At 44.3% G+C, this 230,686-nt stretch carries 201 protein-coding genes, 1 tRNA gene, 1 pseudogene and 2 riboswitches (2 of these 205 cut by a window edge); of the genes and pseudogenes, 105 read left to right on the forward strand and 98 right to left on the reverse strand.

Features of this window, described 5'->3' with window-relative positions; translation table 11 throughout:
- On the reverse strand, positions 1-1,465 hold the 5' portion of the coding sequence (locus AC0VYA_RS05350) for a TonB-dependent receptor plug domain-containing protein (protein ID WP_475490303.1). 413 nt of this gene lie to the left of the window's left edge; only the first 1,465 of its 1,878 coding nucleotides appear in the window; its start codon is at positions 1,463-1,465; its stop codon lies beyond the left edge, outside the window.
- Between the two features lie 181 nt (positions 1,466-1,646).
- A riboswitch (cobalamin riboswitch) is annotated at positions 1,647-1,824 on the reverse strand.
- A gap of 522 nt (positions 1,825-2,346) precedes the next feature.
- Positions 2,347-3,330, reverse strand: a complete 984-nt coding sequence (locus AC0VYA_RS05355) for a transposase (protein WP_475490304.1) — start codon at positions 3,328-3,330, stop codon at positions 2,347-2,349.
- 205 nt (positions 3,331-3,535) lie between these two features.
- Here AC0VYA_RS05355 and AC0VYA_RS05360 point away from each other — a divergent pair, with 205 nt between their 5' ends.
- Positions 3,536-4,111, forward strand: a complete 576-nt coding sequence (locus tag AC0VYA_RS05360) for a LysR substrate-binding domain-containing protein (protein WP_475490305.1) — start codon at positions 3,536-3,538, stop codon at positions 4,109-4,111.
- Between the two features lie 74 nt (positions 4,112-4,185).
- Here the strand turns inward: AC0VYA_RS05360 and AC0VYA_RS05365 are convergent, their stop codons facing one another.
- From AC0VYA_RS05365 to AC0VYA_RS05395, 7 genes are all read right to left on the reverse strand, one after another.
- Positions 4,186-4,641: a MarR family winged helix-turn-helix transcriptional regulator gene (locus tag AC0VYA_RS05365; protein WP_011573983.1), complete on the reverse strand. Its 456-nt coding sequence runs from the start codon at positions 4,639-4,641 to the stop codon at positions 4,186-4,188.
- Positions 4,642-4,973: 332 nt separating this feature from the next.
- Entirely contained in the window at positions 4,974-6,287 is a 1,314-nt protein-coding gene (gene fahA / locus AC0VYA_RS05370; protein ID WP_475490306.1) for a fumarylacetoacetase, read from the reverse strand.
- Between the two features lie 65 nt (positions 6,288-6,352).
- Positions 6,353-6,883 (reverse strand): VOC family protein, encoded by a 531-nt coding sequence (locus AC0VYA_RS05375; RefSeq protein WP_475490307.1) that lies wholly within the window; start codon positions 6,881-6,883, stop codon positions 6,353-6,355.
- Positions 6,884-6,956: 73 nt separating this feature from the next.
- The gene (gene hppD / locus AC0VYA_RS05380) at positions 6,957-8,033 is read right to left on the reverse strand and encodes a 4-hydroxyphenylpyruvate dioxygenase (protein ID WP_473478914.1); all 1,077 of its coding nucleotides are present in this window, start codon (positions 8,031-8,033) and stop codon (positions 6,957-6,959) included.
- A 361-nt stretch (positions 8,034-8,394) separates the two neighbouring features.
- Positions 8,395-8,862, reverse strand: a complete 468-nt coding sequence (locus AC0VYA_RS05385; RefSeq protein WP_475490308.1) for a nuclear transport factor 2 family protein — start codon at positions 8,860-8,862, stop codon at positions 8,395-8,397.
- Positions 8,863-8,970: 108 nt separating this feature from the next.
- Positions 8,971-11,106 (reverse strand): 2Fe-2S iron-sulfur cluster-binding protein, encoded by a 2,136-nt coding sequence (locus AC0VYA_RS05390; RefSeq protein WP_475490309.1) that lies wholly within the window; start codon positions 11,104-11,106, stop codon positions 8,971-8,973.
- A gap of 93 nt (positions 11,107-11,199) precedes the next feature.
- Positions 11,200-11,820 (reverse strand): glutathione S-transferase family protein, encoded by a 621-nt coding sequence (locus AC0VYA_RS05395; RefSeq protein ID WP_475490310.1) that lies wholly within the window; start codon positions 11,818-11,820, stop codon positions 11,200-11,202.
- Positions 11,821-11,997: 177 nt separating this feature from the next.
- Between AC0VYA_RS05395 and AC0VYA_RS05400 the strand changes: the two genes are divergently transcribed.
- A complete protein-coding gene (locus AC0VYA_RS05400) occupies positions 11,998-12,894 on the forward strand; it encodes a LysR substrate-binding domain-containing protein (protein ID WP_473478924.1) in 897 nt (298 codons plus the stop codon).
- 9 nt (positions 12,895-12,903) lie between these two features.
- Here the strand turns inward: AC0VYA_RS05400 and cobD are convergent, their stop codons facing one another.
- The 12 genes from cobD to AC0VYA_RS05460 all read right to left on the reverse strand — a co-directional run bounded on the left by cobD (position 12,904) and on the right by AC0VYA_RS05460 (position 24,725).
- The gene (gene cobD / locus AC0VYA_RS05405; protein ID WP_475490311.1) at positions 12,904-14,082 is read right to left on the reverse strand and encodes a threonine-phosphate decarboxylase CobD; all 1,179 of its coding nucleotides are present in this window, start codon (positions 14,080-14,082) and stop codon (positions 12,904-12,906) included.
- Positions 14,083-14,095: 13 nt separating this feature from the next.
- Positions 14,096-15,151 (reverse strand): adenosylcobinamide-phosphate synthase CbiB, encoded by a 1,056-nt coding sequence (gene cbiB / locus AC0VYA_RS05410; protein ID WP_475491033.1) that lies wholly within the window; start codon positions 15,149-15,151, stop codon positions 14,096-14,098.
- A gap of 22 nt (positions 15,152-15,173) precedes the next feature.
- Positions 15,174-15,899, reverse strand: a complete 726-nt coding sequence (locus AC0VYA_RS05415) for a histidine phosphatase family protein (protein WP_475490312.1) — start codon at positions 15,897-15,899, stop codon at positions 15,174-15,176.
- Between the two features lie 14 nt (positions 15,900-15,913).
- Positions 15,914-16,963 (reverse strand): cobalamin-binding protein, encoded by a 1,050-nt coding sequence (locus AC0VYA_RS05420; protein WP_475490313.1) that lies wholly within the window; start codon positions 16,961-16,963, stop codon positions 15,914-15,916.
- On the reverse strand, positions 16,963-17,583 hold the full coding sequence (cobO, locus tag AC0VYA_RS05425; protein ID WP_475490314.1) for a cob(I)yrinic acid a,c-diamide adenosyltransferase: 621 nt from the start codon (positions 17,581-17,583) through the stop codon (positions 16,963-16,965). The genes AC0VYA_RS05420 and cobO overlap by 1 nt, the downstream gene beginning before the upstream one ends.
- A gap of 4 nt (positions 17,584-17,587) precedes the next feature.
- Complete coding sequence (locus AC0VYA_RS05430) at positions 17,588-19,117, reverse strand: cobyric acid synthase (protein ID WP_475491034.1); 1,530 nt, start codon at positions 19,115-19,117, stop codon at positions 17,588-17,590.
- A gap of 71 nt (positions 19,118-19,188) precedes the next feature.
- Positions 19,189-19,941, reverse strand: coding sequence for a histidine phosphatase family protein (locus AC0VYA_RS05435; protein ID WP_475490315.1), 753 nt, complete (start codon positions 19,939-19,941; stop codon positions 19,189-19,191).
- A complete protein-coding gene (gene cobU, locus AC0VYA_RS05440) occupies positions 19,938-20,492 on the reverse strand; it encodes a bifunctional adenosylcobinamide kinase/adenosylcobinamide-phosphate guanylyltransferase (RefSeq protein WP_475490316.1) in 555 nt (184 codons plus the stop codon). Before cobU ends, AC0VYA_RS05435 begins: the two co-directional genes overlap by 4 nt.
- An 85-nt stretch (positions 20,493-20,577) precedes the next feature.
- Entirely contained in the window at positions 20,578-21,387 is an 810-nt protein-coding gene (locus AC0VYA_RS05445) for an adenosylcobinamide-GDP ribazoletransferase (RefSeq protein ID WP_475490317.1), read from the reverse strand.
- A gap of 35 nt (positions 21,388-21,422) precedes the next feature.
- Positions 21,423-22,556 carry a nicotinate-nucleotide--dimethylbenzimidazole phosphoribosyltransferase gene (cobT, locus tag AC0VYA_RS05450; RefSeq protein WP_475491035.1) on the reverse strand — a complete coding sequence of 378 codons (1,134 nt, stop codon included), beginning with the start codon at positions 22,554-22,556 and terminating at the stop codon, positions 21,423-21,425.
- 238 nt (positions 22,557-22,794) lie between these two features.
- The gene (locus AC0VYA_RS05455) at positions 22,795-23,817 is read right to left on the reverse strand and encodes a FecCD family ABC transporter permease (protein WP_011574001.1); all 1,023 of its coding nucleotides are present in this window, start codon (positions 23,815-23,817) and stop codon (positions 22,795-22,797) included.
- Positions 23,814-24,725 carry an ABC transporter ATP-binding protein gene (locus AC0VYA_RS05460; protein ID WP_475491036.1) on the reverse strand — a complete coding sequence of 304 codons (912 nt, stop codon included), beginning with the start codon at positions 24,723-24,725 and terminating at the stop codon, positions 23,814-23,816. The genes AC0VYA_RS05455 and AC0VYA_RS05460 overlap by 4 nt, the downstream gene beginning before the upstream one ends.
- Before the next feature lie 110 nt (positions 24,726-24,835).
- A riboswitch (cobalamin riboswitch) is annotated at positions 24,836-25,000 on the reverse strand.
- Between the two features lie 249 nt (positions 25,001-25,249).
- On the opposite strand from AC0VYA_RS05460, the gene AC0VYA_RS05465 reads away from it, so the two are divergent.
- Positions 25,250-27,385 (forward strand): TonB-dependent siderophore receptor, encoded by a 2,136-nt coding sequence (locus tag AC0VYA_RS05465; protein ID WP_475490318.1) that lies wholly within the window; start codon positions 25,250-25,252, stop codon positions 27,383-27,385.
- A gap of 89 nt (positions 27,386-27,474) precedes the next feature.
- Positions 27,475-28,665, forward strand: a complete 1,191-nt coding sequence (locus AC0VYA_RS05470; protein ID WP_475490319.1) for a PepSY-associated TM helix domain-containing protein — start codon at positions 27,475-27,477, stop codon at positions 28,663-28,665.
- A 135-nt stretch (positions 28,666-28,800) separates the two neighbouring features.
- Here the strand turns inward: AC0VYA_RS05470 and AC0VYA_RS05475 are convergent, their stop codons facing one another.
- Both AC0VYA_RS05475 and AC0VYA_RS05480 read right to left on the reverse strand, forming a co-directional pair.
- Entirely contained in the window at positions 28,801-29,178 is a 378-nt protein-coding gene (locus AC0VYA_RS05475) for a Dabb family protein (protein WP_475491037.1), read from the reverse strand.
- 490 nt (positions 29,179-29,668) lie between these two features.
- Positions 29,669-29,745 (reverse strand) — tRNA-Ile (locus tag AC0VYA_RS05480).
- Positions 29,746-30,163: 418 nt separating this feature from the next.
- Here AC0VYA_RS05480 and AC0VYA_RS05485 point away from each other — a divergent pair.
- Positions 30,164-30,493: a hypothetical protein gene (locus AC0VYA_RS05485; protein WP_006991390.1), complete on the forward strand. Its 330-nt coding sequence runs from the start codon at positions 30,164-30,166 to the stop codon at positions 30,491-30,493.
- Positions 30,494-30,610: 117 nt separating this feature from the next.
- Here the strand turns inward: AC0VYA_RS05485 and AC0VYA_RS05490 are convergent, their stop codons facing one another.
- A complete protein-coding gene (locus tag AC0VYA_RS05490; RefSeq protein ID WP_011574006.1) occupies positions 30,611-31,276 on the reverse strand; it encodes a hypothetical protein in 666 nt (221 codons plus the stop codon).
- Between the two features lie 280 nt (positions 31,277-31,556).
- Between AC0VYA_RS05490 and AC0VYA_RS05495 the strand changes: the two genes are divergently transcribed.
- The 10 genes from AC0VYA_RS05495 to serA all read left to right on the forward strand — a co-directional run bounded on the left by AC0VYA_RS05495 (position 31,557) and on the right by serA (position 42,769).
- The gene (locus AC0VYA_RS05495) at positions 31,557-31,871 is read left to right on the forward strand and encodes a DUF3718 domain-containing protein (RefSeq protein ID WP_011574007.1); all 315 of its coding nucleotides are present in this window, start codon (positions 31,557-31,559) and stop codon (positions 31,869-31,871) included.
- Between the two features lie 269 nt (positions 31,872-32,140).
- Positions 32,141-35,164, forward strand: coding sequence for a TonB-dependent receptor (locus AC0VYA_RS05500; protein WP_475490320.1), 3,024 nt, complete (start codon positions 32,141-32,143; stop codon positions 35,162-35,164).
- A 441-nt stretch (positions 35,165-35,605) separates the two neighbouring features.
- Complete coding sequence (locus AC0VYA_RS05505) at positions 35,606-36,325, forward strand: LytR/AlgR family response regulator transcription factor (RefSeq protein ID WP_475491038.1); 720 nt, start codon at positions 35,606-35,608, stop codon at positions 36,323-36,325.
- Positions 36,326-36,352: 27 nt separating this feature from the next.
- A complete protein-coding gene (locus AC0VYA_RS05510; protein ID WP_475490321.1) occupies positions 36,353-37,492 on the forward strand; it encodes a sensor histidine kinase in 1,140 nt (379 codons plus the stop codon).
- Positions 37,489-38,319 carry a LytR/AlgR family response regulator transcription factor gene (locus tag AC0VYA_RS05515; protein WP_475490322.1) on the forward strand — a complete coding sequence of 277 codons (831 nt, stop codon included), beginning with the start codon at positions 37,489-37,491 and terminating at the stop codon, positions 38,317-38,319. Before AC0VYA_RS05510 ends, AC0VYA_RS05515 begins: the two co-directional genes overlap by 4 nt.
- A 232-nt stretch (positions 38,320-38,551) precedes the next feature.
- Complete coding sequence (gene gshB, locus AC0VYA_RS05520) at positions 38,552-39,514, forward strand: glutathione synthase (RefSeq protein WP_475490323.1); 963 nt, start codon at positions 38,552-38,554, stop codon at positions 39,512-39,514.
- 28 nt (positions 39,515-39,542) lie between these two features.
- A complete protein-coding gene (locus tag AC0VYA_RS05525; protein WP_475490324.1) occupies positions 39,543-40,100 on the forward strand; it encodes a YqgE/AlgH family protein in 558 nt (185 codons plus the stop codon).
- 82 nt (positions 40,101-40,182) lie between these two features.
- The gene (gene ruvX / locus AC0VYA_RS05530; RefSeq protein ID WP_475490325.1) at positions 40,183-40,614 is read left to right on the forward strand and encodes a Holliday junction resolvase RuvX; all 432 of its coding nucleotides are present in this window, start codon (positions 40,183-40,185) and stop codon (positions 40,612-40,614) included.
- Between the two features lie 138 nt (positions 40,615-40,752).
- On the forward strand, positions 40,753-41,406 hold the full coding sequence (locus AC0VYA_RS05535) for a TlpA family protein disulfide reductase (RefSeq protein ID WP_475490326.1): 654 nt from the start codon (positions 40,753-40,755) through the stop codon (positions 41,404-41,406).
- 133 nt (positions 41,407-41,539) lie between these two features.
- A complete protein-coding gene (serA, locus tag AC0VYA_RS05540; RefSeq protein ID WP_475490327.1) occupies positions 41,540-42,769 on the forward strand; it encodes a phosphoglycerate dehydrogenase in 1,230 nt (409 codons plus the stop codon).
- A gap of 124 nt (positions 42,770-42,893) precedes the next feature.
- On the opposite strand, the gene AC0VYA_RS05545 is transcribed toward serA, so the two are convergent.
- The gene (locus AC0VYA_RS05545) at positions 42,894-43,640 is read right to left on the reverse strand and encodes a helix-turn-helix domain-containing protein (RefSeq protein ID WP_475490328.1); all 747 of its coding nucleotides are present in this window, start codon (positions 43,638-43,640) and stop codon (positions 42,894-42,896) included.
- Between the two features lie 604 nt (positions 43,641-44,244).
- On the opposite strand from AC0VYA_RS05545, the gene AC0VYA_RS05550 reads away from it, so the two are divergent.
- A complete protein-coding gene (locus tag AC0VYA_RS05550) occupies positions 44,245-45,138 on the forward strand; it encodes a sugar phosphate isomerase/epimerase family protein (RefSeq protein ID WP_475490329.1) in 894 nt (297 codons plus the stop codon).
- Between the two features lie 68 nt (positions 45,139-45,206).
- On the opposite strand, the gene AC0VYA_RS05555 is transcribed toward AC0VYA_RS05550, so the two are convergent.
- Entirely contained in the window at positions 45,207-45,788 is a 582-nt protein-coding gene (locus AC0VYA_RS05555; protein ID WP_473478970.1) for a phosphoribosyltransferase family protein, read from the reverse strand.
- A gap of 147 nt (positions 45,789-45,935) precedes the next feature.
- Here AC0VYA_RS05555 and AC0VYA_RS05560 point away from each other — a divergent pair, with 147 nt between their 5' ends.
- The gene (locus tag AC0VYA_RS05560) at positions 45,936-46,502 is read left to right on the forward strand and encodes a phosphoribosyltransferase (RefSeq protein WP_475490330.1); all 567 of its coding nucleotides are present in this window, start codon (positions 45,936-45,938) and stop codon (positions 46,500-46,502) included.
- A gap of 121 nt (positions 46,503-46,623) precedes the next feature.
- On the opposite strand, the gene AC0VYA_RS05565 is transcribed toward AC0VYA_RS05560, so the two are convergent.
- On the reverse strand, positions 46,624-47,316 hold the full coding sequence (locus tag AC0VYA_RS05565; RefSeq protein ID WP_475490331.1) for a YceH family protein: 693 nt from the start codon (positions 47,314-47,316) through the stop codon (positions 46,624-46,626).
- 102 nt (positions 47,317-47,418) lie between these two features.
- Between AC0VYA_RS05565 and AC0VYA_RS05570 the strand changes: the two genes are divergently transcribed.
- Positions 47,419-48,339: a histone deacetylase family protein gene (locus AC0VYA_RS05570; protein WP_475490332.1), complete on the forward strand. Its 921-nt coding sequence runs from the start codon at positions 47,419-47,421 to the stop codon at positions 48,337-48,339.
- A gap of 6 nt (positions 48,340-48,345) precedes the next feature.
- Here the strand turns inward: AC0VYA_RS05570 and AC0VYA_RS05575 are convergent, their stop codons facing one another.
- The 3 genes from AC0VYA_RS05575 to AC0VYA_RS05585 form a co-directional block, all read right to left on the reverse strand.
- On the reverse strand, positions 48,346-48,522 hold the full coding sequence (locus AC0VYA_RS05575; RefSeq protein WP_473478974.1) for a DUF6435 family protein: 177 nt from the start codon (positions 48,520-48,522) through the stop codon (positions 48,346-48,348).
- Between the two features lie 205 nt (positions 48,523-48,727).
- Positions 48,728-49,363 carry a peptidylprolyl isomerase gene (locus tag AC0VYA_RS05580; protein WP_475490333.1) on the reverse strand — a complete coding sequence of 212 codons (636 nt, stop codon included), beginning with the start codon at positions 49,361-49,363 and terminating at the stop codon, positions 48,728-48,730.
- A 227-nt stretch (positions 49,364-49,590) separates the two neighbouring features.
- On the reverse strand, positions 49,591-50,148 hold the full coding sequence (locus AC0VYA_RS05585) for an NAD/FAD-utilizing enzyme (RefSeq protein ID WP_475490334.1): 558 nt from the start codon (positions 50,146-50,148) through the stop codon (positions 49,591-49,593).
- Positions 50,149-50,319: 171 nt separating this feature from the next.
- On the opposite strand from AC0VYA_RS05585, the gene AC0VYA_RS05590 reads away from it, so the two are divergent.
- Positions 50,320-52,077 carry a monovalent cation:proton antiporter-2 (CPA2) family protein gene (locus AC0VYA_RS05590; RefSeq protein WP_475490335.1) on the forward strand — a complete coding sequence of 586 codons (1,758 nt, stop codon included), beginning with the start codon at positions 50,320-50,322 and terminating at the stop codon, positions 52,075-52,077.
- A 3-nt stretch (positions 52,078-52,080) separates the two neighbouring features.
- Here the strand turns inward: AC0VYA_RS05590 and AC0VYA_RS05595 are convergent, their stop codons facing one another.
- From AC0VYA_RS05595 to AC0VYA_RS05610, 4 genes are read right to left on the reverse strand one after another with little or no spacing between them, the layout of a single operon-like run.
- The gene (locus AC0VYA_RS05595; protein WP_475490336.1) at positions 52,081-53,691 is read right to left on the reverse strand and encodes an outer membrane beta-barrel protein; all 1,611 of its coding nucleotides are present in this window, start codon (positions 53,689-53,691) and stop codon (positions 52,081-52,083) included.
- Entirely contained in the window at positions 53,691-54,590 is a 900-nt protein-coding gene (locus AC0VYA_RS05600) for an XrtA-associated tyrosine autokinase (RefSeq protein WP_475490337.1), read from the reverse strand. Before AC0VYA_RS05600 ends, AC0VYA_RS05595 begins: the two co-directional genes overlap by 1 nt.
- Positions 54,587-56,170 (reverse strand): XrtA system polysaccharide chain length determinant, encoded by a 1,584-nt coding sequence (locus AC0VYA_RS05605; RefSeq protein ID WP_475490338.1) that lies wholly within the window; start codon positions 56,168-56,170, stop codon positions 54,587-54,589. Before AC0VYA_RS05605 ends, AC0VYA_RS05600 begins: the two co-directional genes overlap by 4 nt.
- Positions 56,171-56,199: 29 nt before the next feature.
- Entirely contained in the window at positions 56,200-56,835 is a 636-nt protein-coding gene (locus AC0VYA_RS05610) for an XrtA/PEP-CTERM system exopolysaccharide export protein (RefSeq protein WP_475490339.1), read from the reverse strand.
- Between the two features lie 173 nt (positions 56,836-57,008).
- On the opposite strand from AC0VYA_RS05610, the gene AC0VYA_RS05615 reads away from it, so the two are divergent.
- The 5 genes from AC0VYA_RS05615 to AC0VYA_RS05635 are packed head-to-tail and all read left to right on the forward strand — an operon-like array spanning position 57,009 to position 61,922.
- The gene (locus tag AC0VYA_RS05615; RefSeq protein ID WP_475490340.1) at positions 57,009-58,421 is read left to right on the forward strand and encodes a TIGR03013 family XrtA/PEP-CTERM system glycosyltransferase; all 1,413 of its coding nucleotides are present in this window, start codon (positions 57,009-57,011) and stop codon (positions 58,419-58,421) included.
- A gap of 2 nt (positions 58,422-58,423) precedes the next feature.
- Positions 58,424-59,269, forward strand: a complete 846-nt coding sequence (locus tag AC0VYA_RS05620) for an XrtA system polysaccharide deacetylase (RefSeq protein ID WP_011574032.1) — start codon at positions 58,424-58,426, stop codon at positions 59,267-59,269.
- Positions 59,270-59,290: 21 nt separating this feature from the next.
- Positions 59,291-60,784 (forward strand): exosortase A, encoded by a 1,494-nt coding sequence (gene xrtA / locus AC0VYA_RS05625; RefSeq protein ID WP_475490341.1) that lies wholly within the window; start codon positions 59,291-59,293, stop codon positions 60,782-60,784.
- 11 nt (positions 60,785-60,795) lie between these two features.
- Positions 60,796-61,695, forward strand: a complete 900-nt coding sequence (locus AC0VYA_RS05630; protein ID WP_475490342.1) for an FkbM family methyltransferase — start codon at positions 60,796-60,798, stop codon at positions 61,693-61,695.
- Between the two features lie 17 nt (positions 61,696-61,712).
- Positions 61,713-61,922, forward strand: a complete 210-nt coding sequence (locus tag AC0VYA_RS05635) for an acyltransferase family protein (RefSeq protein ID WP_475490343.1) — start codon at positions 61,713-61,715, stop codon at positions 61,920-61,922.
- 44 nt (positions 61,923-61,966) lie between these two features.
- Here AC0VYA_RS05635 and AC0VYA_RS05640 read toward each other — a convergent pair whose 3' ends face one another.
- Genes AC0VYA_RS05640 through AC0VYA_RS05650 form a run of 3 tightly spaced genes read right to left on the reverse strand, consistent with a single transcriptional unit; the run spans position 61,967 to position 64,948 of the window.
- Positions 61,967-63,100, reverse strand: a complete 1,134-nt coding sequence (locus tag AC0VYA_RS05640; protein WP_475490344.1) for a right-handed parallel beta-helix repeat-containing protein — start codon at positions 63,098-63,100, stop codon at positions 61,967-61,969.
- Positions 63,101-63,128: 28 nt separating this feature from the next.
- A complete protein-coding gene (locus tag AC0VYA_RS05645) occupies positions 63,129-63,710 on the reverse strand; it encodes an acyltransferase (protein WP_475490345.1) in 582 nt (193 codons plus the stop codon).
- On the reverse strand, positions 63,707-64,948 hold the full coding sequence (locus tag AC0VYA_RS05650; RefSeq protein ID WP_475490346.1) for a TIGR03087 family PEP-CTERM/XrtA system glycosyltransferase: 1,242 nt from the start codon (positions 64,946-64,948) through the stop codon (positions 63,707-63,709). Before AC0VYA_RS05650 ends, AC0VYA_RS05645 begins: the two co-directional genes overlap by 4 nt.
- 392 nt (positions 64,949-65,340) lie before the next feature.
- Here AC0VYA_RS05650 and AC0VYA_RS05655 point away from each other — a divergent pair, with 392 nt between their 5' ends.
- Both AC0VYA_RS05655 and AC0VYA_RS05660 read left to right on the forward strand, forming a co-directional pair.
- Positions 65,341-66,267: a glycosyltransferase family 2 protein gene (locus AC0VYA_RS05655; protein WP_475490347.1), complete on the forward strand. Its 927-nt coding sequence runs from the start codon at positions 65,341-65,343 to the stop codon at positions 66,265-66,267.
- A 98-nt stretch (positions 66,268-66,365) separates the two neighbouring features.
- Positions 66,366-67,214 (forward strand): sulfotransferase family protein, encoded by an 849-nt coding sequence (locus AC0VYA_RS05660; protein ID WP_475490348.1) that lies wholly within the window; start codon positions 66,366-66,368, stop codon positions 67,212-67,214.
- A 53-nt stretch (positions 67,215-67,267) separates the two neighbouring features.
- Here the strand turns inward: AC0VYA_RS05660 and AC0VYA_RS05665 are convergent, their stop codons facing one another.
- Positions 67,268-68,584, reverse strand: coding sequence for an O-antigen ligase family protein (locus tag AC0VYA_RS05665; protein ID WP_475490349.1), 1,317 nt, complete (start codon positions 68,582-68,584; stop codon positions 67,268-67,270).
- Between the two features lie 87 nt (positions 68,585-68,671).
- Between AC0VYA_RS05665 and AC0VYA_RS05670 the strand changes: the two genes are divergently transcribed.
- The gene (locus AC0VYA_RS05670) at positions 68,672-69,940 is read left to right on the forward strand and encodes a hypothetical protein (RefSeq protein WP_475490350.1); all 1,269 of its coding nucleotides are present in this window, start codon (positions 68,672-68,674) and stop codon (positions 69,938-69,940) included.
- A 143-nt stretch (positions 69,941-70,083) separates the two neighbouring features.
- Here AC0VYA_RS05670 and AC0VYA_RS05675 read toward each other — a convergent pair whose 3' ends face one another.
- The 24 genes from AC0VYA_RS05675 to AC0VYA_RS05790 all read right to left on the reverse strand — a co-directional run bounded on the left by AC0VYA_RS05675 (position 70,084) and on the right by AC0VYA_RS05790 (position 102,120).
- A complete protein-coding gene (locus tag AC0VYA_RS05675) occupies positions 70,084-71,130 on the reverse strand; it encodes an acyltransferase family protein (protein ID WP_475490351.1) in 1,047 nt (348 codons plus the stop codon).
- A gap of 155 nt (positions 71,131-71,285) precedes the next feature.
- Positions 71,286-72,203 (reverse strand): glycosyltransferase family 2 protein, encoded by a 918-nt coding sequence (locus AC0VYA_RS05680; RefSeq protein WP_475490352.1) that lies wholly within the window; start codon positions 72,201-72,203, stop codon positions 71,286-71,288.
- Between the two features lie 3 nt (positions 72,204-72,206).
- Entirely contained in the window at positions 72,207-73,673 is a 1,467-nt protein-coding gene (locus AC0VYA_RS05685) for a lipopolysaccharide biosynthesis protein (protein WP_475490353.1), read from the reverse strand.
- Positions 73,670-74,776: a glycosyltransferase gene (locus tag AC0VYA_RS05690; protein WP_475490354.1), complete on the reverse strand. Its 1,107-nt coding sequence runs from the start codon at positions 74,774-74,776 to the stop codon at positions 73,670-73,672. Before AC0VYA_RS05690 ends, AC0VYA_RS05685 begins: the two co-directional genes overlap by 4 nt.
- Before the next feature lie 19 nt (positions 74,777-74,795).
- Complete coding sequence (locus tag AC0VYA_RS05695) at positions 74,796-76,676, reverse strand: DUF5672 family protein (protein WP_475490355.1); 1,881 nt, start codon at positions 76,674-76,676, stop codon at positions 74,796-74,798.
- Between the two features lie 96 nt (positions 76,677-76,772).
- Complete coding sequence (locus AC0VYA_RS05700) at positions 76,773-78,155, reverse strand: oligosaccharide flippase family protein (RefSeq protein ID WP_475490356.1); 1,383 nt, start codon at positions 78,153-78,155, stop codon at positions 76,773-76,775.
- A gap of 115 nt (positions 78,156-78,270) precedes the next feature.
- Positions 78,271-79,425: a glycosyltransferase family 4 protein gene (locus tag AC0VYA_RS05705; RefSeq protein ID WP_475490357.1), complete on the reverse strand. Its 1,155-nt coding sequence runs from the start codon at positions 79,423-79,425 to the stop codon at positions 78,271-78,273.
- Positions 79,422-80,471 (reverse strand): sulfotransferase, encoded by a 1,050-nt coding sequence (locus tag AC0VYA_RS05710; RefSeq protein WP_475490358.1) that lies wholly within the window; start codon positions 80,469-80,471, stop codon positions 79,422-79,424. The genes AC0VYA_RS05705 and AC0VYA_RS05710 overlap by 4 nt, the downstream gene beginning before the upstream one ends.
- 3 nt (positions 80,472-80,474) lie before the next feature.
- Positions 80,475-81,596 carry a glycosyltransferase gene (locus tag AC0VYA_RS05715; RefSeq protein ID WP_475490359.1) on the reverse strand — a complete coding sequence of 374 codons (1,122 nt, stop codon included), beginning with the start codon at positions 81,594-81,596 and terminating at the stop codon, positions 80,475-80,477.
- Entirely contained in the window at positions 81,586-82,695 is a 1,110-nt protein-coding gene (locus AC0VYA_RS05720) for an acyltransferase family protein (RefSeq protein WP_475490360.1), read from the reverse strand. Before AC0VYA_RS05720 ends, AC0VYA_RS05715 begins: the two co-directional genes overlap by 11 nt.
- Entirely contained in the window at positions 82,629-84,527 is a 1,899-nt protein-coding gene (gene asnB, locus AC0VYA_RS05725; protein ID WP_475490361.1) for an asparagine synthase (glutamine-hydrolyzing), read from the reverse strand. The genes AC0VYA_RS05720 and asnB overlap by 67 nt, the downstream gene beginning before the upstream one ends.
- Before the next feature lie 73 nt (positions 84,528-84,600).
- Positions 84,601-85,668, reverse strand: a complete 1,068-nt coding sequence (locus AC0VYA_RS05730; RefSeq protein WP_475490362.1) for a GNAT family N-acetyltransferase — start codon at positions 85,666-85,668, stop codon at positions 84,601-84,603.
- Complete coding sequence (locus tag AC0VYA_RS05735; RefSeq protein ID WP_475490363.1) at positions 85,665-86,672, reverse strand: polysaccharide deacetylase family protein; 1,008 nt, start codon at positions 86,670-86,672, stop codon at positions 85,665-85,667. Before AC0VYA_RS05735 ends, AC0VYA_RS05730 begins: the two co-directional genes overlap by 4 nt.
- Positions 86,672-87,787, reverse strand: coding sequence for a glycosyltransferase (locus AC0VYA_RS05740; protein ID WP_475490364.1), 1,116 nt, complete (start codon positions 87,785-87,787; stop codon positions 86,672-86,674). Before AC0VYA_RS05740 ends, AC0VYA_RS05735 begins: the two co-directional genes overlap by 1 nt.
- A gap of 12 nt (positions 87,788-87,799) precedes the next feature.
- Positions 87,800-88,756, reverse strand: coding sequence for a glycosyltransferase family 2 protein (locus AC0VYA_RS05745; RefSeq protein WP_475490365.1), 957 nt, complete (start codon positions 88,754-88,756; stop codon positions 87,800-87,802).
- 30 nt (positions 88,757-88,786) lie between these two features.
- On the reverse strand, positions 88,787-91,399 hold the full coding sequence (locus tag AC0VYA_RS05750; protein ID WP_475490366.1) for an RIFT barrel domain-containing protein: 2,613 nt from the start codon (positions 91,397-91,399) through the stop codon (positions 88,787-88,789).
- Between the two features lie 7 nt (positions 91,400-91,406).
- Positions 91,407-92,543 (reverse strand): GNAT family N-acetyltransferase, encoded by a 1,137-nt coding sequence (locus AC0VYA_RS05755; protein ID WP_475490367.1) that lies wholly within the window; start codon positions 92,541-92,543, stop codon positions 91,407-91,409.
- A gap of 36 nt (positions 92,544-92,579) precedes the next feature.
- Positions 92,580-95,336 (reverse strand): XrtA/PEP-CTERM system TPR-repeat protein PrsT, encoded by a 2,757-nt coding sequence (gene prsT / locus AC0VYA_RS05760; RefSeq protein ID WP_475490368.1) that lies wholly within the window; start codon positions 95,334-95,336, stop codon positions 92,580-92,582.
- A gap of 139 nt (positions 95,337-95,475) precedes the next feature.
- A complete protein-coding gene (locus tag AC0VYA_RS05765; RefSeq protein ID WP_475490369.1) occupies positions 95,476-97,101 on the reverse strand; it encodes an FAD-binding oxidoreductase in 1,626 nt (541 codons plus the stop codon).
- Between the two features lie 226 nt (positions 97,102-97,327).
- Positions 97,328-98,185 carry an Npun_F0296 family exosortase-dependent surface protein gene (locus AC0VYA_RS05770; protein ID WP_475490370.1) on the reverse strand — a complete coding sequence of 286 codons (858 nt, stop codon included), beginning with the start codon at positions 98,183-98,185 and terminating at the stop codon, positions 97,328-97,330.
- A gap of 380 nt (positions 98,186-98,565) precedes the next feature.
- Complete coding sequence (locus tag AC0VYA_RS05775) at positions 98,566-99,375, reverse strand: PEP-CTERM/exosortase system-associated acyltransferase (protein ID WP_011574064.1); 810 nt, start codon at positions 99,373-99,375, stop codon at positions 98,566-98,568.
- A gap of 31 nt (positions 99,376-99,406) precedes the next feature.
- Positions 99,407-100,246 carry a patatin-like phospholipase family protein gene (locus tag AC0VYA_RS05780; RefSeq protein WP_475490371.1) on the reverse strand — a complete coding sequence of 280 codons (840 nt, stop codon included), beginning with the start codon at positions 100,244-100,246 and terminating at the stop codon, positions 99,407-99,409.
- A gap of 91 nt (positions 100,247-100,337) precedes the next feature.
- A complete protein-coding gene (locus AC0VYA_RS05785; RefSeq protein WP_473479056.1) occupies positions 100,338-101,093 on the reverse strand; it encodes an ElyC/SanA/YdcF family protein in 756 nt (251 codons plus the stop codon).
- A 10-nt stretch (positions 101,094-101,103) separates the two neighbouring features.
- The gene (locus AC0VYA_RS05790) at positions 101,104-102,120 is read right to left on the reverse strand and encodes an NAD-dependent epimerase (RefSeq protein WP_475490372.1); all 1,017 of its coding nucleotides are present in this window, start codon (positions 102,118-102,120) and stop codon (positions 101,104-101,106) included.
- 111 nt (positions 102,121-102,231) lie between these two features.
- On the opposite strand from AC0VYA_RS05790, the gene AC0VYA_RS05795 reads away from it, so the two are divergent.
- The 4 genes from AC0VYA_RS05795 to AC0VYA_RS05810 all read left to right on the forward strand — a co-directional run bounded on the left by AC0VYA_RS05795 (position 102,232) and on the right by AC0VYA_RS05810 (position 106,019).
- Complete coding sequence (locus AC0VYA_RS05795; protein WP_011574068.1) at positions 102,232-103,014, forward strand: S1 family peptidase; 783 nt, start codon at positions 102,232-102,234, stop codon at positions 103,012-103,014.
- A gap of 143 nt (positions 103,015-103,157) precedes the next feature.
- Complete coding sequence (locus tag AC0VYA_RS05800; protein WP_011574069.1) at positions 103,158-103,700, forward strand: hypothetical protein; 543 nt, start codon at positions 103,158-103,160, stop codon at positions 103,698-103,700.
- Positions 103,701-103,974: 274 nt separating this feature from the next.
- Entirely contained in the window at positions 103,975-104,886 is a 912-nt protein-coding gene (locus AC0VYA_RS05805; RefSeq protein WP_475490373.1) for an HprK-related kinase A, read from the forward strand.
- The gene (locus tag AC0VYA_RS05810; RefSeq protein ID WP_475490374.1) at positions 104,883-106,019 is read left to right on the forward strand and encodes a nucleotidyltransferase family protein; all 1,137 of its coding nucleotides are present in this window, start codon (positions 104,883-104,885) and stop codon (positions 106,017-106,019) included. Before AC0VYA_RS05805 ends, AC0VYA_RS05810 begins: the two co-directional genes overlap by 4 nt.
- 21 nt (positions 106,020-106,040) lie before the next feature.
- On the opposite strand, the gene AC0VYA_RS05815 is transcribed toward AC0VYA_RS05810, so the two are convergent.
- The 3 genes from AC0VYA_RS05815 to AC0VYA_RS05825 all read right to left on the reverse strand — a co-directional run bounded on the left by AC0VYA_RS05815 (position 106,041) and on the right by AC0VYA_RS05825 (position 111,124).
- The gene (locus tag AC0VYA_RS05815) at positions 106,041-108,215 is read right to left on the reverse strand and encodes a malate synthase G (RefSeq protein ID WP_475490375.1); all 2,175 of its coding nucleotides are present in this window, start codon (positions 108,213-108,215) and stop codon (positions 106,041-106,043) included.
- A gap of 98 nt (positions 108,216-108,313) precedes the next feature.
- Positions 108,314-109,258, reverse strand: coding sequence for a LysR family transcriptional regulator (locus tag AC0VYA_RS05820; protein WP_006991473.1), 945 nt, complete (start codon positions 109,256-109,258; stop codon positions 108,314-108,316).
- Positions 109,259-109,522: 264 nt separating this feature from the next.
- Positions 109,523-111,124 (reverse strand): isocitrate lyase, encoded by a 1,602-nt coding sequence (locus tag AC0VYA_RS05825; RefSeq protein WP_473479075.1) that lies wholly within the window; start codon positions 111,122-111,124, stop codon positions 109,523-109,525.
- A gap of 434 nt (positions 111,125-111,558) precedes the next feature.
- Here AC0VYA_RS05825 and AC0VYA_RS05830 point away from each other — a divergent pair, with 434 nt between their 5' ends.
- Entirely contained in the window at positions 111,559-112,848 is a 1,290-nt protein-coding gene (locus tag AC0VYA_RS05830) for an alkaline phosphatase (protein WP_475490376.1), read from the forward strand.
- Positions 112,849-113,016: 168 nt separating this feature from the next.
- Here the strand turns inward: AC0VYA_RS05830 and AC0VYA_RS05835 are convergent, their stop codons facing one another.
- The 9 genes from AC0VYA_RS05835 to AC0VYA_RS05875 all read right to left on the reverse strand — a co-directional run bounded on the left by AC0VYA_RS05835 (position 113,017) and on the right by AC0VYA_RS05875 (position 119,676).
- On the reverse strand, positions 113,017-113,715 hold the full coding sequence (locus tag AC0VYA_RS05835) for a VC0807 family protein (RefSeq protein ID WP_006992073.1): 699 nt from the start codon (positions 113,713-113,715) through the stop codon (positions 113,017-113,019).
- Between the two features lie 115 nt (positions 113,716-113,830).
- Positions 113,831-114,409 carry a rhomboid family intramembrane serine protease gene (locus AC0VYA_RS05840; protein ID WP_475490377.1) on the reverse strand — a complete coding sequence of 193 codons (579 nt, stop codon included), beginning with the start codon at positions 114,407-114,409 and terminating at the stop codon, positions 113,831-113,833.
- 67 nt (positions 114,410-114,476) lie between these two features.
- Entirely contained in the window at positions 114,477-115,640 is a 1,164-nt protein-coding gene (locus tag AC0VYA_RS05845) for a glutathionylspermidine synthase family protein (RefSeq protein ID WP_475490378.1), read from the reverse strand.
- Positions 115,641-115,648: 8 nt separating this feature from the next.
- On the reverse strand, positions 115,649-116,263 hold the full coding sequence (locus tag AC0VYA_RS05850; protein WP_006992076.1) for a DUF1190 family protein: 615 nt from the start codon (positions 116,261-116,263) through the stop codon (positions 115,649-115,651).
- A gap of 8 nt (positions 116,264-116,271) precedes the next feature.
- Positions 116,272-116,688, reverse strand: coding sequence for a DUF350 domain-containing protein (locus tag AC0VYA_RS05855; RefSeq protein ID WP_006992077.1), 417 nt, complete (start codon positions 116,686-116,688; stop codon positions 116,272-116,274).
- Between the two features lie 26 nt (positions 116,689-116,714).
- Entirely contained in the window at positions 116,715-117,362 is a 648-nt protein-coding gene (locus tag AC0VYA_RS05860) for a YjfK family protein (RefSeq protein WP_475490379.1), read from the reverse strand.
- 1 nt (position 117,363) lies between these two features.
- Positions 117,364-118,413, reverse strand: a complete 1,050-nt coding sequence (locus AC0VYA_RS05865) for a potassium channel family protein (RefSeq protein ID WP_475490380.1) — start codon at positions 118,411-118,413, stop codon at positions 117,364-117,366.
- 177 nt (positions 118,414-118,590) lie between these two features.
- Positions 118,591-119,271: a PspA/IM30 family protein gene (locus AC0VYA_RS05870; RefSeq protein WP_011574081.1), complete on the reverse strand. Its 681-nt coding sequence runs from the start codon at positions 119,269-119,271 to the stop codon at positions 118,591-118,593.
- A 15-nt stretch (positions 119,272-119,286) separates the two neighbouring features.
- Entirely contained in the window at positions 119,287-119,676 is a 390-nt protein-coding gene (locus AC0VYA_RS05875; RefSeq protein WP_011574082.1) for a YjfI family protein, read from the reverse strand.
- Positions 119,677-119,862: 186 nt separating this feature from the next.
- Here AC0VYA_RS05875 and AC0VYA_RS05880 point away from each other — a divergent pair, with 186 nt between their 5' ends.
- The 6 genes from AC0VYA_RS05880 (at position 119,863) to secF (ending at position 125,984) form a co-directional block, all read left to right on the forward strand.
- On the forward strand, positions 119,863-120,171 hold the full coding sequence (locus AC0VYA_RS05880; protein ID WP_011574083.1) for a DUF6471 domain-containing protein: 309 nt from the start codon (positions 119,863-119,865) through the stop codon (positions 120,169-120,171).
- Positions 120,172-120,407: 236 nt separating this feature from the next.
- Positions 120,408-121,448 carry a tRNA preQ1(34) S-adenosylmethionine ribosyltransferase-isomerase QueA gene (gene queA, locus AC0VYA_RS05885; RefSeq protein ID WP_475490381.1) on the forward strand — a complete coding sequence of 347 codons (1,041 nt, stop codon included), beginning with the start codon at positions 120,408-120,410 and terminating at the stop codon, positions 121,446-121,448.
- A gap of 180 nt (positions 121,449-121,628) precedes the next feature.
- Positions 121,629-122,741, forward strand: coding sequence for a tRNA guanosine(34) transglycosylase Tgt (tgt, locus tag AC0VYA_RS05890; protein WP_011574085.1), 1,113 nt, complete (start codon positions 121,629-121,631; stop codon positions 122,739-122,741).
- A 30-nt stretch (positions 122,742-122,771) separates the two neighbouring features.
- Positions 122,772-123,110, forward strand: a complete 339-nt coding sequence (gene yajC, locus AC0VYA_RS05895) for a preprotein translocase subunit YajC (protein WP_006992085.1) — start codon at positions 122,772-122,774, stop codon at positions 123,108-123,110.
- 77 nt (positions 123,111-123,187) lie between these two features.
- On the forward strand, positions 123,188-125,032 hold the full coding sequence (secD, locus tag AC0VYA_RS05900) for a protein translocase subunit SecD (protein ID WP_011574086.1): 1,845 nt from the start codon (positions 123,188-123,190) through the stop codon (positions 125,030-125,032).
- Positions 125,033-125,042: 10 nt separating this feature from the next.
- A complete protein-coding gene (gene secF, locus AC0VYA_RS05905) occupies positions 125,043-125,984 on the forward strand; it encodes a protein translocase subunit SecF (protein ID WP_011574087.1) in 942 nt (313 codons plus the stop codon).
- Positions 125,985-126,241: 257 nt separating this feature from the next.
- On the opposite strand, the gene suhB is transcribed toward secF, so the two are convergent.
- Positions 126,242-127,021 (reverse strand): inositol-1-monophosphatase, encoded by a 780-nt coding sequence (suhB, locus tag AC0VYA_RS05910; RefSeq protein WP_011574088.1) that lies wholly within the window; start codon positions 127,019-127,021, stop codon positions 126,242-126,244.
- Between the two features lie 236 nt (positions 127,022-127,257).
- Here suhB and gloA2 point away from each other — a divergent pair, with 236 nt between their 5' ends.
- The 12 genes from gloA2 to AC0VYA_RS05970 all read left to right on the forward strand — a co-directional run bounded on the left by gloA2 (position 127,258) and on the right by AC0VYA_RS05970 (position 135,720).
- Entirely contained in the window at positions 127,258-127,641 is a 384-nt protein-coding gene (gene gloA2 / locus AC0VYA_RS05915) for an SMU1112c/YaeR family gloxylase I-like metalloprotein (RefSeq protein WP_475490382.1), read from the forward strand.
- A gap of 33 nt (positions 127,642-127,674) precedes the next feature.
- Positions 127,675-127,830: a hypothetical protein gene (locus AC0VYA_RS05920; protein ID WP_475490383.1), complete on the forward strand. Its 156-nt coding sequence runs from the start codon at positions 127,675-127,677 to the stop codon at positions 127,828-127,830.
- A gap of 349 nt (positions 127,831-128,179) precedes the next feature.
- Entirely contained in the window at positions 128,180-128,905 is a 726-nt protein-coding gene (gene trmJ, locus AC0VYA_RS05925) for a tRNA (cytosine(32)/uridine(32)-2'-O)-methyltransferase TrmJ (RefSeq protein ID WP_473479104.1), read from the forward strand.
- Between the two features lie 2 nt (positions 128,906-128,907).
- The gene (cysE, locus tag AC0VYA_RS05930) at positions 128,908-129,711 is read left to right on the forward strand and encodes a serine O-acetyltransferase (RefSeq protein WP_011574092.1); all 804 of its coding nucleotides are present in this window, start codon (positions 128,908-128,910) and stop codon (positions 129,709-129,711) included.
- A gap of 125 nt (positions 129,712-129,836) precedes the next feature.
- Positions 129,837-130,322 carry a Fe-S cluster assembly transcriptional regulator IscR gene (gene iscR / locus AC0VYA_RS05935; RefSeq protein ID WP_006992093.1) on the forward strand — a complete coding sequence of 162 codons (486 nt, stop codon included), beginning with the start codon at positions 129,837-129,839 and terminating at the stop codon, positions 130,320-130,322.
- Positions 130,323-130,338: 16 nt separating this feature from the next.
- Entirely contained in the window at positions 130,339-131,562 is a 1,224-nt protein-coding gene (locus AC0VYA_RS05940; protein WP_475490384.1) for an IscS subfamily cysteine desulfurase, read from the forward strand.
- A gap of 63 nt (positions 131,563-131,625) precedes the next feature.
- Complete coding sequence (gene iscU, locus AC0VYA_RS05945) at positions 131,626-132,006, forward strand: Fe-S cluster assembly scaffold IscU (RefSeq protein WP_011574094.1); 381 nt, start codon at positions 131,626-131,628, stop codon at positions 132,004-132,006.
- A 25-nt stretch (positions 132,007-132,031) separates the two neighbouring features.
- On the forward strand, positions 132,032-132,355 hold the full coding sequence (iscA, locus tag AC0VYA_RS05950) for an iron-sulfur cluster assembly protein IscA (RefSeq protein ID WP_006992096.1): 324 nt from the start codon (positions 132,032-132,034) through the stop codon (positions 132,353-132,355).
- A 134-nt stretch (positions 132,356-132,489) separates the two neighbouring features.
- Positions 132,490-133,017 (forward strand): co-chaperone HscB, encoded by a 528-nt coding sequence (gene hscB, locus AC0VYA_RS05955; RefSeq protein WP_475490385.1) that lies wholly within the window; start codon positions 132,490-132,492, stop codon positions 133,015-133,017.
- Between the two features lie 20 nt (positions 133,018-133,037).
- Entirely contained in the window at positions 133,038-134,906 is a 1,869-nt protein-coding gene (gene hscA / locus AC0VYA_RS05960; RefSeq protein ID WP_475490386.1) for a Fe-S protein assembly chaperone HscA, read from the forward strand.
- A 46-nt stretch (positions 134,907-134,952) separates the two neighbouring features.
- Positions 134,953-135,291, forward strand: a complete 339-nt coding sequence (fdx, locus tag AC0VYA_RS05965) for an ISC system 2Fe-2S type ferredoxin (RefSeq protein WP_006992099.1) — start codon at positions 134,953-134,955, stop codon at positions 135,289-135,291.
- Positions 135,292-135,429: 138 nt separating this feature from the next.
- Positions 135,430-135,720 carry a YebG family protein gene (locus tag AC0VYA_RS05970; RefSeq protein ID WP_011574097.1) on the forward strand — a complete coding sequence of 97 codons (291 nt, stop codon included), beginning with the start codon at positions 135,430-135,432 and terminating at the stop codon, positions 135,718-135,720.
- Positions 135,721-135,878: 158 nt separating this feature from the next.
- Here the strand turns inward: AC0VYA_RS05970 and olsF are convergent, their stop codons facing one another.
- The 4 genes from olsF to map all read right to left on the reverse strand — a co-directional run bounded on the left by olsF (position 135,879) and on the right by map (position 142,269).
- The gene (gene olsF / locus AC0VYA_RS05975) at positions 135,879-137,654 is read right to left on the reverse strand and encodes a bifunctional ornithine lipid synthase OlsF (protein WP_475490387.1); all 1,776 of its coding nucleotides are present in this window, start codon (positions 137,652-137,654) and stop codon (positions 135,879-135,881) included.
- A 109-nt stretch (positions 137,655-137,763) separates the two neighbouring features.
- Positions 137,764-138,582, reverse strand: coding sequence for a UDP-2,3-diacylglucosamine diphosphatase (locus AC0VYA_RS05980; RefSeq protein WP_475490388.1), 819 nt, complete (start codon positions 138,580-138,582; stop codon positions 137,764-137,766).
- Positions 138,583-138,717: 135 nt separating this feature from the next.
- Positions 138,718-141,330: a [protein-PII] uridylyltransferase gene (glnD, locus tag AC0VYA_RS05985; RefSeq protein WP_475490389.1), complete on the reverse strand. Its 2,613-nt coding sequence runs from the start codon at positions 141,328-141,330 to the stop codon at positions 138,718-138,720.
- 147 nt (positions 141,331-141,477) lie between these two features.
- On the reverse strand, positions 141,478-142,269 hold the full coding sequence (gene map, locus AC0VYA_RS05990; protein ID WP_011574101.1) for a type I methionyl aminopeptidase: 792 nt from the start codon (positions 142,267-142,269) through the stop codon (positions 141,478-141,480).
- Positions 142,270-142,580: 311 nt separating this feature from the next.
- On the opposite strand from map, the gene rpsB reads away from it, so the two are divergent.
- The 19 genes from rpsB (at position 142,581) to AC0VYA_RS06085 (ending at position 164,230) form a co-directional block, all read left to right on the forward strand.
- Positions 142,581-143,312 (forward strand): 30S ribosomal protein S2, encoded by a 732-nt coding sequence (rpsB, locus tag AC0VYA_RS05995; protein ID WP_011574102.1) that lies wholly within the window; start codon positions 142,581-142,583, stop codon positions 143,310-143,312.
- A gap of 132 nt (positions 143,313-143,444) precedes the next feature.
- Entirely contained in the window at positions 143,445-144,317 is an 873-nt protein-coding gene (gene tsf / locus AC0VYA_RS06000; RefSeq protein WP_011574103.1) for a translation elongation factor Ts, read from the forward strand.
- A gap of 267 nt (positions 144,318-144,584) precedes the next feature.
- The gene (gene pyrH, locus AC0VYA_RS06005) at positions 144,585-145,328 is read left to right on the forward strand and encodes a UMP kinase (RefSeq protein WP_475490390.1); all 744 of its coding nucleotides are present in this window, start codon (positions 144,585-144,587) and stop codon (positions 145,326-145,328) included.
- 15 nt (positions 145,329-145,343) lie between these two features.
- Positions 145,344-145,901 (forward strand): ribosome recycling factor, encoded by a 558-nt coding sequence (frr, locus tag AC0VYA_RS06010; protein ID WP_006992108.1) that lies wholly within the window; start codon positions 145,344-145,346, stop codon positions 145,899-145,901.
- A gap of 14 nt (positions 145,902-145,915) precedes the next feature.
- The gene (gene uppS / locus AC0VYA_RS06015; RefSeq protein ID WP_473479123.1) at positions 145,916-146,656 is read left to right on the forward strand and encodes a polyprenyl diphosphate synthase; all 741 of its coding nucleotides are present in this window, start codon (positions 145,916-145,918) and stop codon (positions 146,654-146,656) included.
- 49 nt (positions 146,657-146,705) lie between these two features.
- Positions 146,706-147,569 carry a phosphatidate cytidylyltransferase gene (locus AC0VYA_RS06020; protein ID WP_011574106.1) on the forward strand — a complete coding sequence of 288 codons (864 nt, stop codon included), beginning with the start codon at positions 146,706-146,708 and terminating at the stop codon, positions 147,567-147,569.
- Positions 147,569-148,762, forward strand: coding sequence for a 1-deoxy-D-xylulose-5-phosphate reductoisomerase (gene ispC, locus AC0VYA_RS06025; protein ID WP_475490391.1), 1,194 nt, complete (start codon positions 147,569-147,571; stop codon positions 148,760-148,762). The genes AC0VYA_RS06020 and ispC overlap by 1 nt, the downstream gene beginning before the upstream one ends.
- Positions 148,762-150,114, forward strand: coding sequence for a sigma E protease regulator RseP (gene rseP, locus AC0VYA_RS06030; protein ID WP_475490392.1), 1,353 nt, complete (start codon positions 148,762-148,764; stop codon positions 150,112-150,114). The genes ispC and rseP overlap by 1 nt, the downstream gene beginning before the upstream one ends.
- 61 nt (positions 150,115-150,175) lie before the next feature.
- On the forward strand, positions 150,176-152,650 hold the full coding sequence (gene bamA / locus AC0VYA_RS06035; protein WP_011574109.1) for an outer membrane protein assembly factor BamA: 2,475 nt from the start codon (positions 150,176-150,178) through the stop codon (positions 152,648-152,650).
- A 54-nt stretch (positions 152,651-152,704) separates the two neighbouring features.
- Positions 152,705-153,220, forward strand: a complete 516-nt coding sequence (locus tag AC0VYA_RS06040; RefSeq protein WP_011574110.1) for an OmpH family outer membrane protein — start codon at positions 152,705-152,707, stop codon at positions 153,218-153,220.
- 42 nt (positions 153,221-153,262) lie between these two features.
- Positions 153,263-154,297: a UDP-3-O-(3-hydroxymyristoyl)glucosamine N-acyltransferase gene (lpxD, locus tag AC0VYA_RS06045; RefSeq protein ID WP_475490393.1), complete on the forward strand. Its 1,035-nt coding sequence runs from the start codon at positions 153,263-153,265 to the stop codon at positions 154,295-154,297.
- Positions 154,298-154,338: 41 nt separating this feature from the next.
- Positions 154,339-154,785 (forward strand): 3-hydroxyacyl-ACP dehydratase FabZ, encoded by a 447-nt coding sequence (gene fabZ, locus AC0VYA_RS06050; protein ID WP_006992116.1) that lies wholly within the window; start codon positions 154,339-154,341, stop codon positions 154,783-154,785.
- A 1-nt stretch (position 154,786) separates the two neighbouring features.
- Complete coding sequence (gene lpxA, locus AC0VYA_RS06055) at positions 154,787-155,557, forward strand: acyl-ACP--UDP-N-acetylglucosamine O-acyltransferase (protein ID WP_011574112.1); 771 nt, start codon at positions 154,787-154,789, stop codon at positions 155,555-155,557.
- Between the two features lie 3 nt (positions 155,558-155,560).
- Positions 155,561-156,727, forward strand: coding sequence for a lipid-A-disaccharide synthase (gene lpxB / locus AC0VYA_RS06060; RefSeq protein ID WP_011574113.1), 1,167 nt, complete (start codon positions 155,561-155,563; stop codon positions 156,725-156,727).
- Positions 156,728-157,321 carry a ribonuclease HII gene (gene rnhB / locus AC0VYA_RS06065; RefSeq protein ID WP_011574114.1) on the forward strand — a complete coding sequence of 198 codons (594 nt, stop codon included), beginning with the start codon at positions 156,728-156,730 and terminating at the stop codon, positions 157,319-157,321.
- On the forward strand, positions 157,322-160,789 hold the full coding sequence (dnaE, locus tag AC0VYA_RS06070; protein ID WP_011574115.1) for a DNA polymerase III subunit alpha: 3,468 nt from the start codon (positions 157,322-157,324) through the stop codon (positions 160,787-160,789).
- Positions 160,790-160,837: 48 nt separating this feature from the next.
- Positions 160,838-161,794 (forward strand): acetyl-CoA carboxylase carboxyl transferase subunit alpha, encoded by a 957-nt coding sequence (gene accA, locus AC0VYA_RS06075; RefSeq protein ID WP_006992121.1) that lies wholly within the window; start codon positions 160,838-160,840, stop codon positions 161,792-161,794.
- Between the two features lie 96 nt (positions 161,795-161,890).
- On the forward strand, positions 161,891-163,285 hold the full coding sequence (gene tilS / locus AC0VYA_RS06080) for a tRNA lysidine(34) synthetase TilS (RefSeq protein ID WP_475490394.1): 1,395 nt from the start codon (positions 161,891-161,893) through the stop codon (positions 163,283-163,285).
- Positions 163,286-163,444: 159 nt separating this feature from the next.
- Positions 163,445-164,230, forward strand: coding sequence for a lipase family protein (locus tag AC0VYA_RS06085; RefSeq protein WP_475490395.1), 786 nt, complete (start codon positions 163,445-163,447; stop codon positions 164,228-164,230).
- Positions 164,231-164,457: 227 nt separating this feature from the next.
- Here the strand turns inward: AC0VYA_RS06085 and AC0VYA_RS06090 are convergent, their stop codons facing one another.
- Positions 164,458-165,999 carry a response regulator gene (locus AC0VYA_RS06090; RefSeq protein WP_475491039.1) on the reverse strand — a complete coding sequence of 514 codons (1,542 nt, stop codon included), beginning with the start codon at positions 165,997-165,999 and terminating at the stop codon, positions 164,458-164,460.
- Positions 166,000-166,296: 297 nt separating this feature from the next.
- Positions 166,297-167,160, reverse strand: coding sequence for a GGDEF domain-containing protein (locus AC0VYA_RS06095; protein ID WP_011574119.1), 864 nt, complete (start codon positions 167,158-167,160; stop codon positions 166,297-166,299).
- A 128-nt stretch (positions 167,161-167,288) separates the two neighbouring features.
- Here AC0VYA_RS06095 and AC0VYA_RS06100 point away from each other — a divergent pair, with 128 nt between their 5' ends.
- From AC0VYA_RS06100 to AC0VYA_RS06115, 4 genes are all read left to right on the forward strand, one after another.
- On the forward strand, positions 167,289-169,262 hold the full coding sequence (locus AC0VYA_RS06100) for a cation:proton antiporter domain-containing protein (protein WP_473479153.1): 1,974 nt from the start codon (positions 167,289-167,291) through the stop codon (positions 169,260-169,262).
- Between the two features lie 108 nt (positions 169,263-169,370).
- Positions 169,371-171,173 (forward strand): carboxyl transferase domain-containing protein, encoded by a 1,803-nt coding sequence (locus AC0VYA_RS06105; protein WP_475490396.1) that lies wholly within the window; start codon positions 169,371-169,373, stop codon positions 171,171-171,173.
- Between the two features lie 86 nt (positions 171,174-171,259).
- Complete coding sequence (locus AC0VYA_RS06110; RefSeq protein WP_475490397.1) at positions 171,260-172,297, forward strand: AraC family transcriptional regulator; 1,038 nt, start codon at positions 171,260-171,262, stop codon at positions 172,295-172,297.
- A gap of 104 nt (positions 172,298-172,401) precedes the next feature.
- Positions 172,402-172,875 carry a YehS family protein gene (locus AC0VYA_RS06115; protein WP_011574123.1) on the forward strand — a complete coding sequence of 158 codons (474 nt, stop codon included), beginning with the start codon at positions 172,402-172,404 and terminating at the stop codon, positions 172,873-172,875.
- A gap of 47 nt (positions 172,876-172,922) precedes the next feature.
- Here AC0VYA_RS06115 and AC0VYA_RS06120 read toward each other — a convergent pair whose 3' ends face one another.
- From AC0VYA_RS06120 to tsaA, 4 genes are all read right to left on the reverse strand, one after another.
- Entirely contained in the window at positions 172,923-174,053 is a 1,131-nt protein-coding gene (locus tag AC0VYA_RS06120; protein WP_475490398.1) for a patatin-like phospholipase family protein, read from the reverse strand.
- Between the two features lie 26 nt (positions 174,054-174,079).
- On the reverse strand, positions 174,080-174,919 hold the full coding sequence (locus AC0VYA_RS06125) for an MBL fold metallo-hydrolase (protein ID WP_473479165.1): 840 nt from the start codon (positions 174,917-174,919) through the stop codon (positions 174,080-174,082).
- 294 nt (positions 174,920-175,213) lie between these two features.
- The gene (locus AC0VYA_RS06130) at positions 175,214-176,929 is read right to left on the reverse strand and encodes a proline--tRNA ligase (protein WP_475490399.1); all 1,716 of its coding nucleotides are present in this window, start codon (positions 176,927-176,929) and stop codon (positions 175,214-175,216) included.
- 94 nt (positions 176,930-177,023) lie between these two features.
- Positions 177,024-177,779, reverse strand: a complete 756-nt coding sequence (tsaA, locus tag AC0VYA_RS06135) for a tRNA (N6-threonylcarbamoyladenosine(37)-N6)-methyltransferase TrmO (protein WP_475490400.1) — start codon at positions 177,777-177,779, stop codon at positions 177,024-177,026.
- Positions 177,780-178,002: 223 nt separating this feature from the next.
- On the opposite strand from tsaA, the gene serB reads away from it, so the two are divergent.
- The gene (gene serB, locus AC0VYA_RS06140; protein WP_475490401.1) at positions 178,003-179,076 is read left to right on the forward strand and encodes a phosphoserine phosphatase SerB; all 1,074 of its coding nucleotides are present in this window, start codon (positions 178,003-178,005) and stop codon (positions 179,074-179,076) included.
- 41 nt (positions 179,077-179,117) lie between these two features.
- Here the strand turns inward: serB and AC0VYA_RS06145 are convergent, their stop codons facing one another.
- Positions 179,118-181,640 (reverse strand): PilZ domain-containing protein, encoded by a 2,523-nt coding sequence (locus AC0VYA_RS06145; RefSeq protein ID WP_475490402.1) that lies wholly within the window; start codon positions 181,638-181,640, stop codon positions 179,118-179,120.
- 213 nt (positions 181,641-181,853) lie between these two features.
- Between AC0VYA_RS06145 and radA the strand changes: the two genes are divergently transcribed.
- From radA to AC0VYA_RS06165, 4 genes are all read left to right on the forward strand, one after another.
- Entirely contained in the window at positions 181,854-183,218 is a 1,365-nt protein-coding gene (gene radA / locus AC0VYA_RS06150) for a DNA repair protein RadA (RefSeq protein WP_011574130.1), read from the forward strand.
- Between the two features lie 181 nt (positions 183,219-183,399).
- Positions 183,400-184,467 (forward strand): transporter family protein, encoded by a 1,068-nt coding sequence (locus AC0VYA_RS06155; protein WP_475490403.1) that lies wholly within the window; start codon positions 183,400-183,402, stop codon positions 184,465-184,467.
- Positions 184,468-184,474: 7 nt separating this feature from the next.
- Positions 184,475-185,035 (forward strand): YfiR family protein, encoded by a 561-nt coding sequence (locus AC0VYA_RS06160; RefSeq protein ID WP_475490404.1) that lies wholly within the window; start codon positions 184,475-184,477, stop codon positions 185,033-185,035.
- Positions 185,035-187,146 carry a putative bifunctional diguanylate cyclase/phosphodiesterase gene (locus AC0VYA_RS06165; protein ID WP_475490405.1) on the forward strand — a complete coding sequence of 704 codons (2,112 nt, stop codon included), beginning with the start codon at positions 185,035-185,037 and terminating at the stop codon, positions 187,144-187,146. The genes AC0VYA_RS06160 and AC0VYA_RS06165 overlap by 1 nt, the downstream gene beginning before the upstream one ends.
- A gap of 438 nt (positions 187,147-187,584) precedes the next feature.
- Here the strand turns inward: AC0VYA_RS06165 and AC0VYA_RS06170 are convergent, their stop codons facing one another.
- The 7 genes and pseudogenes from AC0VYA_RS06170 to AC0VYA_RS06200 form a co-directional block, all read right to left on the reverse strand.
- Positions 187,585-187,728: a hypothetical protein gene (locus AC0VYA_RS06170; protein ID WP_475490406.1), complete on the reverse strand. Its 144-nt coding sequence runs from the start codon at positions 187,726-187,728 to the stop codon at positions 187,585-187,587.
- A gap of 153 nt (positions 187,729-187,881) precedes the next feature.
- A complete protein-coding gene (locus tag AC0VYA_RS06175; RefSeq protein WP_006992141.1) occupies positions 187,882-188,040 on the reverse strand; it encodes an entericidin A/B family lipoprotein in 159 nt (52 codons plus the stop codon).
- 354 nt (positions 188,041-188,394) lie between these two features.
- Complete coding sequence (gene acnA, locus AC0VYA_RS06180) at positions 188,395-191,118, reverse strand: aconitate hydratase AcnA (RefSeq protein ID WP_475490407.1); 2,724 nt, start codon at positions 191,116-191,118, stop codon at positions 188,395-188,397.
- Between the two features lie 114 nt (positions 191,119-191,232).
- Positions 191,233-191,994: a PRC-barrel domain-containing protein gene (locus AC0VYA_RS06185; protein ID WP_475490408.1), complete on the reverse strand. Its 762-nt coding sequence runs from the start codon at positions 191,992-191,994 to the stop codon at positions 191,233-191,235.
- Between the two features lie 548 nt (positions 191,995-192,542).
- A pseudogene (locus AC0VYA_RS06190) lies at positions 192,543-192,954 on the reverse strand (GFA family protein).
- Positions 192,955-193,089: 135 nt separating this feature from the next.
- Positions 193,090-194,373 carry an NRAMP family divalent metal transporter gene (locus tag AC0VYA_RS06195; RefSeq protein ID WP_475490409.1) on the reverse strand — a complete coding sequence of 428 codons (1,284 nt, stop codon included), beginning with the start codon at positions 194,371-194,373 and terminating at the stop codon, positions 193,090-193,092.
- A 77-nt stretch (positions 194,374-194,450) separates the two neighbouring features.
- Positions 194,451-195,089, reverse strand: a complete 639-nt coding sequence (locus tag AC0VYA_RS06200) for a TetR/AcrR family transcriptional regulator (protein ID WP_475490410.1) — start codon at positions 195,087-195,089, stop codon at positions 194,451-194,453.
- A gap of 359 nt (positions 195,090-195,448) precedes the next feature.
- Here AC0VYA_RS06200 and AC0VYA_RS06205 point away from each other — a divergent pair, with 359 nt between their 5' ends.
- From AC0VYA_RS06205 to cyoE, 6 genes are all read left to right on the forward strand, one after another.
- On the forward strand, positions 195,449-195,865 hold the full coding sequence (locus AC0VYA_RS06205; protein ID WP_475490411.1) for a hypothetical protein: 417 nt from the start codon (positions 195,449-195,451) through the stop codon (positions 195,863-195,865).
- Between the two features lie 186 nt (positions 195,866-196,051).
- Positions 196,052-196,960, forward strand: coding sequence for a ubiquinol oxidase subunit II (cyoA, locus tag AC0VYA_RS06210; protein ID WP_475490412.1), 909 nt, complete (start codon positions 196,052-196,054; stop codon positions 196,958-196,960).
- 2 nt (positions 196,961-196,962) lie between these two features.
- Positions 196,963-198,957 (forward strand): cytochrome o ubiquinol oxidase subunit I, encoded by a 1,995-nt coding sequence (cyoB, locus tag AC0VYA_RS06215; RefSeq protein WP_475490413.1) that lies wholly within the window; start codon positions 196,963-196,965, stop codon positions 198,955-198,957.
- The gene (cyoC, locus tag AC0VYA_RS06220; protein WP_475490414.1) at positions 198,954-199,598 is read left to right on the forward strand and encodes a cytochrome o ubiquinol oxidase subunit III; all 645 of its coding nucleotides are present in this window, start codon (positions 198,954-198,956) and stop codon (positions 199,596-199,598) included. The genes cyoB and cyoC overlap by 4 nt, the downstream gene beginning before the upstream one ends.
- Positions 199,598-199,915, forward strand: coding sequence for a cytochrome o ubiquinol oxidase subunit IV (gene cyoD, locus AC0VYA_RS06225; protein ID WP_011574143.1), 318 nt, complete (start codon positions 199,598-199,600; stop codon positions 199,913-199,915). Before cyoC ends, cyoD begins: the two co-directional genes overlap by 1 nt.
- A 13-nt stretch (positions 199,916-199,928) precedes the next feature.
- Positions 199,929-200,819, forward strand: coding sequence for a heme o synthase (gene cyoE / locus AC0VYA_RS06230; protein ID WP_475490415.1), 891 nt, complete (start codon positions 199,929-199,931; stop codon positions 200,817-200,819).
- Between the two features lie 139 nt (positions 200,820-200,958).
- Here cyoE and AC0VYA_RS06235 read toward each other — a convergent pair whose 3' ends face one another.
- The gene (locus tag AC0VYA_RS06235) at positions 200,959-204,630 is read right to left on the reverse strand and encodes a PAS domain-containing protein (RefSeq protein WP_475490416.1); all 3,672 of its coding nucleotides are present in this window, start codon (positions 204,628-204,630) and stop codon (positions 200,959-200,961) included.
- Positions 204,631-204,804: 174 nt separating this feature from the next.
- Positions 204,805-206,472: an energy-dependent translational throttle protein EttA gene (ettA, locus tag AC0VYA_RS06240; RefSeq protein WP_475490417.1), complete on the reverse strand. Its 1,668-nt coding sequence runs from the start codon at positions 206,470-206,472 to the stop codon at positions 204,805-204,807.
- A gap of 273 nt (positions 206,473-206,745) precedes the next feature.
- Between ettA and AC0VYA_RS06245 the strand changes: the two genes are divergently transcribed.
- From AC0VYA_RS06245 to AC0VYA_RS06340, 20 genes are all read left to right on the forward strand, one after another.
- Positions 206,746-208,050, forward strand: a complete 1,305-nt coding sequence (locus tag AC0VYA_RS06245) for a M20/M25/M40 family metallo-hydrolase (protein ID WP_475490418.1) — start codon at positions 206,746-206,748, stop codon at positions 208,048-208,050.
- 23 nt (positions 208,051-208,073) lie between these two features.
- A complete protein-coding gene (locus AC0VYA_RS06250; RefSeq protein WP_475490419.1) occupies positions 208,074-209,102 on the forward strand; it encodes a Gfo/Idh/MocA family protein in 1,029 nt (342 codons plus the stop codon).
- A 269-nt stretch (positions 209,103-209,371) separates the two neighbouring features.
- Complete coding sequence (gene glyA, locus AC0VYA_RS06255; protein ID WP_475490420.1) at positions 209,372-210,628, forward strand: serine hydroxymethyltransferase; 1,257 nt, start codon at positions 209,372-209,374, stop codon at positions 210,626-210,628.
- 230 nt (positions 210,629-210,858) lie between these two features.
- Positions 210,859-211,443 (forward strand): FlgO family outer membrane protein, encoded by a 585-nt coding sequence (locus AC0VYA_RS06260; protein ID WP_475490421.1) that lies wholly within the window; start codon positions 210,859-210,861, stop codon positions 211,441-211,443.
- A gap of 13 nt (positions 211,444-211,456) precedes the next feature.
- The gene (locus tag AC0VYA_RS06265) at positions 211,457-212,125 is read left to right on the forward strand and encodes a FlgO family outer membrane protein (protein ID WP_475490422.1); all 669 of its coding nucleotides are present in this window, start codon (positions 211,457-211,459) and stop codon (positions 212,123-212,125) included.
- A gap of 48 nt (positions 212,126-212,173) precedes the next feature.
- Positions 212,174-213,313, forward strand: coding sequence for a FlgO family outer membrane protein (locus tag AC0VYA_RS06270; protein ID WP_475490423.1), 1,140 nt, complete (start codon positions 212,174-212,176; stop codon positions 213,311-213,313).
- 211 nt (positions 213,314-213,524) lie between these two features.
- Positions 213,525-214,136 carry a hypothetical protein gene (locus AC0VYA_RS06275; protein WP_475490424.1) on the forward strand — a complete coding sequence of 204 codons (612 nt, stop codon included), beginning with the start codon at positions 213,525-213,527 and terminating at the stop codon, positions 214,134-214,136.
- A 51-nt stretch (positions 214,137-214,187) separates the two neighbouring features.
- The gene (locus tag AC0VYA_RS06280; protein WP_475490425.1) at positions 214,188-214,649 is read left to right on the forward strand and encodes a DUF4402 domain-containing protein; all 462 of its coding nucleotides are present in this window, start codon (positions 214,188-214,190) and stop codon (positions 214,647-214,649) included.
- A gap of 71 nt (positions 214,650-214,720) precedes the next feature.
- The gene (locus AC0VYA_RS06285) at positions 214,721-215,527 is read left to right on the forward strand and encodes a fimbrial biogenesis chaperone (RefSeq protein ID WP_475490426.1); all 807 of its coding nucleotides are present in this window, start codon (positions 214,721-214,723) and stop codon (positions 215,525-215,527) included.
- Between the two features lie 125 nt (positions 215,528-215,652).
- Positions 215,653-218,736 carry an SPOR domain-containing protein gene (locus AC0VYA_RS06290; RefSeq protein WP_475490427.1) on the forward strand — a complete coding sequence of 1,028 codons (3,084 nt, stop codon included), beginning with the start codon at positions 215,653-215,655 and terminating at the stop codon, positions 218,734-218,736.
- Positions 218,737-218,790: 54 nt separating this feature from the next.
- The gene (locus AC0VYA_RS06295) at positions 218,791-219,507 is read left to right on the forward strand and encodes an SPOR domain-containing protein (protein WP_475491040.1); all 717 of its coding nucleotides are present in this window, start codon (positions 218,791-218,793) and stop codon (positions 219,505-219,507) included.
- Between the two features lie 128 nt (positions 219,508-219,635).
- Entirely contained in the window at positions 219,636-220,085 is a 450-nt protein-coding gene (gene nrdR, locus AC0VYA_RS06300) for a transcriptional regulator NrdR (protein WP_006992170.1), read from the forward strand.
- A 58-nt stretch (positions 220,086-220,143) separates the two neighbouring features.
- Positions 220,144-221,262, forward strand: coding sequence for a bifunctional diaminohydroxyphosphoribosylaminopyrimidine deaminase/5-amino-6-(5-phosphoribosylamino)uracil reductase RibD (gene ribD, locus AC0VYA_RS06305; RefSeq protein WP_475490428.1), 1,119 nt, complete (start codon positions 220,144-220,146; stop codon positions 221,260-221,262).
- A gap of 143 nt (positions 221,263-221,405) precedes the next feature.
- Positions 221,406-222,071 (forward strand): riboflavin synthase, encoded by a 666-nt coding sequence (locus AC0VYA_RS06310; RefSeq protein ID WP_475490429.1) that lies wholly within the window; start codon positions 221,406-221,408, stop codon positions 222,069-222,071.
- Positions 222,072-222,166: 95 nt separating this feature from the next.
- Positions 222,167-223,264 carry a bifunctional 3,4-dihydroxy-2-butanone-4-phosphate synthase/GTP cyclohydrolase II gene (gene ribBA, locus AC0VYA_RS06315; RefSeq protein ID WP_011574162.1) on the forward strand — a complete coding sequence of 366 codons (1,098 nt, stop codon included), beginning with the start codon at positions 222,167-222,169 and terminating at the stop codon, positions 223,262-223,264.
- A 246-nt stretch (positions 223,265-223,510) separates the two neighbouring features.
- The gene (gene ribH, locus AC0VYA_RS06320) at positions 223,511-223,987 is read left to right on the forward strand and encodes a 6,7-dimethyl-8-ribityllumazine synthase (RefSeq protein ID WP_006992174.1); all 477 of its coding nucleotides are present in this window, start codon (positions 223,511-223,513) and stop codon (positions 223,985-223,987) included.
- Positions 223,988-224,410, forward strand: coding sequence for a transcription antitermination factor NusB (gene nusB, locus AC0VYA_RS06325; RefSeq protein ID WP_011574163.1), 423 nt, complete (start codon positions 223,988-223,990; stop codon positions 224,408-224,410). It abuts the gene before it with no gap.
- A gap of 71 nt (positions 224,411-224,481) precedes the next feature.
- Positions 224,482-225,492 carry a thiamine-phosphate kinase gene (thiL, locus tag AC0VYA_RS06330; protein ID WP_475490430.1) on the forward strand — a complete coding sequence of 337 codons (1,011 nt, stop codon included), beginning with the start codon at positions 224,482-224,484 and terminating at the stop codon, positions 225,490-225,492.
- Positions 225,492-225,980: a phosphatidylglycerophosphatase A family protein gene (locus AC0VYA_RS06335; protein WP_475490431.1), complete on the forward strand. Its 489-nt coding sequence runs from the start codon at positions 225,492-225,494 to the stop codon at positions 225,978-225,980. Before thiL ends, AC0VYA_RS06335 begins: the two co-directional genes overlap by 1 nt.
- A 102-nt stretch (positions 225,981-226,082) precedes the next feature.
- Positions 226,083-226,526 (forward strand): YaiI/YqxD family protein, encoded by a 444-nt coding sequence (locus AC0VYA_RS06340; protein ID WP_006992178.1) that lies wholly within the window; start codon positions 226,083-226,085, stop codon positions 226,524-226,526.
- A gap of 84 nt (positions 226,527-226,610) precedes the next feature.
- Here the strand turns inward: AC0VYA_RS06340 and dxs are convergent, their stop codons facing one another.
- Genes dxs through xseB form a run of 3 tightly spaced genes read right to left on the reverse strand, consistent with a single transcriptional unit; the run spans position 226,611 to position 229,663 of the window.
- Entirely contained in the window at positions 226,611-228,476 is a 1,866-nt protein-coding gene (gene dxs / locus AC0VYA_RS06345) for a 1-deoxy-D-xylulose-5-phosphate synthase (RefSeq protein WP_475490432.1), read from the reverse strand.
- Positions 228,477-228,521: 45 nt separating this feature from the next.
- On the reverse strand, positions 228,522-229,412 hold the full coding sequence (gene ispA / locus AC0VYA_RS06350) for a (2E,6E)-farnesyl diphosphate synthase (protein ID WP_475490433.1): 891 nt from the start codon (positions 229,410-229,412) through the stop codon (positions 228,522-228,524).
- Positions 229,412-229,663, reverse strand: coding sequence for an exodeoxyribonuclease VII small subunit (xseB, locus tag AC0VYA_RS06355; RefSeq protein WP_475490434.1), 252 nt, complete (start codon positions 229,661-229,663; stop codon positions 229,412-229,414). The genes ispA and xseB overlap by 1 nt, the downstream gene beginning before the upstream one ends.
- A gap of 337 nt (positions 229,664-230,000) precedes the next feature.
- On the opposite strand from xseB, the gene pomA reads away from it, so the two are divergent.
- Positions 230,001-230,686: the 5' portion of a flagellar motor protein PomA gene (gene pomA / locus AC0VYA_RS06360; RefSeq protein WP_006992184.1), read on the forward strand. 79 nt of this gene lie beyond the right edge of the window; the window shows 686 of its 765 coding nt (coding positions 1-686); the start codon lies at positions 230,001-230,003; the stop codon falls past the right edge of the window.

Below are 230,686 nucleotides of genomic sequence, written 5' to 3' on the forward strand. Positions count from 1 at the left end.
AAGCGGCGAGATCAAAGTAAATGCTGTCTTCTATCTTTTGATCAAAGTAAGTGGCTTCAAACTGTGAGCCAGAGGCCAAAGAATAGGTTAGGCCAACCTCATAGCCTTTGGTGGTTTCTTCTTTTAAATCGGTTTCAGAGGCGGGTGCATAGGCAAAAGGCCCTGTGTTGTAGCCGATTTCGTATAAGCTTGGCGCTCTAAACCCGGTACCGTAGGCCCCGCGAAGCTTAAGTTCGTTCTCCCCGATTGCCCAAATATAAGCACTGCTTAACCGATAGCTCGTGTGCTCGCCGAAATCTTCGTTGTCGTCATGGCGCACACCAGCGGTAATGAAAAAGTCTTTCAGTACTTCACTTTGGTATTCAAGGTAGTAACCACGTTGAATTCGCGCGTCATCGGTACTGGTAATGGCTTCGTTTTCCCAGTCAATACCGTAAATTAAGCTAGAGTCTTGATTCAGTTCCGTGTTACCTAAATACTCCGCTCTTTCTGTATAGCCCTTGGCGCCAAAACTGAACACGCCTTGCGTGTAATTGTTGCGCTCAATAAACATTTTTGACAGCGCAAACTCATGCTCCGATGCTCCATGTGCATAGTTGGCCGTGGCGCGAACATTGGTTTGTTCGAAATCATTAGTACAGTTATTGGTGGCCGTTTCACCAAAGCCACAATTATCAAACTTGCCATCAGCATCGGTATTACGTGCGACAAAACCAAGTTTCAGACTGTCGCTGGCTTGATAACCTAACCGGGCATGAAGGGTGGTGTTGTCATATCCGTCAGCGTCTGGGGCTTCATTGTCAGCAATGAGTGAGTTAAAACCATCGGTTGAGAAATCAGATGCGGCAACATAGTAGTCGAATTTATCTCTTGAACCTCCTACATCAGCCGCCAAATTGGTCGCGTTATAGCGCCCATATTCTGCTGAAACGTGACCAGAGGGCGCGCCTACACCGTTAGCGGTTTCAATATTAATCACCCCGCCAGCATCGGCGCCATACACCAAGCCTTGGCTACCACGGAGTATTTCAACACGGTTGATGTTGCTACTTTGTATTTGCCCGAATTTAGGGCCGACTTGAGTGCCGGTTGGGTCAGAAACATCAACGCCATCAATACGTACCAACGTGCGGTAACCTTCTTCACCGCGAATACGTAAGCTGGTGGCTGAGCCTACGCTACCACTGCCTGTCACAGTCACTGAGGGCTGGGTGCGTAGCACATCTGCTAAATTGATATAACCACGGGTTTCAATTTCATCCCGGGTCATAATTGATACAGACGTAGCGATTTCACGAATGGGCATAGCTACCCGGCTTGACACTACAACCATACGTTCAAGCGGGCGGTCGGTTTTGCTAGCAACGTCTGTTGAATTAGCTGCCTGAGCATCAGTAGTTTGTGCGATAGCTGGGCTTACAGCCAAGGCGAGAGAGATGGCGATAGCCAATGGGCGGTGTTGCATGTGTGTTCCTCAATCTGAAAAAAGTTAACGATCGAAGGAGGGGTAAAATGCGTGAATTATAATAATCTTGCGGCGATATGCAGTGAAATGACGTTTAAAAAGGATAAGATAGCGTCAAAACTAAAGCCACCAACAAGTTAATTTGATAGGTGCATTCTAATGAAGCCCTCCGCTTCATTCGTAAATAACTAGTTCATAGGCCGGTGTCGGGCTGACATCTCAAAGGATGCTTACCGTTGCGGGGGCAGCGATGGGTTAACCTAGACAGCCATGTTTGTCTGGTGACACCATACTTCCCGTTTACCCTGTTCAGTTGAAATGGCTCACAACCAACAGGCACCTAGAATAGCGGGCGAGACGATACAAACACTGGGCTACAAAGTCAATGAATAAGGCCGCAACCCCAGCAGTTGATACACAGTAGTATCACGCCTCACCACCAACCAATATCATGACACCCACGATGATGCGCGGTGAGAACCGATAAAACCAATATCATGACACCCATAATACATTGTCTAAGTAAACAGCCGCCCAGCTTCAAACCCAAGCCGTCGATGTCGCAGCACCTCCGGTGTTATCTCGTTGCCCTACCACATCATCACTTCGTGAATTCCATCACGGACAAACTAATATCCTGACACCCATGCTAAGAACTAAGACCGTTACTGTCACACCGATGATAAGATTTGGTGAAAGTAGCTCAGGCTCAAAGTAGGCGAGTGCTTTCGTGATAAAAGAGACTAGTGGGTATACGTTACTTTTATTTATCTGATTTTTGCGGCTTGTGAGTAGAAATGAAGGATGGCATGAATTTACGGCGTAAAGCGCTTGCGAAAATGTATATCCGGGATGATTTTCGCAGATTTTAATGGTTAAAGTTACGCTCGTTTAAGTAACTCTCTGGCTTTTCCCATACCTCTAATACGTTGATGATGGGTATGCCGTTTGAAGGTGTTCATTATCAGCTCTGCACCTGCGGCACAAAAGAAGTGCTTTTCGAACTCAGTCACTAAAATCAACCATTGCGCTGAATCTAAGCCTAACTGTTGTAAAATTGGGCTTTGGTATTTTTCGATATGATCGGCTTTGTCATCAATAATACTGCGGCTGGTGGTTTGTACTAGATCGCAATAGTCTTCAAGTGAATAGCTGACGCACTTAGGGGAGTTTTGTTTCGGATTGCCTATAAAGGGCATCAAATTTTTTGGTTGTTGTTGCTTATGATTAAGAGCTTGCAGTCGTTTTTTTATACTGGTGTATTTTGAGGTTTTTGGTGTTTTTTCAACTTTAGCTCGAACGGGGTTTAAGTCAACATAGGCCATACATGCTAACAGTGCGCTTTCATCTAACAATGCTTGAGATTTAAATCGCCCTTCCCAAAATCGACCAGTGCAACAGTCCTCTTTATTCGCCTCTCTGGCAATATATTCATTGATATCACGCATAAACCAACTGATGTCATACAAACGCTTTCGATATAGCTCAACAGTTTCATCAAAGGTAATCAGCTCACTTGGAGTGAGTTTATCACCACAGACGTACTTTTGCGTGAGTAAGGTGCCCTTATGTATTTTGTGATAGCGGCGTAATACCTCGTCAATTTTCCAATCATTCGCTACTGAATCATCTACGTGTAGCACTATATGTGTGTGATTACTCATTACTGCATATGCACAAATGCTGATGGAAAATACGGTCGACAAAAATAGTAAACGATCCTCAACCCAACCTCGACGGTGCTCGTAACTTTGACCAGAGTATTTATCAATCCCACATAGGTAAGAGCGCCGAACACATCGTGAAATGCAGTGGTAATAGGGGGTATCAATTAGGCTGATTTGGTTTTTTCTAGGTTGCGGCACAATACGTACACCATGATGAATAAGATACTTAATGATTTTAGTTCAGTTTTTGAAACATGATGGGTTTTATCATGGATGTCAGTATAGTGTTTTTAACCTGAGCTAGATCAGATTAACGTGGGTGTCACGATAAGATATGAGCTAGGTAAAATTAGCATGGGTGTCACAATAAGCTTTAGGTGGCACAGCGCTACAGCAGTCTGTCGTGGCAGCTGAGCTCGATTTTTATATTACCAGTTCAGCTATCGAGTTAAGTACGAGCGATCGCACTGTAGTGCATCGTGCTGAGAACTTGAGCCTCAGCTCTTCTTTGGTGGAAGAAATTGCCGTTGAGCGGTTCTTAATCTGCTTGCCAAGTGATGTGGATAGCGCAACAACCTCCGGCGGCCAAGAACAAGTTATTTTGCAAGAGTTGCCGGTTGAAATTCTCGAAACGGCGCCGCTGTGTTTGTTTTCAGAAGATCATGGCATATCAGGCATCATTGATTGGTTAGCACAGAAACACGACCTCAATATTTCCCACTATGGCTACACCAACAATACTGAGATCATGATTGATCTGGTGCTATCTGGGCAGTGTATCGTGGTGCTGCCATCATCTTTCGCTGAGTTGTTTACACGGCGGCCAAGCTTACGCCTGCATCCATTACAGGGTTACCGTATAGAGCGTGATATCGTGCTGTGTTATGCCAATGATTTAGAGGTCTCTGATACGACTAGATTAGTAAAAGAGCTGGTAGGTGAGGTGCTACGTTCTGCATTGGTTCACGATGTTGTGTAGTTGAGTTCACTGAGCGCTAGACTTGGGTTGACTGGTGCAGACTAGTCGATACGCGTAAGCTGTTTTGACAATATTTATTTAGTGGCCACTTCTAGTTGTTGGCCTAGCTTGACTGTTAGCGCTTTCAATTGTTCTCGCTCTTGTGTGGATAATCCCTCGAGTAAACGTTCTTCCTGGGCCTTCACCAAAGGAATAATGTGTTGATGCACCTTCGCTCCCTCAGACGTTAGATTAAGCACATTTGTGCGCCGGTCCAAGGAGCCCGGATGTTGTAGTAATAAGCCTGCTCGAATCAGTTTTGCAATAGCACGACTCACTGGCATCTTTTCTAATCGTGTGAACTTGCATATGTCTCGAGCGGATATTTCACCATGAAAGCCAACCGCAGCGAGCACGCGCCAGTCGGTTCTCGTTAAGCCGTGTTTTTCATATATTTTAGCTATAAATTCAGTGACTTGCTGCGCCAATATCGACAGCTGATACGGAAAAAACTGATTTAAATCTAATAATATGTCGTCGTCTTTGGGCATTTAAAAATACAGATTAGTCATGTAGGGACTTCACATTACCACCTGATATGCCACATCTCCACTGCTAAACATCTGCACGTTATGGTTGAATTGGCTGCTGGTTATAGACCAAATTGCTTTGGTGCAAGGGCTGACGATTACTACGTTTCGGCCAATAGCCGCCATGTTATGACAAGTTTATTATTTACCTATTTACACGAACGTGATGCGAAATGTTATGAAAAGGCAACGTTACGTTCATAACATTACCTTTTGCTATTTCGGGCTGCTTTACGGCACAAGTACTCGTTTTTAACAAGACAGCTTTAATATCACACTGATACTACAAAACCTTAAAGACTTGCCGGCAGCACGGTGCCTTGTACTTCACCAAAGCCGATACGGGCTGCGCCGTCTTTCTGGCAATAGCCACGCATGATTACGCTGTCGCCGTCTTCTAAAAACGTACGCTTTTCGCCATTGCCCAGCTTGAATGCTTCCTTACCGCCCCTAGATAGCTCTAGCATTGAGCCAGCCTGCTCGTGCTCAGGCCCTGACTGTGTACCTGACCCAAGTAGGTCGCCAGCTCTCATGGTGCAGCCGTTTACACTGTGATGAGCAACAAGCTGAGCAATCGTCCAATATGAGTACTTAAAATTACTATCACTTATCTTGTAAGGATCTTCGTCGTTGTTACGCATTTTTTCAGTTTGAATCAGGCACTCTAAATGAATGTTTAATCCCCCTCGCATGTCGTTTTCGCTACTGCTTAAGTACGGCAGTGGTTGCGGATCGCTTTCAGGGCGTTCAAATTGGGTTCGGTAGGGGGCTAATGCCTCTATGGTGACAATCCATGGGGAAATGGTAGATGCAAAGTTTTTGGCGAGAAGTGGCCCCAGTGGCTGGTACTCCCAGGCTTGAATATCGCGTGCTGACCAGTCGTTGAATAAGCATAAACCGAAAACATGATCTTCTGCGCACGTGATATCGATTCGCTCGCCTAAGGTGGTGCTTTGGCCGACGAAAATACCCATCTCTACTTCATAATCAAGTCGTTTACAGGGCGCTAATACGGGGGCTTCTGCATCAGGCGCTTTGATTTGGCCAACAGGACGCGGAAACGCTTGCCCTGAAATATCAATGGTGGAAGATCTGCCGTGATAGCCAATCGGTACCCATTTGTAGTTTGGTAGCAAGGGGTTGTCTGGGCGAAAAAGCGAACCAACCGCAGTAGCATGGTGAATTGAAGTATAAAAATCAGTGTAATCACCGATTGTGCAAGGCATTGCATACTCAATATCGCTTTGTAAAATTAAGCAGTCGCGCAACCATTCTTGTTCACGGGCCTCGGTGCGAAGTGCGCGAGACAGCGCTAGGCGCAAAGCGGAGTTCGCTTCTTTACCCATGTCCATTAATTCGTTCAAGCTCGTTTGGGCGGCGGCTTTAGCTGCTTTTAGTGCAAGGCCGGTAAAATTGCTTGCTTGAGCGAGTGCCGCCATATCAATGACGTATTTACCAATAGCGACACCGCCTCGAACGCGTTCGTTGCTATTTTTTCGGCGAAACGTGGCAAAAGGCAAATTCTGAATAGGAAAGTCACCGTCTCGGTTAGCCGAGCTTACCCAGCTGGTCAATTTAATATCATGGGTTTCGTTTAATAAGGTCATAAGAATATATCCATTAGATCAGGTTTAACGACTAAATCAGTATTTTGCGCACTTGCTAGCCAACGTTATTTATCTTCATGAAGCCATGCGGCATGATTGGGTGCGACTTTGGTTTCTGACCATTCATCAACCATTAATTGGGCCACGCTGTTTAACATTTTGTATTGTTCTGGCGTTCCCGTATTAGCGGCAAGCTCCATACGATGACCGTTAGGATCAAAGAAGTAAATGGATTTGAAAATTGTATGATCTATCGGCCCTAACACTTCAACACCCTGGCTTTCAATATGCACTTTGGCTGCGAGCAATTCGTCAACACTGGCTACTTTTAGAGCAAGGTGCTGGACCCAAATTGGCGTATTTTCGTCTCGCCCCATGTCAGGTGAGTTGGGGATCTCGAAGAATGCTAAAACATTTTCATTACCGGCATTTAGAAAAATATGCATGTACGGATCGGGCTCTTTCGTAGACGGAACTTCGTTTTCCGCAATGGACAATACCAAGTTCATGCCCAGTATGTCTTTGTACCATTGAGCCGTCTCTTTTGCGTCTATACATCGATAAGCGACATGATGAACTCCTGCTACCTTTACCATATGTATACCTTCCTCTTAGTAAATCATTTGACTTGCTTTGTCATAACACAGAGCTGCTTCTTAACCGATGTGATTAGCTGTTTGCCAACACGCCGCGTTCCAGTTGATCGCGCTCTATGGATTCAAATAATGCTTTGAAATTACCTTCACCAAATCCGTCATCTTGTTTACGTTGAATGAATTCGAAAAAGACTGGGCCAAGGGTAGTTTCTGAGAATATCTGCAATAAGAGCCTAGGATCGCCGTTTTGAGTTGTGCCATCTAACAGAATACCTCTTGATTGCAATTCATCAACAGGCTCACCATGACCAGGTAAGCGTTCAGCTAGCATTTCGTAGTAGGTTTCTGGGGGGGCGGTCATGAATTTAACCCCTGATTTTTTTAACCGATCCCAGCAGCTATATAAATCGTCACACGAAAATGCGATGTGCTGTATGCCTTCGCCATTGTATTGCATCAAAAACTCTTCAATTTGACCTCCGCCTCCGGCAGCTTCCTCATTTAATGGAATACGAATTTTTCCATCTGGCGCGGTCATCGCTTTTGATAATAAACCTGTGTATTCGCCTTTGATGTCGAAATAGCGGATTTCACGAAAATTAAATAGGTCTTCATAGTATCGGGCCCAATGATCCATTCTGCCGCGATAAACATTGTGGGTAAGATGGTCAAGAGTGTGGAAACCGCACCCTTCTGGGTTTCGGTCTACGCCCTCAAGCCAGTTAAAATCGATGTCATAGATCGTCTGACCTTGCGCATAACGGTCAATTAAATAAAGGGTGGCGCCGCCAATACCTTTTATTGCCGGTAAACGCAGCTCCATTGGTGCTGTGGGAATGTCTACCGCTTGAGCCCCTTTTCTAATCGCTTCAGAATAAGCAAATTGAGCGTTTTTAACGCGAAACGCTAGCCCGCAAGCTGAAGGCCCGTGTTCTTTTGCATAGTGATATGCATGACTGTTCTTTTCATAATTGGTGATCAAGTTAATGTCACCTTGTCTCCAAAGTTCGACACTTTTAGACTTATGCTTAGCGACTAAGGTGAACCCCATAGCTAAAAACGCAGGCTCTAATATGCCTTTTTCCGGTGCGGTAAATTCAACGAACTCGAAACCATCAAGTCCCATCGGATTTTCAAACAGATCTGTCATCTTCACGTCCTCACATTAATTTGGTAACAAATGTTACTATTTTATGTAGGCTATTCCGTTCCATAGACAAAGTCAAAAACGAGGGGGAATTAGATAAATAGGACCTCCCCCCGGTTGGAATAGTGCGACAGGCAAAAAATCTTTTTTGTTAACCTATTGTTATTATTATGTTTTGTATGAGGAAATGAAAACGAGCTTAGTGTGGCTAAAACGCAAATGGACGACAATCACCCATTTGGCAACCCACAAAGCTGATATTTGTAAGTAGTCCTTTACACTGTAAAGGAAGCAGTACGCGTAGTGAGAAGCACTCGAGTAGCGCTAAATTATAGATTAGCGCTAGCTATGTCTACTTTTTAAATTATAGCCCAAGTTCAGATAAGCTTGGGTGATCATCAGGGCGGCGACCTTGCGGCCAGTGGAATTTACGCTCTGATTCTTTGATGGGTAAGTCGTTGATGCAAGCGAAACGATTTTGCATTAAGCCATTTTCGTCAAACTCCCAGTTTTCATTACCATACGATCGGAACCAGTTGCCACTGTCGTCGTGCCACTCGTAGGCATAACGCACAGCAATACGGTTTTCTGTGTAGGCCCACAATTCTTTAATGAGGCGATATTCTAGTTCTTTATCCCATTTTGCTTTTAAAAAAGCGGCAGCTTCTTCGCGGTTGTTCACAAAGGTGCTGCGATTGCGCCATTTGGTATCGACGGTATACGCCAGTGATACCTTTTCAGGGTTTCGGCTGTTCCAGCCATCTTCAGCTAAACGAACTTTTTCCATGGCGCTTTGCTCATTGAACGGGGGTAACGGTGGGCGTGTACTCATATTTACATCCTCTTTAGGTCGATTAATATTGCATGATGGAACTATTTAACCAGAACTCAGGTTATTTACTAAAAAACGTTTTTATTGAAACTGAATTTTTTGCTTTATTTACAAGGCCAGCGCGATGGTTTGGCTATCTTTAGCGGGGACAGCACAACAAAGTAATATTTCTGACTCGTCGACGTGGGCACTAGGGTTATTGCGATACGTTACGCTACCACTTAGTAGCTTTGCTGCACATGATCCGCATTGGCCATTACGACAACTGTATTCTGGCGTTAGCCCGCTACTTTCGGCAACTTCAAGTAGGGACTTGTCACCCCTGTTCCAGCTTTGTTCAATACCAGATTGGGCAAATGTTATTAAAGCCGATTCAGCTTCTTGCTCCGCGCGAGCACGGAGATCTACTGTTTGGCGCACTAAAGATGATGGTCCGAACGCTTCAGCATGAATGTCTTTATCTTGTACGCCAAGTTCAATTAATACGTCGTATATGCTTTGCATAAAGCCTTGGGGGCCACAAAGATAAAAGTCTTTGTCAAATAGTGATGTTGCATCGTTGCTATTCGCAGTGCCCATTGTATTGAGTACGCCGAGTAATAAGGTGTGGTTTATCCGCCCTTGAATTGTGTAGTCTATAGATGGCATTGGTTTAGGCTGCTTGCCAGCGTCAATATCACTTAACACAGAGTAATACTGAATACGCCCAGCACTGCGATTAGCGATATCAGTGAGCTCTTGGTAGAACCCCCGCTGGTGTCTATCTTTAGCCGCTTGAATTACGGCCATCGGGCGAACATAACGACTGCGTAACTCTTCACCAAGGGCATCATTTGCCATAGATAACATAGGGGTTATACCGACGCCAGCCCCTATCAAAACGGCAGGGCGCCGTTGCTTGTTGTCGATAAAAAAGTGGCCGCTCGGCGCTTTTATGTATATTTCACTGCCCACGCCTACGTTGGCATGTAGCGCGCTTGATACTTGGCCATGGGATTCACGCTTGACCGAAATGCGATAATAATTGCCTGTCGGGGCGCTGGATACGGTGTAATTGCGCACGAGCCATTTGTCAGTATTGGGCTGTTTGATACGCAAGGTGAGATGTTGGCCTGGGGAAAAGGGCAATACAGGTACATTGTCACTTGGGCATAAGTAGAATGAGCGAATTGTACTGCTTTCGTCTTCTATTTTAGTGACGATAAATGGGCGCCACTGGTTACGTTGTGCTTGTGCTTTTACTATCGCTTCTGCTTGTGCCCAAGTGCCAGTTGCTTTTGCGTTAGCAGAGTAGCTTTCAAAGGCTGCCCGAAACGGTAAGGCCGCTTTTAAGGTTATGCCGCGGGTTAACGTAAATTGCCAGCCGCGTAGTGCCCCTTGGAAGCCTTCGATCAAAGGGGAGTCACTAGCAAGCAGTGTGACTTCACCGGTCAACATAAACACATCGCCTGTCGTGAAATCGACGAAGAGTAAGCCTGCTTTGGGGTTGATAACAAAGTTGCCTAAGGTGTTGAAAAAATTATTCCCTGCATAATCTGGGATCGTCAAGGTATTACCTTGTACTTTTATAAAGCCTGGCATGCCACCACGGTGCGAGACATCAACCCCCATAGTACTGCGCGTAGGTTCTCCATTGCTCACTGTGTGCTGAGGATTTTGCCCAGCCGAACTGGCGACAAAAAACGTATCTGCTTGACCAATAAAAGCTGTTAATGAGGCACTCAGTTCAGTAAATTCCTCAATAACAGGTGCCTTTATAGGGGCATCTGGTGAGCGGACAAATTGAATTTCTCGGGTTTGAATATATTGCGGGCAATTGCCAAAAGATTGCTCAACGTCTAATTCAAGCTGATGATTTGAAACCCCAGTAACGGTGGCATTTACCCGGTTGCGTCGCCGCGTAGGCATTTCCAACCCAAGTAGACCCAAGCGAGCCCCTTGCTTGACGGCGGATGCTAGTGGGTCTCCTGTTAGAATAGGCGTATTTACCGTGAGTTTTGTAGGGAAGGGGGACTGCACGAAGCCTGGCTTTCCAGGCAAAATAGACGCCCAAAGCTGCCCTTCATTTGTCGTACTGCCTAGGATCATAAACGGCAGTTGCTGGAAAAACTGCCTATTCTGCTCTGGCATGTATGCGCGGATTGCGCGACGGCCAATGTCGTCCATCTGCTCAAGAGCACCTACACTGGCTTGTAACTGACGCTCACCGTTGTGAAATGGGGTATGAGTGTGGGTGAGTTTCATGAATACTCCAGTACAGGTAATTTAATTTGCTACATTCAAGTGATATGGCTGGATGCACTACCCAGCCAAAAGATAAACAAAAAACGCTAAACGTTAGGCAACAAGACCTGCCTTTGTGGTTGTCATGGGTTTAAACCCATTTAGCGCTTCTACATTTGCTAAAAAGCGACGAACATTTGAGAAATTGGCCAAGGACACATTGCCCTCTGGCGCATGCGCTGTGTAAGTGTAAATAGCGATGTCAGCGATGCTCGGGCTATCACCGACCAAAAATTCTCTGCCCTCTAAGTGCGCTTCTAGTTTCCCTAGTACTTTGTTTGCCGTGGCGATAGCAAAATCAGCATCAAGCGGTGCATTAAACACGGTAATTAAGCGGGCATTACATGGGCCAAACGCTATTTCACCTGCGGCTAATGACAAAAACTGTTGTACTTGCGCTTCGAGCACTGCATCGGTAGGTAAGTAGTCAGGCGCGTACTTGCGTGCCAAATAAACCAAGATCGCATTTGAATCGCTAATAACGGCTTCGCCATCTTGCACCACAGGAACTTGACCCGCTGGGTTGAGTGTCAAAAAGGCGGCTTGTTTGTGCTCGCCACCGGCTAAGTCCACATTGATCACTTCGTGGGCAATGCCGGCGATATTTGCGAAAAGCTCTACGCGTTGGGCGTGGCCTGATAACGGGAATGAATAAATTTTAATGGGATTGACCATAAAGATGTCCTCTGGTGATTAATTAAAGCGCTGAACCTAAAGCTGTTCAGTGTCGTCGTGTTGAACAAATAATAGACGCGCTCATTTCTGTGAACAATATGTTGATTTGTAGAATTACTATGTACAATATGTTCTCAATTAAATTGTGAAAATTCAGATATCAATCGGGTGAAATCGATGGACACACTAGAAGGTATGCGTACTTTTATTGCAGTGGCGCGGCAAAAATCGTTTACAAGTGGCGCAAAACAGCTGGGTATTAGCACAAAATTGGCAAGCAAATATATTGGCCAGTTGGAAAAAAAACACGATGCCTTGTTGTTTCATCGTACTACTCGTAGTGTCACATTGACTGAGACCGGGCGGGCTTATTTCGAGCGATGTGTGCCCCTGTTGGAGCAATTTGATGAATTAGAAGATGTGATCCAACATCGTCAATCTGCACTTTCAGGTACTATAAGACTAACGGCACCCACCGCATTTGGCAGCACTAAGTTGGTGGACGCCCTAGCGCCGTTTTTAAAACAACACCCTGATATCAGCGTAGAGCTTAGTTTGTCAGATCAGCGGGTGGCCATTATCGACGAAGGGGTAGACGTGGCAATTCGCTTTGGCGATCTCCAGGACTCGACTCTTATCGCCAAAAAGTTGATGGATATGCGCGTTGTGGTATTTGCTTCCCCCGAGTATTTAGCGCAAAAAGGTGCACCAAGTCATCCGAATGCCTTAGCCACTCACCACTGCTTATTGCAAAAGTCACAAGTGGATCCGCTAAATTGGAAATTCAAAGAAAATGGTCTGACGTTTAATGTGAATGTGCATGGGGTGTTTGCGTCAAACTCCCCTCGGGCTGTTACGCAGATGGCGGCGCAGGGGCTGGGCATAGGCATGGGGCCAATTTATGTCACAGAACCTTACGTAAAAGAGGGGAGCTTGCAGATATTGTTTGAGGAATTCGAAGCGAACCAACTGACGTTGAGTGCGGTGTATGCATCAAACCGGCATCTGCCGGCACGCATCAGAGCATTGCTTGATCATTTAGCGAGCACGTTTAGCCAACAGCAGTGCTTTTGATAAAGTCACTTACAAGAGTCGCTGAATCGGCGATGTGTGTAATGCGTCTTTTAACCTTATCAGGCCCTGTTCGTTCGCAATACCAAATCGTAGGGCGTCTTTTTCGTCGCATAAGCGCACGTAAATCCCTTGCTGGCATAAAGCGTCAAAAATTGCGGGGGCGTTGGGTGTGTGAACCGTTTTGAATAGTAACGTGCCATGCACAGGTTGTGTGAATAGTTGTTTCAGTGTGCTTTGTAATGCGCTACTTAAACGCCAGAGTACAACCCTTTGTTCTTCTTGCCAGCGTTTATCTGCTAGTGCCTGTTCGCCAACGAAAAGCGCAGGGCCGCTTACCGCCCAAGGGCCTAATAATAAGGCCATTGCATTAAGCCAAGTTTCATTTGCCAGTACGAACCCTAAGCGGATACCTGCTAACCCGAAAAACTTGCCCACTGAGCGTAATATAATCAAGGCGTCGCTGTAGTCTTGGTGCCTAGCGCCTGCCTGATGCGGATTTGCGCTATTAAGTCGCCTAAATGCTTGCACCATGGATTCTTCCGGTGTTGCATCCATAAAGGCTTCGTCAATGATCAAAAGCCCTTGTTTGGCATGAATGTCTTTGTGTAATTGGTCGACGTACGCCTTTGGATAATGTTCACCCGTAGGATTATTTGGATTGATCAGTAGCACAATATCCTTGTGCCCTATTTGGCCTAACTCAGTAACGTCAGTGTAATCGAGAGTTTGATACTGGTCTTTTTGCCATGCTTTGCGATGTTCTTGATAGCCTACTTTTGGCAGCCATACCCTGCTGTTAGCAAAGCCTCGGGCGCGGCACAGTTGCGGTAGCATTTGAATAATGCTTTGGCTGCCAGGGGTTGGCAGCAAATGGTGAGTTTGATAGTAGCCACGTGCGGCGTGTAATAGCCCTTCATTATTTTGTGGTAAACGTTGCCAGCAAGCTGTGGGAATTATGCCAACAGGATAGGCGATAGGCGCAATGCCAGTGGATAAATCAAGCCAGTCTTTTTCCTCTATGTGGTAACGCTGGGCCATGGTGCTTAATTGCCCGCCGTGCATTAATGGCTGTTCTACATCAACGTTTGTCGCATCGCTTGGCGCACTTTTTAGTATATCGGTTGCCCCATCACCCGTTTGATTGACCTGTGTTGGAGCACGGGTTAAAGCCGTTGTATTTTTATCCATAAAAATAATTCCTTTAGAAAATGATGTCGGTACTGAGGCCGTAAAAGCTGCATAGTGCGATTAGCCCTATCAACCCCAATAACCCACAAAGCAAAATAGCACTTGAAAATAGCCAGGCACTGCGCTGCACCAGGCGAATGCTGCGGGGTATGTCGGTCAAGGTAACGCGCTCTCCACTGCCTAATATTGGGCTATGTACTGTGTTGCCTTGATATTGTGATGCTCCCCCAATTGTGAAGCTAAGCGCACCGGCGCCAGTGGCCATACAGCGACCGCCGTTTTTGCTCTTGTAGCCCTTAGCTTGCTGCCATGCGCGTGCTAAATGTGTGAAACGAATAGGTGCCGGAGCGGCCAATACATACAGTAGGGAGGTGCAATAAGCGCTTAACCAACCAAGATGGTCGTCCGTTCGGGCGGCCCACCAACCAAAGTGCAAAAAGCGCGGTGATTTATAGCCCCACATAGCATCAAGAGTATTGCTAAGGCGATGTAAAACCGCCAGTGGAGCGCCGCCGATGGCAAAATAAAACAAGCTGGATATCACGCCGTCATGACCATTTTCTAGAACAGATTCTACTGCGGCGCGGCTCATGTTGTTTGGCGTTAACTCGGTAGTATCTCGGCTAACCATATAGCTGGTGAAATGTCGCGCTTGGGCTAAATCTCCTTCTGCTAATGGCTGGTATATCTGCATGGCGTGCTCTTTGAGGCTTTGCATGCCAATAGCTAAATACAATATCGAGGCGTTTAATAAGGACATGCAGCCCGCTAGCAATACAGCGTCGTTGCTCATGGCATATTGCATGACGCCATAGTTGATCACCCATAACGTCATTGGTAGAGGCAGGACAAGTATGAGCCAGCACAGAGCACCTTTGATGCGTTTTTTTGCTAGGGATGTTTGCTTTGCCGTGAATAGTTGAGCGTTAGCTTTAGCCTCTAAGCGATTTGCTAAATGCCCAAACCCCACAAGGGGATGAAAGTGTTTAGGCTCACCTAATACTTTATCAAGCAGCAAGGCGAACAGCATTTGCGCGCCTATTACAGCCAAGCTTGAAAAAGATAACATGGTTGCCACCCAAGCGCTGAGCTCAGTCAAGCAAGCCGCCCCATTCCAGCGTGTCATTTTGATAGCTAAGCAATATGCCTTGGGTGTTTGGGAGCAACATAGGCGGCCTAAATAAGCTCATTAAGCAGACAATAGCGTCGCCATGGCTGATAACGAGCACATTGTGCTGCGCTTGTGATGGCTTGCTGTTTAGTGCTTTGGAATACGCGATACAGACGAGCGCTTTTTGCATTCGCTCGCGAACCGTGGCTGTGCTTTCACTCTGCTTTAAGTTGTTATTAAGGTCACGGCTGTTCGTTCGCTTAAGGCTGTTTTCTAGCTCAAGGCTATTGTTTAGCTCAAGGCTGTTCGGCGGAGTGATGTGCGTTTGTTGGTAGCACAGCTGATTAAATGCATGGAATTCCGGTAATTGCTTTATGGGTTTGCCTTGCCAATCGCCTAAATGGCGTTCTGCTAAATCTGCAAAGTTTTGTGGCTCGAGGCGCAATGAGCCTTGTGCACCATTGTTAAGTGCTTGGGCGCAAATGTCCGCCGTTTGCTGAGCGCGGCCAAGATGCGAACTAACGATATGGTTGATTTTCCAATGCTTGGCCTTCAACGCCAGGGCTTGTGCTTGCGCTATTCCCTCTGCGGTTAGCGGGCTTTCTAAGTGCCCTTGTAATAACCCCTTGGCGTTAAATTCACTTTGCCCATGACGGCAAAGGTAAAAATGGACTGTATCAGGGGGAGCAGCGGTAATAGAGATCACGTATGCAAACTCGGTTAATGGGGTAACGGCGTATCAGTCTGGTAAAACTGACGGGCCTTATCGATTTGTTCGCACATCAGTGCCACTTCATCCAACATGCGGCTGGTCATGCGGTGTACTTTGTCAGCATTGGGGTGAAAGATAAAACCGTTCTTGGCTGCTGGAATGTGTTGCCACTGGGCCCAATTCAAAGCGTCAGGCGTATCGGAGGCGTGCTGCGTCGGTTGAATAATGACTTGTGGCAACGCCACTAGCACTTGCTCTAAACCGACAGACGGATAGTCATCACTGGCGTTGGCAAACGGGTTTTTGGCACCACAAAGGGCTAATTGTTGTTGCGGCCATGCATTGTTTGCCACGGTGCGCAGTGGCCTAGACCAAAGCTCATAAAAGGTGCGCATAGGGGGCTTTTTGGCATAGCGCGCTTTGAGCCTGTCGAGCTGCGCCTTATAATGTGAAGCGGCCTGTTCGGCAAGGTCTTCGCGCCCCGTAAGCTGACCTAGCATGAGAAGTTCGTCACCGACCTGTGACAAGGTCCTAGGGTTTGAATATATAACCTTAATTTTGTACTGCTTCAGCCGTGCTAAATCATCTCCTGGATTACCGGTTTTCCAAGCAATCACTACGTCAGGCTGCAGCTGTACGATCTTTTCGATTTGTAGGCGGGCGTAGTTACCAATTTGTAGAATGTCTTTGGCCGCTTCTGGGTAATCTGCATGGGCGGTTGTGGCGATAATTTGCTGGCCCGCACCTACTTCAAAAAGCGATTCGACGATATGTGGCGCTAACGCAATAATGCGCAATTTCTGCCGTTTATCTTTGCTAAGCTGACTTATTTCATCAAAGATAGCGTCAGCTTCTGATATTTCAGATTGCGCTCTATTGCTTGGGTTGCTGGCCGCATTATTTACCTCATTGCCAGGCACATCATCAACAGCGGTATTAGCATCGGCACGTTCACTTTTAGTTGTTTCATATTGGGCAGAAACGCTTGATGCATTGAACGCTAGCACGACAATACAGGTTAACAGACAAACGAGCCTATTTTGCTTTGTCGGTGTCATTACCAATCAATTCCCTTTTGCGCCTTAATACCTGCTTCAAATGCATGCTTGATAGGGCGTACTTCGCTGACGGTGTCGGCTAATTCGATAACCGCGCGGTGACAGGCGCGGCCCGTTATTACCACATGCTGATTGGCAGGGCGATTTTCCAGAGCGGCTAATACGTCATCTAAATCGATGTATTTGTAGGTCAACATGTAGGTGATTTCATCGAGTAGCAGCAAATCGATGCTTGGGTCTTGCAAGCAGGCTTTGCTAAATTCCCAGGCTTTTTGTGCTGCGGCTTTGTCGGTTTCCTTGTCTTGGGTTTCCCAAGTGAACCCCGTGCCCATAACGTGAAACTCCACGCCTAGTTTTTCTAATAAATCACGCTCGCCGCAGGGCCAAGTGCCTTTTACGTATTGCACGACACAAGCTTTTAAGCCATGACCGACTGCTCGGGCGACTGTGCCAAAACCCGAGGTAGACTTACCTTTGCCATTACCTGTGATGACAATCAATACACCTTTTTCGACTTGCGCGTTGGCGATACGCTCGTCCACTTTGGCTTTTTGCTGCTGCATACGTGCCTTATGGCGATTGTTTTCGTCTTTATTGTCGTTTGATGGGGTGTCAGACATGAGTTTATGCTCCCTCTTTGCTGTGGGTGGCCGCGCTGGAAAAAAACGGCGCGGTAAATTGTTGTTCGATAATGGTGTGAATGGCATCCCAGTTGAGATGCCCTTGGCACACCTGAGCTAAGCGCTCTATTTCGCGCTCTTGTTGCGCCCCGTAATCCTCGGCGAGTTCTGTATTGGCACCCGCCCAAGCAAGTATACGCTGCAAAGCCTGTGGTGAATCGAACAAGCCATGTAAATAACTACCCGCAACTTGGTTGTCTTCACTGATACAGCCTTCATACTCGCCGTTGTTTAATAAGATCATCGGCTTGGCATTATCAGCTCGCACGCTAGTGCCTATGTGAATTTCGTAGCCTCGAATAGGTGCGCTGCCATTTTCATGGATTAATAAGTCTCCGTGACTTTGGGTAAGCTGTTTTTGTGCTTGTAATTGCGTGGTGATAGGCAAATAACCTAAGCCTTCGCTGGTGCCTGGCGTATCTTCAACGCCGCTGGGATCCGCAATACTTTGGCCCAACATTTGATAGCCACCGCAAATACCCAATACTTTACCGGAGTAGCGTAGGTGACGTTGTAAGCCTTCGTCCCATCGCATTTCTTTTAGCAATGCTAGGTCGGCACGCACATTCTTGCTGCCCGGTAATATGATCAAATCACAGGCTGGAATAGGGCGGCCTTGGGCCACAAAGGTCAGTTTTACTTGGGGGTGTACGCGCAGCATATCGAAATCGGTGTGATTACTGATGCGTTTAAACACAGGAACACATATGTGTATTCGTATGTTTTTTTCATCTAAATTCTGTTCTGCTTGAATGGCGTCTTCAGCGGCCAATTGTAAGTTGTGAATATAGGGCAGTACACCTAACACCGGCTTTTTCGTTCGGTCTTCTAACCAGGTTAAACCTGACTCGAGTAGTTTGATGTCGCCACGAAACTTGTTAATGACAAAGCCGACGACGCGGTTTTGTTCAGATTCTGACAGTAAATCTAATGTACCAACAAGTTGCGCGAATACGCCGCCGCGATCGATATCTGCCACTATGATCACCGGGCAATCAACCGCTTCGGCAAAGCCCATATTGGCGATGTCGCCTTTGTGTAAATTAATCTCCGCTGGGCTGCCTGCGCCTTCTACCACAACCACGTCGTACTCTTGCGTTAAGCATTGATGGGAACTGAGGACGGCTTGCATAGCGACTTTTTTGTAGTCATGGTATTTCTTGGCTTGCATGTCTGACACCGCTTTACCCTGAATGATCACCTGTGCGCCGGTATCTGAGCTGGGTTTTAGTAACACTGGGTTCATGTGGACGCTGGGCTCAACGCCGGCCGCTTGTGCTTGTACCGCTTGCGCGCGGCCTATTTCACCGCCATCTTTAGTAACAGCGCTATTGAGGGCCATATTTTGTGGCTTAAAGGGAGCCACCCGAACGCCGCTGTTTTTCAGGCAGCGACAAAACCCCGCCACGAGCATGCTTTTACCTGCATCTGACGTAGTGCCTTGGATCATGATGGTCGCGCTTTTAGCGCTCATGCTTTTAGCGGCTGTGCTTTCAAAGGCTGTGCTTTTAACGATCATGCTTTTATAGGTCATACTTTTATAGGTCACAGTGCGTTCTCGTTAAACGCTGGTTTGGCGATAAAGTTCACCACAGGAACCGCTTGCTCGTATTCTGCGATAGCGATACGCGTTAGGCTGGCATAGCCAATTTGCAACTTGGCGTACCAATCACCCTGTTGCCAATGTGCAGATAACACATCAGCTAAAATTTGGCGTATCACGCCGCCATGGCTAACCACTAAGCAGTTTTGCCCTTGGTGCTGGCTGGTTAAACGCTGCCAACAATTTACTACCCGTTGATGAAAACGTTCTAAGGATTCGGCGTTTGGTAAGGTGTTATGCATAGGTTCTTGCCAAAACGCATTTAGCTCAAGCCATTGCTCGCTTAAGTCATCAAAGGGGATACCGTCATACAAGCCAAAATCACACTCTTGAAGGTCGTCTTCAATCACCAGGGGTACGGATAAAAATTCAGCGAATGCCTTGGCAAAATGCAGGCAACGCAGGCGAGGGGATGAAATGATGACATCCACTTTTGACGTTTTTTGCATTTGCGCTTGCATAGCGTGTAAACCTTGTTCACTAAGGGGAATGTCGGTCTTGCCATAAAGTGCGCTAGGGCCATCAACTTGACCATGGCGCAGCAAATTGAACGTGGTTGCTGCGCCATGGTCAAGTCGATGGCTACCCACTGAACGGCTACTCAGTGCAGGGCTATCGTCAGTATTACTATTCACAGCGACATGATTTACCGCGTTATCATTCGCTGCGCTATCTTTCACAGGTTTGCTACTCATTTTTGAGGACTCTTTAATGCCATGGGTAACCCTGCGGCAACAAAGGTGACGTGATCTGCAATACTTGCCACAGCTTGATTCAACCAACCCGCTTGATCAACAAACTCTCGAGTGACTTCCCCCATGGGGATAACGCCCAAGCCAACTTCATTTGCCACCATAATTATACTTGATTCACTGGCGCGAAGGGCTTGGGTGAAGCCTTGAAATAGGATGCTGAAATCTTGTTGTGGTTTATGGTAAAGCTGGTTGTTGAGCCAAAGGGTTAAACAGTCGATGAGCAGTATCGGCTGATCGCTATCAGTTGTAACGCCCTTATCTGAATAGAGCTCGATGTACTCAGTTAAATTCAGAGGCACTTCAGCTAACGCCCAATGTGCTGGTCGCTCCTGTTGATGGCGCATAATACGCTTGCTCATTTCTGTGTCTGTCGCGGTGGCGGTAGCGACATAGGTGACATCTTTGCCGGATTGTTGGCTTAGAGCGAGGGCTTGTTGCAACGCAAAGTTTGATTTGCCAGAGCGAGCACCGCCAATAATTAAATGCAGCATTGTTAAGCTCTCCAACAAAATATTTGTAATGATTCAACGCGACGTTTGAGGGGCAATTTTAAGACTGTTTTTATCAATAGGACGTTCATAAAAGAAAGCCTATGGTCTGCTCATTCACTGTTTTAGGTAACGTGATAATCAACAAAAGATAGATGAGTAACTCTTGGGTTTGTTGAGCAAAGCCTAAGCAGTCCCCTGTATAGCCATCAATGTGTTTTTTAAACCAATGTTTGAGGGCAAAGCGCAGCACACATGCACTGACTATGACGAGTATTGCACTGGATAGTGGTAACCATAGTACCGCAGGTACACTTGAGGCGAGCAGCCAAAGTAATACCCGAGGTTGCATAGACTGTGCTAACGAGTCACTTTTACTGTTATCACTATTTTTGCGTGCATAGGCGAGGTGTTGCACATGCGAAATAGCCAACCCGCGAGACAAAGGGTAGGCAATGGCTAGGGCCAGCAATAGGTGCTGATCCGCGGCTAGCGAGCTCAGCAGTATAAACTTGCTCAATAGCGCACAAACCAGTGCGCACGTGCCGTATGTGCCAATTTGGCTGTCTTTCATGATGGTCAACTTGCTCGTGATAGTCTGACCGCCCCAAAAACCGTCGGCCGTATCTGCTAGGCCATCTTCATGTATTGCGCCCGTTAGCATTAAACTAAATATAATAAGCAAGCATACTATCGGTTCTCGTCCTAAATAGGGCAGCATGAAGCAGTAAAATGCGCTTAATAAAGCAGCCAGCAGCCAGCCAACTAATGGGAAATATCGTCCCGCTTGGTGCAATTTTTGTGGGCTGTAATCAATTGCAGTCGGCACCGGTAAGCGGGTGAAAAAACTCACTGCTAATAGTATTAAATTGAACTGATATTTTAAAAATCGAGTCATGTTCGTCTTTATTTCGCTAACGTGGTACTAGTCATTTATACCGTCACGCCAGCGCTCTCAAATGTGGCCATATCATTGTAGAAACTGGCTGCTGCTTGCAACAAGGGTAAAGCCAGCGCTGCACCAGTGCCCTCGCCAAGGCGCAAACCTAAAGACAATAGCGGCCGAGCGTCTAATTGAGCCAACACTTGCTGGTGGGCATATTCTGCTGAACAGTGGGCAAATAGCATATAATCCCGTGCGCGCGGCGCAATACGCACGGCAATCAGCGCTGCCACACTGACAATGAATCCATCCACTAAGATGCTTTTACCGGCTTTAGCGGTTTCGAGTATGGCACCCACAATTTGTGCGATTTCAAAACCACCTACTTCCATCAGTGCGGTTTTAGGGGTAAAGGCCTTTGTGCCGTGGACTTTATTGACTCGCTCTAAAGCATCTTCGATGAGCTGAATTTTTTTCGTTAATTGTTCATCCGTTATGCCCGTGCCTTTGCCTGTTGTGCGCTGTGGGCTCAACCCGCAAATGAGGGATAACAAGGCTGATGCACTACTGGTATTGCCAATGCCCATTTCGCCAAATGCCAGCACGTTGCTGCCTTGGGCAATATGCTGTGCAGCAACGTTTGCGCCCATCGTCAGCGCTTGCTCTGCTTGGGCTGGTGTCATCGCAGCTTGTTTTGAAAAATCAGCCGTACCTTGGCCTATTTGCTGTTCAATCAACATATTGCTTGCTGACAGGCGGGCATTGCCGCTCACTGGGCTGAGCATACCGGCATCGACGACTTTCATCTGCCAGCCTAGCGTGGTGCTAAAGCAGTTGATTGCCGCGCCACCATTGAGAAAATTGCTCACCATTTGCTGGGTGACGTCAGATGGGGCAATACTGATGCCATTGGCGGCAATACCGTGATCGGCGGCAAAGACCAGCATAACAGGCTTGTTTATGTCGATTCGGGTGTCAATACGGCTGCCTGTTTGCGAGAGGCTTTGTTGTATTTGAGCAAGCTGGCGAGCGAGATCTTCAAGCTGGCCTAGGGCCCCTAAGGGTTTAGTTTTATTGTTAATTCGCTCCTCTATATCGCTGAGGTTACTGGTATCGACGGGGGATATTTGCCAGTGAGACTGATCGAATACGGATGAAGATAATGAGTGTTGTTGTTCTGACATTTTTTGTGCCTTCCTTGATGTCTTGTGAACTGGCTTTATCGCTTCTTGCATTGAGCGTGAGGGTGCTTTCTCTGAGTCTACAGATGCTGGCGCTGCAGTTACTTCAGGATCTAACATATGTGTTGTTCCAATCGTGATTTGGTTGGGTTCTTAATATTTATTTCTCGAGCGCCATTTTCTCTATTTTCTTGATTGCCCCGATTTTCTCTATTTGCACTATTTGGACTATGCATTGTTTTCATGCCTGTCGCTGACGAATAGCGAGTAAGAAAAACACGCTGCCGATGGCTGAAGTGATAATGCCGATAGGGATTTCTTGGTCTGAAAGGGCCGAGCGGGCAACGATATCAACTAGCACCATAAAACTGCCGCCGATAAGTACACAGCCTAAAATTAAAGCGCGGCTCGTCACCCCAACCCAGCGTCGCACAATATGGGGGATAAGTAAGCCAACGAACCCAATGCCGCCGCAGTAAGCCACAATGCACGCGGTTAATGCAGCGCAAATACCTAAAGCCATTAAGCGAAGAGCGGTGACGTTAATGCCTAGGGTTTTGGCATTTTCGTCGCCTAGCAAGAGGGCATCTAAGCGCCGACCGAAAAGTAACAGCAGTACCACGCTGCCCATAACCACAGGTAGCATGATCCAGGCGTACCACATTTCAGTGCGAGCAAGACTGCCCATTAGCCAGAAAATAACTTTGTTGGCAGCGAAAGGGTCACCTAAAAACAGTAAAAAGTGACTCAGAGCACTGAGCATAAATGACACCGCCACACCGGCTAACAGCATGTGCTCGCCGCGCCCTCCAAAAGATGTTGCGGCCAGCGCTTGGACTAAGGTAACGGCAAATACTGCGCCTAAAAAGGCGGCGACCGGCAGTGCGATTGAAAAAGGCACATCAGGCAACATACCGAATATCGTTAAGGTTTCGCCTATTTGACTGTCAAACAACAGTGTTGCGATACTCGCTCCGAGCCCTGCGCCAGATACCACGCCGAATAGGTAAGGATCAGCCAATCCGTTGCGGGTAATGTTTTGCAATGTGGCCCCGGCAACAGCAAGGCCAGCGCCAACTAAAAAGCCCACGAGCACTCTAGGTAAGCGAATCTCCCAAAATATTAGCGCGTTAACGTCAGTGCTACACTGGTCAACTATGCAGTGATACAGCTCAGATGCAGGCAAGTCTGCAGCACCAAAAAATATGCCGATAATGGGCGAGAGTACCGCAAGTACAAATAGCAACGACCAGCGGTTAGTCATTTCAATTTGCCCTTCTTATCGCTTATTTCTTTGTGTGCTTCTTTATCTGATTTGTTACTCGCTTCGCTTGAATGCACTTTTGACTGTTGAGTTACCTCAGGCAGAGGAGGGCGCTCTTGTTCATCGGGGGGATAAAAGTCTACCCGTAGATTTTCGGTCACTTCATCGGGGCGAATACGACAGGGAATGTTAAAAACGTGCTCTAACGTTGTCGCTTTTAGCACACTCTCAACTGGCCCTTGTGCGATCATCTTGCCTTCATTTAGTAAACATAAGTGATCGCAGTAACTGGCGGCTAAATTAATATCATGCAAACTCATCACCACGGTCATTTGTTGCTGATGGGCGAGGGTGCGCAGTAACTTAAGTACTTGGTGTTGATAATAAATATCTAAGTGATTGACCGGCTCATCTAACACAATGAGCGCCGCTTTTTGGACTAATGCCCGGGCGATTAATCCCCGTTGTTGCTCACCTCCTGACAGTGAGCTAAACGTTTGATGCGTTTTATCGCTAAGGCCCACCTTAGCGATTGATGCCGCGAGGTGTTGATGATCCTGCTCGGTTTCTCGAGACAACAACGTTTTATGGGGTAGCCAGCCCATGCGAACAATTTGCTGCAAGCTTAAAGCAAATACACTTTCATTTAATTGATTGACCACTGCAATTTGCCGAGCGCGTTCGAGTGGGCTGTATTCTTCAAGTGCTTTGCCGCACCAATCCACTTGGTTTTTACTGGCAGTTTGGCCGGATAACATTTTTAGCAAGCTGGTTTTGCCGGCACCGTTAGGGCCGAGCACCCCCAGCACTTTACCGCGCTCAAGAGAAAGATTAATGTCAGACAAAATACTTTTGTGCGCTATCTGGTAGGAAAGCTGTTTCGCCTGTAGGTTAGCTGAATTTGGCATGGCACCTGTATTGTTATCGATCAAAATACGATCCAAGGGGGAATACACAGTGCGCTCAGTATCACATACTGAAAGGACAATCTGTTATTCACGTATTCCCGCGTGAAAATAAATAAAGGGTGAATAAGGCTGGTATCTGACTTACAAGCACCTGAGCGATTATCCTCGACACGTGGCTTGTTTACAGTTGCGGGTACAGTTCTGGTATCACACCAGATTCCCATTTAATTTACGCCTTCGTCATATTCGTTAAATCCGAAATAAGCACAGCATAAAACCTATATATGGCGCGCAATATAGCAAGTAAATTGACCATCTACGAGCGGTAAATATCAGTGGGTAAAATACCTACCTGGTGAATGCGGTGACTCTTATCCTGAAGAATTGACTGCCAGTAAATGCGCGAATTTGGCCAATTAATCAGAATCTTACATTACCAAGCCATACTTGCAATTGAAAATCATTCGTATTAACTGTATGGTGTGCGCCTTTTTTAGCCCATATATTAGTAGGATGTTTATTTTATGGCTCGCAGTACAGGTTCAATCGGTTATTTTTTATCTGGTATCACCGCCTTAGGTTTAAGCTCGAGCGTTTTAGCTCAGCAGCAGAATGAAGACATTGAGCATCTAGAAGTGACTGGTCGAGCACAGCAGTTTTATTTAGACACCCGCACGAAGTTAGGCACTAAAACAGATGCTGATTTACTTGATATACCCATGTCAGCGCAAGTGCTTACCGCTCAGCTGATTTCTGACCAAGCGGCGCGAGATATCACCGATTTATATCGCTCTATCGCTGGGGTCAGTGAATACAGTTATTCAGGGGTGACATTTCGCGGTTTTCGCGATGATGGCAATGTTTTTTATGATGGTGTAAGAGGTGATCCTTATTCAGGATTCAGCGTGCCTGATTTATTTAATGTTGATCGGGTTGAGGTGCTAAAAGGCCCAGCTGCTGCACTGTATGGTGGTGGCGAGCCCGGTGGCATGATCAACTATGTGACCAAAAAGCCAACCTTCAATGAAAGCGCAGAAATTAATCTGACGTTAGGTAACTTCGACTTGCACGGTATTTCAGGGGAAGCGACGGGAGCATTAACCGACACCACAGCATATCGTTTGGGCGGCTTTTATGAAGCCCAAGATAGCTTCCGTAACAATGCTGATATGGAAAACATCGAACTTGCTGGGGGGCTATTACATGATTTCAGTGACTATACCCGATTAACCACCACTTTTGATTACATAGTGCAGAATCTTGGTGGGCACAGACTGCGAGGCGTGCCGGTGGACGATAACGGTAATTTTTTGGTTGATCGCACCTACAACGCCAATGAAAAAAGTGATTACCAAGATCTTGAAGCTTGGGTTGTGCAGTCTGAACTTGAGCACGTATTTAGTGATGCGTTTAGCGTGAATTCAACCTTACGCTTGATGACTAATGAGCGTGATCAGGCCTATCACGAATCGCGCAGTTGGGTTGATGTTAACGGGGATGGGGAAGCAAACATTGATGATGAAACCATTCGCCGAGAGTATCGGGATCAATACAGAGCCAATGATGAAATTAGCTTAACCACTGATTTTGTTTATGATTTTAGTGTTGCTGGCATGCAGCACCAATTATTGTTTGGTGGTGATTGGCATTACATAGACACTGATTACGAGTATTTGCGCGCCCGCTACGAAGCCGATGGCGTGGGTAACCTGAATATATTCAACCTTAATTATGATGAAACCGACCCGGATAGCTACAACCTGACGGATCAAAATCGCGATGGCATCAGGCGTAATCGCCAAGGCTTGTACGTGCAAGACATGCTGCAACTGGGCGACAAGTGGACGCTGATGCTAGGGGCGCGGTTTGATCACTTTGAAGAGCGTGATAAACAAAGCGCCTTTGAGTATGGCGATCAAGATGTTTCTTATCGTGCTGGGATTAGCTTTAAACCACTTGAAAGTATGTCATTTTATGCGAATTATTCTGAAAGTTTTAATCCTGTAGATGCCACGGACCAAGCTGATGCGAGTGTGACAGATCTTGAGCCTGTTACTGGGGACTCAATTGAAATCGGTGTGAAAAATGAATGGTTAGGCGGTAGCATTCTGACCACCTTGGCGGTGTATCACATCAACAAAGAGAATTTGATCGCCAGTAACCCTAATTTTATTGAAGGCGAGAATGAGGACACTGAATCAGCCTTGATAAACTTTGGCAACGTGGAAAGTGACGGCGCTGAGTTTACGCTTGTGGGGGATATTACGGATGAGCTGAGCATCACTGCCAACTATGCATACAATGACACCATAGTGGTTGACGGCAGTTCAAGCAACACCTTTGGGGCAGGGGATCGCTTTGTAAATGCGCCGCGACAGCAAGCTGGTTTATGGGGGCGTTACGCTATACATAGCATCAATTCGTCAATTGCATTGGGCGTTAATTACGTCAGTGAGCAAATCAGCTCTGACGCCCAAAAGGTCAAGGCATTTACTGTATTTGACGCGAGTTGGACTACCAAGTGGGACAATATACTCCTAAGCGTAAACGTGAATAATTTGTTTGATAAAGAATATGCCGTGAGCGGTTTCAGCGAACGTAATGGCCATTTCCCAGGGCAACCTAGAGAAGTGATTGCCCAGTTGAAATACAGTTTTTAATCTAGATTGGGGCGAGAGCTGAGCTAGCACGGGCATTAGATTAAAAAATGGCGTAAAGCAACCAGAGCAAAGTGACTTGAGTAGGAAAATTGAATAGAGCAACTTGGTTCATCGTTCACAGTTGGCTAGGTGTGAAACTGGCCATTATGTTGTGCTTCATTGTGTTAAGCGGCACGTTGGCTGTGCTCTCAAACGAAATGGACTGGCTAAGCAACCCCGCCATGCGAGTTACACCGTCAAGTGTTGAGGGTATGAACTGGCAAGCGGTGTACGCCCGTGCTCAGCAAGAAGTCCCCGCTAGCACACTACGCTCAATTCAAGCGCCTTTGCACCCTTGGTATAGCGCCGAAGTTATTTACCTTGATGGAGATGAACAGCGCCACCGCTTGTTTTTTCATCCTACCACGGGGGAATACCTTGGAGATGGGCGCTGGCAAAACTGGCAGCGTTTCTTTCGCATGTTGCATCGCCACTTGATGTTGCCGCTCACGTTAGGCATCACGGTAGTGAGCCTATTCGCAGTGGTGATGCTGGCGATGTTAGTGTCGAGTTTGTATATCTATAAAGGATGGTGGAAGCACTTTTTTCGTGCGCCGCGCTGGCAGCACCGCCAAACACGCTGGGTAGATTTACACCGTTTAGTGGGTGTATGGAGCTTATGGTTTTTGCTGATCATTAGTGTGACTGGCTGCTGGTATTTAGCTGAACGCTGGGGGGCAGGTGCCCCTAGCCCAGAGCGGTTAACCGCCAGCGGCGCAAAGTCTATAGCGAATTCGGTCATGCCAGACACTGAACACCTAGCGTTAATGTTAGCGCACGCCCACGAAAAATTTCCAGCGCTGTCTATTACCAGGATTAACTTCCCGCAAAAATCAGCTGATGCTTTGGAAATACAAGGCCAAGCAGATGCAATACTTGTTCGCCCAAGAGCGAACTTTGTCAGTTTTGAACCTGTAAACGGGCAACTCATTCAACAACATGACGGTGTTAGCTTAACCTTGCACAATCGTATTTCAGAAGCTGCTGACCCACTGCATTTTGGGCAATGGGGCGGTATGTTTAGCAAGTTTTTGTATTTTATTTTCGGTATTTTTTTAACGGGCCTCACCGTTACGGGTACCTATATGTACGGTATGCGCGTTGCGCGTATTTCCCGGCATGACACAAAACCAAGGCGACGTATTTGGCGCCGGGCAGGGAGTCAAATGAAAGCGCTGGGCTGGGTGTCGGCGATAGGCGTAATGGCCAGTGTCGGTTACGGCGCTTTTACTTTTTTATAAACTGCAGTGCGTATGAACGGCTAAGCGCATAAAAACGGAGTATCTAATGCGCTCCGTTTGTTATCTCTAAGGTATGTTTTGAACAAGTGTTGTAGGCCATATCAGTTGACCTACCATCCGCGCTTCAAGGGCTAGCTAAAACGTATTTAGCGAGTCGTATACAACTACTTTCTGCCACAGGTGCGCGTAGTCCTTCACAAACTTCTTATGAATAGGATGACGTTGGTATTCGTCTTGATCCTCAACGCTATTGAAGAACATGAGCTCTGAGACTTGATAGCTGCTGTCAATTACATCCCGAGAAACGGTAGATGCGGGTACCCCAACATGTAGCGCTTGGATTTGCGGAATGTCACGCAAACTGTTTAGCCCCTCTATCAGGGATTTGCGATCGTCAACTGATTCAGGATTATTAAGCCAGAAAAACACCGAATGAATAACCGCAGGTGCTGCGTTAATTTCGTTGTTTGTGTCTGCCTTTGCCGATAGCGATACAGCAATCAATAAACCCATCGCCAGAGCTGCGCTCTTACCGGCAGTCTTAATTGTATTCTTGCTCACATTCTTGAGCGACGTTATAGAAACACCGAATCTGTTACTTTGCTGCATGTTCATCTCCCTTTCGTGGTTGGTTAAACATTGAGCTCTCTTGCTGGACACAAGAGAGGCGCTCAATTTAACCGCGAGCTGGCGCCTTTTGTAAAGACAATAGAAGTGGTTTAGCGGTATATATTTTTTGTATTTTCAATGCTGACCGCAGGCCGTTTGTTTGCCTTCTATACAGACTTGCTTGCGTGGATAGTAAGGAATACGGGTGGTAGTGTGCGTTAGATAATTGAAGCAAAGCTCTTAAAGCCAGCACAAGAGTAACATCGAATGCGGAACGTCAGTTTTTGTATGAAAAACATTTTTCTTGTGCGATATAGGTGCGATGGGGTCCTAAATTTTTCTTTCTACGCAAGGTAGGGAGAGGTGTAACTGATTAGTTTTAAATAAGAAAAAATGGTGGCCCAACCCTGACTTGAACAGGGGACCTACCGATTATGAGTCGGGTGCTCTAACCAACTGAGCTATTGGGCCATTCTAAAACGCCGTTTTACTCGCCAAAGAATTGAGCGAAGGTATAAAACGACGCGCAGTATAAGCAGTTTTTTTAGGCTTGTCATCTGTTTGCGAAGCTTTGTCGGATAGTTTGCTGGAAAAATGTGCAAACGACTGTTTTTAGCAGTGGATTAGAGCTTTTTCACTGTGCTTTGTTTGTGCTTTAGCCGCTTTGTTTGTACCACTCAATAAGATATGCCCAACTGGTTTATAGTATCCATTAGCAGGCGTTATTAAATGAAAGGCGTTTGACGGTTTTATATACACTCAAATCGCGCTTTAACTATAAACTTAACAAGCACATAACAAAGTTGTGCAAGGATAAATAAACTTTGTTATCTTGCAGGGTATAGAGTGGGCCTTAGCAAAAAAATCAAAAGGGCAGTTGGAGATAAGCATGACCGAAAAACCTTTCCTCGTCAGTGGGCGTAATACCTTAATACATAAAATCAGAAAGTTAGATTTGTTAGTCACAAATGGGGAAGATAATCCAGCGATTATTGTGAGCCACAAAAGTATTAAAGAGTTTACCGGGACGATCCCCGATAATAAACGTGAAGCTAAACAGCAAGATATGGAACTGGTTGATGTGACGGTCGGTGACGTATTTGGTGAGGAAAAAACCTTACTGTTCATTCAAACGATTAATGGTAAAGAATACAAAATTGATTACAGTAAGCACGGCACTCCCTTGTTTATAAAAATCCATCAGGACAACGCGTTTTAAGCAACTCTTCTTTTTAAGGCCCAAGTCCAAGCATAAAGTGTTTATGTTTGGACATCCGCGCTGTTCTTACGCATTCAACTCACCTAGCACATCTTCACGTTCAACCTGTTCAATCTGCTACTGCCATGTATCGAACGGTAGAGAGTTGTAGCCGGTAATTGTTTTCGATTCCCCTCTAAATTGTACGTACTGCTCGTCGAATACATTAAAGCGACAGACATCAATTGGGGTGACCTCGGATGCATTAACACTACCGATGATTTTTCCTCTTTCCATGGCTTCGGCTACCAACTCTGAACAAAACCAGCTGGAAAAGTCTTCTGAGTTTAAACTCATTTCTTTAAGCAGGGGAATGGAATCTGTTGCATCAACAGTAGAGCCAAATAGTTGCCATATGTCGTAGGGTTTATGATTTTGTTGAAATAAAAAGTCGAAGAAAGCATTTTTATTCTTCTCTAGATTGGCACGAGCCTTATCACCTAAAGGAAGCCACCACATGTCGCCATCGTAGGTGGCAACACGCTCACTCAATCGAGTAAGCATGACGCCGCATTTTCCGTTATAACTGGTAGCTTCTATGGCTTGGTTGAAATACCGGCCACTACCTTCATCCAAAATCTGAGTTTTGATAACAACTGCAACGTGGGTAACCACAGAACGGGTAGTGAGCTTTGCCCATTTGGAAAAAAGACTATTGCCGCCAAAGGCGATGATGTCGCCAGGTTGCATTTTTTCACGAATTTGAGCATAGCTTCTTTGTTGATGTTGCTGGCAGATTGTCATGTTTCATCCCTAAAAATATCTACATCCATGTATGTTTTTCATACTAGCTAAATTCTGACACGTAACAAGATAAATATGTATTCAGTTGAACGCTGTTAACTGTAAGACGGTTGAACCCGAACAATCCTTACTTAATCGCTTTATCTCATTTTACCGCGCTTAAGCAATATTTAAACAACCATGTCACATTCATCATCTACTTATTAGCTGAACCAGCCGATTGTGTGGTTTTTTAAAATTTCGGTTTATTGATAAAAAACTAATATAAAAGAGGAATATCATGAAAAATGTAATGATTGCGGGTGTTGTTGGACTAAGTGCTTTGTGCGCGACTTCAGTTAGCGCAGAGTATATGGATCCGGTTATGGAAAAAAAGCTAGTGAGAGTGTGTGAAGCCATTAAAAGTGATAGTCGCATTAGGTTGCATGTTGCGATGAAGCGCACGGGCGTTAACGCACGACACTTGGCCAAAGGGCTTGTTTGCAATGGACACGATCCAGTGACGTTTGCAGCGCTGAATAACGCGAATAAAACCGGCGCCTTAATGGCGAGCAGATTAAATGTGGATTACCAGGAGTTGTTGGCAAAATTATGAGTATTGAAGCCTGTTTACTGGATGTGTTAACGATACGTTAGCGCAGCCAGTAACGTTAATTTCCCATCCACGAACGATAAATTCTACAAGTAGCTGGTGTCTACGCTCTAATCATACCGCTGTGTTACGTTGCTTTCACACCATCAAGTGTCAGTTTCATCCCTCATTTAGTTTCCTAGTTGAACTTTTTGTTAATTTCGAAATATCGGGTTATTGCGTATGCAATTTACCGATTAATAACAATTAAAATTCAATTCAGGGAGTCACACATGAAACAAGTATCATTTAGACGAAGTATTACTGCTCTTGCGGTAGCGGCGTCACTTGGTTTTGCATTACCTGCATTAGCGGATAACACAACAGCAAATATCTCGGGTTCAATTAACGCAAACGATTATTCAGCATACACCGTTATCGCGAAAGACCCGGCCACTGGATTAGAGCGCGTTATCTCGGTGAGCGACGAAGGAAGTTTCCGTTTCGCTAAATTACCTACTGGCGTATACGACATCACCGTTAAGAAAGGTGACGCTGTTGTTGCGGAGCAAAAAACGCGTATTAGCTTGGGCTCAAACACCTCTTTAGCATTTGATTTTATCGATAACGATGGTACCGAGCGCATTGAAGTGACCGGGGCAAGAATTTCAGCAATCGATTTAAGCTCCACTGACTCTGGATTAGTCATTGATGAAGTCGAGTTGGACAGAATGCCTGTTTCTCGTAATATTACGGCAGTCGCTTTACTTGCCCCTGGAACAGTCATGGGCGATTCAAGCTTCAGCTCACCTAACTCAGGCGGCACTGCGTCTTTCGGTGGCGCTTCAGTAGCTGAAAACTCTTGTTATATTAATGGCATGGAAGTTACAAACACCAGCCAAGGCTTGGGCTGCGGTACAGTTCCCTTTGAGTTTTATAAAGAGTTTCAAGTTAAAACCGGTGGATATTCTGCTCAATTCGGCAGAACAACGGGCGGCGTATTAAATGCGGTGACTAAAAGTGGTTCAAACGAATGGGAATTTGCTGCCACTGCTTTGTTTACCCCTAAATCGCTTCGCGAAGATGGTCAGATTTCATACTCAGCGGGTGGCGCGGGTGGTCAAGAAGTTTTCCGCAACCAAACTCAAGACGACTACAGCAAAAGTGAATTCACTTTATCAGCATCAGGTGCATTGATAGAAGACACCTTGTTTTTCTATGCCTTAGTTAACCCCCGTGACGTTGAAAATAACTTTGCTTCACAATCTAGTGGTAACTCGCAATACGCACCTGATAACATTTTCATTAAACGCGAATCAAGCGGCTCAGACAATATGTTCTGGGGAGCAAAGGTCGATTGGTTTATCAACGATGATCATAAAATTAGCTTGTTCGGCTATTCAAATAAGAGCGACACAGAGTCTACCTCTTATAAATTCGATTCACAGACGGGTGAAATTGGCGAGGCCACACAAAGCACTATCAGAGAGCGTGGTGGCGACCTCAAAAGTATCAGCTACACGGGTAACTTTACTGACGAGTTAACTGTCTCCGCTATGTACGGCGAAATCGAAACGGATTACACCAATACACCAAGTAATTTAGATTGCCCCACTGTGCTAGACACCAGAAGCGTTCCTACCAATCAGAAGATAAGCAGCTGTGGAGCCGGTGGAAACACGGGTACCAATCAAGATAAAAACAAGCAAACGCGAATTGATATTGAGTATGCGTTCGAAGATCATTTAGTACGAGTGGGCTACGATAAACAAGAGCGTGAAACTTTTCATACTTCTTCGCCGATCACTGGACACAGCTGGACGTATTCTTCGATTGAACCGAACGCTGTAATAAACAATAACGATGGTCCATTATTCACTAATACTACCGGTGCTTTATTTGATGTTGTCGCTGATCGTATATTCACAGGTGGTGGTGGTTTCAGTACTGATTTGAGTGCCTGGTACGTGGAAGATGAATGGCAAGTGACAGATGATTTGATGTTGTCATTAGGGCTTCGTCGCGATGAGTTTGAAAACTCAGGCGTAACTGGCAAGGTTTTCTCATCGTTTAAAACCGATATTGCTCCGCGCTTAGGTTTCAGCTGGGATCCTACTGGAGAGGGCGACTCTAAAATATACGGAACGTACGGTACGTACTATTTACCAGTAGCCAACAATACTAACTATCGTGCTGCATCGGGCTTAAGTGATACAACCACTTATTATACCTTCACTGGCTCAGATGCAACGGGTGCTCCTACTGGTACTACGCCGGTATCAGGTACGATTGCTGATTCGCAAATTGTTAATTCTGTTCCTAACCCTGCAACGAAAGAGACGTTCCAAGCGGAAGAAGCGGAACCCTTCAGTAAAGACGAATATATCGTGGGATATGAAACAGCCATTAACGATGAGTTCTCGTTCTCAGTTCGCGCTATCTATCGTGAAGTCGCTACAGCATTAGATGATTATTGTGGGCCGTTCGCTTCTCAAGCGACCTGTACCTTGCTCAACCCAGGTAAGTCTTCAACTTGGCAATTAGATAATGACTTTGACAGTGTTACCGATCCCGATAGCCGCAGAACGTATTCAGCGGAGGAAATTGGTTTACCTGATGCAGTGAACGAATATACCGCATTGCAACCACAGGTTAATTATCGTGGTGATAACATGCGTATGTCTCTGATATATACATGGAGCCGCAGTGTGGGTAACTTTGAGGGGGCGGTTAAATCTGATATCGGCCAAGCCGATGCGGGTGTAACACAGGATTTCGATTTCCCAGCGCTAATGGATGGCTCAGATGGTTACCAGCCTAATGATCGACGTCACGTATTTAAATTCTTTGGTTCATATGATGTGACGGAAGATTTAACCGTTGGCTTTAATTCTACACTTTCTAGTGGTCGTCCGTTAAGTGCCTTTGGTCAAGGCTATCCTTCTCATGATCCTAAAGTTTATGGTAGCTATGGTGATACTTTTTACCTTTATACCAATGAGTGTCCTGACGCTAATGAAGACGGGTTATGCGGGCAGGATGAGAAAATCTATCAATTCAGCCCACGTGGTACTAGGGGACGTACGCCTTGGACATTTAACCTAGATTTGTCAGCAAACTACAACTTTACCTTTAGTGATGTAGATATGCGCGCCACATTGAATGTGTACAATGTGTTAAATGGCCAAGCCGAGACGTCACGAAATGAACATTATGAAAATAATCGCGCGGAAGGTTCATTTAATTCTTATTACGGTGCAGCTTACACATGGCAATCGCCGCGTTATGTTGAACTAGGTTTTGAAGCTCGCTTTTAATTAAACGGATTATTCAAAATTAATCAAACGGCAACTTCGGTTGCCGTTTTTGTTTTTCGGTTAGGGGTAATTACTCGGATTGACAAAAAGTTTCTGGTTGTTTCTGATAGTAACTGAGTACGTTTATCCCAAAAAATGCGAGATTGGTCACAAAGCTTACTAAATGTCCGATTCTATACCTTATACTTAGTTCATCGGAGTAGTGACCCGATCGATACATTCAGTGAACATGTATCGCTTCCTGGACGGAGGACGTTGCCGTTGGCATCGTCCTTTTTCTTTGTTTATTCTTTATTCTTTCTTTGACGTTTATTTACGCTTCTTTACCTAATCTTTACATTTTGTCCTGTTTTACCGTCCCTTGTCTCACCGCTGTTTTTTATCCCTGATGTACCTTGTATATTCCGCATTTATTTTCGAACAGCGCATGGAGAGACTTTGATGTATCGATGTGTGGTAATAGATGACGAAGCTTTGGCGAGGGAGCGCATCGGGCAGTATATTTCTCGCTCTCCGCTTTGTGAGGTCGTAGCAGAAGCAAGTAGCTTTAAAAATGCCAAACAGCTGATACTGGAACAGCAACCAGATATTTGCTTCTTGGATATTCAAATTATTGGTGGCAGCGGAGTTGAACTAGCAAAAGAGCTGCATAATAGTGTTTCGTGTCATTGGGTGTTCACCACTGCCCATAGCGAATACGCCTTAACCGCTTTTGAGTTAGAGGCGACTGACTATTTGTTGAAGCCCTTTGAGGATAGCCGCCTGGGGCAAGTGATTGCTAAAATTCATAGAAAACATCAGTCGATTGCGCCGATAAACAAAACTAGGCGTCAACTGCCCATTAGATCCGTAGGTAGCGTCAAATTCATTAATACCCAGGATATTATTTGGGTGAAAGGCTCAGCAAATTATGTTGAGTTATATTGCGAAGGGAAAATGCATTTGCACCGGGAAACCCTTTCAGCACTTGAGCAGACACTCGATCCTACCCAGTTTATTCGAGTACATCGTAGTGCTATCGTTAATATAGATTATGTCCATTCTCTGAACAGTGAGTTAGGTCGTTTCTCTTTACTTCAATTAGATAATGGCGACGAGGTCAAAATTGGCCAATCATATAAGGCGCAGTTATTGTCCGCGTTGGGCGTCGATGCTGAATAGTCAGTTTTTTTTCAAAGCTGAAGCGTCTTGAGTTTTCGAAAAGCCTTTAGCGAAGTAAGTGAAACAAAACCTAGTTTCTGGACATTACACTTACTAGGCTGGTCGTTCTATGTGCTGATCTTTACCATTGAGTATGCGGCATTTAACCCTTCGGCGGCGAATGCTAACTACTTAATCGTAATGCCTCTGTTGTTTTCAGGATTAGTTGGTGGGCTCCTGACTTGGCCGCTGCGTTTTATTTATGGGCATTTATCAAAAGGCGCGCCACTGCAAGTATTGTTAGTGATTATTGCTGTTTGCATGCTAATTGCCGTAATTTGGACCCCTATTAAAAACCTGCTGTTGATGTACTTTTTCGATCATATAACGGTGTATGATTTGTACTGGGGGAACCACCCGAATGATTTTCATATAGGGGAGCTATTTTTAACCATCACCTATTCTTTTTTTATGATAATGGTATGGAGTTGTTTGTACTTTGGGATTAATTATCATTTCAAGTTATTACATGAAAAACAGCTGCATTTAGAAGCTATCCGCTTGTCTCATTTGGCCCAAATCAAAATGCTGCGCTATCAAATTAATCCGCATTTTTTATTTAATACATTGAACGCTATTTCGACGTTGGTTTTGCGCGGTGATAAGAGCACCGCAAACGGTATGCTCGCTCGTTTAGCGACCTTTTTGCGCTTTTCGCTGGATAACGACCCTGAGCAGAAAATCCGTTTGCATGATGAGATAAAAGCCTTGATGCTTTATTTGGATATAGAAAAAACGCGCTTTGCTGAGAGGCTCAATGTTCATTTTAATATTGAAGCGGCCGCCGATAATCTACTGGTACCCGGTTTATTATTACAGCCGTTAGTAGAGAACGCGATTAAGTATGCTATTGCGCAGATGGAAACCGGAGGGATTATTGAAGTCAGCGCTAAAATTCACAACAACTTGTTACATCTTACGGTTGCAGATAACGGTCCAAATTCACATAGTATCCCCTCATCAACGGCGCAATTGCGCAAAGAAAGCCAACGAGGCGGAGTCGGTTTGAAAAACGTAGCGGAACGTTTGCAGGTACTTTATGCCGAGAATCATCAATTTTCTATTCAAAAAAGCCCGCATTCAGGTTGCGCTGTGAATATTGTCTTGCCTGTGGAACTGCGCGCTTGAGCGTTTTTTCAGTCTTAGTTGTGGACGATGAGCCTCTTGCAAGAGAAGGGCTAGCGCTGCGTTTAGCTGAGTATGAAAACATCACAGTGTTGGGGTGTTGTAACAATGCGAGCCAAGCATACGATGCTCTTAGCGTTAAGCAACCTGACGTTATATTCCTAGATATCGAAATGCCCGGTAAAACAGGTTTGGAACTAGCGGAACAACTTCGTTTAGAAGGAAACCCCGCGACGATTGTTTTCGTCACTGCCTTTCGCGAATTTGCCGTAAATGCCTTCGACTTTAAAGCTTCTGATTACTTGCTTAAGCCATTTTCCGACGAACGATTGAAAGAGTGTATCGAAAAGTTATCCAGTGCCGGTGATGTTACCCGAGTCGTGCGCCAGCATGAAAAGCTAGGAAGGTTACTGAGTCGTAAAACCGGTAATTCCATAGACAGTTTTATTCATAGTTTAGAGGTAAGCAACGAGTTATCTAGCACGCACGAGTTAAACGAATTACAGCAAGTTATATCCCTTAAAAGTGGCTCTGTTTGGATCAGGGTGAAGTTAGACGATATTGTATGGATAGAAGCAGCGGGAGATTATATGTGTGTACATACCACCAGTGACACCCACATTATTCGCAAGACCCTAAAGCAATTTGAACAGGAGCTTGATAGCGTGCATTTTCCTCGCGTTAGCCGCTCAGCCATCATCAATATTGCAAAATTAACGACGTTAACTCCGAATTCAAACGGAGAGTACGTGGCACAATTGGGTAATGATATTCAGGTGAAAGTTGGCCGTAAGTACAAGTTCAGTATCGACGAACTAAGACCGCAATGATTAACGGCATAAATTCCTTTTCTTTTCAGGCGTAGTCAATTGGGACTTAGGGAGTGTCGAGTTATATGTTCTGACGTCCTGATAATTTATTGCTGAATTGGTGTAAGCTAAAATCTAAAAATCCTGTCTGTTTATTTATCTTGTACTTGAAATTTCGATAATTACCTCAAAATTAGCTTAATCTATGGCAACTCCTATTCTCGATTGCCTTCTAACGTTTTAAGGACTGACCTTGACCATTAAACTTGGCGTAGTGATGGATCCGATTGGATCGATCGACATTAAGAAAGACACTAGCTTTGCGATGCTGTTGGGTGCACAAGCCCGTGGCTATGAAATTTTTTATATGGAAATGGGAGACTTGTACCTTAATAACGGCAAACCAATGGCGCAGATGCGCAGGTTAACGGTGCAGGAAGATGCAAGTAATTGGTTTGAGTTGCAAGACGAAGAAAATCGCGGCTTAGGCGAGCTTGACGTTATTTTAATGCGCAAAGATCCGCCCTTCGATGGTGAGTTCTTATACGCCACGCAGATGTTCGAATTGGCGGAACAAACCGGTACGTTGGTGGTGAACAAGGCGCAAAGTTTACGCGACTTTAATGAGAAGCTATTTACCTCTTGGTTCCCAGAACTGATCCCCGATACCTTGGTAACGCGCAGTTCAAAGCTTATTCGCGAATTTCATGCACAACATCAAGACATGATTTGTAAGCCACTTGACGGCATGGGTGGTACGTCGATTTTTCGTGTTAAGCCTGACGGTAATAACTTGGGCGTTATTATTGAGACGTTGACGCATTTGGGTACACAGTACGCCATGTTCCAACGTTATTTGCCTGAGATAAAAGATGGCGACAAGCGCATTTTGATTGTGGACGGACAAGTTGTGCCATATGCCTTAGCGCGTTTACCGCAGAAAGGTGAAACCCGTGGTAACTTGGCGGCTGGTGGCACGGGTCGTGCGCAGCCTCTGTCTGAAAGTGATTTGAAGCTGGCTAATACCATCGCACCTTTGTTGGTAGAGAAAGGGCTAATTTTTGTTGGTTTAGACGTTATTGGTGACCGCATTACGGAAATTAATGTCACCAGCCCAACGTGTGTGCGTGAAATTGAAGCGGCCTTCCCAGTTGATATTATTGGCATGTTGTTTGACGCCGTAGAGAAGCGTCTCAGTGCCCGAGATAGCCAATAATATGTTACCCACTACGAGTGATAACAAAATGAATAGCTTTCAAAACTATCTGCTGATTGCGATGCCTAGCATGGAAGATCCGTATTTTTCCCGCTCGGTGACTTACATCTGTGAGCACAACGAGCAGGGCGCTATGGGCCTAGTGATCAATCAGCCAGCAGGCATGAGTTTGAAAGAGCTTATTAACCAGACTGATAAAGAAGCCATAGTGGATGATGAAAGGGCCGAAAATATTGTTTTAGCAGGCGGACCAGTGAGTCAAGATCGTGGTTTTATTTTGCATACCACCCAACCAGGTTGGAGTGCCAGTTTAGCGTTGACGTCAGAGATCATGGTTACCACTTCAAAAGATATTTTGTCGTCACTGGGCAACAGCGAAGCACCTGAGAAGTCTATTGTCACCCTGGGCTATGCAGGTTGGTCAGCTGGGCAACTGGAAGAGGAAATTCGTGCCAACTCGTGGTTGATGGTAGAAGCGGATACTGAATTATTATTCGACACGCCTATCCATAAAAAATGGGAAGCGGCCGTGCATAAGCTTGGTATTGATACTTGGCAGATCGCCCCCACCGCAGGTAATGCTTAGGTCAGTACTGGCCAAAATGATAACCCCTTCAAACATAGAGCGGTGTGAGTGTGCCGCTTTATTAACCCATTAGAGTGTAACTATGGCAAAAACTGGACAGCGTACTGTTCTCGCATTTGATTTTGGCACAAAGAGTATTGGCGTTGCTGTAGGCCAAGAGGTGACGGGTACGGCTTCGCCACTAGATGCGATCAAAGCCACAGATGGGATACCAAATTGGGACGTTGTCGCTAAGGTGTTTGAGCAGTGGCAACCTGACTTAGCGCTTGTGGGCTTACCCTTGAATATGGATGGTACCTTTCAACAGGTAACGTTTGCAGCGAAAAAGTTTGGCAATCGATTAAGCGCGAAGTACAGAGTCCCAGTTGAAACAGTAGACGAGCGTCTGACAACCGTCGATGCTAAAGCTCGTTTGTTTGAAATGGGCGGTTTCAAAAAGCTCGATAAGCAGAAGATTGATAGTGCATCTGCCTGTCTAATCTTTGAGAGTTGGGTGGAGCAATCCTACTCCTAAGTCCTATTAGTGTGTACCGAGCACTTAGGCGTAGAGAAAGTGCGCGGCGTTAAGAAAACGCATAAAACATCATCGCGTGACGAAAGTTTAAAGGCCGATTGGCTTTCTTGTTTACATCAACGTTAATGAGAAAGCCCAATGCAACACGCTCTTATATCTCTGACCTCAAATAACACTCAGCAAACGAGTACCCCACTCAAGAATATCCAGCAACAACAGATCCTACAAAAAGACTTAAAACAAACCAACAGCGCATGCACTATAAGGGTGAGCGCGGTGTTGTGCGTTTTACTGCTCATGATGTTTATCTCACCACTGACCTATGCAACTGAGCCAAAGCCAGAGCAGAAAAGTGCAGCGTCAGCAGCGCCGCTCAAAATGGCACCTAACTGGAGCCTACAAGATGCCGACGGTAATCAAGTGTCTTCAACAGATTTTGCAGGTAAACCACTGATTATTCACTTCTGGGCGACGTGGTGCCCGTACTGCAAAAAGTTGCAGCCTGGGCTAGAGCGCCTCTATGTGAAATACCAACAACAGGGCCTACAGATGATCGCTATTAGCTTGCGAGAAGATGAAGACGCCAAGCCACAAGAAGCGCTGAATGCACGAGGTATGACGTTTAAAACGTTAGTCAATGGCGACCAAGTTGCCATGGATAAATTCTATGTGCGAGGTACGCCAACTACCTTTTTTATTAATGCAAAAGGGCAAGTGGTGGTGGCGACTCAATTGTCTGATCCACATGATCCGCGCTTGGAGCAAGTAGTGAAATCTATCTTGGTTAAATAACGCCTGACTTATGTTCATTATTTATCATTGTTTTTAAGAGATCTGCTTTCTTATAAGGCGGATTTCTGCTACTTTTGCGTTGGCAAATAGACGTCCAGATGTCTTCTTATTCTTCATCAACTTGGATACCGCAATGAGCAAAGTTTCGCTTCAAAAAGACAAGATTAAAATTTTACTTCTCGAAGGTTTACACCAGAGCAGCTTGGATACACTGAAAGCAAATGGTTATGAGAATATTGAGTACTTGAAAACGTCGTTACCTGAAGACGAATTAATTGAAAAAATTAAAGATGTGCATTTCATCGGTATTCGCTCGCGTACTCAGCTAACCGAGGCGGTTATCGCAGCGGCGAACAAATTAGTTGCGGTCGGTTGTTTCTGTATTGGTACTAATCAAGTCGATCTTAAAGCTACCCAGAAGCGCGGTATTCCTGTTTTTAACGCGCCATTCTCTAATACGCGTTCTGTGGCTGAGTTGGTACTAGGTCAACTGATTTTATTATTACGCGGTGTGCCTCAGCGCAACGCTAAAGCCCATCGCGGCGAGTGGGACAAGAGCGCAAATGGCTCGTTTGAAGCCCGTGGCAAAACGTTAGGCATTATTGGCTACGGCCATATTGGTACTCAGCTGAGTATTTTGGCTGAGCATTTGGGCATGCGCGTGCAATTTTTTGATATCGAAGATAAATTGGTGTTGGGTAACTCGACGCAAGTCAAATCGATGAAAGAATTGATGAGCACCTCTGATGTCGTGAGCTTGCATGTACCTGAAACCGCACAGACTCAAAACATGATTGGCGCGACCGAGTTATCGTGGATGAAGCAAGGCGCTATTCTTATCAATGCGGCACGTGGTACTGTGATTGATATCGCTGCGTTGGAGGATGTACTTGAAGCGGGTAAGCTAAGTGGCGCGGCCATTGATGTTTTCCCTGTTGAGCCTAAGTCAAACAAAGAAGAGTTCGAGTCACCCCTGCGTAAATTCGACAATGTGATTTTGACCCCTCATGTGGGGGGCAGCACACAAGAAGCGCAGCAGAATATTGGTATCGAAGTGGCAGGTAAGCTTGCGAAATACAGCGACAATGGTTCGACTTTGTCAGCAGTTAACTTCCCTGAAGTATCCTTGCCTTCTCATGCTGACCGCTCACGTTTGTTACATATCCATAAGAATGCGCCAGGTGTATTAACCCAGATTAACCAAGCGTTCGCAGAAAAAAATATCAACATCGCAGCTCAGTATCTGCAGACTGACGACATCATTGGTTATGTGGTGATTGATGTTGAAACTGACGATGCAGATGAAGCGTTAGAACAGCTAAACTTGATTGATGGCACCATTAAGTCACGTATTTTGTTGTAGAGCCAAAAGGGCTAGTTATGCAGACTAGCGAGCTAAACCTAAACAAAGAACAAGCGCTACAGGGCAACCTATAGCGCTTTTTTATACTTGTTACGCGCTCTTTGTGCAGTTTCGGACACAAAAATTACTGATAGCTTTGCCTAAATTCAGACGGTTTTGTTTCAAATAGCTGGTAAAACTTACGGCTGAAATAACTGGCATCTTGAAAGCCTACTTCTGCGGCAATCACGTTTATGGGTAGGGTGGTTTCCACTAATAAGCGCCTCGCATTTTCTAATCTGACTTGAATAATGTAGTGCCTTGGGGTGAGCCCCAAGTACTTTTTAAACCGTCTCTCAAGGGCGCTTATCGACAGATGCGATAAAGATGCTAGCTCTTGCATAGACAAGTTCTGCATATAGTGCTGGCGAATATGGCTCATAGGGGTTTTGAGAGCGTCCATGCTGTTTAGCGCCACTGAGGTTTTCTCTAAATGGCGCGACGTCCCATACGAGCCGATAATGGTGCCGTCAGCGTCATAAAGTGGGCGTTTTGATGTGGTGAACCAGCACACTTCACCGGATTCAAGCACATTCATTTCAAGACGTTCTGTTACCGTTTCTCCTTTTACCACCCGCTGGTCATCATTTAAAAACTGTTTGGCAATATGCCTTGGGGCAAAATCGGCATCGGTCTGGCCAAGCGCTTGCTCAAGTGTGTGAATACCCACGTGCTCTAAAAAGCATTGGTTGGCGTGTATTAATCGACTGTGGGTGTCCTTTATCCAAAATAGAATGTCCGGTAGCAGATCAAACATAGATAACAGCTGACCGATATTGCAGCGCTGAATAAATTGCGCGCTTTGTTCACTGCTTATGTGGTGTGTCGTCATGGTGAATGGCTTGCTCGTGTCAAATATTCCCGAAGGCTTAATATAGGTAGATAAACGCACACTGTATAGTCATAAAGTCCACTCTCTATTAGCGTTATAGCGATTTATATTAACAACGTCTCTTTTAAAACGCTGATTTTATCCTAGTTTAATCCGATTTTACGTTATCTGAACTTAACTTATGGCCTTACAATAATTAACACTTAATTAACTTTGCTTCCCTTTACTGAGGTTATCTAATATTGGTTTGAACTCATGCACAGGATTAACTACTTAGCTAAGAGAAAGACTCGGGCTAACTGGGCAATCGTCGCTTTGATTAACAAATTTTGATGTTAAATAAGTTGACAGCGGCTGAACACAATTTTGAAGGTAAAAGCGTTTTCTATGGATAAATTATCAACACGCGTTGTGGGTGAGGTGTCACAAGACGCCAATCAATTAGACGATAAAGGCACGCCCATTGAGAGCCCAAAGATGGCCCGTTCCTTCTGGGGTTAGGTGCATTAGTCGGGGCTGCTGTTGCTGAAATGCGGCCAGGGCGCATTTAGTTTTTCGCAACGTGAGAAATTACGCAAAATGTAAAATATAGAAAGGAATAGAAATGAAATTAGCAAACTTTACATCACGAGTCGCTCTGATAATGAGTGCCATCGTTATCACCATAACGCTAAGTGGTTGTGATCAAGTTGAAAAACAGAAAAGCGCAAAGAAAGCTTCAGCCATCGAACCTCAAGTGAGTGTGCAGTTATGGTCGGTAAAAGATGAAGTGAAGCGTGATTTCGAAGGAACCCTCACTATATTGGCTGACATGGGCTTTGATGGTGTTGAGTTCGCAGGCGACTTTGGTAAATATGAGCAAAACCCGAAAGCACTGAAAGCATTTCTTGATGGACTGGGTTTAAAAGTCAGCGGCGCGCATATTCCGTTTGAAAAACTAGACGAACAGCAATTTGCTGACACAGTGGCGTTTTATCAAGCTATTGGCTGTGATAGCTTGATTGTACCCTATGATGCGCGCGCGTTTGACGCTCAGCAGGTTAACGCTGTCGTAGCAGATTTGAATCGGTTGTCTGATAAGCTAGCGCCAGAGGGCATAAAGATTGGTTATCATAATCATGAAAAAGAGTTTGATGACTACCAGCAAAGTACCTATTGGGATTACATTGCGCAAAACACCCATAAAAACGTCATTTTGCAGCAAGATGTGGGCTGGACGACCTATGCGGGGAAAGATCCTGTCGAATATGTTAAGCGCTACCCTGGCCGCACTTTTACCACTCATTACAAGGTCAAACTACCGGACGATGTTCAAGATAAGCTGCCGTTAATTGGTCAAGACACCATAAACTGGCCGAATCTGATTGACGCCAATATGACTGTTGGCGGAACACACTGGCTTGTGATTGAGCAAGAAGAATATCCTAACGATTTAAAACCGCTAGAAGCGGTTAAAATATCAAAGCAGGGCTTAGCGGAGTTTCTTGACGCGCGCTAGCGTTGAATGAGCGACGCATCTCCAGTAGCCCCGCGTGTGAAATGCATGTTGGACTCCATTTATGTCCGCTATGGGGTAGGGACAATGGAATCCATAACGGCTTTCAAACCCGGCTTGTTGTCGATGATTTCCTGGTGGGTCAACCCCACCAGTTCATAGGGTAATATCAACCATTTATCAGAGGTATTAATATAATAGTCAGGCACCCTGTCAGTACGATTGTTGGCGGGCTTAAACCAAGGCACTGCTACTTTGAAATCTTTAGGCATATTGCGCTTAGCTCGCGATGATAGTTGGTCAAGCACGGCCTTAATGCTCAAGCCTGAGCTGTATACGTCATCAACAATCAGCAATTTATCATCTTGATTGAGGTTCTCTAATAGGTACTGCAAACCATGCACTTTAATGCCTTGTTCACTATCAATCATCTGTTGATAACCTGGTTGCCCCTGATAGGAAGTACGAATTGAAATATGATCAGTCTCAACGCCTAAATACTGCAGGCATTCCTGCACATAGATGCCCACAGTGCTGCCGCCACGCCAAATACCCACCACAAAGTCGGGGCGATAGCCGCTATTAAATATCTCCACCCCCAGTCTAAATGAGTCTTGGATCAGGGCATCTTCGCTAATAAATGTTTTTTCCATACCTTTGTCCTTAACATCGCGGCTAACACCACGCCAGTTCATAGGTGTTACCGACTGTCAAAAGTCAATAAACTAACCAACGCTCTATGAAGATCGCGTACAATACGCGTTCAATCACTTTTTTACCAAGTTTGTATTAAGCCTATTATGTCTGAAAAAACCTACCTCAGCGCGCAAGATCTGCTAATAGACTCCTTTAGCCTCGGAGCCAAAGTATTTAACGATGGTTTCAAACCCAATTATATCATCGCTATTTGGCGCGGTGGCACGCCCATTGGCGTAGCGGTGCAAGAGATTCTGCAATACCACGGTATTGAGAGCGACCACATTGCGATACGCACATCTTCCTATAGCGGTATTGATGGTCGGGCTAAAGAGGTGCGCGTTCATGGGATGAACTACCTCATTAAAAACATTAGAGCAGAAGATCGATTGCTGATTGTTGATGACGTTTTTGATACGGGGTTGACTATTCAAGCGGTTATCAATCACCTCAAAGAAAAAACACGTCTCAACGCCCCAAGTGAAATTCGCGTCGCTGTGCCTTACTTTAAACCTACGCGTAACAAAACCGATATGGTTCCCGACTACTATCTGCACGCCACTGAGAGCTGGTTAAAATACCCCCATTCGTTAGAAGGCCTGACAGAAGAAGAAATTGCCAAACACCGACCTGAACTTTACGACATTATAAAAGGTGCCAAAAAGCCGTAAATCAAAGTTATCGGCGATGGTCTATATCACGGCTATTACCTATGGGCTCCATCAACGAAAGCTCGTTGGTTGTCATAGATACAATAAAACGTGCATCTAATGCTGAATATCAACGAGCTTCTTAACGGGTTAATTCATCAAGGGTTTGTTTCAGTTGTTCTAGTTCACAGCGTAACTGAGTCACGGTATCTTCAAGGGCGCAGATGCGTGCTTCTTGAGCGGTATTGTTGGTCGCGACCGTGGTGTTCGAGGTGCTAGGTTGACTGCTTTTACTCGCTGTTGCAGGTTCGTGGCTAATGGCTTCATTAGTGTCTTTGTAAAACTGCTGAGCGTAGCGTGATTCGCGTTTACCTGGCTCTCGTTCAAGGCGGACCACTAGCTGCTCGCCGTTTACATCCATTAATTCATTTAGGGCTTTTTCGACTTCATCCACATGAGTAAAACCAGCCATACGCTGGGCACGGGTGCGAAGCTCTCCGGGTGTTTGCGGACCGCGTAATAACATCACGCAAATGATGGCTAACTGTTGAGGCGTGAGCTGTAAGTCGCTGAATTCTGTATTACAAAAACGATGTTTGTAGCGTGTGGCACGACTGCCGCTTTGCTCAAATATCAAGTTCTTGGCATGTAATTCATCCAGGATATTTTGTACTTCAAGCTCAGTGAGCTCCATCACTGGTTCACGGTTACTTTTTTGGTTACAGGCTGTGGTCACGCTGTTCAATGAAAGGGGATATTGTTCAGGTGTGGTGACTTCTTTTTCAAGTAGCACACCGATAACGCGGGCTTGGGACTGGGTTAAGGTAACTAACAAGATAACTCCTTAGAAAATAATTATGCCTTGCAGCGAAGGAAAACCGGCGAGACAATAAGGTAAATAACGCTTTGGCCTATACGAGTGGCTGAAGTTAAGTATATGAATGAGAGCCATCTTTTGTCGACACCTTTAGTTTTTCACCCCATTTACAGTCAGCTAGATTTACCGTTCAAACATCGCTTTCCCATTGAAAAGTATCAAGCAATTTACGATAAGCTGATCGGCTTAGGTGTCGCCCAAGGCCAATTTCATCAGCCGCACGCGCTCACGCCTAGTCAGTTAAACCGTGTTTACAGCCCTGACTATGTGAATGACCTTACCCGTGGAATGCTGGACCCTAAAGCGATGCGTAGGATTGGTTTCCCTTGGTCTGAGCAGCTGATTGCACGTTCGCTTACGGCGGTAGGGGGGACGGTTTTAACCTCCTCACTTGCCCTTGAGCACGGTAAAGCGCTGAATTTAACCGGTGGGTATCATCATGCGTTCGCAAATTTTGGTTCAGGATTTTGCTTGTTCAATGATTTGTATTTAGCTGCGCTGAATATGTTGCAAACGCCCACTATAAAAAAAGTACTGATCTTCGACTGTGATGTGCATCAAGGGGACGGTACAGCCAAGCTCGCTTCCAATAATAAGCGTGTTTTCACGGTATCCATTCACTCAGAGAAGAACTTTCCCCATCGTAAGCAGGTTTCTGACTTAGACTTTCCTTTGGCGAAGGGAGCCACGGATGAGGAGTATTTAGCGATAGTGAAGCGCGCGTTGAACAAAGCGTTTACGGCTTTTCAACCCGACGCTGTGATATATGATGCCGGTGTGGATATTCACGTTAACGATGACTTAGGGCATTTACATATTTCGACGACCGGTGTGTATGCCCGAGATTGCATGGTGTTTGAAACGTGTGAGAAATACGGTGTACCCGTGGCCGCGGTAATAGGAGGCGGATATCAGCGAGATATAGACGCCTTAGTGGATGTGCATTTACAACTATATAGGGCGGCAGGGGTTGTAGCTTGACCCGAATTACTTGTTATTTTTTTCAAGCGTCTCTATTTCGCTCCACAGGGCCTCAGCTTCTGCGGTCAACATTGCATAGCTACGTATATCACCTTTGCGCTGGGCTAACATGGCTTGTTCAAGTTTCTGGTCGTATTGTTTTTTCATTTTCTTTAACGGAGACGATTTTAAGAAGCCAAACATACATTTTCCTATTGGTTGTGACGAAGACGTTATTCAACACGCCATTAATCAGTGAGTCAAAGTCTTACTGTTGTTATTGTGTTTGGGATCAATTACCTGCCTCTAGTTAGAATGTGGCACCTATCTCAACTCTTTTAATTTTTGGTCGCACCAACTGAACGTGACAGAAGGGCTGATCGTCAACTTAGCCGTCACGTTCGCGATGTTACTCAGCCAATGTTATGACTATTATTTTGATAGGTTGGGCTAAGATCTGATTTTTAATGTAGGGATCTTCAACGACTTTTGCCTGTCGATTACGTTGAATTTTTTTGACGATATCCATTCCTGCAGTCACTCTCCCAAATGCAGCAAAACCTTGGCCATCAGGATTCCTAGCGCCGCCATAATCGAGAGAAGACTGCTCCCCAACACAAATGAAAAACTGTTGAGTAGCAGTGTTGGGCCCACCTCTGGCCATCGATAAGGTTCCGTCTTTGTGTTTTATTCCGCTGAGTTTAGTGGTTTCAAGCACGATAGGCGGGAAGTCCTTGAACTGAGGGTTAGTGCGCCCTTGAATAACCGATATTGGTGGTGTGCCTTGGTCGTTATCAGGGCCCACTACGCGGTAAAATTCGCCTCCCGTGAACGCTGATTGTTGAATATATGCAATGAAATTAGCCACAGTAACAGGTGCTTTTTGTGTAAATAGTGCTATTTCAATATTCCCTAAAGCGGTTTGAATGACAGCTTGTTGAGTTGCTTTTTGTGACGTCAGTGGGGTTTGCGCAGATGCAAAAAGTGAATTTGTTAAACTAAGCAACACTAACGAAAGAAGTATAAATCGAGGGTAGGGAGACATATTGTAAATTCCTTTTTAAATGGGGGTATGTCATTAGAAGGCATCAGTAAGCATTTTTCAATGAAGAGTCGAATTCGAGTATTGTTCAACGATATGACTTTAGGGGCCGTTTGCTAATTGTACGATTAATATCGCTGTCGCTTAAGGCTTGTCGGTAACAATGCCGCAGCGATAAGGCATGCTGTGGCATTAAGGTATTGTGAAATAGCGAAAATCAACTTGTGTTGTTACGGCATAGCTTTCATCGCTTGGTTAAACTTGTGTTGCCCGTTAACAACCCAGCTTGGTGTGGCTTCGCCCGCACCAGCGTATCGCAAGCTGGGGTGCTGACTCGTTACCTCTTGTAATACGGATTCTTGCTCAGCGGTGATATCAACGAAAAAGACATGCATGCCTTGCCCAAGGAGTTGCTGGAAACGCTTAAATTGGTAATTAGGTGTTTGAATGCCTATCAAGCCACCTTCCCATGTACAAAACCCTAAAACGACCACCGCACAAAAACCAAACGGGATCCAGCCTACAGCCGTCATATGCCAATTAAATAAATACGCCACTAATAAAATGAGGAATGCGCCGAGAATGCCAATAACGGCGCCTAACTGAGTGGAGTGAACGACGTCTTTTTTTAAGACGGATTCTATTGCATGTAAATGGTGTTTTTCTAACTCGGCGTCATTTTCACTGAGTACGTGAAATTGAGGTACCGTCAAGCCGTTGTCTACTAGTTCCCTTTCGACTTGTTCTAAATCTCCTAAATCATCAGTTATGTAGTAATGTCTAAACATAGGTTTCTCCAGAGTGTTTATTGACCGCTTGTTAACCTGTGAAGTATAGCAGTGCCGGTAGAAAGCATGCAGAAACGTATTGGGGGGACACTACCGGCGCGGCTGAACTGATGTGTTAAATGCTTAGGCTCTGATATGATCATGGCTGCATAACATTTTCTGGGCAATTTGATGAGTTTAATGGGTTCGGCAGTAGTATTTTTGGTGGCAGCAGTGGTGGCCGTTCCTATTTTTAGAAAGTTAAAATTAGGCGCTATTTTAGGGTATCTTGTTGCAGGCGTCGTAATTGGGCCATCTGTCATGGATTGGGTCAATGATCCGCAGACTATTTTGCACGTCGCTGAGTTAGGTGTGGTCTTCCTACTTTTCATTATTGGTTTAGAGCTCGACCCCAAGCAGCTCTGGGAAATGCGTAAAAAAATAATGCTAACTGGCGGCTCACAGCTTATTTTCAGTGCAACCTTTATCGCCCTAATGTGTTCTTCAATCCTTTCTTTATCAGCCGTTACCTCATTGGTGGTTGGTTTATCTGTAGCGCTCTCCTCTACTGCGTTTGCTGTGCAGTTAATGGAAGAGCACGGAGTATTAAAGACGCCGCCTGGTCAACAGGGCTTTTCAATCCTGCTTATGCAAGATGTGGCAGTTATTCCGATACTATTACTTGTTGCTAGTCTTTCCTCAGGTGATGTAGCGACTGGGCCAGCTTGGTGGGTAAGTGTATTGGCTTTGTGTGCGGTGCTGGTGGTTGGACGCTTCTTAATAAACCCCTTCTTGAGCTTGATTTCATTGTATGGCAATTCTGAGGTGATGACGGCATCGGCTTTATTAATTGTTATCGCTACTGCGCTGGGGATGCTGGAGGCTGGACTTTCAATGGGGATGGGGGCCTTCGTCGCGGGTATTTTACTGGCGAACTCAAGCTTCAAACATCAACTTGAGACGGAAATAGCACCGTTTAAAGGGCTATTTCTAGGGTTGTTTTTCATCGCGATTGGGATGAACTTAAATCTAGCGCTTTTGGTCTCAGAACCTTTGTTTATTCTGGGGGCGAGTGCAGTGCTTGTATTGGTTAAGGGCGGCGTTATATTTACCATTTTGAAAATGGCAAAACAAAACACGACTGATGCAGTAAGAATAAGTTTAATGCTCTCACAAGGTGGCGAATTTGCCTTTGTAGTGATGTCACAAGCGGAAGTAACGGGTGTTGTTGAAACACTCATTTCTCAGCAAGTAACTTTAATTGTAGGGATTTCAATGGCATTGACATCTCCGCTGGTCATAATGCATAGCGTGTGGTTCAACAGTAAAAATTGCCCAGCGGTTTATGATGCTGAGCCAGATGAAAAAGAGCCTAAAGTTTTGATCGCGGGCCTTGGGCGTTTTGGTCAGGTATCTGCACGTATCTTAACGGCAAACAAAATTCCTTTTATCGCGCTTGATAAAGATCCTGAGCAGATTGAGTTTCTGAAAAAGTTCGGCAGTAAAGTGTTTTATGGAGACGCCAGTCGGCTGGATCTATTACGTACGGCCGGTATAAGCAAGGTTAAGGTTATACTCATAGCAATAAATAACGAGCAAGAGGCACTTAAGATCGCCTATTTGGTGCGTGATCACTTCCCTGATATTAAAATTATCGCCCGTGCACGCAATCGTATGAGTGTGATTAATTATGCAAGAGCAGGTGTGAATACTTATGTGCGTGAAGCCTTTCCTGCGGGTTTAAAGGCTGCAGAAAAACTGTTACAAGCTTATGGGTTTGATGAGGAGAAAGCACTTCGTACCGTGGAGGTTTTTGCGAAACATGATGATAAATTAGTGCACATTAGCGCCACTAAAAACCTAAACCTCCAGCAAATGATTGATATTAATGAGCAAGATAAGACAGAGCTGCAATCCCTATTCGAGCGAGACGAAAAAGGGATTAAATGAGAGTTAGAATTGGTAGTTAACACTAACCGTTAGGCGAGAGTCAGTTAAATCACGGTTTTCGTCTTCCGTTTTTCGCTCTACATAGCGTGCGGCTACAGTAAGTTTCATATCTCTACTTAACGCTCTTATAAAACTAGCTCTGATGTTCAACACGTCGTTTTGGCGGTCACTATCACTGTAGTCTAGGGTCGAATAACTCGTCGTTAAGCTAATATCATTGCGGCGCCCTAACTCATAGGCAAGATTTAAGGTAGCGACTCTACTGTCTTGTTCTCTGGCTGATTCAAGATATTCGGTTCTATTATAATTTAGGTTTAATGAGGCTGAAAGACGACGTTTGTTATAACCAAAGCTAATCTGTCCACTTTTTCTAAATAGGGTTTCATCAGTGATGTCCGTGGTAAAACTATTCAAGCTACGGAATTCTTCACCTGCTTGCAATACATAATCTATTGATGTTGGTTGAAAACACTCAGCAAACTCAGTAGAGCCGATAGGGCAAACAAATAAGCTACTAACGCCTTCTACAATGCTTAATCTTGAATAAGACGTAACACTTTCTGAATAGCTAGCTTTGGTCTTAAATGACTTTAACTTATAAGCGAAGTCCATGTCGTAAGCATCGCCATAAAAATTCTTATCATAGGTTAAACCCAAAAAAGTGCGTTTCGAAAATGCCCATTGGGTATTTAATCCTACATATCGGCTATTATTATCACCCTCGTCCAAATTGTTATAGGTGATATCGATAAAACGGTCATCTGATGGTTGCCAACGAACGCCCGCGCCGTAGGACGTGGTATCTAAGTTCTGTCTATTTGCTGTGGTTATTGAATTCTCATCGATATCGTATTTTCTATCGGTCGCAGTAAGAATCAATGAGTAGTCATCGGTGAATTTGAAGCCAATGTTGGCGCTCGTTAAAGTTGACGTAAGATCACTCGTGCTTTCACGCTTAGTGTCACTGAATTGAGAGCTTAATAAAAAGCTCAAGCTTTGCAGGCGACGGCCTTGATATATCTGTGCGGATGCCGTGTAACCTTCGCTGTTTAAGTTGGTTAAATTTCCGAGGGTTTCATTCGACTTTGTTTTTGAATACCCGCTTTGAACCGCCAAACCAATATAATGCGGATTAGGAGTGACAAAGCTTAATTGTGCATTATGGCTCGATACTTTACTTAGATCACCGCTACTAAGAACTTTATCGCTTATGTAGCTCTGGGAGGTATCAATAACTCGATAATTTTGGCTTCCCGCCAACGATAAAGACAAAACATTTTCGATTAAGCTCATGCCTGAAGAGTAAGAAAGTTCCGTAAAGCTCTTGTCCGTATTCGGCTCACTACTACTTTGCTCAACGGTCGTATTTTCAATTACAAGAGAACCGTTGGCGCGCTTTCCAGTAAAGTAAGAAACTAACTTAGGAGAAACAGATACAGCCTCGGTGCCTGTACTAGGATCATCTCCCGTTTTCGTATCATATACGTAACCAGTGGCTGATACAGAAGGTATAAATTTGAGGTCGGCAGCGTATAAGCTATCAGGAAACCAACATGCAATAGAAACAGCGACTACAAGTTTATTCGGTTTGGAAAACGCTGTCATGCGCATCATTAATTTGCTCCTGCGTAGTAGTATCCGTAACCTGTTCCGTCTTTTCTAATGTTTTGCGCTTTGTTTACAACGAAACCAATCGCCATGTCAGGATTTAAATGCCCAACGGCTTCTTGTATATCGGTAATTTTAGTTGACTGCTCTTCAGCCACAACAATCGCTTGACCGGCTAGATTTGCCAAAATTGCCGTCTCATTGATACCCAATAATGGAGGTGTATCGACGATAACGACACGATCCGGATAACGATTAGCAAACTCTTGTACCGCTTCGTACATTTTCTCACTCGCTAGCAATTCAGTCGAAAGATGATGAGACTTACCAGCGGGAATGATGCGTAAATTCGGCACATTAGTTTGGCACATGACTTCGGCAATATCAGACTTTTCGCCGAGCAGATATTCCATTAGTCCATCTTGGTTTTGCAGCTCTAGGGTGCGCATAACGTTAGGGCGCAGCACGTCAGCATCGACGAGTAAAACGGTTTTGTCTTGCTCGAGTGCGATGCTTAAAGCCAAATTAACTGCGGTAAATGTTTTCCCTTCACCAGGACGAGAACTGGTGACCATGATTATATTGCTGTTATTCAAGGATTTAGAAAGAGGACCAAAAGCGTTGTCAAGGATTTTGCGTTTTATCGCTCGGTATTCTTCATTAATTAGTCGACGTTTGGCACTGGTTGAAACAAAGCCCTTTTCTTCCATTTTAAACAAATCAATTTCAATGCTCTCAGGGGGGATCAATGCATTAGGCGTACCTTTAGCGGCATTGGTAGTAGGTACTTGATTCGAGCCAAAAACATCGTCTTTAGACATTGAGTCACTGGACGTATCATTCTCATCAGTTTTAGCTTTTTTATCTTTTTCCTGTTTGGATAGAGCGCGTTCTATAGTGTTCATGCTAATACCCTCGATATGACATCGATATTCATTATTTCAGTGACCATCAAAGCGCCGTAAAACATTAAAATCAAACCTGAAGAAAACGCAAAGACTAATATTCTAGCTCGGTTAACTTTGCGTATCCCTTTGACATTAAGATGAGAAACAACGCCTAAAACCGGATAAGACGTTAGTGTGGTTAGTTGACTACCTCGGATAAGGATTGGGTTAATTTGACTTATTAAAAATGCGATCGCCACACCCGCTCCAAAACCAATGAACACCACCGCCGTGTACGCAATCAACCGGTTTGGTCCGCTTGGGGTCAATGGAGCTAGGGGGGGATCAATCACTCTGAATTGAACATCTTCAGATGAAACATCAGCTTTTTGTGCTAAATCCGCTGACTCTCTTCTTGACAGTAGCTCTTCGTACTTTCGTTTCGTAATACCGTAATCCCGATTCAATGCCGTATATTCAGCCTCTACCTGAGGTACCAAATCGATTTTTTGTTGCAGAGATTCAATTTTTTGCTCAAAGTCGTCCCGTCGCACCTCCAAAGAAGCGATGTTGCTTTGTAAGCGGCTTATTTCAATCCGGATTTCAGTGGATAATGCATTTAAACTTCCACCGCCGTTCTCGCCTGCATTCGCTGATTCTAAGTACTCGTCTATTTCCTCTTGTCTAGATGTTTGAAGTGACTCAAGTAATGAATTGGCTTCAATCACGTCAGGGTGGAGCTCAGTATACTTGAGTTTTAATTCATCGAGACGCTCTTCTAAATTTTGAATTCTGGCATCAAAACGGGTAGATAAAGAAGAATTAGAATCGGAGGGTTTAACAGCAAAACCATCAATGCGTGAACTAGATTGATTTATCTCTCCAGTTAAAGCTTTGATTTGCTGTTCAGTTTCTTTTATCGATAATTCAGTTTGCTCTTTTTGTTCTTTTAATTGTGTGTAGTTTTGATAAAAAGAACCTTTATTGGGAAGTAAGGTAGCATACTTACGTTTGAAATCTGCAACGCGTTGTTCAGCATTGGTCAGTCTAGCCTCATACTCAGAGATCTGTTGTTCAATGAATCTGCTTGCTGAATCTGAGTCCTTTCTCGAGCTTCCGAGGGCACCTTCCACAAATAAGTCTAGCGTCTCTTGCACGACTGTTTTAGACATCTGCGGATCGCTATTACTATATGAAATAGTGTACAAGTTATCTCGGCCCACAGCCCTAAGTTTCAAATTGCTATCTAGTTCGCTAATAACATTTTCATAATCACCGGGTGTGAGCGCGGTGATGTCTAAATCAGATTCTCGAGCGATAATTTCTAGGTTGGGTCTACTTAACAGTGTTTTAACCATCATAGAAATCTCTTGCTGTGGATTCGTTTGAACAGCTAAGCCACGCAACAAAGGTTGTAAGACGGATCGCGTATCAACGTAAACGCGAGCTTGCGACTCATAGGTGTCAGGCATGGAGGCCACATAAGCGAACCCTAAAGGGCAAATGAGCCACGAACAAATCATGACATAACGCTTTTTTACCCAAACGCCTCTAAGATAATCAAGCAGAAGCTCAATCGTTTTCTGTAAATCTTGCATCTAAATTTCCGTATCCTTCGAAATATTGCCTAGAACCAAGCTTCAGGAATAATAATGATGTCACCGGGTAATATATCAATATTCTGTGCAATGTCGCCGTCTCGTATCAATGAGTCGATATTAATACCAAAAGTTTGTTGCTTACCGTTTATCGTACGAATTAACTTGGCGTTATCACCAGCAGCATATTCTGTCAGGCCACCGACCGAAATCATTAAATCCAGTAATGTCATTTGCTGGGTGTAATTAATCGCGCTTGGGTTTGCGGCTTCGCCAATGACACGAACTTGTTCACTTAGAGGACCAGCGAAACGAGTGACACTGACTGTCACGCGAGGACTGTTAATAAATTTACCTAGAGATTCTTCCAATTCTCGAGCAAGTACGTATGGGGTTTTACCAGTTACCTCGATGTCTTCTACCAAAGAGGTCGTGACTTTACCGTCTGGACGAACGATAAAGCTGCCAGAGATATCGGGGTTTCGCCAAACGAATATGGATAAAGTATCGCCAGGGCCAATTAAATACTGATAATTGCCTACCGAAGTAGTCAATGAAGGATAGGTTGAGGCATTAGGAAGGCTACTATTACTGCTTGAGCATCCTGCTAAGGTTAAAATGAATAAAAATACTAAATTGAAGAATGCTATTTTGTTAGTCTTCATGTAAATTGTAGCTCCGTGTGTTGAACTCATCGATCATCAATGTAACAAGATTTAGACTTATTTCAAAACATAAAATAATGAACAATAATAAAAAGTTAGTCGAACTCAAATACCTATTTTATATTTGGGAAACAGTAAATGATGAAGTTGTTGCAATTAGAGGAAAATGATTAATGAGTTTTGTTAATCGAAAGGAAGTTAGGCGCTCAAATATACTGATGATTTTAGAAGCATCAGTTGTGGCGTATATTTTATATTTGACCTTAGGTATTGTCAGTGAGATTACCGGTTCATCTGTCCCTACTATAGGTGATGTGACGCTCTATATCGGCTTATTTACGTTTTTAGTGATTGTGTCTGCACTGTCAGTAGGGTTGTATGAATCAAAGTTAAGAGAGACATTCCGCGGCATTATCCGGCGCATATTCGTCAGCGTCGCCCTAGGGTATTTCGTCATGGAAATCTTGGGAAATACGTTTCTTGCCTATATCGATTTGCATCAGTACTTCCTACCCATAGCTGCAGGCTTGTGTATCGTGGCCTTAGTGATTTTTCGTTATTTCATTAATCGGCTGGGACTACTTGGTTTAGGGCAAACTAAAATAGTGGTTATTGGAGCCGGTGAGCGAGCGTCGATTATTGAGAAACGCATGCGTCGTGAAGTGGATCGTTTTGGCTTTGAGCTTTTAGGTTTTATCCCGATCCCTGGTGATAACCGTGAAGAAGGGATTCAAAATGAGAAATTAGTTCACGTCAAAGTGGATGAAAATTTTCGCAATTTTATTGCTGATAATGATATCGATGAAGTCGTTATAGCGTGTGACCAAAGGCGTGGCACATTACCCGTGGAGATCCTGTTCGATTGCCGGTTACGTGGAGTTGAAGTCACTGATTTACTTGACTTTATGGAACGTGAAACAGGGCAGATTGTAGTAAATTTGATGTACCCAAGTTGGGTTATCTATTCCAACGGTTTTAATTCTCAAAATTACCTTAGAGATGCTTTAGACTACGGAATGAATAGTTTGTTGGCATTCGTCGTACTGATGTTTACATGGCCATTTATGTTGCTTACTGCGCTGATTATTTATTTTGAGGATAATAGTGGGGCTAAAGCATCAGTTTTTTATAAGCAAGAGCGGGTAGGGTTAAACGGCAAGTTATTCAATATCATTAAGTTTAGAAGTATGCGCCCTGACGCGGAAAAAGATGGCGCTAAGTGGGCTACTACAAATGATGATCGAGTAACCAGAGTGGGGCAATTTATTCGGAAATATCGTATTGATGAGTTACCTCAGTTACTGAATGTGTTCAGAGGTGAGATGTCATTTATTGGTCCTCGGCCAGAGCGTCCGCAATTCGTTGAGCAACTTATCCGAGAAATCCCGTATTACAATCAAAGACATAATGTAAAACCTGGCTTAGCGGGTTGGGCGCAGTTGAATTATCCTTATGGAGCAAGCGTTGAAGACTCCATGGAAAAGCTGAAATTTGATTTGTATTACGTTAAACATCAAAGCTTAATGTTGGATATCCTTATTTTAATTCGGACCGTTGAAGTCGTGCTTTTTGGTAAAGGGAGATAGGGATGCCTGTCACAGGTTTAAATGCGATGACAGTCGATGTGGAAGACTTCTTCCATGTTTCTGCGTTTGAGTCAGTCATTACGCCTGACCAATGGAAAGATTATCAACCCAGAGTAGATAAAAATACACGCACCCTGCTTGAGATGTTTGCCAAGCATAATGTTAAATCAACTTTTTTTGTGCTGGGTTGGGTTGCAGAGAGATATCCTGAATTAATAAAAGAAATTCACGCCCAAGGGCACGAAATCGCCAGCCACGGGTATGCGCATAGACGCGCCACAGAACAAACGCGAGAGCAGTTTACGGCTGATGTAACTCGGTCGAAGGAGCATCTTGAAGATTTGTTAGGGGAAGCTCTTACTGGCTATCGTGCCCCAAGCTTTTCCATAGGCTACAACAATGAGTGGGCATTTGAGGTGTTAGCTGAACTTGGTTTTAAATATAGTTCTAGCACCTATCCTGTGAAACATGATTTGTACGGTACACCAGACTGGCCGCGCTTTGCCTATACGCGCAAAGAAGGCATTATAGAAATTCCAATCCCTACCCATAAAGTGATGGGTCGACAAACACCCATAGGTGGCGGCGGTTACTTCCGTTTATACCCATATACCTTGACTAAGTCTTTGATTACCGGCTATCTGAAAAAAGAGAAACAGCCGTACTCTTTCTATTTTCATCCTTGGGAAATAGACGCTGACCAACCTCGCATGACAAATGCACCCCTTAAATCAAGATTTCGTCACTATGTGAACTTGAATAAAACTCAAGGAAAACTGGAGCGATTACTTAATGATTTTTCATGGGACACCATGAAGAGTGTTTATAATATTGAAAGCACTAGCTAGGAATGGGACGGAGTCTTTTCAATGAATGATGGAAGTATGCGCGCCCCTGAAGAACGTCATTCAGTAATAGGGATTATTGCGCTGCTAGTTGTTGTTGCGTTTTGGGTGGCTACATTTTGGCAGGGGATTGTTTCTGCAATTGATATTTGGATTATTTCCGATATTTTTAATCACTGTTTATTTGTAATCCCTGCCAGCATTTATTTTATTTATTGTAAAAAAGAGCAACTCTCGCTTTCAGCCATTAGACCAAATTACTGGGTTTTAATTTTATGCTTTGGTAGCTTAGGTCTTTATGGGGTTGGGCTCTCAGGTGGTGTTCAGCTTTTCATGCATATTGCTACATTTACCTTCTTACCCTTTAGCATCTGGTTTCTATTAGGAAATGAGCAAGCTAAAAAAATCTTATTTCCTTTATTCTTTATCGTTTTCTGTATTCCGGTAGGCGAGGAGTTAATTCCTACGCTGCAAGCTGTTACCGCAGACTTATCTGTCATGATGTTACAGTGGGTCAATGTACCAATCTATCGCAGTGGCTTATACATAGAGATCCCTGAGGGCCGGTTTCTTGTGGCAGAAGCATGTTCAGGTATTAGCTTTTTCATCGCATCGGTCGTGATTGGTTCGTTGTATGCCTATATGAATATGCAGTCGCGTGTTCGTAGATTTTCGTTTGTGTGTATATCCATTTTGTTCCCTATTATAGCCAATGCTATAAGGGTGTTTGGCATCATTTTGACTGGCCATCTAACGAACATGGAGCATGCTGTCGGTGCGGATCACCTTATCTATGGATGGGTGTTTTTTAGTTTAGTAATCATATGCCTAATAGGGCTGGGCGAGTTTATAAGAGAAAAGTCTTCTGATCTAAAACCAGAAACACCACTTGCAATCCCTTTCGTATCCTCTAATCAAGTTTATATAAAGGCAAGTGTGACAATATCGGTTTCTATGTTGTTTTTCTTATTCTGGTACCAACTTATCCAAAGCCAATTAGTAGCAGGAACCTCACCTGAGCGTCTCAAAGCATTGCCTTTTACAAGTGCACAAGTAACTGCTAACTGGTCGCCTGAGTTTGTCGATTTTTATGACAAAAATACTTCCCGATTTGCGTTCGAAAACAAAGCGGTTGACATGTATGCGGTTTGGTATCCTAAAGGACGAGGAGAATTGGTGAGTTTTGCTAATCGTATGTATTTGGAAGACTCTTGGACATTAGAGTCTGCTTATTCAGTCATTATAAATCCAGAGGACAAGATTAACGTTGAGCAAATAGTTAATGCTCGGGGTGTTCGCTTGCTTGGGTATTGGTATTTCGTTGATGGCGAGATATTTTCAAATAAAAATCATGCAAAGTTATATGAAATTTATCAAATAATGTTAGGGCAACATTATGGAAGTGGTCTTGTTATGGTCTCAGCAGAAATTGAGTACAGTACGTTAGACACTGATAAGGCATGGTTCAGTAGAATGATGAGCAGCAAGTTTAACGCTATCAATCAGATATTTCCGTAACGACTAATAATATGCAATCTTTCAATTTCGCTGAGCGGCACTTTAATCCTCTCGTTAATCGTTGCTTGGTCTGGGCGCAGACCCATGAATGGCGAGGAAAGCATCGCTTTTATCTATGGATGAGTGCGCATTTTCCGCACAAACTGATCCGTTATAAAGTCAAAGAGCGTTTCTTTTCTGTCCCGTTAACCGAATTATGTTTTTGGTTGGAAGGTGGACCTAATAATTACTATTTAGAAGAGTTTATACCCTTCTGCGATTTACTCAGTGACTTAGAAAAGCCTTTTACTCTTTTCGATTTAGGAGCAGATATCGGCACAGTCTCGTCTTTAGTTGCATCTCGCTGTTCCAATTTAAGTAACATTATTGCATTTGAGCCAAACCCAAACTCTTTCACTGTACTAGAGCAGAATTTTTCTCAATTTTCGCTCGATGTAATGGCGCTAAATTCAGCTGTGTCTGACTTTGATGGAAAGGCTGATCTTGAAGCTGATATGAGCCGTGCTAACGACCATGAAGGCCAGATAATCAGAGCTGATTCGGGAGCTGTCGATGTTGTCAGTTTAGATAGTTGGTATAGATTGAACCCTCAGGTGAAATTATGTTCGCGTGTGGTCGTTAAAATTGATGTTGAAGGGCAAGAACCACAAGTACTTGCCGGTGCAGCTCAGTTATTAACCCACGTAGATTCAGTCATTTTGTTGCTTGAAATTCACCCTGATGTGCTGGTTAAAACGAACATTACACCAGAAAAACTGTTTCGCCAAGCCGAAGCATTGCGAGGGTTTGACTGGTATGTCCCTATTGTTTCTAAAGATAAAAAAGTCGATAGAACGACCGCGTTTTTTAAGCAGTATGAAATGAAACAATACGATGTGATCGGTATTTCGATTCCAATTGAGCAACAGTAGATAACAAAGGGAAAACTATGTTCGGGGTGTATCGGTTTATATTAGCGGTAAATGTGGTGATATATCACGTGCTAGGCGTCGCTTCTATTGGTCCATACGCGGTGTATAGTTTCTTTGTACTCAGCGGCTTCTTGATGACCATGATAATGAATGAGTCCTACGGTTATTCATTAGATGGTTTTAAGCGCTATGCTTTGAACCGATTTCTTCGTCTTTATCCTGTTTAATATTGTTAATGAAAGCATCAATTTTGTACTTGCTTTATTTCGCGTTACTGATTTTCGGGCCAAAATAAAGCTTCGAACTGAGTGCGTTCTTCTTTGCTAAGCATTTCTTTTAAATTTTTGACCCTTGTGTTGTTTATCAGCATCCCTTGTGCCCCATTGCGCTTGCGCACAGGTTTGTTGGTAATATTGTCTGCTATCACAATATTTTGTGTATCAGTAAAGCGATATTCTATCGCGTTGGGGTAGTTATGACCGAGGTATATTCTATTATCTAAAATCTGAGTATCTGGTGATTGCTCTAGTGAAATTCCCACATCAGCGTTGGGATCCTTGTCATCATAGTGAATAATTAGGTTTTCAATAATGGCACCGCCGGACGCTGGTTTACCCTTGAGGCCGAAGCCGATCCCACGGTCGCAATTAATAATTGTATTGTTTTGTACTGTATTATTGCTTGCTCCATTCCAAAAATGGACAGCAAACTCTGCGACCCGTTTATCTGGGCTGGCAATATCTTTAAAGCGATTGTGCGCGACCATCCAGCCGCGCGAACCATGAGCATCGATCCCACCTATGTAATAGTTTGGCCCGATCCCTTTTGTGTAGGCAAATTCACAATTTTCGACCACACCGTAATCGCTGCTATTTTTTGATTTTCCCCCAGATGAAACCTTGATTAATTGTTGATAACTGTCTTGTAGAATGCAATTTTTGAGGGTGGGGAAGTCAGCATCGCGTTCTCCAGAAATTTGGATAAGATGATTGCCGGCCTCAGCTAAGGTGATACCGTCGAGTGTAAAATATTTTGCGTGAACCGTAATGATATTCTCTACTTGACCTCGTCTACGCATACCTAGGCCTATTATTCGAGTATCCGCAGGGTTCAATTGATCGCCTATTAAACTGATGTGTGCGGCTGATATAAGTAGCGGTTTGTTCAGCTGATAAGTGCCTGGGGCGAGTAATATTTTGGTTTTTCCATTCTTATTAGCCCGTTTCAACGCGTTGTACAAAGAGGAAATATCCGATACTTCGATGACAGATAACCCGGCTTCCACATGGCTGTTCTGGCTGAATGTAACGGTTGAAATACTTAACATAAGCAAAAATAAGCAAAAACGATGTCTGATCTTATTCAACGTAAATTCTCCGGTACAGAAGCGAGTTATTGATGTCATGGTAATAAATCTTTACATGTACTGTGCGTTAATTACGCAACTTAATTACTTTCGCAGGATTTCCAGCAACAATAGCAAAATCAGGCACATCTTCTATTACCACTGAGCCTGCTGCGACGATGGCCTTGTTACCCACGTTTGCCATAACTAGCGCACCATTTCCAATCCAACAATCCTCTCCAATAGAAATCTTGGTAAAGGCGCCTCCTTGAGTTTTTATGGGACGTGATAGGTCGTCAAAGTTATGCTGGCCTTTACCGCTTAATACGTGCACAGCACTGCCTATCAAGGTATCCACTCCGATTTTGCAGGTTCCGATATTAGACTGTGGTCCAATATAAACACCAGAGCCTATCTCGATGTTTGATTGTGAAAATAATGCAGAAAACGAAAATACGACATCATGACCGCAATTTTCGAGGGATAATTTATAAAAGGCGAGTCGTATTTGGTTGCCAAAGAAACCGGGTAAAAGACTAAAAAAGTGCGAGTAACTTGAAAACACACGGTCATTATTCATGATAGTGCAAGTCAATCGATAGCATAGATATATAGGGGTAACTAGAAGTTTGCAAACTATACCGGCTACCCATTTCAAGAATATTTTCATTTATTAGTTTGACTCGTCGAAATGAGCTCAGTCTGATTTATTAAAAGTTTATTTTCAAATGGGGCTAATATACTTTCCCAAGTATAGTGTTGTTGAATTAACTGCAGCGCATTTTCGGCAATGCGCGCGTAATGTTCAGGAGATTGAAATAATTTTTCGAGCTGTAGAATAAAATCACTACTTGTTTCCGCCAGTAGAATATCTTTGTTCTCAGTGCAACGTATACCCTCAGCCCCCATAGGAGTAGATATAACAGGTAGACCACAGGCGAAGGCTTGTAATACCTTATTTTGCACTCCCCGTGCTATTCTAAAAGGCGCGACGAACACATTTGCTCTGTTAAAATACGGTTTAATATCGTCCACGAATCCTGTTACGGTTATCCCTCTCATATTGCCCAATGCTATTATTTTTTCGGTTGGGTCCATACCGGCAACGATAAACTCCGCAGTGGGCCATTTTTGCACAATATCTTTCCAAACATTTTTCACGAACCAAAGGACAGCATCTACGTTAGGAGAATAATTCATTACACCAGTGAACAATAATATCGGGCTTTCACGAAGACGAGGAACTTCAGGGGGGGAAAACCCAACTGTATCAATGCCATTTTCAATTGCGCAAATATCTCCCACGTCTGGTGCTCCCTGCTTAAATAATGCGACTTCAGTCTCTGTTATGAAAAAGCAAACATTGAAGATAGCTGCAACTTTTACCTCCAATGTTGAAATGAGATTTCTTTCGCGGGTGTACAACAGTTTCATAGGCAGAGATGAGCGCTGGGCATATTGGCGCCATTTATCAGAATCTAAATCCATAAAATCCATAAAAAGACTCAATTTTCTATTTTTAATCGCTTTAGCTTCGCTATTGAAAACATACTCAGCCATGCTCGATGCTGTGCACACTAATGCACTAAATTCGTGTTCGTCAAGCAGTTGATCTAAGCCTTTTTGTAGATCTGCACTGGAAAAATTAGCGACGCTTAACGCCTTTCCTTGCACAAAACCCGACATGAGGCGGAAAAGCTTTGGTGGGAGCCTGAAGCTGTGAACGTTAACGCCGTATTGAGACTTTAACTCGTTGAAGTAGGGCAACTCGGCGCTTTCTTCGTAGGGGGAAATCACGGTTACGTCATGACCCTTTTGGAGCAAATACTCAATTTGATGAAAGGTCCTAATTTTCTCGCCTTTATTCGGTGGAAAAGGTACACGATGGGATAAATATAGTATTTTCAAAATAGAGTTCCGATTAGTAAAATGGCGGAAAAACAGTAAATTAGACGTATCTTAACCGGAGTGTTGAGCATATCAAAGTACAATTAAAGTTTGCAAAACTCGCTTAAGTTTGGCTTTTTTTTAATAATTGAGACAAAAAATTTAATCTATTGACTAAGTAGAGAACAAGATCGTTTTTAGAGTAACAACTGTTTCTGGTATTAGCTTATCGAACCACTTAAGATGGCGGTGTGAAGGGCACAAGTTATTAGATTTTGTACTGAGGTCAATTTTATGAGCCTCTGAAGATAATCGCCGTTTAAGCAAAATTTTATAAACCAGTAGAAAGTAGAACTTAGTGCTTTCAAAGGATTCCAAGTAGATAAACTACTCTGATAAGGATTAAAGGAAAAATGATCGATTTTTCTGTCGCAATACACTCATACAATAGAGAAGAATATATTGTTGAAACAGTTGAAAGCGTTTTAAATCAAACATTAGCACCGAAAGAAGTCATTGTGATAGACGATGGTTCATCTGACAATACAGAGGCTGTCCTAGAACCGTATTTAGATCGGATTGTGTACAAAAAAATAGCGAATGTTGGCTGCGGAACATCGCGTAAAGTAGCGGTTGAGTACTGTCAAAATAAATGGATCGCATGTAATGACGACGATGATATTTGGTTATCAACACATTTAGAATCGTTATCTAATACGATTAAGTCATTTCCAAAAGCAGAATATGTTTTTTCCAATCACACGCAATTTGGAGACCGAGCAATACCAAATTACGATCATTTTGCTACAGCGCCATCTGGTTGGTGGGAAAGTGCTTCCCAGTGTGTTGATATGGATAAGATATTGCTAACGGAAGATGCATTTTTGGACTTTCTAACATTTAATCCCTCTTTCCCATCTGCTTGGGCGTTTACTAAACAGGCCTATGTCAAGGCTGGAGGCATAGATGATAAATACAGTCGAATGAATTCAGAGGATTCTGACTTTACAAGGCGCATATTACTAGCAGCGCAAGGTGCATGCACAAATCAAAAAACGGTTAAATTACGTCGTCACGGAAAAAATATGTCTGATAATTTCGTTGCTAATTTGAAAGGCAAAGCACTGATTCTTGAAGATATCGTGGCAAAAGGTATTGTACCTGATAGGTATATATCTCGGACAGTTGCAACCATTAACCAATCTAAGGTCCAAGCCTTCAGACACCTCTATTGGCAAGGAGAGCATCGTGAGTCTGTTAGCTATGCCAAGGAGAGCAATATCAAATTTTCGATCAAAGATCGACTGAGACTGATGAATGCGCGATTTAAGAAGTCTTAGATTGGAGGGAATTAACATACTGAAACGTTGTTTAAAATACAAACCGGCGCATTTAGGAGTCCGCGCAAAATTAGTTTAATATTTCGCTTCAGGTTTATATGAAGTGGTTCACAGACCAAAGAGAAGAATTAATGAATTCCAAGGCTCAAGACTTACCAAATTTTATCTGTATAGGCTCACAGCGTGCAGGCACAACGTGGTTACACAACTGTTTGGATGAGCATCCTGAGGTATTTGTACCTGCAGAGAAAGAGCTGCACTTCTTTGATCGCTTCTACGATACAGGGTTAATGAGTTATCAAAGTCGCTTTACGCCGTCGCAGCGGGGACCTGCCAAAACTTGGGGAGAACTAACCCCCAATTATTATCAAGAACCTCAAGCTCTTGAGCGTATAAATAGAGACATTCCTGATGTGAAAATTATCTATATTCTGCGGCAGCCGGCCGAACGGGCATTTTCTCAGTACCAACTTTATTCGCAAGGTCAGTTTTCTGGGATGAGCTTCGAAGAAGTGATAGCAAATAAAGAATTTGTTACGGATTTGAGTATGCAGGGCAAACATTTACAACGGCTATATTCATTGTTCGATAGGTCCCAGGTGCTAGTTTTATTCTATGATGAGTTATCTCAGTCACCAGAGACTTTCCTAAAAAGAGTTCTTACATTCTTACAAGTAGATTCGGATTTTATGCCAAGTACTTTGAATAAACGGATCAATCGCGTGGTGTTGCCTGATTTGCAAGCGCAATTAGCCAAATGGAAGCTGACATGGATGATCGAATTAGTTAAAGCATCGCCAATAGCCGAGTGGGTGAAAGAGGTTGCGCACAAAAAATCAGACACGCTAGGAAAACCTGCTTTTCCTGACGCTCTGAAAGGTCGATTCGATGACGATATTACCCTTATCGAACAACAGTTAGGCGTTGATCTAAGTCATTGGCGGTAACAGTAGCTCCTTACACCATTCTAAAATATTCTCTGAATATATTGCTTTTAGTCCTATATGTTCTTATCGGTCGGGAGTTGCATTTTACGTAAATAATAAATATTGAAAGCGCATGCTATAAAAAATATGCACCATAGGAAAACCTCAGCGCGCATTCGATTGATGAATGTCATGGAAACCATATAAGATATCAACATAGATTCCAAACACACTATTTTAAAGTAGTCATTTATAAATTCGGGCGAGTTTAGAATTTTTTTGCATTTTTTTGTCATATAAAAGCTAGAAAAAATAATCATTATTAAGGACCCTAATCCTAAATATCCTGATTCCGATAGTGCTTCAAACCACGATGAATGGACAGCTCTGTTCCGACTTCTGCCTGTGTCAATATTATGAGCAATATACAAAGGTGCGTTAATTTCGAAACCGCCCCTGCCTAGCCCAAATGGATGGTCTTTAGCCATAGTCCAAGCAGCTTTCCAAAAGACTATTCTTGTTGCGCCTGTCTCTTTATTTTCATTTACAGTTGTTTGCTCCGATATTGAATAAATCCGATTAATCGTACTGGAATCAGTAATATAGAGAAGACTAACTAAACCAGCAAAAGCTATACTTAATACCGTTGTTTTTTGGTACTTTCGCTGGACTCTGGAAAAGAATAATCTCCATAATAAATATGCAGCACCGGCCGCTACGCCGAGCATTGCCCCTCGGCTATTTACTAGAACGAGTCCATTAACAATTATAGCCCCTGCAATAACGAATGGAGTTTTTTGCTTTAGTCCAACATGACGCCAAAAGTAGAACAAACAAATTATTGAAGCAGGAGCAATCGCAGCTGCAACGCCGTTAGCTTCTGGGGAGTCCACCATTCCAATGCCTTCAACTCGATCCCCTGCATTCCTTCCTACTTGAAATATGTAGTAACCGATATAGGCGGCACCTGCAGTGTAACCGTAAAGCATATAATCCAAGGCTATTGTAGAATGACAGAGCTTAAATGCGATACTTAATATAATTGCGGCTTTTATTAATGGTACAATTGCTTCTAAATGGTAGCTAGGTATAGCTGCCCACGTGTAAACAATTGAGTATATGGCAACTGAAAAATAGAACCAACGTATTGATGGGACAGCGAGTAATTTATTCTTTTTCGTATCTTGCCATCTAAGTACTAAAATTAACAGCATAAATACAACAGAAAAAAACGAGTATCCGAAACTAGGGATAAGTGATCCCCACCACCTATTTTCGGGATGAAAAAAATATATTAATTGATAGAGTACAAACGCAAATATTGCAGAGTGTCTAAAAGTCAGTATAAAGGTACAAAAAAAACTACTGTAAAAAAGAAGAACACTGATCATTTTTCACTCATAATTATTTTATTCAAGTAAAAGCTATTGAAACATAGCCCACCCATAAAAGCTTAAAATTCACACTGGAATGATTAGATGATTTTTACATCAAGTAAAGTTAAACCTAACCCAAACTCTACTGAAAGAAGAGCTAAGATAATATACAAACATATTATCTTAATTTTTACCTTATTTTTCACTTTTTCTACTCAATCGCAAGAAAAAGCTACAGAGCTACTACTCTTTTCAAATTTAGAAAGTAAATCACTAGAATATATTGGAGGCTTTAGATTACCTGTAGGAAAAAAAGGAAGCTCAAGATTAGCTTATGCACAGGGAATATTCGCGCTTAGTCCACATGACAACACCTTATTTATAGTGGGACATACACATAAACAAGCAGTCGCCGAACTTATTATACCTAGCATAGGGTTAGCGGGTAAAGAGAATGATTGGCCTATTGCAAAATTCAAACAACCATTTAGTGGAGTATTATCAAGAGCCAAGCACGGTAACCCTCAAAAAATTAACAGAATTACAGGAATGGTGGTGGTTAACCATCAGTTGGTGATTAACGGTATGGAATATTATGATGGAGATACAAACGTAAATAATACAACACTAATTTTACGAGATTCGGATAATATAAAGGCTAGTATTGTAGATGGTTTTTTTAATCTAAAAGGGGCGGCTCATGCGGCAGGATGGATTAGCAAAGTCCCTAGAGAATGGAGAAATGCATTAAACTCAGATTTCATTTTCGGGAATGCGAGCACATATGCTATAAACTCCCGCTTGAGCATTGGTCCTAGTGCTTTCGGAGTTTACCTGTGGGGACTCTTAGATAGTAAAGTGAGCTCTGGTATAATTTCGACAGATAAATTTATGGACTTCAGTGTTTCAAATCCGATTGTAGATGATCAGTATAATAAAAAAGGAGAAAATAATCTCTGGACAGAAATTTCATCTGCCTTATACGGCTTTATTATTCCTAAAACATCTACTTATTTTGTAATTGGTAACTCAGGGGGGCACAAAGGAGGCATTGGCTACAAAGCGACTCAAGACACCGGTAAGGTCTGTGCAGGCCCCTGCGCGCTGGTCGCTTCAGATATTTATAACTATTTTTGGTTGTTCAACGTGAACGATTTTTTAAAGGTTAAGTCTGGAGTATCAAATTCCTACGATATACAACCGTATCAATATGGCATCTTCGATCAAAAGCATGTGCGTTCACAAATCATCGCAGCTGACTTTCAAGAGTCGACAAATAGACTTTTCGTACTCTATGGCAATGAAGACCGGAGTCAGAGCAAGTATGAACCTGCACCTCTAATGAGGGTGTATCAGCTCAATTTCGATTAATAAGATGTTAAGCGTAAGTATCAATTATACAGCCCGCCTTTTAATTATTATAATGGCTGCTCACAATATTACCTTTGATAATGACTCAAGGATTCCATGCACTTACAATTTAGGGAATCACTCATGTAGTATACATCCAAAAGCTATTTGTAAAGACCAGTTTTTCGTACTTTAATGGCTTTTCTTCGCATCTCAATAGGCCCCTCAAGCTGAGATATTAACAGCCAAGAAAACAAAAATAAAAACGGAAGGCTTAGTAACATTAAGGTAATGTCTGGGCGAGTATACTGTTTACCTAAAAAATCCAATCCAATCAGAACCACAAACGCAACTTGATAATGAATAAGATAAATTGGATAGCTAAAATTGCCCAACTGGTTATCTAGTTTTTTACTTATAAATGGCAGTGATTTTTTTTCTTTTAGGATGATGATCATTAAGGCACAAAGTCCGAAATTGGAATAAAAAAACAAGTTGTCTAAGTTAAAAAATTGTTGTTTCACTTGCCTGCCTAAATACCAATTGAGCAAAATGACAATCCCTAATAAATATGGAAAAAAGGAATGCTTGGTCAGCCGGTTGTTATTCATGATCGCTTGCAGGGACTCTCGGTAATGAAATATGAGTGCCCCCACTGAAAAAGGAAGCGACGCGGCCGGTATGGTAAAGTAGCGATGCTCAAAGCCAAATTGAAAAACTCCTACGGCAACATGATAAATTACACTTAATACGAACCAGTAAATCACCACTTTTTTATGTTTCGAAAGTCCGATACCTATTAAAATATAATAAAAAATCTCTACTGTAAGAGCCCAAGCTGGAGGAGTTAACCTAGGTGTCTCCCTCAATGGAAAAAATAAGAATAAGTTTTTTAGGGAGTCGATCAGATTATCTGGTAGAAATAGTGCCTTATGGTATTCGAATGAATTTTGTTCGCCAACTGACATGATCAAGATTATGGAGAATATAATGGAAGCCCAATACATAGGGTAGATGCGTAAAAACCGATTGAATGTATATTTCTTTAACCCAATTGCCGTGTAACCGTAGGTCTTCTGAATCACAAATGTCATCAAGTAACCGCTAAGTGCGTAAAACCCGAATACAGCGTAGGAGCCAATATGAGGAATGCCACCAATATGATAAAAAACGACCATCAATGCTAATACTGTCCTATATGCCCCAAACATCAACAATTCCTTATAGCTTTTATATTACTCAATCAAGGAGCATTAATAGCGTCCTTAAATATCGAGTATACAGTTGAATTAAGATAGGAATAGTACAAATTCCGCATTATTGTTTCTCTACAAAAATAGTTTTGCGATTGCGATTGCGATTGCGATTATGAGGATATTGCCCACCAAACTGTTCTGGGGATTTGCTTTAAACGAGAGTATCTCAGCATGTTTTTGCATACCACGAATAAGAGCCCAAATTTATGGCTCTTCAGCAACGGCTTTAAAACATGTGAAGACCCATTCTCAATACGCTTTTGCACCGATAGGGCAAATTTAGGGGGCTTACCTAACGCACGATAATTATCAGCCAACGATATTAATGCATATGCAGCTTGCGTATGAATCCCTTGAACTTTCGTTATACCTTGCCCTACGAAATATTCGTTGGTTATCTTTGATACACAGACGATTGGTCCCTTGGTCGCGACCTTAAATTGAAAATGGAAATCATTAGCTGCGCGGTAATATTCAGACTCTTTCGATGCAAAATAAGCTATGTCTCTTTTTACAGCGATGTTCATTGCAGCTGCGATGGGGTAATAATTATTGAAAAAGTGATCTAATGGATCATTATTTACTATGTAACTTCCATCCATTTCTTTAACCCACAAAGGTGGAGACCAATCAACTTTCGAAGGGTTTTTGACAACCGCGATAGCCGCAACACAATGGGGATTCGCTTGTAGGGCATCAACGAGTATCTGAAGTTTGTTGGGATAGGCAATATCGTCTGAATCGTTAAAAACAACAGTATCTCCCTTGGCATGAGCGACACCTGTATGTCTCGCAGCAGCTGCGCCTTGATTTTCTTGTCTAATGACACGAATTTTTCCATCAATGTTTTGTAAGTTATTGCCCGTCCCATCCGTTGAGCCGTCATCTACAATAACTATTTCGTAGCTGCCAGTGAAATCTTGCGACATTAAAGAATCAACAACGATCTGCAAGCGTTCGTAACGATTGAAAACGGGTACCACGATAGATACATCGAACTTTTCTTGGTCAATACACTTTGGGTTCATTTTTTATTTTTTAGCTTTATTAAATAATTTGCTTTTGACTTCCTTGATCACGATCGCAGAGTCTTCTTGTTTCGACAATAACATGAACCACAATATTGCGGAAAAAATGATTGCCGGAATTAAATAAATATAACTTTGCCACCAGTTTTGGCCTAAATATAGTTTTGTTAAACATAATGGAGCAGCGCTCGCTATGAGTAGCACGGCTGGTGGCTTTAACCAAGATAGGTAGGTATGCCAGTCAACCAGATTCTTACGGTGTAATACAAAGATAAACAGCGACATTCTTAACAAAGGCAAGGTGAGTGAAGTGCATATAATCATTACCATCAGCCCGTATTGCAGGAGTAATATACTGATAAATATTCGCAAAACGTTGAGAATCAATACTATTTTCATTAGCGCTTTTGCCATCCCAAGCCCCATCAGGATGGGTTCTAGAGTCTGCACGCTGGAGGATAAAATACGTGCTGTGCAAAATATTTGCAAAAAGTAACTAGAGGTCATCCACTTTTCGCCAAACAAAATCAATACCACTGGCTCCGCGCATAACCCTAGTACAGCATAAAAAGGCCACGCACAGCTTAACGTCAAAACGATGATGACTCTCATGCGTTGCATAAGCCCTTCTCCGTTTCGCTTTAATTTTGAAGCATAGGGAGAAATAACTGGATTCAAGGCCTCTGTAAAAAGCTTATTAAAGAGTGAAGCTGTTGATGAAGCTCGATTAAATTGCCCCGTAAGCTCTAGGGTGAAAAACTTACCAGAGAGGAGTTCTACTATATAGGTACCGAAATGGCCAACGATCCCGTAAACACCGACAAATTTTGAATAGCTAAGTATCTTACGACTTTGACTCAACTTGGGCATTAAAGGCATATTTGCGGGGCGGTAAAACTGCAGTAACAAAGCTTGAACCACGGTTTGAATTAATGAACCGTATACTAATGTATACACACCGAAGTCACTGTAAGCCATAAATATCATAGCCAACACACTGATAAATTGACTCGAAGTACCTGTGATTAGCGCGGGCTTAAAGTTCAACTCGCGTTTTAATAGGCAATCAATAATGGAACCAAAGGGAGCAAGGAATATATTCAATGAAAGTAATTGCAGTATATTAATTAGCTCAGGCTGTTGATAAAAATCTGCTATCGGAGAGGCGCTAAAAAATAGCGCGGCTCCTGAAATAAATGAGATTATGAGCAGAGTGCCGTAGGCACTTTGAATTATTTCTTGGGTCAACTTTTCCTTTTTAATCAGATAGTTATTGACACCGAACTCTTTTATGATCGAAGCCGTAACCATGAATATAAAGGCTATCGTATAAAGCCCATACTCCTCAGGGGTGATCAACCTTACTAACACAATAGTGCTGATAAGTTGCAGAGCGATGTTCAGATACTTCGTTATAAACGAATAAGCCAGAGCTGATCTAAAAGAGCCCTCATGTTTTGATTTACTCACTGATAAGTCACCGCGGTCAGTTTGCCTACTGCTTCCCAAGACATCTTCTTAGCCTGTAACAAATTAGCCTCTCCCATTTCTTGTAGCTTTAAATCGGTGAGGTTAGACACCTTATTCAAGACATTAACAAGGCTTTCTTTTTCACCAAAATAAAATGCTCCATTTGTTGGTACACAGCCAAATACCTTGGCCGATTCTGGCAAAATTAGGGGTTTAGCGTAAGACATAGCTAAAATTGTAGAGCCTGAAGTAAGGGTATCGCTGAAGGGTAAGCAGATGATGTCTGACGTTGCTAAATAATCGATCATTTTCTGATCTGGGAGAAACTGAAAGTCAGTGTTTATCCTGTTATTGCCTAGTGCTAGTTGTGCTAATTGCGCTTTGTATTGTGTCGAATTCGGGTTGCCAGAGATAAGCAAACGCATACTCTTGCTCTGTACCTTATTGAAAGCCTCTATTAAGGTTTCAATACCCTTGTATGGTCTTAGCACGCCAACATAACTGATTAATTTTCCTGAATTGGGCAGACCATAGCGCTCTCGCAAGTTTACTTTGTTATTGCTTGGCTCTGGGTAACTGCCTATGTAGTTGCCATGAAATATAATTTTTGACTTCGAGCGGATATCAATATTAAGCATATTTGATACTAATTCTTGTGCTTCTCTGCTGTGAAAAATAACGGTATTTACTGATTTAGCGAGCCATTTTCTTACAAGTAACTCTCGTTTGGTATTTAACTGTTGATGTGCCAATTTGTTATGCACGGTCCAGACGACTTTCTTGCCTCTTAATCTGACCAAAAAAACATCGATTATCAAGAGTGAAAATTTGACATAAAAAACTAAGTTTGACTTGGTCCACATCAATGGCTGCAGTATATCTATAATCCAGTGTACGTGAACTACATCTATATGTTTCGTTCCTTTGATGCTTTTGTTTAAAGGCAAAAGTGAATGCGAAAAAGGGATGAATGTCGTTTCTACGTGCTCCTTACTTAGAGCGCTAGCCAAAAGGGACTGATAAGGATTCGCGTTACGGTAGTCCGGTAAATGGACAGAATAAGTTTTATTGTTTTTCATTTTGCCATTTTCTTCATATTTCAATACACATCATTTGGAGCTACTAGCGTTTTTGTTTTAATAATAATTTTGCATCTGGGAAGTATTTCAAAAATTGCTTCGTACTCTTTTTATTTAAGCAAGATACTTTATGGCAGCCGAAGCTGTCTGCTAGGTATTTATACTGGGTACTAAATTTTGCGCATTCCGTGCCTCTTGCGACGCGCCCGCCCAACAAATCCATATGAAAAGCAAAAAAGCCATCCTCTCCACCAGGCCAATCTTGTGGCGAAAATCTTGTTAAGCATTCAGAGCTTAATTGCCAATCTCGTATGCTAAGACCGCCATTTCCTCCATCTATTGTTAAACCGATAGGTCTCTTGCGCTCCCACCATGAGCCTATGTAGTCAAAGTGGAGAAAATCTCTCAACACAAATTTAGATTTAGGACAGAGTAAAGAGTCCGTTTGAAATACGACAATTTTATTACGTGATGCAATGCAATTCCAAAATGTAGGAGATAAGAAAATTGCATTGTAACTTTTCGCGTTTAAGTCGTGAATATATAGTTTGGTTAATAAAACTCTACCGTTTGCAACCAGATCAGCTATTTTGGTTGATTGGATAAAAGCGAGATTTTGCTGACTATGAAATAGTTGAACGCGACAATCCGTTGTTTCAATAAAATCAGAGACCACTTTTTCTAATAGTGGGTGCTCTCTTGTTTCAACAATAACGCCTATATTTGCTTCTTCAATCAGTGTGGTTTGTTCGATGCACTCTTTTAACACTAAAGGCATGTTACTAAAATCAGGGCGGTCATCTGTCTGGGGAAGAGAATGATAGAGAGAAGATAAATCCGAAGAGTGAATGTCAGGCGGTTTTATCCCATTTTTTAAGTGACTCTCTGTCAGTTTTTGTGCCGAAGAAGGCAATAATGCACGAGTATCAAGCCAATTCATCATTTTGCATAAAAAGCTTACCTTCAAAGTTTGCTTGCTACCTTTGATATTGCCTAGCTTAAGTAGCAATGACTCAATTGAGCTGATGGTTTGAGATGGTGTGACATTGTTCACATAACTTAAACCGCTACCGACCTTTTTTTCAATAATACTTTGATCGATTTTGACCTTGCAATACTCCTCAAGATTACGGAGCACTTCAGGCTCTGATACAAGGTCTTTATAGTCAATGATCAAACCACCGGTTAATTTCTGTGCATATGACAACTCTCGAATTAGTCTAGCTCGATGTTTGGCGAAGGAGAAGGGAGTGAAAACGGGATTTGTAGGCCATTTTGCATACCAGTTCATATGTTGGCTAAAGTTTTTGTAAGACAAGTACGCGTCGTTCAAATCCCTTTGCAAATAAAGGAATTTCGCCCTTGGAAAAAGTGCTTTTAAAAATATGGCTTCTTCAAGGCCGAAGCGGACTTCTTTAATCCCCCATCTCTTTTCACTCTCATCAGGAGTAAATAGTGTTGTTAAAAACTGCCTATGGGCGGCTAATAGTCGTGCTTCATTTGGGTAGAGATTTGCTATCCATTTATCGGCATTTTGCTCTTTCGGAACATTGTCATTTATATAGTGTCTTGGTGGCCAGTTGAGGGTGAAGGGCCTAATCGTAGAGGCTAAAGACTGTATAATATTACATTTATCGTGAGGCTCTCCCCATAAAAATAGATCATGAGATGATGACAGCAGCCTTTGCAACAACGTCGAGCCGGAGCGCCAACCCGCTGAGAATATAAATACGGGCTCATCGTTAGGAGTGTCTTCTTGCGCCGCCGCGTAGTGTAAAAACTGCCTCATTCTAGCGGGGTAATCTAGGGTGTCCGTTAATTGCCTTATATGGGCTCTATGAGCGTCTAGGGACCCAACGAAAACAAATATATTGCTTATTAAATTGGCAATACGTCGCGTTTTTTTTATTTTTATGTTGGTCATAATTCAATTGCACCTAACAAATGCACTCTTGCATCCTTACTAGCAGTTTCGACACTAAACACAGCTTAGGCATGAATAGTAATTCGGATGACGCTTTCATCCTAATTTTTCTCTTATTTGAGCGATATATTTGCCCATTAAACGTTTGAAAAAGAGACATCTTTCGCTCCATGGCGCCAAAATTTGCATAATTAATGTCATGACGGATATATATGACAGCGTAAAAACTCCCCCAGATAAAAGAAGCATGGCAAGGCCTGATGAGTCGATGGTGCGACTGACGTACTGCGCCCCTAAAATGCTTAAAAGCGCCACGGATGCGCATATTAAACACCATATTCCCCAAGCAAACAGGGAGAAGTTAATCTGTAATCGTATGAATAAAATCAACACAGAAGTTGCACCTATACCTAATAGCCCTCTAAGTTTTGCAAATTCGGGTAAATCTGTATCGCCGAGAGTAAATAAGCCAAAAAATATTAACAGTAGGCTAGCGATGTCAAACATTAGTAATTTGGATATCCACCCTTTTGCAATCATGATTTGTTCGAACAATACAATGAAGGGGATATAAAGCACTAATAGAGATAAGCGGCTAAGCAATAAGTAGCTATCGCTCCATTGTTCGCCTAAAACTGTATCGATAAGTGGAGCAGGGAAATGCCAAATATAAAAAACGATGGGTAAAGTGAGCACGGTTGTGGCCATGAGTGACAATTCTATCTGCCCGTTTAAGGTTTTTCCACTGTGGTGCTTGGCACTGAAGGTCGCAAGTAAAGGTTGAATTGCAGGGGTCAGAAAGTTTTGGCTTGGTAACATTACAATATCACGAGAAAGATAATATCTGCCAAGATCACGAGCGTTAAAAAGACTCGATACAATAAATGTATCAATTTGAGAGCGGGTATATCCAATGATATTTTTGGCCAGTAGCCATCTTGAAAATAACCATTGCTGCTTTATATTTTTCAGTGAAAAAGAAGGCCGAAAAGTATGCACAACGTAAGAGCCGAAAGTGAAAATTAACGCGGATGTAATATCTCCAATGATGAGCGCCCAAAAACTGGGATAAATCCAAATCATTAGCATCACAGCAAAAAATGAACCGAGACGCTGAAATATCGTTAAGATGAATAATTGCTTGTACGCTAATTCACGTTGAAAAAGTAGTATTCCAGAGTTGCGCAACGCGCGTATCGGCAAAACGCACGTCGCAGCCAAAAGTGCGCCAGTGAGTTGCATTTCAGAGTAGAAACTATTGATGAATGGTATGCATAGAACGAGGAGGAGCGTAAGGCAACCTTTTATCAGTATATTGATGGTCCAGGCTGCGTCTAAATCCCCATCAGATACCTCTTTTTTCTGAATAATATACTGTTCATTGCCTAAGTCAGAGAGGACATCAAAGAAGTAAATCACCATAGATATGATTGCGGCGATAGCGAAATCTTGTGGTGTGAGCACGCGCGCTAAAATCACAATGCTGATTAAACCAACAGAGCGTTGAAAGAATTTACCGGCTATTAACAGAGATGCACTATTAATAAGTTTGCTGGATGCATTGTTCATAACATGACGTTATCCGCCGGATTTTTCACAATTTATTGAACTCTGTCGCTATCTTTTCACTCAGCACTGGCCAGTCCAGGGTTTGTTGAACGTGCTTTCTACCTGCTTTTCCCATACTTTCTCTAAGCGTGTCGTTTTCGAGTAAATCGCCTATCTTGTCAGCTAACACTTGGGGCTGGATGCAATCAACGATAAACCCCGTCTCGTCTAGTAACATGGTTTCAGATGTGCCTCCTGAATCCCCAGCGATGACAGGGCGTTCACATGCTTGCGCTTCTACTAGCACCATACCGAATCCTTCGATATCGCTGCCTACCGTTCGATTTGGCAGAACAAATACATCACATTGCTGATAGCACTGGATCATTTGTTCATCATCCAGCTCTGACATGAACAGTACGTGCGCCTCAAGGTTCAGATCTTTAACAAGAGCATGTAAGGCGCTCTTGCGTTCGCCATCGCCTATTATGGCGTATAACGCATTAGGAATGCGTTTTATGATGCTGGGCAGTGCTTCAATGAGTTTGTCATGCCCTTTGCGTTCTTGTAGGCGCCCAACGGTGAGAATCACTTTTTTATCTTCCCATCCCAACTGTGATTTTACCTCTTGTGAGGGAGGCGCGGGGATGAACAAACTTGCGTCTACACCGGGGTTGAATATCATGGTTTTTGCAGGATCGGTATGCCATTTATTGAGTAATATGTCAGCCGTGTTCTGGCTATTGGCGATAAGTCGGGTCGCGCCACCGAGTGCTTTATTAACAATCCAACTTAGTTCTCGGCTGGTGGCTGCTGTTTCCACATCCTCACCGTGAACATAGCAAATATACGGAATACCCTTTATTTTATTGATGAGAAAACCAATAAAGCCTTCGGGTAAACAACGTCCGCAGTGAATGACCTCAATGTCATTTTGCTTGACGACTTTTAATACCGCACGTAATGCGTGAAAGTAGTATTTTAGCCCCGTTAGACTTTTTAAGCCCCAGCTCCATGAGCTAAGGGGTAAACGATATGTTTTAAGTGGGCTTATGCTATCAACTTCATCGCTTTTAACGTCTTGCCCAGCGGCTATAACGACATTACCTGTTGTTATGCGCGTATAAATTTCCCAGAACCAACGTCCACTTCCACCTTTAACAGGTGGAAATATTTCACTCAATAACAAGGTTTTTTTCATCGTTCTGGGTCCGTGATAGAGCGCTCTTCGAGCATCAGTGACAGGTTCTTTTCACAAATATATTCATGCTGGGCAAACCAATTTTCGTCGGCATATTTACGCCAACGCTCAGCCGGAGGCGCTTTAATGACACCGACTAAAGGTTCAACCTTGTTTGTGTCCATATTCAGTGCAGTAAACATATCTGAAATGACGGTTTTAGGAGCACATGTGAGGTTCTCAAAACTTAAACTTATGTCCGAAAACGCTAGACCATGTAGGTAGGATAGTTTCCATAAATAATAAAAGCGCTGATAAGGGTGGGGCGTATTTTTTTTATCAAGCACAGGATAATGTTTGGCTAAATCGCGGCACCACACGTCCAAGTAGAAAGCATCTTGGTACGTGTTATGTACATCATCTTTATTCATTCGCTGCTGATCAGTGAGGAACGAGCACCATTGATCTCGTGGGTGACGATACAGATGCAAAATCTTTGCGTTGGGGAAATGCTGCCTTATCCAAGGCAAACGAAAATCAATACGATTGAACTGCAGTACGGAGCGCCCTGGTGCGGCTTCTATCATCTGCTCAATAAACCGTTTCATCTGCGGATCCCATGATTGGGCAGACATATATAGGCTCTTGCGGATCCAATCCTCGTTATAGGTGTCACACAACTGGCTAAGGCCGTTGTATTCAGCCCAATAGTCATCTACGCCGCGATGTGTGTTATCCACATTGTCGCCGCGCATTTGCTCGTTGAACCATTGGCGCTCATTAAATGGCTCGTAATAGGCACTGCATTCGGGGGTTTGCCTGAATAAATTCCACAGCAGGGTTGAACCGCTTCTAAAACGACTGGTGATGAAGACAATGTCATCTCGTTCAGATGTGACAGGAGACAATGGAGCCTGGTTTGATGCATAAGGCGAGACTAGGTTACTCAAGGCTGGAAGAGATTGCGCGCAGTGCAGTGCTTTGTCGTCTAGTTGTTGCTCAATAGAAGGCTGTTGCAATAATTTAGCGGTCACATTGACCATTATCTTTTTCAGTGCTTTTTTCATTGTCTATGCCTGCACGCTTGAGAATAATCGCAAATAAAGCGCTTCATATGCTTGTGTCATATTTTTAATATCAAACGTATTTTCAAACCGTATTTTGGACGCTTTACCGAAGGTATCTTGTAGTTGCTTATTTTGTGCCAGTGCTATCATTGCATCTGCGTAAGCTTGCTCGTCGTCATTTGGTGTGACAAGACCTGTGACGTCGTGTAAAACGATTTCGGGGTTGCCTCCTGCGTGGGTCACAATGCAAGGCTTACTCAATGACATCGCTTCTAACAGCGTCATGGACGTGCCTTCGCTGAGTGAGGGCAGTAGATAAATATCCATCAATGCTAAATGGGCATGAGGTTTTGGCTCATAGCCGGTCATGATTACGCTTTGTGACAAATCTAGGGTACTTATTAATGCGTCTGTGTTTTCTCGCTCTTCACCGTCGCCAACAATCATCAACTTTGCGTTTACGCCAGCATCGATAACACGTTTAAATGCCCGTAGCATCATGCTGTGGTTTTTTATCGGATCGAGCCTTGCGATAGTGCCAAACAAAATACAACCTTGTGCCAGGGGGAATTGTTGTTGTAGCTCTTCTATTCTTGCACGCTCAGGTTCAATACCCATGATCCCGTTATAAACTATGTCAATATCTTTGCCAGGGATATACTCATACTCTATTAGAGCATCACGTGTTGCTGCTGAAATAGCCGTGGTCGCATGCGTGAAGCGGTGCAGAATGGGGTTGATGATTTTGCGCTTCCACGTGGTTGAGTCAGGATAGAAGCGCCCGTGTTCAGTGAAAACGATTTTAGCTGACATCGCTAACGCTGCTAACACACCGTATACGTAGGGGGTATATTGGTGACAATGAATAATATCGATTTTGTGGGTTTTGATGTGCTGACGTATTTTAGAAATCAAGCTGATATCAAATCCTGGCTTGCGGCCTAAGGCTTCGATATGAACTCCCTTTGCAATTAAATCATCTGCGAAAGGGCCTAAAGGTGATTCAATACACAGCACTGACATAGTAAAGCGTGAAGCGTCGGCCCCTAAAATCAGGTTTTTTATAACCTGCTCTGTGCCGCCTATGCGCATATCAAACGTAAGTTGAAGAATTCTAAGCGACATGGTTTTCTCTTTTGGCTGAAAAGGCAAATTTGCTTCGTAGTTTGATAAAAGGGATCTCGATAAATCGAAATAGTATTTCAGCGATGACAAGCGTAATGAGTAAAGCGACCGTGAAATGCACGACAAACCCCATATCTGCGGCGAATCGTCGGCATAGTGCTAACGCCTCTGGGTGAAGCAAGTATATGGAGTAAGAGCGCGTAGAAATATGCATTATTATTCTGTAACCAAATGGTTTAGCTAATACTGGAGTGTTAACCGCAAAAAAGACCAAACTTCCGAATACCAGCGCCAGTAATAAAAAGCTTGGATCTACGTAGTCATTAGACGGTGGAAACCATCGGAAGTAAAAAAATAACCCGACACAAATCGAACCAATTACAGCACTTGGGTTTTTAAATTTGGCGGCTCGCGACCATAATTTAGGATAGTGATAATAAGTGTGAGCCAAAAGTACTCCCATTAGACAGCAGTCCCACCGAACATGAGTTTCAACAAGTGTGTCAAACCATCCTAAATACCTGAATAACGAAGGTGTAAGCAACAGAAAAATAAGCGCAATGGATTGGTAAAATGCTCTGACCTTAAAGAGCAATATTAATGAGGGAGCAATTGCTAGGTAAAATTGCTCTTCAACACTTAAAGACCAGCTAATGTAGAAGTAAGTTAAAGGGTAGTCGTAGTTTTGAAAAAAGAAAAAATAGGGAAGCGGATCTTTATAGGAGCCTTTTTCTATTGTTAATTGCGCAATAGTTGCTAAAAGTACCACATAGTAAGCAGGTAAGGTACGCATCCAACGTCTTACCCAAAATCGTTTAATGTCTATATTGTTAAATTTGGCTTTTTCTGCAAATAACTGGGAGCCAATTAGCCATCCTGATAATAAAAAGAAAAGGTCTACTCCAGCACCTCCGAACTGAAGCCCCTCAATATTGCTAGGTGCTCCAAAGCTGAGAACGCTATGTGCTGTGAACACCATCATAATGGCCAGTGCTCTTAGAACATCGAGATAGTAAACTCTTGCTTGCACTGCTAATGAGCTCCGGCGTCCGTTTGAATATAACGGAACCACCACATTTGAAACATCAACATGCTCCACAATACTGTGCTGTGATCGGCTTTTTCTGCTTGGTGTTGCTGCCAAAGTTGCTTAACCACATCCATATCAAAATACTGCTGAATGCCTTGTGACTTACTGAACAAGTAATCTTCCGTTAGTTCTTTAATTTCACATCGTAACCATGTCGCTAAGGGCACCGAGAAGCCCATTTTTTTGCGATACAAAATATCATCAGGCAAAACTGGTTTAAACGCTTCTTTGAGAATGAATTTCTTCTCGCCATCGCGATATTTTAAGTTCGATGGCAGCGTAGCGGAAAATTCGATCACGTCTTTATCCAGCAGTGGCGCTCGCACTTCTAGAGAATGCGCCATGCTCATGCGATCGACTTTCACTAAAATGCCGCCGGGCAAGTAGGTCTTCATATCGGTATACAAAATTTTCGACAAATGGTCTTTCCCATCGGCCTTATGGTAATTTTCAAGTGTTACTTCACTTGGGTGGTAAGCGCCTAGCTTAGCCTTGGTATCTGATGAGGCTAAACGTTCCCAAAGGCGATCATCTATCATCGAGTTAGTCACATAAAACCCCATGGCGGGGTCTAAACTCAAACTGGTTAACAGAGATTTAGCCTTTCGAAATAGTGGGTGCTCACTTTTAGCGAATACGCTAGCAAGTTTAGGGAATAGCTTTTTGCGCAACGCTTCGGGAAAGCGTTCACGTAGTTTGTTTTCAAGTGCATCTGTGGTGTATTTTTCATAGCCTGCAAATACTTCATCGCCGCCATCACCGGCAATCGCTACCGTCACCTGAGAGCGCGCCAACTGAGAAACAAAATACGTTGGTACTAAAGATGGGTCGGCAAAAGGCTCGTCAAAATAACCGACTATCTCTTCTAAGTTGTCTTTTACATTTTGATGAACGGTAAATTCGTGGTGCTCGGTCTTATATTTATCTGCGACAATTTGGGCAAATTCGGTTTCGTTAAAACGCTTTTCATCGAATCCTATTGAGCAGGTTTTGACTGGTTTATCGCTATTCAGTGCCATCATAGCGACCACACCACTGGAGTCTATTCCGCCACTTAAAAATGCGCCTAATGGCACGTCACTGACCATACGCGAACAGGTTTTTTCTGTGGCTAAATCGTAAAGTGCTTTGGTCAGTTCGGCTTGAGACTTATCGCTGGTTTGCTTAAAGGAAACATCCCAATATTGTTCTATCTGTATTCCGTCCTGGGACACCCACATAAAATGTGCCGGAGGCAGCTTGTGAATATCGGTAAAAATAGTTTTTGGGTCTGGTACATATTGATAAGCAAAGAAGTCATGTACTGCGTCGAGCCTGACTTCTCGCGACACATTGGGAAGCGTAAGTAATGCTTTAATTTCAGAGGCAAACGCAAACTGAGTGTCAGTTTTAAGGTAATAAAGGGGCTTTTTGCCCACACGATCTCGAGCAATGAGCAAACGCTTACTGGTGGTGTCCCAAAGTGCAAACGCGAACATGCCATTTAACATGCTAAGCATCTTGTCACCGTGCGTTGCATAGAGCGCAAGGATCACTTCTGTGTCTGTGTGGGTTTTAAATGGATAGCCTTCGCTGACCAGGTTATCGCGAAGTGCCTGAAAGTTATATATCTCCCCATTAAAGGCAATGATGTATCTTTCGTCATGTGAGTACATGGGCTGTGTGCCGGCTTCTGACAAGTCGATAATGGCCAACCGACGATGGGCTAGACCTACGTATTCATCGAAATATTCGCGACCAGCGTCTGGACCACGATGATAAATACTGTCACCCATTTTTTTAAGGGTTTGCTGGTTACCCATGTTCCCGCTAAATTGTGTAAACCCTGCAATACCACACATAGATATTTCGGCCCTGTAGTTGGTGTTCTTTATTGAACAAACCATTTGATGCATACCAAATGGCTGGTCATCTTTACAAACTGATATGTTTACGAATTTTAGGACCAAGCGCGGTCGTTACATGCAAAGGCAATTTTGCCCAAACTTTCTCAATTACGGGTCTGATTTTACCCTGTGGTACGTTTTCACGTTCATCGTTATCCTGAGCGCTAAAATCTTGTTGAATTTGTGTTGTGGCATCATACCAATTCAGTAATTGGGGCGTGGCTCCCCACTGAGCTTTAAATCGATAAGTCCCCTCATTAAAAGTGGAGCGCCCAAAATCAAATGTTTGCATGTTATTGTCACACGCTTCTTTTAGCAAAGACCAATACAACAGCATGTTAGGAGCTAAACGATTGTACTCGGCGACTGTCGATGCCCATGGTATTGAAGTCACTCCCCCTGTAGACAGCGTTATCCCAGCACCAACGGGTATGTTTTCACTGTAAACGACGGATAATATACTGTTTTCTTTATAGTTTTCAATGATATGTTGAAACCATGCTTTGCTATGTACAGGGGAGCCCAATTTACGCATATTGATCGCGAATATGTGGTAAAAATCGTCCAAGCCATTACCGTTTTTATGGATTTTATACCGCAGGCCATTTTTTTCTGACTTTCGTATTTGGCTGCGTAGTTTTGATTTGAAGTTGCTCAATAATTCTTCACTAGTGGCGGGCAACGACAAAAGCATGCGTACTTTTTGGCCTTCCATTTGTGACTCTGTTGGGGGTTCGTCTATGTAGTCTCTTAATTGAAATGTTCGCCCAGTGACATTCAATAATTGCTGCTTCATGAATGCCATCAGTTTATCTGCAGTTGTGCTGTCATCAGCGAGTAAGAAACCCAAATCACAATAGGGCAGGGAGCAAAATGCAGGGCGCAACAAAGGTCGACGCATCAGGATACAAGGGAACACGCCAACAACGTCGTCGCCGCAAAGGGCAATGGCTGAGGTATTTTCGTGTTGGTATGCCTGTTCTACACTCTCTACCCAACCATAATAGTGATATGGCGTTGCTCTAGGGTGGTTATTGATGTAAGCATTCCATATGGATTTGTCTGCTTGTGTGACTAAGCGTACTTGCACCGTCATTTTGTACTCTTCTGTGGATGTTGCTGAATTTTTTCAGCTGCTTCAGATAGCGTACAAAAATCCAGTTGGTATTTAGTGCGCAACGTCGTGATCACCTCAGTTATGGATTCGCTTAAAAACTCATAGGCGTTACGGTTTCCTAGTAAGCTGTTGTTGTTATCCAATAAGCTTGAGCTGTGCATGTACATGTGAAGCACTGTATATCCTTTGTTTATGACGGTTTCACACAGAGATAACATGTCTTTTGGTGCTGATAACTCGGGGCACAAATATTGTTTACGTAATAAATGTGTGTGCCAAGCGATACCATTAAACCTCGTCCAACTATACGGAGGAGAGGCAAATTTGGTGTGAATGTCATTCCATCGTGAAAAGTTCGGACGATTAAAGCCAACAGTTACCGGCAACTCAAAAATATCCCGCTGTTGTGATGACACAAGGGGATTGTTTAAATCAGGCCAATAGGGGAGTGATGGTGCCCCAAGGCAACTGAAATAGTCGTTGCTGTAAAATGGATAAACGCTCGAGTCAACGGTTATTCCTACATTGGTCAACAGCTTTAAAACATTGGAATCAATTCCCCATCGCCCAGTGCGAAACGATTTGGCTTTAACTGAGAATTGCTCTTCGATGCGGCGCATTAATACGTCAAGCTTTTGCGATACTTGCTCTTTAGGCAAATTAACTACGTGTGAGCTTTCATCTGTTGCAGGGCCAAAATATGGAGGGTTGCACCAAGGGTGAAGGTGAGCACCAATCTCGCAATTTTGTTGAGCAGAAATTGTTCTAATGGTTGATGCAGCAGTAGGGCAATCCGCAACTGCATAGTCGACTAGGTATGTTGGTCGAACCCCTAAAGCACCAAGGTGCGCGTGAAAACTGGGCAACAATGCCACATTATTCACATCAGCATTTTGTTGTGGGAATGCACCTGACCAGTCCCATTCTTCCTCTGTATCAATGGAGAGAACAAAAATAATGGGTGGCGATTTGCTTCGTTGCATTAACTATCCTTTGTCATCTCGTCAAACAAATCACTGTATTGCGCTGCCATACGTTGAGCAGAATAATTATCGTATACGAATTGCTTAGCATTTTCAGCCATTTCTGTTGCATACGTTTGGTTGTACAACAATTTTTCCCAATAGGTAAGTAGAGTTTCTTTATCACCTAACGTGGCGAGTAAGCCTGTTTTTTCATGGCTGATTAATTGGTCAATACCGGCTATGTCATAAGCCGCTACGGGAATACTGGCAGCAGTTGCCTCCATTAGGCATCTTGGGATCCCTTCCAACGTTGAGGTCATAACAAATAAATCAAACGACTTAAGCAGGCTTAATCTGTCATCCCTAAAACCTAAAAACTGTATCGCGTCTTTACTGGCTAACGTTTGAGTATGCTGCTCTAATTCTTGTCGTGCATCCCCATCCCCGAGTAAAATTAATTCAGTATCAGGATGCTTTTTATGTAATTTCTCGAAAATGTCGAGAATATCGTGAATGTTTTTTCGACTAATCATTTGGCCGACAAAGCCAATGCGTTTTTTGTTGGGCTCCAGGCGCGCAGGTACGGGCTCAGCTTCCACCTCAGACAGATCTACACCGTTCTGAATATACAGCGTCTTTTCAGGCTTAACGCCAATGTTCAACACGTCTTGCATAAGCTGTTGTGAAAGAGGAACGACTTTATGAGCAAAGCGCATCGACTGACACCCAAGCCAGATAAACGTCTTTAATTTAAAGTCTTTTGCATTCTCAAAGCCGTGTGGAGTCACCACGCACTGGATTTTTGCTCGCCTCGCCGCCAGTACGCCTATAATGTCTGACTTGTATCCATGGGTGTGAATGACATCAATATTCTGTTCACGAATAAGCGTGGCGAGTCTATCCACGGCCCCTAAATCAAACTTATTCTTCATGTCGATAATATGCGTTGCTAAATTTAACTTTTGGTACTCCTTGACCAACTCCAGTGGTTTTTGACCAGGCTCCATGGTGACTGCTAAGTCGCATATCGTCGTATCGGGATTTAAATGCTTCGCTAAGGCAAGCACCCAACGCTCTGCACCGTAAAAGCCTGTTGGGCAGATAAATTGAAGTACTTTACGTTTTCTTATCATAGGTAACATGCCTTAAGGGTTTTTATTGCTAATAGATTTAAATATGCCGGCAAAGGTACCGATCGCCCGAGCTGGAAAGTACACCGCATAGAAGGTGAATGTGTTTACAAAAGAGACCTTCAATGTATCTAAGCGATATAAACGTATGGTGTATGCAAGTAAGGGTATCAGGGCTAGTATCGAACTAAGCAAGGCTAGGGCCATTTGCCCGGCGCATAGTAGAATAAGCGCACACAGAATGCATAAAAAAATCGCTGGGGGGACAATAAAGCTTGGCCATTCCCTAATAGGAATGTGTCTACCTTCAATAGACTTTAAATTTGACTGCCCGCGCCATATCTCCTTGTCAAACATACCTTTTAGGGTTTTATCTTCACCTAGATGAATGTAATTAGCTGCTGAGGTATAAAACAGGGCGCCCAATTGCGCTGCTTTGTCAGTAAAATAGTAATCTTCGCAGGTCAGCAGGTGTTCTGGAAACCCCCCTATTTTATGAAATGCGCTTCGGGTGAGAAATAAATTTCTACCGGGTAAAAATGCCACGTTGGTGTCCAATTCTGCGTTGCTCAAACTCGTGCGAATTTTCTCTAGCGGCGGAGCCTCTGGTAGACAAATTTGCATAGCACTGGCAATAATTCGAGTTGGATCGCAATCTAAGGTGTTCAACATTTGCTCAAGCCAGTTTTCTGACAAGTAGATATCCGCATCAAGAAACGCTAAAAACTCTCCGTTAGCTTGAGTCTCGCCGTAATTTCTAAGGGCCGATATGGTGTCTGACTCAGGACGTAAAAATGTGTTGATACGCAATGAATGGTCGTTACAAAAGGTGTGGCTCAGCGCCTCTTTTGTTTGACTGACGACAATGACTTCTACCTGAGATAAGTCAAAGGTTTGTTTAGCAATAGATTCAATGGTTTGAATTAACATTTCAAACCTTCCTTTGTGAGGAATGATAAAAGAAATCTGCATCTAGTTAGGTGTTCCTGAGTGTGTCACTGGCTATCCTAGCCTTTTTTTGAGCCAGTTTACTTCATTGCGAATTGAAAGTGCTAGCATACGTTTCCCAAATGCTTTTACTAAGCGCGTCACATTTGAACCATTAGCATAAGCTGGGGCCGGCCAATCTATCTTTCGCTCATTAAACTCAATTGGTAGCACAGCGTGCTTGAAGTAAGACGTTGGGCCGTCGTTTTGCATCAGCAAAACCATAATACGGGTATAGGTTTTAGTGTCACTTTGCTGTAATCGAGACGAAACTTCGTTTTCAAAATACTCAGCTTTTTGCAAAAGTGAGTGATCGTGCTTATTTCCATAGAAATACGCGGCGCTAAGCACATGGGCTTTGCGCAAGTCTTGAGCCGTCCACGTATCATTTGGATATTCTAAAATTTCGGGTTTATCGAGATACATATATTCATGTTCGAGCATCCACTGAGCAAAACGTAGCAGTCCATCTCGCGCATAATAAAAAGCGTCATCAAACTCCTTACTAATGCACTTAATGTCCAGATAACGCACTAAAGATTGCAGAAAAACTGTGTAAAACCAGGTTTCTTCGACGTTGCTCAAATGACGTAATGTGATGTCTTCATTTGGGTGAATAGTATGTCGGATAACATGTTCAACGCTTTGCAGGGATGCACGTTCGCTTGTGACCACATAACTGTCGAGCAACGCGTTAATGTAATTCGCGGTACCACGATCAAGAGGATATTGGCCGGTAAAATGGTTTTTTAAGCCGAGCACATGTCTGTTTTTAAGAGCAAGTAACAACTCTAGGCATGTATTGCCGCCCTCATACACATAGGTGATCCATTGGGTTAGTGTTTGCACGGCTTCTTTGGCGTTTGGGTTGCCAGTCAGTAAGTAATACAGCGCAAGGCCTGATGTGTAACAATGTTGGCCGCCTGGTCCGCCGCCGCCAGCGTGATCCTGATACGCACCTTTACCTTGAAGTTTTGAATATGAACGATGACTCGATGTAAAAGCCTGCAAATAATGATCAGTGTGCCAAAAAAGGCCGCCATTATATTCGTCCTTGTCCTGTTTAGTATGATAAATATCGATATCAATGACATGCTTGGCTAAGTCATCCGCAAGGGTAAACCATCGTGGATCGTTACTCAGTAAGAATTGGCGTAAGAAGCCAAATATAGGATCGTATTGATTATTGTAATGGGACACAAAAAGTGAACTGTCTTTGTGTTCAGCCGTTTCGTGATCAGCGTAAATATCACCGAAATTCCGCCATCCGTATTCATCGAGCTGTTCACGTTTTTCAAAAAAATTATTTTGTGACTGCAACCCGTTATTTATCAAGTTTTGTATTGTGCTATGTGTATTTTGACACTCTGTATACAGCGGTATTTCACTATGTATATATTCACCACAAAGACGGACACCTTTACTACTCCTAGTGATTTCGTCAAGTGCGTCAGGTTTATCGTTAGTTGAGAGCCATACTGAATGTGTGCTTTTTTCACCACCTTGAAGTTCGTGCAGGTGGTTTTTCTGGGCAGGAAAAAAGCTGAGTAGCATCTCCTTAGGTGTCATGGTTATCGAAGTAGGAAATTTCTGCCAAAAATTGTCAATCGTAAAACTTACCTTCTTATCCCAATATACTAACGGCGTCGCCCGTTGACCCGAAGAAATGACCTCGCCTTCTTTAGCGACTTGATAGCCATTAACACTAAAGGGGAGGGTGTTCTTATGGTCAACGTGCACAGGGCTTAGCCAATTCTTACCACCACTTGAAAATTGTTGAATACTCACGTCACTTGTATTTGTAGCCGCTTCTGTTAGATGAGTTTGCCACGGGCTGTCCTGTTCTGTTCGATATTGAAAAGTTGAGGCTCCATCGCTTTTCATATAAAGGTTGAGGGCTGAAAAGTAAAACGAATTGGCATCCCCTAAATCCCAACTCCCGCCGGAGTGCACTGCCGCATTCGCGTTGTGTAGGGTGACATCTAACTTTATCGCTTCGTGGGTGGCGGTTAATAGAAAAACGCTCGTTGATGAAATATTCGAAACGGTGTCGTCATCTACGGGCGCATAAGTCATGTCGACTTGTACCGATAAACCGTAGATAGAGCCATCAAGTAGGGACAGGGTGTCGTCTATGGATACAAGACAGGATGAAATGGCACATGGTTGGCTATGGGCGTCATGTAAGTTCAGGCAACCTCGGATAACCTTATTGGCGTCATCTGTTGTGCCTGACGCGATTGAAAAGCTGCCATCAGCATGGGTTAACGTAAAGCGATAAAGCGAATGAGTGACTGTAGTGTGTGAGTCATTCGAAACATAAGTTAGGCTCTTTGGTACACTTGCGGTCTCGCTTTGCTTGGCCTTAGTAACCTTAAATATTAGGTCTTCTCTTAACTGCTCGGGAACGGCAAAGGTTAAATGTAGCCATTTGATACTGCCATCAGGCCAATTGGCGAGTGCTTTTGCCCCACACGATATTGGCCCTCCATTTGTTAGTAGCTGACTCGCTGTAAGTTCATACAACACCCCTTGTGCTAGAGGCACGCTCACAGAAGTAACAGCGCTGTCTTGCAATGAGTCTAATTTTATGGGAACAGAGTAGTCACCGGCATCTTCAGTTATCATTTTTATTCTAATGTCTCAATATGTTTGGTAGTGCGTTTTTATATCGTCGTGCACATTCTCGTAGACGCATAAACACAGTGGGTTGATAAAAACAAACCAGTGTTTGGCTTGTTTCAGGGAGGTTTGATAACGAACGCTTGTAGCGTGCTTCCCCTGCTAAAAAGCTATACTTACTGACTTTTTCAGCTATGGCTTGTTCGATTATATATGCATGTGCAAGTAATCCGACTTTGACTCTGTTGTCGTCATGGCCGTTTATGGCAGACAGGTAAAAATACCAAGTGTCATCATCTATTAGTAGATATATGTAGGCGATTGGTTTTTTATCGAGAGTGAGGCAGTAAAGTCGGGTTTTATTCGTTACATCATCTTCAAAAATCAGATGTCTATGAAATTGCTCAAAAATCGGGTTATCAAATCCACTGCCAAATTCTGTATCTCTCCATTTATCTTTGTGTAGTCGAGATATATCTTCTAGGAACGTTTCTTTCTGGGCTGCGGTTTGAGCCACGGTAAGCGCTAATTCACCTGATTGTGTTAATAGCTTTTCTGTACGCCTAATTTGCGAACGAGTGTTTTTCGATAAATCAGCCAAGTAATCATTTAAATTGGCTTTGTGGCGTAAGTCGACTTCGAAATCGGGAGAGCTAATGACTTCTCGACAAGAAGGCCAGTTTAGTTTAATTGAATCAATCACTTTTGAATTCGTTAATCCAAAATACAATTCGTGCCACAGTTTTTTTTGCGCAAACAGATATTCCAACATGGCTAAACGAATCTGGTCTTTGTTGTTCTGATGCAACAGAAAATCGTTATGCTCAATCCACATTTGATCTGACGCCTGCTCACCTTTTCTATGCAACCATAGCTGTTTGATATCTATTCTGCTCGAAGAACGGGCGTTTCGCTGTATTAAAAAAGCTAAACCTACACAGCGGGTATTTTCATATGCAGCTAACACAACTGGCACAGAATCTATTGACGTTAACCATGCTTTTATCCATGACCAATTAAGAAAAACGCTAGCATCAGACTGTTTATAAAGGTCGCTCCACAGCGCCTCATGTAGCGCAATATCTTCCAGTGGATAATGAGTGATGGTATAGATACGATTTACTCGGTTGAAATATACTAAACAGGCCAAGCAACAAACATTTGCTAGGCCTGCGACTGCCGTGACTTAAATACTGGTGCTGAGGCGCGACAGTGTGTCTTTCTCAGTATCATTAGCAGGCTTAAATCGGTTGATAAGACCTTTAGCTTTATCTTTACTGCCTGTAGCGATCAACAGCTCAACCAGATGGAGGGTAATTTCATTGTTTTTCGGTAATTCCGCATTTGCCTTTTTGATGTAGGTTAGCGCGTCTGAAAATTGATTGTTTCTAAACAGTGCCCAACCCAAAGTATCCATAGCATAAGGGGAGTTTGGCTGTATCTGAATAGCTTGTTGAGCTAGCTCGATAGCTAGAGGGATTTCCTCTTTTCTAATGGCAAGCGCTGAATAATTGTTTAACGTTACAAAGTCTTTAGGATTCATATCTAGTAAGCCCTTATAATATATCTCCGCCGCGTCAAGAGCGCCGTTTCGAGTATAGTATTCAGCAATGTAATGGATGTTCTTGTACTTAACTCGCCTTTTCGCCGTTTGCTGTACTAGATAACTTCCGCCAAGTTGAACCTTACCCACTTTCGCAAGGGCTTCCGCAAGAGGGATAGCCGTGTCCCATGAAGGGTTTTCTGAATAGTAATGGCTGAGTAGTTCACTCGCTTTCTCATACTCTTGATTATGAAGAGCAATTTCTCCATTAAATAGCTCAAACATAGGGGAACTGTGTCCTTCAGAATTCATCTTTTCGATTTTTTGTTTTGCCCTCGGGATTTCTCCCGCTCGAATAAGTGCTCGAATATTAAGTACTGTGAGGCGAGGATCATGCGGGATAGCAGTTTCAGCACGGCTAGCTAACTCTGCTGCTTCAACATGTAAACCATACTGATTAAGTAGGTTTATTTGCTTGTTCCAGCTAAGCGTATTTCTCGGGAAAATATTTACAAGCGTCTCAAAAGTTAATTTTGCGTTCCTAAAATCATCCATCTCTATATAAGTCTGACCTAATTCAGATAATACAAAGAAGTCTTTCTGATCTTTGATGTCTTTTAAGACCGTCAATGCTTTTTGGTATTCACCTTGATAGTTATAAATCGTTGCTAATCCCACTTTTAACTCTAAAGGTTCTTTTTCAACATCAATAGATTGGTTATCCAATAAGGACTGAAGCAACGTCTCGATAGACTTAAGATCATCTTGCTGTATTGCTAGGTTAATGATGGTTAGAACTAAGTGAAATTTGCCCTCGGCATTATTGGACGACAGCAACAGCTTTTCAGCTAACGTTCGAGCCTCATCAAAACGCTTCTCGCGAGCATTCATCAACATCAAGAAACGCATCGCTGGGTAATTATCCGGCGCTAACTCAAGTACTTTTTCTAGAGCTGCTCTAGCTTTAACATTATCGCTTAACTGTTGCAGCAAATAGGATTCAAGCACTAACCCATCTATTTTGTTTACTTCTTGCCAGCGCTTGGCAACATTCAACGCCTGTTGCGGATCGTTTGCTTGTATATGGGCTTGCGCAAGAAGACTCCAAGCTTCATTTAACGTGTCGTCGATTGAGACAGCTGACTCTAAGCTTTCAATACCAGACTGATCGCCAGATGAAAGTTTAACCAAACCTTCCCGCAAGAGCGTTACCGCATTATTAGGATCGCCTTCTTTCGCTTGTTTAAACAAACTTTTAGATTCATCAACGTCTCCTTCTCGGAATTTAATCATCGCAGCATTCTCAAGCAAGCTTGATTTCTGAATATCTTGGCCTGAGATACCTTCGAGCAGTTGTGCCAAATTATCAGTTTCACCTAATCTAATTTTAACATCAGCCAATAACCTATTGGCCATATGATCGCGAGGTATATTTCTAGAAGCTCTTGATAAATATTTGTAAGCACTTTCAGTTCGCTCAATTTTGTAAGCACTGATACCAGCAAGGAGGTTACTTTGCGTATTATTGATACCGTTTTGTATCGCAAACTCAGCTGCATCGAATGCTTCTTTATAATCATCTTCGCTAATATAAATTTGTGACATTAGTAAATTCGCATAGGCGCTTCTGGCGTTCACTTTCAAGAGTCCATCGATAAGTACTCGAGCTTTTTCGAGTTTTTCAGCTTTTATCAATATTTCTGCCAATTGAAACTGAATAACAAAGTATTCAGGTGATGAGTTAACGACTTTTTCTAAAGCACTGATAGCTGAGTCGTAGTCTTTTAATTGCGCCTTGATTAAGCCCGTAACGATGAGTTTCTCGATTTTGTTACGTTCTAAATCAACGAAGCTAGATAAATTGCTGTTAGCTTGCTCGTAGTTACCTTGAGAAAAATCATAATAAACCTGCGCTAATGTTTTATCGTCGCCGGTTAATGTAGAAAAATCAGTATTAATAGCATCATTATCAGAGGTGTTTTTTAAGTTGGCTAAGAAAGTAAACAAATAGACACTGCTAAGTACCTCGGTATCATTACTAGTAAAATCTTGAGTTAATAGTATGAGACGATCAAAGTCATTTTGATAATAAATGGCTTTGACTAAGGCTGGATAAACAGAATCTTTTGATTCTCCTAACTCTAAAGCTTTACGTAGTTCTTTTTCTGATTCATCGAATAATCCCCCACGAAGGTAATACTGGCCTAATTTCAAGCGCGCGTCTTTATTTTGGGGCGCTAGCGCGATGGCATTTTTCAAATCAATAATTGCGGCTTGGGTGTCGTTTTTCTGATATTGCTCTTTGGCGCTCGCGATGTATTCTTCTGCGGACTTGCTATCGCACCCTATTAGGGTAAGTGCTGAAACTACGACTAAAGATGATAAAATTTTGATACGCATACTAACTCCATTAGTTAATTCTTTTCGCCGGTGTGTGTTCGCTCACCTTTGAGGCGGAGGTGCAACAATAAAGTAATACCACTTTATTGCATTATAATATGAGGAACAATATGGTTGGCGCTACAATACTGCTAAAATGTTAAGGGTTATATCTGTTAGGTGCCAAAATGCCATTTGGATCAATGGCTTGCTTTAAAAGTCTAGTTGTTTGCCAGAAAATATCATCCGCAGGTAAAGCGGCCTGTTGTGTTATGTTCATTCGATAAGGTACAAAGCCTTTCTTACAACCTTCAATGAGAAGCTCGTTTAAACATTGGTGTGCTGCGGACACCGCTTCAGGATTTTCTAAATCGAAAACAAGCGGCACGGTAGAATCAATACAGTCATGTTTCAGATTTGTGAACGTAACCAATGGCTCGATTCCGTATTTAGGTGTAGTTTTCCGAATAAACGAGACGAATTCTGCCAGCACCTCCGATGACATTTTTATGAGAGGGGCGTACCAAAGCAAGCCGCATTTATCTTTATCAGGTAAAAGGTCACTACTTTTATTAGCTTCAACTCTAGGGTTACGCCAATATGCAAGCGGCAGGGCAACCTGATTGGGTTTGCCTAGCATGATTTCTATGCCTTCATCTAAGGTGCTTAGTTGCGCTTTTATCTTGTCAATGGTCGCGATAGCTGGCAATGGTAGGTTAACAACAAATTTTGCGACGTTAATCAGCCAGCTATTGGAAAAATTCAGTTGGCCTAGGTTTTTTGCCCGTCGCTTAAATTGCTTTTGGGTGGCTGAAACCACTTTCTTTGAACCGTAAATTGTACCCACAATCATCCATTGAGGTAAGCGCTGCTCTTTGGCTATCGTTTCAACTTGCTTATCACTCATGACATTGTGCTGACCTTGACCGTTTGGATTTTGGGCAACCATTGATACTAGACGACGACGGTCCATCAAATTTATAGAGCCAACAATACCATCAGACTCTAGTAAGGTCTGCTCTATAAGGGCGACAGCATCAGAAAATTTGTCTGAGGAAAAGACTTGTAGGTAAAAGGCACTAAAGTGCTCAGGCTTGGGGGCTAGGCGAATTGTCATTTCACTGACAATACCAAAGTTACTTTGAGTGAATAAACCATCTATGTAGGGGCCCAAACCCCATTTAAAGGTTTTATCAATATAGTCATCAGATGAACCATCTAGGATAGAAACCGCGGATTCAAATTTCCTGTGACACAAATTAGGGTGAGGAAGATATGCTTTTAACGCGTTGACCGCGGCAAAGTGATCCGTTCTGGGGGTGATACCATACCCTCGCTCCAACGCATTACCTAGAATACTGCAGTGGGGCCCAGCACCGGTAACAGGCACCATAAATGGCCAATCGTTTTCTTGTAAAAAATCAAATAAATCTTGTTGGGTCACACCTGGTTGAACCGTCACTAGCCCCGCTTTTTTATTATTGGGAATAATAGACTTAAGTGAGCTTAAATCTACAACGACTCTTGGGCCGTCAATGAGCGTATTTTGAATTGAACCATAACCCCAGTTATTTCCAGTGCTAATGGGGTAGAGGCAGAACTGATATTTATTCGCTAACAGTAATAGTTTGGGTATGGCAGACTCGTTTTTTATTTGAACAGCGAAATCAATATTAATATTGTCACAGAAGGTTGTTTTGCCAAAATGTTCAGTCGCACTCTCTTTAGCAAAAAGTACAGCTTCAGTATCGGGTAAAACCTCGCTTATCAATTTCATTAAATCCATTGTAAATCCAAAATAATGTATCCGATAGGAGTATTCTACTACACAACATCAGACCAGCGAATGTAAATGGAGTATTTGTTTTTCAATTAGACGATATGTTACTCGATTAATAATGACGATATTTGAACACTGAAAAGAAGAGAAAGAAAAAACGCAAAAATGATACGACGAATTTGAGTGATAAAAAAAGCCGGCAAGCCGGCTTTTCGTGAAGAGTAATTAACTCTTATTTTCTAAATCTTCTACCAAGACCAAGACCTAAAAGACCAAGACCTAAGAAAGCCAAGCTAGCAGGAGCAGAAACGGGGCGCTGATCTAGGCCTATTACAATATTATCGAACTCGCCTGCGATACGAGAAGAAATAACACGTAAACGATTGAATGTTTCATCAGCAGCAAAAGCGATGTTGACATAAACGTTTGAGCCTTCGCCTTCTTGATTACCTGATTGGCCATTGAGTTCTGCCAATAACTCAGGGCCTGTAATACCACCTACTCGCGTATCACCATTATAAAACTCAAACGAGTTATATGTATCTACAGAACCCCAATAGAAGCCTAAGTAGCTTATAGAAGATCCTGCTAAAGCAGGGTCAACTTTGGTGCCTATAGTCTCAAGGAACTCAGCATAGTCAATGTCGACAAAACTATCATTACCTATAGTTGCTGGTGTCGTATACGCATAACATGTTTCATCTCCAGCTGGAGACGCTGCGACATTTGGTACTGATCCTTTGCGAACATTTACAACGCCAGCCGAACTAGGGGTGATATCAAGAGGAGAGTTTACTTGACAGCCATCAGAAGCATCTTGAACATTGAATTCATCACTACCATCAGCTCCAACAGGAAACGCTGTAGATGCATCAAACGTTTCAACGAAATAACCAAGAGACGCATCGGAAATTATATTAGTTGAACTTATGAAGTTACTTGTTAAGCCCGCACTAGTAGACAGATCCAAACCGTCAGTAGCTTCTTGCCCACCAAAAGAGATCGTTAACGCACTTGCTTGACCTGCTGCACCAAACGCCAAAAGAGCGGCTAGTGTTACTAATTTTGTTTTCTTAACTAAATTTGACATGTGATATTCCTTTTAGACCAAAAGATGAGACCAAAGATACTGCTGCAGAGGATAAAGCAGTACTTATGCCAATTTTAAAATATTCTTTAATTTCAGTTGTTTAGCTTTTTTTCATTTTTTTAATATAAGGAGATGTAAAATTCTCTGACAGAATAGAGTACGGTTATCGGTGAGGCGGGAGATTATCGAACACATTTCGCTATTCACGCCTAATTGATAGGCAAAAGAGTAATGATGTAAGGGGAAATTTAGTTTCCGTCTCAACATAGGAAGGAGGGATTGATTCGACGCTTACCATACATAGATTGGATTAATTAATCTATGTAAAATTTTTTGACATTTAATACTGCCTAGACAGTAGGCCCTAAGTTTTGAGCTTTTCAGTTGAATTGTGAATTAACTTTCTTTTCGATATTCTTCAGCATGCGCTTGAAGCCGGGTGTCAGGCCGCTCATCAATAGGTGACGACTGATATAGTATGGGGCCCTCTTGCCGTGATATTCCACAACGGGACCTACTTGTTGAAATGGGATCCCTACAAAACGTAAGCTGCGGGCTAGCCTTGGTTCCATCATCACAAAACAATGTTTAATATCGTGTTTGCGCGAGGTAGACGCGGCGCACAAATAAAGCCCGACCGCAATAAAGGGAAAACAGCGTAACTCGCGCTCAGAGTAGATATGCTCATTAATGGCACCTGTGGCTGAACCTTTAAATTTATCCGTGGCACGCTTTCGAAACTGAGCGGGAACTGCCAATCGTGATATTTCACATATTTCACTTCGCGGAAAATCACTTGGGTGTACTGCGTCGTCAGCAATCGAACTAATACAGTATTTCTCTATTGGTAAAAGCTGCTCTTCACTCATAGAGCGTACGATGCGAACCGTACCGGCATATTCACCAGTAGGGAGGTGCTTAATTAAACAATGGGTAGAGTGACTGTCAAACTGATCTGTTTCCATTTTGTCTGAGCGTTCATCTTCAAACTTTAATTCTTCGCAATAGACTTTGTGCCTGATTTTATAAGATTCATTACGCAGATCGTCTGACAGGGCAACAACAGGACTCAAGTATTCCGCGAAATGTCTAGAGATCTGATTAGCCTTCTGGCTTACTACCAAATTCATTACTTTTTTTACCACTGGCCCAATAATAGGGAGATCAGCGTATTTTCGAAGTTGCTTCATAGATTCATTTCTTTAAAACGGTAGTCCACATCTAGTTCCTTAGTTGTGTATCGGTATAAATCTGCATTCGTTTAGGCACAAATTCAAATGCGGTATTATAACCAATATTGTACAACTCCTCTTTTTGTAGCGCCGTAATATTAAAATCGACGGGAGATAATTTACCCGTATTAATGATTATAGTATTACGCCAGTACTCTGCATGCACATACTCTCGCGACATTGCCGTCATGAAGGTCCTGATCAGCATCATCACATATTGCCGTAATGGCAGCCAACTTTTTTTAAAGTTCGGATCTGTCACATGCTCGCTTTTTAATTTAAAACACATCACAGGTGAGCCATCACCAGCCCAATCTTGATATAACGCATCTTCTGATAAAATAGCGCCGTCTACAAGGACATGCTGTTTATAGGCTTGAAAGCTGAAAAAAAGTGGGATGGACATTGAAAAGCGCACCGCCTTGGATATCTTCAAATCGGGACTCGTTTTACGGCTAAATACCACCGGGCCTCCGCCGTTAACATCGGTCGCTAAAATGTGTAAGTCTTTATCTATGTCTGAGAAGGTTAGGCCTTTAAGGTGTTTGTCCATCCACGCCTCAAATTGATCCCCCGAACTTAAACCGCCTTGGCGTAATAATCTGAGTAATGAAAAGCCTTTGAACTTTTTGAAGTCAGTTGTCATGGCTAAGTGTTTTATATCTGCTAAGGGCACACCACAGCAATAAAGAGCTGCTACGATGGAGCCGCCAGAAACCCCCACCATGTGTTGAAACTGAATATCGAGCTTCTGTAAAGCATCGAACACGCCAATATGCACTGTTAAGCGGGTTCCGCCCCCCGAAAAAATCGGCACTATTGATTTCATGTTTAGTTCCTTGCTTATCCTTCGCCGAACCTACTAAGGCCTACAATCTGACTGGTGATTTATAGCGTCAATGCATTGTTTACTAGTTTTATCACTTAATGTAGCGCTGGTATATTAGACCTAAGTACTCGTGAATTGCTCGCTCGCTGCGATAAAGACTATACGCGTTGGGCAAGCCTATGGTGAATGAAACGTGTTTCCGACTGAGGTGCTCTACAGGTATCGGTAATACTGAGAGTCCGTGTAGTCTGAAATATTCCACTGCGCGAGGCAGGTGACTCGCCGAGCTTACTAATGCCATATGTTTGTTTTGCAAATATGGCGCCAATGCTTCTACTTCTGATTCTGTGTCATGCCCCATAGGAAAGGTATGAATGTCCTTTGGATTTACGCCTAAAGTGACCAAAAAGTCCTTGTTATATTGGGCTTGAGATTTTAAGTCCGTCTCATTTAGGATCCCAGCGGCTAAGTATATTGGCAGAGGTTTTTCGTTGTACATTAACGCAGCGTGTAAATTGCGCTGCATCGTGCACTGGGGCCATTTACTCACAAAAGGTAAGCCGTCATCATCGAAATGATTGCAGGCTAACACTACGATACCATCCGTCAGTTGCCATTCATTTGAAGAGAGTTTGATGGTCGGATATTGGTCTTCCAATGGCTTAATTAATAGAACACTGGGATAAACAAGACTACAAAAAAGTACCCATAAGATTGGGACGCATGACGCCCATTGGTAAATACGCCGACCTTGAAGTGGCAGGCGAGATAAGAGCTGCAAGATAACAAACAACAAAAGCCCATGAACTAACGGCGAGCTTAAACTGTTTGCTAATGACTGCAGCATTTACATTTCCTTATATTTTGTAGAAGCTTTTATACCAATCTACAAAATTGGTAATCCCTTCTTTTAATTGGGTTTTAGGTTGATAACCAACATCGTCAACAAGCGCTTGAACATTGGCGAAGGTATCTGGGACGTCTCCTGGTTGCATTGGCAGTAGTTCTTTTTCAGCCTCTTTACCTAATGCGCTTTCCAGAGTTGTAATAAAATCAAGTAGATTGACCGGGGTTTGTGCGCCAATGTTGTATACGCGCCACGGGGCTTTACTGGTACTTGGATCTGGTTTTTTGCCTTGCCAAGATGGGTTACCCGCTGCGTTATGATCCAAGGTGGATATAACACCGCTGACAATGTCGTCAATGTACGTAAAATCGCGTCTATGATTGCCAAAGTTGTATACCTGAATAGGATCGCCCTCAAGTATCGCCTTGGTGAACTTAAAGAGTGCCATGTCAGGTCGCCCCCATGGCCCATAAACGGTGAAAAATCGCAAGCCGGTGGTAGGCAAATCGTACAAGTGGCTATAAGTATGGGCCATCAATTCATTGGCTTTTTTGCTTGCCGCGTACAAAGATACAGGGTGGTCAACGTTGTCCGATACCGAGAAAGGCATCGATTCATTAGCGCCGTAAACAGAGCTCGATGAAGCATACACTAAATGCTTGACTGTATTGTGACGACACCCTTCCAAAATATTAGTAAAGCCAACAATATTGCTGTCGATATACGCATGGGGATTTTCAATGGAATAACGCACACCTGCTTGTGCAGCCAAATGTACAACTTTATCAAATTTTTGCTCACGAAACAGTGACTCCATTTCGTCTCGGCGAGCTATATCCATTTTTACGAAGTTAAAATTTTGCGCTTTTTCGTGAGCATCAAGTTCTGCCAAACGGCCATGCTTTAGATTAACATCGTAATAATCGTTTATATTGTCGATACCCACGACCTCGTCACCGCGTGATAACAACACCTGACAAACATGAAAACCGATAAATCCGGCAGCCCCTGTGACTAATACTTTCATTTCATTAATCCTAATATTTTGTGTATAACCCTAAGATATTAATCACGTTACGCTATTGTTGTGACAAAGTTTCTGTTCACACTAGCCCTACGAAATAGTAAGTAGCTTATTATGATAACGAAAAATTATATTTATAAAATCATTTGTGTGGTTTTTTCTTTGGTGTTTTTAACGACGTCAGTCAGCGCCTCGCAAAAAACAAACGTGGTTAAAAAAGTTAAACCCTCTGTGGTAGGGGTAGGATTGTATGATGCAATGTCTGCTGTTTCGCATCAGCTGCGGGGAAGTGGCTTTGTATTTGGTGATGGAACGCTCATTGCGACTAACTTCCACGTTGTATCAGAACCGCTTGATCCACAGATTGTCCAATATCATATTGTTTTTTCGGGGACGGGTCGACAACCTAAAATCCATAAAGCTGAAATTATCGCTAAGGACCCGGTGCACGATTTAGCAATACTGAAAATTCGTGACACACTGCCAGCTTTGCAGCTTGGCCCAGATGAGTATGTTGATGATGGTCAAGACATACTAATGACAGGATTCCCGATTGGGTCAATATTAGGATTATACCCGGCAACCCATAAAGGAATGATTGCAGCCCTCACCCCAGACGTGATCCCAAGTGCCAATGCGCGTAACTTAACCATGAAAATGCGCAATCGTTTAGAAAGTCCATTCATGATTTATCAACTGGATATGACTGCCTACCCTGGCAATAGTGGTAGCGCCATTTATGATGCCGAGACAGGCCGTGTGGTGGGGATCATTAACAAGGTATTTATTAAAGAAACCAAAGAAGCGGTTTTAGAAAAACCGAGTGGCATTAGCTATGCAATTCCTGTTAAATATTTAAGATTATTAAGCAAAAAGAAAGGGATTGCGGTAAACTGAATAATAGTTGATCGAATTGTGTCACGAAACTTTACAGTTTTTGATTTTAAGTTAAATATATCCAGTAAGATCAGTTGGTTGGGATTTGGCTTAAATTTTGCTTTATCTGCCTGATATGCGTTACTAATGGAGTATTAAGAACAATGAATGTCGTCGACAAAAAATCTGAGAATAGCCAAGGCGCTGTTTCTAACCGACGTAAGTTTCTGTTAAAAGGATCTGCGGCTGCACTCATAGTGAGCCTTCCATCGAAAGCAACGTGGGCTACAACGGCGAATGGTTGTACAGTATCGGGGAACTTGTCAGGAAACTTATCACAAGCATGCTCCACCACAACGATTGCTGGAGTATCCCCTGCTACTTGGTTAAAAGATGCTAATAATGACCAAAATTTAAAAGACTCGCTTAAAGCGGTCAAATGGGACACTGTTTTCAGTATCTCTACTACGGGTACATATACAAAGGGCGGTGGTGGAGTGGTGAGTCGTCCACATTTGTATCGTGTTTTATGGCAAGGTTCTGACATCGACAAAAGTTTAGTCGCTGGATACTTGAATGCTTATTATGGAAATTATCCGTTGTCGTCGGAAGTGACCCCTGAGATGTATGCTTCAATGCTTGAGGAAGAAGCGATGAATGACCAGGGTGCGCTTATGGATGCATTGAGTCAAACTTACACGCGATAATTGAACCTGTTGCAGCTAAGTTTGTACCAAGTAAATCCAAATATATTGATTTATAACGCCAGCGATTCGTCTGGCGTTTTTGTGTTTGTACCTATCACGGGTAATTCTTTGAGATTGAGTGGCCAATTTCAGGCTTTTTTTACTCAGTATCATTTTGGTGTTCCCTTCAATGAAGAGCAAATGTTCGCTCTATTTCCCGATTCTTCGTTGATTGATATTCAACAATCAATCAGGCACCTCGAATCCCAGTGCGTCATTCAGAAGGTTGAATCCGTTGAGGCTTAAGGATATTTCAGAAAATGAAGCCGCCGCGAGATTGATAAAGGGGGAAATCAATATCGATTTGGGCGTGGCAGCCTTTGGTGTTCAATCTTCATTGCCCGATGTGCAGCGTGTGTTTTATCAGCTATATGGTGACTATGAGTTACTTGATGACGCATCTCCTGCGGATTTTCGGGTTGCCGTGCAATCACCTAAATCCTTGAGGCGGTGGTATAAGCCGCAAATTCACTTTTTACTTGATGAGTTCGTGCCGTTTTTACCCTTGCCACGCTCGCAAGCTTATCCAGTGTTAGAGTGGGGTATGAACTGGTGTATGGCGTCTCATATGCACAGATATTTATTACTCCACGGTGCAGTGCTTGAAAAAGACGGCAAAGCGATAATTTTTCCGGCACCTCCGGGCTCAGGTAAGAGCACGTTAACAGCCTACTTGGCCCATACCGGGTGGCGTTTACTCTCAGACGAAATGACGGTTATTAATTTAGAAACAGGCCTAGTTCACCCCTTTGTTCGTCCGATTTGTTTAAAGAATAACTCAATAGATTTGGTGAGCTCCTGGTTCCCAGAGGTGACTATTTCAAATATTGCCAGAGATACCAATAAAGGTGACGTGGCTCATGTGAAACCTCCTATTGCAAGTATTGATAAAATCAAGCAAACAGCTCCGGTGATGGCTGTCGTACTACCCAAATACACATCTGATGTCACGTTAGATATCTACAGCTTAACCAAAGCTGACGCGTTTCAAGCTTTAACGGATAACGCGTTTAATGATTCAATATTAGGTGCTGATGGTTTTCTCGCACTGCAAAAGTTAGTCGAAAGTACGGACGCAGTGGAAATTCATTATAACGATTTAGCCGAAGTCTCAGCATTTCTGGACGAGGGACAGTTTGCACCGTGAATGCTATATCCAAGTATACTGACCATTTAGTCACACTGCTATCCGGTAACGTGCCAAAGGCAATCACACACACGGAGTGGGAGTTTCTTATACGGATCGCTCGTGAAGCATCTGTCTTACCAAGAGTTGCTTATGCGCTTGATAGTATCATCGAATTGGTTCCTGAGTACGCGCAGACACACCTTATCTCCGCTAAATATCATGCAAAATTACTCGCTCAGCAAGTGAAATTTGAGGCCAGCGAATTCAAGCGAATTTTACCTGTTGAGCTGCAAACCGAGCTTATTTATTTAAAAGGGGCGGCCTACACATTATCAGGATATAGTGCAGGTAGAGGGCGTGTTTTTTCTGATATTGATATGTTGGTATCAAAAGCTAATTTGCGTGAAGTCGAAGCACGTTTGAGCGTATATGCGTGGTTTACTCAGCCAACAGATGACTATGATGATATGTATTATCGTCAGTGGGCCCATGAAATTCCGCCTTTGAAGCATTCAGGGCGAGGCACAATATTAGATGTGCACCATAATTTAGTGCCGCTTATCAGTGGTAAAGCCCCAGATATAAATGATTTTACCGCTGGTGCTCACACCTTATCTTGTGGCGCGCGCGTCTTATCGCCAGGCGCAATGATATTGCACAGCGCTGTGCATTTGTTTTATCAAGAAGAATACCATCATGGCTTTCGTGACTTGTCAGATTTGCACTTGCTGTTTAGCGAATTTGGAACTGAGCAAGCATTTTGGGATGATCTATTTATTCTGGCGCAAAAAACGGGGTTTGGTTTAGAGCTCGCCCTCGCATTACGTTATGTAAATACGCTGTTCGATACCGTTATTCCACAAGCTGAATTGCATAAAAGCCAGCTTTGGCTACCACCTAAAATTACGCTAAAGATATTCGATTGGATGTACTGCAGAGTACTGCAGCCACATCATAGATTATGTAATGTGAGGGGGTTGGGCTTGGCCAACACGATGGCGTTGCTGAGAGGGCATTGGATAAAAATGCCAATGCATATTTTGCTCATGCATACGGCTGCCAAAGGTTACAGAAATATTTTGAAGTGGGTGGCTGGTAAAGGAGTGAATAAGCCAGGTAGCGCGAAGAACAACACGCCACCAGGCATTTAACGTCTGCGTTTGAAAGAGCCGCTACACAGTGGCCAGTTTATCTTTCATTTCCCTGCGCTTAGCATGCAAAACAGGTTCGGTGTAACCATTTGGTTGCTGCGTTCCTTGCAGTATTAACTCTTGAGCGGCTTGAAACGCAATTGATTTGATTGGGTCAGGCATCATAGGGATGTATTCCTTATCAGAACTATTTTGTGCATCGACTAATTGTGCCATGCGCAACATTGAGTCATTTATTTGTGCCTCGTTAATTAAGCCATGTAACAACCAGTTAGCGATATGCTGGCTGGATATGCGTAACGTTGCTCTGTCTTCCATTAGGCCCACGTTGTTGATGTCCGGTACTTTAGAGCAACCAATCCCTTGATGAACCCAGCGAACCACATAACCCAAAATCCCTTGAACGTTATTGTCTAGCTCATGCTGAATGTCTTGCTGGCTCAAACTGGAACGGTCAGCCAAGAGGGGCACGGTCAAGATATCATCTAACCCATCAAAATCACTGATTGCAATCGGATTTCGCAAACTAAACACATCAATCTGGTGATAATGTAAGGCGTGCAAGGTCGCAGCGGTTGGGGAGGGAACCCAAGCAGTGTTGGCGCCCGATTGAGGGTGATTGGTTTTACTTTGCATCATGTCAGCCATGTTATCTGGAATTGGCCACATACCTTTCCCAATTTGCGCTTTACCTGACATACCTGCGTCTACACCGATTTTCACGTTGGCTAACTCGTAGGCAGTCAACCAAGGCTGTTGCTTGATGTCAGCTTTTAACGCAAATGGCCCTAAATGCATTGAGGTATGGATTTCATCCCCGGTTCTATCTAAAAAGCCCGTATTAATGAATACCGCGCGCGCTTTTGCTGCATTGATACATGCTTTCAAATTCACACTTGTGCGACGTTCTTCGTCCATAATGCCCATTTTTAATGTGTTTTTAGGCAGTGCCAAAGCATCTTCTACTTGACTAAACAAAGTGTCAGCGAACGCCACTTCCTCTGAGCCATGCATTTTGGGTTTAACAATATAAATACTGCCCGCTTTACTGTTGCGATATTGGCCATTGCCTAGCAAGTCATGTTTGGCGATTAGGCTGGTGATAACCGCGTCCATTATCCCTTCGTAGATCGGCTTACCCTGAAACAAAATTGCGTCGTTCGTCATTAAATGGCCCACATTACGCACAAACATCATACTACGACCATTTAGCGAAAATGATTTGTCTGTAAGCGTCGTGTAATTTCTATCGGCACTTAAACGCCTGACGGAGGAGCCGCCTGGTTTACTTAGGCTCACTTCAAGCGTCCCTTTGATCAGTCCTAGCCAGTTCTGATACACCAAGGTTTTATCTTCAGCATCCACTGCGGCAACTGAGTCCTCACAATCCATAATGGTTGTCAGTGCTGATTCAACTAATATGTCTTTCATGCCACTGGGGTCGCTTTGCCCTATTTGATGAGTGCGGTCAAATTGCAGCTCTACGTGCAGGCCGTTATGTTGTAACAAAATGGCGCTAGGGTTGTTTTTATCGCCAACAAATCCAAGTAACTGGCTAGGGTGAGACAAGGTCGCTGTACTCCCATCGGCTAGTGTTACCACTAGCTGGCCCGAAGTAATATCGTAACCTTGACTGGTGGTATGAGAGCCATTGGTTAATGGTGCAATAACATCGAGCCACTTTCTTGCGTACTGTATAACCTTTTGCCCTCTTGCGGGATTGTATGCTTTTGTCCGCGTAGCGCCGTTATCTTCAGGGATAACATCTGTACCGTAGGCGGCATCGTATAAGCTCCCCCAACGGGCATTGGCAGCGTTAAGAGCGAAGCGCGCGTTATTGATAGGCACTACAAGTTGTGGGCCGGCCATGGTAGCCACCTCGTCGTCGACGTTATCGGTGGTAATAGAAAAATCTGCTGGTGGCGTCTCTAGATAGCCAATTTCTTGAAGGAAAGCTTTGTAGCTCGCAGGCTCTAAGGTCGGATGAGACTGGCAATACGCATCGATTTTTTGTTGTAGCAAGTCGCGCTTAGCCAGTAAGGCATCATTAACTGGCGTGAGCTGGGCTAGAATATTACTAAAACCAGCCCAAAATTCTGTGGGGGCGACTTCACTGCCAGGTAGAGCCTGCTCTTCGATAAAGGCAGCAAGCTGAGGCGCTACCTGTAATTGTTCACGTTGAATATATTGTTGCATGATCTACTCCGTTGATAAGGCTATGAACCCAGTCTACGAACTAATGTTTAGTTTGTTTAATTTATGGTTTCTATCTCAGCTATTTATTTTATGAATGACTATTGGGCAGACAAGGTTTCACCCACATCTGTTATTAAGCGACGTAACCAAATATGTCCAGCATCGTGGTGCAACAAAGCGCTCCAAGCCATTTTTAGGCCAATCGGTGGTATATCAAACGGTGGATCTAGGATCACAATATTTGGGTCGTTTTCATATAGCGCGGCTGCTTTACTAGGCAGTGTTGCCACTAAGTTCTGCACCTTGGCGAGTTGCAAAGCGACGTGATAATGGCGAGTAAACACTCTTATATCGCGCTTTTGGCCAATTTTAGTCAACTCGGCATCTACCCAACCTAATTTTTGCACTTCATTCGGATCTATTCCGACTCCGACACCAAAGCCGGTTTTACTTACCCAAATATGCTTACTGTCGATGTAATTTTGCAATGTAAAGTTATCTACTATGGGATTGTTACTGCTAACGACACAGGCAAAGCGATCGTACCAAACGACTTTTTGGTGAAACGACAAAGGTAACTCTTCAAAGCGGTTAATGGCCATATCCACTTTACCTTGCTCAACATCATGAAAGGTCACGTCGCTAGGGGTAATCATATCTAACGTTATGTTTGGTGCCACTTTGGCCAACTGGCGTATGACCTCAAGGAGCAACGTGGATTCAGCGTAATCGCTGGCCATGATCCTAAATGTACGCTTACTGGTTTCAGGTACAAAGTCTGTCTCTGGTTGAATCGAGGCCTCAAGTTTTGATAACACATCGCGTATAACGGGTTGCAGCTCCAGGGCACGCTTAGTCGGCGTCATCCCGTCACTGGTGCGCACTAGTAAGGGATCTTTAAAAAGATCTCGAAGGCGCTTTAAACCATTACTCATGGCGGGTTGGGTAATACTGAGTTGATTTGCTGCGCGGGTAACACTGCCTTCCCGTAGAAGGACGTCCAGATACACCAATAAATTGAGGTCTACTTTTGAAATATTCATAATATTAATGCACTTATTGTTTTTTATTGTATAACCAGATTGTACTCAGATGAGAAAAAGATGCTAGTGGGTGAGTGAAAAAATTTAAGCTTATGTATTAAAAGGATTATTTTATAAATTAACTGCGTGTGCTAGTTAATTGCGTAGAAAAAACAATATAAAAATTTGATGTTAAAGAAATAATCATTTTACAAATGAATGCTGTTTTACAGATAAAAAAATAGCAGGTTACCCTGCTATTTTTTATACTTTGGAGGTTAGACGTTACACTGCAACGTCGAACTGATTCATGGTGTTGTCTTTGCCTGACGCTTTAAGCGCTTGGTCACCAGAGAAATACTCTTTATGATCATCCCCTAGGTTAGAGCCTGCCATTGCTTGATGCTTAACACATGCTAACCCTTCACGTAACTCTTTACGTTGAACGCCTTTCACATAAGCCAACATGCCTTCTTCACCAAAGTAACCTTTCGCTAGGTTGTCAGTTGACAGTGCTGCGGTATGGTAAGTCGGTAACGTAATCAAATGATGGAAAATACCCGCTTCACGAGCCGCATCCGCTTGGAATGTACGCACTTTTTCATCTGCTTCTTGCGCCAGCTCAGAGGCATCATAACGTGCTGACATTAACTCATCACGGCTGTAGCCAGACACATCTTTACCTGCTTCAGACCAAGCATCGAAAACTTGCTGGCGGAAGTTTAGCGTCCAGTTGAATGAAGGTGAATTGTTATAAACTAATTTCGCATCAGGTACCTCTTTACGAATAGCACTTACCATTTCACCAATTTGCTGAACATGCGGTTTTTCAGTTTCAATCCACAATAAGTCAGCGCCATTTTGTAGCGATGTAACGCAGTCAAGTACTACACGGTCGAAGCCAGTGTCTGCTTTGAACTTGTACAAACCATTAGGCAAACGAACTGGTTTTACTAGCTTGCCGTCAAGTTTCAATACTGAATCTCCATCTTTTAAATCATCAACAGAATCAACTGCTGAGGTTTCTAAAAAGGCATTGTACTGGGCAGCCAAATCGTTAGGCGATTGAGACACTGGGATTTTTTGAGTCAGACCAGCACCTAAAGAATCGGTACGCGCAACAATCACCCCATCATCTACCCCTAGCTCAAGAAACGCGTAACGTACGGCATTGATTTTACATAGGAAGTCTTCATGAGGCACGGTTACTTTACCGTCTTGATGGCCACATTGCTTGGCATCAGATACTTGGTTTTCAATCTGAATACAGCATGCACCTGCTTCAATCATCTTCTTAGCAAGTAAGTACGTTGCTTCTTCATTACCAAAGCCTGCATCAATATCAGCAATAATTGGAACAACATGGGTTTGGTAGTTATCGATTTTAGCTTGAATTTCTTTGGTATCTTGGCCAGCTTCTTTGGCACTATCAAGTGCGCTGAACAACTCACCAAGCTCTTTTGCATCGGCTTGACGCAAGAAGGTGTAAAGCTCTTCGATTAACGCAGGCACTGACGTTTTTTCGTGCATTGATTGGTCAGGCAAAGGACCAAACTCAGAGCGTAGAGCAGCTACCATCCAACCAGATAAGTACAAGTAGCGTTTATCTGTCGTGCCATGGTGCTTTTTAATTGCCAACATTTTTTGTTGACCGATAAAGCCATGCCAGCAACCTAGAGACTGAGTATAAGAGCTTGAGTCCTTATCATAATCAGCCATATCTTTACGCATGATACCCGCAGTGTATTTCGCAATGTCTAAGCCCGTTTTGAAGCGATTTTGTGCTTTCATACGTGCAACATACTCTGGGTTGATAGCACTCCACGTTTGGCTATTTTCGCCAGTTAGGGTTTGGGCAGCTTGAATGTCATTTGTGTAGTTAGACATGACGATGTTCCTTATGTTTGTAGGTAAAATTTGATTAGCAGGTTGTAAACTGAATGTTGCTGCTAACCGATGACCAAATCCTACTAACAGAATTCAAATAACGAAAGGAAATGATATTGATTTTCAGTATTTATCTTGTGAATAATTATTGGCTTGCTTTAAATATCAAGGCGAAGAGAATAAATAAGCCCAGTGAAACAGAATGAATTTGGCTTTTTAACGTCGTAATAAGAATGTAGATCCCAGCAACGTTTGTCTCGTTTTGTCCATATGGACGGTTTTCCCACATCGTGATGTCCCTAAAAATTACAATTCAAATATTTTGCGACAAAAAACGCTAATGTTTTTTTTAAATATCGAACCCAATACTACGCCTTGTCGTAAAAGGCTGCGTATAATCAAGGGTTTAAATATTAAGCAAATATAGGATTGAGATGAAGTTTGTGAGTACCGTTTTGCTATCAGCCCTGTGTATGGGAGCTGTAGCGCAAGAGCCTAAGAATGTAATTATGGTCGTTGGTGATGGAATGGGGCCAGCGTATACCACCGCATATCGTTACTTCGCAGATAACAAAAATACGTCAGTAGTCGAGCAAACCGTTTTTGATCGCATGCTGGTAGGCATGGCCAGCACGTACCCAGCGCAAGTCTCTGGTTATGTCACCGACTCGGCGGCAGGTGCAACGGCTTTGGCCACCGGCGTAAAATCTTATAATGGCGCGATTGCTGTGGATGTAGACAAAAAACCTGTTCTCACGGTACTTGAGTGGGCTAAAGAGCATGGATTTAAAACAGGTGTCGCTGTTACCTCACAAATTAACCACGCGACTCCTGCAGGATATTCAGCACATAACGAGAGTAGGAAGAATTACAACGAGATAGCTGACAGTTACTTTGATGACAAAGTGGATAACCGTTTTGTACTTGATGTCATGCTCGGAGGTGGTTGGAATTACTTCATTCGTGATGATCGCAATTTAGTAGCAGAGTTCAAGGGGGCTGGTTATCAATACGTTGATAAGATAACCGACTTGAGTACGACGGATAAAAATAAACCATTGTTAGGTTTATTTGCAGAGCAAGGCTTAAATTGGGCGTTAGATATGCCGGCGAAACAACGCTTGCAAACGCTCACTCAAACCGCTGTTAAACACCTTGAAAACGACAAAGGCTTCTTTTTGCTCGTTGAGGCCAGCCAAATTGATTGGGCCGGCCACTCCAATGATGTCGGCGCAGCGATGACAGAGATGCAAGACTTAGCGCAAACTATGACGTGGCTAGAGCAATACGTTAGTCAGCACCCTGATACATTAGTCGTGTTAACCGCAGACCACAGTACAGGTGGTTTCACCATTGGTGCTAACAAAATTTATCGTTGGGAGCCGCAATGGCTCGATAACCTTAAAGCATCGCCGTACGCTATTGCTAAACAATTGATGACAGCTAATAATAAAAGCGCGTTAGCGGCTGAGCTTCTTGGCTTTTCTCTAAATGAAGAGGAAAAGTCCATGCTCGAGGCAATAGATACCCAAGATGACGAAATAGCGTATCAAACAGTGAAAACCTTATTAGACGTACGTACCAATACGGGGTGGACAACGGGTGGGCACACTGGTGTTGACGTGCCGGTATATGCAATAGGGCCTGGTAGCGAAAAATTCCGTGGTTTGTTAAACAACACGCAGGTCGCAGATAATATTTTCACCTTGCTTGGCCGAGAATAACTAAGCTAGTCGGCTAATTATTGAGTGAGCAGGTCGTCAATGTTCACGATTAAGTTTTTAAGCAGCCAATAAAAAAACGCTGATAGATTGCTCTATCAGCGTTTTTTGGTTTTCAATAGTTCTACGCTAACAGTATCGTTAGTTATTGCTGGTTATCACTGTTGGCTGTTACTGCTGGGCAAGGAAATTCTCTAAATCTTCACCCGTTAATTTCTTAATTTGAGCGAATAGGTACCACAAGGCGCCCATTAACATGATCATGCTCGGTATCACTATCACTGGGTAGCTCAGTGCGGTCATGCGACCAAGCTCTTCTGTATATTCGGTCGTCCCTGGGGGGCTTACCAGAATCACTTTGGCCAAAACGTAATTTAAAACTGAAGATAAAAAGAATGAACCGGCTACAATATAAGAGCTGATCGCCATCTTGCCTTCAAAGTCATTGGTGGTACCTTTTGCTTCTAATGCTCGGCTCAAACTGTCCCAGTTGACAATTTGCTCGTTGAGCACAAGTACCTTTAGTAATGGCTTGGTAGTGCGCTGGGTAATTAACACGGCAATGCCAATTACAGCCGGAATAGCCGCTTCTTTTATAGCAATATACTCAGCAGGAAGTTCCAACAGACTAATGCCACCGGTTAATATAACGCTGACAATCCCCAATATTGAAAAGGCATTTACCTTGCCCGACTCTTTAAGATCCCACAACCCATAACCGATAGGGAATATCAGTGCGGCAACAATACTCCATGCTGGGCCTAGGTATTCATCAGAGCTTAAATTGCTCATGATCACCACAGGGATAATGATGTTAAATGCTAGATTTCCGAAAAATCCATTTTGTTTTTTGGGGGCTTGATTACTCATTTGGGCCTTGGTTTGTATTTAGATAACGACAGCATTATAGGGAAGTTGCACTTCACGCTCTAGCACTACCTTAGGTTAATTTGATGATAAAGCCTGATTGCGAGAATTAGGCTTATTAGTGCACATGTTTGGCCCACAATCTCGCAGCAATCAAGCCAGAGATAAAGCCGAACAAATGGCCTTCCCAAGATACAAAGGTTCTTGCAGGCAATACGCCGAATATTAAGCCGCCATAAAAAAAGGCCACTAACAAGGAAATAATAATGAGCTTAAACTTTCGGCTTAAAAACCCTGCTAATAAAAGAAAGCCAAAATAACTGTATATCACGCTGCTCGCACCGATATGACTGGCTGAGCGGCCAAATAACCACACCAACAACCCTGTTAGGACAATACAAAAGAACGTGACACCAAAAAAACGCTTATTACCGTATTGCAGCATTAGAAAGCTCAACACACACAACGGAATAATATTCGACAGGTAATGGCTCACACTACCGTGTAAAAAAGGACCGGTTAAGACGCCAACAAGCCCAGGAATGTAACGTGGAATATTGCCAAAGTGATTTAACATGCGCCCAGTGAGAAGATTAAAGATCTCTATGGCGGTGATCACAATGAAGATAATGCCTACCGTTTTTAACTGCTGGCTTAAGCGAGAAGGATTGCGCGAAGTGAGTGTTTTGCTATTCATAAAACTGTGTTAGGTAAGTCATATCGATATTTTGACGTAAAAGGCTGGAGAATGAGATGTCAAATTGTCACAAAATAATATGCGGTAAATAACGTGACATATCTTGGGTGATAAGAGAGGTGTCTTCCCGTACCGAAATGCCTGCAGGCTGATCATCCACCAACCACGAGCCAATCAAGGTGTGATTTTCTCCGAACTTTGGTAATGGCGAATAGGCTTGATAAATAAACCCTTCTTCACCATAGGGGCCTTGTGCTTCGAGCACCGTCTTGCCGTTTTCAATTACACTGATGTTCGCGCCTTCACGGGAAAATATTGGCTTCTTAACCAATTTAGTCTCGTTAGCAAGTTGCAGTTCATCTTCAAAATAAGATGCCAGTAAGTTGGGATGACCGGGAAACATTTTCCACAACATGGGCATCAACGCTTTATTCGACAATATTGATTTCCATAGGGGCTCAATCCAATGGCTTCCAGAAGGCTGAATATGTTGAGCGAACGCTTCTCGCTGCATAAATTCCCAAGGGTAGAGCTTAAACAAGGTTTCAATGATTTGATCGTCGTGATCGGTAAACGCACCGCTGTCACTCAAACCAATGTCTTCCATATAAACGAAGTAGTCAGCGATCCCTGCTTCGCGCGCACAATCTTGTAGATACTGCACCGTACCTCTGTCTTCGTCAGTATCTTTGCAGCAAGCGAAATGCATGAAGTCTAATTGATAGTGGTTAGCGATGTAGCCTAATCGAGCAACAAGCTTCTCTTGTAGTGAGTTAAACTGGTCGGCTTTTTTATGCACTAGCCCTTTATTGACTTGTTCTTCAAGCCATAACCATTGCCAAAATCCACTTTCATACAGTGATGTTGGCGTGTCTGCGTTATTTTCGTAAAGCTTAGCAGGGCCGCTGCCATCATAGCTAAAATCCAAACGTGAATATAAACTTGGGTCTCGGTTTTTCCATGAATCGGCAATGGGCTGCCAAAACCCCTGTGGGATCTGAAAACGTTCAAGCAAAGCCTCGTCATTAACGGCGCGCTCGACCACCGCCAGACACATCTGATGAATATCGGCAGTTGGCTGCTCTATATCATTTTCAATTTGGTTTAGGGTAAATTGATAGTACGCTGACTCATCCCAATAGGGTTCGCCATGCATAGTATGAAACTTAAAACCAAAATCAGCGGCTTTACGCTGCCAATTTGCCCGTTGCTGAATAGGAATGCGAAACATACGAAAGGTTAGCCGCCCCAACCACTGGACTTTCTGCTCGAGCCACCCCAATTTGATTTTGCGCGCACGCTACTGCCAAACCCGCCTCGGCTCATGGTTTTGGTCACACTCGGTTTTGACTTAAACGCATCTTTGCTGACGTTCATATTACGGCGGCGATAATCACCATAGTCACTGCCATCTGCACCCATCCAACGTTGGCGATACGAAGAGTAAGGGGAGTATGAGGTAAACATGGGCTGAGTATTATAGCCTCGCGGTGACAATAGGTTGCTCAACATGTAACCGGCCATAAAAGGCATAAAGAACGAGCCACTTTCGGTGCGGGTATAATTACACTGATTGGCCCCAAATTCCTCTTCACATATTTGCCGTGACGCATATTTAGGGCCTGTGCGCTGAGCTTCATCTAGCGCATCTTGATAAGCCGTTTTACATAGCTCTTCTTGCCCAGGGTTTTGATTTGTACAGTCGTCTACTGAGGTATAAACCGTGGCTTTTTCCGTTTCTTCACCACAACCACTAAGCATGACTGCTGCAATACCCAAGGCTAAAGGCTTAACCGAAAAACCTTTACGCATGCTCTTTAGGTTGATATTTGATGAGCGTTTACGCTGAGTCATATGTCCTCCTAGTAGGTCATGCAAGCGGCATTGAGCAAACCAACCGCAACAGAAATAGCGCCAAGAATGGTACCTGCAGAAATTTCGTTATTAATAATGCGCTCGGCAATTTTTGGCATAAAAGTGAACCGCAAAAGTAAGAATGCGACGACTTGCGCAATAATTGCCACAACACCCCACACGATAAAGTCGACCAATGACGCTGAGTTTGCAACCGCACTTGATAACGCCAGGGCAAAACCGATGATCGCGCCACCAAAGCCAATCGCTGCGGCCAGATTTTTCTCTTGTTTAACTAATTTCCATTCATCATGAGGGGTCACGAACGCATAGACAATTTTGAAGATAAATAGCAATACAATTGATACCGCAAAATAAGCGGCAAAATGACCTAGGCCGGCAATTGAGTTAAGTATTGTTTCCATCGTTTTTCCTTTCGTTAAATGGGATGTTAGCCGTTTATCGTGATGTCGGCTTGTTCAATATTAAAACCACTGCTGATAACCAAGCAGCGATCGAAGTTCTGACCAACTAATTTCTCTTCACCGCTGACGAGCAAGGCCTCTATGTTGCTATCGTCTAATTCGCGCTCGTACAGCATCACGAATTGGTCGGTTTCACTCACGTCACCGTCTTCTTCATAGGTTTTTTCGGTCATAGCGACAGCGGGTGACACATCACCGACAGCGTCCCATACGCGCTGATAGCTATTGCCTTCTAGTGAATATTGGGCTTGGGAGATGTCATTTTTAAGCAATTGCTGCCATTGAGTGTCGGTGCCAACGGTTTTGGTTTCATAGAAATACCATAACTTGACATCAGTAATGTGATTTTCTGTCACTCCGCCGTCCAAAACAACTTGTAAAAACGCATCGTCATCGGTGTAAAAGCGCAGAATTTTGCCACCTGAATCTAAATCGACTTCACCAACCGCCTGAATAATATGTGAGCTGGCAGCAGACTCAATGATAAGGCTCGGCTCTATCAGTTTGAGTTTTAGTGGATCAATTTGAAATGAACCACCCAAGTAAAGGCCCATAACCTCAGGGGCTTTTGGGGTTTTCGACGTGTCTTTTTTACCAAATAATTTACTGAACATGTTATTCCTCAGAAAAACGTTGCCATTCGATTTTTTTGATCCTGGCTTTCGCGATATAAAACACCTTGTCACCCGGCGATAGCTGCTCATCCAGATCAGGATTGACTTGTATGTTCAATCTATCATCGCGCTTAGCCGTGCCGATAAGCGTTGCATTGTAACGAGATTTCAACTGATTGAATGCCAAACCAACCTGCACAGGAGACATTTTAAGGGGAAGGGTATCTGAATACTGCGCTTGGCCTTCGGCCACACTAAGTAAGTCGTGATGTAATACGCTTGAACCCGGATCGAATGCTGATTTTGCCAGCATCTCTATCGCAACACTCGGCGTGCACTCAACATTCGGGCAGTGGCGCTGGAGGAGGTTGGCTAACGTTTCATCAGTGAAGTAAGCGACCATTTGCGCATTAGGATTACGTTGGCTGCAATAAAGTGCAGTGGTCATGGTTAAATCATCTTCTGGGTTATCCATTAAAACGACTTTGGCGTCGGCAATACAAGCTCGGTCCATGTCTTTGTCGTTACTAAAACTATTAACCTTCACAAATTCGATTTTATCTGGCATCGGGTTAGTAATATCGGCGCGAACACACAATACAATCGTCGGGCGTTCGTCCACGGCTTCTCGCTCGCGTAGCAGTAAATCGAGTAATCTAAGCGTACGTTGCTCGTTCCACCCGAGTACCAGAATATGATTAGATACTGATAAACTTTGCAAACCTTTTACTCCTTTTACCCACTGAAATGATACCCAAGACGCAACCCGACCAATCACTAATGCAAAAAAACTCAAGCCAACAGGTATTACATATAAAGAGACTATGTATTTTCCTGCGGCGGTTGTCGGCGACAAATCTCCGTAGCCCACTGTTGAGCCTGTAACCACCAACCAATAAATGAAATCAGTGCTGTTTGTTAGTGAATCTTCATTTGCGAGCGCCATTAAGCACCAGCTCGAAACAGTGTAAAAACTTAACGCAATCAGTAAGGTGTACCAACGCATCTCAGAAAAATACTGAGACAGCATTTTACGTATCTTTATAAACATGGCGTTAAATTCAGGTTATTGTTATTTCGAGATATTCTTTCATATCCCAGGACATTAGCCAACGTAAGTCATTCCGCAGTCAGCACTAACTGTGTAAACGTAATAAATACAATAAACCCACAGATAAAAAAATGGCCAGCCTGTAACTGCGGGCTGGCCATTCAAATAATACGCAAGCTATTTGCCTAAAATGCGGCTTAACTCATCATCAGCAGAGGTTTGTCCGCCTTTGATACCGGCTTGAGCCAAACGTTTCTCTAGGTCGTCGCTTGATTCTTCAGTCGCAAGTTCTTGCGCTGCTTGTAGCTCTGCATCGCGCAATGTCTGCTTGTCTTGAATACGCTGCAACGACTCGGTGGCGGTTTTCATTTTGCTGTTCGCACCCAAGTGACGTGACGACACAGCGACCTGTGCTTTTTGCACAGACTCAGTGGCCTTTACCATGTCGACCTGCTGCTCTAAACGTCGTAGGTTAGCTTTTGCTTGACTGATATTGCCCGCCAACTGCTTCTCAGATTGCTTAAACTGATCTAAGTATTTTTGTTCACCTTCTTGTTCCGCTTTCAAGTCACTGACTTTTTGAGCGCAGTCAAGGGCTAGTTGGCGATCTGAATCTATCGCTTTGCGAGCATGGGCTTCGTATTGCTCAATAGAAGATTGCAAGCTGGCGACTTTCTGCTCAGACAATTTGCACTTAGCCAAAATTTGCGTGCGTGCATGATCTGACTTACGCAGCTCGTCTTTTGCTTCACGGATCTCTTGTTCAAGGATACGGATTGCTTGGCTGTCTACCACTGTTTGTGCTGCTTCTGTGGCACCACCTTTAACGGCAGTTACTAATTTTCTCCAAACTGACATAATGTCACTCCTCGATTAAAGTAAATGTTCTGCATAAGCATCTAAAAATGCTTCTACATTTTGAAATAAGGTTTGCACTTCGATCGTAATGCTCTGTGCTTTCGATTGAGAACTTAAAGAGCCAAACGCTGTGTAATACTCATCGCCAGCCACATTCGAAATACCCACAGTGGTCAGCGGGAAAATCATATGGGTTTTTAAAATCTCTTCGTTCAATGCGATTTTGTCTTTCACCTCTTTGACAGAAAAGAGTAAAGACTCAACTAGAATTTGTTCTCCGCTTATCGCTAACCAAGCATCAACACCGTCGCTGTTGGCAATTAATAAACAATTTTCTTCGCGGGTAACAACGAGATCTTGGTTGTCACTAAAAAGGGCCTCAAGTTGATTAAGATCCCATGTCATGGCTACTCTCCTGTATGGCTAATGACCGTTGTTCGAATGTGTCTCAACATTTCGTTGAGCTTGTTGGCAAAACTCGGGCTTAGTGTAGTCAGGTGAAAAACAATTAGTCAAATGTTATTTTCAACATTTGATATTTATTTGTCACTAATGTAAATTATACGTCACATTTGTATCGTTGGAATAGTTATGCAAAATCATTCGGATGGTCTGACAGCAAAACAGACAAATAGTGCCTCCGCAGATTGGCGTCAAGTGGTTCAGCGCCTATTAAAAGCGGAAATGTCTAAGCGCGGTGTTAAGTATCAGGATCTCAGTGAACGCCTAGTATCAATTGGGGTGAACCAAAGCGCAGACAACCTGCGCAACAAAGTGAATAAAGGAATATTAGGCGCCGATTTGTTGTTACAAATCATGTATGTGCTTAATATGCGCCGTATCGAACGGGATGATATCGTGGATATGTTTAGCGACATGGGGCAAGATCTCTCGCGGTAGCGATGTAAAAATTTTCCGAGCTTGCAGAACACGACCAAAAAATACAGACAAAAAAAAGCCCAACGCAAAAGTCGCTGGGCAAAATAACAGTCAGGAGAAACGTCAATAATAAATAAACTGTTGATGTTATTTTAGCCGCAATATGCAAAGTCACAAGTTGGTTAGCGTATACCAAGGTGATTGCAGGTATTAATTATTATACGTAAAATAACGGGCTACATTTCCCAGGATAATATATGAAAGTTTCTGAATTCCAGTTTGATTTACCTGAAGCCCTCATTGCGCGTTACCCCACTAAAGAGCGGACCGCGAGTCGATTAATGCACTTAGCCACAACAGGCTTGTCGCATTTGCAATTCACTGACGTGGTGAACTTGATTAATCCAGGCGATTTACTGATCTTCAATAATACTCGCGTCATACCTGCACGGTTACTCGGGCAAAAAGCCTCTGGCGGTAAAGTAGAAGTGTTGATTGAGCGCATTATTGACGAACACCATGTTTTAGCCCATGTACGCGCCAGTAAATCTCCTAAAGAGGGCACGCAACTATTACTTGAGGGCAAAGTGGAAATGGAAATGGTAGGGCGTCAAGACGCACTATTTACATTAAAGCTGCTTAACCCTGAGCCTATTCTTGAGATACTCGAACAATATGGGCATATGCCGCTACCGCCCTATATTGATCGCCCTGATGAAGAGTCTGACAAAGAGCGTTATCAAACGGTATACAATGAGAAACCAGGAGCCGTCGCCGCGCCTACCGCAGGTTTACACTTTGACGACGTCATTTTGAAGCAATTACGAGATAAAGGCGTAAACACAGAATTTGTGACCTTGCATGTTGGGGCTGGAACCTTTCAGCCAGTGCGGGTTGATAACATTCTAGAGCACCAGATGCACTCTGAGTATGCAGAGGTGCCGCAAAACGTTGTTGATGCTATTGCTAAAACCAAAGCGGCGGGTAAACGCGTGATCGCTGTGGGCACTACGTCGGTAAGATCGTTAGAGTCAGCAGCGAAAGCAGCATTAGAAAATGGCACTGCGCTGGCGCCGTTTTTCAGTGACACAGACATTTTTATTTATCCTGGCTATAAATTTCAGGTGATTGATGCCATGTTAACCAACTTTCATCTATCAGAATCGACGCTCATTATGTTAGTCAGCGCCTTTGCTGGAAAAGAAAATGTGATGAATGCGTACCAAGAAGCTATTGCCCAGCAATACCGCTTTTTCAGCTATGGCGATGCCATGTTCATTGAGAAAAACCAAGACTGATATCCGGATTGTTATCAATACCTACGTTAGGCGAATAAATAGTGCGTTATTAGTTTTTATTCGTAGACGCAATTCGTATATAATCCGGCCACTTTTTGTCAGCAACTCGCTTGTTAGGCATTGAATATCACCTAAGACGAGAACACGCTGGTGGGCACGCCCTGTCAGCAGGAAGTATTTATGCAATTTGAATTAGATAACACAGACGGAAAGGCGCGCCGCGGCCGTCTTAAATTTGACCGAGGCATAGTTGAAACGCCTGCGTTTATGCCAGTTGGCACATACGGCACGGTTAAAGGCATGACGCCTGAAGAGCTTGATGAAACGGGCGCGCATATATGCTTAGGGAATACCTTTCATTTAATGCTACGCCCTGGCACTGAAATCATTAAACAGCACGGCGATTTACATGATTTTATGCATTGGCAAAAACCTATCCTCACGGATTCAGGTGGTTTTCAGGTATTTAGCCTCGGGGATTTGCGTAAAATCACCGAAGAAGGGGTAACTTTCCGCTCGCCAATCAACGGTGAAAAAATCTTACTGACCCCTGAAAAATCGATGCAAGTGCAACGTGATTTGGGCTCTGACATCGTGATGATTTTCGACGAATGTACGCCGCACCCAGCGACTGAGAGCGAAGCACGCCAGTCGATGGAATTGTCATTACGCTGGGCCAAGCGCAGTAAAGCGGAACATGGCGACAACCCATCAGCGCTATTCGGTATCATACAAGGTGGTATGTACGAAGGATTACGTGACGTATCCCTTAAAGGTTTAGAAGACATTGGCTTTGATGGCTATGCCATTGGTGGCTTGTCAGTAGGCGAGCCAAAAGAAGACATGATCCGCATTTTGGATCACACCACAGACAAAATCCCAGCGCACAAGCCGCGTTATTTAATGGGCGTGGGTAAACCGGAAGATCTGGTAGAAGGTGTGCGCCGCGGAGTCGACATGTTTGATTGCGTTATGCCTACTCGTAATGCTCGAAATGGTCACCTTTTTGTCACCAGTGGCATTGTCAAAATTCGCAATGCAGCCCATAAAACCGATACGAGTCCACTAGACGATAAATGTGACTGTTACACTTGTAAAAATTATTCTCGGTCATATCTACATCACTTGGACAAATGTAACGAAATATTAGGCGCGCGTTTAAATACTATTCATAACTTGCGATATTATCAGCGTGTTATGCAAGGGTTGCGTGATGCAATTGCCGAACAGAAGTTAGATGAATTCGTTGCGGATTTCTACGCACAAAAAGATATGCCGGTACCGGCGCTATAACAACAAAACTTAACAAACTATGGGGAATTTATGAGCTTATTTATCTCTGATGCACATGCACAGGCAGCACCAGGCGGTGCAACAGGCGGCGGTTTTGAAATGCTGATCATGCTCGGCGTATTCGGTTTAATCTTTTACTTTATGTTATACCGCCCACAAGCAAAACGTGTAAAAGAGCATAAAAACTTGGTTAGCTCGTTGAGCAAAGGCGATGAAGTTTTGACCCAAGGTGGCATGGTTGGTCGTATCGTGAAAGTATCAGAAGAAAAGGACTTTCTTGAGATTGCACTAAACGATACAACCAACATCGTTGTACAAAAATCTGCTATCTCAGCTGTGTTGCCAAAAGGCACAATGAAAGCGATTTAAAATGAGTTACCTTAAATAAAGCGGGCGATTGCCCGCTTTATTTATGTTTACGACATTCAAAATGGAAGGATTTTTACGTGTTAAACCAAACTCCGTTATGGAAGTATCTTGTACTGATTTTTATCGTCGGTATGTGTGCTCTATACGCCACTCCCAATTTGTACGGTGAAGACTATGCCGTTCAAATCTCAGCCGGCCGCAATGCCAGTGTCGATGAGTCACTGCTAAGCAAAGTTACAGAAACATTATCTAGCGAGAATATAGAAACAAAAAATATCGCTTTAGATAATGAACAAATTTTAGTTCGCTTGACCAATTCTGATAGTCAACTTATCGCGCGAGAAACCCTGCAACGAGCATTAGGTGATGACTACTACGTGGCCATGAACCTAGCTCCAGACACGCCAGCATGGCTTGAAGCCATTGGCGGTGCACCTATGAAGCTTGGGCTCGATTTGCGCGGTGGTGTGCACTTCCTAATGGAAGTGGACATGAACTCAGCAGTCAATAAGTCTTTTGAAGATATGGTATCCGATTTTAGAAGTGCACTTCGTGAAGAAGGTATTCGCTATCGCACAGTGCGCCAAGTTGAAGGTGGAGTGGAAATATTCTTCCGTGACCAAGATACCCTAGATAAGGCAGAGTTTTTTTTACGTAACCGTAATCGTGACTTGGTTTTCACTGAGAAAAATGACCTGAAAATCGTGGTCAGTATGTCAGAGCAGAAGCTTGCTGAAACCCGTGATTACGCGGTAAAGCAGAACATCACCATAATCCGTAACCGGGTAAACCAACTGGGTGTAGCTGAGCCAAGTGTACAAAAGCAAGGCGTTGACCGCATCGCTGTGCAATTACCTGGCATACAAGATACTGCCCGTGCTAAAGAAATTCTAAATGCAACGGCGACCTTGGAATTCCGCTCTGTAGATTTAGACCATGATGTACGTGATGCTGTTGCTGGGCGTGTACCTGCAGGCTCTGAACTGGTGCTCGACCAGCAAGGTCAGCCGCAACTGCTGAAAAAGAAAATCATTCTGACCGGTAACCACATCATTGATGCTAACTCTAGCGCAGATGAGTACGGTATTCCTCAGGTGAATATTTCACTTGATTCTAAAGGTGGCAGTAAGATGTCACAGTTTACCAAAGACAGTATTGGTAAGCCGATGGCGACCGTCTTCATTGAATATAAATCAACGGGTGAGCGAGATGCTAACGACAAGCTGATTTTTGAAGCGAAGCGTGAAGTGATCAGTATCGCTACCATTCAAGCGCGCTTGGGCAGTAGTTTCCGTATTACCGGGTTAGATTCGCCACAAGAAGCGCATAACCTGTCGCTACTACTCAGAGCTGGTGCACTGATAGCACCTATTCAAATCGTAGAAGAGCGCACCGTTGGGCCAAGCTTAGGTAAAGAGAACATCGCACTGGGTACACAAGCCATCATTTGGGGCTTTGTCGCAGTACTAATCTTTATGCTGATTTACTACAAAGCATTTGGTTTGGTCGCGAACCTTGCTCTGACTCTAAACCTAGTGATGATCGTTGGCATTATGTCGATGATACCGGGCGCGACATTATCGCTACCTGGTATGGCCGGGATCGTGTTAACGGTCGGTATGGCGGTTGATGCAAACGTTCTGATATTCGAGCGTATCCGAGAAGAACTACGGGAAGGGCGCAGCCCCCAACAGGCAATTCATCACGGTTATGACAGTGCATTCTCGACCATTCTTGATGCCAACATTACAACCTTCATTGCGGGTCTGATTCTGTTTGCTGTGGGCACAGGCCCAATTAAAGGCTTCTCGATCACGTTAATGATTGGTATTGCCACTTCCATGTTTACCGCTATTTTTGTTACCCGTGCTGTTGTAAATGCATGGTGTGGTGGTAAGCCTTTGAAAAAATTATCAATATAGGAGCGCTGACATGCAATTGCTAAACATGAAAGAAACCGTTGGCTTTATGTCGTTGCGCGTTCCCGCAGCGATACTATCCGCGTTACTGGTTATCGGCTCTCTGGTATCCCTTGGTGTTAACCAGCTTAATTGGGGTTTGGACTTCACCGGCGGTACGCAGATTGAAATGCGATATGAAGGTGTGGCTAACTTAGACGCGGTTCGCGCTGAGTTAACTCAAGCCGGCTTTGTTGAGCCTACAGTGCAAAACTACGGTAGCAGCCAAGACATACTAATACGCATTGCTCCAATGGAAGGCGTGAAGAACGTTGAAATTGGCGACAGGGTAGTTGCTGCGTTGCAAGCTGCCGATCCAAGCGTTGAAAAACGCGGTATCGCTTTTGTTGGGCCAAATATTGGTGATGAACTTGCAGAACAGGGCGGGTTAGCCATGCTGGTTTCTTTGCTTTGTATTCTGGTATACGTAGCAATGCGATTCGAATGGCGTTTTGCTTTGGGCTCAGTTGTGGCACTTGCCCACGACGTGATCATCACATTAGGTTTGTTCTCAATTCTACAACTGGAATTCGACTTAACGGTACTGGCCGCTGTATTGGCAGTAATCGGTTATTCCTTGAATGATACGATTGTGGTATCAGATAGGATCCGTGAAAACTTCCGTAAAATCCGCAATTCAGAAACCGAAGAGATCATTAATATTTCACTGACCCAGACTTTGAACCGTACCATTATTACCTCGTTAACGACGATATTGGTATTGATGTCATTGTTCTTCTTGGGCGGAGCAACCATTCATGGTTTTGCGACTGCGTTACTGTTTGGTGTGATAATCGGTACGTATTCGTCTATCTACGTTGCCAGCTTAGTGGCGCTATGGTTAGGTGTAAGCCGCGAAGACTTGATGCCAACTGAGATTGAAAAAGAAGGCGCTGACCAAGAGTCAATGCTGTAGAAAATTAGATTACCCATAAGGGTAAACAGAGTTGCGCATCGAGAGCCGTTTGATTAACCATTAAGCGGCTTTTTTAGTGGTGTGTTTATGCTAACACTGTCTACCCAGTACTCAGTATTCAATACCCGGTACTTAGTACTCAGCTTTTGAATGCGAAGATTGGTCGTATTTTTTAGCCAAAAAAAAAGCGAGCCATAGGGCTCGCTTTAAAAAGGTCATACGTTCTTAAGCCATTACACTTTTAACCTATTACAACCTTAAGCTTTCAAATTCTTGACTAGGGTTTGCACGACTTTAGCGCTTCCAGCAACGATGTCACCGTTATGCATAGGGTCGTTATTACCTTTGAAATCTGTTACCAGGCCGCCAGCTTCACGAACGAGAAGTTCACCCGCTGCAATATCCCATGGCTTCAAGCCACTCTCCCAGTAACCGTCGTAACGACCAGCGGCTACGTAGGCTAAATCCAGAGCAGCTGAACCACTACGGCGCACATCACCCGCTTGGAAAAAGATGTTACGGAAGCTTTCAAGATAAGTTGGTAATGCATCTTTGTTTTTGTATGGAAGTGCGGTGGCAAGGATCGTTTGGTTCAACTCTTTTGCTTTACTAGCACGAATACGGAAACCGTTAAGTTGAGCGCCAGCGCCTTTGCTTGCGGTAAATAGTTCGCCACGAATAGGATCGAACACAACCGCCTGGTCTAAACGACCTTTATGCATTAAAGCGATGGATACTGCGAAGTGGGGAATACCCTTGATAAAATTAGTGGTGCCATCTAGCGGGTCAATGATCCATTTGTAATCAGTGTTGCTACCTTCTACTACGCCGCCTTCTTCACCCACGAAACAATGGTCAGGGTAAGATTGTTGAATTTTGCGAATAATTGCTTGCTCGGCTTCTTTATCGACGCGAGTAACGAAGTCGTTACTGCCCTTGGCTTCAATCATTAATTCAGATTGATTTTCAAAACCACGGGCAATGACGTTGCCCGCAGAACGCGCCGCGCGCACTGCTATATTCAGCATAGGATGCATAGTAAAACCACCAATTTTTAAAAGAACGTTAAGATAAAGAATTTGTCACTCGCCTTGCTTTTGCTAGCAAGTGAACAAAAAATCGCCGCGCAGTTTACCAAACTACAGAATATTCGCAATCATAATCTGGATTTATAGCAAACTATGTTAGCGTAAGCGCTCTTTGATATCTTCAAGTGTACTGGGTGAGGACACTTGATAACTCGTACCTGATAATGGCCAATAGAGAGTACTCAATGTTAAAACGCATTCATCACGTCGCTGTCATTTGTTCTGACTATGCACGCTCAAAGCATTTTTATACCGAAATTCTAGGGTTGAGCATTATTGCTGAAAACTACCGAGCGCATCGTGATTCTTATAAATTAGATTTAGCGCTGCCTGATGGCGGGCAGATTGAGCTTTTTTCATTCCCTGGGGCTCCAGAGCGCCCGAGTCGCCCAGAAGCACAAGGCTTACGGCACCTAGCGTTTGTGGTGGATGATGTTGAAACCACAGCGGCTTTCTTGACGGCGAAGGGCGTTGAGGTAGAGGAAATCAGGATTGATGAATATACCCTCAAAAAATTCACCTTTTTCGCCGACCCAGATGGTTTACCGTTGGAGCTTTATCAAGCATAAATACAATGTTGCCCCTAAGGAAAGTGTGATGAAGTGTTTGTTGGCGTTAGCATTTGCACTACAGCGTGTGACGCAGATACCCAGTTGCTGCTAAATTCAGATGATACCTACATGCTTGTTAACAGTCCTCAAGCAGGCGCTAACGAGGCCAAGCAAGATGAGTACAACTTAACCGCCAACAAACGTTGATTTCTGGCTTTTGGAATGTCACTCAATATCCTTACGTGCAGTTAAGCGGGCCGGGAAATCACCCTTGAGTTGCGCCGTTCGAAGTGGAAACTCATGACGAAATAGAGTTTGGGGTGGCGGTAGAAAACACTTATTTGAAGCCTTTGAGTGACTATGAACGCTTTGCTTCTTGCCAATTTTATAAAGGGGCTGTGGACTGACGTTCGGTCGAATTTTCAACCTTAGAACGCCTTAACATTTTTTGTAGCATGTGGATCACTCTGCGCACCGCGCCTACACTACTTTTGCACGCAAAATGTGCTATTATCCGCGCCCTAAAATCTCCATAAATCACAGATAATCCTTTGCTATGCTAGAAAATATTAAAATCGTACTGGTTAATACATCCCACACCGGCAATATTGGTTCAACAGCGCGCGCCATGAAAACCATGGGCTTGAGCCAATTGGTTTTGGTTGATCCAGTATCACCGCCCGACGGTAAATCTAGCGCGTTAGCTGCTGGGGCTGGGGATGTTCTGGCCAACGCGAAAATTGTCTCCACCGTGGCAGAAGCAGTAGCGGATTGTGGTTTAGTGGTCGGCACAAGTGCCCGTTCGCGAACGTTATCTTGGCCTATGCTTGAACCTCGCGAATGCGGTGAAAAGTTAGTATCCGAAGTGCCTAAATATCCTGTTGCCTTAGTATTTGGCCGTGAGAACAACGGCTTGAGTAACGAGGAGCTACAGCAATGCCATTTTCATGTATGTATTCCCGCCAATCCTGAATATAGCTCGTTGAACTTGGCTGCAGCTGTACAAACACTGTGTTACGAAATTCGCATGGCGCATCTTAATGAGACGCGACGAGAGACGAGTGTGCAGGAAGAATACCCGCTGGCGGATGATCTTGAAGGCTTTTATAGCCATTTGGAACAAACCCTTCACAAAACGAATTTCATCATTCCGCAACATCCAGGTATGGTCATGACCAAATTACGTCGCTTGTTCAATCGTGCTCGTCCTGAAACCCAGGAGCTGAACATATTGCGCGGCATATTGGCATCTATCGAAAAGTCCAGCAAAGACAATACATAACAATGTTCGAACGTATTAAAGAAGATATCCAGAGTGTATTTCACCGCGACCCAGCAGCGCGCAATACGTTCGAGGTTTTGACGAATTACCCAGGGCTGCATGCCATTTGGTTTCATCGTTTAAGTCATCGGTTATGGAAGGCCAATTGGCGCTGGTTAGCTCGCAGCTTATCAACGTTCTCCCGTTGGGCGACAGGAGTGGAAATACATCCTGGCGCTAAGCTTGGCCGTCGCTTCTTTATAGATCACGGTATGGGTGTGGTGATAGGTGAAACCGCAGAGATTGGCGATAACGTTACCCTATACCATGGCGTCACCCTTGGTGGTACTTCTTGGAGCGCCGGTAAGCGTCACCCCACTTTAGAAGATAATGTCGTGATTGGGGCAGGGGCTAAGATTCTTGGGCCTATCACTATGCACAAAGGCGTGAAGGTGGGCTCCAATTCTGTTGTGGTAAAGGATGCCCCTGAGAACGCCACCGTTGTGGGTATACCTGGTCGCATCGTGATGCCAAGCGCGAACAAAGAACAGAACGGCCACCGGGCTAAAATTGCCCGTAAGTATGGCTTCGATGCCTATGCTATTTCAGATGAAAACCCTGATCCTGTCGCAAATGCTATTGGATTAATGCTTGATCATGTTCACCTTATTGATACCAAAGTGGAAGAAATGTGTAAAGAGATCAATAACATGGGAGGGACTGTTTGCGGTAAATCACTACCCACCCTTGAAATTGATAGCTTTGGCGATCATTTAACGACGGCGGAAAAAGAATCGGCAAAAGCGTCATTCGATCCGCAAATTTAGCGTTGTTGATGGATGACTCAGTAAAAAACAGCACTCTAATACTTGACTAAAACAGTAGGATAAATACTTGACTAAAATAGTCGGGTTTGGGACAATAGCTGCAAGTTTTTAGCTAGGTGTTCAGAATGAAATTAACTTCTAAAGGTCGTTACGCTGTTACAGCAATGCTGGATGTAGCCTTACATTCACAGCGCGGTCCCGTGTCGTTAGCAGATATATCTGAGCGCCAAGAAATATCGTTATCTTATTTAGAGCAACTTTTTTCACGTTTACGCCGAGAAAAATTGGTAGACAGTGTGCGTGGGCCAGGCGGCGGTTACAAGTTGGGCCGCCAACCTAGCGACATTCCTATCGGTGAGGTCATTCGTGCCGTAGACGAGTCAGTTGATGCAACGCGTTGTCAAGGTCAGTCAGATTGCCAAGGTGGTGAGCGCTGTTTAACCCACAGCTTGTGGCAAGATTTAAGTGAGCGCATCAGCCTTTTTCTCGATGGCATTACTCTTGGAGAACTCATGGCGCAGCACGACGTGAAATTAGTAGCAGACAGACAAGATAAAACGAAACACCTCAATTATATTGCCGGCAACGAAATCGAAGTGAGCCTGCAGTAAATAAGCGGAGTAGACAATGAGCGACATTAAGTTACCAATTTATTTAGATTATTCATCAACCACCCCGGTTGACCCTCGTGTTGCTGCCAAAATGGCAGAGTGTTTAACCAACGAAGGCAACTTTGGTAACCCTGCATCGCGTTCTCACCGTTTCGGTTGGGTAGCAGAAGAAGCAGTCGACGTTGCTCGTAATCAAATTGCTGATTTGATCAATGCAGATCCTCGTGAAATTGTTTTCACCTCTGGCGCAACAGAATCAAATAACCTTGCAATTAAAGGCGCTGCACATTTTTACGGCAAAAAAGGTAAGCACCTCATCACAGTGAAAACTGAGCATAAAGCCGTACTTGATACGTGCCGCCAGTTAGAGCGTGAAGGGTTTGAAGTGACGTATTTAGATCCTGAGCCAAATGGTTTGATTGATATCGAAAAATTCACAGCGGCCATCCGCCCAGACACGATTCTTGCTAGTGTGATGCACGTAAACAACGAGATTGGCGTGATCCAAGACATCGCTGCTATCGGAGAAGTGTGCCGCGAGCGTAAAGTGTTGTTCCATGTTGACGCTGCGCAAAGCACAGGCAAAGTGGCAATCGATTTACAAGCGCTGAAAGTAGACATGATGTCTTTCTCAGCACATAAATCTTACGGTCCTAAGGGGATTGGAGCACTTTACGTTAGTCGTAAGCCTCGCGTTCGTCTTGAAGCGCAAATGCACGGTGGCGGCCATGAGCGTGGTATGCGCTCTGGTACCATGGCAACTCATCAAATTGTAGGTATGGGTGAAGCATTCCGTATAGCACAGGAAGAAATGGCCACCGAGAACGAACGTATTCTAATGCTACGTAATCGCTTATGGGATGGAATCAAAGATATTGAAGCGGTTTACATCAATGGTGACATTGAACAACGCGTTGCAGCGAACTTAAATGTGAGTTTTGCATTCGTTGAAGGTGAGTCTTTGATCATGGCCCTTAAAGATATGGCCGTATCATCTGGTTCAGCTTGTACATCAGCCAGCTTAGAGCCGTCTTATGTACTTCGCGCGCTTGGTTTGAATGATGAATTGGCCCATAGCTCAATTCGTTTCACAATCGGCCGTTTTACCACCGAAGCTGAAATCGATCATGTGATAAGCGTAGTACGTAACGCAATCGACAAATTACGTGATATGTCTCCTTTGTGGGATATGTACAAAGAAGGCATTGATTTGAATACCGTTGAGTGGGCACACCACTAGTATTTGAATAATTTATAGAATTCACAGTAAGGCGAAATCGTCTTCACAAATGAGGTAACCATCATGGCTTACAGCGAAAAAGTAATCGATCACTACGAAAATCCACGTAACGTAGGTGGTTTTGACAAGAATGACCCTAGCATTGCAACCGGTATGGTTGGCGCACCAGCATGCGGTGACGTAATGAAATTGCAATTGAAGATTGGTGCTAATGGCATTATCGAAGATGCAAAATTCAAAACTTATGGCTGTGGCTCGGCGATTGCGTCTAGCTCATTAGTTACTGAATGGGTTAAAGGTAAATCAATTGACGATGCCGTGAAGATTTCGAACATGGACATTGCAGAAGAACTTGCCTTACCACCAGTAAAAATTCACTGCTCTATTTTGGCAGAAGACGCTATTAAAGCAGCCGTTGAAGATTACAAAAAGAAACACCAGTAAACGTTAAACGAAAGAGGAGACCATAGTGGGAATTAAAATTTCTGAGGCTGCGGCACAACGAGCATCTAGCTTTCTGCAAAACAGAGGCTCAGGGCTAGGCTTGCGCTTAGGAGTCAAAACCACGGGTTGTTCTGGTTTAGCGTATGTGTTGGAATTTGTCGACGAGTTAAACGAAGATGACCATGTTTTTGAAGATAATGGCGTTAAAATCATTATCGATGGTAAAAGCTTGGTGTACTTAGACGGTACCGAACTAGATTTTGCCAAAGAAGGCCTGAACGAAGGGTTCCAGTTTAATAACCCTAACGCAAACGGCGAATGTGGCTGCGGCGAAAGTTTTAACGTATAGGTTTGCTATACGTGGCTATCAAAGAAGCAGGCTAACAGGCCTGCTTTTTATTAACGACGATTAAGACGTATCACGATGTAGACGCTTCCATTGTCTACACCTTCATAGGCCAAACTCAAAAGACGCTAATTGATATGAATTATTTTGCGCTATTCAACCTGACGCCTTCATTCGATGTAGACAAAGCGGCGCTTGCAGCGACGTACCAACAACTACAAAAACTCACGCATCCAGATAGGTTTGCTACCGCCAGCGAGCGCGACAAACTCATTGCTTTGCAAAAAAATGCGCAAGTTAATGACGGCTATCAAGTCTTAAAAACACCTCTGAGTCGTGCTGAGCATATGTTGGAGCTACGCGGTGTAGAATTACAGCATGAGCAAAAAACCATGCAAGACGGTGCATTTTTAATGCAGCAAATGGAATGGCGTGAACAATTAGACGATGCTCAACATGCTAGCGATCCACTTACTGCCCTTGAGTCTTTAGACGACGAAGTAGCGGCGGATATTAAGCGGTTGTTGAGTGAGCTTGGGGTTTTTCTCGAGCAATCCGATGATGCGGCGAATGAAAATGCTGCAAATCTGGTACGTAAGCTGAAGTTTTTATTTAAGCTACGTCACGAAATTGAAATCAAAGAAGACGCGTTAAGCGACTTTTGAACAACTAAACGGTTTTTATAATGGCATTACTCCAAATTGCAGAACCTGGCCTGAGCGCGGCACCTCACCAACGTAAACTTGCCGTGGGTATTGATTTAGGCACAACAAATTCTCTAGTGGCGACTGTTCGCAGTGGTCAGGCAGAGACGTTGGGAGACAACAATAACCAACACCTTTTGCCTTCAGTGGTCAGTTACACCGCTGATCAAGTGGTGGTGGGTGAGCAGGCTAAGCATGATGCTAGCCTTGACCCTGCAAATACCATTGTTTCAGTAAAACGTTTCTTGGGTCGTAGTCTCAATGATATTCGCCGCAGTTATCCAGACTTGCCTTATGATTTCGATGAGTCAAACCCGAACTCGCCGTTGCTGAATGTTACCGGCCGTCAAGTGAATCCAGTTGAGGTGTCATCTGAAATACTCACCACCCTGCGTTTACGTGCAGAACAGAGCTTGGGTGAAGAGCTAAGCGGTGCTGTGGTAACGGTTCCTGCGTATTTCGATGATGCGCAGCGCCAAGGCACTAAAGATGCCGCGCAACTAGCGGGATTAAAAGTGTTGCGGCTATTAAACGAACCCACAGCGGCCGCTATCGCTTACGGCTTAGACACTGCCCAAGAGGGCGTGATTGCCGTTTATGACTTGGGTGGCGGCACATTTGATATTTCTATTTTACGCTTGAGCAAAGGGGTATTCGAGGTATTAGCCACTGGCGGTGATTCAGCATTAGGCGGCGATGATTTTGATCACATGATTGTTAAGCATTTTCGCCAGCAGCTTGGCCTAGAGGGGGCGTTGTCAAAACGTTTGCATCGGGTCCTATTGGACAAAGCAAAGTTTGCTAAAGAGTCCTTGAGCGACAATGACACTGTTACAGTGGATTTTGCCGATGACGAGCAAAAGCTTCTCAGCTTATCTATTAGTCGAGAAACCTTTCAAGGTTTAATTGCTGACTTAACGAAAAGTACATTACGCGCGTGTCGCAGGGCGCTGAAAGACGCCGAGTTAGAAAAAGACGAAGTGCTAGAAGTCGTCATGGTTGGCGGTTCAACTCGCGTACCTTATGTGCGTGAGCAAGTGGGCGAATTCTTCGGCCGAACCCCTTTAACCTCTATTGATCCTGATAAAGTGGTGGCCATTGGCGCCTCTATTCAAGCTGATATTCTAGTAGGTAACAAGCCTGACGGTGAAATGCTGTTACTGGACGTATTACCACTGTCTCTTGGCTTAGAAACTATGGGCGGTTTGGTTGAGAAAGTCATTCACCGTAATACCACTATTCCTGTGGCGAAAGCGCAAGAATTTACGACATTCAAAGATGGCCAGACGGCTATGATGATCCACGTGTTGCAAGGTGAGCGCGAATTGGTTGACGACTGCCGTTCGCTAGCAAAATTCACGTTGCACGGTATACCGCCGATGGCGGCTGGCGCTGCGCACATTCGAGTCACCTTTCAGGTAGATGCAGACGGTCTGCTTAACGTGATGGCGATGGAGAAATCCAGTGGCGTTCAAGCTGAGATCCAAGTTAAACCCTCTTATGGATTAGACGAATCACAAATCAGCGACATGCTTAAAGCGTCCATGCAGAATGCCACAGGCGACATGCAGGCCCGCATGTTGAAAGAGCAACAGGTAGAAGCTGCAAGAGTACATGAAGCCCTACAAGCTGCGCTGAATGCAGATGGAGCTGAGCTATTGAGTGCGGCGGAAATCGGCACTATTCAAGCTAGCCTAGAAGTATTAGATATCGCAGGCAAAAACGATGATATCGATGCGATAAAGCAAGCGATTAGCGCAGCCGATGCAGCGAGTCAAATATTCGCAGAAAAACGTATGGATCACTCGATCAAAAAGGCACTGGCCGGTCATACGGTCGACAGCATTTAATTTTATTTAGCGTCAGAATTAATTTTTCGATTTAAGGAAACAACAGATGCCACAAGTTATATTTTTACCTCATGCTGAGCTTTGCCCAGACGGTGCCGTACTCGAAGCGCCTTCTGGCACAACAGTATTGGATGTTGCTTTGAAAAACGGTATAGGCATTGAGCATGCTTGTGAAAAGTCATGCGCCTGTACCACCTGCCACGTCATTGTGCGTGAAGGGTTTGAATCGCTTGACGAGAGTGATGAGTTAGAAGACGACTTACTCGACAAAGCCTGGGGGCTAGAGCCTGATTCGCGTTTAGGTTGCCAAGCTATTATTAAAGATGAAGATTTAGTGGTTGAGATCCCTCGTTACACTGTTAATCAGGTTAGTGAAGGGCACTAATCGCTAATTGTGATTTTGCTTTAACAAAAACCAGCCAAAAGCTGGTTTTTTTATATGTGCACGGCGGTAAAAATGAACTGTACATAAAAACAGGTGTTGTGCTATATTTTGTACAGACACGCAATTGAGGATACAAATATGGCCATTATTACCAGATACGTCGTTGAGCATAAAGGGGTTGAAAAGTTTGTGACCGCAGATAAAAAAGAAGCCGATAAGTACGACAAAATGCTAGAAGTAGCAGACAACCTAGCCGAGTACATTGAAGCTAAGGGGATGAAGTTCGAAGCTGATGTTTTAGAGGATTTGGCGATCATGCTGTCTAAAAATAAAGATGCGGTTGGCAAGATGTTCAAAGGTACTGAGGCAAAGTCTGTACTGTCTGACGAAAAAGCTGAAGTAGTCGCCCTTAGTAAAAAGAAAGCCTAAAGATCAGGGCTCAATCACGGCTCAATACTGAGAACTTATACCCACTTCAGTAAACAATGAATCGCTGAGCGAAAATTTATAAATGTAAGCTAAAAGGCGCCCGTCAGGTCGCCTATGGCTGCTCAGTAGATGGCTCTTTATCACTTAGAAGCATAAGATTAACTTGCTTTTTTTAATGTCATTTCTTTAGTTTCTCCCTTGCTGTTAGGGGCATCTTTTTCTTCTTTAGCAGCATTGTGCGGCATATAACGCGCTTTTTTCTTCGCTTTGAGCATATGAATATCCGCTAAGACTAGACCATCAATACAATTGCCAAAATCAGCATCAATATTAAAGTCTAGAAAATGAATGCCGCCGTCGTCATAGGTTTCCGTATATTGTTTATACAGCGTCGGAACCGCCACTCCCATGTTGGCCAGCATATGCTTTAGTTGGGTAAAATCTTTCTTATAATCACCGCCTGTAAAACTTTCAGCTAAATCGGTTGCCAAATGATAGGGGGTTTTAGAGGTGGCAATAGTGTCTTTGTGGGTAAAATACAAGCGGTAAAATTGTACTAACAAATCTTTGGCCGCTTTAGGGTAGGTATCGCTCAAGGAGACAGGTCCGAACAAGTAGCGATAGTCAGGGTGGCGCTGCAAAAATGCCCCTATGCCGTACCATAAGTAATCTAAGCTACGTTTACCCCAATACCTGGGCTGTACAAAACTTCGGCCGAGCTCAAGTCCTTTTTCAAAATACGGCTGCATTGCGTCGGTATAATTGAATAGCGTGGCTGAGTACAAACCATCGGTTCCGGTTTGTGCCAGTAACTTTTTAGCATCACCAAAGCGATAAGCGCCGGCAATTTCTAGATCGTCTGGATCCCACAGAATCAAATGAAAATACTGGGTATCGTATTGATCAATATCACGTCTGCGGTGACTGCCTTCGCCTACTGCACGAAAGGCTATTTCACGCAGGCGTCCAATTTCGCGCATGATGGGCGAACTTCCCGTGTATTGATATAGATAGATTGCTTTGCCATCGGTGGTTTCCCCTAAATGCTCACAATCACGTTTTATTGCACGGCTCAGCTCAGTGCGGTTTTCTGGCATGGCGATGGCTTTTTGGGTGGCAAAAATGCCTTGTTTGCCCATGCCGATGCGATAAAGGTGTTTTTTGAGTAATTTAACTTGCTGGATGCGATTAATTTTATCATTGGCATAGGATTCAAATGGGATTACTTCGCCAATACGCATGGGCAAATGGTTACGCTTTTGTTTAAACATTTCTGTGACCAGTAGCATGGCCGCCAATGGCTTATACAGCATGGATACACCATAAAATAGGGGGGAGTTTTTAGCATCAATAAATACTGGCAGGATAGGGGCTTTTGCTTGACGCGCAATACGCAAAAAGCCGCTATGCCAATGGGTATCCCGCACTCCCTGAGGGCGCAGCCTAGACACCTCCCCCGCAGGGAATATAAGTAGTGCGCCTTCTTGCTCTAAATGCTGCTGAATGTTGTGAATATGATCTTTTGCGGTGCCGCCGTCCATGTTATTGACCGGTAACAACATGCAGTGTAACGGGTCGATTGTCATCAACATTTGATTTGCCACGACTTTTACATCAGTTCTGATTTCGCTAACCAATTTTATGAGGGCTAGGGCGTCTAACGAGCCGATGGGGTGATTGGCAATAATAACCAAGCGGCCTTGGCTTTGAATATGCTCACGCTCGTTATCACGCACCGAATAGCTAACATTGAAGTATTCAAGAACTTGTTCAACGAATTCAAGACCTTGGTGGTGCGGATAGCTCTGAGCAAACTCGTTCATTTCTCGCTCATGAAGCAAATGTCTTAGTACAAATCCTGCTGACTTAAACAACCACGGCTTTTCAGCCACTTTTGGGTAGTGCTTGTGTAAAACGTCATTAACCGTAAACATAGAGAGTGCCGTTATTGCTGATATTAGGGCTCATACTAGCGACGATGTATGACGATTTGGTGCCAGTTAAATGGCAATTTAATTACAGTACAAAGGACAAAAAAGACCATCAGGCGGCTTTATTTTGGCTTTTTGCTTTGCTCATGCGTAGGTTGAATAGGTTGCTGGCGTGAGCCGTCTGGGTCCAGTAAATCAGCTTCATTTCCCCGCTTGCTAATTCCGTTAAGGCTGAGCAGTTTTCAATCCAGTCTCCATCGTTGTAATAGGTTTTCCCATTGATATTATCAACTTCGGGGTGGTGAATGTGCCCACAAATGACGCCGTCTAAGTCCATCTCCGTCGCGCGGTTAATGCACGCATGCTTATAGCGGCTAATGGCTTTATTAGCCTCTTTTATATGGCTCTTTAAATAGCCTGCCAATGACCAATAGGGGAATTTAAGCGACGCTCGAGCGCGGTTATACCAACGATTAATAAATAATAAAAAGTCATATGCCTTATCGCCTATCCATGACTGTAAAGGGCCGAAGCAAACTTCTTGATCAAACTGATCGCCATGAAGCACCAATAATTTTTTACCGTCTGCGGTGGTGTGAACGGCTTCTCTGGCTATTTCGATTTCACCAAATGTGATGCCATCGTATTTTTGCAATGGAGCATCATGATTGCCGGGCAAAAAGATAACGCGAGTGTCTTCCTTTGATAAACACATGAGTTTGTGCAGCACCTTATTATGCGCCTCAGGCCAGCGGAATTGCTTGCTCATTGCCCACATATCGATAATGTCACCTACTAGGTATAATGTCTCAATAGTTGAGTGCTCTAAAAAGTCGAGCAAGTATTCAGCTTTACAGTCTTTACTGCCTAGGTGAATATCAGACAACCAAACTGTGCGGTAGTGCGCGCGATAAACCAGTGTGTTTTTCATGGTAAAACCCTTTAACTGTTTAGCGCTTAGGCTAAAAGCAGGGTTTTACAGTAAAGTGACGTTAATTTGAAAGTATCATGACAGTGAGCTCTCATTACCGATATATGGCAAAGAGCTCACTGGTGTTGGTGGGTATTAATCTAGGGTGTCGGATAAGCGCTTTTTGAGCTCGATTTCCTGATTTTGTGTCAAGGCTTTGTCGTCACTATTGCTAATGATAAATAAATCTTCAGCCCGCTCGCCGATCGTGGCGATTTTAGCCATACGTAATGAAAACTCCATTTCCACCAATAAGTTGCCCACTTTAGCCAACAGCCCTGGCGCATCTAATGCTTCAAGTTCAACCAGCGTGACATCAGGCTGGCTAGAATAGAACCGCACTTTAGTGGGGACGTCCAGCTGTTTCATTTGACGGGACATTTTACGACGGTTCTGGTGCTCTTCACCCGGTTTGTTTAGCTGATTGGTCACAGCTTCTTTTAAACTGCTTAAGCGACTCGCCGAGTCAATCCTGTCTCCCGATTGTTCCAACACAATGAAGCTATCAAAGACGTAGCCATCATTGGTTTTCATGATCTGCGCATCATGAATCGAACAGTTGCGGCTATCGAGTACAGAAGCAACCTGAGCGAACAAGTTGATTTTATCTTTACCATACACCAGCAATTCTGTACCCGATTTAGCGGTGTGTTCATTGGCTTCAACGAGTAAAAAGTCATCAGTCATAGGATGGGCAGCTAGAATAACGCCCGCATGCCACGCAATTTGATCGGGTTTGAAACGCACAAAGTAATCGTCCGTTAAGCGTTTCCAAAACTGTTCAACTTGGCTTTCATTTACGCCGCGGTTTACCAGTAGTCTTTTTGCTTTGGTCTGATGTTCGTCAATCCTATCTTGCAAAGCAACCTTGCATTCCAAACCGTTATCTAAGGCTTTTTGTGTGAGCAAATACAGTTCACGAAGTAGGGTGGCTTTCCAGTCATTCCATAAGTTGTCATTGGTGGCACGTATATCAGCCAGTGTAAGCACATAAAGGTGATTAAGGTGATTGTGCGTGCGCACATTACCCGCAAATTCGTTGATCACCTCTGGGTCGTATATATCGCGGCGCTGTGCAATAACGGACATCATTAGGTGGCTTTCAACTAACCAAGCGATGAGTTCGGCGTCTTTGTCATTAATGTCATGCATGGTGCAAAACTCGGCGACATCTTTAGCGCCTAATTTAGAGTGGTCACCGTTACGGCCTTTACCAATATCATGAAAGATAGAGGCAATGTATAACAGCTCTGGTTTGTCTAGGTTACGCACGATACGGCTACAACGAGGAAAGCCTGCGTTGCCCTGACTGTATTGATAAACGTTCTTAACTAATCGATGGGTGTGCTCATCGACAGTGTATGCATGAAATAAGTCGAATTGCATCATGCCAACAATATGATCCCATTGCGGTAAATAGGACTGCAAAATACCGTGCTTATGCATGATGTCCCAACCTAAACCAAAGAAATCTGGGTGTTGCATCAGTTCAATAAATAGCGTGCGACAGCGAGGAATTTCGCAGTAATATTGACTATGGAACTTACGACGCGCTAAGCGTAGTTGACTAAGCACGCTTGAATGCAAACCTTCAATTTGCGGCGTATCTGCAATCAGTAGTAAGCATTGCAGAATGTCTTCTGGCTCATTGAATACGTTGTCATGCCGCGTGGCGAGTAGACCATCGGCAATTTCAAAGCTTGGATTGATAATTGAGCGATCTTTGACTTTGATATGCAATACATCGTGTCCAAAGCGTTGCAATAACATTTCGTTAAGCTCACTAATACGCCTTACCGTTCTGAAAAACGATTTCATCATGCGCTCGACAGATGCCTTACCATCATCACCATAACCTAAGCGACTGGCCACATCATTTTGATAATCAAATAACAAACGATTTTCGCTGCGCCCAGCTTGCATATGCAGTGCAAATCTTATGCGCCAAAGATTAGAGCGACACTCTAGTAGCTCTTGGAATTCTTGCTCTGTGAAGTAACCGCGTTCTACCAGTTCCGTGCCCTTCATCACCTTAAAGTGTTTCTTAGCTATCCAACCAATATTTTGTATGTCACGCAAGCAGCCAGGGCTCTCTTTAACATTGGGTTCGAGGTTATAAGAGGTGCCTTTAAATTTAGAATGGCGTATTTGTTGTTCTTTTGATTTAGCGATAAAAAAGTCTTTGCTAGTCCAATAACCGCGCCCATGAAGTTTTTTATTCAGAGTTAAAAAGGTGTCTTGATTACCTGTCAGAAGCCGAGCTTCGACCAAATTTGTCGCTATGGTGACATCACCACGCGCTAGGGAAACGGTTTCCTTTATGGTACGAACTGATTGGCCTATGTCTAAACCAACATCCCACAAAAAGGTGATAAACTGACCTATGGTATTTTGCTGGGCTTGAGAGAGCGAATTAGGGCTAAGTAGCAACAGGTCAATATCTGAATAGGGTTGCAGTTGGCCTCTACCGTAACCGCCTACCGCCACCAATGCTATTTTAGTTTCTTTATGTAAATCGAGCAGTTCCCATGCATGGCATAAAAGAGCATCAACAAAGGTGGCACGACCAAGAACAAGGCTGTCTACATCTACTCGGGTAAACTCACTCTCTAACCAGTCATAACTATCGCTGATGCAGGCTTTAAATGCAGGAATGTCGTCAGTGGATTGAATAAGTTGGATTTGATTTATTAACGTTTGCAAAGACAAGATACGGTCCTTTATTCAATTGGATGACGATTTAATTACACGGATATACTCTTAAGGTTCATCTAATTAAAGCCTAATGACAAATAACTAATTCCGGTAAGAATTAATTATTTATCATAAGCTTAGAAAAGAGTTTACGAATGACGCTTAATGATTAATGACGCGCTCTATTTCCTCATCGTCCCGCAGGGTAAGAATTTCGACCCCGGTTTCGGTCACTAATAAGGTGTGCTCCCATTGAGCGCTAAGGCTGCGATCTTTAGTGACGACGGTCCAGTCATCAGGCAACACTTTAGAGTAGCGTTTACCTGCATTGACCATGGGTTCGATGGTAAAACACATGCCGGCCTCCAATACCTCACCTGTGTTTGGGCGACCATAGTGAACGACCTGAGGTTCTTCATGGAAGTTAGCGCCGATACCGTGGCCACAGTATTCACGTACAATTGAATAGTTATGGCCTTCAGCATGTTGCTGTATGGCGTGCCCAATGTCGCCTAAACGCACTCCCGGCTTTACCATCTTAATGCCGATATAAAGGGCTTCTTGGGTGACGCGGATTAGGCGTTCAGTCATAATGCTTGGTTTGCCAACCACAAACATTTTTGACGTGTCGCCGTGGTAACCGTCTTTTATAACGGTGACGTCAATATTCACACTGTCGCCGTCTTTTAATTTTTTGTCGGCCGGAATACCGTGGCAGATAACATGATTAACAGAGGTACAGATAGACTTAGGAAACGGCGGATTACCGTAATTCAACGGGGCAGGGATGGCCTGTTGTTCATTAACGATGTAATCATGACAAATTTGGTTCAGTTCTTCTGTGGTCACGCCTTTTTTGACATGAGGACCAATCATTTGTAATACATCTGCTGCGAGTCGCCCGGCAACGCGCATTTTTTCAATTTCTTGTGCGGTTTTGATAGTAGCTGGCAAAGCAATGTCCTAATTTTTTCGGGTCTTAATAAATGTGGTTATATCTTAACTTTTCAAGGCGCTGGTGTATAGCGCCTATACCTAAACTTGAATTTCCCTCATTCTCGTGATATAAAGCGCCCCGCTGAAACAACTGTTCATTGATATGTTCTTCTGAACTTGTCATAAAACGGTTATTTACAGCGACTAACTTATATTTAATAACACACATACATCGACACAGTTTTCGGGGTGTTTGTGCAAGATTCGTCTGCACAGATCGAGACCTGGGATGTATGGAGGCCTAACCCCATATTAAGGAAACTAATATAATGGCAAATGTATCAATGCGCGATATGCTTCAAGCAGGCGTTCACTTCGGTCACCAAACTCGTTACTGGAACCCAAAAATGAAACCTTTCATCTTTGGCGCTCGTAACAAAGTTCACATCATCAACTTAGAAAAAACGGTTCCGTTATTCAACAATGCGTTGAATTACATCGGCAGCGTTGCTTCAAAGAAAGGTAAAATCCTTTTTGTTGGTACTAAACGTGCAGCAAGTGATTCAGTTCGTGACGCAGCAGTTAAATGTGACCAGTTCTACGTTAACAAACGTTGGTTGGGCGGCATGTTGACTAACTGGAAAACAGTTCGTCAATCAATCAAGCGCTTGAAAGATCTAGAGCAACAAAGCCAAGACGGTACGTTCGACAAAATCACTAAGAAAGAAGTGCTTATGTTACAACGCGAAATGGCTAAGCTAGAAAACAGCTTGGGCGGGATCAAAAACATGGGCGGTCTTCCTGATTGTCTTTTCGTTGTTGATGCTGATCACGAGCACATTGCGATTACCGAAGCGCGTAACCTTGGTATTCCAGTTGTTTCTATCGTCGACACAAACTCAAACCCAGATGGTGTTGATTACATCATTCCTGGTAACGATGATGCGATCCGTGCAGTTCAACTTTACTTGAACTCTGCTGCTGACGCCGTTATCGAAGGTCGTGAGAAGAACATTGAAGTACAGGCTGAAGAAGGTGAGTTTGTTGAAGCTGCTGAGTAATCAGCCCCTTTAATATTCCTATTGAGTCAGTCTGTTAATGCACAAATGTGCATGACACGAAAATCTAACAGGGGCTAATGCCCCTGTTTTTTAATCCTAATTTAAGTACATTATATTGCTGAGGAAACGACAATGGCAGTGACAGCAGCCCTAGTTAAAGAATTACGCGAGCGTACCGCTGCAGGTATGTTGGATTGTAAAAATGCACTAGTTGAAGCTAACGGTGACATCGAGCTAGCAATCGAAAACATGCGTAAAAATGGCCAAGCAAAAGCGGCTAAAAAAGCAGGTCGTATCGCCGCTGAAGGCGTTATCTTGACCAAAGTTGCTAACGGTGTAGCAACAATGATCGAATTGAACAGTGAAACAGATTTCGTTGCTCGTGACGAAGGTTTCATCGCATTCGGTAGCAAATTGATCGAAGTGGCGTCTGCTAACAAAATCAATGACATTGAAACGTTGAACGATTCAGTGGTTGACGGCGTTAAAGTAAGTGACGCACGTGACACTTTGGTTGCTAAAATTGGCGAAAACATTTCTCCACGTCGTGTTATCTCTGTTGAAGGTGATAACCTTGGCGCATACGTACACGGCGGCCGCATCGGCGTTATCGCTATCCTTCAAGGTGGCGACGAAGAGCTTGCAAAAGACATCGCTATGCACGTTGCAGCAGCTAACCCTCAGTTTGTTAAGCCAACTGATGTACCAGCTGAAGTTGTTGCTAAAGAAAAAGAAATTCAACTTGATATCGCTATGCAGTCAGGCAAGCCTGCTGACATCGCTGAGAAGATGGTTTCTGGTCGCATGAACAAGTTCACTTCTGAAGTAAGCCTAACAGGCCAAGCTTTCATTAAAGATCCTTCAACGTCTGTAGCACAATTGCTTAAAGCGAAAAATGCTGACGTTATTAACTTCGTACGTTTCGAAGTAGGTGAAGGCATTGAGAAGAAAGAAGAAGACTTTGCTGCTGAAGTAGCTGCACAAATGGCCGCTGCTAAGAAATAATTGCGCCATTTGCTTTTGCGAAAAGCTAATGTCATATAAACTATTGGCACCTCAAATTGAGGTGCCTTTTTATATGTGGACCAAGCTGTATAACGGCACGTACTGTAAAATTCAGTACATTTAGGTTCTTAATGCCTAAGTTTAGCGCTAAGCGTTGAACTATGTGCGCACAAAAGCAACTTAGGTAATGCCTGTACGCTAAGACGTATATTGTTATACCGAGAGTTATTGACCCCCATTATTCGTTAAATAAGGAACAGCCTGCCGATGAGTACAACACCTAAACATGCCTATCGTAGAATATTGCTAAAGCTAAGTGGCGAAGCCTTAATGGGCGAAGAAGGCTTTGGAATTGATCCAAAAGTTCTTGAGCGTATGGCGCAAGAAATAAAAGAATTGGTTGAACTGGGTATTGAAGTTGGCTTAGTCATAGGCGGCGGTAACCTATTCCGCGGTGAAGGTTTAGCAAAAGCAGGCATGAATCGTGTTGTTGGCGATCACATGGGTATGCTCGCGACTGTTATGAACGGTTTAGCCATGCGTGATGCGCTACATCGTGCATTTGTTAATGCTCGTCTAATGTCAGCCATTCCACTTAATGGCGTATGTGATGCCTATAACTGGGCTGAAGCTATTAGTTTATTAAAATCTGGTCGCGTGGTTATTTTTGCCGCAGGTACGGGCAACCCGTTTTTCACAACTGACTCAGCCGCGTGTTTGCGTGGTATTGAAATAGAAGCCGATGCTGTGCTTAAGGGCACTAAAGTAGACGGCGTATATGATTCAGATCCTGCGAAAAATCCAGATGCCGTGTTATACAAAATACTGTCTTACTCTGAAGTATTAGACAAAGAATTAAAAGTGATGGACTTGGCGGCATTTACGCTAGCCCGAGATCACAATATCCCTATTCGCGTTTTTAATATGAATACCCCAGGATGCTTACGCGCAGTTGTGCTTGGTGAAGATGTTGGTACCGTAATTTGCCATCCAGAAAAACAAGATAATTAATTAGGAAGACATTTTATGATTGATGAAATCAATGTAGACGCGCGTCAGCGCATGGAAAAAAGCGTGCTTGCGTTACGTGGTCAATTTACCAAAATTCGCACCGGTCGTGCCCATCCTAGCTTATTAGATAGCATAATGGTGCCATATTACGGCGCGCCGACGCCGTTAAAGCAATTGGCTAACGTGATAGCTGAAGACTCACGCACACTTGCCTTAACTGTGTTTGACAAAAGCGCAGCACAAGCCGTTGAAAAAGCAATTATGCAGTCAGATTTGGGGTTAAACCCAATGAGTGCAGGTACGGTTATCCGTATTCCTATGCCCGCATTGACAGAAGAGCGCCGGAAGGATTTGATCCGCGTCGTACGTAATGAGGCTGAAGGCGGTCGTGTCGCTGTGCGTAATATTCGTCGTGACGCCAACGGCGATATTAAAGAGTTATTGAAAGAAAAAGAAATCAGCGAAGATGATGCTCACCGAGGTGAAGACGCTATACAAAAGCTGACTGATGAATTCGTAAAACAAATCGATGACATCTTAGCAGCGAAAGAAACAGAGTTAATGGAAGTATAGTGGTTGCCTGATAAATGAATTCAGAATCACAATCGACCAGTAAACTCGTACCCCAGCACGTTGCAATCATTATGGATGGCAACGGTCGCTGGGCCAAAAAGAAAGGCAAAATACGAACATTCGGGCATCGTGCTGGTGTTAAAGGTGTTCGCGCTTCTGTGTCTTTTTCCCTTAAAAACAACATCAAAGTTTTAACCTTATTTGCCTTTAGCAGTGAAAACTGGAATCGCCCTCAAGAAGAAGTAGGGGTACTAATGGAACTGTTCAAAATGGTCTTGAGCAGTGAAGTGAAAAAACTGCACAAAAATAACGTTAAATTACGTGTTATTGGTGATACTAGTCGCTTCGACAAAAAGCTGGTTGCACAAATTCAAGATGCTGAGACATTAACTGAAAACAACGATGGTTTAATTCTCAACATTGCTGCGAATTACGGTGGTCGCTGGGATATTCTCAACGCAGCCAAGACGTTGGCTGAGCAGGTCAAAGAAGGCGCACTCGAATGTGAACAAATCGACGAAGCCATGCTCAACCGTTATACCTGTTGCGCTGACCTTCCTGAACTCGATTTACTCATTCGTACCGGTGGTGAAACCCGTATTAGCAACTTTTTGCTATGGCAAGTTGCTTACGCAGAATTGTATTTTACCGATACCTACTGGCCGGATTTTAACGAAGATGCTTTCCAACTTGCCATCGATAACTTTGCCGATAGGCAACGCCGCTACGGGATGACGGGCGAACAGGTCAGTTAATGACAGGTTCGTTTGCAGTTATCTCCACTTTCGCTTCTGAGGGCTCACAATGTTGAAAGAACGTATTCTGACCGCACTGGTGTTAGCACCGCTGGTACTGTGTTCGATTTTATTTCTACCTATGCTTGGTTTCGAAATAGCCATGATTGGCGTGCTTGGATTAGGTGCATGGGAATGGGCAAATATGTCTGGGTTTGTTACCCGCCAGACTAAAGCCATATATACGCTTATAGTGGTGGCGATATGCAGCTATTTCACCTTTACCATAGACGTGGAAAATATCTGGTATCAAGGCCAATTAAATAGCCTTTACCATTATATTTTAGGTATCGCCGCCTTGTGGTGGTTCGTATCTTTATTGATGATCATTGCCTATCCTCGTTTTAGTTCATTTTGGCGCACGCGTAGGGGGATTCAAGGGATATTCGGGCTACTCACGCTGATACCAACTTGGGTCGCGATAGTCTCATTGCGAACCAGTTTGTATGACGTCGATAGCTTTTACGGCGCGTCACTCATTTTTTACGTGTTGGGCATAGTGTGGGCTGCCGATATTGGCGCATTCTTTGTTGGGGTTAAGTTTGGTCGCACTAAACTACGCCCAAGAGTCTCTCCTGGCAAAACCTTTGAAGGCTTAATGGGAGGCGTTGGCGCTTCTTCGCTTATTATCGCTTTTGCGGCACTTCACTATGCCGTTGACCCCAGCCGAATTTGGATCAACATTTTAATTGGCGGTTTGACGGTTGCGGTATCTGCATTAGGCGATTTAAACGAAAGTATGCTTAAACGCTGTGCGGGTATCAAAGACAGTGGAAACTTGTTGCCGGGACACGGTGGTATTTTAGATCGCATTGACAGCTTAACGGCGGCATTTCCTGTTTTTGCCTTTTGCTATGTTTCGTGGATGGCTTAATGCAAAATATTTGTATATTAGGCGCAACAGGCTCTATTGGACAAAGCACTATTGATGTGGTCTTGCGTCACCCTGGTTTGTATCAGGTTTATGCGTTAACAGCTCATAGCCAAATAGATAAGCTCCTTGAGCAAGCCAAACTGTGCCAACCTAAGTATCTTGTGTTATCCGACAGCACTCGTTATCAAAATGCCAAACAAGCGTTACTCGCCAGTGGAATAAAAACAGAGCTTCTGTCAGGCGCGCAAGCGTTAGCTGATGTTGCCAGCGCTGATGAGGTTGATGTAGTGATGGCCGCTATTGTCGGTGGTGCGGGTTTATTATCTACTATCGCGGCGGTTAAAGCGGGCAAGAAGGTACTATTGGCCAACAAAGAATCGTTGGTGATGTCAGGCGAGTTATTCATTAATGCAGCTAAAGAGCATGGCGCGACGATATTGCCCATTGACAGTGAACACAACGCTATATTTCAGTGCTTGCCTCATGATTTTCAATACGGTGATTTGGCGGCCTCCGGGATCAGCAGTATCTTATTAACCGGCTCGGGAGGGCCGTTTCGGGAAACGCCATTAAATCGTTTATCTGAGATGACACCTGCTCAAGCATGTGCTCACCCTAATTGGGATATGGGGCAAAAGATATCGGTCGATTCCGCCACTATGATGAATAAAGGCTTGGAGTTTATTGAAGCACGTTGGTTATTTGGCTTGCAAACGAGTGATATCAAAGTGGTATTACATCCTCAGAGTATTATTCATTCCATGGTGCAGTATTGCGACGGTTCAGTGTTAGCCCAAATGGGCAACCCAGATATGCGCACGCCGATTGCCCATGGCTTAGCGTTTCCAAAGCGCATTGATTCTGGGGTTAAACCTCTGGACTTCCAAACCGTGAGCAATTTTAGTTTCGACGAACCTGAGCCACAACGCTATCCCAATTTATATTTGGCAATAGAAGCATCTGATGCAGGCCAATACGCTACAACCGCATTAAATGCAGCGAATGAAGTGGCAGTGGCCGCTTTCTTATCTGGCCAAATTGGGTTTAGCCAAATAGCCCAAGTCAATCAACAATGCGTAGCAAAAATGCAAGGGTGTCAGCTCGATGACATCAATGCCATTGTTGAGTGGGATAAGGAATGTCGTCGTCAGGCACAACAAATTATTTCATCTTACTCAAGAGAGGCGCGCTAATGTTAGGCTTTTTATGGAGTTTAGCGTCGTTCGTTATTGCACTGGGTATTTTGGTCGCTGTGCACGAGTGGGGACACTTCTGGGTGGCAAGGCGATGCGGAGTCAAAGTCGAGCGTTTTTCCGTCGGTTTCGGTAAAGCGCTTTGGCGTCGCACGGATAAGCTAGGCACTGAATACGTTATTGCTGCCATACCTTTAGGTGGTTACGTAAAAATGCTCGACGAGCGAGTAGACGACGTAGCAGAAGAAGATTTGCCTCACGCTTTCAATCGTCAGCACGTACTCAAGCGAATTGCTATTATCGCTGCTGGCCCGTTAACCAACTTCATTTTCGCCATATTTGCTTTATTTGTGATGTATCTTATTGGCGTTCAAACTATCAAGCCGATGCTAGGCGAAATAAAGCCAGACAGTATCGCCAGCCAAGCTGGGTTGCTAGAGGGATCTATCATCAAGCGAGTGGGAGAGCGAGACACCATCGATTGGCAAGCGGTGAATCTAGAGCTGATTTCATATATTGGCAATGATACTCTGCCACTCACTATTGCATTGCCAAATAGCCCAGTTGAGCAAACTAAAGTGTTAAATTTGAGCGCTTGGCAATTTGATCCGGACAAAGACTCCGCAATCGAAAGTTTAGGTTTGTCTGTGTATCGGCCAGAAGTCTTGAGTATCGTTGGTTTGGTGGCTGAAAAGTCTGCTGCAGAGCAACTTGGTTTAAAGGTTGGCGATAAAATTCAGCAGGTAGATGGAACTACCATGGCAAATTGGGAACAAATAGTCAGTTATGTTGCGAAGCGTCCCAATGCTGATGTTGTCATTGAGGTGCTAAGAGACGAGCAGGTTGTGAGGTTGAGCGGCTTGTTGGGCTCGCGCCAAGATGGTGAAAATAAGATTGGTTACTTGGGTGTCAGCCCAACGTTAGCACCATGGCCGAAAGGGGTTTTATTCACTCACCAATACGGTCTGATTGATGCTGTTGCCCAAGCGAGCGACAAAACATGGCGTCTGATGACGCTTAGCGTCGAAATGCTAGGAAAGTTAATTACAGGTGATGTGTCGGTTAAAAACCTCAGTGGACCGATTTCCATTGCCCAGGGTGCTGGGATGAGTGCGAGTTCAGGAATAGTGTATTTTCTGAGCTTTTTAGCGTTAATTAGCGTCAATTTGGGAATTATTAACCTTTTACCCATTCCGGTGCTTGATGGTGGACACTTACTCTATTACTTTATAGAGCTTTTACGTGGTCGACCCGTTCCGGACTCTATACAAGAGATTGGTTTTAAAATAGGTGGCTTATTATTACTCCTGTTTATGAGTATCGCCATCATTAACGACATTACGCGTTTATAATTTTTATCGGCCAAATTGGTCAAAGCACAAACATATGTGCGCTTAGGAAGAATGGTAATAAATGAAGTTTAAACAGTTAGTTGCTGCAGGATTGATGTTATCCGTTGCCAATATGGCAAAGTCGGCCCAAGAAAGTGAATTTGTCGTTTCTGATATTAAAGTCGAAGGTCTGCAACGTGTAGCCCTTGGTGCGGCATTGACCTACTTGCCGGTCAAAGTCGGTGATGAAATGAATAGCTTCCGTATAGCACAGGCTATTCGCTCATTATATGCATCAACGCATTTCGAGAGCATTGAAGTGCTGCGTGACGGCGATGTACTGGTGGTCAAGGTGAAAGAACGCCCCACTATCAGTAATATTATTCTTGAAGGCAATGACGACATTAAAGACGAGCAGCTACAAGAAAGTTTAGACGGCAGCAATATTCGTTTAGGTGAGCCACTGGATAAAACCGTGCTGACTTCTATCGAAAATGGCTTAAAAGACTTCTACTACAGTATTGGTAAATATAATGCTGATGTAAGTGCGATCATTACACCTTTGCCACGTAATCGTGTTGACCTGAAGCTGCTTTTCGAAGAGGGCGACGCCGCCAAAATTGAGCAGATCAACATTGTTGGTAACACCATTTTTGACGACGCTACTCTGTTTGAACAAATGGAACTGAAATTCGATGCCCCATGGTGGGATTTCCTATCCGAAACCCGGTATCAGAAACAGACCCTTACCGGTGATATGGAAACGGTCACAAGCTATTACAAAGACCGAGGCTATCTGAAGTTCGATATTGAATCGACGCAAGTATCCATGACGCCTGAGAAAGCGGGTATATACGTCACCTTGAATATTGAAGAAGGCGAGCAGTATAAAGTTTCTGAAGTGGAATTGGTCGGTGAGTTATTAGGTCATGAGGATTACTTAAAGCTCGTATTGCCTATTACGCCAGGGGAGTTATATAACCAGGCTGAAGTAACGTACACAGAAGAGTTTATCAGCAAGTATTTTGGTCGCTTTGGTTACGCTTATCCGACGGTTACCACCATTCCTGATATTAATGAAGAAGATAAAACGGTTAAATTGACCTTATCCGTGGACCCCGGCAAACGCATTTACGTTCGTCGTATTAACTTCGAAGGTAACATTGGCACTGCTGATGAAGTATTGCGTCAGTCAGTGACACAAATGGAAGGTGCATGGCTATCAAATGCAACGCTAGAATCTTCGAAGAACGCACTTTCTCGCTTAACCTACATGGAATCAGTTGATTTTGAAACGGTTCGCCTACCTGGCGAAGACGACAAAGTTGATGTTAACTTCAGCGTAAAAGAGCAAGCTTCTGGTTCATTCAATGCCGGGATCGGTTACGGTGATAGGACTAAGCTGAGCTTACAAGCGGGTATCCAACAAGATAACTTCTTAGGTACAGGTAAACGTATCGCCCTTAACCTAAGTACCACGTCATATCAAAAAAGTGCTCAGATTTCTTATACAGACCCGTATTTCACCATCGATGGTATCAGCTTAGGTGGCTCGGTTGGCTACAGCGAGTTTGATGGAGAAAGCGCTGGTTTTATTCAATATAACTCTAAACAATATTCAGTTGGCGCAAACGTCGGTTATCCTATTGATGAGTTCAACCGCATTAACTTTGGTTTAACCTACAGTAATGTTGAGTTGTTCCAAAGCACTTCTTATGAACAGACAACCCGCTTTTATAATCAGTTTGTGGATGAAAGTAACCCTGATGACTCTATTAAATACGATAGCTTCTTAGCGTCAGTTGCTTGGATCCGCTCAACGCTAAACCGTGGTGTTTTTCCAACGGCTGGTTCGTCGCAACGTGCGTCGTTCAGCATCACCACGCCGAATTCTGACGTTAACTACTTTAAAACCGAAGTGGATACCAAGTTTTATTTCCCATTGTCTCGTAACCAGCGTTGGTCGTTCTTGGCTCGCTTGAAGTTAGGTTATGGTAACGGTTATGGCACCGCCAATGGCGTAGATCAAATCTTACCGTTTAACCAAAACTTCGGTGCTGGTGGTAATGATTCACTGCGTGGCTTTGAAAACAACACTGTTGGACCTCGTGGTGTGCAGCTTACCCCTTCAGTCATCCGAGATATTGACGGCAATATTATTTACGGCAGCCCAGTTAACGACACTGTGACTATTTCGTCTCGTTCGCTTGGGGGCAACGCGATGATCTTAGGGGGAGTCGAGTTAATCGTGCCTACTCCGTTTGTAGAAGCTGACTTCGATAATTCGGTACGTACTAGCTTGTTCGTGGATGTAGGTAACGTTTGGGATACCGAATTTAGGTATGACCGTTATAAAGATTTAACGCTTAATCAACAGTTTAACAACGATCCATTAGAAGATTACAGTGATTACAAGTTGTATAGAGCTTCTGGTGGTCTTTCTGTACAATGGCTGTCGCCTATGGGACCTATGGTATTCAGCTTCTCTAAAGCGATTGAATCAAGAGAAGGGGATGACACGAAGTTTTTCTCTTTTAACATTGGTCAAACATTTTAAATCCAGTATTGTTTAGTGCTGAGAAAAATAACGATTAAAAATCAGGAGTATCTTTTGAAAACATTTACTAAAAGTCTTGTAGCAGGGGCATTAATTGGCGCAGCAGCATTCAGTAGTGCAGCATTGGCAGAGCAAAAAATCGGTGCGGTTAACGTACAAGGTATTTTCCAATCTATGCCTCAAGCAGCCACAATTCAACAAGACTTAGCGGCAGAGTTTAAAGACAAAACTGAAGAAGTTAGCCGCTTAGAAAAAGATATTAAGTATTACATTGAGAAGAATCAACGTGATGCAGCGACTATGAGCAGCAAAGAAAAAACTGAACTTGAAGGCAAAATCAACGCTCTTCGTGAAGAATATGCAGCTAAAGCGCAGCCGCTTCAACAAGAAGTACAAGGTCGTTTGAAAGAAGAGCAAAATAAATTGCTTGGTTTCATCAAGCAGTCAATTGACGTTGTTGCAGCGAAAGAAAAGTATGACGTTATATTAAACGCCAATGCAGTTGCGTTTATTAATCCAGAAGATGATATCTCTAAGAAAGTATTAGAGCAGGTCAGTAAAGTAAAATAAGTCCAACAGGACGCGCGTTAAAATCGATAATAAGGTCTGACTTTGAATCAAACGGTTAGCTTACAGCAATTAGCTGATAAAATTGGAGCCACGCTACATCTTACTGATGGCGACAGTGGTGAGACACAAATCCATTCACTGTCTACATTGGCGTCAGCAGGCAATGGTCAGATTTCATTTTTGTCGAATAGTCGGTATCGTAGCCAGCTTGAAAAAACGGCCGCTCAGGCCGTTATTTTAAAATCCGAAGATTTATCGCATTGTCAGTGCTCAGCATTAGTGATGGACAATCCCTATGTTGGGTTTGCACTCGCAGCACAATTACTTGACTCTACTCCTCGTTCGGCCGACGGCATTTCACCTTTAGCGGTGATAGCTGATGATGTTGAATTGGGGGATAACGTTAGTATTGGCGCGCATGCCGTTATTGAATCGGGTGTTAAGCTAGCAGATAACGTACAAATTGGCCCCGGCTGCTTTATTGGTAAAGAGGTAAGTGTTGGTGCCAATACTAAGCTGTGGGCAAATGTCACTCTGTATCATCGCGTAGTACTAGGGCAAGACTGTTTAATACAATCTGCCACTGTCATTGGTGCTGATGGTTTTGGTTATGCAAATGACAAAGGCCGTTGGGTTAAAATACCTCAGTTAGGTACGGTTATCTTAGGAGATCGTGTTGAAGTGGGCGCCAGTAGTACTATTGATCGTGGTGCGCTTGATGACACCATCATTGGTAATGGTGTTATTATCGATAATCAGTGCCAAGTCGCACACAATGTGATTATTGGTGAGAACACTGCCATCGCTGGATGCACAGTTGTCGCTGGAAGTGTTACTATTGGCCGCAATTGTACAATTGGTGGCATGGTGGCAATTAACGGACATATGGAAATTTGTGATAACGTTTATATTACGGGGATGAGTATGGTGACAAAAGCCATAGACAAACCTGGCGTTTACTCTTCCGGAATGCCCGCTATTGAAAACCGAGAGTGGCGAAAAAATGCAGTGGCGTTGCGTAACCTTAGCACCCTCAATCAGCGTGTCAAAACACTCGAAAAATCGCATTTAAAATAAGTTACCTTGCCAATTGGTGACTTAATTGAGGAGATAACCTGTTGGTTAATAATATCAATCAGCTTGGAATTGAAGAAATTCTTGAGCTTTTACCCCACCGTTACCCATTTTTATTACTTGATCGTGTTACGGACTACACCTTAGGTGAATCGATCACAGCCTATAAGAACATTACCTTTAATGAGCCGTGCTTCACTGGCCATTTTCCGGGTAAGCCTATTTTCCCCGGGGTACTCATTTTAGAAGCATTAGCACAAGCCGCAGGCGTGTTAGGCTTTAAAACTGCAGGTAATAGTGACGATTTATATTTGTATGCAGGGATAGATAAAGCGCGCTTTAAACATCCTGTTGTGCCTGGTGATCGTTTAGATATGGACGTGCGCCTTATAAAAGAGCGCCGCGGGATCTGGAAATTCCACGGTGTCGGCAGCGTAGATGGCAAAGCCGTCTGTGAAGCAGAATTCATGTGTGCAATGCGGAAACTATAACGTGATTCATTCTACAGCTATCATTCATCCTTCGGCGATTATCGCCGATGATGTGAAAATTGGTCCTTATTGTCTTATCGGCGCTAATGTTGAAATTGGCTCAGGCACCGTGCTTGAGTCCCATGTGGTCGTAAAAGGCCACACTAAGATCGGCGAAAACAACCGATTCTTCCAGTTTGGTTCCATCGGTGAAGATTGCCAAGATAAAAAATATGCTGGCGAAGATACGTATTTGACCATTGGCGATAATAACGTTTTTCGCGAATCAGTCACTGTCCATCGCGGCACAGCTCAAGATAAGGCATTGACTCAAATTGGCTCACATAATTTGCTTATGGCTTATGCCCATGTTGCCCATGATTGCGTCATTGGCGATCACTCTATTTTGGCAAATAACGCGACGTTAGCAGGCCATGTGCACATTGGCGATCACGTTATTTTAGGCGGTATGACAGCCTTTCATCAATTCTGCCACATCGGCTCACATAGCTTTGTAGCAGGTGGCGCAATCGTGCTGCGTGACGTACCTCCCTACGTCATGATCGGCGGTGATAAAAGCACGCCTCATGGTATCAATAGTGAAGGTTTGAAGCGTCGCGGTTTTGATAAAGACGTCATTATGCAATTACGCCGTGCCTACAAGGTGCTATACCGAAATGGTCATCGAGCAGACGAAGCGGTTGAGTTGCTAAACGAAATGGCGCAAAGCACGCCTGAGGTTAAGATCATGGCTGATTTTGTGGCGACCTCTTCACGAGGTATTGTGCGCTAAGCCATGAGCGAAAAAGCCATTAGAGTAGGAATAGTTGCCGGTGAAACATCCGGCGACATACTAGCCGCCGGATTAATCAGCAGTATTAAGCAGCAATATCCCAATGCCATTTTTGAAGGGATAGCCGGTCCACGCATGCAAGCGCAAGGGTGTACAACGATATTCGACATGGAAGAACTATCTGTGATGGGACTCGTTGAAGTGTTATCGCGTATTCGCAGATTGTTGTTTGTTCGCAAAAGTTTATATCAACATTTTATCGCCAATCCCCCAGATATTTTTATCGGTGTTGATGCCCCAGATTTTAACTTACGCTTAGAGTTACCTCTTAAAAAAGCGGGTATTAAAACCGTGCATTACGTCAGCCCCACAGTTTGGGCTTGGCGCGAGAAGCGCGTGTTCAATATTGCCAAAGCAACCGATCTGGTTTTGAGTTTGTTTCCGTTTGAGAAGCAGGTCTACGATAAGCATAATATCCCATGCCAATTTGTAGGCCATACCATGGCAGATGGCATCCCTTTGGTGCCTGATAAAGGTGCTGCACGTAAAGCATTAAAAGTACACCCAGACGAGCGAGTATTGGCCTTGTTGCCTGGTAGTCGCCACAGTGAAGTGAGCTTGCTGCTCGATATTTTTATGCAAAGCGCAGAACTATTGTCCAAAGACGTAAGCGATTTATGTGTGCTCATCCCAGTGGTTAACAAAGAGCGCAAACGTCAAGTTGAAGACTATATGCGAGAGCACTTGGTTGACGTAAATTACCGAGTGGTTATCGGCCATGCTCGTGAAGTGATGACAGCTTCTGACGCTGTATTGCTAGCGTCGGGGACAGCGACGCTAGAAGCCATGCTATGCAAACGCCCTATGGTGGTAGCATATCGTATGAGCTGGCTAACCCACCAAATGATGAAGCGTTTATATATTGCTAAATATTTTGCATTACCCAATATTTTAGCGGATGAAGAGTTAGTCCCCGAATTATTGCAAGAAGACGTTAACCCTCAGAATATTGCCGGCAAATTATTGCACTACTTTAACCAGAGTGAAGATCAGAAAGCTGCGTTAGTCGCCCGCTTTACTGAACTTCATGGGTTACTCAAGCAAGATGCAGATGCCCAAGCGGCCAAAGCGGTGTTATCGCTAATAGAACCCAATCAAGAGAGCAAGTAAATGACCCAGTTAATTGCAGGTGTCGATGAAGTTGGCCGCGGGCCCTTGGTGGGCGATGTGGTAACCGCCGCTGTTATCCTTGACCCAGCCAAACCGATTGCTGGGTTAGCAGATTCAAAGAAAATATCAGAGAAAAAACGTCTCGCCCTGTTTGATATCATCATGCAGAACGCATTAGCGGTCTGTGTAGGCAGAGCGTCACCGCAAGAGATTGACGAGTTAAATATCCTGCATGCCACCATGCTTGCTATGAAGCGAGCAGTGCAAGGGCTAGCAACCCAGCCCACGTTTGTGCGCGTAGACGGTAATCGTTGTCCTAATTGGGATTATGCCAGTGAAGCGGTGGTAAAAGGTGATAGCCTATTTGCTGAAATTTCAGCGGCTTCAATTATTGCGAAAGTGACCAGAGATGCGGAAATGAGCGAGTTACACAATGCTCACCCTGAATACGGTTTCGCTCAGCACAAGGGATACCCCACAAAAGCGCACCTAGAAAAACTGGCTGAACTTGGCCCTTTATCTCAGTACCGAATGAGCTTCAAACCCGTGCAATTATCGTTAATGCAACGTGGCGGGCAGTTGGCAGGAAACTAAATGTCTGATTGTAAATTTGTACACTTGAGAGTCCACAGCGACTATTCAATGCTAGACGGTTTGAATAAAGTAAAACCGCTGATTGCCCATGTAAAATCACTCAATATGCCTGCGGTTGCGTTAACCGATCAGATGAACATGTGTGGCCTGGTAAAATTTTATGAGCAGGCCCATTCAAACGGCATTAAACCCATTATTGGTACGGACTTCTGGGTGCAGTCAGATGCCCTAGAAGATCATGTTTTTCGCTTGACGTTGTTAGCCGCTAATAACAAAGGCTATAAAAATATCACTTTGCTCATCTCTAAAGCGTATCTGCGCGGCAGTGTGCAAGACAAAGCCGTTATAGACCAAGAATGGTTGGTTGAGCATAGTGAAGGGGTGATCATCCTTTCGGGTGGCCGTATGGGCGACTTAGGGGTTTATCTAACCAAAGGCAATGTTGGCCTAGCTGAAAAGGCTACCGCCTTTTACCAGCAGCATTTTCCTGACCGTTTCTACTTAGAATTAACACGCACAGGGCGCTTAGGCGAAGAAGACTATATTCACCGAGCGGTGGAGTGGGCGGGGCAACATGACTTGCCCGTGGTGGCCACAAACGAAGTGTGCTTTATCTCACCTGATAACTTTGAAGCACACGAAATTCGCGTGGCCATTCATGATGGTTACACACTGAACGATCCACGTCGTCCTAAGTTGTACAGTGAACAACAATATATGCGCACCAGCGAGGAAATGTGTGAGCTATTTGCCGACATTCCCCAAGCGATTGAGAACACAGTTGAGATTGCCAAGCGTTGTAATGTATCAGTACTACTGGGCACTTATTTCCTACCAGATTTCCCTACGGGCGATATGTCCATCGCAGACTTCTTAGTAAAAGTATCTGAAGAGGGGTTAGAAAAACGCTTAGCGTTTCTTTTCCCTGACGAAGAAGAACGCCTTGCTAAACGCCCAGAATACGATGAACGATTAAAGATTGAGTTAGTGGTAATCAACCAAATGGGATTTCCCGGTTACTTCTTGATCGTAATGGAATTTATTCAGTGGAGTAAAGATAACGGTATTCCAGTTGGCCCGGGACGAGGGTCAGGTGCTGGTTCACTGGTGGCATATGCACTAGGGATAACGGATTTGGATCCGCTGGAATTTGATTTGCTGTTCGAGCGATTCTTGAACCCTGAGCGGGTTTCCATGCCGGATTTCGACGTCGATTTCTGTATGGACAGACGCGACGAAGTGATTGATCACGTTGCTGAAATGTACGGTCGTGATGCGGTATCGCAAATTATCACATTTGGTACCATGGCTGCGAAGGCCGTTGTGCGCGACGTTGGGCGAGTTTTGGGTCACCCTTACGGCTTCGTTGATCGTATTTCAAAGCTTATTCCACCTACGCCAGGTATGACGTTAACCAAAGCATTTGAAGAAGAGCCGCGATTACCGGAGCTTTACGCCTACGATGAAGAAGTCAAAGATCTCATCGATATGGCGCGAATTCTTGAAGGGGTAACTCGTAACGCGGGTAAACACGCCGGTGGTGTGGTTATCGCGCCAGATAAAATTACCGATTTCGCGCCCTTATACTGTGATGATGAGGGGAAAAACCCAGTCACGCAATTTGATAAAAATGATGTTGAAACGGCAGGTCTGGTTAAGTTTGATTTCTTGGGCTTACGTACACTGACCATTATTCAGTGGGCCATCGATATGATTTCCGCCGGTAAAGGCGTCGATATCGACATCTTGGCGATTCCGATGGATGATAAGAAATCCTTTAAACTCTTACAGCGCTCTGAAACCACAGCTGTTTTCCAGCTTGAATCCCGCGGTATGAAGGATTTGATCAAGCGCCTTCGACCCGATAGCTTTGAAGATATTATCGCCTTGGTAGCCCTATTTAGACCGGGTCCTTTGCAATCAGGCATGGTGGATAACTTTATCGACCGTAAACATGGTCGAGAAGCAATCTCCTATCCCGATGCCACATACCAACATGAATGCTTGAAAGAAATTCTAGAACCGACATACGGCATTATCTTGTATCAAGAACAAGTTATGCAGATAGCTCAGGAAATGTCTGGGTATAGTTTGGGGGGGGCAGATTTACTTCGCCGAGCCATGGGTAAGAAAAAGCCCGAAGAAATGGCCAAACAGCGAGAGTCATTTGAGACCGGCGCCAAAAACAATAACATTGACCCTGAGTTGGCGATTAAAATCTTCGATCTGGTAGAAAAGTTCGCTGGGTATGGTTTTAACAAATCTCACTCTGCTGCTTATGCCTTGGTCTCTTATCAAACCCTTTGGTTAAAAACCCATTACCCTGCTGAATTTATGGCGGCGGTAATGTCCGCTGATATGGACAACACAGATAAAATCGTGACCTTAGTCGACGAATGTCAGCGAATGGGAATTACCTTATTGCCACCTGATGTCAATGCAGGTAGCTACAAGTTTACCGTTGATAGCGAGGGGCGAATTGTTTATGGCATCGGAGCCATCAAAGGTGTGGGGGAAGGCCCTATAGCCGCGATCATTGAAGCGCGGGAAAACCACGAAAAATTCACAGACTTATTCGACTTCTGTGCAAAAGTGGATACTAAACGGATCAATAAGCGAGTGCTTGAAAAACTCGTTTACGCTGGCGCACTGGACAACCTTGGGCCACATCGAGCGTCTATTATGGCCACCTTACCGGAAGCAATATCTGCCGCAGATCAACACGCTAAAGCCGAGGCCCACGGGCAAAGTGATATGTTTGGCCTGCTAACCACAGAGCCTGAGCAAGTGGAGCAAGCGTTTGCTAAAGTGCCACATTGGGCAGAGAAAGTCTGGTTAGACGGCGAAAAGGTCACATTAGGGCTTTACCTAACGGGACACCCAATTAACCAATATGCCCAAGAGATTAAACATTACTGTACGGGTCGCTTGATTGATCTCAAACCGACCCATAAAGATGTCGTATCATACGCGGTAGGGTTAGTTATTGGCGTACGGGTGATGACCAATAAACGAGGTCGACGTTGGGGCATTGTCACATTAGATGATAAAAGTGCTAGGATAGATGTACGTTTTTTCCCCGATCTGTTTGAACAATACGAGGAAATACTGCAATCTGACCGAATATTGGTGGTAAGTGGACAGGTCAGCTTTGATGAATTTTCCGGGGGCAATACAATAGGCGCCCGCGATGCCATGGACATAGTTCAGGCGAGGGAAAAGAACGCAAAATGGTTAAGTATGCAGTTTGAATCGAGCTGGTGTAATGCCTCAACACTCGCTAAACTGCAAGCAATATTAGCGCCTTATCAAGGCGGAAGCTGTCCGGTACAAGCCCATGTTGTGCATCCGGATGCCGAGGTAACATTAGCGTTAGGTGCCCAGTGGTACGTTACCCCTGAGGATCAGTTACTTTTTGAATTACAGCAGCAGTTCGGTAAAGAGCATGTAGAGCTGGTGTTTCATTGATTTTGACAGATATAACGTCTGTTCACGAATAAACAAATTAGGTGTGGAATGAGCTTGAATTTTTTGGATTTCGAAAAACCAATCGCTGATCTTGAAGCAAAGATTGAAGGATTGCGTTTGGTTAATCAAGGCGGTGAATTCGATATTAGTATCGAGGAAGAAATCACAAAACTGCGTGAAAAAAGCGCGGAAATGAGCAAAAAAATATTCGCAGACTTAGGGGCATGGCAAGTATCGCAACTTGCGCGTCACCCAATGCGCCCGTATACCTTGGATTATATCCCCCGTATTTTTAGCGAATTTGATGAGTTGGCAGGTGACCGCGCTTTCGCCGATGACAAAGCAATCATCGGTGGCTTAGCCATGTTAGATGAGCAGCCTATTATGGTCATTGGACACCAAAAAGGCCGCGATACCAAAGAGAAAATCAAACGTAACTTTGGTATGCCTAAGCCTGAAGGTTATCGTAAAGCGTTGCGTTTAATGGAAATGGCTGAGCGTTTTAATTTGCCTATCATTACCTTTATCGACACCCCCGGTGCTTATCCTGGAGTGGGCGCTGAAGAGCGTGGTCAAAGTGAAGCCATTGCCCGCAATTTAAAAGTGATGGCCGGACTCAAAGTGCCCATTATCTGTACGGTGATAGGTGAAGGTGGCTCGGGTGGCGCATTGGCAATTGGTGTTGGCGATCGTGTTAATATGTTGCAATACAGTACCTATTCCGTTATTTCACCAGAAGGTTGTGCGTCAATCCTCTGGAAAAGTGCTGACAAAGCCCCTTTAGCCGCAGAAGCGATGGGCGTAGCTGCTGGACAAATTAAAGAGCTAGGCTTGATCAACAGCATAGTGGAGGAGCCTTTAGGTGGCGCGCATCGTGATCATGACGTTGCAGCGGCTAATCTGAAAGCGACCATTAAACAGCAACTCGCTCAACTAAAAAGCTTGTCTGTTGAAGAGTTACTCGATCAACGGTACGAGCGACTCATGTCGTTTGGTTACTGTTAAAAAATAGATTAGCTGCCTGTGTAAGCAGGCTGTTTATGTTCAGCGCTTTTACAAACATGTACTCGCGCTGACGTTGTTAGCAACCCATTGGCAGATATGTCTTTATTCGACCATTTAGCAGCGCAAGTATCTGCACTGAAACGCTCCCACCCATCTCCTCTACGCCTTGTTGTTGCTTACAGTGCTGGCATTGACTCTCATGTGCTGTTACATGCTTTGTGGCAGTTAAAACAAGCTGACATTTCATCGTTTCAATTGAGTGCTCTCTATATTCATCACGGGTTGAGTGATAATGCCGATAAATGGCAGCAGCACTGTGCCACTGTGTGCAGTGAACTTGAAGTCGAGTTTCATAGCGCCAAGGTATTTGTTGATGTAGCGAGCGGGAACGGGATTGAGGCACAAGCAAGAGATGCGCGTTATGCCAAATTAGTCGAAGTAGCGCCGCCAGGCAGTGTTGTAGCGTTAGCACAGCATCAAAACGACCAGTTAGAAACCGTATTACTGCAACTAAAACGTGGCGCTGGCCCAAAAGGCTTAAGTGGTATGGGGCGTCTTTTTTCTCGCGTTAAACCTTCGACACCGCAAGAGCAAGTACATTTTTTTAGACCTTTGCTAGAGATAAGCCAAGCGCAGATTCATCGTTATGCTGATGAACAAGCGCTGGTGTGGCAAGAAGATGAGTCGAATCAAAACGTCGACTTTGAGCGTAATTTTATTCGCCGAGATATTAATCCGCTTTTACATCAGCGTTGGCCACACTTTGCTCAGTCGGTTTCCCGCAGCGCTCAGTTATGCGCACAGCAGCAAGCGTTATTAGATGAAGTAACACAAGAAAAACTACTCTCGCTGCGAAACCCAAACAACACCTTGTCTGTTGAGCTTCTCTTGGCATTGACTGAGCCATGGCGTTTGCAAGTGGTGCGCATGTGGCTAGATACCCAGAGTATTCTCAGTCCAAGCCAAGCAATACTGGCACAGTTAAGCAAGGAGCTGCTGTTAGCCGCGCAAGATGCTAGCCCAGTGATACAGTGGCAAAAATGGCAATTCAGGCGTTTTGAAAATGCGCTTTATGTGATAACCATTCCTGAGCAGATAAGTCCATATGAAACGGTTATACAGCCATATGAAGTAGAAAAATTACCCTTATCCTTAGGGGAATTAGAGCTAAAACGTGGGCAATTAACCGAAGTAAGCGATGACAGCCTCAACATAGATAATCTTGATGTTGCCCCAGTAAGCGTGGTCTTTGGCGGCTTTTCTCAGCGCTTTACACCGCAAGATGCACCTCAATCTAAGCCGTTGAAGCAATGGTTCAAAGAGTGGAAGATACCTCCTTGGGAGCGCACGAACATTGCGATCATCAGGCACGGCGAGCAGATCATCGGCTTGCTCATCCGTGGTCGGTTTGTTGCTGGAAAATCAATTCAGTACAAAGCTGCATCACAAAAAAAACTTGATTCATCAGGCACCCTAACATACCAAAAGTAGGGTGGGTAACAGAAAGTCCGCTGCGTTGAATTCAGCCTATCTATTTGTTCGTACCTTTAATTCATAACAATTGGATACACAATTGACATGCTGAGTCATGGAAGTGTCACAATGCACGGGTAGCCTGCAAACATTAACTCACTAACGCCTTCTTATTGATTGAAAAAACTCAAACGCTACCAATACGAACGCTATGCAGTGTTGTGCAAGCTGGCTTATCCAAAAACCTTTGATCATGTGGCGTTAGGATTCGCTGAGCACGGTCACGTCGCCATCAAAAACAGGCAGGGGCATGTATTGGCGCGTATTTTGTGGCAAGACAAAAAGAAAGAAGTAATAGTTGTCTTTCGCGGCTCTCAAGTGCTGAGCGACTGGCTGACAAATTTGTGTTGCTTCCCTAAGCGCAAGCGTTTCAACAAGACCGTTTATTACATTCATTACGGTTACGATAGGTTGCTCAATCAAAAAGTAGCAGGAGCGGTGCCTGAAGAAGAGGCATTGAGTATTTATCAGCAGATTGAAAAGGTACTGACCCCTTTAATTGCGAGCGGTAAGCGGATCAGTTTAACTGGCCATTCATCCGGCGGGGCGATGGCTATTTTAACCGCAGATTGGCTTGAGCGGCGTTTTGAGACACCAGTGCGCAGAGTCGTGACGTTCGGACAGCCATCTACGGGATTCAGAAGCTTTAATAAGCATTATATGTTGCACCGCCGTACTTATCGTATCTGTTGCGATCTAGATATCATTACATTTTTACCGCCTCTGCCGGGCATATTTAAACATGTGGGGCGTAATCTTTGGCTGCATAATGAGCGAATATACGAAAACATTCGGCCGTCAGTGCGGCTATACAAAACACTTACCAGCTGGCTTATCTCACCTATTTCTTATCATTACATGCATAAGTACATACGCAACAAAGACTTTTTTGATAAGCACTGAGTATCATGAGGGGGGGGAGGGAACGTATTAACTTGTCTTGGATGTAATCCTAAAAGGGGCTGATACGTGAAGATAGCGGCTCTGTCTAGCCATCACTTTTCAATCGACAGCTTAGCTTTAGTAACCCCTTGCTTAAAGACTCAATAGTTATTATTAAAGCCGTGACGGACTACTATCGACGAGAAAAATTACTGTTGGCGCGACGCATTTTTTGGCGCGGCGCATCACTATTGTCGTGACAGGTGCTGATTGATAGCGTCAATATATTGCGCTTGTTTAAGCTTTTGCTGGGCAGAGAGCTCAGCTGTTTTCAACAACGATTTGCAGTGTTTTAAACCGCTTTTCTGTTCTTCATTTAACCCCTCATCTTGGGCTATTCTCGCTAATACCTTCAGTAAACTCAGACCAATGTTCGGGTTTTTGGGGGCGAGTTGCATCGCTTGGGTTAAGAGCTTATAAGCAGGCGCAAAGCGTTTGTTTTTATAATGAATAGACGCCATCTCAGCGAGCTCTTTAGGGGTGTGATGAATTTCGCTACGCTCATTACGCTCTTGATCAATATATTCAGACATGACTTGATTGGCAAATTCATTACCACGAATTTGTTGTTTCATTCTATCTAGGATCGCCAAGGACTGCTCTCGTTGGCCGACTTCGTGAAACGCCTTTACCTTGTCTAAGTTATCTTCAACCGAGTGCCAGCTATTGACTTCGCCTTGAGTTTGCATCAACTCTTCCGCTTGTTTTTTGTTGTCTCCCAAGCTCAGCAAACGAGCTTGTAAAACCGTTAATTGGCTTTTGAAGTCATTAACGTGAGTAAAATCTTGCTGAAATTTACTTACTTTTCGTTCCATGTCAGCTAATAACTTTTGCGCTTGCGTATTAGAAGCCGTACTGGCTAAATCAATACCTGAACGGATGACATTGAGCTGTAGATCAGGCGTGTCATGGATAGAGTTTTTGGCGTATTTCGCCATGTTCTGAGTGGCAGTGTATTGGCCAAAGGGATCATGGTTTAAACGAGCCAAATCCCACGCTTTACGGTGACGCTGTATATTGCGTGGTGCCAGTTTGCTCGCTTCTTTAATAAGCTCGTAGCCTTTCTCGTAATTCTCTTTTTCTATGTAGTACTCGGTGAGTGTGTCATAGGTGGCGAAGCGCGCGTCGTCTCGGTCTAACAACTCATCTGCAAGGGTCATTGCTTGGTCTATTTTGTCCTGCTTGAGTAGGGACCTTAATAGCCCTACTACAATCCAGCCATAATCATATTGCGTGAGCAATTGCCGATAAAAAGCTTCTGCATCAGCATATTCTTGCAAATTGAATAAACAACGACCGATCAAGCGATTAATCTGTGGATAGTACTGCACTAAAGATGCGTCTTGTAGCTGCCGCTGAGCAAGGTATATGGCGCTTGGGTATTCTTCTTGATCGAAGCAATAATTCAAACGATACAGCTGACTTTTGACTTTCAGAATATAATTGATGCGTTGTGCCACTCGGGACTTGTCCAACGGCTTAACCCAAAAATCATCTGGTTGTAATTCTATCACGCAATTAACGAGTTCGGCAGATGTATCAGCGCTGAGAAAGACAACGCTGGTGGTCTTAGCGATATACCCTTTAAAGCGCATTTCTTCGAGTAGGTTAAACCCATCTTTATCACTGCGCACATCAAACGCCACGAGAATAATATCAAAAGAGATGTGTTCACAGAGCCGCAGAGCATAAAAAGCATTTTGAGCACAACGAACGTTTTCGATGCCCATTTCTAGAAAAGCAGATTTTATCGTATCTTGTACAAGTGATTGCCCATCAATGACCAAGACATTCAGTTCTTTGACAGGTGGCTGCGGGGGGATCTTAATCAAACTACATCCATTTTATGATGCTCATTTCTATCTCGTTGTTATATGCCCAACGTTATAATGAACGATGAATAAGCTCAATCATTTTTTGGGTATGGATAACTATTCAGAAAGTGAAGTGGCGCTTGTGTTTTGCAGCGCGTTTAATAACACCAACGTTTGATATAGCTATAAAGGTTTGAGATAGCTAAAAAAGAGTTACTTTTTATTGCGGTACATGGCGGCATCTGCGCGCATGAAAAGGCTATGCTGTGTGTCATCGTCTTGATAAATGGCACTACCAATACTGCAACTAATGTAGTGCTGAGCAAGCAGGCTATCTTCTTTAAAGGCCAGCTGAATACGTTGGGTTATTTGCTGGCAGGAATCTATGCATGTGTCGGTTAACAGGCAACAAAACTCGTCGCCACCGAAACGAAAGGCAAAGTCGGTTTCTCGCAAGCAAGCTGAGATTGTTTGGGCACAGGTGATGAGTATTTTGTCTCCTTGTGTATGACCAAATTGATCATTCACTTGTTTAAATTTATCAAGATCAATAACCAGCAAAGCGAACTGACAAGGTTGGCGTTTCGCCTGGCTGAATAAACGGTGCATGGTGTCATCAAAATTGCTGCGATTTCCCAGTGCCGTCAAGTTATCTCTGGTAGCAACTAGTTTGATGCGCTCGTACTCTAAACCGTTCTTTAGCGGGTTCTTAAACAGCATGTGCAGTTGTTGTAGTATTTGCCACTCACGCACAGCCAAAGTGCGAGACAGTGAATAGTGGATCATGGCGATTTCTTTATCCCCCTGACGCACGGCTAAGCGCTTATTATACGGTTTATTGGTGAGTGTACCGTGGGTGATATCACTGTGATTCCACTGGATTTTTAATCCGCACAGAGGTAACGTATTTTGCAGTTGTTCGAAAAACAACTCGCTAAGAACAGCTAAGTCAATTGTGGTTAACCACTTTTGAAAGAACGCACTGAGCTCATGTTGATTTAAAACCGGCGCGTAATGGCTCGGATTAAACACATTTTCACCTACATGCTGTTCATAAAGTTGATTGAGTTGTTCCACTATTGACTCCTGCCAAAATATTGGCGCTTCCGCTAAAAATAGCGCACCGATTACGATAACGATGGATACATAGCAGTATTCATGCCTAAAAATGGAATTGATCTAGCTAAGAGGTGGTAACCCTTGTAATGCATGGGATTTTTGCAAATATTTTACTCTTGATGGCGGTGGCGGTTGCCAGTGTCTGGTTATTTAAACGCATAAACTTGCCGCCTATTTTGGCGTACCTCTTTTGCGGGATCCTCGCAGGCCCTGATTTACTTGCTTTATTTGAACACCCTGAAGATATGCAAACATTTGCCGAGCTCGGGGTGGTGTTTTTGCTGTTCTCTCTTGGTTTGGAATTCTCTCTGCCAAAAATGATCGCCATGCGCCAAATGGTGTTTGGGGTGGGCTTAGGACAAATGCTCCTGACTACTCTTGCGTTTATGGGGATTAGTATGCTTTTGGGCGTAGAGCTACCAGCTGCCATCATAGTCGGGAGTATCGTCGCGTTATCGTCTACCGCCATCGTTATTAAGCAAACAAATGACATGGGGATCCTAAATACATCTCGCGCCCAAATGGCGGTCAGTATTCTACTTTTTCAAGATTTGGCCGTTGTGCCTTTACTTATCGTTGTGCCTCTTCTGGCAATGGACGGCGGGCAAAGCTTAAGTATGGCGATTGCGCTTTCTATCGTGAAGGGCATAGTGGTGGTTTTCATTCTTATGTCCGTAGGTAAATGGATCCTACCGAGAGTCTTTACCGAAGTCGCGCAAACTCGCACGGATGAGTTGTTCGTGTTAACCACCATTTTGGTGGCGTTAATGGCAGCAGGTCTAACGTATTCTTTTGGGTTGTCGATGGCCCTAGGCGCATTTTTAGCCGGTATGATGTTAGGCGAGAGCCAATATAAATATCAGTTAGAAGCGGATATTCGCCCGTTTCGCGATATTTTGATGGGGCTGTTCTTCATCACAATTGGCATGCGCCTAAACCTGACTGATTTACTGGCTCAATGGCATTGGGCGCTATTGGGGCTGGCCGGTATGTTGTTGATTAAAGTCTTCATTATTCGTCTGGCTGGCGGATTATTCAGTGTACCCAAAGAAGACGCTTGGGCTGCTGGTTTTAAGTTATGCCAGATGGGGGAGTTCAGTTTCGTCATCGCCGCTTTGGCGGTTGATCACAATATTTTATCAACTCAAGTGGGTTCTTTGATCCTCAGTATTGGGATTTTAAGCATGGCAATGACCCCTTGGTTAGTGACCCGTAGTTCCGATTTTGCAAAGCGTATGGTGAATGCGCCCCCAGTTGAATTTGAAGCAATCGATTCGGTTGCGGCAAAGCATGAACTGATGCATGACCATGTGATTATCATGGGGTTTGGTCGAGTCGGTCAGTCAGTGAGTCGGTTACTTAAAAGCGAGGCGATCCCTTATTTAGTGGTTGACGCTGATCCCGTGCGCGTGCAAGAGAGCCAAAGTGCTGGACAGCCTGTCTACTTTGGAGATGTTCGGCAAAACGACATCTTAAAGGCGGTGGGTATAGAGCGTGCTAAGTTAGTATTGATCACATTTGATGAGCACAACAAAGCCATGGCGGTTATTCAGCTTATATCTAGTTTATATCCTGATTTACCGATAGTGGTGCGTACTCGTAAAGACTATCGTATGAATGAGCTATACAAGGCAGGAGCGAGCCAGGTAGTACCTGAAATTCTCGAAGGGAGCTTAATGTTAGTTTCCCAAGTCTTGCATTTATCGGGTATCCCTATGTCGCGTATATTGAAGCGCGTGCGTAAAGAGCGAAAGGGACAATATGGCAATATGCACGGTTTCTTTCCTGGTGAAACCACCGAATTGAGTTACGAAAAGCAAGATAAGCTAGAGTTTTTACATGCCGTGATCGTTGCGCCCAACGCCTATGCGGCGGGTAGAGCATTGGTTGATCTCAATGTAAATCGCTCCGGAGTCAAAATTAAAGGCCTACGCAGGGACAATATTGAAATGGAAAGTCCACCGATGAATATGGTGCTAAGAGCGGGCGATGTGCTGGTGATCAGTGGAAAGCCTAGGCGAGTCGAACGTGCTGAACGTTATTTACTGGAAGGCGATTGATGGCTGCCTTGTTATGTAATCGTTGGGAATCAACTTGCTTTCAAGTGCGGTTCCCGTTTTGCTCATTACCGCTTTATAGTGATTTTTACCTTTTATTGAAGAAGTATTATGTCCCATTCTCATACTATTACCGCTAGTTCTATCGCTGTTATATCTGACATTTTTATCATCCAAGGGCAAACCGTTACTCAAGGCCAACCTTTGTTGACTTTACAAGTTATGGGAACGGTGTTGCCTGTAGTGGCTACGCACTCGGGTGTTATCAAACGACTGCACGTCAACATAGATGATGAAGTGGTGATTAAGCAGATATTGTTAGAGATAGAGGATGAGCCCAACATGGTGTCCTCAGAAGCACAGGCAAGTGCTATGTCTAGCACGCACAAGGCCCTGCTTGCTTTCGAAGCCCGCCAAACCATGACATCGGACGAAGCTCGAGATCAGCACATTGCCAAGCGACGAGCACTGGGTTTTAGAAGTGCCCGGCAAAATATTGAAGATCTGTGCGAAGGTGCTCACTTTATGGAGTACGGCCAGTTTGCGGTAGCGGCGCAGCGTCAGCGACGAGACTACCAAGAATTGAAAACTGCCACCGCTGCTGATGGCATCATCACAGGTGTAGGGGAGGTCAATCGTCAAACGTTGTCATTAGTGAAAGCGACAGCAGGTTATAAAACGGCCCTCATCGTTAATGACTACAGCGTGCTGGCAGGCACCCAAGGGTTCTTTCACCATCAAAAGCTAGACCGTATTTTGGCTGTGGCGCAAGAGCAGACTCTGCCTATCATTATGTTTACCGAGGGCGGTGGCGGGCGGCCCGGCGATACCGATATCACCATAGTTAATTCGGGGCTCCAGTGCGCATCATTTTCAAGCTGGGCTGCTTTAAGTGGTGTCGTGCCGCGTATTAGCGTTGCCAACGGTTATTGCTTTGCCGGCAATGCGGCATTATTCGGTGCGGCTGATATTCGAATCGCAACCAAAAAGTCATGGATAGGAATGGCTGGCCCAGCCATGATCGAAGGTGGTGGCCTAGGCGTGGTCAATGCAAAAGAAATTGGCCCTATAGAAACGCAAGCTAAAAATGGTGTGGTGGACATAGTCGCAGCGGATGAAGCTGACGCCGCCTATCTAGCAAAACGCTGTTTGGGGTATTTTCAAGGCCCAATCACATATTCAGAGAAAGAACAGGCTGATAAAGACGCGCAGCAAGCCAGATTACGAGACGTACTGCCCGATGACCGCCGCTTTGTGTACGATATGCGAAAAGCTATCAATATACTGGCTGATAACGACAGCTTTACCGAGTTACAGCGTCATTTCGGGGGAGCGATTATCACAGGATTCATACGACTCAAGGGACGGCCCGTAGGTATATTGGCGAGTGACTGCAAGGTGCTCGGGGGAGCGATAGACGTAGAAGCTGGAGAGAAAGCGGCTGAATTTATGCAATTTTGTAATGAGTTCTCAATCCCGCTGCTGAGTTTATGTGATACCCCAGGTTTTATGGTGGGGCCAGAACATGAAGAGCGCGGGGCCGTGCGCAGATTAGCCAAGCTGTTTACCTCAGGCGCTAAGCTCACTGTGCCGTTAGTTGCTGTAGCAATACGCAAGTGTTACGGCCTAGGCGCTCAAGCGTTATTGGGAGGTAGTACCATGAAACCTCACTATATGTTGTCATGGCCTACTGGCGAATTTGGCGGAATGGGCCTAGAAGGAGCCGTTAAATTGGGCTTCAGTAAAGAGCTCGCGGCGCAAGAAGACCCTATCGCACGCCAAGCGTTATTTGAAAAACTCGTTGCTAAGCAATATGCAAATGGCCAAGCTACAGAAGTGGCCAGTGTGCTTGAGATTGATGCGGTAATTGACCCAGCTGATACACGAGCAGTAATCCTGCAAACACTCTTTTGATAATAGTAAAGCGCAGAAATGGTTAAGTTTTACCCGTTATAAAGCGACAAACTTAGCTTACCTTAAACAATATGGCATTGGTGTTCATGGACAGCTTGCATAGCATTAAGCGACCACAAGGTAGCAAGGTTAAAATTGAAAACGTTCTAACGTATATCAATGAGCATATTGACCAACCGCTGCTCGCAACGGATTTGGCCGATGTTGCGTGTTTTTCCGTTTTTCATTTTCAACGCGCTTTTATTCTGTACACAGGATATAACGTTGCCGAATATGTGTTGTTAACGCGGTTACGTAAAGCCATATATGAGTTGCAGTATCGCCCTTCAATGTTTGTGCTTGATATTGCGCTTAGCTGCGGGTTTAGTCATCATCAGAGCTTTACCCGTGCATTTAAGCGTCAGTTTCATCAAGCCCCGTCGGTATTTCGAAAGCAATTTGTTGAGTATGTTAGAAAGTCTCATGCCATTCCCACTCATCAAGCTATTGTGGGCGTGCCAGCCAATGTTAGCTATTTTGAAGAGCTCACCCCAACGACTCATTCATCCTGTATAAAGATGCTCACCGTGAACGAAAATAATGGTAAACACGCCAACAACAAAGAGGTAAATATACGAGGTGCTTACATGACTGACATAAGCAGTAAGAACATTCCACTACAGCAGATACAGGTTATTGATTTTCCTCGGACGGCGATCGCATTTTTAACCCATGAGGGCGACCCTGAAGGTGTCATGAAAACCGTCGCGCAATTTATTCAATGGCGAAAGCAGTACGGACCTTCACCTCGCACTAGCAAGACATACAACATTTTATACAATGACCCTAGAGATGTTCCCAAGGAGGAATATCGTTTTGATGTTGCAGCTTCCATAAGGAAGGTCGTTGAACCGAATGATTATGCTGTACAGCAGGGCGTTATCGGCAGCGGGCGATGTGCCCGTTTTCGACATAATAGCAGTGATAGGCTGTTAAGCGAGAGTATCGATGAGTTGTATAAAACGATATCCCTAAATGAGGATTATGAGATAAGAAATGCACCTCTATTTGTGGAGCGAGTCCAAGGGTTCCCCGACGTACCTGAAAATGAGACCATCATAGATATTTATTTGCCAATTGTTTAACTCCCTAAACACTTTTGATCGTGCTTTAGCGGCAACATGCGTATGATAGCGCCAATTAAAGCTCGATGAGCACATTGAGTCCAGTGAACAAATAGGAATTCCCCATGATCAATAACGATGTGATGCGTCGTATCCGCTATATTTTCGATTTTAACGATAAACAAATGCTTGACGTTTTCGCTCAGGCTGAATACCCAGCCACCACTGCGCAATTACACAGCTGGTTGCGAAAAGAAGAAGAGCCTGAATTTGTTCGCATTACAGATTTACAGTTCGCGCTATTTTTAAACGGTTTGATTAACTTAAAACGGGGTAAACGCGAGGGTGCACCTGCGCCGGTAGAGCGTGTGCTAACGAATAATATTATTTTAATGAAACTGAAAATTGCGCTTAATCTGCAAGCTGAAGATATCCTGGCCATTATGGACAAGAGTGACTTTCGTCTGTCTAAGCATGAGTTGAGTGCCTTGTTCCGTAAGCCCGGTAACCGCCACTACCGCGAATGCCAAGACCAGTTCTTGCGCAATTTCCTTAAAGGGTTACAGCTAAAATTACGTGGTGAAGCCCAGAAAGATTAACCTGAAACTCAACTTAGCGACAAGGGTTTACCCAAATCCTAAACGCGCTATATTGTCAGAAAATGACGGATTTCCTCCGCTCTTGCTAGGCCATCTTTAAAGCCTAGCGCGATTAACTCTTTGCAGTATTCTTTTTCAAACAGAAGGTAACTGAGTATCGAGGAATCCGCATTGTTATGTAATCCCATTATTTTTAGCAGTGATTTAATGCCTGATGGCATTTGATGAAAGTGCCGTGCTGCCATGTCGTTAAACGTCACACTAGGATTAATCACTAAACAATCAATCGTCTTGAGCGCGCTCTTTTGGCGTTGCTCGGCATCTAATTGTTCCAGCGTTTGATTGATACGATGCAACCGCTCTAAATCAGAGCGCAAGGTGTCGGCAAAAATAGTATCGAGTAAATGCCCAGCAATTTCTAAGCTACTCGGATAATGAATAACGTCAGTAAAGCGCGGAGCTCGTTCGGGTTGTTCCACACCTATTACGAATATCTTCTGAGCGCCAAGATGGATAGCAGGGCTAAGAGGCGAAAGCTGGTGGACTGAGCCGTCACCAAGGAATTCCCCGTCTAGTTTAACAGGAGGGAATACTAACGGAATGGCTGATGACGCCATTAAGTGCTCGCTATGCAAAGCGGTTTTTATTCCCCGGCGTTGCTGCCTATGCCAAGGCTGTATATCTTGGTGCCCTTGAAAATAGCTAATTGAATCGTGGGTGCTATAGCTTGACGCACTGATACTGATTGCCCGTAAATATCCTCTTGCCACGTTATTATCAATGCGTTTGAAATCCAAACGGTTACGAATGAGTTTACGCAGAGGTTGGTTATTCAATAAACTACTGGCTTGCTTTTGATTTAAAGTGGACTGAAAACTGCGGAAATAACTTTGCGCTAGATGTGAATACACATCTCGTATTCCACTGCCGTATACTTGCCGAGTGGTGAAATTTTTCCACACATGTTCTAACTTGCGAATACCCAAATGATAACAAGATGCATAGCATGCGAGTCCTGTGGCATTAATTGCCCCAGCTGAACTTCCGCACACAATGGGAAAGGGTATCCCTTGGTTTCTAGGTAAATAAGTGCTGATAGACTTCAGCACGCCCAATTGATATGCGGCCCTTGCGCCGCCGCCGGATAAAAGCAACGCGTAATGATTACGTTCATGCATGGTGTATTAGGATCCTGCCTTTTCTATCACAAAGCGATGCTCATACCTTCTGCTGCAGCGAATAGCTCGAGATCAGCTTGAGCTATTTCCACTAGCTCTTGGCAGTGGGCTTCTACGGCAGCAATATTATCGTCAGTGCGTGTATGATCGTGACTGTACAGAGCTAAACGTTTAGCACGACATGCCATACTCAATTTTACCGCTTCTTCGGCCACTGAATGACCCCATCCCGCTTTACCTGGCATATCAGCCAGCATGTACTGAGCATCATGAATGACTAAGTCTGCATCACGGGCGAATTCTACCCAATCGAGAAAGTCAGTGCTTTTCTTGTAGGGGGGATACAATTCATTGTCGGTAATGTATACCACTTTACTGCCATCGGCGGTAATACAATATGCGCTGCCTCCACCTGGATGATTAATTTTTTGACGCTGAATTTTTGCCTCACCTATGTGCCATTGGCGCAGATTGTCAGGCTTTGCTTCAAGAGCAATAGCCGAAGGTAAGGTATTAAACTGAACGGGAAAGTAGCTACCACTCATTTGGCGTAAAATATTGTCGTGCTCAGCTAGAGTCGTTTGTCCTGGGGTGATAAAAATATTGCGCTTAGGTTGGTATATAGGCGTAAAAAAGGGGAAGCCTTGGATGTGATCCCAGTGATTGTGAGTCAATAATAAGTGTATATCCCCTTCTTTCGCGGCGAGTTTCTGGCCTAATGTGCGAATACCTGTGCCCGCATCAATGATGATGTCATTGCCGTCGTTTAGCTCGATGTGTACGCAGGCTGTATTACCGCCATACTTAATATACTCAGCTCCTGGGGTAGGTATCGAGCCTCGAACGCCGTAAAAAGTTAATCGCATCTATATACTCAATTATTCAGTGCTACAGGCGGGCAAAACGAATGGTAGCGCAGCAAGTAGCGTGTTTCTCACGGTTGATATTGTTGAAGATTAGCACTAAACCGTGCTTTCAATAAGCCTTAATCTTATACACGGGTATGTTGGGAGTTTTTACGCGGCGGATTGAAAAAACGCAATAAAAAAGCGCAGTGTGAGTGCGCTTTTATTTTTCTACATTTGTTCTGCATTTGTTTTGGATTTGTTCAACGTTGGGTGTGTTTGACCCCGTCGCTGAAGCACGCCCTATATTGGCGATTACAGCGTGGAAACAAATTCCGCCAACTGCGGGATATCAATGAGCTGCTTTTCACCACTACGACGGTTTTTGTATTCGACTTTTTGTTCATCAAGGTTACGCTCACCGATAACAATCGTGTGCGGTACACCTACCAACTCCATGTCGTTAAACATCACGCCTGGGCGCTCTTTACGATCGTCGAACAATACTTCGACACCAGCGGCTTTAAGTTGGGCGTATAAGTCTTCTGCAACTTGTTGTATACGATGGGATTTGTGCATATTCATCGGTACGATCGCAACTTTAAAAGGTGCTATTGCATCAGGCCAAATAATGCCGTACTTATCGTGATTTTGCTCAATCGCCGCGGCCACGATACGGGAAACCCCAATGCCATAACAACCCATATTAAGCACTTGATGCTTGCCGTTTTCATCTAGCACACCGCAGTTCAATGCTTCTGAGTACTTACTGCCGAGCTGGAATATGTGACCAACTTCAATACCACGTTTGATCTCAAGAGTACCTTGACCATCTGGCGATGGATCTCCGGCTTGTACATTACGAATGTCCGCTTCTTGGAACTCTTTTGCATCGCGCTCCCAGTTAGCGCCAGTGTAATGCACGTCATTTTCATTCGCGCCGCACACAAAGTCTGCTAATACCGCCGCGCTGCGATCAGCGATAACAGGTATGTTTAAACCAACCGGCCCAATAGAGCCGATTGAGCAACCGATAGTGTCTTCAATTTGCGCTTCACTGGCCATAGTAAGCGGAGCATAAACGCCGTCTATTTTCTCTGCTTTGAGCTCATTTAATTGATGATCCCCGCGCAGCACAAGTGCTATAAGTCCTTGCTGTCCCTTGTCATCTGCTTCACCCAGTACTATTAGGGTTTTAACTGATTGTTCAGCAGGTATGTTAAGTAACGCGCTGACCTGTTCGATGGTTTTCGCATTTGGCGTGGCCACTTTGGTGAGTTCAGCACTGGGGGCCGGGCGTGAAAATTGCGGGGCTAGCGCCTCTGCTTTTTCGATGTTAGCGGCATAATCTGATGCGTTACTAAAGGCGATATCATCTTCACCTGAGTCAGCCAACACGTGGAATTCGTGGGAGGCATTACCACCAATGGAGCCGTTATCGGCAATCACTGGGCGAAATTCTAGGTTAATACGTTCAAACACACGGCAATATGCTGCGAACATGTCATCGTAGGTTTTGTTCAAGCACTCATCGCTTAAATGAAACGAGTAAGCATCTTTCATGGTGAATTCACGACCACGCATGACTCCAAAACGCGGGCGAACTTCATCGCGAAACTTCGTTTGAACTTGGTAAACGTTCAATGGCAATTGCTTATAGCTGCTTACTTCATTTTTGACTAAGGCGGTGACCACTTCTTCATGAGTTGGACCTAATACGAAGTCTCGGTAATGACGGTCTTTTATGCGTAAAAGCTCAGGGCCATATTCGTCCCAGCGACCAGACTCTTGCCACAAATCGGCAGGTTGCACGACAGGCATCAATATTTCTAACGAACCGGCACGATCCATTTCTTCGCGTACGATTTGAGCGACTTTGTTTAACACGCGCAAGCCGGTGGGTAACCATGTATAAAGTCCTGATGCTAGCTTGCGAACCAAGCCTGCACGTAGCATAAGCTGGTGGCTGATGACTTCTGCATCAGCAGGTGTTTCTTTTTGGGTCGATAATAAATATTGGCTTGTGCGCATTGGCGTGAGCTTCTCAATTAGGTATAGGTTAGAAATCGGCGGCTATTCTACCAGCCACACAGGCTGGGCTAAAGTCCCTAAACAGTAAATCTTGTTAATCTTTATGCGCTTGCGGCTCGTGATTGTGCGTAATGCTCATCACATAGTTGGCCTTAGCGCTGACTCGCCAACGTATGTTCAGATCATAAAGGCTCATTCCATACTCTTCGTTGCTGTCTTGCTCGGCTTTATAAGCGGGGCGTGGGTCCTGCGCTAGTACTTGTTCGATCAGTGCGCTAAGCATAGGATAATTGGCTTGCCAGTGGGCCAACTGCTTGGCAGATTGGCTTTCAAAATATACCGGCATCAGGGTAGGGCGCTCGGTGGCAAAACCACCTTTTGCCTCAGGGATGCTGTCAGCCCAAGGTACGTAAGGTTTAATGTCGATGATTGGCGTGCCATCAAGTAAATCAACCCCTTTAACATGCAGGCTTAAGCGCCCGCCTTTATGCACGACTTTATCGTATTGAACAACAGACATTCCGATAGCATTTGGCCTAAAAGTGCTGCGTGTGGCCAGCACGCCTTGTTTCTTGTTTCCGCCGAGACGAGGAGGGCGCACCATGGGGGACCAACCTTTTTCCACTGTTTGGTGAAATTGAAACAACAGCCACAAGTGACTGAATTGCTCAATACCCCGTAATATGTTCGGATCGCTAAATTCCGTGTGAAATACAATTTCGCCACTGGCGGCATCAACCAGGTTCGGTTGCCTAGGAATAGCGAACTTCTGTTGGTATGGGGTGCGAATTACGGCCAATGGCCTTAGGTTGATGTGATCCTGTACCGGCAGGGATTCAACTCGATTCATAACGTGGGGTCACTTTGTTGCAAAAGTTATAAAGATTTTATCTATGGTAAGCGCCCTGAGGGCTATCTCAAACGTAAATTTTATCCTAACGCCAGCACGAGAGCTTTACTTTGAAGATTCCTGCGGTTAAAGCGCCGCAGGTGTTGAAGCCTAGAGCAATGCAGGTGGCATTTACTCTGCGCTTTGGTACCATTCAGCTCTAATTACTATTTAGGTCAAATACGTGTTTGAATTTAGCCCGCACTCTAAACAATTGGCGTCTAGCCTCTTCCTTGAACGTTTGATTGCAGATCAAACGTTCGATCAGTTCCATTTCATCAATGATCGCATTGTTAGCACAATTGCTCACGAGCATTTCACCCCCAGCAAGCTCAGCTTAAAGGGCTTCGATTTAACCAAAGAGCACAGTAGCTTGGTTATCTTCGCTGAGGGGTTAAGCCTCGCGAAAGTCTTCGCTGTGTCCATGGCCTTTGCGGATAAGTTAAATGTGCTGTGTTACCAAGTTTTGCGAGATGTGCCTCTTTCTGGCGTCGGTATCGTGCTGCGCGTAGAGCGGCTGAGCAAAGAAGACCTAAGGCCATTATTAGAGCGTATTGCGAATGAGCATGCAGTAGAAATATGTTTATTTTCAAGTGCGCCGCGTTTGGATGAACCAGGTTTATTGCTAATGGACATGGACAGCACAGTCATCAGTATTGAATGCATCGATGAAATTGCCAAGCTTGCCGGGGTAGGAGAGGAAGTCTCCAGTGTCACTGAGCAGGCCATGCAAGGAAAGCTCGATTTTGAGGAAAGCTTACGTAGCCGAGTCGGGTGCCTCAAGGACGCCAATGAAGACATATTGCAGCAAGTGCGCCGTGCCCTGCCGCTAATGCCGGGGATTTTTAACTTAGTCAGATTCTTAAAGCAGCACCAGTGGAAATTAGCGATTGCCTCCGGTGGTTTTAGTTATTTTGCGGACTATTTGGCTGACAGATTGGAGCTTGATGCTGCTGTAGCGAATGAGCTTGAAATAGTTGATGGTAGATTGACGGGGCGGGTCTCAGGGTCAGTGGTCGATGCTCAGGTCAAGGCTGCTACATTGCTAGAGCTGGCGAATGAATTCGATATCACAGATTGTCAAACCATGGCCATGGGCGACGGGGCAAATGATTTGGTCATGATGAATGCTGCAGCGCTTGGCGTGGCATTTCACGCAAAGCCGGTTGTACGTGCCCAAGCGGATATTTCTATTCGAAACGGCGGTTTAGATTCTATATTGTGGGTATTGGCGGCGGCCACACCGTGTAAAAAGTAAACGACTAGGGCTAAGCGCCAATACTGGCGCTTAGCCTAAGACTATTCAGCGTTTAATAACTGTTCTATTTCTATGCTTTTTTGCGGGTGATGCAGTTGCCTTTCATAGTTATTCACAATGGCTTGCGTGTCGAATTGGTATCGGCTCATCACTAAATCCGTTATATCTAAAATATCCCCAACACCATTTATGTTCCACAGTTTTTCTTCTAGTTGTTTCGCTCTGTGAACGGCATAAACACCTACGTAGTTAATCTCTGATTGCAGGCGGTCAATATCTGGACGTCCAGTGCGCGCTAAAAATATTTTTAGCGCAATAAACTGTCCTTGCTCAAGGGCTTGCGCAATAAATTGACGACGCTGATCGTCGTTGGCGAATTGGTCTATGTAACAGCTCTTTATCGCCTCTGAAACACTGTTTTTGCTGGGATCAAATGCCACAAATAGCTCACTCATTACGGGACGCTGATGGGGCTTAATGTGAGTCAGTGTTTGCTGCACAAAATCAATCGGGCCATTGAAGCCTTCAAACAGAGGCAGTAAGTTGAACTCCCCAGGGGGCGCTTGGAAACTCAGTAAATTGGTCAATCGATTCTGGTTCGCCCAGGTCGCTGTGGCATCAGGTACAAATTTGGTTCCTTCTTTACGGATAAAAAACGCTACGTTAGGGACATTATTTGCATAGATATTACGCAAGGCTTCACCGATACCCGGAATATCTTCTTCATCTCGATATGCTTTAAGTTTATTTTTATTATTTTTAATCAACTCTTCAAAAAAAGCTTTGGTGGCGCCGCTATTCTCGTCATTTAATACGTTTAAGTGCAGCACATTTCGTTCGTTAGAAATATGACGAACTTGATAGGAAAGGTTACTCAGATCGTATTTACGTGTGACTTTTTGCAATTGCGGAAAACTCAGTTGCACTTGGCAATCGGTGGCTTTATGAAAAAACGTTTTTAACTCAAGTTTAATGCCGTGTGTGGATATATCTTCTGTGTGGCCTTCAATAATTATATCTTCCACTTTGAGCTGCACAGCGCTACGCAGCATAAAACGAGACTCTCGGCGCTGATTTGCATATTTAAATCGAAATACTGGGATATTTTCTGGGCTACGATTCCTTGGATGACCAAACACTTTTAAACTGGGCAGCTTGGCGCGATTAAGTGGCAGTTTTTGAAAGCAGAGTGTGTTTGATTCATCTGTCACATTAGTTAGTAATGCAATATGACTTAAGTGGCGTAAACGAGACATTAAGCGTGGGGTTGGTGGTTGATTCTGACGCTTGACTGATTCGCTGATGCTATCGGCAATGGAGAGAGGTCGGTGACTTTGCTTAGGTTCAACCTCTTGTACTTGAAACTTATATACTCGCCAGCTCACTTTGCGTGACCCGTAACTTAAAAACAACTCATGTAAGCTTGGGTTTGCTAATAGCTCCTCGTGCGATGCGGAGTAAAAATACACCTTTTCATTTTTAATATGATGGAACGCGTATAGGTAGGTTTCTTGTCTTCCTTTTGGATACGTGAGGCATTGTTTAATTCTCTCATTTTTAAAAAGGTAGCCCAATTTGAGATCATTAATTTCGTTATTCCAATAGAAAATATCTTGCCGATTGCAATCATTTGCTAATGCATAACGTGGTTTGAATACTCCGTCAGTAGAGTCAATATATACGGGGATGGAGGTGAAATTGGGAATGTAATATTGCTCATACGTTTTCTTATGTATGGCGTCAAATGTGTTGTCCATATTGACTTTATAGCGGCGCTTGTTGCCATGAATAAAGCGCTCAAGAAAGCGATCAAAACTAGGCATTAAGGTATCGAATAAGCGTTTCAGGTGTAATCGCTGGTCTTGTGCATTGCGGTCAATCGACTCAATGACATATTGCACACCTTGGCGGTTGTCCAACATGTACTCATGTTCTAACCCTCTGAACTGAACGGCTAAACGGTCACCCGCTTTAAATCTATGCTCTTTGCTTATTTTGAGTTTTAAACCACTAAGGGATACGTCGACCGTTGTGGCTAACATGCTTTTGTTATTTTCAGTGAACAGTTCAACACTCATTGAATAATTCATGCGCTCTTCACCCCGTTGGGCGAATTCGCCAAAAGGCATGATAGGGGCTGAATAGCCACGGCTAACCGGAAGGGTTGAATTGTCTGGTTGCTTTGGTTGTGAAGAAGCTTGTTGTTCTTTTTTATGCATCACGCGGTAATTGTTTTCGGTATTTAATACCGCTTCATACACGCCAACCGTGTACTCGCCAAATGAGCGCACCTGACGTTCAAACACCTCTATCGCCGTGTCATCTAAATAGTGCCTTTGGCTCTCGTATTCATAGAGCTTACATTTTCCGTCCACATGCCCGCGTAAATCGATTAGTCGAGTACATGGACGCGCTAAACGCTTCAGTTCCATCTTGAGCAGGAAGCGCTTTTGCTTGGGCACCGAACCGGCAACCTGAGCCAGAATTTGACTAAACTCTGGCTCATGTATCATGGGTTTTAATTGTTCGATAATGTCATGATATTGTTCGAGATCTTGATTCATAATGAATACGTACTTTATTTTTTATTGTTAAAGACGAACGCCATAAAGACTTATCGGCACGCTGTGCGGTTTTCATAATGCAATATACGCAAGCTTATCTTATTATAAGCGGCTTTCTTCAAGGTTCTTCGTTTTCAAAATTAGTAAAACGTATTCAACACTGAATGTAACCCTTGTCGTTTTTATCACTGTAAACACTGTTTGTGGAGCAATATGGCCAAACGTAAAACCGCCTATGTCTGTAGTGACTGTGGCGCAGAATTTCCGCGCTGGCAAGGACAATGTAATGACTGCAATGCCTGGAATACCATCACAGAATTTGTGGTGAGTCCTGCTCGCAGCCAGCCTGAGCGCAATTTGCGCGGCTACGCCGGTCAAACTGGGGCCAAAATTGAAACCCTTAACAGCATTGATGTGGCTGAATTACCGCGCTTTACTTCAAGCTTTAGTGAGCTTGATAGAGTATTAGGCGGGGGGATAGTGCCGGGCAGTGCAATTTTGATTGGCGGTTCACCTGGAGCAGGCAAAAGTACCTTGTTGCTACAAGTCATGTGCCAACTAGCAGCGCAGCGCACTGCGCTATATGTCACGGGGGAGGAATCGCTGCAACAAGTTGCTATGCGCGCTCAGCGCTTAAATCTACCTAGCGATAAGCTGAATATGCTGGCCGAAACCAGTGTTGAAACTATCTGTGAATTAGCATTAACCCTCAACCCCAAAATTATGGTGATTGACTCCATTCAGGTGATGCATGTGGCCGATGTGGCATCTGCACCCGGTAGTGTTTCGCAAGTAAGAGAAAGCGCCGCATATTTAACTCGCTTTGCAAAGCAGCACCATATTGCCATGCTGTTAGTGGGGCATGTTACGAAAGATGGCAGTCTGGCTGGGCCCAAAGTGTTAGAGCACTGTATTGATTGCTCCATGATGTTAGAAGGGGAAAGTGACAGCCGGTATCGCACGTTGCGTAGTCAGAAAAACCGCTTTGGTGCTGTGAACGAATTGGGTGTGTTTGGCATGACCGAAAGAGGATTAAAGGAAGTGAGTAATCCTTCTGCCATCTTTTTAAGTCGAGGAGAAGAGCAGTCTCCTGGCAGTATTGTTATGGTGGTATGGGAAGGCACTCGCCCATTGCTGGTGGAAATACAAGCATTGGTGGATTATTCACAGACCGCAAACCCGCGTCGTGTCGCTGTTGGTCTTGAGCAAAACCGAATGGCGATGCTTTTAGCAGTATTGAATCGACACGGTGATGTGCAGATGAACGACCAAGACGTTTTCGCCAATGTGGTCGGCGGCGTAAAGGTCGCAGAAACCAGTGCTGATTTAGCGCTTTTACTATCCATTGTTTCGAGTTTTAGAAATAAGACCCTTGATTCACAGTTAATTGCATTTGGCGAAGTGGGACTTGCTGGTGAAATACGCCCCGTGCCTAATGGCTCAGAACGGATCAGCGAAGCAGCAAAGCATGGATTCAAGCGAGCTATCGTGCCAAAAGCCAATATGCCAAAACAAAACATTAATGGGATCGAAGTGATCGGGGTATCTCGTTTAAGTGAAGCACTTGAGGTGCTTTAATTAACTGGACGATTAACGGTAAAAATATTACCGTTAATCGTAGGGCTTAATGCAGGACGCTATATGCGCTTATCTGAATAATTGCAGCCAATACAGTAGTATAGATTAGTATAGATACTGTAGACAGTAAGTGACAAAACGTATTGGCGTACTTATCTTTTTCAATTTATGGCCTAATAACATGATTAAATTTTCTTCTTTTTCGTTGTCTTTTTTCATCGCAGCGAGCGGGTTTACCCAGCTCTCATACGCACAAAGTACCCCTTCTGAATTTGCCGAATTGAGTCTAAATGAGCTGTTTGACATGAATATCGCGGACGATAGCGAAAACAGTGAAGCGAGCAGCCCTTGGACATTCGCATATAATTTTAAGTTTGCTGAATTTCGAGGCTATCTTGATGGTGACGCTAAGCGCGCAGATTCTGAGGTGTTGTGGCAAGGTGCGGGCACTCAAAGAACGGACAGTAACTTTCCTATTCTTCCTACGGTAATCGACCAACAAGTGCATGTTTTTTCGATGGGATATCGCATTACCCCTGATTGGCGAGTGCACGTTTCTTTACCGTATATCACCCAGAGCACTGACCATATTAGCGTTGTGCCTGGCTATGATCATTTTACAATCGATAGTGATGGCATAGGTGATGCTGTGGTGTCGGTGAGTCGTCGCCTTATCGCGACAACGGATGATGTGTGGTGGTTTACCGCCGGTGTCAGCTTGCCTACAGGCTCAATTGACGAAAAAGGTAATACTCCACGAGATGCAGGGGACCAGCAGCTACCTTATACAATGCAGCTTGGTTCGGGGACGTATGATTTCCCTCTAGAATTTAGTTACCAAAGCATGGGCGAGCACGATTTTAGTTTGAGTATGTCAGCGATGATACGCACCGGTAAAAATGATAGGGATTATCGTCTAGGTAATAGTTACAGTCTTGCAAGTACTTATCGCTTTAACACATCAGACGACCTGAAACCCTTTGTTGGATTGTCTTACCAGTACCGCAGTGCCATTCATGGGCAAGACGATGAAATTACCCTCAGTGGTGCATTTCCCTATCCTGCGAGTATTACCAATCCAAGATTGTATGGTGGCAAAAAAATCAGTGCTGAGATCGGTGTCAGATGGAAATTCAGCGAATCTTATGCGCTGAGTTTGGCATTTTCAAAGCCTCTCTATCAGAATTTGAATGGCCCGCAACCAAAAGAAAATTTCCAATCTGGCTTAACCTTATCCCGTTTGATGTAGTGATACTGTGTCTGACTTGATCAAAGTGAATAAAGCAAACAGAGGGGAGGGGAAAATCAGTAAATGGCTTTTTCTGTGCGCCATCTTATTATCATATATCGTGGTTTTACACTCGGCTTTAGCACAAGAAGAGTTGAGTAAGGAGCGCAAACTAAAGGCCGCCTATTTACTGAATTTCACTAAATATATGAGCTGGCCCACGGACAGTGGCGCGCAAAATGATTTCAAATTGTGTCTGCAAAGTGATCGGCCATTCTTTGAATTTATGCAGGCCCTTGTAGTACGTCATAATCAGGGAAACAACAAGATGCATATCGCCATCGGTCATGTGCAGGAAGAGCCGCTATGTCATATGGCATACTTTCATTCTTCTCTTGAGCAACCCCTAGACCAAATGAGGCGGGCGGTGATTGTGCTAGAGTCCACGGACGTGAAACAAGCGAACAGCGCGATAAGGTTTTATACCCAAGAGCAAAGAGTGCGCTTTGAGTTTGATTTAGCACAATTAGCCAGAGTAGACGTGATAGTAAGCTCTGAATTGCTTAAATTAGCTAGGATTGCTCGATAATGCTTTTTTCTAAGCTCAGGCGCGCATCATTTTTCCAAAAGCAATTAATGGCGATCATCGGCACAAATTTGCTGATATTGGCCATTGCTGCCTTTCTTATCTATTCCGCGTTTGTTGATGATTACCGCGACAACCTCGTTAAAACTATGGGCAGCAACGCCTCTTTGCTGTCAGCGGCAAGCCGCTCAGCGTTACTTTTTCATGATGAGCAAGCAGGCCAGACGATCCTGGCGTCTTTAGCTAAGATCCCAGCCATGCGATTTGCCCAATTACTAGACTCTGAAAAAAAGCGCTTTGCGACTTATACCTGGGACGATGCAAGTTGGGATGTTATGTTAGATGACATCAAACCTGGATACTTTTTTACAAACGATAATCTTTACCTGACCCAAGACATTACCTTAGGTGAGGACGTACTTGGCTACATTGTTTTATCAGCTGATACTCATTCGCTACAGGCTCAGCAGCGACGGTACGGGCGCATAGTACTGTGGGTATTTGCGTTGGGCTCTCTGTTAGCCTACCTCCTGAATTGGCGTATGCAAAAGCGCTTACAGTCACCGGTTAAACGCCTTATTCACTTAGTTGATTACGTCGCCAAAGAAGGCCGTTACGATCAACGTATTTTCAATCGTCGACAAGACGATATTGGGCGCTTGGTCAACGGTATTAACTCTATGCTAGATACCATTGAAGAGCACCAATCAAAGTTGAGCGAACATCATGAACACTTAGAAGGGCTGGTAGAGTTGCGCACAGAGCAATTGTACGAGCGTGCTAATTTTGATGCGTTAACACAACTACCAAATAGACATTCCCTGACAGAAAAAATTAGTCAGGCGATTGAAATAGCCCGTGAGCGTAAAACCAATCTAGCCTTGATGTTTCTCGATTTAGACCGCTTTAAGGTCATAAATGATAGCTTAGGGCACTTCATGGGTGACAAACTGTTAATTGAAGTGGCCAAGAAGATCCAACATAAACTAAGCGACAGTGACGTGGTAGGTCGTTGGGGGGGAGATGAATTCGTTGTGCTAATTCAAAACCCGAAGGAACTCAGCTCAGTGGACAGTTTGGCAAAAGAGATTATCGCATCTTTGAGTCTGCCGCTTATTGTATCTGGACATCAATTACACATCTCTACCAGTATTGGCATTGCGTGTTTTCCTGATGATGGCGACGATGCATCAAGTTTACTTAAACATGCTGACACTAGCATGTATAAGGCAAAAGAATTGGGCCCTGGGCGGTTCCGCTTTTTTGACCAAGACATGTTGAATGACTCAGTGTGGCGATTAGAGCTAGAAACCCAATTGCGCCAAGCCTCCGCTCAACAGCAGTTTGCTTTGGTGTATCAGCCTAAAGTGAATGTGAACGACGAACAACTGGTTGGTTTAGAAGCTTTAATAAGATGGAATAATGGCCAAGAATATATTAATCCAGCCACTTTCTTACCCATAGCAGAAGACATAGGGTTAATGGAATCCATCAGTGTGTGGGTGTTAAAGCAGGCATGCCAGCAGAATGCAGATTGGCAGCGGGCGGGCTTTGATATTGTACCTGTTGCCGTGAACTTACCCGCATCGTTTTTGATGAGTCCCCAGTGCCTCGAGTTGATCAAAGGCGCATTGCATCAATCGGGGTTAGCGGCGCAGTATTTGGAAATAGAAATCACTGAAAATACTTTCATCGCATCTACCGAGTTAGCGGTTGATGTACTGAGTGCAATTCACGGTTTGGGGGTGAAAATCGCCATTGACGATTTTGGAACAGGCTACTCATGTATGAGTTATTTGCGTGACCTACCCATCAATACATTAAAGATAGACGGCATATTTATCAATGATTTGGTTGCGCCAGATTGTGTTCATGAGGGGAACGCTGAAGACCATCACTTACGGGATGAAGGCATAGTGCGCACTATTATCACCTTAGGCAAAAGCCTAGGGTTAAGTACGGTCGCTGAGTGTGTGGAACATGATTATCAAGTGCAGATCTTAAAATCGATGGGTTGTGACATCATCCAAGGCTATTTCTATAGCAAACCTTTAAAAGTGGTCGCACTAGAAGCATATCTCAGTGCGCATGGCCGGGCTGCTAAAGAATCTTAACGTTGATGTGTATTCTCACTGAGCAGGCGTCTTGATAGCGCGAACATTTGACACAGTGCCCAAAGCGTAAGGCTCTAGTATGTAGTTCAAGGCTGTGAATTCGGTGCTATTAACACGCTATGAATGCGCCATAAACAGCTTGTTAAGTTCAAAGTCGCAATGACTGCTAACGAGGGTAGCGTATCCAAATAGTGTCAATTAATGAGAGCATCAGCCAGTAGGAGCGACGGCCAATAAGAGCATCAGCCAATAGGAGCATCAGCCAATAAGAGCGTCAGTCGATAAGCTTGCTCACTAAACAGTGCGCCAATTAAGAAACCTGTTACTGAACGCTTGAACGTAAGCACATGACTCACGCCTGCATTGTCCGCTGAGTCGTGCGACTTTCGAGCAGTCCGCTGAGGCGTAAGACTTTCGAGCAATGCGATACTTGGTGGTCTAGCGGTTAGGGTTTAACTTGCTTAACCAACTGTTGTTGCTCATGCGCGCGACTGCCTTATTTGGGCTTGAAGGCTGAATTGATTGTTGTATGCGGCGTAAGTGCTCTACAAAACGGTTTGTTGAATCTTTAGAGTAAATCATTCTTCTATCTCCTACTCAAAAACAGCAATCTGGTGTCTGCATTAGCAGACAAATAAGCGCTTAACATGGACTTTATACTTTGCTTAAATAGAGCGAAAAAAAGCTCGCTGAGCAGCAAAGACTCGGTGGTCGGGCTGAACCCTAACCAAATGCTTAGTCGTTAGCCGCGTCTTGGACTGCTTCACCAGCACTCTCTATGTCTTCTCCTGCACCGTCAATCGTGGCACACGAGGTTAGTCCAACGACTAGAATACCAACTAATACAACAGAGTTTAAAAATGCTTTTAACGAATTTGCTATCTGGGTTTTCATCATTGTCTTCCTTATGGTTAAGTGATTTCACACTTTGCTTACATATTACTAAGCGATTCTTGTGCCAACTTCTTAAAAATAAAAGGCTTTAAGAATCAATAACTTAAAAATCCGTCTAGCATGGCTAATGTAAAGTGCGTAATTGCTACCCAACTAAGAGATAAAATTTACCTATTTATAACAACTCCTAAAGCACAGAAAGGTGAAATACAGCGTTTGCCACAGTGAGACTCCCCGAGCAACACCTGTTCATTAAGAGCTTACAAAAAAGCCGACCAGTATAGATGGTCGGCTTCGATTAAGTGGTGCAAGCCTCAACTAAATAGGTAAGCGCTGTGCTCGTTACGCGCTTTTCTAAGCGCTTTTATTTAGGCTTCGCAGTACATATTGAAGAATGCCACCGTCATTGAAGTAACTGAACTCATTGGGGGTATCAATGCGGATCTGCGCGTCGAAAGTGAATTCTCCTTGTTCGCCTTTTACCGATACCACTACTTCTTTTTGATCTCCATCTATGGCGTCAATCGAGTACTGCTCCGTGCCGTCTAACTTCAAACTGGCGGCACTGTCGCCTGATTTAAATTGTAGGGGTAGAATACCCATACCTATCAGATTAGAGCGATGAATTCGTTCGTAGCTCTCGGCAATTACCGCTTTGACACCGAGCAACAGTGGACCTTTTGCGGCCCAGTCGCGAGAACTCCCTGTGCCGTACTCTTTGCCCGCAATTACCACCGTTGGCGTGCCTTGTTCTTGATACTTCATTGCTGCATCAAACACAGACATCTGTTCAGCTGATGGTTGAAAGCGCGTCCAGCCGCCTTCTGTACCGGGGGCGAGTTGATTTTTCAATCTGACATTGGCGAATGTTCCACGCATCATAACTTCGTGATTTCCTCGGCGTGAGCCAAAAGAGTTGAAGTCGTGCTCCTCAACACCGTGCGCTTGCAGGTATTGCGCAGCAGGGCCATCAGGGGCAACGCTACCAGCTGGAGAAATATGATCCGTGGTGACCGTATCGCCTAGTTTCAACAAGCAACGGGCATCTTTAATGGCACTGATCGCTTCGGGTTGTTGCTTAATGCCATCGAAAAAGGTGGGCTTTTTAACGTAAGTCGATTCAGGCCAGTTATATTGCTCGCTATCGACCACGTCTAAATTGTTCCAAGTTTCGTCACCCTCAAAAATATGGCTATAACGTTCAGAGAACATGTTGCTATTGACCACATCAGTCACAAGCGCTTGAATCTCTTCATTGCTTGGCCAAATATCACGCAAGTAAACTGGCTTACCGTCTTTACTGGTGCCAAGGGGCTCTTTAAGCAAATCAATTTGCATATTACCAGCTAGCGCGTAGGCGATAACTAACGGGGGAGAGGCAAGGTAATTAGCTTTTACGTCGGAGTGTATACGACCTTCAAAATTACGATTACCTGATAGCACTGAAGTCACATTTAGCTTTTCTTTACGAATAGCAGCGCTGATAGGCTCGGGCAGTGGCCCTGAGTTGCCAATGCAGGTAGTGCAGCCGTAACCAACCAGATGAAAGCCTAAATTTTCGAGCTCATGGGTGAGGTTAGCCTTATTAAGGTATTCGGTAACGACTTGAGAACCAGGCGCGAAGCTTGTTTTCACCCATGGTTTCACTGACAAACCCATTTCACTGGCTTTTTTGGCCAGTAAACCGGCAGCAATCAGCACCGAAGGGTTAGAGGTATTGGTACAACTGGTGATGGCCGCGATCACGACTGCGCCATCGTTGAGGCTGAAACGCTGACCATTGTATTCAACTTCTGATGAGTCCTCACTTTTCTCTGCTTGATGGCCACCTTCTGATTCGAAACGCCCTTTTTCGGGATCTTCGGTGGTGATAATCAATTTTTCCTGCTCAGATAACCACGTACTGAACTTGTCTGCAGCTTCACTTAACGGGATCCTGTCCTGGGGGCGTTTAGGTCCCGCAATCGAGGTTACTACATCACTAAGGTCAATGTGTAGATTCGCATGATAGATTGCGCTTTGCTGAGCTTCGCTGCCCCACATACCCTGTGCTTGGGCATACGCTTTGATCACATTGATATTGCGCTCTTCGCGGCCAGTCAAACGCAGGTAGGTTTCGGTTTGTTCGTCTAACGGGAAGATACCACACGTTGCACCATACTCTGGTGCCATGTTCGCTATGGTAGCTCTGTCGGCTATAGTGAGGTGTTTTACCCCTTCGCCGTAAAATTCGACAAATTTACCGACGACGCCAAATTCGCGTAGCTTTTGAGTAATGGTTAATACTAAATCTGTCGCCGTGGTACCGGGCGGCAAACTGCCGGTAATTTCCATGCCGACTACCTCAGGTATTAGCATGGTGACTGGCTGACCTAACATGGCGGCTTCAGCTTCAATGCCGCCTACACCCCAGCCCAAAATGCCTAAGCCGTTGATCATGGTCGTATGGGAATCTGTGCCTACTAGGGTATCTGGATAGAGCAATGGCTGCTCGTGTTGCTCTTCAATAAAGGTGACACGTGCCAAATATTCTAAGTTCACCTGATGCACAATGCCTTTACCTGGCGGAACCACTTTAAAATTGTCAAACGCCTGCTGACCCCAGCGTAAGAACTGATAGCGTTCTTTATTACGCTGTACTTCCATCGCGGTATTCTTGTCGAAGGCATCGTCTTGGGCGAAATAATCCACCATGACGGAGTGGTCAATAACCAATTCCACGGGTTTTAACGGATTAATTTTTTGCGGGTCGCCTCCTAAATCAACCATGGCATCGCGCATGGCGGCTAAGTCAACTACCGCCGGTACGCCGGTAAAATCTTGTAGCACCACTCGAGAAGGAACGAAAGCAATCTCAGTCGTTGACTGGTCATTGATATCCCAGGTGGCGAGTTTGTTGATATCTTCTTCTTGAACAAAGTTTTCAGCACTGTGGCGTAAGAGGTTTTCTAACAATATTTTAGCGGCGAAAGGCAGTCGCTCGATATTGTGGGTATCTGCGAGGGCATCAAGGGCATAATAAGAGAATTGTTCACCCTCAAGGGTCAATGTTTTTAGATAAGGGGAAGCTTGTTGCATGATAATCTCCGGCTGTGGGATGTTTGGCGGTAAATTTATATCTTCGAGAGTTTTATATCTTCGAGAGTCAGCCCCAATGCACAAGCTTGTGCGTTGGGGCTGTTAGTCAGTTAATTATGCGCTGGGCAAGCCCTGCAGGGCGCGTTTCACTTTGAGTTTGTAATCGGGGTCATTTAGCAAGTCATGATCGCACTTGGGGCAACGCTCAATATCCGCAGCTGATAGGGTGCAGTGCACGCGTTGCTCAAGCCAATTGATATCATCAATGTGCTTTGGCGCCAGTAATAGCTTCTCTCCACCGGGTAGCCAATTGTGGGTATCTATAATCAACATAGGCACTTCCCAATTGTCCGTGTCTAAAATCAGGTCATGAATGTGGCCTACTGTTTCACCGCCTGAGATGACGTCATACCCTTGCAATTCATCGATTGAGCGTAAGTGATTAGCTTTGCTCTTATCGTGCTCCTCTAAATTGCTGTTTGCTTGCTCCAGCGCTTGTTGGTTTACCAAGGCCGTTGGGTGAGCATATTCGCCCCACGCACCAGGGCCCGTCCAGTAATATCCGTAACCCAGATAAGAAAACAGTATTTCTTCGTACTCTCTGGAGACGGTTTTTTCTTCATCAATCGATGGGCTGTCTTTCACTTGCTGTTTACTCAAAGCAACGTGAATTTTTTCGTCATCTGTGTCTATTTCTCGTAACGAAATAGGCGAGATCAGCACCTTTTCCCCTAGGGGTAACCATTTATGGGTATCGACGTACATATAACGGATTGTCCATGCACGGTCGTCAAACAAGAAATCTTTGATGATGCCAATGTCACCGTCTGTGGCTGCAATAGTGAATCGTTGAATGTCTCGTAAGCCTGCTAACATGATGTTCTCCCTACTCGTAGATGTAATAGGCAAGATGGAAGGTGTCGACTGTAGCTGTGCACAGATGGCGCGCACATTTAGCCTAATACAATAATCATCTTGGCTATTCTAAAATTAGCTGTTGCAGTAGGATTACGCAAAGAGCACGCCAGCTCATTTTTATGCCCTAAGTAACGGCGGTTGCTGTGCTTCACGCGCTTAGAAACAAAGGTGTAGCAATGCAGAGCCATTGATAAACAGTAACTATTACGTTCAGGCTGTAAGAATTACAAGTTAAAATACGAGGCTTCTAGGTATTGTGTGTCAGGCATTGATTTAGGGAAATCGCAGGAGTGAGTAGGGGATGTCAGCGCGAGTCTATAAGCGTTTAGGCTCATTTAATACACGATATTTCTATCACATTCAGTTCAGGGACGAACTGCGATATAAGGCAATCTCCCTCGAGCGGATCACCACTGTAGCAGGGGCTAGTCGAGGGCGAAGCTTTAGGTGCACTTAGATGAGTCAAACGCCCATTTTATGAATGGCTAAGCCAGCACTGAAAAGTGTTAAACAGGGCCTTTTTCAAAACTAGGAAGCGTAGCAATATCCGCCAGCCATTTTTGCGCAGAGCTTGACCAAATTTGACGCTTTGGTATTAAGTCATTTCGTTGATCGATAGCCCCTATACGCAAATTGTATACCTTGGGCTCATCGCCCACAGCTGATGCATAAATTCCTGTACCACAGTGCTCACAAAACCCTTGGGCTCGCGGGTTACCGCTTTGCGCTACCTTCACGTACTCTTTCGGCTTACCGCTAGAAAACGTTAGCCCGCCTACTTCGCTGACAACCACAGTGCGAAATGCGGTCAGCTGATAACAGCTGACAGTCTGTGCAATGACAAATCATGGTTTTTTCAGGATCGATAACGGCGTCAAATACAAGTTCGCCACAATGGCAACGGCCGGTTACTTTCATTCTATTTCCTCAGGGTGAATATGTGCATCACGTCAGCCTATAGCTGCCCGTGCAACGCAGTCATTTTAGGACGTTTTTACAATACCTAGTTGGGCTAAGTAACGTCAGTAAAGCCTATGACTAAAACTCTTATATTTAAGCTACAAACTTCCAAAAAAGATAATACATACTGAAGAGTGTTAGCACGCTTAAGCAGCATAAAGTGTAGATACGAAATATACCTTGGGGCTTATATTGGGCGTCAACATCTGCCCCCATCATGACCTTATAATTTAGCCAAGCATAGATAGGCGCACTGACAAAAGACACTGTCGTCACAAAATCCAAGAGGGCTTTAATATCAGCGCTAAAGTCAGAAATTATCCACCAACTGCCTAAGGCGAGTACGCAAAGTGCGGCGATATAAACCACATTTCCTTTTCGAGCGTGCGGCGTATCACTGGCGCTATCAAGGGGTAAGGGGTCATCATGTGAGTGGTTGAGCTGATAGGCACGCTTCCATACTTGTGGAAAACCATCGGCAACCGCAAAGGTAGATGAAAATAGCGCCACAAAGGTAACAATGGCCATGAGCAACCAGCTCCAGTCCCCCAAGGCATTGCTGTAAATCCCGACAAGTTGCCCAGCAAATGCTGCTGCTGAGTTGGCAAAACCTTCGCCTTGGCCAAACATGAGCAAAGCGCCCAACCATAAAAAGATGATGGCTAACAATAAACTCGCCGCATAACCGATGTTGAAGTCTAAGGTCGCATTTTTCGCGTTTTGAACACCAGGTTTGGCCCCGCGAGATAATATCCATAACGAATGCCAAACCGATACTTCAACTGCGGTGGGCATCCAGCCTATCAATGCCACGATAAAGGCGATACTTGCCATAGAGCCAACTTCGATAGTCGGCACCCCTTCGGCCGGGCTGAATCCCAAACGCCCGATTGCTGCAAACCAAGCGATAATGCTGCAAATGACCAATACCAGCATCATCCATTTCAATAGCGTGTTGAGAAGCTTGTAATGGCCTATCAAGAGCACCGCGCATACCACACCCAATATCAAGGCTGCCCATTGGGAAAGGGTGAGCACATCACCAAATAGATTCATGGCTAATGCGGCTGTGACTATGGTGACCCCTGATTGAACAAAAAACATGGTGATAAACGTTAAACAGAGAAACAGGTAAAATGCCCATTTGCCCACTGAGCGATAGCCATCGAGTAAGCTCTTGCCTGTTAACCCAGCGTACTTAGGGCCAAATAGAAAAAAGGGGTACTTCACCACGTGAGCCAGTAAAATAAAGCCCAATAAGGCAAAACCGAAATCTGCTCCTGCTCGGGTTGACTGCACTATATGTGATACACCAATACTGGTGGCGGCCCAAACGATACCTGGGCCTAATATGGCCATTGTTTTCGCTAATTTCATGCTCGTTTTTCTCACGTTATCATTATGGTTTCGAGGTATTCACTATTTTGCTTTTTGCCACTGCTCTGAGCCGCGGGTTATTGCACGTTTGAGTGACCCAAATACAAGAGCAACATTTTTGTTAGTTCATCGCATAAGGCGACAGAATCTAACTCGCATGCAATCGATGGGGTAATGTCGGGGTACAGTACTTTATCGAGCAGAGCAGTGATCATGGTGAAGATCACCATATTCGTTACCGATGATCTATCAGCAGCATTAATGTCATCACTGAACCTGAGCAATATCTGACTCATACGCTTATACATAACTTGTCTGTCTATTAAAGCTTCACCTGCCACAATGTGGGTATGCAAGCGCGAATTAAGGTGAATGGTGCGAAACAAGCTACGATTAGCGATGAAAAAATCACGGGTCTTGCGGGTTATCTGTTTCACTGCTTCAGCTAACGTCTCAAACGGCATCTGCTCTAATTGTTCAATCCACTGGGTAAGCTCGCGGCCAAAATCTTGGTATAGCAGCGGTAGTAGGGCTTCTTTGTTTTTAAAGCGCCGATAAAAGGTACCAACCGAAACGCCAGCGTGATCGCACAATTCTTTGATGCTGATGTGCTCAAAAAATTTACTTTGCAGGCAGTGGTGCACAGCAGCCATAAGTTTTCGCTGAGTGTCTTGACTGCGTATTTGTTTGGCTGGGATAACACTTGGGGTTGGCATAATTAACTTTTACCTTAAATCACATATACATCACAGGCTTGCGACTGAAAGAGCGCCAGAATCATGCCGTTTTTGACCGAAAACAGCAATACAAGATATGTGGCTTGTTGCCGATTTTAAGGAACGGGGCAATATTCATGAGGTTGCGATCTCCGCGTCTACTGATTTGTTTTTATAATGTTTTAAAAATGTATTTATTTTGTAATGCCATGATTTTAATAATGAATATTTACAATTTAAGACTGACATCGCTTTGTAGCCTTGAATGGCTTTTGCTAGTATCCGCGCATCAAAATTGAGCACAAATTGATCTTGCTCAATACCCAGTATTTAACGTGTGATAAACGCCGGATTTTACATTGAACCGAATTACTTACCATAGAGATAACTTCATTCAGCGCAGCAAGGCGTTGGTGAACCTATCGAGCTCGTCGTTTTTTGCGAAAGTGTGCTTGGTGTCTGGGGTAATGGCTTTTTTAAGCGGTTTCAGTGTATTGCTTGGCGGCATCTACGAGGGGGCTGAGTTAGTCGGCTTCGCCCTCGACTTTTCTTCTTTCGATGTGCTTAGCAGTGCATTTTTTCTTTGGTTACTGGCGCTAAGCGGTTATTTCGCGAAACACGCTTTATGGCTTTTGAATCTTGTACCTGATTATGTACTTCGTCATTTGGCGGCTAAACCTAAGCCGTTGTTTACTGTTCCCGCTGTTATCAGCCCTGTGCCCAGCGCACATGGCTCTCGTGCTCCCCCCTATTTTTGTAGCGGTTCAAGTCATTAAATAAGTCACTGTTGTTAGTGTGCTAGCGATAGCACCAAGTCACATACATAGGTTCAGCTAGCGCTAAGCAGTCTGAGCACTTATCTACCTTGAGCCCGCTCACCCAATAAATCCGGTTTGTCCGGTGTTTAATGCTGCCTGAATCACTTGGGCAGTGCTTTGAAAACTATGGGTAGGGGAAATCCTTTGTTGATCCGTAAGTTAGGTTATTCAGCGTTGACGGCAAGCATATTATTGTTGTCGGGCTGTGAAGGTGGTGTGCTTGATCCTAAAGGTCAGGTGGGCATCGATGAAAAGTATTTGATCGTTGTAGCAACGGTACTGATGCTGCTGGTGGTTATTCCTGTTATTGGTATGACCTTGTATTTCGCTTGGCGTTATCGTGAAGGTCGCGAGCATGAAATTTATGATCCAAAGTGGGCACACTCAACCAAAATTGAAGTGGTTGTGTGGTTAATCCCCATTGTGATTATTGCGATATTGGGCACCTTGACCTGGTACTCCACTCAAGAGCTCGACCCTTACAAGCCGTTAGATCACGAGCATAAACCCATCACTATTCAAGTGGTGTCTTTGAACTGGAAATGGCTATTCATCTATCCAGAGCAAGGTATCGCAACGGTTAACGAAGTGGTGTTCCCCAAAGATGTGCCCGTTGAATTTAAGATCACATCTGATACCACCATGAACTCGTTCTTTATTCCTCAGCTTGGTAGCCAGATTTATTCTATGGCAGGTATGACGACACGTCTTAACCTGATCGCCAACGAAGCGGGTGAGTTTGACGGCATTTCAGCCAACTACAGTGGTGCCGGGTTCACCGGAATGAAATTTAAAGCCATCGCTAAAAACAGCGAGCAGGACTTTGAGCAATGGGTCAGCGCGGTTAAACACAGCCCTGCAAAACTGAGTGATGAGAGTTATGCCCAGTTAGCAAAGCCAAGTGAAAATAATCCCGTTAATTATTACGGCTCGGTGGACAGTCAACTGTTCCAACATATTGTGATGCAGTTTATGGGCAACATGCACTCCCATGATATGCATGAAGACCATCAAGAGCATTCTGCTCAAATGCACATGCAGGCGGAGGAGTAACTATGTCGCTATTAGGAAATTTATCCCTGGAGGCCATTCCGTACCACGAACCTATTATCATGGTAACGCTGGCAGTCATTGGTGTCATTGGCTTGGCCATTGTTGGTCTTATTACTAAATATCAAAAGTGGGGCGTGCTTTGGCACAATTGGCTCACCTCGGTTGACCATAAACGCTTAGGTATCATGTACATTATTCTTGCATTGGTCATGCTGATCCGTGGCTTCTCTGACGCGATAATGATGCGCACTCAACTCGCTATGGCGACTAACGGCGCTGAGGGATATTTGCCCCCAGAGCACTATGACCAAATATTTACCGCCCACGGCATTATCATGATCATCTTCATGGCCATGCCTTTTATGATTGGTTTAATGAACATTGTACTGCCGCTGCAAATTGGCGCGCGAGACGTGGCATTCCCTTTCATGAACAACTTGAGTTTCTGGTTAGCCGCTGCAGGTGCCGTGTTGATCAATATCTCTTTGGGTTTAGGTGAGTTCGCCAAAACCGGTTGGTTGGCCTATCCGCCATTATCGGAGATGTCCTTTAGCCCTGGGGTGGGGGTCGATTATTATATCTGGGCCTTGCAGATATCCGGGATCGGAACATTGCTTACCGGCGTCAACTTTTTAGCCACCGTGTTTAAAATGCGCGCCCCTGGCATGAAGTTGATGCAAATGCCCATTTTTACTTGGGCCTGTACTTGGGCGAATATATTAATTGTGGCCTCGTTCCCGATTCTAACCGCGGTGCTCGGTTTACTGACACTTGACCGTTATTTAGATTTTCACTTCTTCACCAATGATGGTGGCGGTAACGCTATGATGTACATCAACCTGTTTTGGGCGTGGGGTCACCCTGAAGTGTATATATTGGTGCTGCCTGCATTTGGTATTTTCTCTGAGGTTATTTCAACCTTTACCGGTAAGCGCTTGTTTGGCTACACCTCAATGGTGTGGGCAAGTGGCGCGATTTCGATTTTAGGCTTCGTGGTGTGGCTGCATCACTTCTTTACCATGGGTTCAAGTGCTGACGTAAATGCCTTCTTTGGGGTAATGACCATGATCATTGCCATACCCACGGGGGTGAAGTTATTCAACTGGTTGTTCACTATGTACCGTGGTCGCTTACGCATAACAGTGCCGGTTTTATGGACCTTAGGCTTTATGGTTACTTTCAGTATCGGTGGTATGACAGGGGTGTTACTTGCTGTGCCTGGTGCTGATTACGTATTACATAACAGCTTATTTTTAGTGGCTCATTTTCATAACACCATCATAGGTGGTGCGGTGTTTGGTTACATGGCGGGCTTTGCGTTTTGGTTCCCAAAAGCCACAGGTTTTCATCTGAACGAGCGTTTAGGTAAATACTCTTTCTGGTGCTGGCAAATTGGTTTCTACGTGGCGTTTATGCCGCTTTACGTGCTTGGCTTCCTGGGTATGACCCGTCGTTTAAATCATACCAACAACCCAGATTGGAACATTTGGTTGTATATCGCGGCGTTAGGCGCAGTGATTATCTTTGTAGGTATCATTCTGCAATTTGTGCAGCTTTACGTGAGTATTCGCGATCGTGAACAAAACCCAGATGTAGATGGCGATCCATGGAATGGTCACACACTCGAATGGTCAACAGCGTCACCACCTCAGTTCTATAACTTTGCCGTTCTACCTAAGGTACATGACATAGACGCGTTCACAGACATGAAAGAAAAAGGTATTGAGTATCAGGCACCCGATGAATATATGCCAATTCACATGCCACGTAATACCGCTGCGGGTATGCAAATCGCGGGGGCGGCTGGCATCGTTGGTTTCGCCTTGATCTGGCATATTTGGTGGTTAGCCATCGTTGGCTCACTGGGTATGGTAGTCGCGTTAATTGCACGCTGTTATGCCAAAGACGTGGACCATTATGTTGAGCCGCAAGAAGTGGCTGAAATTGAACGAGCACACTTAGCCAGTGTGGCCACAGTGAAGGAGGAAGCGTTATGAGCGCCGTACCAGACACCCTAAAATTCGCCTCTGATCACGGCTTGCATGCAGATGATCATGGGGGCGGACATGACGAACACCATGACACCGGCGGCAATACGCTGTTCGGGTTTTGGTTGTACTTAATGACCGATTGCATTTTATTTGCTTCTGTTTTTGCTACCTACGCCGTGTTGTACATGAACACCGACGGTGGCGTATCAGGTAAAGACATATTCGACCTTAACTTTGTGTTGGTTGAAACCGCCGCGTTATTGGTGAGCAGTATTACCTATGGCTTTGCACTCTTGTGCGCTCACAAGCAACAACGTGCAGGTACGTTACTGTGGTTATTGGTCACTATGACCCTTGGTTGTGTGTTTATTGCCATGGAAGTGTATGAGTTTCATCATCTCATCGTTGAAGGAAATGGCCCTGATCGCAGTGCGTTTTTAAGTTCATTCTTTGCGCTAGTCGGCATGCACGGTTTGCATGTAACCGCTGGGCTAGTGTGGATGCTGGTCATGGTGCTTGAGGTACTCAAGCGCGGTTTAGGTGCGCAAACCGTTACGCGCCTTGGATGCTTAAGCTTATTTTGGCATTTCTTGGATATCGTATGGGTCTGTGTATTCACAGTCGTATATTTATTAGGAGCAATGTGATGAGTCATTCTGCTGAAGCGACTGCCCATGGCAGCGTAAAGTCCTATCTAATTGGGTTTGTTTTATCTGTCATTCTCACGGCTATTCCGTTTTGGATGGTGATGAGTGGACACTTTGGTAAATCAGTCCTGTTTTACAGTGTGGTGTCCTTTGCGCTGGTGCAAATTGTGGTGCACTTGAAGTACTTTTTGCACTTGAATTTTTCAGTCAAAGGGCGTTTGGACACATTTGCGTTTCTGTTTACCGCACTGATTATTGTGATGGTGGTTGGGTTGTCCATTTGGATTATCTACAGCGCTAACGCGATGATGATGTAATAAGGAGGCCACCATGAAAGTAAAACGTTATATCAACATCACTAAGCCCGGCATCATCATGGGTAATTTAATCTCTGTTGCCGGTGGTTTTTTGCTCGCCTCGCGAGGGGAGGTTGACGGTTTGTTGATGCTCATGACGGTGTTAGGTTTGTCGCTCGTGGTGGCCTCGGGTTGTGTGCTCAATAATTGTATTGATACGGACATTGACGCCAAAATGCAGCGCACCCGCAATCGCGCTACGGTCACAGGAGATGTGTCCATTGTCCACGCGCTGCAATTTGGTGTGGCCTTGGCGGTGTTCGGTTTTGGTTTGCTCATTCGCTATACCAATAGCATTGCAGTGGGCTTTGCTGTGCTGGGCTACGTGGTGTATGTGGGTGTGTATAGCTTATATATGAAACGCAAATCAGTGTATGGCACGTTAGTGGGCAGTTTGTCAGGCGCGGTGCCACCTGTTGTGGGGTACTGCGCCGCAAGTGGCCAATTTGATGCCGGCGCCGCTATCCTATTATTGATGTTTAGTTTGTGGCAAATGCCGCATTCTTACGCCATCGCCATCTTTCGTTTTGACGATTACGCCAAAGCCAATATACCGGTATTGCCAGTAGCAAAGGGGATCGCAAAAACCAAATTGCATATTGTATTGTATATCGCTGTATTTGCGATTGTCAGCGCGCTTCTGCCGCTAAGCGGTTACACCGGGCTGACGTTTATGGCGGTGGCTTGTGTGACTAGCTTGTGGTGGCTGTTTATGGCATTGCGTGGCTATCGCAAAAACATCGAGTTAGTGGTTTGGGCAAGGCAAGTATTTGGCTTTTCTATCTTAACCATCACTGCTCTTAGTATCGGCATGGCCTTTGATTTTCAGGCCTTGCCACCGAGTTTGTTGGTGATGCTTAGCTGAACATCAAGGCTATCCGTTAACGTATTCAAACGCGTTAACTCAATGGCCTTTATTGTCAGCCGAGTGAATCGCAGCCCAACGAATATCGGCTTAGCAACTATCAGCTTGAGCTTGTGAACAAGCCCTTTTAACGCCTCTGCTACGATCCGTTAGCAGGGCTTACTTGAGCCAAAAGGTTTAACATTGCGTTTAATGAAATCGGCTTAACCATATGATGGTCAAAACCTGCTTCTTTCGATTTACGTCTATCTTCATCCTGCCCCCAACCCGTTAGGGCAATGATCGTTATATTTTTGCCCCATGTCTCTTTACGAATTGCGCTGCACACTTGGTAACCATCAAGAATAGGCAGGCCTATGTCGAGTAGAATGACATCCGGTTTGTGTTGCGCTGCAGCGATAACTGCTTGCTCACCATCATAAACCACGTGTGTGGTGTGCTGATGTACGTTAAGCAACATCTGCATGCTGTCTGCACTGTCTTGGTTATCATCCACTATCAGCACATTTAACGCTTCTGTTTGCGCCGCGCGATTCACGCCGACAGTTTTTGGCGTGCCACTTGGTTTAGCAGGTGTGCTCGGTAGGGTGACAATAAACTCTGCACCATGGCCTAAGCCCTCGCTTTTACATTCGACGTGCCCGCCGTGCATTTCAACTAAGCGTTTGACCAATGACAGACCGATACCTAAACCACCCTCAGCTTGCTCAAGCTGATTGCTTACTTGGGTAAACAATTCAAATACTTGTGAGCGCATATGCTCAGCAATACCCAAGCCACTGTCTTTCACGCTAATGCTGACTTGTTGCTCACCACCTAAGTTGACTGTGACCCAAATAAACCCGTTTTTAGGGGTGTATTTGCACGCATTGTTGAGCAGGTTACCAAGTATTTGCGCTAAACGTGCAGGGTCAGCAAATAAAGAAATGGCTTCATGTGGCATATTAACCTGTACCGAGTGGCCCAAGCGTTTGGCGTAGGGGCTCACGGCTTCTACTGCTTGCTCAACGATGTCTTTAAGATCAATACGTTGGCGTTTCAAAGACAGTTTATCTTTTGATATACGGCTAATATCCAGTAAATCGTCAATTAGGCGTACCATTTGCGCAACTTGGCGATCCATGGTTGCCACTGCGGTCTGCATCATGGCGGGATCGGTCTTGACATTGCGTATCAATTCCATCGAGTTTCTTAGGGGCGCTAAGGGGTTTCGAAGTTCATGGGCTAATGTGGCAAGAAATTCATCTTTGCGCTTGTCAGCCACTGATAGCTTGTCTGTTAATTTGGTGAGTTTTTCAGCCATTTTACGCTGTTCAGTGATATCGGTATTGGTACCAAAAAAGCGGATTAGCTGGCCATCTTGTGCATAGATCGCATTCATTCGGGATAGGAACCAGCGATATTTACCGTTTGCACCCCGCAGCGGAAAGGTGTCTTCCCAGTCGATACCTTTGGCTAAACAGTCGGAAAATTTATTGAATACCGCCTCTTGGTGGTCAGGGTGATGGTACGCCTTCCACCCGCCGTTTAAGTTTTGCTCCATGGTGGTACCGGTATAAGACAACCAGCGCTGATTAAACCATTCTATTTCGCCTTGAGCATTGGCCATCCATGCTAGCTGGGGCACATTGTCGACGACCGCGCGAAAGCGTTCTTCACTTGACCTGACAGATTGTTCATTTTGCCTACGCTTAATAACGAGCTCAGCGGTACGCATGATGATATCAAGGCTGTCGTAGTCCATTTGTGCAGGCGCTTGAGGTGCACTGTAATACATAGCGAATACGCCCAGCACGTCTTTGCCTGAAATTATCGGCAACGACCAGCACGCCCGTAAATTGTGAGCCAGTGCTAAGTCTCGGTGCTCTACCCACAGTGGATCAGACGCAATATCGGCTACAAACACGGCTTGCTTGGTAGCCGCAGACGTACCACAAGCGCCACTTTTTTGGTTTATTTTCAGGCCATCAATGTGTTGCACATAGGCTTTTGGAAGACTGGGCCCGGCAGCAAAGTGCAAGCATTGGGCGTGTTCATCCACCAGCATAATGCTGCCAATCATGCCATTTTTAGAATGCTCCTCTAAAGACAATATGAGGGTTTCCAGCACATTATTAAGTGGTGCCTCTTGGGCCATTTGTTCCAAGGCGTTGGTTTGCGCAATCTGCAACGCTTCGGTTCGTTTGCGCTCACTTATGTTTGCTACTATACCTAGCATGCGCGTCGGTTTACCGTCCGTGTCGCCGTATAAACTGCCGTATGACGCTAACCAGTGGATGCTCTTGTCTGGCCAGATAACGCGAAATTCAGCGCGAAAGTCGCTGCCGTCTCTCAACGACTTTTCGAATTTATATTTCACTTCATCTCTGTCTTGGGGGTGAATATGGGCGTAAAAGCCTTCAATTCCCCATTGAGCATCAGGTATTTGGGCTTCGTAACCAAAGCATTTGTCGTGATGCAAAGAGCGTCGGGTTAAGCCTGTGACTAAATCCACCTCCCAGTCACCCACTTGAGCGGCCTCAAGGGTGATGTCTAAGGTGGTTTTGCTGGCACGCAAAGTTTCAAGAATTCTTAAGTGCTCTGTGCGTACCCAAAAACGCCGAGCAAACTCGATCACTAATTCAATTTCGTCATCACGCCACTCATGTGAAGCGCTACGATAAACACTTAATACAAAATGGTTCTTCTTATCTAAGCTGATAGGCACACAAATAAATGCACCTATGCCTCTTTCCTGAAACTGACCGTCTGTGTATCTGGGATCTGTGGCAACATTATTCACGATCAAGGTGAGGTTTTCTTTTTCGCACATAGCAATTTCAAAGGGCAGTTCCATCTTAGCTTTAGGCATTTCTGCTAGCGATGCGTGCTGCCATACATGCGTGATCCCAAGCCTTCCTGAAACGGGATGGGTTTCACAAAAAATGCAGGCACTTAAATCTAGGTGTGCAGCTAAGTTTTCGGTAATGATTGATTTGATTCTTTTTAAGCTGCCAGCACTGAGTAAGTCAGAACTGACTTGCGTCAACATGGCCGAATTACGCTCAGCACGTTTTCTGGTGGTGATGTCAATGCCTGAAGGAATAATCTGCACCACACTGCCATGTTCATCAAAAATGGGGTGCAGCATAAAATCTATATCGATGAGTACATCGTCAGCCAACCTTGCTGTGGTATCAAAACGAGAAGACACACCGTGCTTTGCTTTGTTTATCGCTTTGCGGATCGATTGCTGCACTTGGCTATCGTGTGACCACCAGAACGTTTGCTCGAACGGCAGACCGATGACTTCATCTTCCTGCAGTGACGCTGAAACAAGGGCGGTCTTGTTCGCTTCGCGCAAAATACCGTCGGGGGTTAATACGCCCATAAACACCGCAAAACGCTCTAATACATCAGTGACGACTTTGCCGTTGCTGTCAGTGGTCAATACTTTGCTGTCGTCGTCGAACGCTGACGCGGGTTGCTGAAGCCGTGTCAATTTAGTAAGCAGCTGTATCAAGGCGATACTGAGCAGTGAAAACCAGCTGATTTGCAATGAAAAAACAGATAATAGCGCATAGGGAATATGGTGGCGAAACAGGTAACTCACAACGCAAATTGCGCCGATGAAACAAAGGTAGGCCAGCGCCGAGTTTTTCCGATAAGCAGCCAGTAATACGGCAGGTAAAAATAACCACAACGCTTCACCTGGGCTAAATACACTGGCCAAAAAAGAGGCAAGAATGACGGCTAAAGCAAATGCGGTAAATGTACTTAGCCAGCCATTAAAGTTGAGTGTAGAAAAGCGTAAATGAGTGCTAAAAAACATCAGCAAAATCCGTTTGAAGAGAGGGGGGATCCCTGTCTTAATATTTGGCCGATTTTGCACTGTTTTTCCACTAATTCAAGCATTGTTGGTAAATAAAAACGCCGCTTAGGTTTCCCATCAGCGGCGTGTTGTTTTATTGCGGTAACGGTGCGCTTAAAACACCGGCAAAACCTGTTATTTACTGATTCTTTTGTATTTCAAGCGATGAGGCTCAACCACATCTTTACCTTGGGTTTCTTTGAGCCAAGTGGCGTACTCAGTGTAGTTACCCGCGAAGAAGTTGATTTTGCCTTCGTCACGGTAATCCATGATGTGGGTGGCGATGCGATCCAAGAACCAGCGATCGTGCGAGATAACCATGGCACAACCAGGGAACTCAAGCAGCGCGTTTTCAAGGGCGCGTAACGTTTCAACGTCCAAGTCGTTGGTTGGCTCATCCAGTAACAACACGTTGCCGCCGGCTTTTAATAACTTGGCCAAGTGCACACGATTACGCTCACCACCTGATAAGTCTTTGACAAATTTCTGTTGGTCGTTGCCTTTAAAGTTAAAACGGCTGCAATAGGCGCGGCTGTTTAGCTCGAAGTTACCGATACGAATAATGTCAGAATCATCAGAAATTTCTTTGTAAACCGTGTTGTTGCCATCCATGTGATCGCGAAACTGATCAACACTGGCCAGTTTTACTGTTTTACCCACAATGACTTCCCCTGAATCGGCATTTTCTTCGCCGCTTAGCATGCGAAATAGGGTCGATTTACCCGCGCCGTTTGGCCCGACAATACCCACAATGGCCCCTTTGGGCATGGCGAAGGTTAAATCATCAATGAGCAAACGATCACCGTAGCTTTTACGCAAATGGTTTACTTCAATGACTTGCTCGCCTAAGCGATCGCCCGGTGGGATAAACAATTCATTGGTTTCGTTACGTTTTTGGTAATCGCCGGTGTTAAGCTCTTCAAAGCGGGCCATACGCGCCTTGCTTTTAGACTGACGACCTTTGGCGTTTGAACGTACCCATTCCAATTCAGTTTTAATCGATTTTTGACGCGCACTTTCGGTTTTTTCTTCTTGTTGTAAACGAGCGTCCTTTTGCTCCAACCAAGAAGAATAATTGCCTTCCCAAGGAATACCTTGGCCACGGTCAAGCTCTAAAATCCAACCGGCGACGTTATCTAAGAAATAACGATCGTGAGTAATAGCGACCACTGTGCCTTCATAGTCGTGTAAGAAGCGCTCTAACCAGGCTACTGATTCTGCATCCAAGTGGTTGGTAGGCTCATCCAGTAACAGCATGTCGGGCTTTTCAAGCAATAAGCGACATAGAGCAACGCGGCGGCGCTCACCACCGGATAATTTGCTCACATCTGCATCCCAAGGCGGCAAACGCAAGGCATCGGCGGCGCGCTCAAGAGCATTTTCAAGGTTGTGACCGTCTTTACTTTGAATAATGGCTTCAAGCTCACCTTGCTCTTTAGCCAGTGCGTCAAAGTCGGCGTCTTCTTCTGCGTAGGCAGCGTACACTTCTTCAATGCGCTTGAGGGCATGGGCTACATCGGCGACGGCTTCTTCGATATTGCCGCGCACGTCTTTGCTTTCGTCTAGCTGTGGCTCTTGTGGTAAGTAACCAATTTTTAAGCCCGCTTGAGGAATGGCTTCCCCTTCGATGTCTTTATCGATTCCGGCCATGATCCGAAGCAGGGTAGATTTACCTGAGCCGTTCAAACCGAGAACGCCGATTTTGGCGCCGTGGAAGAAACTCAGTGAAATATCTTTAAGAATAAACTTGTTCGGGGGCACGATTTTGCCCACACGATTCATGCTATATACGTATTGCGCCATGATGAAAACAACTCCATAAAATTTTGCCTATTGTAAACACTGCACATGAGCGATGAAAGCGCTAGCTGAGACTATTTTTGTAATTGTTTACTTTGTGCTCGCAGCTAAACAGAGTTTGTTTTTTATCCGATTGATAATTAACTATATTTCTACCTTTAACTGGTTGATTTAAACGCGCTGAATGAGCACACATTCCTTGACAAATTTCGGTGTGCATCCCTTGCATCACTCGCGTAGTATTTGCATCGTCTTAGGGATTAAAAAGAGAGTGCTATGTTAAAAAAATCATCTGTTTTACTTATGTGCGCTGGGTTATTTTGTCAGCCGGTAATCGCCAGCCGCCTGGTTGAAAATGCCTTGGTAGAGCAAACAAGCCAAGAGTTAGCGAGCGCCAAAGCGTTACTGTTAAAAACGGTCAATATTAACAGTGGCACCATGAATTTTGCTGGCGTGAAAGAAGTCGGTGACATCATGCGCAAAGAGTATGACGCCCTAGGCTTTGACACCCAGTGGGTCGATGGCAGTGAATTTAACCGGGCAGGGCATCTTGTTGCTACCTATGAATCGCCGACTCATCCAAGCGGCCAAAAGCTTTTGTTAATCGGCCATTTGGATACGGTGTTTGCTAAAGACGATGACTTCCAGCAAGCCAAAGAAATAGACGAGCAACATATTGCCGGGCCGGGCATTTCAGATATGAAAGGCGGCAATGTGATCATGCTGACCGCCATTAAAGCCCTAAAAGCCAAAGGCATGCTTGACCGCTTAAATATCAAAGTGGTGCTTACCGGTGATGAAGAGTCCAGCGGTCGCCCGTTGAGTCAATCTAAAAAAGCCTTAATCGATGCGGCTATTTGGGCTGACGTCGCCCTTGGTTTTGAAGATGCTGATGGCGATATTCGAACAGCGGTAACCGCTCGGCGCGGTGCATCTACGTGGCAAGTGACCACATCTGGCAACGCTGCTCACTCGTCACAAATATTCACCGACAAAGTGGGTGATGGGGCGATATTTGAAATAGCGCGTATTTTACAAGAATTTCGTTTACAACTGGCCGATTTGCCTTTGCTTAGCTTTAACCCTGGTGTGATTGCAGGTGGTACGCGGGTAACAACGAGTAAGGGCGGCGATGAAGTGGTCGCCTTTGGCAAAACAAACGTTGTCGCCAAAGATGCCTCGGTAAAAGGCGGCCTGCGGGCGGCATCTCAAGAGCAGCTAGAACAAGCCAAAGCAATTATGAGCCAGGTGGTGGAGCAACACTTAGCGCAAACCGATGCCACTTTCACCTTTGATGAGGGCTACCCGCCCATGAAAGAAACCAAAGGCAATAAATCACTGCTGGCCCAGTACAGTCAAGTCAGCGTTGATTTAGGCTATGGCCCGGTAACAGCGGTTAACCCGCGAAATGCCGGAGCGGCAGATATCTCGTTTACCGCAGGGCATGTGAAAATGGCCATCGATGGGTTGGGCCTGATGGGGGAGGGCGGTCATACCAAAGATGAAGTGGCAGATATGCGTACCTTTAAACAGAATATCGAGAAAACCGCGGTGTTGATGTATCGCTTATCCAATCCTTAGTCGCAGATTATTTAGGAAGAAACATGAAAAAATTTAATTGGGCCATTATGGGCCCAGGCTCGATTGCAGATAGGTTTGCAGAAGCGTTGATGCCGTCACAAAAAGGCACTCTTTACGCTGTGGCCAGTCGCGATATTAGTAAAGCACAGGCCTTTGCTAACAAATACAGCGCTAACGGCGCTTTTCATCAAGCTGACAGCGTCGTTCCGAAACCCTACGGAAGCTATCAACAGATGCTGGCTGATCCTGAGGTCGACGTGGTGTATATCGCTACGCCGCAAAGCATGCACTACGAGCAAGCGAAAATGTGCTTAGAAGCTGGCAAACATGTATTGATGGAAAAGCCGCTGACTATTAATGCGGCGCAAACCGAGGCGCTAATAGCATTAGCACAAGAAAAGCAATTATTACTGCAAGAAGGGCTGTGGAGCCGCTTTATGCCATGCTTCGAGCAAGTAAAATTATGGCTTGATGAGGGGCGAATTGGCGAGCTGCAATATATTTGCTCTGACATTGGTTTTTCTTTTGGCGACAGAGAAGGGCACAGATTACATAACCCTGCTTTGGGTGGTGGCGCATTACTCGATTTAGGCGTTTACAGCATTACTTTGAGCCAATGTTTGATGCAAGAGCACCCCAGTGAAATCAACGCCATGAGCCATTTTGGTAACCTGCAAGTAGATGAAAACACGATCGTGAATATGCGTTATCCGTCTGGGCGCTTCGCTCAGTTTACCTGCACGATTGCTGCACAGGCGAGTAATTCAATGACGCTAATGGGCAGCAAAGGTCGCATTGTATTGCCGTATATGTTTTGGAACGGCAATAAAGCGACTTTGCAGCAAGAAGGTGTGCAAGACGAGGTGATTGAGTTTGCCCATCGGGTAAACGGTTTTGAATATCAAATTGAAGAAGCCATGAACATGATTGAGAAAAATCAAGTATGCAGTGATTTTATGCCCCACGGCGATAGCCTAGCGGTTATGCAAACCATGGATGAAATTCGCCGCCAAATTGGCCTGAAATTCAGCCCTGACGCAGAGCGTATTTAGCACGACTGGTTCACCACCTAAGCAGTGGTGATCCTTCTTTACACTTTTAGGTTATAGAACATTGCATAAAAGCTATGTACAAAAAGTGCAAAATGACTAGAATGTGCGCTCTTTTTAGTTAGCACTTAAATTGCCAGCCATCATAGCGTTTGATGAAAAATGCAGCTACGGCGTTAAGTGTCTGTTGAAATTATGTATTTTTGACAGGCCAAAGCGCACGCAGTTAAGCGACTTTTATCGCGCAATTGTAGCGGCCCCGAGGAGAACTGATGTTATCACGTGACATGAATATTGCCGATTTTGATCCTGAGTTGAGTCAAGCTATCGCGCAAGAAACCCAGCGCCAAGAAGATCACATTGAACTGATCGCCTCTGAAAACTACTGTAGCCCGCGCGTACTTGAAGCCCAAGGCTCGCAACTAACCAATAAATACGCTGAAGGTTACCCGCACAAGCGTTATTACGGCGGTTGTGAATACGTTGATATCGCAGAAGATTTAGCCATTGAGCGTGCTAACCAATTATTCGGCTCTGACTACGCCAACGTGCAGCCTCACTCTGGCTCACAAGCTAACTCAGCGGTATTTATGGCGTTACTTGACGCAGGTGATACCGTGCTAGGGATGAGCTTGGCACACGGCGGTCACTTAACCCACGGCGCACATGTTAGCTTCTCGGGCAAAACGTATAACGCAGTGCAGTACGGTATCGATGAGCAAACTGGCAAAATCGATTACGACGTAGTTGAAGCGCTCGCGGTTGAGCATAAGCCAAAAATGATCATCGGTGGTTTCTCAGCGTACTCAGGTATTGTTGATTGGCAGCGTTTCCGTGAAATCGCAGACAAAGTAGGTGCTTACTTATTAGTGGATATGGCTCACGTTGCAGGTTTAGTAGCCGCTGGTTTATACCCTAACCCATTACCTCATGCGCATGTGGTGACCACCACTACGCATAAAACCTTAGCTGGCCCACGTGGCGGTTTGATTTTATCAGCTTGTGGCGATGAAGCGATTTACAAAAAACTAAACAGCTCAGTATTCCCTGGTAATCAAGGTGGCCCTTTGTGTCACGTGATTGCAGCGAAAGCCGTTGCGTTTAAAGAAGCATTACAGCCAGATTTTAAAGTATACCAACAGCAAGTATTGCTTAACGCCAAGGCCATGGTCAGCGTAATGCAAGAGCGCGGATACGACATCGTATCTGGGGGCACCGACAACCACCTGTTCTTGCTTGATTTGATCAGCAAAGACATTACAGGTAAAGACGCTGATGCAGCGCTAGGGCGCGCTAACATCACAGTGAACAAAAACTCAGTACCAAACGACCCACGCTCTCCGTTTGTGACCAGTGGTTTGCGTATTGGTTCACCCGCCATTACCCGCCGTGGTTTTAAAGAAGAACAAGCGAAGCAAGTGGCTACGTGGATTTGTGACGTTATCGACAATATCGAAGACGAAGCGGTTATCGAACGCGTAAAAGGTGAAGTACTAACCCTTTGCGGTAAGTTCCCGGTATACGCGTAGGTTTTACGTCGTTCACTAAATAAGAAACACCATCCAGTGTAGTGCGGCAAAACGAGTGCACTAAATAGAAATCCGTTGAGGTTAGCCTTAACGGATTTTTTTATGGCCTGATATTTGCTGAAATCATCAATACTAAGGTCTGAGGCACTGTTTTTTGACGCTTCAATCATGATTTAACGTTGCGCTATAGGGATAGATAGCAACGCACTGAACAACGCGGGGCGAATGTTTTGAAGATTTTTTTGAGTCTATTAGTGCTATTTCTTGCAGGCTGTGCCCAATTACCGTCATGGCAAGAGGATGCCGATGAAGGGCAGATTGTGGCCGAAGAGCCTCTACTGCTGCATACAGAGCAAATAGCCAATAAGTTGTTCTCAAGCTTAGCGCCCATTGAATATGGGAACTTAGCAGTAGTGAGTTTTACCGAATTAGAGAGTTTAGCGTTATCAAAAGCCAACCATTCATTGAACATGTTAGGTTTGCAGCTCCAAGAAAGCATGTTATCTGTATCAACTCAGCGCGGCTTTAATGTGGTTGAAATACGGGCCGCGAATCAAGTTCAATTGTTTAAAGATCACGAGCGATTGCTAAGTCGTGACAGTGCAGATATCAGCAAAGATATAGATGTGCGCTACATGGTGGTAGGTACTTTACTTCAAGGTAATCAAATGACCACTGTTAACGCCAGATTACTTGATTTACGGGAAGGAACGGTTATCGCTGCGGTATCAGATAATGTTCCTAACAGTGTGATTGGCCTAAATGCCAACCAGATCCAGATGAAACATAACAAGCTGTATCGCTCGTCATTATAAAAGTGAGTTAATTATGAAATCGATCAAACTAGCCGCAATCCCCCTTATGTGCTTTTTAAGTACTTCATGTTCAAGTTGGTTTTCTAACGATGAGCAAGTTCAGGAATTAGAAGCCACAAACCCGAGCGAACAAACAATGACGTCAGTCAGTCGCTATAACAATCAACGCATGTCAGACATTTACAAGCGTGTTGAAGTAGGTGATGTTAACCATTATGTGCAAGGGATCATGCAAGACCTTATTGCCAATATGGATAACCCAGAAAGTAGCATGGATATTGGTGTGACGAGTTTTGTATATCTTGACGGTAGCTTTGATGAAACAGACCTGCTGGGCAATCAATTATCCGAGAGTTTTATTCACGAACTGCATCAATTTGGTTTAAACGTACTGGATTTCAAAAGCTCCGATTATATTCGCGTTACTCCAACAGGCGATTTTAATTTCAGCCGCGATTATGAAGAGCTAAACCCAGACATGCCTGTGCAATATGTAATGGGTGGCACTATGGTAAAGCATCAAGACGGGGTCATTGTGAACGCCCGTATGGTGTCTATCGAAAGCAAAAAGGTGTTGTCTAGCGCGCAAGGGTTTATCCCTGCCAGTGTGGTTAACGCATTACACCGAAGTCAGGGTAATCCCGGCATTAGCCTTAAATTCAAGCAAAGTGAAAAAAGCTAAGAATATTCTGAGCGCTTAAAGCTAATCGTTAAAATTCTGAGGTGTATTGTGAGCAAATTTAATAAGAATAACCAGAACGTAGTTAGGGGGCTAACCAAAGCATGTTGCGTAGGGGTCTTACTCACATCAGTATCCGGTTGTTCAATGTTTCAAGACAACAATGAAATAGTGATAGACAAAAGCGACCCACAATACCTCGAATTAAAAGCGATGCTCGAACAACAAAAAATTGAATGGGAAGCACAAAAACCGGCCCTTGAGCGCATGGTGAAAAACGAAGAAGATTTGGCTTTCTTAATTGATACTTTAAGTAAAATGTCAGTTATTGGCAGCTCGCCGTCGTTAGAGCAGTACATGCAGGGGCAACCCCAATATGCACAAGAGCATAACCCGCAAGGTAATAGTGCTCAATCTGACGGCAGCCAAAGTAAAGGCATCTCAGTCGGCAGCTCACAGACGATCAATACAGATAATTCAAATACCTCAATTAACGTTAACAATGTTAATAGTGGGAATACTTCTTATGCCAATCCGTTGGCACCACTGGCTGACTCTCCTGAAGAGTTAACGCAATTGATGAACGACCTACAAAAATTAGCCCGTACTCAGCGATATAATAAATTAAATAACATCACAGCATCTGCTCATTCCCAAAGCGATTCTGTCAACGGCAAATTAGAAAGCGCAACACATAACAACCAACTTGGTATGTCTACGGGGCGCTATGCCATCTCTCACGGCGGAATCTTTGCCAACAGTAAAGTGGGGTTGGGCGAGTATGCTCAGCAGTTGGCCGGTAAGTTGGCTAAATTTTCAGCTCTTGAAGGTACAACTGTAGGTGTCGCAAGTTTTGTTGATTTTGATGAAACGTTACGAAATTCCAGTAGCTTAGGCAATCAATTTGCTGAAGCCTTAGCCACTGAACTGCCCAGTTATGGCGTTAATGTAGTGGATTTCAAGCTAACTAAAAATATTGATGTGTCCGCCATGGGCGATTTAGCGCTATCGCGCAACGGTGCACTTCTAAATGGCCAAACCGATATGAATTACGTGCTGACAGGCACGCTGGTCGCCACTCACCGAGGAGTGAAAATTAACAGCCGTGTGGTATCTGTTGATGACAACAGCGTTATCGCGGCGGCCAGTACTTTTGTCCCTAGAGGGCTCTTGCAACAGATACAGCCATAGCTGAACGAAAATCGAACGGTTTCGGTTAATTGTTTAATTTTTAAGCAGTTAATTTTTTAAATATATAAGTTAATATACGATTTTTAGCGAAAAGTTGTATTATTTACTCAACAAAAAGCTCATCCCACCGATAAATGAGTTAGCCCTTAGTAAACAAGCGTGTTTATTTTGGCGCTACTACTTTACGTTTATTCAAAGATAGGGAACCACGATGACAAAAATGAACAAATTAGCTGCCGGATTAGCAGCATCGCTTTTATTAGTAAGTGCAGCTCAAGCTCAAGAAACTGTTACGACAACAGCGTCTGGTACGGTGCAAAATTCATTTACATTGACTAATGATGCAGATTTGGATTTTGGTACATTTCGAGCTCAGAATGATAACGCTGCATCAAGTCCCGTAACTGCTACGTTACGACGCCCAGCGGATCCATCAGAAAGCTCGGTAGCGACCAATGGCGCTGCTAATGCTGCGGTATTGCAGTCACTGGTAGAGGGAGCGCCAGCAGAGTACACAGTATCGGGAGTTGCTGGTTTTTCAACCTTGACCGTAACTGTTCCAGCGGACGGGGCCGTAACTCTAGCTGCAGCAGGAAGTCCCACAGGCGTTGCTACTTTTGTGTTGAACGGTTTTGAAGCGTATAAAACGTCAGGTACACCTGGTGATATCACTCTAACCAGTAACAGCGGTACGTTTCAAGTGGATGCAACAGGGGATGCCACATTTACTCTAGGTGCTACTTTGACGACAGTACCTAGCACGACTGACACCTATACTGATTTAGCATATTCAGGTGATTACGATATTACTGTTCAATATTAACTTAACTGGTTATGTAGGTGTGTTAATTTCGCACACCTACTATATTTTTAAATGAAATTTGTCGTGCTTGTGTTTTTAATAGTTCTTTATATTTTAGGTGCAGCTAACGCTCATGCAGCGATGGAAGTTAACGTACCGCTTTCTTTTGGTACTTTTGCTATTCCGAACAACTCCTCGGTCAGTCAGTTAACTATCTCCACTAATTACCGCTCGTACTCAACTAACCATATCCATGTAATTCAGCCAGGACAACCAGGCGAGTTCAAGTTGGTCGAGTTTCCGGTCCATACTCGCCTCTTTTTAAATGCCTCTTTACCACAACAATCGACGGTATTTGTGGGTGAAACGGAGCGGTTTACTTTGACGAACATTGAGTTACCAGACTCAGTGATTACAGATTCAAATGGTGAAGCAGATCTCTTAGTTGGAGCCACAATTGAATCATCGGGCAATGGAGGTCGATATCTAGACACGAAATACGATTTACCGCTGATTTTTACCATTAATTATTAATTTTTAGCACAAAGTGCACGAGAGAAAACATGATAAGTTTACGTTCACTAATATTTGGGTTAATCCTGTGTATGCTGTTTATTTCTTATGCGCAGGCAGATTTACTGATTTCACCCACCAGAGTTGTGTTTGACGAAAGAGCTAGATCTAAACAGATTGTGTTGATCAACTCAGGGAGCAAAACTATGACCTATCGACTGGGTTGGGAACAAAAAAAGGCTCTGACCTCAGGGGGGTATGCAGATTTAACTGCTGAAGAATTGAGCCAGTTTCCAGTTGCTAGTGACATGCTTAGATTTAGCCCAAAACAAGTGAGCCTGAAACCTGGCGAAAAACAAATTGTCAAAGTTGCAGTGAGAAGACCAAAAGACTTAGAAAACGGTGAGTATCGCTCTCATTTGTTGTTTAAAGCCTTACCGAACCCAAAAAGGCAAGAAGGTACGAACAATGCAATGTCGCTATCATTGAATGTCCGTATGAGCTATTCAATGCCCGTTATGGTTCGTGAAGGCAAAGAAACTAGCACCGTCGACATCTCTGAATACTCGTTTGATTACTCCCCTGAGAGCCATCGAGGAAAAATTTCTGTCGTACTGAATAAGAGTGGTGGAAAATCAACCTTTGGCAATGTGCTTGCGTACTGGTCAAACAGTAATAACGGACAGAAGTCTATGATTGCTCGGGTTAACTCCCATAGCGTTTATGCTGAGACTCAGCGCTCTGAGGTGGATTTGGTGTGGCTCGATAATCCTTTTACGCTATCAGATGGCGTTCTAACTGTGGTCTATGAAGGGGAGTCAGAATACCGCGGTCAGACCTTTACTACGCAGCAGTTCAATGTATCCAAAGAGAACATATCGACTTTTGCTTTAAATTAATATTTGATCTTCCGCTTTAAATCCAGCTTCTCCAATAGGTAAAACTATAACTAGCGCCAATTATTCGACGAATAACTTGGCGCGTTGTTTGCTATCCATTTGCTGTCAATTAGAAATGGAAGTTTATGTCACGTATTTCCTCTGCCGTTAGCGTATTATTTACCTTCATTGTCGCCACGCTAATGAGCCAAACAACCTCTGCAACGAGTAAGGCTGACTTGTCTTCGGCTTTGTCGAATAAAAAGCTAATTGCTCTGCTCAAAGACGTAAACCAAAAGTACCAGCAGTCAATCAAACCAAATGCACTTGATACAGTGGATAAAAGCGCAGTTTCTTCTCGCTTTGCTCCTGGTGAAGAGCTCTTTCTATCGCTGAATATTGGTAAACTTTATTTGGCTGATGTGTACGCGATTAAAAGCGCTAAGCAAGCACATATTAGCCTGATAACTTTGTTCGAAACGCTTGATTTCCCTATTCAGTTTGTCGAGCCAGAAAACAGCTCTGACCATGCTGGTGGGGCGTCAGGTTGGTTTATCCGCGAAGACAACACCTTTGATTTACAACTACCTGCAGCTCAAGACGAACCTATTTTAGTCGTGGTAAATGGGCAAGAGTATGAGCTTAATAACCAGGATTACACCCTAACCGACGATGGCGATATCTATGTTGAAGCAGCAGCAATAAGCCAGTGGATGGGCTTAGATTTTGAGTTTGATTTTGCCAATTTAGAGTTATTCACTGACTCAGATACCCCGTTACCCATTGAACAGCGTCTAGCGCGTCAGAGTCGCCGCGTGAACCAAGGCTCAGGTCGAGGGGAGGCGGTGTTGCCTATGCTGCAGTCAAATTACCAAGCGATAACCGCCCCACTCATTGATGTGCAACTTGCTACTACGATTGACCCTGATCGTGACAGCGCGCGCTACTCTGTTCTAGGTAGTCATGATTTTGCATACTTAAACAGTCAATTTTTTGTCGCGGGCAATGATGGTGACGAACTCAGCGATGTACGCTTAACGTTGTCAAAGGAGTCTTTAAATGGGGACTTACTCGGTCCGCTGAATGCCACCCAAGTGCAATTCGGTGATATCACCCCTGTTAATGTGGGCATTGGTAATACCGCCTCACAAAGCCGAGGCTTCAGAGTCACCAATAGTAAGCTTGCTCAAATTAATGATAACAAAACGATTAATCTTACTGGTGACATTCAGTTGGGCTGGGATATAGAGCTTTATCGAAATGGAATATTGATCGACCAGAAAATGAGCCTGCAAAGCGGGCGATATGAGTTTAACGACGTAGACTTACTGTTCGGTGATAACCAGTTCGAGCTCATCATGTATGGGCCTCAAGGCCAAATTGAAAGTAAAACTGAACAATACTTTATTACCACCAACTCGGTAGAGCAGGGGGAAGGGCAATATCGCTTTTCTGTCGCTGATGTGGGGGAGTCATTGTTCGGAATTTCCACTGTTAGCACGACGCAAGATCCTGGAGTACTGCTTTCGGGGGTATATAACAGAGGTATCACTGATTGGTTTTCACTGAGCGCGGGCGTTTCATCTTTATTGGCTGATGAAGGAGAAGATCAACAATATTTCTCTTTGGGCTCAAACTTAGCACTGTTTGATCGCGTGTTACTCGACGGCATAGTGCAAATTAATCAAGAGCAACAAACCCGAGCTGAATTTGGCGCTCGAACTCGCATCGGTGATACCGCATTAAGCGCTGATTATTACCTGGACGAACGCACCGTGTTATTCACGGACGAGCAGTTAAACGATGAACAAACCAATTTAGATGATACCCAGTTATATCAGCAATTCGCTTTGAATATGTCAGGTGAGTTGTACAAAGCGAATAGCTTCGGGGTGAACTATCAAAACGAGTGGCGTCATACCACGCTCGAAGACGGTTTGAGCACTGATTTATTCTCTAACCAGTTATCGATCAACAGTCGCTTACTTTATGTGTCCCATGAATTGAATTGGCTCAAAACTGACGATGAATTTTCTGAAGAACAATTTAGCGGTACCCTTCGTTTGCAAAAGAGTTTTGGGCGTGTTTTCACGCGTTTAAATGCAATTTATTCGATTAAACCTGAATCTCAATTAGAGCAAGTCAGTACCGAGCTATATATGCCATTGACGACTGAGCTGCAAAGCCAACTTGAAATTATTTACTATCCGCAGATTGATGATTACCGCGCGACACTAGGTCTAAATTGGCAGCATGACTTGTTTTATTTCACCGCTGACACTGAATACGATAAAGATGGTGATTGGTCAATTGGCTTAAATATGCGCTTTAGTTTCGGTTACGATCCCCTTGGCGAACAATTCTTTATGAATCGTCGTTCAATGGCCAGTAGTGGCGCTATGGCAGTGAGGGTGTTTGAAGATTTAAACTTAAATGGCCAGTTTGATAGTGATGAACCGTTAATCGAAAACGCGAAAATTAAAGCACTGCAAAATTATCGCCATGGCACCACTGATAAAACAGGTGTGGCGATGCTAAGCAGTATGACCAATAACGTGCGAACAGACATAGTGCTGGATAGGCGCAGTCTCGAAGATCCCTTTTTGATCAATGCTATTCCTGGTGTATCTGTAACGCCCAGAGCTGGTCACTTGGATGTGTTGGACTTCCCTGTGGTGCAATCTGGTGAGCTAGAAGGGGTCGTTTACGTCAGCAATGCCAGCGGCGATGAAGAAGTGGCTACTTATGCGCCAATCCGTTTGTACGATAGCAAAGGTAACGAGGTGAACAGTACAGTGACAGAGTTTGACGGTTACTATTTATTTACCGATTTGCTGCCAGATGATTATCAAATGCGTATTGATGCAAGCTACTTAGAAAAGAAAAACTTGCGTGATGGGAAAGTGATGGAAGTTAGCCTAGCGAGCGCGGGTGAAATAGTGAACGGTGCTGATTTTACTTTGCAAAAGCGAGAAGCAGCCAACGGATATGTGGTTTCAATCGGGGAATTCAATTCCCTCAGAATGCTGAAGGCTTTTTGGCAGATTTTGATTAAAAAAGGTGTATACGTAGTTAACCCTAAACCTTTTTATTACAAAGCGGTTGGCGACAAAAAATACACATTGAATGTGGCATTTTACCCTAAGCAAACCTACGCGAATGCAGTGTGCGCCCGATTCGCGGCAAAAAACATCTCGTGCAATGTAGCCCCCTTTACCTTTGATATTTAAGTTTCAGTTGAGATATAGACAATGAATAAGAGTAAATTTTCCTTCTCGAAAAGCATGAAGTCAGCGCCGATAGTAGGTGTATTTTTGCTTAGTGGTTGTTTCAGTACGCCAAAACAAGATATGCCAGATGTGCCTAGTGGGCTTACTGCAAAAGAGTTTCATGACACCATGACTGAGTTTGAGCAAATGAAACCCAGCTTGCAGCGTCTCGCTGCGCTTGAGCCTGAGCTCAAAGCGCTAATTTCACAGTTAACTCAAATTGCAGAAGCTGCTGAAATACAAGAAAAGCAAGAGGTAGCAGTGACAAAGTCGACGCAAAGCGCTCCAGAAATTGCTCAGGTTAATCAATCGACTTTAGTTGACTCAAAGCCGGTAAAATTGCCCCTTAGTAACTCACATATGATAATGGCTAATTCAATTGAGCACCGCACTAATAACCTAAGCACTAAGATGAATGTAAATGTAAAAAAGGGCGAGGTGGCAGTTAGTCCTGAAAAACCCGCTAAAGGACAATACACTCTGCAACTAACAGCCGTTACGGATAAAAACAAATTATTAGACTCATGGAGAACGTTACAAAAAACATATTCACCTGAATTGAATGATTTGCAGGCAATATACCAAGAAGTGGAGTTGTCTGGAGTGACTTTCTATCGTATCAAAGCGGGCTACTACTCGTCTGAGCAACAGGCAAAAAAAGGCTGTTCTTCACTCAAAAAGTTAGGAGCAAACTGCATTGTGAGTAATAGCAGCGGCTTGAGTGTTATCTGAATGAGCAGTTTCATTAAGAGCTAGGCACAGCAATGACACAGCCACTGTTGTTTTGTAACTGTATTTCCCTATCAACTTTCGCGTTTTTTTGTTAATTTACCGGAAAATTTCCGGTACAAGAGAACGTTATGTTTTGTCCCTTCTGTTCTATCCAAGAAACCAAGGTGATTGACTCTCGCTTAGTGGCTGACGGGCACCAAGTGCGCCGCCGTCGTGAATGTACTATGTGTAAAGAGCGTTTTACTACCTTTGAAATGGCTGAATTGGTCATGCCTCGCGTGGTCAAGCGCGATGGCTCTCGTGAGCCGTTTAACGAAGATAAGTTGCGGGCAGGTTTACAGCGAGCCCTTGAAAAACGCCCCGTGAGTACCGAGCAGGTAGAGCAGTGTATCAGTCGTCTTAAATCGGCTATGCGTGCCACAGGCGAGCGTGAGATCACCAGTGAATACTTGGGCAATCTAATTATGGACGCTCTCAAAGAGCTCGATAAAGTGGCTTATGTACGCTTTGCTTCTGTGTATCGCTCGTTCGAAGATATTCGCGAATTTGGCGAAGAAATCGCACGTTTGGGTGACTAACATGCCGAATGATTCACGTTTTTCCTGTGCCCTAGAGTTAAATTAATAAGGTTGTAGAGTGACGCAATTCTCTGCGCTTGACGCAAAAATGATGGCTTTGGCCATCCGTTTGGCTGAAAAAGGCCAATACACGACTTCGCCTAATCCCAATGTGGGCTGTGTTATTACTGATGCCCAAGGCAATATTGTCGGCCAAGGCTGGCATCAAAAAGCCGGGACCCCCCATGCAGAAATTCACGCTATTGCCCAAGCCGGTGAGCGCACCAAAGGCGCGACCGCTTACGTCACATTAGAGCCGTGCAATCATCACGGTCGCACAGGCCCATGCTCCGAAGCATTATTAGAAGCAGGGGTGAAACGCGTTGTTGCCGCTATGGTTGACCCAAACCCACTCGTAGCCGGCAGTGGTTTACAAAAGCTCAGTGACGCGGGTGTCCAGGTGAGCAGTGGTTTACTTGAAAGTGAAGCCAAGGCGCTTAATCGTGGCTTTATCAAACGCATGCAAACAGGCAAGCCTTGGGTCACCGTTAAGCTGGCATCAAGCATGGATGGCAAAACCGCGTTAAATAATGGTGAAAGCCAGTGGATAACCGGGCCCTTAGCCCGTGAAGATGTGCAACGCCACCGAGCGAAGAGTTGCGCGATATTGTCTGGCTCGGGCACGGTCCTGGCGGATAACCCTTCATTGAATGTGCGTTACAGCGAATTGGGTTTTGCAAGAAATGCGTTAGCAGAAGTGAATTTACGCCAACCTGTGCGAGTTTTGCTCGATGGGCGCAACCAGATGCGCCCTGATCTGCATTTATTTGCTTTATCGTCTCCCATTGTGATTATCAATAGCCAGCCAAATACAGCCGAATTTCCAGATCATGTTGAGCAATATCAAGCCCAATCAAACGGTGCGCAACTTGACCTGCAAGATGTAATGAAACACCTTGGCCAGCGCGGGTTTAACCATATATGGGTAGAGGCAGGGGCGAAGCTTGCAGGGGCGTTATTACAGAATAAACTAATAGATGAATTGATTTTGTACCAAGCGCCCAAACTATTAGGAGATAAAGGCCGAGATTTATTTGCGGTGGACGAATTAACCCAAATGCAGCAAGCTTTTGAATTACAATGGCAGGATGTACGCCAAGTCGGCCTAGATTTAAAGCTGACGGCGCGCTTTACATAATTTACTACCCACGCCAAGTGACCCGTACATAACGGAAATAACGGGCGTGTTTGATATAGGGTGTTCGTTTAACCTAGCCTGTTCGTTTCAAATCAGCGCGATGTTCAAACAGATTACACAGTTAATATGAGTGAAAAGACATTATGTTTACCGGAATAATTGAAGATGTGGGGCACATCGAATCCTTAACCCCAACGGGCGATGACATTCGCTTGCGCATACGGGTAAATAAACTGGATATGTCGGATGTGGCCCTTGGCGACAGTATCGCCAATAACGGTGTGTGTTTAACCGTGGTAGACATGAACTCGAGCGGCTTTAGTGCTGACGTGTCGCACGAGACCATTAAGCGCAGCGGTTTTGCCGATTATAAAGCCGGTAGCAAGGTAAACTTAGAAAAGGCCATGTTACCGACATCCCGCTTTGGTGGGCACATCGTCAGCGGGCACGTTGATGGTGTGGGCGAAGTCGTTTCCGTCTCCCCTGTTGGGCGTTACGTGGAAATTTGGGTGCAAGCACCAAAAGATTTAGCCCGTTACTTAGCGGAAAAAGGCTCGATTACTGTAGACGGTGTCAGCTTGACGGTGAATGCTGTAGACGGTGCTAAATTTTTGATTACCCTTATTCCCCACAGTCTGCAAGAAACGATTATTGGTGGCTACAAGAAGGGCACTAAAATTAATTTGGAAGTGGACGTGGTTGCCCGTTACTTAGAGCGTTTGATGCTCGGCGACAAAGCCGCTGAAACAGGCCAACAAAAATCAGATATCAGCATGGCATTTTTAGCTGAAAATGGCTTTTTACGTTAGGACACATGCTGAACAACAGTCGTGCGCTTATGGCACACAATGACATTTGCAGATAGCTGCTCATTTAAGACACAACCAAAAAGAATCACAATATTATGGCAATGAACACAACAGCAGAAATTATCGAAGACATTCGTCTTGGCAAAATGGTTATCTTGATGGATGACGAAGACCGTGAAAACGAAGGCGATTTAATTATGGCCGCTGAGTGCGTCACCCCAAAAGACATTAACTTTATGGTGACTCACGCTCGGGGGTTGGTTTGCTTGCCCATGACAGCAGAGCGTTGTAAACGCTTGAATTTGCCTTTGATGGTGGATAACAACGGTGCACAGTTCTCGACTAACTTCACCGTATCAATCGAAGCTCGTGAAGGGGTCACCACGGGTATTTCTGCTGCGGATCGTGCGCGCACTATTTTAGCGGCGGTTGCTACGGATGCCACGGCCAACGATATTGTGCAACCCGGGCATATATTCCCTCTTATTGCCAAAGAAGGTGGGGTGTTAAATCGCGCTGGGCATACCGAAGCGGGTGTTGATTTACCGCGTTTAGCTGGCTTGGAGCCTGCCTCAGTTATCGTTGAAATACTCAACGAAGACGGCACCATGGCCCGTGGCCCTGAGTTACAAGAATTTGCTAAAAAGCATGACCTGAAAATTGGCACAATCGCTGATTTGATTGAGTATCGTAACCTAAATGAAACCACCATCGAGCAAGTGGCAAAATGCAAATTGCCGACTGAGTACGGTGAGTTCGATTTGGTTACTTTTAAAGACTCGATTGATAACCAAGTACATTTCGCGTTGAGTAAAGGCGAAATTAGTCCTGATGAGCCAACGTTGGTGCGTGTGCATTTGCACAATACCTTGAGTGATTTGCTGGGTTCAGAGCGAGCAATTGAGCGCAGCATGAATTTACCCCAAGCACTAAAACGCATCGCTGCTGAAGGTGGTGTTTTAGTGTTACTGGGTAAAGATGAAGATTTGCTGACGCAAGTAAAACAGTTTGAAGCCGAAGATAATGGTGAAAAGCCTGTTGGCGCAGCATGGAGCGGCACGTCTCGCACTGTGGGTGTCGGTAGTCAAATACTTGCCAGCTTAGGCGTGAAAAAAATGCGCTTGCTAAGTCGACCTAAAAAATATCATGCCCTATCTGGTTACGGCTTAGAAGTGGTTGAATATGTAGATTAGCTAAATATAGTTAATTACAAACGCTAAAAAAACGCCTGCTTGTCAGGCGTTTTTTAGTTTTTACACATTACACATTGGTTGATTGCTATCCGCTTAAACGCCTCCTCGACGTTTGATTTCCCCTTGAGCAGCAAAATACTTTGCCATCGGTAATGACTATTTTATAAACAGCGCATTAAGCTGTTTGGGATCATATGGTGCTGTGCTATCATACGCGCCATTTTTTACAGATAAGGCTTATTAGGCATGAATATCATTGAAGGTAATATTCGCGCAACAGGCAAAAAATTTGCGTTGGTTGTGTCACGTTTCAACAGTTTCGTTGTTGAGAGTTTGGTTGAAGGCGCATTAGATACACTTGAGCGTCACGGTGAAGTAAACAGCCAAGATATCACTTTGGTTCGCGTACCTGGTGCATACGAGTTGCCTATCGCGGCTAAAAAACTAGCGGAAAAAGGAACCTTTGATGGGATCATCGCTTTAGGCGCTGTTATCCGTGGCGGTACACCACACTTCGAATTTGTTGCTGGTGAATGCAACAAAGGTTTAGCTCAGGTGTCACTTGAATTCGGTATTCCGGTTTCTTTTGGCGTTATCACCACTGACAGTATCGAGCAGGCAATTGAGCGCTCTGGTACTAAAGCAGGTAACAAAGGCGCTGAAGCAGCATTAGGTGCACTTGAAATGGTTAACGTTATGGCCAATATCGAAGGGGCAGAGTAGGTGAAACCAGCAGCCCGTCGTAAAGCTAGAGAATTAGCGGTTCAAGCCGTTTACTCTTGGCAGATGTCAAAAAATCCACTTGACCAGATAGAACTGAGTATCGTCACGAGCAATAACATGCAAGACGTCGATACCGAGTACTTTCTAGAGTTGTTGCGCGCCGTTGTGCGTAGAACGGCCGAGCTGGATGCGAAAATCAAACCTTATTTGGGGCGTTTACCGGAAGAGCTTGATCCCGTTGAAAACGCTATTTTACGACTGGCTACTTACGAACTTGTTGAGCGTATTGATGTCCCTTATAAAGTGGTCATTAATGAGGCCATTGAGCTTGCTAAGTCGTTTGGTGCTGAAGAGAGCCACAAGTTTGTGAATGGGGTGCTTGATAAAGCCATAAAAACCCTTCGTAAACACGAGTTGTCATAAAAGATCGTTATATTTTAGGGAGTTACACAGGCCATGTATTCCCTTTAATCTTAGAGTTTTAAAATAAAAATGTGAAAGAATTTTCTTTGATCGATACCTATTTTCGCGATGTAAGCTTTCAGCGCAAGGATGTACTGTTAGGCATAGGCGATGATTGCGCTATTACCCAAATTCCTGCCGGTCAAGCCCTTGCCACCACGACTGATACCTTAGTGAGTGGTGTGCATTTTTTGCCTGACGCCGACCCTAAAGCCATTGCCCAAAAAGCTATTGCGGTAAATTTGAGTGATTTGGCAGCCATGGGCGCTGAGCCAGCTTGGTTGAGTCTATCTTTGTCTTTACCTAACGTTGATGAGCAGTGGCTTAAGGCGTTCTCTGAAGGCTTTAGAGAACTCACTGAGTACTACTCCGTTCAGCTTATTGGCGGCGATACGGTGCAAGGTCCACTGGCGATCACCATTACCGCGCAAGGGTTTGTTGCCGCTGATCAAGCTTTGAAGCGCTCTGGTGCCAAACCCGGTGATTTCGTTTATGTGACGGGCTCATTAGGGGATGCTGGCTTAGGGCTAGATATTCTGCTTAATCGTGCTGAGGTTAAAAGTACCGAGCACAGTGAGTACTTGCTGAAACGTTTACATTACCCAACACCAAGAGTATTTGCAGGCACCAGTTTACGCCGTGTGGCGAGTGCCTGTATCGACATCTCTGATGGTTTATTAGCGGACATTAAGCATATATTAAAGGCATCCCAATGTGGGGCGTGCTTGCAACTCGATAAACTGCCGTTATCCAAAGCGATGCTCGAGTCCGCAGATCGAGATGCCGCATTTCATTACGCTTTGAGTTCTGGTGATGACTACGAGCTTCTGTTTACTGTGAGTGAAGAGCAAAAAAACAATGTAGAGCGTGTGTTAGCTTGCAGTAATGTGCCAGCAACCTGCATCGGCCAAATTAACGGTGCGGTTGGCAAGATTGATTTGAAATTCAATGATGAAAGTTATGCATACAGCCAAACGGGGTTTGAGCATTTCAATTCAGCTGAATTAACGAAAGAACAATCTAACCACGCGAAGCGAGCATAATGGATAGACATATTCGTAAGCGCGTTTCACTAGCCAACCCCATTCACTTTCTAGCCTTGGGGTTTGGCAGCGGTTTGGCGCCAAAAGCGCCTGGCACATTCGGTACGGTTGCGGCTGTTCCATTGGTGTGTTTGCTTGCTTATAGCACTACGCTAACAGGCTATTTGCTGGTGACTTTGATAGCCTCAGTCATCGGTATTTGGTTATGTGGTAAAACAGCCAAAGACATGATGGTGCATGATGATTCATCCATAGTATGGGATGAAATTGCAGGCTTGCTTATCACTATGATTGCGGTACCGCTAAGTTGGCAAACATTGTTGCTCGGTTTTGTTCTGTTTCGTATTTTTGATATTTTGAAGCCTTGGCCGATCAGTTATTTAGATGCGCGGGTACATGGCGGGTTCGGCATTATGATTGACGATATTTTAGCAGGTTTTTTCGCCCTCATTCTGATGCACATCACGCTGTATTTTGGCTGGCTGTAGCCGCTTCTAAACGATACAGTTATGCGCGCTAACGCTTCATACTCTTTATTTTTTATTCTGTTTTGTTGATTCTTTGTTGTTTGTTAATCGAAAAGGTACTCCATGAAAATCTGGGTTGATGCGGACGCATGTCCCGTTCTTGTGAAACAAATCTTGTTCAAAGCGGCGCAGCGCACTCAGGTTGAAATGACCTTGGTGGCAAACCAACACATTCCTGTACCGCCTGATAAAAACATTACCAGTATTCAGGTACAAAGTGGCTTTGACGTGGCTGATGATTATATTGTTGAGCAATGCGTAGCGAACGACTTGGTGATCACCGCCGACATACCGCTTGCCGCCGAGGTCATTGCTAAGGGCGCTCATGCGCTCAACCCACGTGGTGAGCTTTACACCAAAGAAAGTATCGGTAGCATATTGAACATTCGTGACTTCATGGACACCATGCGTAGCAGCGGCGTTCAAACAGGTGGTCCTGGCGCTTATGGCAACAAAGAGAAACAAGCGTTTGCTAATAATCTAGATAGGTTACTGGCTCAGCGATAGGTTTGTGGGTGGCTAATACCAAGGCCGCTTTTAGCTTTACTGAGTAGCAATAAAGCGGCTTAATAGATTGGGAATAGAGGGCTTTTACTGGGCCAAGAAAGTGTGTGCTTTAGCGATTATACCCGCGTCATCCATTCCAATTTCAGCATACATCTCAGTTTGGGTGCCCTGCATTATAAACTCATCAGGCAAACCGATTTGCAGTAAGCGACTGGTGTGCACTGTGCTCAGTAGGTATTCAGCCACCGCGCCGCCAGCACCACCTGTGGTAGCGCCATCTTCAAGGGTAATAAGCAGTTCATGATCTTTGGCTACATTGGCCACCGCTTCAGTATCCAAGGGCTTGACGAAGCGCATATCAAGCACAGTGGCATTGAGTACTTCAGCGGCTTTTTCTGCATAAGGCAGTAATACGCCAAAATTCAATATAGCGACTTTTTCGCCTTGGCGTATGGTTCTGCTTTTACCGATTTCCAATGCTTGCATGGTGTTATCGGGCTTAACACCTGTGCCTGAACCTCTTGGGTATCTGACTGCAGCCGGTTTGTTCAGCTTGTGTCCTGTGTATAGCATTTGGCGACATTCATTTTCATCCGCAGGTACCATGATAACCATGTTCGGAATACAGCGTAAAAATGGGATATCGAATGCGCCTTGGTGCGTTGGCCCGTCAGCACCGACTAAACCTGCGCGGTCAATAGCGAACAACACGGGTAAGTTTTGCAAAGCCACATCGTGGATCAGCTGATCGTAGGCGCGCTGCAAAAACGTTGAGTAAATAGCCACTACGGCATTTTGGCCTTCTTTGGCAAGGCCCGCAGCGAATGTCACTGCGTGTTGCTCGGCAATGGCGACGTCAAAATATTGTGCTGGGAATTTTTGTGAAAACTCGACCATACCTGAGCCTTCGCGCATGGCAGGGGTAACAGCCATTAAATTAGGATCTTGTTGTGCCATGTCACACAACCAACGGCCAAAAATGTTTGAAAACGTTGGATCGCTCGGCGCAGCCTTAGGCAAACCATCAGCAGATGGGTTGAATTTAGGCACGGCATGAAATTTAATCGGGTCTTTCTCGGCTAGCTCATAGCCTTTACCTTTTTTGGTGACCACGTGAAGAATTTGCGCCCCTTTGATGTTGCGCATGTTTTTCAATGTGTCGACCACACCGTTTACATCGTGACCATCAATCGGCCCAATGTAATTAAACCCTAATTCTTCGAAGATGGTGCCTGGTACTACCATGCCTTTGATATGTTCTTCGGCTCGGCTGGCGAACTCTTTGATAGGCGGAACGCTGCTGAGGAGTTTCTTGCCGCCGTCACGAATAGAGTTAAAGAAGTTACCTGTAAGTAAACGGGCTAGGTGACTGTTTAATGCCCCCACATTCTCTGAAATTGACATCTCGTTATCATTTAAAATAACCAGCATGTCTTTATCGATGTCACCGCCATGATTTAGCGCTTCAAATGCCATACCTGCGGTCATTGCGCCATCACCGATAACGGCAACGACCTTTCTACCCAATGCTTCTTTTTCTGCAGCAACGGCCATACCTACTGCAGCGCTGATGGAGGTAGATGAGTGACCTACGGCAAAGGTATCGTACTCACTTTCGTTCGGCCAAGGGAAAGGGTGCAAACCGTTCTTTTGGCGAATGGTAGGCATACGATCACGACGGCCTGTCAAAATCTTATGGGGATAAGCTTGATGGCCCACATCCCAGATAAGGCGGTCGAACGGGGTGTTATAAACATAATGCAGGGCGACGGTTAATTCGACTGTGCCCAACCCAGAGGCAAAATGACCACTACTTTGGCTTACGCTGGTTAACAAATATTGACGTAATTCTTTGGCGACTTGCTTTAGTTTATCTTGAGGAAGCTCTCGCAATTGCTCGGGCGTGTCCGCTAAAGCCAGAAGCGGGTAGTGGGCTAAATCCAGGGTCATGAGGTACGTTTCTACTATTATTATTGGATGATGTATCGTTCGTAATCAATGATTACGATGAATGACGAAATCGGTAAATGATTTCAACACCTGTGTATTGTAAGGTAAAGCGTCCAAAGCTTGAAGCGCTTCTTGATGAAGTTGAGCGAGATAGCCCTGAGCACCTTCTAAACCAAGCAGTGCAGGATAGGTACTTTTATTCTGCTCTTGGTCTGAACCTTGGGGTTTACCTAAGGTTTGTGAATCACCGACCACATCCAAAATATCGTCCTGCACCTGAAACGCCAAACCAATGGTGGACGCATATTGCTGCAATAGCGATTTGCTTTCATCGCTAACTGACGGGCACAACACGGATGCCATTTTTACCGCTGCAGTGATAAGCGCCCCGGTTTTTTTGCTATGCAGCAACTCCAGTTGTGTTTGAGTGATCAGCTTATTGGTGGACGCTAAATCAATTCCTTGTCCGCCACACATGCCGTCGTAACCAGATGCTTGACCTAAAATACGCACCAATTCGATACGTTGTGCATTGGCAAAATCTGATAATGGGTAATTGACGATGATCTCAAAGGCCAAAGTTTGCAGGGCATCGCCGGCTAAAATAGCGTTGGCTTCATCAAACTGAATGTGACACGTGGGGTGCCCGCGGCGTAAATCGTCGTCGTCCATCGCAGGCAAATCATCGTGTACCAAGGAATAAGCATGGATGCATTCTAATGCGAGGGCGGGTGCATCAAGATCAGACTGTTCAATCCCTAAAGCTTCGCCGACAGCATACACTAAAAAAGGTCGCATGCGTTTTCCGCCCATTAGCAAGGCGTACTGCATGGCATTTTTTAACGTTGGGGCATGGTCACCAAGGTTGCCAATCTGCGCTTGTAGTAAGGCGTCAACGTGTTGATGCACACGCTTCTGTTGAGTCTCAAATGTCATTAGTCTTGGGTATTGTTGGGGGCGAAGTCAGCCAGTGGAGCTTGCTCGTCTTGACCCATTAAGATCTGAACTTTCTGTTCGGCTTGTTTAAGTTTGTTTTGACTATGGCGGGCTAATTGAATGCCTCGCTCAAAGCGCCCTAAAGCGTCTTCTAAACTTAGCTCACCTTCTTCCATTTGATTGACTATGCTATCGAGCTCTTGCATTGATTCTTCAAAGCTTAAGTTTTCGGTTTTTTTGCGACTGGTCATAGGTTTTGCTTCTTTTATATCTTGCTCTTTTGCGAGTTGAGCGCACCTTACCTGAGGGGTAAATAGTGGTCAAACCTTTTTCATGGCGCATAGGGCCAACGTACAAAAGATTGTTCCGAGATAGAATCATTATCTTACGACGAATGCGTTAATTTGGATTTCTTTAGGCAGGTTTATAGCTAAGTACTATAGATTATTTTAACTTTGTCGATAAAATGATTAACCAAGTCAACAACCTAAATGCACCTCCTGCGAATTTTCGCTTTTTAAAGCAGGCGTTTTTAGAGCTGGGCCATTTGATATTTCGCGTAACACACTTTTTTGATGGGAGTACAATGTGGATTTAGCAACCCTTATAGGCATGATTGGCGCAATCGGCTTCGTGATCATGGCCATGGTGCTGGGCGGTGATTTGGGGATGTTCTTTAACGTTCCATCCATTTTGATTGTGGTCTGCGGTAGTCTTTTTGTCGTTTTATCTCAATTCACCCTTGGGCAATTCTTTGGTGCGGGTAAAGTGGCCGGTAAAGCCTTTATGTTCAAAATCGAATCGCCTGAGTCTCAGATTGAAAAAATCGTTGAAATGGCGGATGCCGCGCGTAAAGGCGGATTTTTAGCGCTAGAAGAAGCACAAATAGAAAACGAATTTATGCAAAAAGGCGTTGATATGCTGGTTGACGGTCACGACGTCGACGTTGTGCGCGCGACTATGGCCAAAGACATATCTATGACCACAGAGCGGCATGAATTCGGTGCTACTATCTTTAAAGGGATGGGGGATGTTGCTCCCGCCATGGGGATGATTGGTACGCTGATTGGTTTGGTTGCCATGCTGTCAAACATGGATGATCCTAAGTCCATTGGACCAGCAATGGCGGTTGCGCTATTAACAACGCTTTATGGCGCGGTGTTAGCGAACGTTGTGTGTTTGCCTATTGCTGAGAAGCTAGGTAACAGAGCAGTGGAAGAGAAACTAAACCAGAGCTTAATCCTCGATGGCATAATTGGCATAGCCGACGGCCA

Source organism: Paraglaciecola sp. QJM3NY_14, assembly GCF_056173245.1.

What these genes read in the sequence shown, in the direction of transcription:
- AC0VYA_RS05675 (WP_475490351.1), bottom strand. Translation starts at nt 71,130, where the DNA reads ATGTTTGGGGCATATAGGACAGTATTAGCATTGATGGTCGTTTTTTAT.
- cyoE (WP_475490415.1), top strand. Translation starts at nt 199,929, where the DNA reads ATGAAAGTAAAACGTTATATCAACATCACTAAGCCCGGCATCATCATG.
- AC0VYA_RS05855 (WP_006992077.1), bottom strand. Translation starts at nt 116,688, where the DNA reads ATGGAAACAATACTTAACTCAATTGCCGGCCTAGGTCATTTTGCCGCT.
- AC0VYA_RS05785 (WP_473479056.1), bottom strand. Translation starts at nt 101,093, where the DNA reads ATGCTGCAGTCATTAGCAAACAGTTTAAGCTCGCCGTTAGTTCATGGG.
- AC0VYA_RS05400 (WP_473478924.1), top strand. Translation starts at nt 11,998, where the DNA reads ATGGACACACTAGAAGGTATGCGTACTTTTATTGCAGTGGCGCGGCAA.
- AC0VYA_RS06110 (WP_475490397.1), top strand. Translation starts at nt 171,260, where the DNA reads ATGGACAGCTTGCATAGCATTAAGCGACCACAAGGTAGCAAGGTTAAA.
- AC0VYA_RS05765 (WP_475490369.1), bottom strand. Translation starts at nt 97,101, where the DNA reads ATGGATTTAATGAAATTGATAAGCGAGGTTTTACCCGATACTGAAGCT.
- AC0VYA_RS05640 (WP_475490344.1), bottom strand. Translation starts at nt 63,100, where the DNA reads ATGACATCAATAACTCGCTTCTGTACCGGAGAATTTACGTTGAATAAG.
- AC0VYA_RS05790 (WP_475490372.1), bottom strand. Translation starts at nt 102,120, where the DNA reads ATGAAAGTATTAGTCACAGGGGCTGCCGGATTTATCGGTTTTCATGTT.
- trmJ (WP_473479104.1), top strand. Translation starts at nt 128,180, where the DNA reads ATGCTAGAAAATATTAAAATCGTACTGGTTAATACATCCCACACCGGC.
- dnaE (WP_011574115.1), top strand. Translation starts at nt 157,322, where the DNA reads ATGTCTGATTGTAAATTTGTACACTTGAGAGTCCACAGCGACTATTCA.
- AC0VYA_RS05780 (WP_475490371.1), bottom strand. Translation starts at nt 100,246, where the DNA reads ATGAAATCAATAGTGCCGATTTTTTCGGGGGGCGGAACCCGCTTAACA.
- olsF (WP_475490387.1), bottom strand. Translation starts at nt 137,654, where the DNA reads ATGTTTACGGTTAATGACGTTTTACACAAGCACTACCCAAAAGTGGCT.
- AC0VYA_RS06125 (WP_473479165.1), bottom strand. Translation starts at nt 174,919, where the DNA reads ATGCGATTAACTTTTTACGGCGTTCGAGGCTCGATACCTACCCCAGGA.
- AC0VYA_RS06175 (WP_006992141.1), bottom strand. Translation starts at nt 188,040, where the DNA reads ATGAAAACCCAGATAGCAAATTCGTTAAAAGCATTTTTAAACTCTGTT.
- ettA (WP_475490417.1), bottom strand. Translation starts at nt 206,472, where the DNA reads ATGGCGCAATACGTATATAGCATGAATCGTGTGGGCAAAATCGTGCCC.
- AC0VYA_RS05835 (WP_006992073.1), bottom strand. Translation starts at nt 113,715, where the DNA reads ATGAGTAATCAAGCCCCCAAAAAACAAAATGGATTTTTCGGAAATCTA.
- AC0VYA_RS05740 (WP_475490364.1), bottom strand. Translation starts at nt 87,787, where the DNA reads ATGATAAGAAAACGTAAAGTACTTCAATTTATCTGCCCAACAGGCTTT.
- AC0VYA_RS06265 (WP_475490422.1), top strand. Translation starts at nt 211,457, where the DNA reads ATGAAATCGATCAAACTAGCCGCAATCCCCCTTATGTGCTTTTTAAGT.
- tgt (WP_011574085.1), top strand. Translation starts at nt 121,629, where the DNA reads ATGCAATTTGAATTAGATAACACAGACGGAAAGGCGCGCCGCGGCCGT.
- AC0VYA_RS06275 (WP_475490424.1), top strand. Translation starts at nt 213,525, where the DNA reads ATGACAAAAATGAACAAATTAGCTGCCGGATTAGCAGCATCGCTTTTA.
- AC0VYA_RS05680 (WP_475490352.1), bottom strand. Translation starts at nt 72,203, where the DNA reads ATGAACCCAAAGTGTATTGACCAAGAAAAGTTCGATGTATCTATCGTG.
- AC0VYA_RS05695 (WP_475490355.1), bottom strand. Translation starts at nt 76,676, where the DNA reads ATGACCAACATAAAAATAAAAAAAACGCGACGTATTGCCAATTTAATA.
- AC0VYA_RS05435 (WP_475490315.1), bottom strand. Translation starts at nt 19,941, where the DNA reads ATGAGTAGCAAACCTGTGAAAGATAGCGCAGCGAATGATAACGCGGTA.
- AC0VYA_RS06105 (WP_475490396.1), top strand. Translation starts at nt 169,371, where the DNA reads ATGTCCCATTCTCATACTATTACCGCTAGTTCTATCGCTGTTATATCT.
- AC0VYA_RS05850 (WP_006992076.1), bottom strand. Translation starts at nt 116,263, where the DNA reads ATGACTCAGCGTAAACGCTCATCAAATATCAACCTAAAGAGCATGCGT.
- AC0VYA_RS05820 (WP_006991473.1), bottom strand. Translation starts at nt 109,258, where the DNA reads ATGAATATTTCAAAAGTAGACCTCAATTTATTGGTGTATCTGGACGTC.
- cbiB (WP_475491033.1), bottom strand. Translation starts at nt 15,151, where the DNA reads ATGTTATCTTTTTCAAGCTTGGCTGTAATAGGCGCGCAAATGCTGTTC.
- xseB (WP_475490434.1), bottom strand. Translation starts at nt 229,663, where the DNA reads ATGACCAGTCGCAAAAAAACCGAAAACTTAAGCTTTGAAGAATCAATG.
- AC0VYA_RS05615 (WP_475490340.1), top strand. Translation starts at nt 57,009, where the DNA reads ATGAGTTTTGTTAATCGAAAGGAAGTTAGGCGCTCAAATATACTGATG.
- AC0VYA_RS05800 (WP_011574069.1), top strand. Translation starts at nt 103,158, where the DNA reads ATGAATGTCGTCGACAAAAAATCTGAGAATAGCCAAGGCGCTGTTTCT.
- AC0VYA_RS06290 (WP_475490427.1), top strand. Translation starts at nt 215,653, where the DNA reads ATGTCACGTATTTCCTCTGCCGTTAGCGTATTATTTACCTTCATTGTC.
- AC0VYA_RS06340 (WP_006992178.1), top strand. Translation starts at nt 226,083, where the DNA reads ATGAAAATCTGGGTTGATGCGGACGCATGTCCCGTTCTTGTGAAACAA.
- hppD (WP_473478914.1), bottom strand. Translation starts at nt 8,033, where the DNA reads ATGACAGATCTGTTTGAAAATCCGATGGGACTTGATGGTTTCGAGTTC.
- AC0VYA_RS05635 (WP_475490343.1), top strand. Translation starts at nt 61,713, where the DNA reads ATGTTCGGGGTGTATCGGTTTATATTAGCGGTAAATGTGGTGATATAT.
- suhB (WP_011574088.1), bottom strand. Translation starts at nt 127,021, where the DNA reads ATGCATCCTATGCTGAATATAGCAGTGCGCGCGGCGCGTTCTGCGGGC.
- AC0VYA_RS05385 (WP_475490308.1), bottom strand. Translation starts at nt 8,862, where the DNA reads ATGAGTACACGCCCACCGTTACCCCCGTTCAATGAGCAAAGCGCCATG.
- cobT (WP_475491035.1), bottom strand. Translation starts at nt 22,556, where the DNA reads ATGTCAGAACAACAACACTCATTATCTTCATCCGTATTCGATCAGTCT.
- AC0VYA_RS05375 (WP_475490307.1), bottom strand. Translation starts at nt 6,883, where the DNA reads ATGGTAAAGGTAGCAGGAGTTCATCATGTCGCTTATCGATGTATAGAC.
- AC0VYA_RS05580 (WP_475490333.1), bottom strand. Translation starts at nt 49,363, where the DNA reads ATGTCTCCCTACCCTCGATTTATACTTCTTTCGTTAGTGTTGCTTAGT.
- AC0VYA_RS06285 (WP_475490426.1), top strand. Translation starts at nt 214,721, where the DNA reads ATGCTGTTTATTTCTTATGCGCAGGCAGATTTACTGATTTCACCCACC.
- AC0VYA_RS06120 (WP_475490398.1), bottom strand. Translation starts at nt 174,053, where the DNA reads ATGCATGAACGTAATCATTACGCGTTGCTTTTATCCGGCGGCGGCGCA.
- AC0VYA_RS06235 (WP_475490416.1), bottom strand. Translation starts at nt 204,630, where the DNA reads ATGTTTTTTAGCACTCATTTACGCTTTTCTACACTCAACTTTAATGGC.
- tsf (WP_011574103.1), top strand. Translation starts at nt 143,445, where the DNA reads ATGGCAGTGACAGCAGCCCTAGTTAAAGAATTACGCGAGCGTACCGCT.
- AC0VYA_RS05665 (WP_475490349.1), bottom strand. Translation starts at nt 68,584, where the DNA reads ATGATCAGTGTTCTTCTTTTTTACAGTAGTTTTTTTTGTACCTTTATA.
- AC0VYA_RS06335 (WP_475490431.1), top strand. Translation starts at nt 225,492, where the DNA reads ATGGATAGACATATTCGTAAGCGCGTTTCACTAGCCAACCCCATTCAC.
- AC0VYA_RS05710 (WP_475490358.1), bottom strand. Translation starts at nt 80,471, where the DNA reads ATGAAAAAAGCACTGAAAAAGATAATGGTCAATGTGACCGCTAAATTA.
- ispC (WP_475490391.1), top strand. Translation starts at nt 147,569, where the DNA reads ATGCAAAATATTTGTATATTAGGCGCAACAGGCTCTATTGGACAAAGC.
- AC0VYA_RS05745 (WP_475490365.1), bottom strand. Translation starts at nt 88,756, where the DNA reads ATGCAGATTTCTTTTATCATTCCTCACAAAGGAAGGTTTGAAATGTTA.
- bamA (WP_011574109.1), top strand. Translation starts at nt 150,176, where the DNA reads ATGAAGTTTAAACAGTTAGTTGCTGCAGGATTGATGTTATCCGTTGCC.
- xrtA (WP_475490341.1), top strand. Translation starts at nt 59,291, where the DNA reads ATGAATGATGGAAGTATGCGCGCCCCTGAAGAACGTCATTCAGTAATA.
- frr (WP_006992108.1), top strand. Translation starts at nt 145,344, where the DNA reads ATGATTGATGAAATCAATGTAGACGCGCGTCAGCGCATGGAAAAAAGC.
- AC0VYA_RS05455 (WP_011574001.1), bottom strand. Translation starts at nt 23,817, where the DNA reads ATGACTAACCGCTGGTCGTTGCTATTTGTACTTGCGGTACTCTCGCCC.
- AC0VYA_RS05430 (WP_475491034.1), bottom strand. Translation starts at nt 19,117, where the DNA reads ATGAGCGCTAAAAGCGCGACCATCATGATCCAAGGCACTACGTCAGAT.
- yajC (WP_006992085.1), top strand. Translation starts at nt 122,772, where the DNA reads ATGAGCTTATTTATCTCTGATGCACATGCACAGGCAGCACCAGGCGGT.
- lpxB (WP_011574113.1), top strand. Translation starts at nt 155,561, where the DNA reads ATGAGCGAAAAAGCCATTAGAGTAGGAATAGTTGCCGGTGAAACATCC.
- AC0VYA_RS05525 (WP_475490324.1), top strand. Translation starts at nt 39,543, where the DNA reads ATGAATAGCTTTCAAAACTATCTGCTGATTGCGATGCCTAGCATGGAA.
- AC0VYA_RS06100 (WP_473479153.1), top strand. Translation starts at nt 167,289, where the DNA reads ATGCATGGGATTTTTGCAAATATTTTACTCTTGATGGCGGTGGCGGTT.
- serA (WP_475490327.1), top strand. Translation starts at nt 41,540, where the DNA reads ATGAGCAAAGTTTCGCTTCAAAAAGACAAGATTAAAATTTTACTTCTC.
- AC0VYA_RS06200 (WP_475490410.1), bottom strand. Translation starts at nt 195,089, where the DNA reads ATGCCAACCCCAAGTGTTATCCCAGCCAAACAAATACGCAGTCAAGAC.
- asnB (WP_475490361.1), bottom strand. Translation starts at nt 84,527, where the DNA reads ATGTGTGGTATTGCAGGGTTTACACAATTTAGCGGGAACATGGGTAAC.
- AC0VYA_RS05585 (WP_475490334.1), bottom strand. Translation starts at nt 50,148, where the DNA reads ATGTTTAGACATTACTACATAACTGATGATTTAGGAGATTTAGAACAA.
- AC0VYA_RS05460 (WP_475491036.1), bottom strand. Translation starts at nt 24,725, where the DNA reads ATGCCAAATTCAGCTAACCTACAGGCGAAACAGCTTTCCTACCAGATA.
- cobO (WP_475490314.1), bottom strand. Translation starts at nt 17,583, where the DNA reads ATGTCTGACACCCCATCAAACGACAATAAAGACGAAAACAATCGCCAT.
- AC0VYA_RS05490 (WP_011574006.1), bottom strand. Translation starts at nt 31,276, where the DNA reads ATGACAATCTGCCAGCAACATCAACAAAGAAGCTATGCTCAAATTCGT.
- AC0VYA_RS05645 (WP_475490345.1), bottom strand. Translation starts at nt 63,710, where the DNA reads ATGAAAATATTCTTGAAATGGGTAGCCGGTATAGTTTGCAAACTTCTA.
- AC0VYA_RS05775 (WP_011574064.1), bottom strand. Translation starts at nt 99,375, where the DNA reads ATGAAGCAACTTCGAAAATACGCTGATCTCCCTATTATTGGGCCAGTG.
- AC0VYA_RS05560 (WP_475490330.1), top strand. Translation starts at nt 45,936, where the DNA reads ATGTCTGAAAAAACCTACCTCAGCGCGCAAGATCTGCTAATAGACTCC.
- AC0VYA_RS06130 (WP_475490399.1), bottom strand. Translation starts at nt 176,929, where the DNA reads ATGCGCACAAGCCAATATTTATTATCGACCCAAAAAGAAACACCTGCT.
- AC0VYA_RS06295 (WP_475491040.1), top strand. Translation starts at nt 218,791, where the DNA reads ATGAAGTCAGCGCCGATAGTAGGTGTATTTTTGCTTAGTGGTTGTTTC.
- cobD (WP_475490311.1), bottom strand. Translation starts at nt 14,082, where the DNA reads ATGGATAAAAATACAACGGCTTTAACCCGTGCTCCAACACAGGTCAAT.
- AC0VYA_RS05750 (WP_475490366.1), bottom strand. Translation starts at nt 91,399, where the DNA reads ATGATAACTGAAGATGCCGGTGACTACTCTGTTCCCATAAAATTAGAC.
- AC0VYA_RS05730 (WP_475490362.1), bottom strand. Translation starts at nt 85,668, where the DNA reads ATGACGGTGCAAGTACGCTTAGTCACACAAGCAGACAAATCCATATGG.
- prsT (WP_475490368.1), bottom strand. Translation starts at nt 95,336, where the DNA reads ATGCGTATCAAAATTTTATCATCTTTAGTCGTAGTTTCAGCACTTACC.
- AC0VYA_RS05630 (WP_475490342.1), top strand. Translation starts at nt 60,796, where the DNA reads ATGCAATCTTTCAATTTCGCTGAGCGGCACTTTAATCCTCTCGTTAAT.
- AC0VYA_RS05395 (WP_475490310.1), bottom strand. Translation starts at nt 11,820, where the DNA reads ATGGTCAATCCCATTAAAATTTATTCATTCCCGTTATCAGGCCACGCC.
- AC0VYA_RS06115 (WP_011574123.1), top strand. Translation starts at nt 172,402, where the DNA reads ATGATCAATAACGATGTGATGCGTCGTATCCGCTATATTTTCGATTTT.
- AC0VYA_RS05860 (WP_475490379.1), bottom strand. Translation starts at nt 117,362, where the DNA reads ATGTTCAGTAAATTATTTGGTAAAAAAGACACGTCGAAAACCCCAAAA.
- AC0VYA_RS05875 (WP_011574082.1), bottom strand. Translation starts at nt 119,676, where the DNA reads ATGACATGGGATCTTAATCAACTTGAGGCCCTTTTTAGTGACAACCAA.
- queA (WP_475490381.1), top strand. Translation starts at nt 120,408, where the DNA reads ATGAAAGTTTCTGAATTCCAGTTTGATTTACCTGAAGCCCTCATTGCG.
- ribBA (WP_011574162.1), top strand. Translation starts at nt 222,167, where the DNA reads ATGGCAATGAACACAACAGCAGAAATTATCGAAGACATTCGTCTTGGC.
- AC0VYA_RS05715 (WP_475490359.1), bottom strand. Translation starts at nt 81,596, where the DNA reads ATGTCGCTTAGAATTCTTCAACTTACGTTTGATATGCGCATAGGCGGC.
- ispA (WP_475490433.1), bottom strand. Translation starts at nt 229,412, where the DNA reads ATGACATTTGAGACTCAACAGAAGCGTGTGCATCAACACGTTGACGCC.
- AC0VYA_RS05620 (WP_011574032.1), top strand. Translation starts at nt 58,424, where the DNA reads ATGCCTGTCACAGGTTTAAATGCGATGACAGTCGATGTGGAAGACTTC.
- AC0VYA_RS05840 (WP_475490377.1), bottom strand. Translation starts at nt 114,409, where the DNA reads ATGAATAGCAAAACACTCACTTCGCGCAATCCTTCTCGCTTAAGCCAG.
- secF (WP_011574087.1), top strand. Translation starts at nt 125,043, where the DNA reads ATGCAATTGCTAAACATGAAAGAAACCGTTGGCTTTATGTCGTTGCGC.
- AC0VYA_RS05670 (WP_475490350.1), top strand. Translation starts at nt 68,672, where the DNA reads ATGATTTTTACATCAAGTAAAGTTAAACCTAACCCAAACTCTACTGAA.
- rnhB (WP_011574114.1), top strand. Translation starts at nt 156,728, where the DNA reads ATGACCCAGTTAATTGCAGGTGTCGATGAAGTTGGCCGCGGGCCCTTG.
- cyoC (WP_475490414.1), top strand. Translation starts at nt 198,954, where the DNA reads ATGAGCGCCGTACCAGACACCCTAAAATTCGCCTCTGATCACGGCTTG.
- dxs (WP_475490432.1), bottom strand. Translation starts at nt 228,476, where the DNA reads ATGACCCTGGATTTAGCCCACTACCCGCTTCTGGCTTTAGCGGACACG.
- AC0VYA_RS06280 (WP_475490425.1), top strand. Translation starts at nt 214,188, where the DNA reads ATGAAATTTGTCGTGCTTGTGTTTTTAATAGTTCTTTATATTTTAGGT.
- AC0VYA_RS05880 (WP_011574083.1), top strand. Translation starts at nt 119,863, where the DNA reads ATGCAAAATCATTCGGATGGTCTGACAGCAAAACAGACAAATAGTGCC.
- AC0VYA_RS05815 (WP_475490375.1), bottom strand. Translation starts at nt 108,215, where the DNA reads ATGCAACAATATATTCAACGTGAACAATTACAGGTAGCGCCTCAGCTT.
- AC0VYA_RS05365 (WP_011573983.1), bottom strand. Translation starts at nt 4,641, where the DNA reads ATGCCCAAAGACGACGACATATTATTAGATTTAAATCAGTTTTTTCCG.
- AC0VYA_RS06250 (WP_475490419.1), top strand. Translation starts at nt 208,074, where the DNA reads ATGAAAAAATTTAATTGGGCCATTATGGGCCCAGGCTCGATTGCAGAT.
- AC0VYA_RS06310 (WP_475490429.1), top strand. Translation starts at nt 221,406, where the DNA reads ATGTTTACCGGAATAATTGAAGATGTGGGGCACATCGAATCCTTAACC.
- fahA (WP_475490306.1), bottom strand. Translation starts at nt 6,287, where the DNA reads ATGACCTTATTAAACGAAACCCATGATATTAAATTGACCAGCTGGGTA.
- cyoD (WP_011574143.1), top strand. Translation starts at nt 199,598, where the DNA reads ATGAGTCATTCTGCTGAAGCGACTGCCCATGGCAGCGTAAAGTCCTAT.
- accA (WP_006992121.1), top strand. Translation starts at nt 160,838, where the DNA reads ATGAGCTTGAATTTTTTGGATTTCGAAAAACCAATCGCTGATCTTGAA.
- AC0VYA_RS05940 (WP_475490384.1), top strand. Translation starts at nt 130,339, where the DNA reads ATGAGCGACATTAAGTTACCAATTTATTTAGATTATTCATCAACCACC.
- ruvX (WP_475490325.1), top strand. Translation starts at nt 40,183, where the DNA reads ATGGCAAAAACTGGACAGCGTACTGTTCTCGCATTTGATTTTGGCACA.
- AC0VYA_RS05570 (WP_475490332.1), top strand. Translation starts at nt 47,419, where the DNA reads ATGAATGAGAGCCATCTTTTGTCGACACCTTTAGTTTTTCACCCCATT.
- glyA (WP_475490420.1), top strand. Translation starts at nt 209,372, where the DNA reads ATGTTATCACGTGACATGAATATTGCCGATTTTGATCCTGAGTTGAGT.
- AC0VYA_RS06195 (WP_475490409.1), bottom strand. Translation starts at nt 194,373, where the DNA reads ATGAAATTAGCGAAAACAATGGCCATATTAGGCCCAGGTATCGTTTGG.
- tsaA (WP_475490400.1), bottom strand. Translation starts at nt 177,779, where the DNA reads ATGAATCGAGTTGAATCCCTGCCGGTACAGGATCACATCAACCTAAGG.
- AC0VYA_RS05970 (WP_011574097.1), top strand. Translation starts at nt 135,430, where the DNA reads ATGGCCATTATTACCAGATACGTCGTTGAGCATAAAGGGGTTGAAAAG.
- AC0VYA_RS05610 (WP_475490339.1), bottom strand. Translation starts at nt 56,835, where the DNA reads ATGAAGACTAACAAAATAGCATTCTTCAATTTAGTATTTTTATTCATT.
- acnA (WP_475490407.1), bottom strand. Translation starts at nt 191,118, where the DNA reads ATGCAACAAGCTTCCCCTTATCTAAAAACATTGACCCTTGAGGGTGAA.
- tilS (WP_475490394.1), top strand. Translation starts at nt 161,891, where the DNA reads ATGTCTTTATTCGACCATTTAGCAGCGCAAGTATCTGCACTGAAACGC.
- AC0VYA_RS06185 (WP_475490408.1), bottom strand. Translation starts at nt 191,994, where the DNA reads ATGTTAGCAGGCTTACGAGACATTCAACGATTCACTATTGCAGCCACA.
- AC0VYA_RS06170 (WP_475490406.1), bottom strand. Translation starts at nt 187,728, where the DNA reads ATGATTTACTCTAAAGATTCAACAAACCGTTTTGTAGAGCACTTACGC.
- AC0VYA_RS05600 (WP_475490337.1), bottom strand. Translation starts at nt 54,590, where the DNA reads ATGAACACTATAGAACGCGCTCTATCCAAACAGGAAAAAGATAAAAAA.
- AC0VYA_RS05505 (WP_475491038.1), top strand. Translation starts at nt 35,606, where the DNA reads ATGTATCGATGTGTGGTAATAGATGACGAAGCTTTGGCGAGGGAGCGC.
- AC0VYA_RS05590 (WP_475490335.1), top strand. Translation starts at nt 50,320, where the DNA reads ATGAGTTTAATGGGTTCGGCAGTAGTATTTTTGGTGGCAGCAGTGGTG.
- AC0VYA_RS05770 (WP_475490370.1), bottom strand. Translation starts at nt 98,185, where the DNA reads ATGTCAAATTTAGTTAAGAAAACAAAATTAGTAACACTAGCCGCTCTT.
- AC0VYA_RS06165 (WP_475490405.1), top strand. Translation starts at nt 185,035, where the DNA reads ATGCTTTTTTCTAAGCTCAGGCGCGCATCATTTTTCCAAAAGCAATTA.
- hscA (WP_475490386.1), top strand. Translation starts at nt 133,038, where the DNA reads ATGGCATTACTCCAAATTGCAGAACCTGGCCTGAGCGCGGCACCTCAC.
- cobU (WP_475490316.1), bottom strand. Translation starts at nt 20,492, where the DNA reads ATGCTGCATTTAATTATTGGCGGTGCTCGCTCTGGCAAATCAAACTTT.
- AC0VYA_RS06090 (WP_475491039.1), bottom strand. Translation starts at nt 165,999, where the DNA reads ATGGGCATCGAAAACGTTCGTTGTGCTCAAAATGCTTTTTATGCTCTG.
- rseP (WP_475490392.1), top strand. Translation starts at nt 148,762, where the DNA reads ATGTTAGGCTTTTTATGGAGTTTAGCGTCGTTCGTTATTGCACTGGGT.
- iscU (WP_011574094.1), top strand. Translation starts at nt 131,626, where the DNA reads ATGGCTTACAGCGAAAAAGTAATCGATCACTACGAAAATCCACGTAAC.
- AC0VYA_RS05825 (WP_473479075.1), bottom strand. Translation starts at nt 111,124, where the DNA reads ATGTCTAACTACACAAATGACATTCAAGCTGCCCAAACCCTAACTGGC.
- AC0VYA_RS05500 (WP_475490320.1), top strand. Translation starts at nt 32,141, where the DNA reads ATGAAACAAGTATCATTTAGACGAAGTATTACTGCTCTTGCGGTAGCG.
- AC0VYA_RS05555 (WP_473478970.1), bottom strand. Translation starts at nt 45,788, where the DNA reads ATGGAAAAAACATTTATTAGCGAAGATGCCCTGATCCAAGACTCATTT.
- AC0VYA_RS05550 (WP_475490329.1), top strand. Translation starts at nt 44,245, where the DNA reads ATGAAATTAGCAAACTTTACATCACGAGTCGCTCTGATAATGAGTGCC.
- rpsB (WP_011574102.1), top strand. Translation starts at nt 142,581, where the DNA reads ATGGCAAATGTATCAATGCGCGATATGCTTCAAGCAGGCGTTCACTTC.
- AC0VYA_RS05545 (WP_475490328.1), bottom strand. Translation starts at nt 43,640, where the DNA reads ATGACGACACACCACATAAGCAGTGAACAAAGCGCGCAATTTATTCAG.
- nrdR (WP_006992170.1), top strand. Translation starts at nt 219,636, where the DNA reads ATGTTTTGTCCCTTCTGTTCTATCCAAGAAACCAAGGTGATTGACTCT.
- AC0VYA_RS05420 (WP_475490313.1), bottom strand. Translation starts at nt 16,963, where the DNA reads ATGACACCGACAAAGCAAAATAGGCTCGTTTGTCTGTTAACCTGTATT.
- gloA2 (WP_475490382.1), top strand. Translation starts at nt 127,258, where the DNA reads ATGTTAAAACGCATTCATCACGTCGCTGTCATTTGTTCTGACTATGCA.
- AC0VYA_RS05660 (WP_475490348.1), top strand. Translation starts at nt 66,366, where the DNA reads ATGAAGTGGTTCACAGACCAAAGAGAAGAATTAATGAATTCCAAGGCT.
- AC0VYA_RS05595 (WP_475490336.1), bottom strand. Translation starts at nt 53,691, where the DNA reads ATGATGCGCATGACAGCGTTTTCCAAACCGAATAAACTTGTAGTCGCT.
- AC0VYA_RS05735 (WP_475490363.1), bottom strand. Translation starts at nt 86,672, where the DNA reads ATGCAACGAAGCAAATCGCCACCCATTATTTTTGTTCTCTCCATTGAT.
- iscR (WP_006992093.1), top strand. Translation starts at nt 129,837, where the DNA reads ATGAAATTAACTTCTAAAGGTCGTTACGCTGTTACAGCAATGCTGGAT.
- AC0VYA_RS05575 (WP_473478974.1), bottom strand. Translation starts at nt 48,522, where the DNA reads ATGTTTGGCTTCTTAAAATCGTCTCCGTTAAAGAAAATGAAAAAACAA.
- radA (WP_011574130.1), top strand. Translation starts at nt 181,854, where the DNA reads ATGGCCAAACGTAAAACCGCCTATGTCTGTAGTGACTGTGGCGCAGAA.
- cysE (WP_011574092.1), top strand. Translation starts at nt 128,908, where the DNA reads ATGTTCGAACGTATTAAAGAAGATATCCAGAGTGTATTTCACCGCGAC.
- AC0VYA_RS06145 (WP_475490402.1), bottom strand. Translation starts at nt 181,640, where the DNA reads ATGAATCAAGATCTCGAACAATATCATGACATTATCGAACAATTAAAA.
- AC0VYA_RS05980 (WP_475490388.1), bottom strand. Translation starts at nt 138,582, where the DNA reads ATGAAAAACACACTGGTTTATCGCGCGCACTACCGCACAGTTTGGTTG.
- AC0VYA_RS05870 (WP_011574081.1), bottom strand. Translation starts at nt 119,271, where the DNA reads ATGTCAGTTTGGAGAAAATTAGTAACTGCCGTTAAAGGTGGTGCCACA.
- AC0VYA_RS06155 (WP_475490403.1), top strand. Translation starts at nt 183,400, where the DNA reads ATGATTAAATTTTCTTCTTTTTCGTTGTCTTTTTTCATCGCAGCGAGC.
- AC0VYA_RS05465 (WP_475490318.1), top strand. Translation starts at nt 25,250, where the DNA reads ATGGCTCGCAGTACAGGTTCAATCGGTTATTTTTTATCTGGTATCACC.
- cyoB (WP_475490413.1), top strand. Translation starts at nt 196,963, where the DNA reads ATGTCGCTATTAGGAAATTTATCCCTGGAGGCCATTCCGTACCACGAA.
- AC0VYA_RS06020 (WP_011574106.1), top strand. Translation starts at nt 146,706, where the DNA reads ATGTTGAAAGAACGTATTCTGACCGCACTGGTGTTAGCACCGCTGGTA.
- pyrH (WP_475490390.1), top strand. Translation starts at nt 144,585, where the DNA reads ATGAGTACAACACCTAAACATGCCTATCGTAGAATATTGCTAAAGCTA.
- hscB (WP_475490385.1), top strand. Translation starts at nt 132,490, where the DNA reads ATGAATTATTTTGCGCTATTCAACCTGACGCCTTCATTCGATGTAGAC.
- AC0VYA_RS05485 (WP_006991390.1), top strand. Translation starts at nt 30,164, where the DNA reads ATGACCGAAAAACCTTTCCTCGTCAGTGGGCGTAATACCTTAATACAT.
- AC0VYA_RS05830 (WP_475490376.1), top strand. Translation starts at nt 111,559, where the DNA reads ATGAAGTTTGTGAGTACCGTTTTGCTATCAGCCCTGTGTATGGGAGCT.
- AC0VYA_RS05865 (WP_475490380.1), bottom strand. Translation starts at nt 118,413, where the DNA reads ATGTTTATAAAGATACGTAAAATGCTGTCTCAGTATTTTTCTGAGATG.
- AC0VYA_RS05535 (WP_475490326.1), top strand. Translation starts at nt 40,753, where the DNA reads ATGCAACACGCTCTTATATCTCTGACCTCAAATAACACTCAGCAAACG.
- AC0VYA_RS05475 (WP_475491037.1), bottom strand. Translation starts at nt 29,178, where the DNA reads ATGGGTTTATTGATTGCTGTATCGCTATCGGCAAAGGCAGACACAAAC.
- AC0VYA_RS05605 (WP_475490338.1), bottom strand. Translation starts at nt 56,170, where the DNA reads ATGCAAGATTTACAGAAAACGATTGAGCTTCTGCTTGATTATCTTAGA.
- AC0VYA_RS05845 (WP_475490378.1), bottom strand. Translation starts at nt 115,640, where the DNA reads ATGTTTCGCATTCCTATTCAGCAACGGGCAAATTGGCAGCGTAAAGCC.
- fdx (WP_006992099.1), top strand. Translation starts at nt 134,953, where the DNA reads ATGCCACAAGTTATATTTTTACCTCATGCTGAGCTTTGCCCAGACGGT.
- AC0VYA_RS05390 (WP_475490309.1), bottom strand. Translation starts at nt 11,106, where the DNA reads ATGAAACTCACCCACACTCATACCCCATTTCACAACGGTGAGCGTCAG.
- AC0VYA_RS05795 (WP_011574068.1), top strand. Translation starts at nt 102,232, where the DNA reads ATGATAACGAAAAATTATATTTATAAAATCATTTGTGTGGTTTTTTCT.
- AC0VYA_RS05445 (WP_475490317.1), bottom strand. Translation starts at nt 21,387, where the DNA reads ATGACTCGATTTTTAAAATATCAGTTCAATTTAATACTATTAGCAGTG.
- ribH (WP_006992174.1), top strand. Translation starts at nt 223,511, where the DNA reads ATGAATATCATTGAAGGTAATATTCGCGCAACAGGCAAAAAATTTGCG.
- AC0VYA_RS06245 (WP_475490418.1), top strand. Translation starts at nt 206,746, where the DNA reads ATGTTAAAAAAATCATCTGTTTTACTTATGTGCGCTGGGTTATTTTGT.
- AC0VYA_RS05495 (WP_011574007.1), top strand. Translation starts at nt 31,557, where the DNA reads ATGAAAAATGTAATGATTGCGGGTGTTGTTGGACTAAGTGCTTTGTGC.
- AC0VYA_RS05705 (WP_475490357.1), bottom strand. Translation starts at nt 79,425, where the DNA reads ATGAAAAAAACCTTGTTATTGAGTGAAATATTTCCACCTGTTAAAGGT.
- AC0VYA_RS05655 (WP_475490347.1), top strand. Translation starts at nt 65,341, where the DNA reads ATGATCGATTTTTCTGTCGCAATACACTCATACAATAGAGAAGAATAT.
- uppS (WP_473479123.1), top strand. Translation starts at nt 145,916, where the DNA reads ATGAATTCAGAATCACAATCGACCAGTAAACTCGTACCCCAGCACGTT.